General features: G+C 55.9%; 198 protein-coding genes, 2 tRNA genes, 7 rRNA genes and 6 pseudogenes (1 of these 213 running past the window's edge). 124 read left to right on the top strand and 89 right to left on the bottom strand.

The features are described from left to right. The 5 genes from V6L79_RS03365 to V6L79_RS03345 form a co-directional block, all read right to left on the bottom strand. Positions 1-207, bottom strand: the beginning of a protein-coding gene (locus V6L79_RS03365) for a polyamine ABC transporter substrate-binding protein (protein WP_261740376.1). The gene continues 888 nt to the left of window position 1, outside the view; the window shows 207 of its 1,095 coding nt (coding positions 1-207); the start codon lies at positions 205-207; the stop codon falls past the left edge of the window. Between the two features lie 251 nt (positions 208-458). Further along, the gene (locus tag V6L79_RS03360) at positions 459-1,556 is read right to left on the bottom strand and encodes a polyamine ABC transporter substrate-binding protein (protein WP_321836556.1); all 1,098 of its coding nucleotides are present in this window, start codon (positions 1,554-1,556) and stop codon (positions 459-461) included. A 198-nt stretch (positions 1,557-1,754) separates the two neighbouring features. Continuing rightward, on the bottom strand, positions 1,755-3,119 hold the full coding sequence (locus V6L79_RS03355) for an aspartate aminotransferase family protein (RefSeq protein WP_261740374.1): 1,365 nt from the start codon (positions 3,117-3,119) through the stop codon (positions 1,755-1,757). 61 nt (positions 3,120-3,180) lie between these two features. Next, complete coding sequence (locus V6L79_RS03350) at positions 3,181-4,539, bottom strand: glutamine synthetase family protein (protein WP_261740373.1); 1,359 nt, start codon at positions 4,537-4,539, stop codon at positions 3,181-3,183. A 36-nt stretch (positions 4,540-4,575) separates the two neighbouring features. After that, positions 4,576-5,352, bottom strand: coding sequence for a gamma-glutamyl-gamma-aminobutyrate hydrolase family protein (locus V6L79_RS03345; protein ID WP_338579817.1), 777 nt, complete (start codon positions 5,350-5,352; stop codon positions 4,576-4,578). Between the two features lie 278 nt (positions 5,353-5,630). Between V6L79_RS03345 and V6L79_RS03340 the strand changes: the two genes are divergently transcribed. Together V6L79_RS03340 and V6L79_RS03335 are read left to right on the top strand one after the other, a co-directional pair. After that, positions 5,631-7,007: a glutamine synthetase family protein gene (locus V6L79_RS03340; RefSeq protein WP_261740371.1), complete on the top strand. Its 1,377-nt coding sequence runs from the start codon at positions 5,631-5,633 to the stop codon at positions 7,005-7,007. Positions 7,008-7,108: 101 nt separating this feature from the next. After that, entirely contained in the window at positions 7,109-7,750 is a 642-nt protein-coding gene (locus V6L79_RS03335) for a TetR/AcrR family transcriptional regulator (protein WP_261740370.1), read from the top strand. 53 nt (positions 7,751-7,803) lie between these two features. Here the strand turns inward: V6L79_RS03335 and tauD are convergent, their stop codons facing one another. From tauD to tauA, 4 genes are read right to left on the bottom strand one after another with little or no spacing between them, the layout of a single operon-like run. Further along, positions 7,804-8,637 carry a taurine dioxygenase gene (gene tauD, locus V6L79_RS03330; protein WP_261740369.1) on the bottom strand — a complete coding sequence of 278 codons (834 nt, stop codon included), beginning with the start codon at positions 8,635-8,637 and terminating at the stop codon, positions 7,804-7,806. 47 nt (positions 8,638-8,684) lie between these two features. Continuing rightward, a complete protein-coding gene (tauC, locus tag V6L79_RS03325; protein WP_261740368.1) occupies positions 8,685-9,521 on the bottom strand; it encodes a taurine ABC transporter permease TauC in 837 nt (278 codons plus the stop codon). Further along, on the bottom strand, positions 9,518-10,312 hold the full coding sequence (gene tauB / locus V6L79_RS03320) for a taurine ABC transporter ATP-binding subunit (protein WP_261740367.1): 795 nt from the start codon (positions 10,310-10,312) through the stop codon (positions 9,518-9,520). Before tauB ends, tauC begins: the two co-directional genes overlap by 4 nt. A 26-nt stretch (positions 10,313-10,338) precedes the next feature. Then, positions 10,339-11,322 carry a taurine ABC transporter substrate-binding protein gene (gene tauA, locus V6L79_RS03315; RefSeq protein ID WP_261740366.1) on the bottom strand — a complete coding sequence of 328 codons (984 nt, stop codon included), beginning with the start codon at positions 11,320-11,322 and terminating at the stop codon, positions 10,339-10,341. A 501-nt stretch (positions 11,323-11,823) separates the two neighbouring features. Between tauA and V6L79_RS03310 the strand changes: the two genes are divergently transcribed. From V6L79_RS03310 to V6L79_RS03265, 10 genes and pseudogenes are all read left to right on the top strand, one after another. Beyond that, entirely contained in the window at positions 11,824-13,179 is a 1,356-nt protein-coding gene (locus V6L79_RS03310) for an OprD family porin (protein ID WP_261740365.1), read from the top strand. Between the two features lie 295 nt (positions 13,180-13,474). Next, the gene (locus tag V6L79_RS03305) at positions 13,475-14,113 is read left to right on the top strand and encodes a peroxiredoxin (protein WP_261740364.1); all 639 of its coding nucleotides are present in this window, start codon (positions 13,475-13,477) and stop codon (positions 14,111-14,113) included. A gap of 363 nt (positions 14,114-14,476) precedes the next feature. After that, on the top strand, positions 14,477-15,070 hold the full coding sequence (gene ssuE / locus V6L79_RS03300) for an NADPH-dependent FMN reductase (RefSeq protein WP_261740363.1): 594 nt from the start codon (positions 14,477-14,479) through the stop codon (positions 15,068-15,070). Positions 15,071-15,174: 104 nt separating this feature from the next. After that, positions 15,175-16,140, top strand: a complete 966-nt coding sequence (locus V6L79_RS03295) for a sulfonate ABC transporter substrate-binding protein (protein WP_261740362.1) — start codon at positions 15,175-15,177, stop codon at positions 16,138-16,140. A 33-nt stretch (positions 16,141-16,173) separates the two neighbouring features. Then, positions 16,174-17,322: an FMNH2-dependent alkanesulfonate monooxygenase gene (ssuD, locus tag V6L79_RS03290; RefSeq protein ID WP_261740361.1), complete on the top strand. Its 1,149-nt coding sequence runs from the start codon at positions 16,174-16,176 to the stop codon at positions 17,320-17,322. Positions 17,323-17,329: 7 nt separating this feature from the next. Next, the gene (gene ssuC, locus V6L79_RS03285; protein ID WP_261740360.1) at positions 17,330-18,136 is read left to right on the top strand and encodes an aliphatic sulfonate ABC transporter permease SsuC; all 807 of its coding nucleotides are present in this window, start codon (positions 17,330-17,332) and stop codon (positions 18,134-18,136) included. Further along, positions 18,133-18,939 carry an aliphatic sulfonates ABC transporter ATP-binding protein gene (gene ssuB / locus V6L79_RS03280; protein ID WP_261740359.1) on the top strand — a complete coding sequence of 269 codons (807 nt, stop codon included), beginning with the start codon at positions 18,133-18,135 and terminating at the stop codon, positions 18,937-18,939. Before ssuC ends, ssuB begins: the two co-directional genes overlap by 4 nt. A gap of 34 nt (positions 18,940-18,973) precedes the next feature. Beyond that, positions 18,974-19,189 carry a molybdopterin-binding protein gene (locus tag V6L79_RS03275; RefSeq protein ID WP_003444581.1) on the top strand — a complete coding sequence of 72 codons (216 nt, stop codon included), beginning with the start codon at positions 18,974-18,976 and terminating at the stop codon, positions 19,187-19,189. 149 nt (positions 19,190-19,338) lie between these two features. Next, positions 19,339-19,530 (top strand): antitoxin, encoded by a 192-nt coding sequence (locus V6L79_RS03270; protein ID WP_338579816.1) that lies wholly within the window; start codon positions 19,339-19,341, stop codon positions 19,528-19,530. Continuing rightward, positions 19,520-19,790: pseudogene (locus tag V6L79_RS03265) on the top strand (type II toxin-antitoxin system RelE/ParE family toxin). Before V6L79_RS03270 ends, V6L79_RS03265 begins: the two are co-directional and overlap by 11 nt. A gap of 1 nt (position 19,791) precedes the next feature. On the opposite strand, the gene V6L79_RS03260 reads toward V6L79_RS03265, so the two are convergent. After that, on the bottom strand, positions 19,792-20,049 hold the full coding sequence (locus V6L79_RS03260; protein WP_261740357.1) for a hypothetical protein: 258 nt from the start codon (positions 20,047-20,049) through the stop codon (positions 19,792-19,794). Positions 20,050-20,539: 490 nt separating this feature from the next. On the opposite strand from V6L79_RS03260, the gene V6L79_RS03255 reads away from it, so the two are divergent. Together V6L79_RS03255 and V6L79_RS03250 are read left to right on the top strand one after the other, a co-directional pair. Further along, positions 20,540-20,785, top strand: coding sequence for a FitA-like ribbon-helix-helix domain-containing protein (locus tag V6L79_RS03255; RefSeq protein ID WP_261740356.1), 246 nt, complete (start codon positions 20,540-20,542; stop codon positions 20,783-20,785). Continuing rightward, complete coding sequence (locus V6L79_RS03250; protein WP_261740355.1) at positions 20,782-21,204, top strand: type II toxin-antitoxin system VapC family toxin; 423 nt, start codon at positions 20,782-20,784, stop codon at positions 21,202-21,204. The genes V6L79_RS03255 and V6L79_RS03250 overlap by 4 nt, the downstream gene beginning before the upstream one ends. A gap of 193 nt (positions 21,205-21,397) precedes the next feature. Here the strand turns inward: V6L79_RS03250 and betT are convergent, their stop codons facing one another. The 4 genes from betT to hemF all read right to left on the bottom strand — a co-directional run bounded on the left by betT (position 21,398) and on the right by hemF (position 25,860). After that, positions 21,398-23,395: a choline transporter BetT gene (gene betT / locus V6L79_RS03245; RefSeq protein WP_321835175.1), complete on the bottom strand. Its 1,998-nt coding sequence runs from the start codon at positions 23,393-23,395 to the stop codon at positions 21,398-21,400. Between the two features lie 310 nt (positions 23,396-23,705). Further along, positions 23,706-24,032: a DOPA 4,5-dioxygenase family protein gene (locus V6L79_RS03240; protein ID WP_261740354.1), complete on the bottom strand. Its 327-nt coding sequence runs from the start codon at positions 24,030-24,032 to the stop codon at positions 23,706-23,708. Between the two features lie 69 nt (positions 24,033-24,101). Continuing rightward, positions 24,102-24,923, bottom strand: coding sequence for a shikimate dehydrogenase (aroE, locus tag V6L79_RS03235; RefSeq protein WP_261740353.1), 822 nt, complete (start codon positions 24,921-24,923; stop codon positions 24,102-24,104). A 22-nt stretch (positions 24,924-24,945) separates the two neighbouring features. Next, the gene (gene hemF, locus V6L79_RS03230; protein WP_338579815.1) at positions 24,946-25,860 is read right to left on the bottom strand and encodes an oxygen-dependent coproporphyrinogen oxidase; all 915 of its coding nucleotides are present in this window, start codon (positions 25,858-25,860) and stop codon (positions 24,946-24,948) included. 162 nt (positions 25,861-26,022) lie between these two features. Here hemF and V6L79_RS03225 point away from each other — a divergent pair, with 162 nt between their 5' ends. Further along, complete coding sequence (locus V6L79_RS03225; RefSeq protein WP_338579814.1) at positions 26,023-27,000, top strand: NADPH:quinone reductase; 978 nt, start codon at positions 26,023-26,025, stop codon at positions 26,998-27,000. 119 nt (positions 27,001-27,119) lie between these two features. On the opposite strand, the gene V6L79_RS03220 is transcribed toward V6L79_RS03225, so the two are convergent. Both V6L79_RS03220 and dprA read right to left on the bottom strand, forming a co-directional pair. Further along, complete coding sequence (locus V6L79_RS03220) at positions 27,120-27,677, bottom strand: L-threonylcarbamoyladenylate synthase (RefSeq protein ID WP_261740350.1); 558 nt, start codon at positions 27,675-27,677, stop codon at positions 27,120-27,122. A 35-nt stretch (positions 27,678-27,712) separates the two neighbouring features. Beyond that, complete coding sequence (gene dprA / locus V6L79_RS03215) at positions 27,713-28,810, bottom strand: DNA-processing protein DprA (protein ID WP_261740349.1); 1,098 nt, start codon at positions 28,808-28,810, stop codon at positions 27,713-27,715. Positions 28,811-29,191: 381 nt separating this feature from the next. Between dprA and def the strand changes: the two genes are divergently transcribed. The 5 genes from def (at position 29,192) to V6L79_RS03190 (ending at position 33,846) form a co-directional block, all read left to right on the top strand. Next, positions 29,192-29,698, top strand: a complete 507-nt coding sequence (gene def / locus V6L79_RS03210; RefSeq protein WP_261740348.1) for a peptide deformylase — start codon at positions 29,192-29,194, stop codon at positions 29,696-29,698. Between the two features lie 160 nt (positions 29,699-29,858). Next, positions 29,859-30,818 (top strand): methionyl-tRNA formyltransferase, encoded by a 960-nt coding sequence (gene fmt, locus V6L79_RS03205; protein WP_261740347.1) that lies wholly within the window; start codon positions 29,859-29,861, stop codon positions 30,816-30,818. Next, a complete protein-coding gene (gene rsmB, locus V6L79_RS03200; RefSeq protein WP_261740346.1) occupies positions 30,815-32,125 on the top strand; it encodes a 16S rRNA (cytosine(967)-C(5))-methyltransferase RsmB in 1,311 nt (436 codons plus the stop codon). Before fmt ends, rsmB begins: the two co-directional genes overlap by 4 nt. 19 nt (positions 32,126-32,144) lie before the next feature. Continuing rightward, positions 32,145-33,521 (top strand): Trk system potassium transporter TrkA, encoded by a 1,377-nt coding sequence (gene trkA, locus V6L79_RS03195; RefSeq protein ID WP_261740345.1) that lies wholly within the window; start codon positions 32,145-32,147, stop codon positions 33,519-33,521. A 10-nt stretch (positions 33,522-33,531) separates the two neighbouring features. Beyond that, entirely contained in the window at positions 33,532-33,846 is a 315-nt protein-coding gene (locus V6L79_RS03190; protein WP_338579813.1) for a hypothetical protein, read from the top strand. A gap of 118 nt (positions 33,847-33,964) precedes the next feature. Here V6L79_RS03190 and V6L79_RS03185 read toward each other — a convergent pair whose 3' ends face one another. Together V6L79_RS03185 and V6L79_RS03180 are read right to left on the bottom strand one after the other, a co-directional pair. After that, complete coding sequence (locus V6L79_RS03185) at positions 33,965-34,852, bottom strand: lysophospholipid acyltransferase (RefSeq protein ID WP_261740343.1); 888 nt, start codon at positions 34,850-34,852, stop codon at positions 33,965-33,967. 140 nt (positions 34,853-34,992) lie between these two features. Next, on the bottom strand, positions 34,993-35,550 hold the full coding sequence (locus V6L79_RS03180; RefSeq protein ID WP_261740342.1) for a DNA-3-methyladenine glycosylase I: 558 nt from the start codon (positions 35,548-35,550) through the stop codon (positions 34,993-34,995). Positions 35,551-35,631: 81 nt separating this feature from the next. On the opposite strand from V6L79_RS03180, the gene glyQ reads away from it, so the two are divergent. The 4 genes from glyQ to V6L79_RS03160 all read left to right on the top strand — a co-directional run bounded on the left by glyQ (position 35,632) and on the right by V6L79_RS03160 (position 40,026). After that, the gene (gene glyQ / locus V6L79_RS03175) at positions 35,632-36,585 is read left to right on the top strand and encodes a glycine--tRNA ligase subunit alpha (RefSeq protein ID WP_029611650.1); all 954 of its coding nucleotides are present in this window, start codon (positions 35,632-35,634) and stop codon (positions 36,583-36,585) included. Beyond that, entirely contained in the window at positions 36,582-38,636 is a 2,055-nt protein-coding gene (gene glyS, locus V6L79_RS03170) for a glycine--tRNA ligase subunit beta (protein WP_261740341.1), read from the top strand. Before glyQ ends, glyS begins: the two co-directional genes overlap by 4 nt. Before the next feature lie 9 nt (positions 38,637-38,645). Beyond that, positions 38,646-39,179, top strand: coding sequence for a D-glycero-beta-D-manno-heptose 1,7-bisphosphate 7-phosphatase (gmhB, locus tag V6L79_RS03165; RefSeq protein ID WP_338579812.1), 534 nt, complete (start codon positions 38,646-38,648; stop codon positions 39,177-39,179). 76 nt (positions 39,180-39,255) lie between these two features. Beyond that, positions 39,256-40,026 carry a 1-acyl-sn-glycerol-3-phosphate acyltransferase gene (locus tag V6L79_RS03160; protein ID WP_261740339.1) on the top strand — a complete coding sequence of 257 codons (771 nt, stop codon included), beginning with the start codon at positions 39,256-39,258 and terminating at the stop codon, positions 40,024-40,026. Positions 40,027-40,214: 188 nt separating this feature from the next. On the opposite strand, the gene V6L79_RS03155 is transcribed toward V6L79_RS03160, so the two are convergent. Further along, positions 40,215-41,837, bottom strand: coding sequence for an MFS transporter (locus tag V6L79_RS03155; protein ID WP_261740338.1), 1,623 nt, complete (start codon positions 41,835-41,837; stop codon positions 40,215-40,217). A 90-nt stretch (positions 41,838-41,927) separates the two neighbouring features. Then, the gene (locus V6L79_RS03150; RefSeq protein WP_338579811.1) at positions 41,928-43,589 is read right to left on the bottom strand and encodes a GMC family oxidoreductase N-terminal domain-containing protein; all 1,662 of its coding nucleotides are present in this window, start codon (positions 43,587-43,589) and stop codon (positions 41,928-41,930) included. 131 nt (positions 43,590-43,720) lie between these two features. On the opposite strand from V6L79_RS03150, the gene V6L79_RS03145 reads away from it, so the two are divergent. Both V6L79_RS03145 and V6L79_RS03140 read left to right on the top strand, forming a co-directional pair. Further along, entirely contained in the window at positions 43,721-44,608 is an 888-nt protein-coding gene (locus V6L79_RS03145) for a LysR family transcriptional regulator (protein WP_261740336.1), read from the top strand. A 205-nt stretch (positions 44,609-44,813) separates the two neighbouring features. Then, positions 44,814-45,434, top strand: coding sequence for a LysE family translocator (locus tag V6L79_RS03140; RefSeq protein ID WP_261740335.1), 621 nt, complete (start codon positions 44,814-44,816; stop codon positions 45,432-45,434). 24 nt (positions 45,435-45,458) lie between these two features. Here V6L79_RS03140 and V6L79_RS03135 read toward each other — a convergent pair whose 3' ends face one another. Then, on the bottom strand, positions 45,459-46,337 hold the full coding sequence (locus tag V6L79_RS03135; protein WP_261740334.1) for a LysR family transcriptional regulator: 879 nt from the start codon (positions 46,335-46,337) through the stop codon (positions 45,459-45,461). Between the two features lie 722 nt (positions 46,338-47,059). Here V6L79_RS03135 and V6L79_RS03130 point away from each other — a divergent pair. From V6L79_RS03130 to V6L79_RS03120, 3 genes are read left to right on the top strand one after another with little or no spacing between them, the layout of a single operon-like run. Continuing rightward, complete coding sequence (locus V6L79_RS03130; protein WP_338579810.1) at positions 47,060-48,631, top strand: recombinase family protein; 1,572 nt, start codon at positions 47,060-47,062, stop codon at positions 48,629-48,631. Next, positions 48,628-49,533, top strand: a complete 906-nt coding sequence (locus V6L79_RS03125) for a plasmid partitioning protein RepB C-terminal domain-containing protein (RefSeq protein ID WP_153403977.1) — start codon at positions 48,628-48,630, stop codon at positions 49,531-49,533. Before V6L79_RS03130 ends, V6L79_RS03125 begins: the two co-directional genes overlap by 4 nt. Further along, entirely contained in the window at positions 49,533-50,507 is a 975-nt protein-coding gene (locus V6L79_RS03120) for a plasmid partitioning protein RepB C-terminal domain-containing protein (RefSeq protein WP_338579809.1), read from the top strand. The genes V6L79_RS03125 and V6L79_RS03120 overlap by 1 nt, the downstream gene beginning before the upstream one ends. A gap of 367 nt (positions 50,508-50,874) precedes the next feature. On the opposite strand, the gene V6L79_RS03115 is transcribed toward V6L79_RS03120, so the two are convergent. The 8 genes from V6L79_RS03115 to V6L79_RS03080 form a co-directional block, all read right to left on the bottom strand. Beyond that, the gene (locus V6L79_RS03115) at positions 50,875-51,609 is read right to left on the bottom strand and encodes a metallophosphoesterase family protein (RefSeq protein WP_338579808.1); all 735 of its coding nucleotides are present in this window, start codon (positions 51,607-51,609) and stop codon (positions 50,875-50,877) included. A 125-nt stretch (positions 51,610-51,734) separates the two neighbouring features. Further along, entirely contained in the window at positions 51,735-52,142 is a 408-nt protein-coding gene (locus V6L79_RS03110; RefSeq protein ID WP_153403968.1) for a DUF6957 family protein, read from the bottom strand. 96 nt (positions 52,143-52,238) lie between these two features. Continuing rightward, positions 52,239-52,571, bottom strand: a complete 333-nt coding sequence (locus tag V6L79_RS03105; protein WP_338579807.1) for a hypothetical protein — start codon at positions 52,569-52,571, stop codon at positions 52,239-52,241. A gap of 15 nt (positions 52,572-52,586) precedes the next feature. Beyond that, positions 52,587-52,943 (bottom strand): hypothetical protein, encoded by a 357-nt coding sequence (locus V6L79_RS03100; protein WP_338579806.1) that lies wholly within the window; start codon positions 52,941-52,943, stop codon positions 52,587-52,589. After that, positions 52,940-54,856, bottom strand: a complete 1,917-nt coding sequence (locus V6L79_RS03095; protein WP_338580295.1) for a TniQ family protein — start codon at positions 54,854-54,856, stop codon at positions 52,940-52,942. Before V6L79_RS03095 ends, V6L79_RS03100 begins: the two co-directional genes overlap by 4 nt. Positions 54,857-54,866: 10 nt before the next feature. Then, positions 54,867-55,769, bottom strand: a complete 903-nt coding sequence (locus V6L79_RS03090) for a TniB family NTP-binding protein (protein ID WP_338579805.1) — start codon at positions 55,767-55,769, stop codon at positions 54,867-54,869. Then, positions 55,766-57,694, bottom strand: a complete 1,929-nt coding sequence (locus V6L79_RS03085; RefSeq protein WP_338579804.1) for a Mu transposase C-terminal domain-containing protein — start codon at positions 57,692-57,694, stop codon at positions 55,766-55,768. The genes V6L79_RS03090 and V6L79_RS03085 overlap by 4 nt, the downstream gene beginning before the upstream one ends. Then, positions 57,684-58,400 (bottom strand): TnsA endonuclease N-terminal domain-containing protein, encoded by a 717-nt coding sequence (locus V6L79_RS03080; protein WP_338579803.1) that lies wholly within the window; start codon positions 58,398-58,400, stop codon positions 57,684-57,686. Before V6L79_RS03080 ends, V6L79_RS03085 begins: the two co-directional genes overlap by 11 nt. Positions 58,401-58,519: 119 nt before the next feature. On the opposite strand from V6L79_RS03080, the gene V6L79_RS03075 reads away from it, so the two are divergent. Then, on the top strand, positions 58,520-59,419 hold the full coding sequence (locus V6L79_RS03075; protein WP_338579802.1) for a hypothetical protein: 900 nt from the start codon (positions 58,520-58,522) through the stop codon (positions 59,417-59,419). Between the two features lie 224 nt (positions 59,420-59,643). Here V6L79_RS03075 and V6L79_RS03070 read toward each other — a convergent pair whose 3' ends face one another. The 4 genes from V6L79_RS03070 to V6L79_RS03055 all read right to left on the bottom strand — a co-directional run bounded on the left by V6L79_RS03070 (position 59,644) and on the right by V6L79_RS03055 (position 64,951). Further along, entirely contained in the window at positions 59,644-60,357 is a 714-nt protein-coding gene (locus V6L79_RS03070; RefSeq protein WP_338579801.1) for a hypothetical protein, read from the bottom strand. A gap of 111 nt (positions 60,358-60,468) precedes the next feature. After that, the gene (locus V6L79_RS03065; protein WP_338579800.1) at positions 60,469-61,677 is read right to left on the bottom strand and encodes a hypothetical protein; all 1,209 of its coding nucleotides are present in this window, start codon (positions 61,675-61,677) and stop codon (positions 60,469-60,471) included. Positions 61,678-61,753: 76 nt separating this feature from the next. Continuing rightward, positions 61,754-62,509 carry a WYL domain-containing protein gene (locus tag V6L79_RS03060; RefSeq protein ID WP_338579799.1) on the bottom strand — a complete coding sequence of 252 codons (756 nt, stop codon included), beginning with the start codon at positions 62,507-62,509 and terminating at the stop codon, positions 61,754-61,756. Between the two features lie 429 nt (positions 62,510-62,938). Continuing rightward, entirely contained in the window at positions 62,939-64,951 is a 2,013-nt protein-coding gene (locus tag V6L79_RS03055; protein WP_338579798.1) for an ATP-binding protein, read from the bottom strand. A gap of 286 nt (positions 64,952-65,237) precedes the next feature. Between V6L79_RS03055 and V6L79_RS03050 the strand changes: the two genes are divergently transcribed. Then, a complete protein-coding gene (locus tag V6L79_RS03050; RefSeq protein WP_338579797.1) occupies positions 65,238-65,429 on the top strand; it encodes a hypothetical protein in 192 nt (63 codons plus the stop codon). Between the two features lie 233 nt (positions 65,430-65,662). On the opposite strand, the gene V6L79_RS03045 is transcribed toward V6L79_RS03050, so the two are convergent. Further along, a complete protein-coding gene (locus V6L79_RS03045; RefSeq protein WP_338579796.1) occupies positions 65,663-67,204 on the bottom strand; it encodes a tetratricopeptide repeat protein in 1,542 nt (513 codons plus the stop codon). A 256-nt stretch (positions 67,205-67,460) separates the two neighbouring features. Here V6L79_RS03045 and V6L79_RS03040 point away from each other — a divergent pair, with 256 nt between their 5' ends. After that, complete coding sequence (locus V6L79_RS03040; RefSeq protein WP_338579795.1) at positions 67,461-67,691, top strand: hypothetical protein; 231 nt, start codon at positions 67,461-67,463, stop codon at positions 67,689-67,691. A gap of 44 nt (positions 67,692-67,735) precedes the next feature. Here V6L79_RS03040 and V6L79_RS03035 read toward each other — a convergent pair whose 3' ends face one another. From V6L79_RS03035 to dnaA, 7 genes are all read right to left on the bottom strand, one after another. Then, a complete protein-coding gene (locus V6L79_RS03035) occupies positions 67,736-68,749 on the bottom strand; it encodes a reverse transcriptase family protein (protein ID WP_338579794.1) in 1,014 nt (337 codons plus the stop codon). Between the two features lie 75 nt (positions 68,750-68,824). Continuing rightward, positions 68,825-69,064, bottom strand: a complete 240-nt coding sequence (locus tag V6L79_RS03030) for a hypothetical protein (RefSeq protein WP_338579793.1) — start codon at positions 69,062-69,064, stop codon at positions 68,825-68,827. A 408-nt stretch (positions 69,065-69,472) separates the two neighbouring features. Continuing rightward, on the bottom strand, positions 69,473-74,383 hold the full coding sequence (locus V6L79_RS03025; RefSeq protein WP_338579792.1) for a type ISP restriction/modification enzyme: 4,911 nt from the start codon (positions 74,381-74,383) through the stop codon (positions 69,473-69,475). A gap of 207 nt (positions 74,384-74,590) precedes the next feature. Next, positions 74,591-77,008 carry a DNA topoisomerase (ATP-hydrolyzing) subunit B gene (gene gyrB, locus V6L79_RS03020; protein ID WP_261740333.1) on the bottom strand — a complete coding sequence of 806 codons (2,418 nt, stop codon included), beginning with the start codon at positions 77,006-77,008 and terminating at the stop codon, positions 74,591-74,593. Positions 77,009-77,013: 5 nt separating this feature from the next. Continuing rightward, positions 77,014-78,117, bottom strand: coding sequence for a DNA replication/repair protein RecF (gene recF / locus V6L79_RS03015; RefSeq protein WP_261740332.1), 1,104 nt, complete (start codon positions 78,115-78,117; stop codon positions 77,014-77,016). Between the two features lie 21 nt (positions 78,118-78,138). Next, complete coding sequence (gene dnaN, locus V6L79_RS03010; protein WP_048362216.1) at positions 78,139-79,242, bottom strand: DNA polymerase III subunit beta; 1,104 nt, start codon at positions 79,240-79,242, stop codon at positions 78,139-78,141. A 38-nt stretch (positions 79,243-79,280) separates the two neighbouring features. Next, positions 79,281-80,789 carry a chromosomal replication initiator protein DnaA gene (dnaA, locus tag V6L79_RS03005; RefSeq protein WP_261740331.1) on the bottom strand — a complete coding sequence of 503 codons (1,509 nt, stop codon included), beginning with the start codon at positions 80,787-80,789 and terminating at the stop codon, positions 79,281-79,283. Between the two features lie 563 nt (positions 80,790-81,352). On the opposite strand from dnaA, the gene rpmH reads away from it, so the two are divergent. The 22 genes from rpmH to glmS all read left to right on the top strand — a co-directional run bounded on the left by rpmH (position 81,353) and on the right by glmS (position 103,499). Next, positions 81,353-81,487 (top strand): 50S ribosomal protein L34, encoded by a 135-nt coding sequence (rpmH, locus tag V6L79_RS03000; RefSeq protein WP_003213577.1) that lies wholly within the window; start codon positions 81,353-81,355, stop codon positions 81,485-81,487. Positions 81,488-81,503: 16 nt separating this feature from the next. Further along, the gene (gene rnpA / locus V6L79_RS02995; RefSeq protein WP_261742522.1) at positions 81,504-81,905 is read left to right on the top strand and encodes a ribonuclease P protein component; all 402 of its coding nucleotides are present in this window, start codon (positions 81,504-81,506) and stop codon (positions 81,903-81,905) included. Beyond that, complete coding sequence (yidD, locus tag V6L79_RS02990; RefSeq protein ID WP_019828647.1) at positions 81,898-82,131, top strand: membrane protein insertion efficiency factor YidD; 234 nt, start codon at positions 81,898-81,900, stop codon at positions 82,129-82,131. The genes rnpA and yidD overlap by 8 nt, the downstream gene beginning before the upstream one ends. A gap of 13 nt (positions 82,132-82,144) precedes the next feature. Further along, the gene (gene yidC / locus V6L79_RS02985; protein WP_261740330.1) at positions 82,145-83,827 is read left to right on the top strand and encodes a membrane protein insertase YidC; all 1,683 of its coding nucleotides are present in this window, start codon (positions 82,145-82,147) and stop codon (positions 83,825-83,827) included. Positions 83,828-83,906: 79 nt separating this feature from the next. Continuing rightward, the gene (gene mnmE, locus V6L79_RS02980) at positions 83,907-85,274 is read left to right on the top strand and encodes a tRNA uridine-5-carboxymethylaminomethyl(34) synthesis GTPase MnmE (RefSeq protein ID WP_338579791.1); all 1,368 of its coding nucleotides are present in this window, start codon (positions 83,907-83,909) and stop codon (positions 85,272-85,274) included. A 256-nt stretch (positions 85,275-85,530) separates the two neighbouring features. After that, entirely contained in the window at positions 85,531-87,147 is a 1,617-nt protein-coding gene (locus V6L79_RS02975) for an ABC-F family ATP-binding cassette domain-containing protein (protein ID WP_338579790.1), read from the top strand. A 504-nt stretch (positions 87,148-87,651) separates the two neighbouring features. Then, a complete protein-coding gene (gene mnmG / locus V6L79_RS02970; RefSeq protein ID WP_261740327.1) occupies positions 87,652-89,544 on the top strand; it encodes a tRNA uridine-5-carboxymethylaminomethyl(34) synthesis enzyme MnmG in 1,893 nt (630 codons plus the stop codon). Further along, the gene (rsmG, locus tag V6L79_RS02965) at positions 89,541-90,185 is read left to right on the top strand and encodes a 16S rRNA (guanine(527)-N(7))-methyltransferase RsmG (protein ID WP_261740326.1); all 645 of its coding nucleotides are present in this window, start codon (positions 89,541-89,543) and stop codon (positions 90,183-90,185) included. The genes mnmG and rsmG overlap by 4 nt, the downstream gene beginning before the upstream one ends. An 18-nt stretch (positions 90,186-90,203) precedes the next feature. After that, positions 90,204-90,995 (top strand): ParA family protein, encoded by a 792-nt coding sequence (locus V6L79_RS02960; RefSeq protein ID WP_016782871.1) that lies wholly within the window; start codon positions 90,204-90,206, stop codon positions 90,993-90,995. A 9-nt stretch (positions 90,996-91,004) separates the two neighbouring features. Next, positions 91,005-91,877: a ParB/RepB/Spo0J family partition protein gene (locus V6L79_RS02955; RefSeq protein ID WP_261740325.1), complete on the top strand. Its 873-nt coding sequence runs from the start codon at positions 91,005-91,007 to the stop codon at positions 91,875-91,877. Positions 91,878-92,025: 148 nt separating this feature from the next. After that, positions 92,026-92,433 carry a F0F1 ATP synthase subunit I gene (locus tag V6L79_RS02950; RefSeq protein ID WP_003437994.1) on the top strand — a complete coding sequence of 136 codons (408 nt, stop codon included), beginning with the start codon at positions 92,026-92,028 and terminating at the stop codon, positions 92,431-92,433. A gap of 16 nt (positions 92,434-92,449) precedes the next feature. Beyond that, positions 92,450-93,319, top strand: coding sequence for a F0F1 ATP synthase subunit A (gene atpB / locus V6L79_RS02945; protein ID WP_095036260.1), 870 nt, complete (start codon positions 92,450-92,452; stop codon positions 93,317-93,319). Positions 93,320-93,441: 122 nt separating this feature from the next. Then, positions 93,442-93,699: a F0F1 ATP synthase subunit C gene (gene atpE / locus V6L79_RS02940; RefSeq protein WP_002555987.1), complete on the top strand. Its 258-nt coding sequence runs from the start codon at positions 93,442-93,444 to the stop codon at positions 93,697-93,699. Between the two features lie 57 nt (positions 93,700-93,756). Next, the gene (locus tag V6L79_RS02935) at positions 93,757-94,227 is read left to right on the top strand and encodes a F0F1 ATP synthase subunit B (RefSeq protein ID WP_003437998.1); all 471 of its coding nucleotides are present in this window, start codon (positions 93,757-93,759) and stop codon (positions 94,225-94,227) included. A gap of 12 nt (positions 94,228-94,239) precedes the next feature. Next, positions 94,240-94,776, top strand: coding sequence for a F0F1 ATP synthase subunit delta (locus tag V6L79_RS02930; RefSeq protein ID WP_261740322.1), 537 nt, complete (start codon positions 94,240-94,242; stop codon positions 94,774-94,776). Between the two features lie 21 nt (positions 94,777-94,797). After that, positions 94,798-96,342, top strand: a complete 1,545-nt coding sequence (gene atpA / locus V6L79_RS02925; RefSeq protein WP_048362224.1) for a F0F1 ATP synthase subunit alpha — start codon at positions 94,798-94,800, stop codon at positions 96,340-96,342. A 50-nt stretch (positions 96,343-96,392) separates the two neighbouring features. Continuing rightward, positions 96,393-97,253 carry a F0F1 ATP synthase subunit gamma gene (atpG, locus tag V6L79_RS02920; protein ID WP_019828666.1) on the top strand — a complete coding sequence of 287 codons (861 nt, stop codon included), beginning with the start codon at positions 96,393-96,395 and terminating at the stop codon, positions 97,251-97,253. Between the two features lie 27 nt (positions 97,254-97,280). Next, positions 97,281-98,660, top strand: coding sequence for a F0F1 ATP synthase subunit beta (atpD, locus tag V6L79_RS02915; protein ID WP_048362226.1), 1,380 nt, complete (start codon positions 97,281-97,283; stop codon positions 98,658-98,660). A gap of 56 nt (positions 98,661-98,716) precedes the next feature. Then, positions 98,717-99,136, top strand: a complete 420-nt coding sequence (locus V6L79_RS02910; RefSeq protein WP_261742521.1) for a F0F1 ATP synthase subunit epsilon — start codon at positions 98,717-98,719, stop codon at positions 99,134-99,136. A 112-nt stretch (positions 99,137-99,248) separates the two neighbouring features. Continuing rightward, on the top strand, positions 99,249-100,616 hold the full coding sequence (gene glmU / locus V6L79_RS02905) for a bifunctional UDP-N-acetylglucosamine diphosphorylase/glucosamine-1-phosphate N-acetyltransferase GlmU (protein ID WP_261740321.1): 1,368 nt from the start codon (positions 99,249-99,251) through the stop codon (positions 100,614-100,616). Between the two features lie 270 nt (positions 100,617-100,886). Beyond that, positions 100,887-101,654, top strand: coding sequence for a DeoR/GlpR family DNA-binding transcription regulator (locus tag V6L79_RS02900; protein WP_261740320.1), 768 nt, complete (start codon positions 100,887-100,889; stop codon positions 101,652-101,654). A 9-nt stretch (positions 101,655-101,663) separates the two neighbouring features. Beyond that, a complete protein-coding gene (gene glmS, locus V6L79_RS02895) occupies positions 101,664-103,499 on the top strand; it encodes a glutamine--fructose-6-phosphate transaminase (isomerizing) (RefSeq protein ID WP_261740319.1) in 1,836 nt (611 codons plus the stop codon). 213 nt (positions 103,500-103,712) lie between these two features. Here glmS and V6L79_RS02890 read toward each other — a convergent pair whose 3' ends face one another. After that, on the bottom strand, positions 103,713-104,675 hold the full coding sequence (locus V6L79_RS02890; protein ID WP_261740318.1) for a bifunctional GNAT family N-acetyltransferase/nucleoside diphosphate kinase regulator: 963 nt from the start codon (positions 104,673-104,675) through the stop codon (positions 103,713-103,715). A gap of 270 nt (positions 104,676-104,945) precedes the next feature. Here V6L79_RS02890 and V6L79_RS02885 point away from each other — a divergent pair, with 270 nt between their 5' ends. The 7 genes from V6L79_RS02885 to cfaB all read left to right on the top strand — a co-directional run bounded on the left by V6L79_RS02885 (position 104,946) and on the right by cfaB (position 114,738). After that, positions 104,946-105,860 (top strand): LysR substrate-binding domain-containing protein, encoded by a 915-nt coding sequence (locus V6L79_RS02885; RefSeq protein WP_261740317.1) that lies wholly within the window; start codon positions 104,946-104,948, stop codon positions 105,858-105,860. 95 nt (positions 105,861-105,955) lie between these two features. Next, positions 105,956-107,290, top strand: a complete 1,335-nt coding sequence (locus V6L79_RS02880) for a serine hydrolase (protein WP_338579789.1) — start codon at positions 105,956-105,958, stop codon at positions 107,288-107,290. Positions 107,291-107,509: 219 nt separating this feature from the next. Further along, entirely contained in the window at positions 107,510-109,447 is a 1,938-nt protein-coding gene (locus V6L79_RS02875; RefSeq protein ID WP_338579788.1) for a protease modulator HflK, read from the top strand. Positions 109,448-109,458: 11 nt separating this feature from the next. After that, the gene (locus V6L79_RS02870) at positions 109,459-110,475 is read left to right on the top strand and encodes a protease modulator HflC (RefSeq protein ID WP_338579787.1); all 1,017 of its coding nucleotides are present in this window, start codon (positions 109,459-109,461) and stop codon (positions 110,473-110,475) included. Then, positions 110,472-111,530, top strand: a complete 1,059-nt coding sequence (locus V6L79_RS02865) for a protease modulator HflK (RefSeq protein WP_338579786.1) — start codon at positions 110,472-110,474, stop codon at positions 111,528-111,530. The genes V6L79_RS02870 and V6L79_RS02865 overlap by 4 nt, the downstream gene beginning before the upstream one ends. Then, complete coding sequence (locus V6L79_RS02860; RefSeq protein WP_338579785.1) at positions 111,527-113,443, top strand: cation-translocating P-type ATPase; 1,917 nt, start codon at positions 111,527-111,529, stop codon at positions 113,441-113,443. Before V6L79_RS02865 ends, V6L79_RS02860 begins: the two co-directional genes overlap by 4 nt. Before the next feature lie 113 nt (positions 113,444-113,556). After that, positions 113,557-114,738, top strand: coding sequence for a C17 cyclopropane fatty acid synthase CfaB (gene cfaB / locus V6L79_RS02855; RefSeq protein ID WP_261740311.1), 1,182 nt, complete (start codon positions 113,557-113,559; stop codon positions 114,736-114,738). On the opposite strand, the gene V6L79_RS02850 is transcribed toward cfaB, so the two are convergent. Beyond that, entirely contained in the window at positions 114,729-115,214 is a 486-nt protein-coding gene (locus V6L79_RS02850) for a hypothetical protein (protein WP_338579784.1), read from the bottom strand. The two genes, cfaB and V6L79_RS02850, sit on opposite strands and share 10 nt — an antisense overlap. A gap of 123 nt (positions 115,215-115,337) precedes the next feature. Then, a complete protein-coding gene (gene cls / locus V6L79_RS02845) occupies positions 115,338-116,777 on the bottom strand; it encodes a cardiolipin synthase (RefSeq protein ID WP_261740309.1) in 1,440 nt (479 codons plus the stop codon). Between the two features lie 136 nt (positions 116,778-116,913). On the opposite strand from cls, the gene V6L79_RS02840 reads away from it, so the two are divergent. Continuing rightward, positions 116,914-117,432 (top strand): DUF3617 domain-containing protein, encoded by a 519-nt coding sequence (locus tag V6L79_RS02840; RefSeq protein WP_261740308.1) that lies wholly within the window; start codon positions 116,914-116,916, stop codon positions 117,430-117,432. Here V6L79_RS02840 and V6L79_RS02835 read toward each other — a convergent pair whose 3' ends face one another. Both V6L79_RS02835 and folE2 read right to left on the bottom strand, forming a co-directional pair. Further along, a complete protein-coding gene (locus V6L79_RS02835; RefSeq protein ID WP_261740307.1) occupies positions 117,433-117,993 on the bottom strand; it encodes a DapH/DapD/GlmU-related protein in 561 nt (186 codons plus the stop codon). Further along, positions 117,990-118,886 carry a GTP cyclohydrolase FolE2 gene (gene folE2, locus V6L79_RS02830; RefSeq protein ID WP_321835141.1) on the bottom strand — a complete coding sequence of 299 codons (897 nt, stop codon included), beginning with the start codon at positions 118,884-118,886 and terminating at the stop codon, positions 117,990-117,992. Before folE2 ends, V6L79_RS02835 begins: the two co-directional genes overlap by 4 nt. Before the next feature lie 149 nt (positions 118,887-119,035). Between folE2 and zigA the strand changes: the two genes are divergently transcribed. Genes zigA through V6L79_RS02815 form a run of 3 tightly spaced genes read left to right on the top strand, consistent with a single transcriptional unit; the run spans position 119,036 to position 121,909 of the window. After that, positions 119,036-120,244, top strand: coding sequence for a zinc metallochaperone GTPase ZigA (gene zigA / locus V6L79_RS02825; RefSeq protein WP_321838209.1), 1,209 nt, complete (start codon positions 119,036-119,038; stop codon positions 120,242-120,244). Further along, positions 120,244-120,894 (top strand): DUF1826 domain-containing protein, encoded by a 651-nt coding sequence (locus V6L79_RS02820; protein ID WP_395247068.1) that lies wholly within the window; start codon positions 120,244-120,246, stop codon positions 120,892-120,894. Before zigA ends, V6L79_RS02820 begins: the two co-directional genes overlap by 1 nt. A gap of 40 nt (positions 120,895-120,934) precedes the next feature. Continuing rightward, positions 120,935-121,909, top strand: coding sequence for a CobW family GTP-binding protein (locus tag V6L79_RS02815; RefSeq protein WP_338579782.1), 975 nt, complete (start codon positions 120,935-120,937; stop codon positions 121,907-121,909). Between the two features lie 194 nt (positions 121,910-122,103). Here V6L79_RS02815 and V6L79_RS02810 read toward each other — a convergent pair whose 3' ends face one another. Beyond that, entirely contained in the window at positions 122,104-122,505 is a 402-nt protein-coding gene (locus V6L79_RS02810) for a DUF3301 domain-containing protein (RefSeq protein ID WP_261740302.1), read from the bottom strand. Positions 122,506-122,618: 113 nt separating this feature from the next. Between V6L79_RS02810 and pdxY the strand changes: the two genes are divergently transcribed. Further along, positions 122,619-123,491, top strand: coding sequence for a pyridoxal kinase PdxY (gene pdxY / locus V6L79_RS02805; protein WP_261740301.1), 873 nt, complete (start codon positions 122,619-122,621; stop codon positions 123,489-123,491). An 88-nt stretch (positions 123,492-123,579) separates the two neighbouring features. Here pdxY and V6L79_RS02800 read toward each other — a convergent pair whose 3' ends face one another. Beyond that, positions 123,580-124,065: an acyl-CoA thioesterase gene (locus V6L79_RS02800; RefSeq protein ID WP_261740300.1), complete on the bottom strand. Its 486-nt coding sequence runs from the start codon at positions 124,063-124,065 to the stop codon at positions 123,580-123,582. A gap of 287 nt (positions 124,066-124,352) precedes the next feature. On the opposite strand from V6L79_RS02800, the gene V6L79_RS02795 reads away from it, so the two are divergent. Next, positions 124,353-126,113, top strand: a complete 1,761-nt coding sequence (locus V6L79_RS02795; protein ID WP_261740299.1) for a cation:proton antiporter — start codon at positions 124,353-124,355, stop codon at positions 126,111-126,113. Positions 126,114-126,152: 39 nt separating this feature from the next. On the opposite strand, the gene V6L79_RS02790 is transcribed toward V6L79_RS02795, so the two are convergent. The 3 genes from V6L79_RS02790 to uvrD all read right to left on the bottom strand — a co-directional run bounded on the left by V6L79_RS02790 (position 126,153) and on the right by uvrD (position 129,915). Beyond that, positions 126,153-126,560, bottom strand: coding sequence for an SMI1/KNR4 family protein (locus V6L79_RS02790; RefSeq protein WP_338579781.1), 408 nt, complete (start codon positions 126,558-126,560; stop codon positions 126,153-126,155). Positions 126,561-126,694: 134 nt separating this feature from the next. After that, positions 126,695-127,549 carry a Tim44 domain-containing protein gene (locus V6L79_RS02785; protein ID WP_261740298.1) on the bottom strand — a complete coding sequence of 285 codons (855 nt, stop codon included), beginning with the start codon at positions 127,547-127,549 and terminating at the stop codon, positions 126,695-126,697. Between the two features lie 182 nt (positions 127,550-127,731). Continuing rightward, positions 127,732-129,915, bottom strand: a complete 2,184-nt coding sequence (gene uvrD / locus V6L79_RS02780) for a DNA helicase II (RefSeq protein ID WP_261740297.1) — start codon at positions 129,913-129,915, stop codon at positions 127,732-127,734. 423 nt (positions 129,916-130,338) lie between these two features. On the opposite strand from uvrD, the pseudogene V6L79_RS02775 reads away from it, so the two are divergent. The 3 genes and pseudogenes from V6L79_RS02775 to V6L79_RS02765 form a co-directional block, all read left to right on the top strand. Beyond that, positions 130,339-131,664: pseudogene (locus V6L79_RS02775) on the top strand (putative bifunctional diguanylate cyclase/phosphodiesterase); the annotation flags it as partial. A gap of 157 nt (positions 131,665-131,821) precedes the next feature. Then, the gene (gene hexR, locus V6L79_RS02770) at positions 131,822-132,688 is read left to right on the top strand and encodes a transcriptional regulator HexR (RefSeq protein WP_048362251.1); all 867 of its coding nucleotides are present in this window, start codon (positions 131,822-131,824) and stop codon (positions 132,686-132,688) included. Between the two features lie 231 nt (positions 132,689-132,919). After that, the gene (locus V6L79_RS02765; RefSeq protein WP_261740295.1) at positions 132,920-133,132 is read left to right on the top strand and encodes a PA3496 family putative envelope integrity protein; all 213 of its coding nucleotides are present in this window, start codon (positions 132,920-132,922) and stop codon (positions 133,130-133,132) included. Here V6L79_RS02765 and V6L79_RS02760 read toward each other — a convergent pair. Beyond that, a complete protein-coding gene (locus V6L79_RS02760; protein WP_315968132.1) occupies positions 133,089-134,036 on the bottom strand; it encodes a LysR family transcriptional regulator in 948 nt (315 codons plus the stop codon). The genes V6L79_RS02765 and V6L79_RS02760 overlap by 44 nt on opposite strands. A gap of 190 nt (positions 134,037-134,226) precedes the next feature. On the opposite strand from V6L79_RS02760, the gene V6L79_RS02755 reads away from it, so the two are divergent. From V6L79_RS02755 to V6L79_RS02745, 3 genes are all read left to right on the top strand, one after another. After that, the gene (locus V6L79_RS02755) at positions 134,227-135,642 is read left to right on the top strand and encodes an acetyl-CoA carboxylase biotin carboxylase subunit (RefSeq protein ID WP_019826929.1); all 1,416 of its coding nucleotides are present in this window, start codon (positions 134,227-134,229) and stop codon (positions 135,640-135,642) included. 11 nt (positions 135,643-135,653) lie between these two features. Next, positions 135,654-137,462 (top strand): sodium-extruding oxaloacetate decarboxylase subunit alpha, encoded by a 1,809-nt coding sequence (gene oadA, locus V6L79_RS02750; protein ID WP_321835130.1) that lies wholly within the window; start codon positions 135,654-135,656, stop codon positions 137,460-137,462. Between the two features lie 182 nt (positions 137,463-137,644). Next, entirely contained in the window at positions 137,645-137,920 is a 276-nt protein-coding gene (locus V6L79_RS02745) for a helix-turn-helix transcriptional regulator (protein WP_338579779.1), read from the top strand. Between the two features lie 55 nt (positions 137,921-137,975). On the opposite strand, the gene V6L79_RS02740 is transcribed toward V6L79_RS02745, so the two are convergent. From V6L79_RS02740 to V6L79_RS02730, 3 genes are read right to left on the bottom strand one after another with little or no spacing between them, the layout of a single operon-like run. Continuing rightward, positions 137,976-138,656 (bottom strand): GNAT family protein, encoded by a 681-nt coding sequence (locus V6L79_RS02740; RefSeq protein WP_321835127.1) that lies wholly within the window; start codon positions 138,654-138,656, stop codon positions 137,976-137,978. A gap of 14 nt (positions 138,657-138,670) precedes the next feature. Beyond that, positions 138,671-139,120, bottom strand: a complete 450-nt coding sequence (locus V6L79_RS02735) for a GNAT family N-acetyltransferase (RefSeq protein ID WP_261740290.1) — start codon at positions 139,118-139,120, stop codon at positions 138,671-138,673. 6 nt (positions 139,121-139,126) lie between these two features. Further along, positions 139,127-139,756 carry an FMN-binding negative transcriptional regulator gene (locus tag V6L79_RS02730; protein WP_338579778.1) on the bottom strand — a complete coding sequence of 210 codons (630 nt, stop codon included), beginning with the start codon at positions 139,754-139,756 and terminating at the stop codon, positions 139,127-139,129. An 89-nt stretch (positions 139,757-139,845) separates the two neighbouring features. Here V6L79_RS02730 and V6L79_RS02725 point away from each other — a divergent pair, with 89 nt between their 5' ends. Further along, on the top strand, positions 139,846-141,393 hold the full coding sequence (locus V6L79_RS02725; RefSeq protein WP_338579777.1) for a PLP-dependent aminotransferase family protein: 1,548 nt from the start codon (positions 139,846-139,848) through the stop codon (positions 141,391-141,393). Positions 141,394-141,504: 111 nt separating this feature from the next. Here the strand turns inward: V6L79_RS02725 and V6L79_RS02720 are convergent, their stop codons facing one another. The 5 genes and pseudogenes from V6L79_RS02720 to aspA form a co-directional block, all read right to left on the bottom strand. Beyond that, positions 141,505-142,542 (bottom strand): histone deacetylase family protein, encoded by a 1,038-nt coding sequence (locus V6L79_RS02720; RefSeq protein WP_261740287.1) that lies wholly within the window; start codon positions 142,540-142,542, stop codon positions 141,505-141,507. A 125-nt stretch (positions 142,543-142,667) separates the two neighbouring features. Continuing rightward, positions 142,668-143,661 (bottom strand): annotated as a pseudogene (locus tag V6L79_RS02715) (AraC family transcriptional regulator). A 166-nt stretch (positions 143,662-143,827) separates the two neighbouring features. Further along, complete coding sequence (locus tag V6L79_RS02710) at positions 143,828-144,832, bottom strand: asparaginase (RefSeq protein WP_261740285.1); 1,005 nt, start codon at positions 144,830-144,832, stop codon at positions 143,828-143,830. A gap of 57 nt (positions 144,833-144,889) precedes the next feature. Beyond that, positions 144,890-146,311 (bottom strand): sodium:alanine symporter family protein, encoded by a 1,422-nt coding sequence (locus V6L79_RS02705; RefSeq protein ID WP_261740284.1) that lies wholly within the window; start codon positions 146,309-146,311, stop codon positions 144,890-144,892. 543 nt (positions 146,312-146,854) lie between these two features. After that, entirely contained in the window at positions 146,855-148,279 is a 1,425-nt protein-coding gene (gene aspA / locus V6L79_RS02700; protein ID WP_321835123.1) for an aspartate ammonia-lyase, read from the bottom strand. A 180-nt stretch (positions 148,280-148,459) separates the two neighbouring features. On the opposite strand from aspA, the gene V6L79_RS02695 reads away from it, so the two are divergent. From V6L79_RS02695 to V6L79_RS02675, 5 genes are all read left to right on the top strand, one after another. Beyond that, complete coding sequence (locus V6L79_RS02695; protein ID WP_261740282.1) at positions 148,460-149,377, top strand: LysR substrate-binding domain-containing protein; 918 nt, start codon at positions 148,460-148,462, stop codon at positions 149,375-149,377. 231 nt (positions 149,378-149,608) lie between these two features. After that, the gene (gene purE / locus V6L79_RS02690) at positions 149,609-150,100 is read left to right on the top strand and encodes a 5-(carboxyamino)imidazole ribonucleotide mutase (protein ID WP_016782937.1); all 492 of its coding nucleotides are present in this window, start codon (positions 149,609-149,611) and stop codon (positions 150,098-150,100) included. 11 nt (positions 150,101-150,111) lie between these two features. Next, complete coding sequence (locus V6L79_RS02685) at positions 150,112-151,197, top strand: 5-(carboxyamino)imidazole ribonucleotide synthase (protein WP_321835122.1); 1,086 nt, start codon at positions 150,112-150,114, stop codon at positions 151,195-151,197. Between the two features lie 105 nt (positions 151,198-151,302). Continuing rightward, positions 151,303-151,551: a GlsB/YeaQ/YmgE family stress response membrane protein gene (locus tag V6L79_RS02680; RefSeq protein WP_261740280.1), complete on the top strand. Its 249-nt coding sequence runs from the start codon at positions 151,303-151,305 to the stop codon at positions 151,549-151,551. Positions 151,552-151,632: 81 nt separating this feature from the next. Next, a complete protein-coding gene (locus tag V6L79_RS02675; protein ID WP_261740279.1) occupies positions 151,633-152,169 on the top strand; it encodes a DUF3299 domain-containing protein in 537 nt (178 codons plus the stop codon). A 118-nt stretch (positions 152,170-152,287) separates the two neighbouring features. Here the strand turns inward: V6L79_RS02675 and V6L79_RS02670 are convergent, their stop codons facing one another. Both V6L79_RS02670 and V6L79_RS02665 read right to left on the bottom strand, forming a co-directional pair. Further along, positions 152,288-153,187, bottom strand: a complete 900-nt coding sequence (locus V6L79_RS02670) for a D-hexose-6-phosphate mutarotase (RefSeq protein ID WP_338579776.1) — start codon at positions 153,185-153,187, stop codon at positions 152,288-152,290. A gap of 31 nt (positions 153,188-153,218) precedes the next feature. Then, complete coding sequence (locus V6L79_RS02665; protein ID WP_003438129.1) at positions 153,219-153,620, bottom strand: acyl-CoA thioesterase; 402 nt, start codon at positions 153,618-153,620, stop codon at positions 153,219-153,221. Positions 153,621-153,995: 375 nt separating this feature from the next. Here V6L79_RS02665 and V6L79_RS02660 point away from each other — a divergent pair, with 375 nt between their 5' ends. The 7 genes from V6L79_RS02660 to V6L79_RS02630 all read left to right on the top strand — a co-directional run bounded on the left by V6L79_RS02660 (position 153,996) and on the right by V6L79_RS02630 (position 163,396). Further along, positions 153,996-155,285 carry an MFS transporter gene (locus V6L79_RS02660; RefSeq protein ID WP_261740277.1) on the top strand — a complete coding sequence of 430 codons (1,290 nt, stop codon included), beginning with the start codon at positions 153,996-153,998 and terminating at the stop codon, positions 155,283-155,285. Positions 155,286-155,449: 164 nt separating this feature from the next. Further along, entirely contained in the window at positions 155,450-156,436 is a 987-nt protein-coding gene (locus V6L79_RS02655; protein WP_016782943.1) for a phosphate ABC transporter substrate-binding protein PstS, read from the top strand. 218 nt (positions 156,437-156,654) lie between these two features. Further along, positions 156,655-158,940, top strand: a complete 2,286-nt coding sequence (locus tag V6L79_RS02650; RefSeq protein WP_261740276.1) for an ABC transporter permease subunit — start codon at positions 156,655-156,657, stop codon at positions 158,938-158,940. Positions 158,941-158,955: 15 nt separating this feature from the next. Beyond that, entirely contained in the window at positions 158,956-160,626 is a 1,671-nt protein-coding gene (pstA, locus tag V6L79_RS02645) for a phosphate ABC transporter permease PstA (RefSeq protein WP_261740275.1), read from the top strand. 110 nt (positions 160,627-160,736) lie between these two features. Further along, on the top strand, positions 160,737-161,570 hold the full coding sequence (gene pstB, locus V6L79_RS02640; protein WP_261740273.1) for a phosphate ABC transporter ATP-binding protein PstB: 834 nt from the start codon (positions 160,737-160,739) through the stop codon (positions 161,568-161,570). 111 nt (positions 161,571-161,681) lie between these two features. Further along, a complete protein-coding gene (gene phoU, locus V6L79_RS02635; RefSeq protein WP_261740272.1) occupies positions 161,682-162,443 on the top strand; it encodes a phosphate signaling complex protein PhoU in 762 nt (253 codons plus the stop codon). Between the two features lie 77 nt (positions 162,444-162,520). Then, on the top strand, positions 162,521-163,396 hold the full coding sequence (locus V6L79_RS02630) for a response regulator (protein WP_261740271.1): 876 nt from the start codon (positions 162,521-162,523) through the stop codon (positions 163,394-163,396). 176 nt (positions 163,397-163,572) lie between these two features. Here the strand turns inward: V6L79_RS02630 and V6L79_RS02625 are convergent, their stop codons facing one another. The 10 genes from V6L79_RS02625 to V6L79_RS02580 form a co-directional block, all read right to left on the bottom strand. Next, on the bottom strand, positions 163,573-165,534 hold the full coding sequence (locus V6L79_RS02625) for a DUF4105 domain-containing protein (protein ID WP_261740270.1): 1,962 nt from the start codon (positions 165,532-165,534) through the stop codon (positions 163,573-163,575). Beyond that, positions 165,531-165,851 (bottom strand): DUF2388 domain-containing protein, encoded by a 321-nt coding sequence (locus V6L79_RS02620; RefSeq protein ID WP_338579775.1) that lies wholly within the window; start codon positions 165,849-165,851, stop codon positions 165,531-165,533. Before V6L79_RS02620 ends, V6L79_RS02625 begins: the two co-directional genes overlap by 4 nt. Before the next feature lie 26 nt (positions 165,852-165,877). Continuing rightward, on the bottom strand, positions 165,878-166,171 hold the full coding sequence (locus tag V6L79_RS02615; protein WP_321835113.1) for a DUF2388 domain-containing protein: 294 nt from the start codon (positions 166,169-166,171) through the stop codon (positions 165,878-165,880). A 128-nt stretch (positions 166,172-166,299) separates the two neighbouring features. Next, positions 166,300-166,617 (bottom strand): DUF2388 domain-containing protein, encoded by a 318-nt coding sequence (locus V6L79_RS02610; RefSeq protein ID WP_261740268.1) that lies wholly within the window; start codon positions 166,615-166,617, stop codon positions 166,300-166,302. A gap of 301 nt (positions 166,618-166,918) precedes the next feature. Then, the gene (locus V6L79_RS02605) at positions 166,919-167,134 is read right to left on the bottom strand and encodes a DUF1127 domain-containing protein (protein WP_019826986.1); all 216 of its coding nucleotides are present in this window, start codon (positions 167,132-167,134) and stop codon (positions 166,919-166,921) included. 317 nt (positions 167,135-167,451) lie between these two features. Beyond that, positions 167,452-168,942 (bottom strand): acetyl-CoA hydrolase/transferase family protein, encoded by a 1,491-nt coding sequence (locus tag V6L79_RS02600; RefSeq protein ID WP_261740267.1) that lies wholly within the window; start codon positions 168,940-168,942, stop codon positions 167,452-167,454. 181 nt (positions 168,943-169,123) lie between these two features. Further along, a complete protein-coding gene (locus V6L79_RS02595) occupies positions 169,124-170,560 on the bottom strand; it encodes an NAD(P)(+) transhydrogenase (Re/Si-specific) subunit beta (RefSeq protein WP_261740266.1) in 1,437 nt (478 codons plus the stop codon). After that, the gene (locus V6L79_RS02590) at positions 170,557-170,880 is read right to left on the bottom strand and encodes an NAD(P) transhydrogenase subunit alpha (RefSeq protein ID WP_261740265.1); all 324 of its coding nucleotides are present in this window, start codon (positions 170,878-170,880) and stop codon (positions 170,557-170,559) included. The genes V6L79_RS02595 and V6L79_RS02590 overlap by 4 nt, the downstream gene beginning before the upstream one ends. 11 nt (positions 170,881-170,891) lie before the next feature. Beyond that, entirely contained in the window at positions 170,892-172,013 is a 1,122-nt protein-coding gene (locus tag V6L79_RS02585) for a Re/Si-specific NAD(P)(+) transhydrogenase subunit alpha (protein ID WP_261740264.1), read from the bottom strand. Between the two features lie 436 nt (positions 172,014-172,449). After that, a complete protein-coding gene (locus tag V6L79_RS02580) occupies positions 172,450-173,346 on the bottom strand; it encodes a LysR family transcriptional regulator (protein ID WP_261740263.1) in 897 nt (298 codons plus the stop codon). Between the two features lie 158 nt (positions 173,347-173,504). On the opposite strand from V6L79_RS02580, the gene V6L79_RS02575 reads away from it, so the two are divergent. The 11 genes and pseudogenes from V6L79_RS02575 to V6L79_RS24725 all read left to right on the top strand — a co-directional run bounded on the left by V6L79_RS02575 (position 173,505) and on the right by V6L79_RS24725 (position 189,403). Next, on the top strand, positions 173,505-174,686 hold the full coding sequence (locus tag V6L79_RS02575; protein WP_261740262.1) for an acyl-CoA dehydrogenase: 1,182 nt from the start codon (positions 173,505-173,507) through the stop codon (positions 174,684-174,686). A 14-nt stretch (positions 174,687-174,700) separates the two neighbouring features. Continuing rightward, a complete protein-coding gene (locus tag V6L79_RS02570) occupies positions 174,701-175,921 on the top strand; it encodes a CaiB/BaiF CoA-transferase family protein (protein WP_321838198.1) in 1,221 nt (406 codons plus the stop codon). 550 nt (positions 175,922-176,471) lie between these two features. Beyond that, a 16S ribosomal RNA gene (locus V6L79_RS02565) occupies positions 176,472-178,008 on the top strand. A gap of 327 nt (positions 178,009-178,335) precedes the next feature. Next, positions 178,336-181,227: ribosomal RNA gene (locus V6L79_RS02560) — 23S ribosomal RNA — on the top strand. Between the two features lie 161 nt (positions 181,228-181,388). Beyond that, positions 181,389-181,504: ribosomal RNA gene (gene rrf / locus V6L79_RS02555) — 5S ribosomal RNA — on the top strand. A 470-nt stretch (positions 181,505-181,974) separates the two neighbouring features. After that, positions 181,975-183,511: ribosomal RNA gene (locus tag V6L79_RS02550) — 16S ribosomal RNA — on the top strand. Between the two features lie 327 nt (positions 183,512-183,838). Beyond that, positions 183,839-186,730, top strand: a 23S ribosomal RNA gene (locus tag V6L79_RS02545). A 161-nt stretch (positions 186,731-186,891) separates the two neighbouring features. Beyond that, positions 186,892-187,007: ribosomal RNA gene (rrf, locus tag V6L79_RS02540) — 5S ribosomal RNA — on the top strand. A 105-nt stretch (positions 187,008-187,112) separates the two neighbouring features. After that, positions 187,113-187,228, top strand: a 5S ribosomal RNA gene (rrf, locus tag V6L79_RS02535). The 16S, 23S and 5S rRNA genes sit together here, the layout of an rRNA operon. Before the next feature lie 294 nt (positions 187,229-187,522). Next, a pseudogene (locus V6L79_RS24730) lies at positions 187,523-188,548 on the top strand (cache domain-containing protein); the annotation flags it as partial. A gap of 69 nt (positions 188,549-188,617) precedes the next feature. Beyond that, positions 188,618-189,403, top strand: a complete 786-nt coding sequence (locus V6L79_RS24725) for a methyl-accepting chemotaxis protein (protein WP_395247549.1) — start codon at positions 188,618-188,620, stop codon at positions 189,401-189,403. 46 nt (positions 189,404-189,449) lie between these two features. On the opposite strand, the gene V6L79_RS02525 is transcribed toward V6L79_RS24725, so the two are convergent. Next, positions 189,450-190,148, bottom strand: a complete 699-nt coding sequence (locus V6L79_RS02525; protein ID WP_261740259.1) for a GntR family transcriptional regulator — start codon at positions 190,146-190,148, stop codon at positions 189,450-189,452. Between the two features lie 246 nt (positions 190,149-190,394). On the opposite strand from V6L79_RS02525, the gene V6L79_RS02520 reads away from it, so the two are divergent. The 9 genes from V6L79_RS02520 (at position 190,395) to V6L79_RS02480 (ending at position 199,780) form a co-directional block, all read left to right on the top strand. Beyond that, the gene (locus tag V6L79_RS02520) at positions 190,395-192,011 is read left to right on the top strand and encodes a glycosyltransferase family 39 protein (protein ID WP_321837344.1); all 1,617 of its coding nucleotides are present in this window, start codon (positions 190,395-190,397) and stop codon (positions 192,009-192,011) included. Beyond that, positions 191,992-192,243, top strand: coding sequence for a DUF2789 domain-containing protein (locus V6L79_RS02515; protein ID WP_261740257.1), 252 nt, complete (start codon positions 191,992-191,994; stop codon positions 192,241-192,243). Before V6L79_RS02520 ends, V6L79_RS02515 begins: the two co-directional genes overlap by 20 nt. Positions 192,244-192,349: 106 nt before the next feature. After that, the gene (locus V6L79_RS02510) at positions 192,350-192,781 is read left to right on the top strand and encodes a MarR family winged helix-turn-helix transcriptional regulator (RefSeq protein ID WP_261742520.1); all 432 of its coding nucleotides are present in this window, start codon (positions 192,350-192,352) and stop codon (positions 192,779-192,781) included. Beyond that, positions 192,778-194,868 carry an FUSC family protein gene (locus tag V6L79_RS02505; RefSeq protein ID WP_321835106.1) on the top strand — a complete coding sequence of 697 codons (2,091 nt, stop codon included), beginning with the start codon at positions 192,778-192,780 and terminating at the stop codon, positions 194,866-194,868. Before V6L79_RS02510 ends, V6L79_RS02505 begins: the two co-directional genes overlap by 4 nt. Continuing rightward, on the top strand, positions 194,865-195,074 hold the full coding sequence (locus tag V6L79_RS02500) for a DUF1656 domain-containing protein (RefSeq protein ID WP_261740254.1): 210 nt from the start codon (positions 194,865-194,867) through the stop codon (positions 195,072-195,074). Before V6L79_RS02505 ends, V6L79_RS02500 begins: the two co-directional genes overlap by 4 nt. After that, on the top strand, positions 195,071-195,973 hold the full coding sequence (locus V6L79_RS02495) for an HlyD family secretion protein (protein ID WP_261740253.1): 903 nt from the start codon (positions 195,071-195,073) through the stop codon (positions 195,971-195,973). The genes V6L79_RS02500 and V6L79_RS02495 overlap by 4 nt, the downstream gene beginning before the upstream one ends. Next, positions 195,970-197,415: an efflux transporter outer membrane subunit gene (locus V6L79_RS02490; protein ID WP_261740252.1), complete on the top strand. Its 1,446-nt coding sequence runs from the start codon at positions 195,970-195,972 to the stop codon at positions 197,413-197,415. The genes V6L79_RS02495 and V6L79_RS02490 overlap by 4 nt, the downstream gene beginning before the upstream one ends. A gap of 109 nt (positions 197,416-197,524) precedes the next feature. Next, positions 197,525-198,169: an NADH:ubiquinone oxidoreductase subunit N gene (locus tag V6L79_RS02485; protein WP_261740251.1), complete on the top strand. Its 645-nt coding sequence runs from the start codon at positions 197,525-197,527 to the stop codon at positions 198,167-198,169. Positions 198,170-198,298: 129 nt separating this feature from the next. After that, the gene (locus V6L79_RS02480; RefSeq protein WP_261740250.1) at positions 198,299-199,780 is read left to right on the top strand and encodes a YdgA family protein; all 1,482 of its coding nucleotides are present in this window, start codon (positions 198,299-198,301) and stop codon (positions 199,778-199,780) included. A gap of 88 nt (positions 199,781-199,868) precedes the next feature. Here V6L79_RS02480 and V6L79_RS02475 read toward each other — a convergent pair whose 3' ends face one another. Next, entirely contained in the window at positions 199,869-200,285 is a 417-nt protein-coding gene (locus V6L79_RS02475) for a VOC family protein (protein WP_321837342.1), read from the bottom strand. 159 nt (positions 200,286-200,444) lie between these two features. Then, positions 200,445-200,535: transfer RNA gene (locus V6L79_RS02470), tRNA-Ser, on the bottom strand. Between the two features lie 434 nt (positions 200,536-200,969). Between V6L79_RS02470 and V6L79_RS02465 the strand changes: the two genes are divergently transcribed. The 5 genes from V6L79_RS02465 to V6L79_RS02445 all read left to right on the top strand — a co-directional run bounded on the left by V6L79_RS02465 (position 200,970) and on the right by V6L79_RS02445 (position 208,973). Continuing rightward, positions 200,970-202,010, top strand: a complete 1,041-nt coding sequence (locus V6L79_RS02465) for a hypothetical protein (RefSeq protein ID WP_338579774.1) — start codon at positions 200,970-200,972, stop codon at positions 202,008-202,010. A gap of 1,414 nt (positions 202,011-203,424) precedes the next feature. Next, positions 203,425-204,975 carry a class I SAM-dependent DNA methyltransferase gene (locus tag V6L79_RS02460; protein ID WP_338579773.1) on the top strand — a complete coding sequence of 517 codons (1,551 nt, stop codon included), beginning with the start codon at positions 203,425-203,427 and terminating at the stop codon, positions 204,973-204,975. Next, positions 204,968-206,584 (top strand): restriction endonuclease subunit S, encoded by a 1,617-nt coding sequence (locus tag V6L79_RS02455; RefSeq protein ID WP_338579772.1) that lies wholly within the window; start codon positions 204,968-204,970, stop codon positions 206,582-206,584. Before V6L79_RS02460 ends, V6L79_RS02455 begins: the two co-directional genes overlap by 8 nt. Continuing rightward, the gene (locus V6L79_RS02450; protein ID WP_338579771.1) at positions 206,581-208,164 is read left to right on the top strand and encodes an AAA family ATPase; all 1,584 of its coding nucleotides are present in this window, start codon (positions 206,581-206,583) and stop codon (positions 208,162-208,164) included. The genes V6L79_RS02455 and V6L79_RS02450 overlap by 4 nt, the downstream gene beginning before the upstream one ends. Further along, entirely contained in the window at positions 208,164-208,973 is an 810-nt protein-coding gene (locus V6L79_RS02445; protein WP_338579770.1) for a hypothetical protein, read from the top strand. Before V6L79_RS02450 ends, V6L79_RS02445 begins: the two co-directional genes overlap by 1 nt. A gap of 178 nt (positions 208,974-209,151) precedes the next feature. On the opposite strand, the gene V6L79_RS02440 is transcribed toward V6L79_RS02445, so the two are convergent. The 10 genes and pseudogenes from V6L79_RS02440 to V6L79_RS02395 all read right to left on the bottom strand — a co-directional run bounded on the left by V6L79_RS02440 (position 209,152) and on the right by V6L79_RS02395 (position 213,970). Then, entirely contained in the window at positions 209,152-209,721 is a 570-nt protein-coding gene (locus V6L79_RS02440; protein ID WP_338579769.1) for a chromosome segregation protein SMC, read from the bottom strand. 10 nt (positions 209,722-209,731) lie between these two features. Further along, positions 209,732-210,001, bottom strand: a pseudogene (locus V6L79_RS02435) (hypothetical protein); the annotation flags it as partial. Next, positions 209,991-210,278 (bottom strand): DUF3077 domain-containing protein, encoded by a 288-nt coding sequence (locus V6L79_RS02430; RefSeq protein WP_338579768.1) that lies wholly within the window; start codon positions 210,276-210,278, stop codon positions 209,991-209,993. The gene V6L79_RS02430 and the pseudogene V6L79_RS02435, both read right to left, overlap by 11 nt. Further along, the gene (locus V6L79_RS02425) at positions 210,275-210,565 is read right to left on the bottom strand and encodes a hypothetical protein (RefSeq protein WP_338579767.1); all 291 of its coding nucleotides are present in this window, start codon (positions 210,563-210,565) and stop codon (positions 210,275-210,277) included. Before V6L79_RS02425 ends, V6L79_RS02430 begins: the two co-directional genes overlap by 4 nt. Next, the gene (locus V6L79_RS02420) at positions 210,562-210,720 is read right to left on the bottom strand and encodes a hypothetical protein (protein ID WP_338579766.1); all 159 of its coding nucleotides are present in this window, start codon (positions 210,718-210,720) and stop codon (positions 210,562-210,564) included. Before V6L79_RS02420 ends, V6L79_RS02425 begins: the two co-directional genes overlap by 4 nt. Positions 210,721-211,096: 376 nt before the next feature. Then, the gene (locus tag V6L79_RS02415; protein ID WP_338579765.1) at positions 211,097-211,402 is read right to left on the bottom strand and encodes a hypothetical protein; all 306 of its coding nucleotides are present in this window, start codon (positions 211,400-211,402) and stop codon (positions 211,097-211,099) included. After that, positions 211,399-211,653 carry an AlpA family transcriptional regulator gene (locus tag V6L79_RS02410; protein WP_092281582.1) on the bottom strand — a complete coding sequence of 85 codons (255 nt, stop codon included), beginning with the start codon at positions 211,651-211,653 and terminating at the stop codon, positions 211,399-211,401. Before V6L79_RS02410 ends, V6L79_RS02415 begins: the two co-directional genes overlap by 4 nt. 98 nt (positions 211,654-211,751) lie before the next feature. Next, positions 211,752-212,000: a helix-turn-helix domain-containing protein gene (locus V6L79_RS02405; RefSeq protein WP_338579764.1), complete on the bottom strand. Its 249-nt coding sequence runs from the start codon at positions 211,998-212,000 to the stop codon at positions 211,752-211,754. Positions 212,001-212,490: 490 nt separating this feature from the next. Continuing rightward, positions 212,491-213,726, bottom strand: a complete 1,236-nt coding sequence (locus V6L79_RS02400; RefSeq protein WP_338579763.1) for a tyrosine-type recombinase/integrase — start codon at positions 213,724-213,726, stop codon at positions 212,491-212,493. A 167-nt stretch (positions 213,727-213,893) separates the two neighbouring features. Further along, positions 213,894-213,970: transfer RNA gene (locus tag V6L79_RS02395), tRNA-Arg, on the bottom strand. Between the two features lie 347 nt (positions 213,971-214,317). Here V6L79_RS02395 and gabD point away from each other — a divergent pair. From gabD to gabT, 3 genes are read left to right on the top strand one after another with little or no spacing between them, the layout of a single operon-like run. Continuing rightward, positions 214,318-215,760, top strand: a complete 1,443-nt coding sequence (gene gabD, locus V6L79_RS02390) for an NADP-dependent succinate-semialdehyde dehydrogenase (RefSeq protein WP_261740248.1) — start codon at positions 214,318-214,320, stop codon at positions 215,758-215,760. 37 nt (positions 215,761-215,797) lie between these two features. Next, positions 215,798-215,929: a hypothetical protein gene (locus V6L79_RS02385; protein WP_261740247.1), complete on the top strand. Its 132-nt coding sequence runs from the start codon at positions 215,798-215,800 to the stop codon at positions 215,927-215,929. A gap of 8 nt (positions 215,930-215,937) precedes the next feature. Beyond that, positions 215,938-217,221 carry a 4-aminobutyrate--2-oxoglutarate transaminase gene (gabT, locus tag V6L79_RS02380; RefSeq protein ID WP_261740246.1) on the top strand — a complete coding sequence of 428 codons (1,284 nt, stop codon included), beginning with the start codon at positions 215,938-215,940 and terminating at the stop codon, positions 217,219-217,221. 80 nt (positions 217,222-217,301) lie between these two features. Here gabT and desA read toward each other — a convergent pair whose 3' ends face one another. Further along, the gene (gene desA, locus V6L79_RS02375) at positions 217,302-218,486 is read right to left on the bottom strand and encodes a delta-9 fatty acid desaturase DesA (RefSeq protein WP_338579762.1); all 1,185 of its coding nucleotides are present in this window, start codon (positions 218,484-218,486) and stop codon (positions 217,302-217,304) included. A 149-nt stretch (positions 218,487-218,635) separates the two neighbouring features. On the opposite strand from desA, the gene dibA reads away from it, so the two are divergent. Next, positions 218,636-220,558 carry a phosphodiesterase DibA gene (gene dibA / locus V6L79_RS02370; protein ID WP_338579761.1) on the top strand — a complete coding sequence of 641 codons (1,923 nt, stop codon included), beginning with the start codon at positions 218,636-218,638 and terminating at the stop codon, positions 220,556-220,558. 8 nt (positions 220,559-220,566) lie between these two features. Here dibA and V6L79_RS02365 read toward each other — a convergent pair whose 3' ends face one another. Then, positions 220,567-220,851, bottom strand: a complete 285-nt coding sequence (locus tag V6L79_RS02365; protein WP_019824424.1) for a hypothetical protein — start codon at positions 220,849-220,851, stop codon at positions 220,567-220,569. A gap of 131 nt (positions 220,852-220,982) precedes the next feature. Between V6L79_RS02365 and V6L79_RS02360 the strand changes: the two genes are divergently transcribed. Then, complete coding sequence (locus V6L79_RS02360) at positions 220,983-221,642, top strand: glutathione S-transferase (RefSeq protein ID WP_338579760.1); 660 nt, start codon at positions 220,983-220,985, stop codon at positions 221,640-221,642. A gap of 142 nt (positions 221,643-221,784) precedes the next feature. Here the strand turns inward: V6L79_RS02360 and argH are convergent, their stop codons facing one another. After that, positions 221,785-223,179, bottom strand: a complete 1,395-nt coding sequence (gene argH / locus V6L79_RS02355) for an argininosuccinate lyase (RefSeq protein ID WP_261740242.1) — start codon at positions 223,177-223,179, stop codon at positions 221,785-221,787. Positions 223,180-223,450: 271 nt separating this feature from the next. Here argH and V6L79_RS02350 point away from each other — a divergent pair. From V6L79_RS02350 to rsd, 8 genes and pseudogenes are all read left to right on the top strand, one after another. After that, positions 223,451-223,570 (top strand): annotated as a pseudogene (locus V6L79_RS02350) (sensor histidine kinase); the annotation flags it as partial. Further along, on the top strand, positions 223,567-224,313 hold the full coding sequence (locus V6L79_RS02345; protein ID WP_261740241.1) for a LytTR family DNA-binding domain-containing protein: 747 nt from the start codon (positions 223,567-223,569) through the stop codon (positions 224,311-224,313). The pseudogene V6L79_RS02350 and the gene V6L79_RS02345, both read left to right, overlap by 4 nt. 127 nt (positions 224,314-224,440) lie before the next feature. Next, a complete protein-coding gene (gene hemC, locus V6L79_RS02340; protein WP_338579759.1) occupies positions 224,441-225,382 on the top strand; it encodes a hydroxymethylbilane synthase in 942 nt (313 codons plus the stop codon). Then, positions 225,379-226,146, top strand: coding sequence for a uroporphyrinogen-III synthase (locus V6L79_RS02335; RefSeq protein WP_338579758.1), 768 nt, complete (start codon positions 225,379-225,381; stop codon positions 226,144-226,146). Before hemC ends, V6L79_RS02335 begins: the two co-directional genes overlap by 4 nt. Positions 226,147-226,162: 16 nt before the next feature. After that, complete coding sequence (locus tag V6L79_RS02330) at positions 226,163-227,290, top strand: uroporphyrinogen-III C-methyltransferase (RefSeq protein WP_261740238.1); 1,128 nt, start codon at positions 226,163-226,165, stop codon at positions 227,288-227,290. Then, positions 227,287-228,528, top strand: a complete 1,242-nt coding sequence (locus V6L79_RS02325; RefSeq protein ID WP_261740237.1) for a heme biosynthesis protein HemY — start codon at positions 227,287-227,289, stop codon at positions 228,526-228,528. The genes V6L79_RS02330 and V6L79_RS02325 overlap by 4 nt, the downstream gene beginning before the upstream one ends. 227 nt (positions 228,529-228,755) lie before the next feature. Beyond that, positions 228,756-229,283: a disulfide bond formation protein B gene (locus V6L79_RS02320; protein WP_261740236.1), complete on the top strand. Its 528-nt coding sequence runs from the start codon at positions 228,756-228,758 to the stop codon at positions 229,281-229,283. A 192-nt stretch (positions 229,284-229,475) separates the two neighbouring features. Then, on the top strand, positions 229,476-229,946 hold the full coding sequence (rsd, locus tag V6L79_RS02315; protein WP_261742519.1) for a sigma D regulator: 471 nt from the start codon (positions 229,476-229,478) through the stop codon (positions 229,944-229,946). A 57-nt stretch (positions 229,947-230,003) separates the two neighbouring features. On the opposite strand, the gene V6L79_RS02310 is transcribed toward rsd, so the two are convergent. Next, the gene (locus tag V6L79_RS02310; protein ID WP_321835094.1) at positions 230,004-230,669 is read right to left on the bottom strand and encodes an FKBP-type peptidyl-prolyl cis-trans isomerase; all 666 of its coding nucleotides are present in this window, start codon (positions 230,667-230,669) and stop codon (positions 230,004-230,006) included. Between the last annotated feature and the right edge of the window lie 17 nt (positions 230,670-230,686).

The raw sequence follows: 230,686 nt of genomic DNA, 5'->3' as shown, positions 1-230,686 counted from the left end.
CAGCAATTTGCCTTCAAGGGTTTCGTTGGAGTCGAATACGTCATACACCGGTTTGATACCGGTAGCGGCTTCGAAATCACTCAGCGTGTTCGGTGCGATGTAGTCCGACCAGTTATAAATGTGCACTGTAGGTGCCGCTTGTACGCTGACGGCAAGCGTCAAACCGGCTCCGACCAGCAAGGTCTTGCGAAACAAAGATATAGACACGTGATGGTCCTCAATATAGTTGGGCCTGAGTTGCCCGCGTCACACGGCAGCCGAGCCGCCAAAGACAAAACCGGCGCGCAACTTACCCTCGATAAACCGACACAGCAAAGTTTTCCGCTATTTATTAAGCACTTACCTGATTTTTTAGCCGCTGCCGAAGGCTGCGATAAGGCCAGAAGGGCCTTCAAGTGACCGAAAACAGCGTGAGCCCTTCGGGCTCAATCGCAGCCTGCGGCAGCGGCTACAGGTAGTTACTTGCCTGACTTGATTTTGGTCCAGCTGCGCGTCAACAAACGCAAGGTTGTTGGCGGCAAATCGCTGATTGCGTACAGCTTGGCCTTCACGTCATCGGACGGGTAAATGCTCGGGTCGCCAGAGATGTCTTTATTCACTAGCGGCGTTGCAGCCTTGTTACCGTTCGGGAAACGCACGCTATTAGTGATCTCGGCCATGATCTCAGGCTGCATCAGGAAGTTCATCCAGGCATAAGCGGCGTCAACGTTCTCGGCATCCTTGGGAATGGCGACCATGTCGTAGAAGCTGCCAGCACCTTCTTTAGGGATCACATACTTGAGCTTGACCTTGTCACCAGCTTCTTTGGCGCGGGAAATGGACTGTTCAAGGTCACCCGAGTAACCCACGGCTACGCAGATGTTGCCGTTGGCAAGGTCGGAGATGTACTTGGACGAGTGGAAGTAGCCAACCGAAGGACGAATTTTCAGGAACAACGCTTCGGCTTCAGCCAGTTGTTTCTTGTCTTGAGAATCGGTCGGGTAGCCCAGGTAATGCAGGGCGGCCGGGAGCATTTCGGTCGGCGAGTCGAGGAAGCTTATGCCGCAGCTTTTGAGCTTGGCAGCGTTCTCCGGCTTGAACAGCACGTCCCAGGAATCGATGGTGTCGACACCTAGAGCGGCCTTGACCTTCTCAGGGTTGTACCCAATACCGATGGTGCCCCACATGTACGGGAACGCATGTTTGTTGTCTTTGTCGCTGGCATCGCCAACGGCCTTGAGCAACGCAGGATCGAGGTTTTTCCAGTTAGGCAGCTTGGAGCGGTCCAGTTCCTGGTAAACCCCGGCCTTGATCTGCTTGGCCAGGAAATTGTTGGATGGCACGACAATGTCGTAGCCGGACTTGCCCGCCAGCAGCTTGGCCTCAAGGGTCTCGTTGCTGTCGAACACGTCGTAGACCACCTTGATACCGGTCTGGTCTTCGAATTTTTTAACGGTGTCGGGTGCGATGTAATCGGACCAATTGTAGATGTGCAGTACTTTGTCTGCCGCTTGCGCTGCCCCGGCCATCACACCCATCAAGGAGAGGGCGAGAAGTGTCTTGCCAACTTTTTTCAAACCTGATGCCTTCATCTGTAATGCTCCAATTGTTCTTTTAAACCACCGATTCAGCGACCTGATCTCAAGGTGACTAAAGCCGGCGGCAAGTCTGGCAAGATCTGGGGCAGGCTTTCAAGGGAAAGCCTTGATTCTTAAGGCCCAGAGCGCAATTACCTGCTTTAGGATCGCAGTTGTCTTGCGCCCGAAGCCTAGCAGTTAACCTTGCAGTGCTTCCAAGGTCAGATCCAGGCACTTGCGCGCCTTTGTCACCAGCTCGTCGATCTCGTCTTTACTGATCACCAGCGGCGGCGAAATAATCATGGTGTCGCCTACGGCGCGCATGATCAGACCGTTAGCGAAACAGAACTGTCGGCAGATCATGCCAGCACCACGGCCTTCGTAACGTTTGCGCGTGGCTTTGTCCTGCACCAATTCAATGGCACCCAGCATGCCAACACCGCGCACTTCGCCCACCAGCGGATGATCGTTCAGTTCACGTAAACGCTTTTGCAAATACGGTGCCGTTTCGGCGTGAACCGTCTCGATAATTTTTTCTTCGCGCAGGATGCGGATGTTTTCCAGTGCCACTGCTGCCGCTACCGGGTGACCCGAGTAGGTGAAACCGTGGTTGAAATCGCCACCTTCGTTCAGTACCGCAACCACTTCATCGCGCACGATCAGGCCACCCATCGGGATATAACCCGAGGTCAGGCCCTTGGCGATGGTCATCATGTCCGGTTTGAGGTCGTAGAAATCGCTACCGAACCACTCACCGGTACGACCAAAGCCACAAATCACTTCATCTGCAACGAACAGGATGTCGTACTTGGCCAGGATTTCCTTGATGCGCGGCCAGTAGGTGGCAGGAGGAACGATCACGCCGCCTGCGCCCTGGATCGGCTCGGCAATAAAGGCCCCGACATTGTCGACGCCCAGTTCGAGGATTTTTTCTTCCAGCTGATTGGCGGCCCAGATGCCGAACTCTTCCGGGGACATGTCGCCACCCTCGCCGAACCAGTACGGCTGCGGGATGTGGGTGATGCCAGGGATCGGCAAGTCGCCCTGTTCGTGCATGTAGGTCATGCCGCCCAGGCTCGCGCCCGCCACGGTGGAGCCGTGGTAGCCGTTTTTGCGGCTGATGATGGTTTTCTTGTTGGGCTGGCCCTTGATCGCCCAGTAATGGCGAACCATGCGCAACATGGTGTCGTTGCCTTCAGAGCCTGAGCCGGTGAAGAACACGTGGTTCATGCCTTCAGGCGCGATCTCGGCGATGGCTTTGGACAGTTCAAGTACCGGCGGGTGCGCGGTCATGAAAAACAGGTTGTAGTACGGCAGTTCGCGCATTTGCTTGCTGGCGGCATCGGCCAGTTCGTCACGGCCATAGCCGATGGCAACACACCACAGGCCGGCCATGCCGTCGAGAATCTTGTGGCCTTCGCTGTCCCACAGGTACACGCCTTTGGCATGAGTGATGATGCGTGGGCCGACTTCTTTCAACTGTTTGAAGTCGCTGAACGGGGCCAGATGGTGGTCGTTACTCAGTTGTTGCCATTGGAGGGTTTGCGGGTTTTTGTTAGTCATACAGCTCTCCTTTAGTCAGTAGAGGAGGGACCGCGCCTCCCAGGCGCGCCCCTCCAGCGTGTCAGACGGCGAACAGCAGGAATTCCCGCTCCCACGAACTGATGACGCGCTTGAAGTTTTCATGTTCGGCACGTTTGACTGCCACGTAACCGGTGATGAACTTGGTGCCCAGGTACTTCTCGACAGTCTTGCTGCCTTCCATGCGTGCCAGTGCCTCTTCAAGGGTCAACGGCAGGCGCAAGTTGCGACGTTCATAACCACGACCGACCACAGGCGCGCTCGGGTTGATGCCTTCGACCATGCCGATATAACCGCACAGCAAGCTGGCAGCAATCGCCAGATACGGGTTGGCATCGGCGCCCGGCAAGCGGTTTTCGACACGGCGGTTTTGCGGGCCGGCATCCGGCACGCGCAGGCCCACGGTGCGGTTCTCTTCGCCCCACTCCACGTTTACTGGTGCCGAGGTATCAGGCAAGAAACGGCGGAACGAGTTCACGTTCGGGGCAAACAGCGGCAGCAGCTCTGGAATGAACTTTTGCAGCCCACCGATATGGTTGAGGAACAGTTGGCTCATGGTCCCGTCTTCATTGGAGAAGACGTTTTTGCCGGTGTTGATATCAATGATGCTCTGGTGCAGGTGCATGGCGCTGCCAGGCTCACCGGTCATCGGTTTGGCCATGAAGGTCGCGGCCACGTTGTGCTTGAGCGCAGCCTCGCGCATGGTGCGCTTGAACACCAGAATCTGGTCGGCCAGCGACAGTGCGTCGCCGTGACGGAAGTTGATCTCCATCTGCGCCGTGCCGTCTTCGTGGATCAGCGTGTCCAGGTCCAGCTCTTGCAGTTCGCACCAGTCATAAACGTCTTCGAACAGCGGATCGAATTCGTTGGCCGCTTCAATAGAGAAGGACTGACGACCGGTTTCCGGGCGACCGGAGCGACCCACCGGAGGCTGCAACGGGTAGTCCGGGTCGTCGCTGCGCTTGGTCAGGTAGAACTCCATTTCTGGCGCCACGATCGGCTGCCAGCCGTGATCGGCGTAGAGTTTGAGAACCTTTTTAAGCACGTTGCGCGGCGACAACTCAATCGGGTTGCCCTGCTTGTCGTAGGTGTCGTGAATCACCTGAGCGGTTGGCTCGATAGCCCACGGCACCACAAATACTGCGTTCTGGTCGGGACGGCAGATCATGTCGATATCGGCCGGGTCCAGAAGCTCGTAATAGATGTCGTCTTCGACATAGTCGCCCGTAACGGTTTGCAGCAATACGCTCTCGGGCAGGCGCATGCCTTTTTCGGCAATGAACTTGTTGGTCGGCGAAATCTTCCCGCGAGTAATCCCGGTGAGGTCGGCGATCATGCATTCGACTTCTGTGATCTTGTGGTCTTTCAACCAATCGGTGAGCTGGTCGAGGTTGTTACTCATAAATGCCTCTGGGCTGAGTGTCCTGACTTGAATAAGTCAGGCGTTTACTGACGCATCCGCGTCGCGTTGTGTAGCGCGCCTTCTACAGGCATTTCCAAACGCCTGAAAGATGGCGAGATAAATCGGGTTAGAGCTTACCTGCCATTCGGGGTGCCACTGAACCGCCAAAGCAAAAGCCTTGCCGTCTTTTACCGAAACGGCTTCGACCAGGCCGTCCGGCGCCAGGGCTTCAACCCGTAGGCCTGGCGCTACGCGCTCAATACCCTGGGTATGAATCGAGTTGACCTCGAACTCAGCCGGCAATCCTAGACCAGCCAGGATGCCGCCCGGCTGAACGTGCATGGCGTGGCTCGCAGCGTATTGCACTTCAACAGGGGCGCTGGGGTCTTCGCGGTGCTCGATAAAGCCTTCGACTTCGTGCAATTTCTGGTGAAGTGAGCCACCCAGAGCTACATTTAATTCCTGAAAGCCGCGACAAATCCCGAGCACCGGAATGCCAGCTGCAATAGCAGCACGAATCAAGGGAAGGGTAGTGCAATCACGGTCAGGATCATGCAGCGTGCCAGGCGCGCTGGCAGGGCCGTGATACAAATGGGGTTCTATATTGGAAGGAGACCCGGTAAAGAGCAGGCCGTCCAGACCGTCAAGAATATCGGTCGGATCAATCAATTCCGCCAGTGACGGTATGATCAGAGGCAAGCCTTTGGCAGCCACTGCAACTGCTCGCACGTACTTATCGCCAGTGATGTGATAAGGATGCAAACCGATCTGCTTGGTGCAGGCGGTGACGCCGATTAACGGCAGGCGTGACATGTAACACCCCGGTATTATTGCTGTTATGGGTTTGAATCGAGCTTAGCCTTGTTCATTTTTTTACACAACACCCCCGTAAAAAATACAACACGGCCCGCTCAAGCCTGCGGGCGCCAAGCGTTCAAAAAGGTCAAAGACGCCCCAAAAAGCGTCAAAAATGGCCTTTAGGCGCTTTTTAAGGGCATAAAACAGGCAGCTTGACTTCGGTATGCCGTTCGGGTTGACTGAAACCCGTAGCGCTCAATGATTGATATTTTTAACAACAAAGGTGTTGCATCATGTCGGTACCCCCGCGTGCCGTTCAGCTTAACGAAGCGAACGCGTTCCTTAAGGATCATCCTGAGGTTCTGTACGTAGACCTTCTAATTGCGGATATGAATGGTGTGGTGCGCGGCAAGCGCATCGAACGCACCAGCCTCCACAAGGTTTACGAGAAAGGCATCAACCTGCCTGCCTCTCTGTTTGCACTTGATATCAATGGCTCAACGGTGGAAAGCACCGGCCTGGGTCTGGATATCGGTGACGCAGACAGAATCTGTTATCCCATCCCGGACACCCTGTGCAATGAACCTTGGCAAAAGCGCCCAACCGCGCAACTGCTGATGACCATGCACGAACTAGAAGGTGAACCTTTCTTCGCCGACCCTCGCGAAGTGCTGCGTCAAGTTGTTACCAAATTTGACGAGATGGGCCTGACCATCTGCGCCGCTTTCGAGCTGGAGTTCTACCTGATTGACCAGGAGAACGTTAACGGTCGCCCGCAACCTCCACGCTCGCCGATCTCCGGCAAACGTCCACATTCGACTCAGGTTTACCTGATCGACGACCTCGATGAATACGTCGACTGCCTCCAGGACATTCTGGAAGGTGCCAAAGAACAAGGCATCCCGGCTGACGCCATCGTTAAAGAAAGTGCCCCGGCGCAGTTCGAAGTGAACCTGCACCACGTTGCCGACCCGATCAAGGCCTGCGACTACGCGGTACTGCTCAAGCGACTGATCAAAAACATCGCCTATGACCATGAGATGGACACCACGTTCATGGCCAAGCCTTACCCGGGCCAGGCGGGCAACGGACTACACGTTCATATTTCGATTCTGGACAAAGAAGGCAAAAATATTTTTGCCAGCGAGGATCCCGAGCAGAACGCCGCATTGCGTCACGCGATCGGCGGTGTGCTCGAGACCCTACCGGCGCAGATGGCGTTCCTTTGCCCTAACGTCAACTCGTACCGTCGTTTCGGCGCACAGTTCTACGTGCCGAACTCGCCGTGCTGGGGCCTGGACAACCGTACCGTGGCGATTCGCGTACCTACCGGGTCGTCCGACTCGGTACGTATCGAACACCGGGTTGCCGGTGCCGATGCCAACCCATACCTGTTGATGGCCTCGGTACTGGCCGGTATTCACCACGGTCTGACCAACAAGATCGAACCGGGTGCGCCAGTCGAAGGCAACAGCTACGAGCAGAACGAGCAAAGCCTGCCAAACAACCTGCGTGATGCATTGCGCGAGTTGGATGACAGCGAAGTAATGGCCAAATATATCGACCCGAAATACATCGATATCTTTGTCGCCTGTAAAGAGAGCGAGCTGGAAGAGTTTGAACACTCCATCTCCGACCTCGAATACAACTGGTATCTGCATACCGTGTAAGCGTTTGCAGTCCACAAGGAACGCCGCAGGCCTCACGGCCTGCGGCGTTTTTTTATGGGCCCAAGGCTCGTACAATGCGCACTGCCCCGCAGGAGACACCCATGACGCGCCTTGCCACACCTCGAAAGTCACGCGCTCGCAGCCAGGTCCGGATCGATTCGATACTCAATGCTGCCCGCACACTGCTGGCAGAAGAAGGGGTGTCCAGCCTGTCGATTTACAGCGTGGCCGAACGCGCTGAAATCCCGCCGTCGTCGGTCTATCACTTTTTCGCCGGTGTGCCCGCGCTCCTCGAAGCCTTGACCGCAGATGTGCATGCAGCGTTCCGCGCCTGCCTGCAAGAGCCGATTGAGCATGAAGCGTTGAGGGACTGGCGAGACCTGTCGCGCCTCGTTGAGCTGCGCATGCTGACGATTTACAGCGAAGATGCCGCTGCCCGGCAACTGATCCTGGCCCAGCATGGTCTCACCGAAGTAACCCAGGCAGACCGTCAGCACGACCTGGAGCTGGGCCAGTTGATGCATGGTTTATTTATGCGCCATTTTGAGTTGCCGGCACTGCCACAGGACGTGGACGTATTTGCCTTGGCGATGGAGCTGGGCGACCGCGTATATGCGCGCTCCATCCAACTGCACGACAGCATCACCCCGCGCATGGCCGAAGAAGGCATACGTGTAGTGGATGCTTACCTGGGGTTGTACTTGCCGCCGTTTTTGCCCAAGCGTGAAAGCTGCAGCCGCTAGACGTTGCGTAGCAGATGACGAGGATCCCTGATCTACACCTCATGCGGTGTTCATCAGAACGGCGCATCACCCAAAATCGTCGCGCGGTGCATCACGCGGCGGTTCGGGCGGTAATCGTCCACGGCGTAATGCTGGGTAGAACGGTTGTCCCAAAACGCCACGTCATTTTCCTCCCAGCGCCAGCGAATGGTGTACTCGGGGCGCGTCGCATGGGCAAACAACAACTTGAGGATCGCTTCGCTTTCAGCTTCTGAAAGCTCATTGATTTTGGTGGTAAAGCCTTCATTGACGAACAACGATTTGCGACCGCTCACCGGGTGGGTGCGAACCACCGGGTGCGACAACGGCGGGTTGTTTTTGCGGGTCTGCTCCCAGCGCGCAAGGTCTTCAGGGGTCGAACCGAAACGCTCCAGCGGGAACGACTTGGTGAAGTCGTGGGTTGCAGTCAGCCCTTCCAGCAAAACTTGCAGTGGCCTGGACAACCCTTCAAAAGCGGCGATCCCGCCCGCCCACAAGGTGTCGCCACCAAAAGCCGGCAACTGCTTGGCACTCAGCACCGCCCCCATCGCGGGCGTCGGCAAAAAGGTCACGTCGGTATGCCACACCGCGTTGTCGCGCACGTCGGTCACGGCCGTATCCAGCACCAGCACTTCTGGCTGCTCCGGTACGTTGGGATAAATTGGATGAATATGCAGATCACCGAAGTTGGCAGCAAAACGTGCCTGCTGCTGCGGCGTGATCGACTGATGCTTGAAGAACACCACATGATGCGCCAGCAACGCCTGCTCGATGGCATCACGGTGTTCCGGACTCAGGGGTTGAGTCAGGTCGACGCCAGCAATCTGGGCGCCAAGGGCAGAGCTAATCGGGGTAATGGTCAGGCTCATGATCTATCTCTTTAGCAGCGCGCCAATTAATCAGCGTCGAGTTCTGTTTAGTGAGCCTGGCCGTGCCACGGCACCAGCTTGCGTTGCAGGGCGCGCAGGCCCATTTCCATGGCAAAGGCGATGATGGCGATCACCAGAATTCCCAGCACCACCACATCGGTGACTAGAAATTGCGCGGCAGACTGCACCATAAACCCCAAACCGCTGGTGGCGGCGATCAGCTCGGCGGCCACCAGGGTCGACCAGCCCACCCCCAGACCAATGCGTACACCGGTCAAAATATCCGGCAAGGCACTGGGCAAAATCACATGACGAATCAACTGCCAGCGCGTAGCGCCCAACGACTGCGCGGCACGCACCTTGGCCGGGTCAACGGTACGCACACCAGTGGCGGTAGCAATCGCAATCGGGGCAAAAATCGCCAGGTAAATCAGCAATACTTTCGACAACTCGCCAATGCCGCACCAGATCACAATCAGCGGCAAATAAGCCAATGGCGGAATCGGGCGATAGAACTCGATCAGCGGGTCGAAAATGCCCCGCGCAATACGGTTATGGCCAATGGCGATTCCCACCGGCACCGCGGTCAGAATCGCAAAACCCAGGCCCAGGCCGATACGGCTCAAGCTCGCGCCCAAGTGCTGCCACAACGTGGAATCCATGTAGCCTTTGGTCGCCAGCAACCAGCCTTTTTCCAGTACGGCAGACGGCGGTGGCAAAAACAGCGGTTCGATCAAGCCCGCGGCCGTCACTGCCCACCACAGGGCAATCAAGGTCAGCAGGGTCAGAACGCTGATCCAGCGCGTGCTCAGGCTGCGCTTGACCGGGCGCGGCGCGTGCGGCGCAGCAACCGGGGCGGCTGCGATTGCTTCATAACTGCTCATGCGCGCTCCTGCCGCTGGGCGGCACCGCGTTGTGAAAACACGCGCTCAAGCACGTGTTCACGGGTTTCGATAAAACGAGGATCAGACTTGATCGAGCGGGCGGACTCGCCAGCGTTATAGCGCTGGCCAAAATCCAGCGTCAGCCGCTCAACAATGCGCCCCGGGTTGGGTGCCAGCAAAATCAGATCCGTGGCCAGAAACACCGCTTCTTCGATGTCGTGGGTGATCAGAAATACCGGCTTGTCGGTGCGACGGCACACCTGCAGCAGCAGTTCTTGCATCTGCTCGCGGGTGAAGGCATCGAGTGCGCCGAAGGGTTCATCCATCAGCAGGATCCGAGGGTCGGCAGCCAGGGCGCGGGCCAGGCCGACGCGCTGTTTCTGCCCGCCCGAAAGCTCCCATACCCGGCGTTTTTCAAACCCCGCCAAATCCACCAGGGCCAGCATTTCACGGGCGCGAGCTTCGCGTTTATCCCGCGGCACACCGGCCAGCTCAAGGCCAAAGGCCACGTTCGCCAGCACGTCTTGCCACGGCAGTAACACATCGTCCTGAAACACCACACCGCGCTCGGCGCTGGGGCCGTGTACCGGCACTCCGTCGAGGGTGATACGACCACCGCTGGGTTCGACAAAGCCTGCGATCAGATTCAGCAGCGAGGTTTTACCGCTACCCGACGGGCCGAGTGCGACCAACAGTTGTTGAGGACCGAGGCTGACGGAAATATCCGACAGCACCGGCTCAGCAGCGCCCGGGTACTGTGCGCTGATGCGCTCCAGTGATAACAAGGCCATGACGGTCGACTCCTGCGCGGCGCGAATTATTGAGTGATAAAAGTGGCGTTGACCGAAGGGGCATAGTCGGCAAGTACTGCATCGACCTTGCCCTGTTCTTTCAGGAATGCTGCCGTGTCAGTCAGAGCCTTGGTGGTCGGTGCGCCGAGCAAAACCACTTGGTCGCTGGCCAGCGGGTACACGTTGCCTTGCAGCAGTACCGGAATGTCAGAAGGCTTGGCGCCCGAGAGTTTCACAACCTTATCGACATTGCTCTGATTGGCCAGCCAAGCCTTGGGGTCCTTGCGATAGTCGGCGTAAGCATCCAGCGTGACTTTGGCAAACTCCTTGACGATTTCCGGGTGCTTGGCGGCGAAGTCCTTACGCACGATCCAGGCATCAAAGGTTGGAGCACCAACCTTTGCCAATTCGCCCGAGGTGATCAGCACTTTGCCATTCTCTTTGGCCGCACCCAGTGCTGGGTCCCATACGTAAGTGGCGTCAATATCGCCACGCTTCCAGGCAGCCACAATGGCCGGTGGCGCGAGGTTGAGGATCTGTACTTTCGAAGGGTCAATATTCCAGTGCTTCAACGCTGCCAGCAGGCTGTAGTGGCCGGTGGATACAAATGGAACGGCAACTTTTTTGCCAATCAGGTCCTGCGGGCCGTTGATGCCGGAGCCGTTGCGAGCCACCAGTGCTTCAGCGCCGCCGATCTGGGTGGCTATCAAGAAGGTTTCAACCGGCACCTTGCGAGTGATCGCAGCCGTCAGCGGGCTGGAACCGAGGTAACCGATTTGCACATCGCCCGAGGCGATGGCGGCAATGATGTCGGAGCCGTTATCAAATTTGCGCCAGTTGATCTTGGCGCCCGTGGCTTTTTCATAAGCACCGTCGGCCTGGGCGACTTTCGCCGGGTCCACGGTGGTCTGGTAAGCCACGGTCACATCCGCAGTGGCGGCCTGCGCGAAGAAGCTGGCACCCGCCAGGGACAAAGCAGCCAAAAGGCGTAAGGGAGAGTGCAGTTTCATCAGGAAGAGCTCCTCGGCAGACGGCCGGATATCGGCAGAATGTGAGGTTAAATGATCTAAGAATCAGTAAATAAATAACTTTTAAGCATTAGCTTATGTAGTTCAGCAACATCCAGAAATGCACTAAGGCCGCAGCGGATATGGCCTTTTGCCCAACAGGTGATCGGGGCGAACGTTTAAGAACCAAACGCTATTAAAAAATTCATGAAAATATGTTTATAAATTAGACAAAAGACCGATAGCATTCCTTCGCATGCGCGTAGGAAAAACCCTGCTATATAGCCATATGATCTGAAAAGATCAGAAACAATTCTTTTTAGGTTTATCAAATAGCCATTACTCTGCGCACAAACGGCAAATGACTAGACAAAGGTCGTAGACATGCTTGGTTACGATTGACTTGCCAGTCACCGTCTGGCGCTAATCGCGCATCTGTAGCACCCAAACATCAGATTCGGGGCTAAAGAACTACAAAAATTAGAGACGCAAAGGAGCAACACAATGAACAAGTCCACCTTGGCCATCGCTGTGGCCGTAGGGTTGTTGGCACAACAAGCAAGCGCTGCTGGCTTCATCGAAGACAGCAAGGCCACGCTGAAACTGCGTAACTTCTACATCAACAACGATAACCGTGATTCGGGTGCGCCGAAAAACTCCAACTACACCGCCGAATGGGGCCAAGGCTTCCAGGTGGACTTTGCCTCGGGTTTCACCCAGGGCACAGTCGGTTTTGGTCTGGACGCCATTGGCCTGCTGGGCGTCAAGCTTGATTCCAGCACTGCCAAACACGGCAACCCTACCGGCGCAAACTATGGCGGCTCGGTATTCCCAAGCGACGGCAACCACGCTGTAGACGATTTCTCCAGCCTGGGCCTGACCGCCAAAGCCAAGATTTCCCAGACCGAACTGCGCATCGGTACCCTGCAGCCAAAACTGCCGGTTATCGTAAGCAACGACGGTCGTATGCTGCCGCAGACCTTCCAGGGTGGCCAGATCACCTCCAGCGAGTTCAAGGACCTGACCTTCACCGGCGGTCAGATCGAACACGCCAAGGGTCGTAACTCCAGCAACAACGAAGGCCTGTCGATTGGCGGTGCTAACAACTCCATAACAGGCGAGTTTGTTAACAAGTTCTACTACGGCGGCGTGGACTACAAGCTCAACAAAGACCTGTTGCTGCAGTACTACTACGGCAACCTGGAAGATTTCTACAAGCAACACTTCCTGGGCCTGGTTCACAACTGGTCCATCGGTCCTGGCGTGTTGAAATCTGACCTGCGTTACTTCAACAGCACCGACGATGGCAAGAACGGCCACGATTCTGCGTATTACACCACCGGTGATTACGCCAACAGCTCAGCGGGTAGCGGCAAAGGCAAAGTCGACAACAACCTGATCAGCGGCCTGTTCCTGTACACCGTTGAAGGTCATACCTTTGGTGGCGGCTATCAGGTCAGCAACGGCAGCAGCGACTTCCCGTTCCTGAACCAGGGCGACGGCGCATCGGCTTACATCCCTACCGACATGCAGATCTCGAAGTTCGCCCGTGCTGGCGAGCGTACCTGGCAGGCACGTTACTCGTATGACTTCGCCAAAGTGGGCGTACCTGGCCTGACGGCGGGCGCGGTTTACCTGCGTGGCGATAACATCGATACCTACAGCAACAAAAATGTACAAACCAGCAACGGCGCTTCCGAGTGGGAACGCGATATCACCGTGGCTTACGTTGTTCAGGAAGGCACGCTGAAAAACCTCGGCTTCATGTGGAAAAACGCCATGTGGCGCAACGATATTGCGAGCCAGCGCGATCAGGACGAAAACCGTCTGATCGTCAGCTACTCGATCCCGTTGCTATAAGCTTGGTGTAGTACAAAGGTAAGAAAAATCCTGCCCGGCGCAATGCCGGGCAGGGTGTTTACCGAAGACCTGAACGATCAATTCGCAACACATTAATAGTCGTAGCTCCCTGCCACTCCCCTTGCCTAAACCTGAATCCAGAGTGGCCCCAAGGCTTGTCTGCGTCCAATGAAACAGTTTTTAATATTCCTTTAAGCTCTAACCAAATCGATATTTATTCTTTTTAATTAAGTCGTGGCGCAGGCAGAGTAGCTCCCACACGCCCTGCCATTCCCTATAAAAAAGGAGCTGCACCATGAGCCTCAGACTCGGCGATATCGCCCCCGATTTCGAACAGGATTCCAGCGCTGGCAAGATCCACTTCCATGAGTGGCTGGGCGACAGCTGGGGAGTGCTGTTCTCGCACCCGGCGGACTTCACCCCGGTGTGCACCACCGAGCTGGGCTTTACCGCCAAGCTCAAGGACGAGTTCGCCAAGCGCGGCGTAAAAGCCATTGCACTGTCCGTTGACCCGGTGGACTCGCACCACAAGTGGATCGAGGACATCAACGAAACCCAGAACACGGTGGTCAACTTCCCGATCCTCGCTGATGCCGATCGCAAGGTGTCTGACCTCTACGACCTGATCCACCCCAATGCCAGCGACACCCTCACCGTGCGCTCGCTGTTCGTGATTGATCCGAACAAAAAAATCCGCCTGACCATCACCTACCCGGCCAGTACCGGGCGCAATTTCAACGAAATCCTGCGAGTGATCGACTCGCTGCAACTGACCGACAACTACAAAGTCGCCACCCCGGCCAACTGGCAGGACGGTGACGAAGTAGTGATCGTGCCATCGCTCAAGGATGAAGACGAAATCAACAAACGCTTCCCCAAAGGCTACCGTGCCGTGAAGCCCTACCTGCGCCTGACGCCACAGCCGAACAAATAGCGACTGATCCCCCTGTAGCAGCTGCCGAAGGAACGAGGCTGCGTTCGTGTGCGTAGCGCTCGTAAAACCTGAGCCTGCGGTTTAACTGAAAGACCGGGTTCTCAGGTTTTACGACGGCTACGCCGCCGGACGCAGCCTCGTTCCTTCGGCAGCTGCTACATGAGTTGCGTGTCTTCAACAGGGTTTCTGGCCATTTCGATGGCCTTTTTTTTGCCTTTTATTCAACAAAAATGCATATGCATTTTAAGAATAAACAAATGAATAAATATGATTTATAGATATATAAATCACCTGTTAAGGTCTATTCACTCAAGCGAAAACGCTGACAGCGAATTGCACATATTCATTCAAGGAAACGTCTAGATGCTGGTTGTGACACTCGGAGGAAGTCCAAGCCAACGTTCCCGCTCGGGAGTGTTGCTGGATCACGCCAAACGCTGGCTCAACCAGCAAGGCGTCGAAGTAGTGAGTTATCAGGTACGTGACTTTCCGGCCGAAGACTTGCTGCACGCACGTTTCGACAGTCCAAAAATTATCGACCTGCTGCAACAGATTGAAAACGCCGACGGCCTGGTGATCGCCACCCCGGTGTACAAGGCCTCGTTCAGCGGCGCACTGAAAACCGTGCTCGACTTGCTGCCCGAACGCGCCCTGAGCCACAAAGTGGTATTGCCCATCGCCACCGGTGGCAGCATCGCCCACATGCTGGCCGTGGACTACGCCCTCAAGCCGGTACTGTCGGCGCTCAAGGCCCAGGAAATGCTGCACGGCATTTTTGCCGAAGACAGCCAGATTGCTTACGGCGAAGGCAGCGCACAAGCGCAGCTGGTGCCGGTACTGGAACAGCGCATGAACGAGTCGCTTGAGCAGTTCTACAGCGCCCTGGCACGACGCCCCAAGCCACTGGACCCAAACATCCTCAACGAGCGCCTGGTCACGGCTCGTTGGAGTATCTGAAACAACATAATTTCCCTCCCACAGAAAAAAGCTCCACCACCTTACTGATCCGCTAACGGCTCGGCAGGTGCTACCCGAATCTCGAACAACAAAAGGAGAGCGCCATGCGCCCTGTCATTTTGCGTCGTGGTCTGGTCGCACTGTTTGCTGCGGCTGTGTCCTTTGGCGCGGTTACCCAAGCTCAAGCCGATGCCCTGCGCATCGGTTACCAGAAGTACGGCACGCTGATGCTGCTCAAGGCCAAAGGCACGCTGGAAAAGCGCCTGGCAGAGCAGGGCGTCGACGTGCAATGGACCGAATTCCCCGGCGGCCCGCAACTGCTTGAAGGCCTGAACGTGGGCTCTATCGACTTCGGCGTGACCGGCGAAACCCCGCCCGTCTTCGCCCAAGCTGCTGGCGCCGATCTGCTCTACGTCGCCTTCGAGCCACCAGCGCCTACCAGCGAAGCGATCCTGGTGCCCAAGGATTCACCGATCAAATCGGTGCAAGACCTCAAAGGCAAAAAAGTCGTCCTCAACAAAGGCTCCAACGTTCACTACCTGCTGGTGCGCGCCCTTGAAGACGCTGGCCTTAAATACACCGACATCCAGACTGTATTCCTGCCGCCTGCCGACGCCCGCGCCGCTTTCGAGCGCGGCAGTGTCGACGCTTGGGTGATCTGGGACCCGTACCAGGCCGCTGCCGAACAACAGCTGCAAGCGCGCACCCTACGTGACGCCACCGGTATCGCTGACAACCACCAGTTCTACCTGGCCACCAAGCCTTACGCCGAACAGCATCCCAAGGTGATCGAAACCCTGGTCGATGAAGTGCGCAATATTGGCGAATGGGCCAAAGCTCACCCTGAAGAGGTGACGCAACAAGTTGCACCGCTGCTGGGCCTGTCTCCTGAAATTACCTTTACAGCGGTCAAGCGCCAGGGCTACGGCGCGCAGTTCCTGACCCCGGAAGTGGTCAACGCACAGCAAAAAATCGCTGACACCTTCCACCAGCTCAAGTTGATCCCCAAGCCATTGGTGATCAAAGACGTGATCTGGACGCCACCGGCCGCTGTGGCCAAAGCCAACTAACGCTTGCTGCCCCCACATTTAGGAGACCACTCCATGAGCCTCAATATTTTCTGGTTCCTGCCTACCCACGGTGATGGCCATTACCTTGGCACCTCCGAAGGCGCCCGCGCTGTTGATTACGGCTACCTGCAACAAGTAGCACAAGCGGCTGACCGTCTGGGCTTTGGCGGGGTGCTGATCCCGACCGGACGTTCATGCGAAGACTCGTGGCTGGTGGCGGCAGCGTTGATCCCCGTGACCCAGCGTCTGAAATTTCTGGTGGCCCTGCGCCCAGGCATTGTTTCGCCAACTGTTGCGGCGCGTCAGGCCGCAACCCTGGACCGCCTGTCCGGTGGCCGCGCGCTGTTCAACCTGGTGACCGGTGGCGATCCGGAAGAGCTGGCCGGTGATGGCTTGTTCCTCAGTCACGAAGAGCGTTATGAAGCCTCGGTGGAATTCACCCGCATCTGGCGCCGGGTGCTCGAAGGCGAAACCGTGGACTACGACGGCAAGCACATCACCGTCAAAGGCGCAAAATTGCTCTACCCGCCGATCCAGCAACCGCGTCCGCCGCTGTACTTCGGCGGCTCCTCGGAAGCGGCGCAGGACCTGGCTGCCGAACAAGTTGAAATGGTGTTGACCTGGGGCGAGCCACCGGCCGCCGTTGCCGAAAAAATCGAACAGGTACGGGCCAAGGCCGCCAAGCTGGGCCGTACTGTGCGCTTCGGCATTCGCTTGCACGTGATCGTGCGTGAAACCAACGAAGAGGCATGGAAAGCCGCCGACAAACTGATCTCGCATCTGGACGAAGACACCATCGCCCGCGCTCAAGCCTCTCTGTCGCGCTTTGACTCGGTAGGCCAACAACGCATGGCCGCGCTGCACGGCGGTAGCCGCGACAACCTCGAAGTCAGCCCCAACCTCTGGGCGGGCGTGGGCCTGGTGCGCGGCGGCGCGGGTACAGCACTGGTCGGTGACGGCCCAACCGTGGCAGCACGGGTTCAGGAATACGCCGACCTGGGCATCGATACGTTTATTTTCTCGGGCTATCCGCACCTGGAAGAGTCGTACCGGGTGGCTGAGCTGCTGTTCCCGCATCTAGATATCGAGCGCCCGGAACTGCCAAAAGGGGCTGGATACGTGAGCCCGTTTGGCGAAATGGTCGCCAGTGACATTCTCCCTAAAGCTGCGTCGCAGAGCTGAGGTCGCCATGAGTTCAGGCAAGGCCTTGGGCCTCAATAAAATCGGTCACACCCTGGCGCCCTGGGCCTTGCCTGTGTTGTTGCTGGCGGTGTGGCAGCTGTCCGTGTCGGCGGGCTGGTTGTCCACACGCATCCTGCCCGCGCCCAGCGCCGTGATCGCGGCCGGAGTCGAGCTGGTACGCAGTGGCGAAATCTGGAAACACCTGGCCATCAGTGGCTGGCGCGCCGGGTTGGGCTTTGCTATCGGCGCCAGCATTGGCCTGGTGCTGGGCTTTATCACCGGCCTGTCAAAATGGGGCGAACGCCTGCTCGACAGCTCGGTGCAAATGATCCGCAACATCCCGCACCTGGCGCTGATTCCGCTGGTCATCCTGTGGTTCGGCATCGATGAGTCGGCAAAGATTTTTCTGGTGGCGCTGGGGACTTTATTTCCGATCTACCTCAACACTTACCACGGCATCCGCAACGTTGACCCGGCGCTGGTAGAAATGGCGCGCAACTATGGCCTGTCCGGCTTCAGTCTGTTCTGGCAGGTGATCTTGCCGGGCGCGTTGCCTTCGATTCTGGTGGGCGTGCGTTTTGCCCTGGGCTTTATGTGGTTGACGTTGATCGTGGCCGAAACCATCTCCGCCAGCTCCGGCATTGGCTACCTGGCGATGAACGCCCGGGAGTTTTTGCAAACCGACGTGGTCGTGCTGGCGATTGTTTTGTACGCAGTGCTCGGCAAATTGGCCGACACCGCGGCCCGGGGTTTGGAGCGCATCTGGTTGCGCTGGCACCCGGCGTATCAAGTGGTTAAAGGCGGTGCAGCATGACAGCTCAACAACCCCCACGTTTGCGCCAGGGCATACCGCTGGCCATCAACGGTCTGCAAAAAGCCTTCGGCGAGCGCCTGGTCCTGCGTGACATCAACCTGCACATTCCGGCGGGGCAATTCGTCGCCATCGTGGGTCGCAGCGGTTGCGGTAAAAGCACCCTGATGCGCCTGCTGGCCGGGCTCGATCAACCCACCGCAGGCCAATTACTGGCCGGTAGCGCGCCGCTGCAAGCGGCTCGCGAAGATACCCGGCTGATGTTTCAGGAAGCGCGCCTGCTGCCTTGGAAAAAAGTCATCGACAACGTGGGCCTCGGTCTTAAAGGCGACTGGCGCCCCAAAGCGCTTAAAGCACTGGAAGAAGTCGGCCTGGCCGAACGCGCCAATGAATGGCCTGCAGCACTCTCGGGTGGGCAAAAGCAGCGTGTGGCCCTGGCCCGCGCCCTGATCCATCAACCCCGTTTGCTGCTGCTGGACGAGCCGCTGGGCGCACTGGATGCCCTGACCCGTATCGAGATGCAGCAACTGATCGAGCGCCTGTGGCGCCAGCATGGCTTCACGGTGTTGTTGGTGACCCACGACGTCAGCGAAGCCGTCGCGATAGCCGACCGAGTGATTCTGATTGAAGAAGGCCAGGTGGGGCTGGACCTCACGGTCGACCTGCAACGCCCACGGGCACGCGGCTCGCACCGCCTGGCGGCACTGGAAACCGAAGTACTGAACCGTGTACTTGCATTGCCTGGCTCGCCACCGGAGCCGGAACCCGTAGCACCGCTGCCCACGCAACTGCGCTGGGCGCAATAAACCTACTTTCTATCCCAAGACAGGAATCGACACCATGACCATTAAAGCCATCAACGTTCGCAACCAGTTCAAAGGCCACATCAAGGAAATCGTGCTGGGCGACGTACTGTCGGAAATCGACGTACAAACCGCATCGGGCATCGTCACCTCCGTCATCACCACCCGCTCGGTAAAAGAGCTGGAACTGGTGGTCGGCAGCGAAGTGATCGCCTTCGTAAAATCCACCGAAGTGTCCATCGCCAAGTTGTAAATCATGGGCGATCCACAACCCCGAACGGTGAAAGCCCTTCGGGTTTTTTTGTGCCTGAAAATTGTTACTTGAAATGCCCTTCGTCGTGGTTGCAAGGACAGTAAGCGGTGGACAGATTAGCCTCACAGGCATCTACACAGGAGGTCTCCATGAGCGCCCACCTTTCCCCTATCGTTTCCGAGTTCGAAACCGAAGAGCAGGCCGCCAGCTATGACCACTGGTTTCGCGCCAAGGTACAGGCTGCCCTTGATGACCCGAGACCCGGCATCCCGCACGATCAGGTGATGGCGCACATGCATGCCCTGATCGAGTCAAAACGCAAAGAGCGCGATGCTGGTTGAGTGGCGGCCCCTTGCGCGGGCTCAACTCGGCGAGATTCTTGACTACATCGGCGATCGCAATATTGTGGCGGCCAGCGAGCTTTACCAAAACATTCAAGCCGCAACCTCAGCCTTGCCTCAACATCCCTACCTCTACCGGTTTGGCCGAGTCCCAGGTACTCGGGAAATTGTTGTCCATCCCAACTACCTGGTGGTTTATCGAGTCACGGATCGTGATCGAAATACTGACCGTGCTTCATGCCAGGCGGCAATATCCCTGACTCACCCTTCTCGCAGCGCCAGCACCCCCAACACATCGCACCCTTGCTGCAACAGCAACGACGAGGCTTCACATACCGCGCTCATGTCATGGGGGTCATGGCTGTGGCCGCTCATCAGCGACAAACAGCGCAGCAGGTTCTTGGCCGCCTGAAAACGCTGCTCGGCACACGCCAGCAGGTCAGCCACAGAGGCGCGGGTATCGATTAACAAGACGTTTGAGCCGACAGGGTTGTCGGTTTGAGGCAGGTAAGGCGTCATGGTTGAAACTCCTAAAGAAAAGGAGCCACTTCAATCAGCTTGCACGCAGAAAGAGGGTGGCAGCTGTGCGCGGGTGTGCAAGACCGGTTACCTACCCACCCGGCAGACCCGAAGGTCTCCCGCGCACAACCGCCATAACGCTGATTGCAGGCGCAGAGCCTAACAAGCGAAATGAAAAGTTGATATTGGTAGGAATCAGGCTTGCACGCCTGAACGCTGATTATTCAGCGACGGGGCGGACTATAGGCAGCCCGCTTGGAGCACGACAATGGGGTCAAAAGCGCTAAAGCCCGATCCCACACAAGTGCGCGAAAGGTCTGTAGACGCGTAAAACTGTTCACATACTGTGGGAGCGAGCCTGCTCGCGAAGGCCCCAAGAGCATCGCGAGCAGGCTCGCTCCCACGGAGGCGCCGTTGATCGGCGCTCACTGACGACTGCTTTCAAACCCTCTTATGATCCCAATGATTTCATTGATTGCACGAGGTGCACATGGCCAGTATTACCATTCGAAACCTGGACGATCAGGTTAAAGAACGTTTGCGCATTGAGGCTGCCCTCAACGGTCATTCGATGGAAGAAGAGGTGCGGTTGATATTGCGCCGTGCACTCAAGGCCCCCACGCAAAATCAGGGCCTGGCAAGCCGCATTCATGCACGTTTTGCGGATGCTGGTGGTGTTGAGCTGGACTTGCCCAGCAGAGAGGAGCGCGCCCGCACGGTGGACTTCGACGAATGATAATTCTCGACACCAACGTGCTTTCTGAACTGATGCGTGCGCAGCCAAACGCTGCCGTGATGGCATGGATGGATGCACAAAGTGCCGAGGGTTTATTTATCAGTGCCATTACGATGGCCGAGATCCTTCACGGCATCGCCCGATTGCCCACTAGCAAACGCAAAGAGCATTTGCATGACATGGCCCTGGCGATGTTCACCGAAGATTTTGCTGACCGGGTTTTACCGTTCGATGCACATGCTGCCTCACGCTATGCGCAATGGGTTGCAAGCAGTGAAGCCAAGGGCAAGCCTGTCAGTTTGGCGGATGCGCAAATAGCTGCGATTTGCCTGTTACACAACGCCAGCCTCGCCACACGCAATCTGAAAGATGTTGCCCACGGGAAGGTGCACCTCATCAACCCGTGGCTATTTCTGTAGCCGCTGCCGAGGAACGAAGGCTGCGATCGAGTGCGTAGCGCTCGTAAAAAGAAACGTCGCGTTGTGTCAGATCAATCGATAGCTCAGGTTTCGCGAGCGCTTCGCACTCGATCGCAGCCTCGCTCCGCTCGTCAGCGGCTACAGAAGTTTCAACAACAACCGTGGCCCGCCCATTGCGGGCGGGCCAACCCAATCACCGCACCAAATGCAAAAACTGCATATGGCGTTCGTACTGGTCGAGGATGTCGTTGATGATTTGCTCTTTGGTGTAGCCAGTCAGGTCGTAGTCCTGGCTGCCTTCAGCCAAATGCACTTCAGCACGGTAGTAACGGCGGTTACGCAGTTGCTCTTTTTTGCCAAAACCACCACGGGCAAAGGACGGCGTGAAATAGCCACGCATCTGCACCTGATAGATAAACGGGTGCTCTTCGCCGTGACCGATTTCCAGGCTCACGTTGTCGTTGGCCGGGTCCGGTTGGGTGACGACGTTAAGGCCTTTCTCCAGGAACACCGCGCTCACTTCTTCAATCGCCGGACGCACGGTGGTGTCCATAAAACGGTACACCTCGTCACGCGACGGGAAGTGCACGGCCTGGCTCAAGCGCTGACGCCAGCCGCCACGACGCGAGTGCGAAACCGGCGCCAGGGAGTGCATCTGCGCGATTTGCTTCTGCGACTCCAGGTAGAACGCCTTGTGCAGGCCCCACATCATCAGCAGCAAAATCAGCGAGAACGGCAGCGAGGTCAGCACCACCGCTGACTTGAGCGCATCGATACTGCCCGAGAACAACAACGCACTGGTGACCAGCGCGGTCATCGCGCCCCAGAACACCCGCAGCCACTTGGGGCCGTCTTCGTCGGCGTTATTGCCTCGCGCCGAAAGAGTGGACAACACCACGGTGCCGGAGTCGGCCGAGGTCACGAAGAACACGAAGCTGATAAACACCGTCACCGCAATCACGGTTCGGCTCCACGGGTAGGTCTCAAGCAGCAGGTACAACGTGCGCGACGGGTCGTCGATGGCCGACTGACCTAGGGCAACCATGCCGTGGTTGAGCACTTGATCGATGGCGCTGTTGCCAAAAATCGACATCCACGCGAGGGTGAAGCCCAGCGGAATCAGCAGCACGCCAAACACGAATTCGCGGATGGTACGGCCACGGGAAATACGCGCAATAAACAGGCCCACAAACGGCGACCATGCGATCCACCAGGCCCAATAGAACACGGTCCAGCCGCCCAGCCAATCGCTTGGCTTGTCGTAGGCATACACGTCGAAACTCTTGGTCGGCAACGCGCCCAAATAGTCACCGATGTTCTGCACCAGCGTGTTCAGCAAATGTTGGGTAGGCCCTGCGAACAACACAAACAGCAGCAGCGCACAGGCCAGCAGCATGTTGATGTCGGACATCACACGCACGCCTTTATCGACGCCGGCAATGGCCACCAGAATCGCCGCGCCCATCATCAGCGTGATCAGACCCACCTGCACCCATTGGGTGTGCGGCAAACCGAACAGATAATCGAGGCCGGAGTTGAGGTGCAACACCCCAAACCCCATGTCGGCGCCCAGACCAAACACGGTGGCGATGATACCGAAGCCATCCACCGCATAGCCGATTGGCCCGTTGATGCGTTTACCGATCAGCGGGTACAGCGCCGAACGCAGCGCCAGCGGCAGGTTGTGACGATAGGCGAAGTAGGCCAGCGCCATGCCGACAAAGGCGAACACGCCCCAGCCATGCAGGCCCCAGTGCAGGAACAGCAACTGCATGCCCTGGCGTGCAGCCTCTGACGTACCGGCCGGGCCTTGAGGCGGGGCGAGCATATGGGTCAGGGGTTCGGACACACAGAAGAAAAATAGCGTGATGCTGATCCCGGCGGCGAACAACATGCCCGCCCAGGACAGGTAACTGAACTCGGGTTCGTCGTGGTCGGCACCGAGCTTGATCTTGCCGTAACCGGACAAGGCGGTGACGATCACAAAGATCAGATACAGGGTCATCGCTAACATGTAGTACCAGCCGACCGTGTTGGCCGCCCAGTTTTGTGCAGCCAGCAACCATTCACCGGCGGCTTGTGGCATGGCAATTACTACCAGGCCAAAGATCAGGATAAACGCGGCGGCAAAGTAGAAAACCGGCGGGTTCATGCGGATCTGGGACGTCTCGGACGTGATCGGTACACTCATTGGATGTGCACCTTATAAAGGTAAAACGGGATCAAAAAGAGCGGATTCGGCAAGGGTTAGCCTCCTGTTGTGAGCGGGCAGCGGACCACCGGTTTAACTTGAACGAGCATTCAAGTTAAACATGGATGGCCTTTCAGCACTAATCGCTGCCCACGGCTGCACGTCTGATACGTTAGCTCATGGCAAGGTATGACACATGGCCATGATCAACGTTCAGCCGTTATAGCGTGGGGCTATCAGGGGATTGCTTGCAGTTGAAAACAACAGACTTTTCGGGGGCCGAAAAAAATTCAATCCCGTTCTCGATTGATCAAAAAACAGACAAGTCCAACGGCCGAATAGCGCCCATCCAGATCGCATGCTCGGTGTGATCCAGCAGGTCGTTGCCGGTATCGGGGTGCAAAAACACCACCAGCCCGCGCCGATTGAGCGCCAGCCACGGCAGGACCGCGCCGATCAATTCGGGACCGAAGGCCAGTTGGCAGCTCCAGTCCGGGTGCGGGCCGACCGGGCGCTCGTGGACGCGGCCCATTTGCAGGTTGAACAGACGCGTGCCTTCTTCGGCCAAGGCGCGGGCCTGGTCGATGGTGGTCGCATCAAAATAGAGATGGGCGTGATAGCCGTTGATTCGTTGCATAAGTACCTCGTTTAAAGCCCCTCACCCCAACCCTCTTCCTCAGGGAGAGGGCTGGGGTGAGGGTTGGCTTTACAGCGCCAGCAACCGGCGCAACTCAGCCAACGCCGGGGCCGTGTCCGGGCGCACGCCGCGCCATAGGTAGAACGCTTCGCCTGCCTGTTCGGCCAACATCCCCAAGCCATCCATCACCTGGCCCGCGCCATGCGCGCTGGCCCAGAGGCAAAACGGTGTTGGCTCCTTGCCGTACATCATGTCGTAGCACAGGGTTTTGCCCGGCTCGATCAGGCTGCTGGCAATCGGTGGGACTTCACCCGAGAGGCTGGCGGAGGTGGCATTGATGATCACGTCGACCGGCTCACGCAGCCAGTCAAAACCACTGGCGGCCACAGGCCCCAGGTCGCTGAACAGTTCGGCCAGCACTTCGGCTTTTTCCACCGTGCGATTGGCGATGGTCACTGAAGCCGGGCCTTCGGCCAGGATCGGCTCCAATGCGCCGCGTACCGCTCCGCCCGCGCCCAGGATCAGAATGCGTTTGCCCTGAAGGCTGAAGCCGGCATTGACCGTGAGATCGCGCACCAAACCGGCGCCGTCAGTGTTATCCCCGAGCAGGCTGCCATCGGCCTGTTTGCTTAGCGTGTTGACCGCGCCTGCGCGTTGCGCCCGGGGAGTCAACTGGGCCGCCAAACGGTATGCCTCTTCCTTGAACGGCACGGTGACGTTGGCACCGCAGCCCTCTAGAAAGAACGCCCTCGCACAGCCTGCAAAATCATCCAGCGGCGCAAGCAACGTGTCGTACTGCATGACCTGGCCTGTTTGCTCGGCAAACAGGCGATGCAGTACCGGGGATTTGCTGTGGGCAATCGGGTTACCAAAAACGACGTAACGGTCCATCAGGCAAACTCCTCGGGCAATATCAGGCGCTGGCTAACCAGTCGCGGTCTTGCAGGAAGTACTCGGTAAGACGCGCTTCCGGGCTACCCGGCTCAGCTTTCCAATCGTAGCCCCAGCGCACCTGGGGTGGCAGCGACATCAGGATCGACTCGGTGCGTCCGCCCGATTGCAAACCAAATAAGGTGCCACGGTCATAGACCAGGTTGAATTCAACGTAGCGGCCACGGCGGAACTCCTGGAATTCACGCTGTTGGGCGGTGTATTCGTCGTTTTTACGGCGCTGGACGATCGGCAGGTAGGCGTCGATATAGGCGTCGCCAATGGCACGAATAAAGGCGAAACAGGTGTCGAAATCCCACTCGTTCAGGTCATCGAAGAACAGGCCGCCGATACCACGGGGCTCGTTGCGGTGCTTGATGTGGAAGTAGGTGTCGCACCAGGCCTTGTAGCGCGGGTATACATCGGCACCGAACGGCGCGCACGCCTGCTCGGCCACGCGGTGCCAGTGCACGCAGTCTTCTTCGACGGCGTAGTACGGGGTGAGGTCAAAACCGCCACCGAACCACCAGACCGGCTCTTCGCCTTCTTTTTCCGCGATGAAAAACCGCACGTTGGCGTGGGATGTTGGCACATGGGGGTTGTGCGGGTGAATCACCAGCGACACGCCCAAGGCTTCAAAACCACGGCCCGCCAGTTCCGGGCGATGGGCACTGGCGGACGGCGGCAAGCCGCTGCCAAACACGTGAGAAAAATTGACGCCGCCTTTCTCAATCACGTGGCCGTTTTCAATCACACGGGTACGACCGCCACCGCCCGCCGGGCGTTGCCAAGCGTCTTCGACGAATTGCGTGCCGCCGTCTTCAGTTTGCAGTGCGTTGCAAATGCGGTCTTGAAGGTCGAGCAGGTAGGCTTTTACAGCCTCGGTGCGAGTAGTCATGACATCACCTTAAATCGGGCAAAGCGACGCGGCACTTCGTTCTGAGCGGGGCCGGCGGCAAAGGGCCGCTAGCATAACACTGCACCCTGCTTCATCGCTGTTGACGAAGATCACGCTTAAGCGTTGGATAGTGGCTTCGTCAAATCAGCAAGGAAAGTGCAGATGGCTAAGCGTATCCAGTTTCGGGCCCACGGCGGCCCGGAAGTGCTTGAGTATGTTGACTTCCAACCCGCCGAACCGGGCCCTCAGCAAGTGCGGGTACGCAACCAGGCTATCGGCCTGAACTTCATCGATACCTATTACCGTGGCGGCTTGTACCCGCTGCCTGAGCTGCCATCCGGGCTGGGCAACGAAGGGGCAGGTATTGTCGATGCGGTGGGCAGTGAAGTGCGCAATCTGAAAGTCGGCGACCGCGTGGCTTACGGCACCGGCCCGCTGGGTGCGTACAGCGAGCTGCATGTGTTGCCTGCCGCCAATGTGGTGAAGCTGCCCGACGACATTTCGTTCGAGCATGCCGCTGCCGTGATGCTCAAGGGGCTTACCACCCAGTACTTGCTGCGTCAGACGTATGAACTCAAAGCCGGCGAAACCATCCTGTTTCACGCGGCAGCAGGTGGCGTCGGTTCGATTGCCTGCCAATGGGCAAAAGCGCTGGGTGTGAAGCTGATCGGTACGGTCAGCTCGGACGAAAAAGCTGCTCTCGCCAAAGCGCTGGGCGCGTGGGAAACCATCAACTACAGCCACGAAGATGTCGCCAAGCGGGTGCTGGAATTGACCGACGGCAAGAAGTGCCCGGTGGTCTACGACGGTGTCGGCAAAGACACTTGGCTGACCTCGCTGGATTGCGTGGCACCTCGCGGCTTGATGGTCAGCTTTGGCAATGCGTCAGGGGCGGTGACCGGTGTGAACCTGGGGATCTTGTCGCAGAAGGGTTCGCTGTACGTGACCCGGCCGACGTTGGCCAGCTACGCCAATGACGCCGAAAACCTGCAGGCGATGGCTGATGAGCTGTTTGCGATGATCCGCAGTGGCGCTATCAAGGTTGATATCAGCCAGCGTTTTGCCCTGAGTGACGCGGCCAAGGCTCACACGGAGCTGTCGGCGCGACGCACCACGGGCTCGACCATTTTGTTGCCTTGATCGAAACCTTGTAGCCGCTGCCGCAGGCTGCGATCGAGCCCGAAGGGGTCGTAGATTTTTACAATCTTGAAGGCCCTATGGGCCTTATCGCAGCCTACGACAGCGGCTACAGGTTTTGCTCAAGCCGGGCGCACAACCTTGCCCGTCGCCAGATCGCGGATCAGGCTCGGGTTTTTACGCCCGCCCAGATTCCCGCCCAGCACATGATCAATTTGCCCACGGAAATACTGCTCGACTTTCAAGCGTGTGCGCGCCGCCGGCAAGCCCGCCGGGTTAGCCGAAGTCGATACGATCGGCCCCACCAACGCGCACAGCTCTCGCACCAGTGGATGATCGCTCACACGCAGCGCCACGGTGTCATGTACCCCGGTGATCCAGTCGGGCAGCAAGCCCTGATGCGGCACCAACCAGGTGTTCGGCCCAGGCCAGGTGCTGGCCATACGGTCGATCCATGCCTGTGGGAAGTCTTCAAACAAAAAGTCGAATTGGTGAATGTTGTCTGCCACCAGAATCAGGCCTTTGTCCACAGGCCGCGATTTGATCGCCAGCAACCGCTCGACCGCGTCTTCATCCCACGGGTCGCAGCCCAAACCCCAGACCGCTTCAGTCGGATAGGCAATCACCGCGCCCGCGCGAATGGCTCTTGCAGCTTGTTGGACGCGCCAGGTGCTGATCATTGAATGTCTCCAGATATGTACTGCGCGCAGTGTACTTAGCTGGCGCGGGCAAACCAACGCCCGCCCTCCAACACGACATGCCCCGCCAGTTCAAGTTCGGTCAACGCTGCCAGCAATCGGGGCAGGTCCCAACCACTGGCGTTGACCAAGGCTTCACTGGTGTGAGGTGCTGCCTGCAACAATTGCACTAATGGATGACAGCTTGGTGTAAACAAAGGAGGGGTGGATAACGGCATTGAGCGCCAGCCTCGAAGGCCTTCCAGAATGTGCTCCACGGTTTCAACCAGAGTCGCGCCATCACGGATCAACTGATGACAGCCACGTGCCCCAGGGTGGTGGATCGAACCGGGAATGGCATAGACCTCGCGCCCCTGCTCGGCGGCCAAGCGAGCGGTGATCAGCGAGCCACTGGCCACACTGGCCTCGACCACCAGCACGCCGAGGGCCAAACCGCTGATGATTCGATTACGCCTCGGGAAGTTCGCCGGTAGCGGCCCGGCGTCCAAGGGGAACTCCGAAACCACCGCGCAACCGTTGGCAATCATCGCATCCGCCAGGGCCCGATGGCGCTGTGGATAAAGTTTTTGCAGACCCGTGCCCAACACGCCTACCGTCTGCCCTCCAACGTCCAGGGCGGCCTGGTGCGCGGCACCATCAATCCCCAACGCCAACCCGCTGGTAATTACAAAACCGGCCCCGGCCAGGCTGCGGGAAAAGGCTGCGGCTGTATCCAGACCTGGCCGTGAAGCACGTCGGCTACCGACCATCGCCAACTGCGGTTTTTCCAGAATCCCAGGCTCGCCCGCTACAAATAACAGCGGTGGAGCATCGTTCAGCTCACTCAAAAGTGCCGGGTAATCGGCCTGGTCATGCAGCAGCACATGCTGCCCGGAGCCCTCAAGCCAGCGCAATGCAGCGCTTGCACCATCGCGAACTTCAGGGCTGCGCCGCGCCTGGGCACACGCGGCGGGCAGCCCCAGTGCACCCCAGGCGCTGGCAGGTGCACTGAGCGCCGAACTGGCCGAACCGAAGGCACTGAACAGGCTGTAATAACGCCGCGGCCCAAGCTCGGGCAGGCGGTGCAAGCGCAAGCGGGCTTCAAGCTCTGACGGGGATATTTCTGACAGCGGCATGGGATCATCCTTGATCGGTTATTCCATCTGGATATGAGGAACAAGCTGTGGATAAGTCTGTTGACAAGTTGTTTAGCAAACGCGGACAAGGGCCGGATTGAGCACCCGAGTGATGCTTGAAAATGCCCGTAGAAACCCAACATTAGTTGAACGTTAGCGAGAGGCTGCGCACGTTGGTTTCAAATTGAGACATGCGGCCGTGCAGCGCGGCAGCTAGTCGTTTCATCCGCGGGTGAATCCCTTTATTATGTTCACTCGCGTGAAACGCCAGAGCCCGAGCGGGTTCTCTCTGAAGGAGACGTTTTGCACAGGTTGCTCGAGTCCACAGGACCCACCTGACAACCGTTTTTGAATCTTTCACACAGTGCACCAATCAAACTTATGGCTATTTTGAACATCCTCGAATTCCCAGACTCGCGTCTGCGTACCATCGCCAAACCCGTGGCGGTTGTGGACGACGAAGTCCGTCAGTTGATCGATGACATGTTTGAAACCATGTACGAGGCGCCGGGCATCGGTCTGGCCGCCACTCAGGTCAACGTGCACAAACGCATCGTGGTCATGGACCTGAGCGAAGACCGCAGCGAACCAATGGTATTCATCAACCCCGAGTTCGAAATCCTCTGCGACGAGATGGGCCAGTATCAGGAAGGCTGCCTCTCGGTGCCGGGTTACTACGAAAACGTTGATCGCCCGCAGCGCGTCAAGATCAAAGCGCTGGACCGTGACGGCAAGCCGTTCGAGATGATTGCCGAAGACCTGCTGGCCGTGTGCATTCAGCATGAATGCGACCACCTCAACGGCAAGCTGTTTGTCGATTACCTGTCTACGCTCAAGCGCGACCGGATCAAGAAGAAGCTGGAAAAACTGCACCGCCAGAACGCTTGATCCTCCCATCGGCTACAGGCCTCTTCTATGTGGGAGCGGGCTTGCTCGCGATAGGATCAACTCGACCTCACTGATAGACCGAGTTGTCTGAATCGCGAGCAAGCCCGCTCCCACATTAGAAATGTTTTTCCCCGCGCATCCCATTCCAAGTGAGTAACCCATGACTGAGCCACTGCGCATCGTCTTTGCTGGCACCCCAGAATTCGCCGCTGAACACCTCAAGGCGTTGCTGAGCACCCCTTACGAGATCGTCGCGGTATACACCCAACCGGATCGTCCGGCCGGGCGCGGGCAAAAGCTGATGCCAAGCCCGGTCAAACAACTTGCACTGGAACACAATATTTCGGTGATGCAGCCGCCAACCCTTCGCGCGCCCGAAGCTCAGGCCGAGCTGGCCGCACTCAAGCCGGACTTGCTGGTGGTGGTGGCCTACGGCCTGATCCTGCCGCAAGTGGTGCTGGATATTCCGCGTCTGGGTTGCATTAACAGCCACGCCTCCTTGCTGCCACGCTGGCGCGGGGCGGCGCCGATTCAGCGCGCGATCGAAGCTGGCGACAGTGAAAGCGGCGTGACCGTGATGCGCATGGAGGCGGGTCTGGACACCGGCCCGATGCTACTCAAGTCCGTCACCCCGATTACCGCCAATGACACCGGTGGCAGTCTGCATGACCGTCTGGCCGAGCTCGGCCCACCCGCCGTGATCCAGGCCATTGCCGGGCTGGCGGCTGGCACACTGCAAGGTGAAGTGCAGGATGACAGCCTGGCCACCTACGCCCACAAATTGAACAAGGATGAAGCACGTATCGACTGGAGCCGCCCGGCGGTTGAGCTGGAGCGTCTGGTCCGTGCTTTCAATCCATGGCCGATCTGTCACAGCACGCTCAATGGCGAAGCCCTGAAAGTTCTGGCCGCAACCGTGGCTGACGCCCAAGGCGCACCGGGGCAAATTCTTGCCGCGAGCAAGGACGGTCTGATCGTCGGTTGCGGTGAAGGCGCGTTGTGCCTGACACGTCTGCAATTGCCTGGCGGCAAAGCGCTGAACTTCAGTGATTTTTTCAACAGTCGCCGTGAGAAATTCGCTGTCGGCATCACCCTCGGTCATACGGAAAACGCCCAATGAACCCTCGTCTGGCCGCTGCCAAAGCACTGACTGCAGTGTTGAACGGCAAAGCATCGCTCAACAGCTCCTTGCCGCTGCAACTGGACAAGGTTGAGGTGCGCGATCGCGGCCTGACTCAGGATCTGGCGTTTGGTACCGCCCGCTGGCAGCCACGCTTGTCGGCGCTGGCCAACAAGCTGCTGCAAAAGCCATTCAAGGCCGCCGACGCTGATGTTGAAGCGCTGCTATTGGTAGGTTTGTATCAACTGCTCTACACCCGCATTCCGGCCCACGCCGCCATCGGCGAAACCGTAGGTTGTGCCGACAAGCTGAAAAAACCTTGGGCCAAAGCCCTGCTCAACGCCGTGTTGCGCAACGCCCAGCGCGAGAGCGAAGGCTTGCTGGCGGAGCTTGAGCATGACCCGGTGGTGCGTACCGCTCACCCGCGCTGGCTGCAAAAATCCCTGAAGGCTTTTTGGCCTGAGCAATGGGAAGCTATTTGCGCGGCCAACAACGCACACCCGCCAATGATATTGCGGGTTAACCGCCGTCATCACAGCCGCGATGCGTACCTGCAATTGCTGGTCGAGGCTGGTATCGAAGCCCAACCTTGCGTCTTCAGCCAGGACGGTATCGTACTGGCTGCTGCCTGCGACGTTCGCAGCCTACCGGGCTTTGCCGAAGGCTGGATCAGCGTGCAGGACGAAGCCGCGCAACTGGCCGCCGACTTGCTGGATCTGGCGCCGGGCCAGCGCGTACTCGACGCCTGCTGCGCCCCAGGCGGCAAGACTTGCCACATTCTGGAGGTAGAACCTGCACTGGCTGGCGTGGTGGCGGTCGATCTGGAAGCCAAGCGTCTGGTGCGTGTACGCGAAAACCTTGAGCGTCTGGGCCTGAGCGCCGAGCTGATTGCCGCCGACGGTCGCGACACCGCCACCTGGTGGGACGGCAAGCCGTTCCAGCGCATCCTGCTCGATGCACCCTGCTCGGCAACCGGGGTTATCCGCCGTCACCCGGACATCAAGCTGACCCGCCAGCCGGACGACATTGCCGCGCTCGCCACCCTGCAAGGCGAATTACTGGACGCGATGTGGCCTACCCTGGAAGTGGGTGGCATCTTGCTCTACGCCACTTGCTCGACATTGCCGACCGAAAATACTGAAGTGATTGAAGCGTTCCTGGCCCGTACTCCGGGTGCCCGGGAGCTGGATATCGCCGGGCAGTTCGGCATCAAGCAGCCCCACGGCCGCCAGTTACTGGCACAAGAGGGCGGACACGACGGCTTTTATTACGCCAAATTGATCAAGATCGCTGCCGCTCGCGGCTAACGGATTAGGGATTGCAGGCATGAAAATCATCATCCTCGGCGCAGGCCAGGTCGGCGGAACGCTGGCAGAACATTTGGCCAGCGAAGCTAACGACATCACCGTGGTCGACACCGATGGTGAGCGCCTGCGCGATCTTGGTGATCGCCTCGATATTCGCACCGTGCAGGGCCGCGCCTCGTTGCCCAATGTGCTGCGTCAGGCAGGTGCGGATGACGCCGACATGCTGGTGGCCGTGACCAACAGCGACGAGACCAACATGGTCGCGTGCCAGGTGGCTCATACGCTGTTTCACACCCCGACCAAAATCGCCCGGGTACGCGAAGCGGCTTATCTGACACGCGGCGAAGAGCTGTTCGATAACGACGCAATCCCGGTCGACGTATTGATCAGCCCCGAGCAGGTGGTGACCAATTACATCAAGCGCCTGATCGAACACCCCGGCGCCTTGCAGGTGATCGACTTTGCCGAAGGCAAAGCGCAGTTGGTGGCGGTCAAGGCGTACTACGGCGGCCCGTTGATTGGTCAGCAGTTGCGCCAGCTACGCGAACACATGCCGAATGTGGATACACGGGTTGCGGCGATTTTCCGACGCGACCGACCGATTACGCCCCGTGGCGATACGGTCATCGAAGCGGATGATGAGGTTTTTTTCATCGCCGCCAAGGCCAATATTCGCGCCGTTATGAGCGAAATGCGCCGTCTGGATGAAAGCTACAAGCGCATTGTGATTGCTGGTGGCGGGCAGATTGGCGAACGCTTGGCCGAGGCCATTGAGAGCCGGTACCAGGTCAAGATCATCGAGATGAATCCGGCGCGTTGCCGCTATTTGTCCGACACCCTCGACAGCACTGTGGTGCTGCAAGGCAGTGCTTCGGACCGCGACTTGATGCTTGAAGAAAACATCGCGGACGCCGACGTGTTTTTGGCCCTGACCAACGATGACGAGGCCAATATCATGTCCTCGTTGCTGGCCAAGCGCCTGGGTGCGAAGAAGGTGATGACCATCATCAACAACCCGGCCTACGTGGATCTGATTCAGGGCGGCGAAATTGATATCGCCATCAGCCCGCAGCTCGCCACCATTGGCACCTTGCTGGCCCACGTGCGCCGGGGCGATATCGTCAGCGTGCACTCATTGCGCCGGGGCGCGGCCGAGGCCATCGAAGCGATTGCCCACGGTGATTCGAAATCGAGCAAGGTGATCGGTCGCAGCATCGGCGAAATCCATCTTCCTCCGGGCACCACGATTGGCGCGATTATTCGCGACGAAGAAGTACTGATTGCCCACGACTCGACAGTGATCAATGCCGGCGACCATGTGATTTTGTTCCTTGTGGATAAAAAGCATATTCGCGACGTAGAGAAGCTGTTCCACGTGGGCTTGAGTTTTTTCTAAGGAGTCAGGGATGCTGGAGTCACTGGAGAAAATGCTCGCCAAGGGTATGGATAACTCATTACTGCGCTTTGGTCTGGGCAAGGGTTATCTCGACCTTGGGGATAACCTCAAGGCGGCGGAGCATCTGCAACGTTGCGTAGGCTTTGACCCCAAGTATTCCGCAGCCTGGAAGCTGCTGGGCAAGGCGCAGTTGGCGGCGGGTGATCGTGCCGCGGCGCGCTTGGCGTGGGAGCAGGGGATTGCGGCAGCGCAGGCCCACGGCGACAAGCAGGCCGAAAAGGAAATGACGGTATTTTTGAAGAAGCTGGATAAACAGCAGCCTTGACTCTTCACTTGTAGCCACTGGCGCAGGCTGCGATGGGTGGCGCAGCGACCCCGGAATATTGAAGGTCCTGCGGCCCTTATCGCAACCTGCGCCAGCGGCTACAAAGTTTGTGGCCTTACTAGTACCAGCGCGCTTCACCCGGCGGGCGCTTTTTGAAGCGCTTCATGCTCCACATGTACTGGCTCGGGTAAGCGCGTACATATTTCTCGACCACCTTGCTCATGGCTGCGCACGAGGTTGCCGTGTCGGTGCTGTACATATCTTCTGGCGCGGCCTCCAGTATCACCTTGAAGCCAGAGCCATCCGGCAGACGCAGCGCGTGCAGGAATACCCCCACCGCTTTGCCACCCGCCAGCATATTGGGGACAAACTTGCTGGTCAGGGCCATGGTGCCGAGAAACGGCACAAAGATACCCGCCGACTCTGCAGGCTCCGGATCAGCCGGAATGCCCACCTGACCGCCTTTGCGTACTTCCTTGATGACACTCAGGATGCCTTCTTTGGTCGATGCCGCCACGCGGTTGCCCAGCTGGACCCGTTGCTTTTGCAGCAATTCATCCACTGCTTTGAGCTTGGGCGGGCGATAGAAAATGATCGGTTTACACTGGCTGCAATAGAAGTGATTAAGCACTTCCCAGTTGCCCAGGTGGCTGGTGATGCCGACCACACCCTTGCCTGAGGCCAGGGCGTCCTTGAGCACGTCCAGACCTTCGACTTCACGCACCAGGTCGATGGAACGCTGGGCTGGCCAAATCCAGGCGCAAGCACTCTCGGTCAGACTTTTGCCGATATCTTTCAGGCTTTGACCCACCAGTTGCTCGCGGGCGCCCGGGTCCATTTCAGGAAAGCATTTGGCCAGGTTGATGCGCACCACATCGCGTGAGCGATTGGGCAGTTTCCACATCAGCCAGCCGATGGCCGACCCCACGCGTTGCACCGCGCCCCACGGGAGCATGGCAAACAACCGCAAAGCCCCGACCAGCAAGGCACCTTTAAACTTTTCCACAGGGTTTTCCCACAACAAATAATGACTTTGTGGGAGCGGGCTTGCTCGCGATTGCATCACTGCGGTCTTTCTGAAAAACCGTGTTGCCTGCATCGCGAGCAAGCCCGCTCCCACATCAGGTTTTGCAAGTGGCCCGTATTCTAACCGCCGTTTGCCAGTTCGGCGTAACGGTCGCAATAAGTGGCGTGGTCCATGACCATGCCGCTGGCCTGCATAAAGGCATAGCAAATGGTCGGGCCGACGAACGTAAATCCGGCTTTTTTCAGGGCTTTGCTCATGGCTTCAGCCTGGGGCGTAACCGCCGGGAACTCATGACGTTCGGTGAAATGGTTGATCTTCGGCTTACCGCCCACAAACGACCATAAAAACTCGACAGGATTGGCCAGCGCCAGCCAGGCCTGGGCATTGCGCCGTGCGCCAGCCACTTTTAAACGATTGCGAATGATCCCCGGATCCAGCAACAACGCTTCTATTTCAGCATCCGTCATGGCCGCCAAACGCTGCACATCGAAGCCGAACATGACCTTGCGATAGTGCTCGCGTTTCTTTAAAACCGTGATCCAGGACAAACCCGCCTGGAACCCTTCGAGCAATAACAACTCGAACAACCCATGCGCGTCGCGCAACGGCACTCCCCACTCTTGATCGTGATAAGCGGCATACAGCGGATCTTCTGAACACCAGAAGCAACGTGGCATATAGGCTCCAGGGGGTGGAGGGGCGACCGAATCGGGTATACTCCCGCTCTTTAAATCGCAGCCCAAGAAACAGGTGAATTTGTGAGCCAGCCTACGCCAGCAGTGCGTACCTTCCAAGACTTGATCCTCGCCCTCCAGCAATACTGGGCCGAGCAAGGTTGTGTGGTGCTTCAGCCCTACGATATGGAAGTGGGCGCCGGCACATTCCATACCGCCACGTTTTTGCGCTCTCTGGGGCCGGAAACCTGGAACGCCGCTTATGTGCAGCCCAGTCGTCGCCCGACTGACGGCCGCTACGGCGAAAACCCGAACCGTTTGCAGCACTACTACCAGTTCCAGGTGGTATTGAAGCCAAACCCGCCCAACTTCCAGGAGCTGTACCTGGGTTCGCTGAAACATATCGGCCTGGACCCTCTGGTACACGACATCCGTTTCGTCGAAGACAACTGGGAATCGCCAACACTGGGCGCTTGGGGTCTGGGCTGGGAAATCTGGCTTAACGGTATGGAAGTCACCCAATTCACCTACTTCCAGCAAGTAGGCGGCATTGAGTGCTACCCGGTAACTGGCGAAATCACCTACGGCCTTGAGCGTCTGGCGATGTACCTGCAGGGCGTGGACTCCGTCTACGACCTGGTATGGACTGACGGCCCGTTCGGCAAAGTGACTTACGGCGACGTGTTCCATCAGAACGAAGTCGAGCAATCGACTTACAACTTCGAACACGCCAACGTCGACAAGCTGTTTGAGCTGTTCGATTTCTATGAAAGCGAAGCCAAGCGCCTGATCGAACTCGACCAGCCGCTGCCGTTGCCAAGCTACGAAATGGTGCTCAAGGCGTCCCACACCTTCAACCTGCTGGATGCCCGTCGCGCGATTTCCGTGACTGCGCGTCAGCAGTACATCCTGCGTGTGCGTACCCTGGCCCGTGCCGTGGCACAGGCGTATCTCGAAGCTCGCGCCAAGCTGGGCTTCCCGATGGCTCCACCTGATTTGCGTGATGAAGTGTTGGCCAAGTTGGAGGCAGTACAATGAGTGCTCAAGATTTTCTGGTTGAACTGGGCACTGAAGAACTGCCGCCAAAAGCCCTCAATACCCTGGCTGAGGCATTTCTCGCCGGGATTGAAAAAGGCCTGCAAAGCGCCGGTCTGAACTTCAGCGCGAAAAAAGTCTACGCCGCACCGCGTCGTCTGGCCGTGCTGCTGACTCAGCTCGACACCCAGCAACCGGATCGCAGCATCAATATCGACGGCCCGCCACGCCAGGCGGCGTTCGATGCTGAAGGCAACCCGACGCAGGCAGCCCTGGGCTTTGCCAAGAAGTGCGGCGTTGAGCTGAGCGAAATCGATCAGAGCGGTCCAAAACTGCGCTTCAGCCAGGTGATCGTCGGTAAGCCGACCGCCAGCCTGCTGCCGACCATCGTTGAAGACTCGCTCAACGACCTGCCGATCCCCAAGCGCATGCGCTGGGGTGCACGCAAGGTCGAGTTCGTGCGTCCGACCCAATGGCTGGTGATGCTGCTGGGCGACGAAGTGATCGACTGCACCATCCTCGCGCAAAAATCGGGTCGTGACTCCCGTGGGCACCGTTTCCACCACCCGGAAAGCGTGCGCATCAGCGCGCCAGCCAACTACCTCGAAGACCTGCGCAAAGCCCACGTGCTGGCGGACTTCAACGAGCGCCGTGAGCTGATTTCCAAGCGTGTAACCGAACTGGCGACGATGCAGGAAGGTACTGCAATCGTGCCGCCAAGCCTGCTCGACGAAGTGACCGCTCTGGTTGAATGGCCGGTGCCGCTGGTGTGCTCGTTTGAAGAGCGCTTCCTGGATGTGCCGCAAGAAGCCCTGATCACCACCATGCAGGACAACCAGAAGTATTTCTGCCTGCTGGACGTTGATGGCAAGTTGCTGCCGCGCTTTATTACCGTGGCCAACATCGAGAGCAAAGACCCGCAGCAGATCATCTCGGGTAACGAGAAAGTGGTTCGCCCGCGTCTGACCGATGCTGAGTTCTTCTTCAAGCAAGACAAAAAACAGACGCTGGAAAGCTTCAATCTGCGCCTGCAAAACGTGGTGTTCCAGGCTCAACTGGGCAGCGTTTACGACAAGGCCGAGCGCGTTTCCAAACTGGCGGCATTTATTGCCCCGCGCATTGGCGGCGATGCTCCGCGTGCAGCCCGTGCCGGTTTGCTGTCCAAGTGCGACCTGGCCACTGAAATGGTCGGCGAGTTCCCGGAGATGCAAGGCATTGCCGGTTACTACTACGCGCTGAACGACGGCGAGCCTGAAGACGTCGCCCTGGCATTGAACGAGCAGTACATGCCGCGTGGTGCTGGCGCCGAGTTGCCGAGCACCCTGACCGGCGCTGCGGTGGCCATCGCTGACAAGCTCGACACCCTGGTGGGTATTTTCGGCATCGGCATGTTGCCTACAGGCAGCAAAGACCCGTACGCACTGCGTCGTGCCGCGCTGGGTATCTTGCGCATTCTGATCGACAAAAAGCTCGACCTCGACCTGACTGAAGCAGTGAAATTCGCTGTCAGCGCTTTCGGTGCCAAGATCAAGTCGGCCGGTTTGGCTGATCAGGTACAGGAGTTCATCTTCGACCGCCTGCGTGCGCGTTACGAAGACGAAGGCGTGGATGTGGCCACTTACCTGTCGGTACGTGCACTTAACCCAACCTCGGCACTGGATTTCGATCAGCGCGTGCAAGCCGTACAGGCGTTCCGTCAATTGCCGGAAGCCGCTGCACTGGCCGCCGTGAACAAGCGTGTATCGAACTTGCTGAGCAAGGTTGAAGGCACGGTTTCGACTCACGTTGAAGCCCGCTATTTCGACAATGCCAGTGAGTTCTCGCTGTTCTCGGCCATCCAGAAGGCCGACGAAGCCGTACAGCCAATGGCCGCTGCCCGTCAGTACAACGAAGCGCTGACCCGTCTGGCCTCGCTGCGCGAGCCGGTGGATGCGTTCTTTGAAGCGGTGATGATCAACGCTGAAGACCCTAGCGTGCGAGCTAACCGCTACGCATTGCTGGCGCGTCTGCGTGGCCTGTTCCTGGGCGTTGCCGATATTTCACTGCTGAGCTAGGGGTTACCGTTGAAACTGCTGATTCTCGATCGGGACGGAGTGATCAATTACGACTCCGACGCTTACATCAAGTCAGTCGAGGAGTGGACTCCACTGCCCGGCGCGATCGAGGCCATTGCGCAGTTGAGCAAAGCCGGCTGGACGGTCGCCATCGCGACTAACCAGTCCGGCATTGCCCGCGGCTATTACGATGTCGCCACGCTGGACGCCATGCACGACCGTTTACGGGCGCTGGTGGCGGAGCAGGGTGGCGAGGTCGGGCTGATCGTTTATTGCCCACACGGCCCCAATGAAGGCTGCGCTTGCCGCAAGCCAAAACCGGGCATGTTGCAATCGATTGCCACGCATTACGGCGCTGATTTGGCCAAATGTTGGTTTGTCGGCGACAGTTTGGGTGACTTGCAGGCTGCACAAGCCGTCGATTCTCAGCCAGTTTTGGTAAAAACCGGAAAAGGCCTACAAACTTTGGCCAAAGTAATACCGGTTAATACCCTAATATTTGACGATCTGGCGGCAGTTGCCGCAGAACTTATCCACAAATAGAGCAGGTTTGAACACTCACCGGCACTCTGTGTACGGGCTGTTCAGTCGTGCTTTATCCGCATCGGTAAAAGTCGCTATGTCGATCCTGCAGGCCATCAGAACCTTCTTCTTTTACCTGCTGCTGGGCACCAGCTCTCTGCTGTGGTGCTCGCTGAGCTTTTTTGTCGCCCCCTTCTTGCCGTTCCGTGCGCGTTACCGGTTTATTAACGTGTACTGGTGCCGCTGCGCACTGTGGCTGACACGGGTGTTTCTGGGCATTCACGTTAACGTGAAGGGCGCTGAAAACGTTCCACAACAACCGTGCGTGATCCTGGCCAACCACCAAAGTACCTGGGAGACGTTTTTTCTCTCGGCCTACTTTCAGCCGTTGAGCCAGGTACTCAAGCGCGAATTGCTGTACGTACCGTTCTTTGGCTGGGCGATGGCGATGCTGCGTCCGATTGCCATCGACCGCGATAACCCCAAGGCGGCGCTCAAACACATCGCCAAAAAAGGTGATGAGCTGCTCAAGGACAATATTTGGGTGCTGATCTTTCCGGAAGGCACCCGTGTGCCCTTTGGCCAAGTGGGCAAGTTTTCCCGTGGTGGCACGGCGCTGGCGGTCAACGCCGAGTTGCCGGTACTGCCGATTGCCCACAATGCTGGCAAGTACTGGCCCAAGACCGGCTGGGCTAAAAAGCCCGGCACGATCGAGCTGGTGATTGGCGAACCGATGTACGCCAACGGTACAGGGCCACGAGCAATTGCCGAGCTCAACGACCGGGTGCAAGCCTGGAACGAACAGGCTCAACGCGACATGGGCTCACTGCCGCCAGTGGCTGCGCCAACTGACGTGGTTGTGGGCTAGTAAAATTGTGGATAACTTGTGCACAAGTTTTTGATATCTTTCAAAAAATTGCCGTAAGTTGATGATTTAAATGCTTATTTCAACTTATTACTTTTTACTGAAAAACGTGCATAAGTTTTTCTAAGCACATAAAAAACCGGCTTATTCGAGCCGGTTTTTTTGTGTCTATGGACCAGCAGAAGCTGGCCTTAGACCTTATCGATATTTACGTTCTTCGTCTCCTTGAGAAAGATCATGCCTACCACCAGGCTGACTCCGGTAATCACGACCGGATACCACAGGCCATAGAAGATATCCCCGGTGTAGACCACCAGCGCAAATGACACGGTAGGCAGGAAACCACCGAACCAGCCATTACCGATGTGGTATGGCAACGACATCGAGGTGTAGCGGATGCGGGTCGGGAACAGTTCGACCATTACCGCTGCCAGCGGGCCGTAGGTCATGGTGGCGATAAGGGTCAGCAGCACCATCATCAGCACGACCATCGGTTGGTTAACCGAACTCGGGTCAGCCTTGGCCGGGTAGCCTGCTTCGGTAATCGCAGCACGCATGGCCGCTTCGTCGAAACCGTTGATTTTCTGCTCACCGACTGACACCTGGACCTCTGTACCCAAGGCGGCTGACTGCGAGGTGTACGGCAGACCTTGTTTCACCAGGAAGGTTTTGACCTTGTCACACGGGCTGTCAAAACGCGCCTTGCCTACCGGGTCGAACTGGAAGGTACACGTGGCCGGATCGGCCATCACCACAATCGGTGACTGGCGGCTGGCGGTATCAATCTGCGGGTTGGCGTAATGGCTCAATGCTTTAAATAGCGGGAAGTACAGCACCGTGGCCAACAACAGGCCCAGCATCAGGATCGGCTTGCGACCCACACGGTCCGACAGCCAGCCAAAGAAAATAAAGAACGGTGCGCCAATCACCACGCTGATAATCAGCAGCAAGTTGGCTTGGGCCGGGTCCATCTTGAGCATCTGTGTGAGAAAGAACAGCACGTAAAACTGCGCGGTATAGAAGGTCACTGCCTGGCCGGCGTTGATGCCGAACAGTGCAATCAGAACGATTTTGAGGTTTTCCCACTTGCCGAATGACTCGCGGATCGGCGATTTGCTGGTCTTGCCCTCGGCCTTCATTTTCACGAAAGCTGGCGACTCGTGCATGCTCATGCGGATCCAGGTCGAGATGCCCAGCAACACGATGGACAGCAGGAACGGCAGGCGCCAGCCCCAGACTTCAAACTGGTCACCGGTCAGGTAACGGCAGCTCAGCACCACCAGCAACGACAACAGCAGGCCCAGGGTGGCTGTGGATTGAATCCAGCTGGTATTAAAGCCACGTTTGCCAGGGGCCGCATGCTCTGCCACGTAGGTGGCTGCGCCACCATACTCACCGCCCAGCGCCAGCCCTTGAAGCATGCGCAACAGCACGAGCATGATCGGTGCCGCGATGCCGATGCTGGTGTAAGTCGGTAGCAAGCCGACAGCAAAAGTCGATAAGCCCATCAGAATGATGGTCATGAGAAATGTGTATTTGCGCCCGATCATGTCGCCCAATCGGCCGAACACCAGTGCACCGAACGGTCTGACCAAGAACCCGGCGGCGAAGGCCATCAAGGCAAAAATAAACGCAGTGGTGTCGTTTACCCCGGCAAAGAACTGCTTGCTGAGCACGGTGGCCAAAGCGCCATACAAGAAAAAGTCATACCACTCGAAAACTGTCCCGAGGGATGACGCAAAAATGATCTTTCGTTCTTCCCGACCAGTAGTTGCCTTGGCGGGAGCCGCCTGTTGTGCAATTGAGTCTGACATATTCAATGTCCTCAGCCCTTTGGGCCACAGTGATTATTGTTGTTGTCCACTGTCGGTTCCGGATGACTGCGCCCGAAACCACGAGCGCGCTCAGGCGACCGGTGTAGCTACCGCGCGGTTAACGTCTGTTGCTTGTTCAAGCGAGTTAATCGACGCCTGCAGAATTAACTGCGCGGCTTTTTCGCCAATCATCAAAGTCGGAGAGCAGGTATTACCTGACACGATGCTCGGCATGATCGACGCATCTGCCACCCTTAAACCCGGTACGCCATGGACGCGTAACTCGGCATCGACCACTGCCTCAGCGTCCTGGCCCATGCGGCAAGTACCCACAGGGTGAAAAATCGTCGTACCTATTCGGGCAGCAGCGTCGTACAACTCTTGCTCGGTTTGCAGGTCTTTGCCCGGGAGGTATTCCTCTGGCGTAAAAGCCTGCAAAGCAGCGTTGGCCACAATGCGTCGGGTCAGACGAATAGCATCCGCAGCGACCTTTAAATCGTCAGGGTGGCTCAAGTAATTGGGATCAATCAGCGGCGCGTCATCCGGGTTGGCCGAACGTATATCGACCCGGCCTCGGCTTTTCGGGCGCAAGTTGCACACCGAGGCAGTGAAGGCGGGGAAGGTGTGCAGTGGCTCGCCAAAGCGCTCAAGGGACAGCGGCTGGACGTGGTACTGCAAGTTGGCCGAAGGTTGCGCGGGATCAGACTTTACGAACGCACCCAACTGACTGGGCGCCATGGCCAAGGGACCACTACGGTCGTAGGCATAACGCAGGCCCATGCCGACTTTGCCCCACAGGCTGTTAGCCACCTGGTTTAAGGTGCGTGCCTTGGTCAGTTTGAAAATCAGCCGCAGTTGCAGATGGTCCTGCAGGTTGCCACCCACACCCGGCAATTCGTGCTGAACAGTTATCCCCAGGCTTTCGAGCAGAGGGCGGGGGCCAATACCCGAGCGCTGCAAGATCCCCGGTGAGCCGATGGAGCCCGCGCACAAGATAATCTCGCGACCCGCCGTGAAGGTATGTTCAGTGCCTTGCCAACGGGAGCAAACCTGCGTCGCCCGACCGTTTTCAAGCAACACCTTATCCACCTGAACATCAGTCAATACGGTCAGATTCGGGCGTTTCAGCACCGGGCGCAAAAACGCCTTGGAAGCATTCCAGCGCACACCTGATCGCTGGTTGACTTGAAAGTATCCACAGCCCTGATTGTCGCCACCGTTGAAGTCGCTGACGCTGGCAATCCCGCTCTGTGCGGCGGCATCGCGAAATGCATCCAGAATTGGCCAGGTATAACGCTGTTGCTCAACCCGCCACTCGCCATCACTGCCATGCAGATCGGAGTTGCCGGCAAAGTGTTTCTCACTGCGTTTGAACAGGGGCAGAACTTCTTTCCAGGACCAGCCCGTATTACCCAGCTCGGCCCAGCGGTCGTAATCGCCCGCCTGGCCACGCATATAAATCATGCCGTTGATCGACGAGCTGCCGCCCAGCACCTTGCCCCGAGGGTAGCTCAGGCTGCGGCCCTGCAGGCCGACCTGGGCCTCGGTTTTGAAGCACCAGTCGGTGCGCGGGTTACCGATGCAATACAGGTAACCCACGGGGATATGGATCCACGGGTAGTTATCTTGCCCACCCGCTTCGAGCAGCAACACGCTGTGCCGTGGATCGGCAGACAGCCGATTTGCCAACACGGAACCCGCAGGTCCTGCGCCCACAATGATGTAGTCGTACACCTTACTGGCTGATGGCATTGATCACCTCGCCTTTATTGTTCTTGTCCTGCACCATCCTATTGATTAATTTCGAGTTTGAAACGCGTGATTTCACCCATGGCTTGTGCGTTTTTGCACAGCCGGTTTATCAATGGCGCTTGGGGGCTGACATGTTCGACTGGAATGACCTGCGTTACTTTCTGGAGCTGCAGCGCAGTGGTCGCCTGCTCACGGCCGCCAAACGCCTGAACACCACACACAGCACCGTCGCCAGGCACATTGAAAGCATCGAACAGCACCTTGGAGCGGCGCTGTTCGTACAGCATGCCCAAGGCTACGAACTGACGCCCGCCGGGCAAGCGCTACTCAAGCATGCCGAGGCCATGGAAAACGTCGCATTGCTGGCGCAAGAGGAAATCACCCAGGCCATCGCACCCATGGGGAAGGTCCGTCTTGGGGTCACTGAGGGAATCGGCATCATGTTCATCACTTCGCGATTACGCGGGTTGTTTGAACGCTACCCAGGGCTGGAAGTGGAACTGGTGGCCGTACCGCGCTTTGTCAGCATCCTCAACCGCGAGGCTGAAATCAGCATTCATCTGGAGCGTCCCAACGCTGACCTGTTGATAACTCGAAAACTTACCGACTACCGCCTGGCCCTGTATGCCAGTCGCCTTTACCTCGACAAGGCACCGCCGCTGAACAACCGTGATGACCTGGCCAATCACTACTGGATCGGCTACGTCGACGACTTGCTGTTCAGTCAGGAACTGCTGTTTCTGAACAATTTCTGCCGCACCCCCACCGTGACCTTTCGCAGCACCAGCGTCATCGCCCAGCACCAAGCGGCTCGCGCAGGTTTGGGCATCGCCGTATTGCCCAACTACATGGCCTGCAACGACCTGGAACTAGTACGCGTATTGCCCGAAGAGTCAGTGCAACGCAGCTACTGGATCAGCACCCGCCGTGAACTGCACAAGTCCGTAAGGCTTAGAGTGGTGTGGGATTTTTTGCTGGAATTGTGCAAGGAAGAGCAGGGGGTTTTGCTGGCGCCGTAGGCGAATTTTTTACAAAAAAAAGGCCAACTTTAGCGTTGGCCTTTTTTGACTGCGCTACATCAGTGGTGGTTTGAAAGGCCAGAAAAGCGCTGTCTCACCTCCCACATTTATGGAATATCGCTTTGCGCTCTTCGCTATAACGTTATAAGCGACCGCGAATTAGACTTGATGGCGTGCAGTCCATGCCGTGATTGAGGATAAGAACGTGCAAGAAATATTAAGCATCAACTGGCTGCTTTGGCTGTCAACCATGGCACCGCTGACCCTGAGTGCTGGTCCTGGCAACTTGATGGTTGCGACCTCCGGCGCACAAAGCGGTGTACGTCGTTCGGTCCGGTTTATCGTCGGCCTGGACATCACTTATTTCTTGCTCGCGGTGCTGGTCGGGCTAGGGCTCTATCACACACTGATGAACAACCCGAGGTTGGTCTGGGTACTGCAAGTGCTCGGCAGCTTCTACATCTTGTGGCTTGGGGTGCGACTGTTGTGCCGCCCGCTGAAAGCGCCCAGCGACAAAACCATACACTTGCAGTTTCGAGACGGGATCGTTGTGCAGTTGGGCAATGTGCAAGGAATAGTGATGTTGCTGGTGATGTTTTCCACCTTCACGCCCTCTGGCGAGACCAGCAGCAGCGTCGTGCTGATATTGAGCGCTGCGCTGATTACGCTGAATTTCTTTTCGCACGTCATCTGGGTATCGATGGGGTCGACGGTGCAGAAACTGATCCAGGCGCGGCCCAAACTGCTGGTGTTCCAGAACGCGATGTTTGGACTGATGCTGATCGCGGTAGCGGTCTGGATTTTCCTGCGTACCGGCTCGCTGTAAGGAGTCTCCCTGCAAAGGTTGCTATTACATCTCTACCGTTTTGCTGTGCAATAGCGCTGTCAAATAATCCACCACTTGATCGACTCGGCCTACGCCTTGCGTAGCCTGATTGCGCAGAAGCCAGATATCGGAACTGTGCAGGGGGCTATCGGCCAGGACCTGACGCAAGCCTGACTGCTGTGCAACATAGGTCGGTAGCGCGGCGATACCAAGATCAGCTTCTACCGCCTTGAGCTGAGCATTGAGGTTGGGCACGCGCATCCAGAGTTTCTGGTCGCGGCTCACCTCATTCAGCCATTGCGCGAGCGGCATATAAGCCATTTCCTCAGTCCAACCAATCAAGTAATGATGCTTCAAGTCGTCAGGCTTCGCTGGGAGTGTATTGGCAGCGGCATAACCTTCAGAACAAAAAAGGCCCTGCATCAGTGTCCCGACCCGGCGCATGGTGAAGTTGCCGTTTTCGGGTCTGCGTAATCGAATAATGATGTCGCTATGGCTTTGCGTGAGTTTTGAAGACACCGCCGAGTTGATGAAGTCGAAACTGATCTCAGGGTATTGATCACGGAAATCCGCCAGTCCAGGAATGATCAGGTGCGTGCCCATTAGCTCCGGGCAATCGATACGCACCTGCCCAGCCATCCGATTGCTTGGCTGCGACATCTGTCGCTCAATGAGCTTGAAGCGCTCCTGCGTCTCTAACGCCAGTGGAAGCAGCGCCCTGCCAGCTTCCGTCAGGAAATAGCCGTTGGTGTTTTTCAAGAACAACACGGTACTGAGCGAATCCTCAAGTGCGGCGATCTTGCGCGACACCGTCGATGCCGAAACGTTGAGCGAGTTGCCCGCCTCGGTCACGTTATTCGACTTGGCAACGAAGATAAAAACTTTCAGATCATCCCAGTTCACGTTGACGAAGTACTCAAAAATGGAAAATCGATACCTCTATTTCTACTCGAAATAATGAGAGGGCACGTTAAAGTTTTTGCATGGAGCAAACCCGCAGAGGGCACAGGGATGGTACGTAACTCGATGCTCACCCTAGAGTTTGACCATTTTTTGAACGAAAAAAAGCCCGCCTATTATTAAGCGGGCTTTTTCAGTGGCTTGCCAGGTTGCCTTGGAGTAGTGGGCAAAAAATGCCCACCTATCCAGTCAACCTGCAACACATCTGTAGGTGAGCAAAGTTAACCGACTTTGACACCTTGGAATATCAGCGGTATACAACAGGGTTGGACAAAGTTAATTTCCATTTCGGGAAAAGTTAAGTATCTAAAACCTAACTTCGGCCAATGTAAACCTTACAACTATTTAAGCCGGTATAAAATTGACAGATTGTCAAAACATGAAATCAATTTAAACCAAAAGTTTTGCCTATTCAAGTAGGATTGCACGCTAGCAATGCAGGTATGTCAGCGCTCAACCCTCAATGTCTGCCGTATTGATCATCCACGTTCAACAACTGCACGCACTGACATCTAAGTTAAGTTGATGAGCGTCGCCATTCGGCGCTCTGTAAATATCCACAGCCACCACCTGACTGATGGTCATACTTCGTCACCGTTACGTCACAAATCGTCCCTAGGCTAAACCGAATGGGTCAAGATTTCCGTGACCCGAAGGAGGCCTGCTTGCCCTCTCCAAACACGCGGATAACTTCAGAAAAAACCTCCGACAGTCTTGTGCTGGCGGCGGAATACGTTCGCATGTCCACGGATCATCAACGCTACTCCACCGAAAACCAGTCGGCGGCCATTCATGCATACGCCATGAGCCATGGCATGGAAATCGTTACCACTTATCGTGATGAAGGGAAAAGCGGCCTAGATATTGGCGGTCGGGATGCGTTACGCACACTGCTTGACGATGTGCAGGCCGGAAGGACTCAATTCCAGGTCATTTTGGTCTATGACGTCAGCCGTTGGGGACGTTTTCAGAACACAGATGAGAGTGCTCACTACGAATACCTTTGCACCAGCAGCGGCATCAGGGTGGTGTACTGCGCAGAACCCTTCGAAAACGACGGCTCACCACTAGCAACTATATATAAAGGCATCAAACGATCCATGGCTGGCGAGTACAGCCGTGAATTGTCCCAAAAAGTCTTCGCTGGTCAGTGCCGTCTCGTTGAAAAAGGTTTTCACCAAGGTGGGCCAGCAGGCTATGGGTTACGACGAGCATTGATCGATGAGAAAAGCGAGTTCAAGGCAGAACTATCGCGGGGCCAGCAAAAGAGCCTCCAGACCGACAGGGTCATCCTAATTCCTGGGCCCGAAGCGGAAATCGAAGTGGTTCAACGCATCTACCACCAATTCATCCACAACGGGATGAACGAACGAGAGATTGCCCATGCGCTGAACGCTGAAGGTTTGATCACCGACTTTGATCGCCCTTGGAGCCGGGGCAGCGTCCACCAGGTACTGACCAACGAGAAATATATTGGTAACAACGTCTACAACAAAACATCCTCCAAGCTACGCAAACGCATCAGTCGCAACCCACCCGACAAGTGGGTTCGCTGTGATGGTGCATTCCAGGGAGTTGTCTCACTGGAAGTGTTTGCCGGCGTACGCGAAATCATCTTGCAGCGCTCGCACCGCCTGGATGACGCACAACTGCTAGAACTGCTTCGCACCCTATTGCAACGGGCGGGTTCATTGTCTGGAATGCTCATCGACGAGCAAGACAACATGCCCTCCAGCACTATCTATATAAATCGCTTTGGCGGGCTTTTACGTGCCTATACCCTTATCGGTTACACACCAGACAGAGACTATCGATATTTGGAGATCAATCGATCTCTAAGACAGCTGCATCCGCAGGTTCTTGAAGATGTCTTAAACCACTTGAAATACGTCGGAGCGAGAGTCGAGCTCAGCGATCAGAATGACCTGCTAACTGTTAACAATCAATGGACGGCATCCGTGGTCATTGCCCGTTGCCAACCCACACCGGCTGGAACGCTTCGCTGGAAACTCAGATTCGACAACAGCCTGAACCCTGACATCACTATTGCTGTGCGCATGGAACAAGCAAACCTTCAAGTGCGGGACTATTACCTGGTTCCCAGTATAGACATGGGGGCATGGCCAAAAAGAATGGCCGAAGAAAATAGCCCCTTAATAGACAGTTACCGTTTCGCAACGCTGGATGTACTGGATGGGCTTGCTGCGCGTTGCTCCCTGAAAGAGGCTTGCCAATGACCGTCCCATCAACTGTACGTGACCATGTTGCACTCATTCCCATCTCGCAAATTCACATCCTTAACCCTCGTACGAGAAACAAGAAGGTTCACCGCGAGCTCATCGAGAATATCAAAACGGTGGGCCTCAAGCGCCCCATTACCCTAAGCCGAAAAGCCTCGCCCCAAGGGCCACTTAATTATGACCTCGTGTGCGGGCAAGGTCGCCTCGAAGCGTTCCTCGCTCTGGAAGCCAAAGAGATTCCAGCATTTGTGATTGATGCTGTGGAAGAAGACTGCCTCGTGATGAGCTTGGTGGAGAACGTAGCTCGAAGGCATCACCGCCCGATAGATCTGATGAACGAAGTTGGACGTTTGAAGGAACGGGGCAAGTCAGATGCGGACATCGCAAAAATAATCGGCACCACATCATCATGGGTCAACATGATTGTTGGGCTTCTCGAACGGGGAGAAGAAAAGCTCCTGTCGGCGGTTGAAACTGGATTGATTCCTCTGAGCATGGCGACAGATATAGCCCGTAGCACTGAAAGCGACATTCAAAATGTACTTACTGACGCCTACGAACGCGGGATAAGAGGAAAGAAAATCACGAAGCTACGGCACCTTCTCGAGCTGCGAGCCAAGAGGGACAAGCTTGTTCGGGGGAGCTCGCTAGGCGGTAGCCAGAATAAAAAGAAAAGAATAACTCCCGCAGACCTGAGACGCCTGTTCGAACGGGAGGCCGAACGACAACGCCTGATGGTGAAAAAGGCAGCGTTTACCCATGACCGGGTAGTTTTCGCCATTCAGGCTATCAAAGATCTCTTATCCGTCAGTGATTTCGAAAAGCTGCTCTATACAGAGCATCTGAACACATTGCCGAAGCTGATACAGGCCCGACTTTGGAATGGAAGGGGGTTGTGATGCCTGACCAAACACACGAGCCTACAAACCCCAAGCCGACTCACGTTCCAAAAAATGCTTTTTTGGATGAGTGCGTTCGAGTTCAATTGGCCAATATTCTGCCTCTTAAAATCTCACGCCCAGCAGTAAAAGAAAGTATTAAGTACCAACAAATTCTAGCTTCGATCCAGGATGTGGGATTGGTCGAGCCTCCGGCTGTAACGCCTGTTCCTGGCCGCAATGGGCATTATTTTTTACTTGATGGCCATCTGCGTATTGAGGCGCTAAAGGATTTGGGCGAGATGGACGTTGATTGTCTCGTGGCCACCGACGATGACACGTATTCGTACAACAAACGTACTAACAAACTTTCTGCCGTACAAAGCAACAAAATGATTGTGCGCGCTATGGAGCGCGGGGTCTCGGCGGATCGACTTGGTAAAGCCCTTGGATTATCACCACAGACAATCAAGCAGAAGTTTCGTCTGCTTAATGGCATTTGTGCAGAAGCCATTATGCTTCTGGGTGACACCGACTGCCCGGCAAACGTATTCAATCTTCTAAGGCAGATGAAACCACTGAGACAAATTGAAGCGGCTGAGTTGATGATTGGAAACAAAAATTTCTCAGTCCTACTCGCTAAAGCCCTTTTGGCTGCCACGCCATCAGACCAGCTGGCAGTACCAAGAAAGTCCCTTCCAGATCAGCAAATTTCAGCGGAATCAATCGCTCGCCTAGAGCGTGAGCTTGCCGCCTTGCAAATGCAGATCAAAACAGTCGAGGAGGATTACGGGCCAGATGTACTTCATCTCACGGTCATCAAAGGCTATCTAACCGAGCTTCTCGCCAACGCTGCAGTTGTCCGGTGGCTGGCCAAGCACCAACCTGAATACCTGAAAGAATTCCAATCCATCGCCGAGCTGACTGAACTACCTTGGGGAAGTGACGAATTAGAAACTGTTCTACCGGATCCCGCTGCCGAACATACAAAATAGATCGCTTGAGCCGAACACTCAGATTTGAGCAGTCCTGTCAGATGGCCATTGCCACACACACGATCCGCTCGATGAATTCATCGCTCACCACTCCATTGAGCTGAAAGTACCTTCGAGTCGGTAACCCATCGCCCGGTATCCACTTTGGCGCTGATCCCGTTCTTGTCATCCCGAGTGGCCTAGCGGTACTTACCAGCCATAGCGACTGGTTATGTCCATAGGGTGATCAAGCAGTTCATCCGCCTGCAAGGTCAGCGGATCGAGCCAGTCCGCTTTGGCCCTATGAATCAAACCGAGTTTACCGTAGGGCAGGTTATGCGCAGCGTGGTTCGAATCCCCTGATGGCCACCGACCCACCCCGACCGGCTCATACCGTGATGAGCAACCCCGGATCAAAGCGGGTGGCTTCCCCGGGATAACCGCGCGGGTTGCACACCACCCGCGTCCCCGCGAGGACGTAATCCTCTGCCTCGTGCACATGCCCGTGCACCCACAGATTAATGGTGGAGCCCATCATCCGTTCCCACGCGTTGGCATACGCCGCGTCGAGATCGGTACCGGCATACGGGCTGTTTTGTAGGGAACGCAGTGACGGGGCATGGTGTGTGATGACCACCGTGGGGCCGGCATACGCCATCGCCAAGCGCTGCCGCAACCAGGTCAGTGCCTGATGGTTCAGTTCCATAAAGTCGGCCGGGCGCACCCGGCGGTAACCGGCGGTACGAATGCGGCGAAAATCCGTCATCTGCGCCTGCGCCAGCCATTGGGCGCGCGCGGCATTGCCCGTCACGGCGTAGTCCGTCCAAGCGGTTGTCCCAAGAAAACGCACGCCGTCGATGATCACTTCATCGCGCTCGAGTACTTGAACGCGCGGGGTTTGCAACGCCCGCAATTTGTCGAGAGTGCGGCTGAGGTGTCCGCCGTAGTATTCATGATTACCTGCGATATACAGGATGGGACAGGCGAAAGTACGCTGCGCCCAGGCCAAGCCTCGGGTACCCACATCGATATCACCGGCCAAGATCACCACGTCCGCGTCCACGCTGGGCGGCACGAAGGGGGTGAATTCCAGATGCAAATCGGAAAGCACGTAGATACGCATGGTACGACCTCGTGATGAGTGAGCACATTGGCCCAACTGCTTTGGGCCGAGGTGTTGCCGCCCCGGTGGGTCAAGCGGATCGGTGGCGGTAGAGCCTGAAAAACGTGCGAAGCCGTGACGGCGCCTCAATACAGGCTGAAGACCACCTCCAGTGTTTCGGCTTTGCTGCAGCCCTCGCCCAGAAGTACATACACAGTATTGCCGGTCTCGAAAAAACCTTGTGCTGTATACGAGACCTCAAAGGTACTTCTCACCCAATAGCCCGGCGCAAAGCGTCCAGCGCTGTCGAACACAATGTTATGCGCAAACACGAGGCGCGGCGCCATGCCCGGATGCTCAGCAGCCCACTGCGCCGGATCCGCCATGAGCAGATCCACTAACATCCACTGCCTGACCAAACAGTGGGGTTTGTTCGGGTAGCGACGCTGCGCTTCACGGCTCGCCTCCTCCGGGCTGAGGCCTAGGCCCGCCATCGGCGTGCCGGCGCCATACAGAAAGTTGGCCATCTGCGCTAATGGATTTGATTCGCTCATCTCGCTTACCTCCGTTGAATGATCAACTGCCTGGGCCTGATATCGGCCACGGGGCACCATCGCTGGGCACCGGCCTAGGCAGTGGTCTGTGCTCAGTTATTGCAGCGCAGTCGGGGTGCGAAAAAGGCCACCGACCATCAACCGGGCGAACTCATAGAAAGAGCGCCGCCCCGCTGGGCCATCGAAGCTGACGATCACATACCACTCAGCCTCAATAGTCTTGAATGTCCAATAGCCCTGGCGCATCACCAGACTATCGATCTCGGCGGTACACAACGCAGTACCGTCGGCCACCCGTTCCAACACATCGGCATACACACGCCCGCAGGCACAATCACACTCGATCCGCACCTCGACCAGGAAGGCCGTCATGGATAACCACAGCCCACGATTACCAAGTGCCTGCGCTAACTCGAACGACGCTGTCATCCGCCTACCTCCCGGTTATTGCAGTCGGCCCGGAGTGGCGTAGAAACCGTTGGACAGAATCTTCAAAAAATCGATAAACGATCTTTTTCCGCCATCGGTATGAAAGGTGACGACGACATAAAGGCTCTGGCTGGCTGTTTGGATGACCCAAAAATGTCCTTCGCGAGAGACGCTATGGATGTCAGAGGTACGAACGCGATGGCCATCCGGAAACGCTCCCCGCTGAGTGGGTCGCGCATCGTGATGAATAACCCCCACAGCACAACAGCTGCTAATCAACACGTCGGTCAGGTAGGCCGTGACGGGCGCCGCGAATCGGGAAGCTAGCGCTTCCTGTAATCGCCGTTCCGCACTCGCACAAGTGTCGGTCATGGCGGTGTCTCCAAGAGCGACAGCGCGGGCTTGCACCGTCCATCCACCAAGGGCATTCGCGAATCAGCACACGCCGAGGCGGGCTGGCGAGCCCAGTCAGACGCCCTACCAGAGGCGATATTGATCAATTCGTCGGCAGATAACAGCAGGCCGCGTTGGCTGCCCTCACTGGTGGCGTGCGCCCCTTGCGCCAACACGCCTTTGATTTTGAGCGGCTTGGTCAACCAGATCGACTTACTCCCCAAGCGCTCGGCGGCATCGGCTGCCACCACATAACGCGAGAGAAACGCCACCAGGTTCGCCACGGAAATAAACACCCGGCGCTTGCCCTCGTCGAGTTCTGTGCGCGCCGGTAGCAAGCCTTGGTCGATCCAAGCCTTGATGGTCTCGTGTTTCCAGCGCGTGATCTTGGTCAGATCGGTAATGCTCAGGTCAGGCAGAGTCGGCTCTTGCCGAAGGTAGCCGAACAGTTCGTCATGATCAAACCTGAACGCGGCCAAACCCTGGATACTGGTATCCCTCACCACGGGCTTGATCTGACCGCTGAATATCAACCGGTACAGTTCATGGGTCTGCTGGCTGGAAAAACGTTTGCCGCTGATATCCTCGAGTCCCAAGGTAGAATCAAACGCAGCGTGGCGACAACCTTCGGCCAAGGTATCGACCAGGCGCTGGATGTCCTTCACGCGATAATCACCTTTGGCAAATAGCGGCTTGTCGCTGTCAGTCACCCGATTCAGCACGCCCGACGCGAGCAAGCGCTCACGCACGCGGCGGGTGATGTTGAGCATACTGAGCAGCTCTTTGCCGGCGACAAAACCCTTGGCGGCCTGCTGCTGCGCTTCCACCGCCGACCGGTCAACCACGCAGAATTCCACGGCGGCGCCACTCATGATTTCCCCCGACAGTTTTCCGGTCTTCACTAAGGAAACGATTCGATCCGGGGAGGAGCCGAGCAAACGGGCCGCCTCGCTGGCAGTAAAGGTTTTTTTCAGCCCCAGCAACTCGGCGGCGATGTATTTCATTTTGCGGTTAATGGGGGCATCAGCCTGTTCCAGCATCACGCTGCACACCGTGGCGCGAACCGAGCTGTAAGCGGTGGACGCGAACGTAGCATTCAGCTCTTTGTACCAGGGGCCGAGGTTGTGGACGAAGCGACTGGACTTAAGCCTATTGGCTGCCTGCACCTTGTTTTGTACAAACGCGTGAAAGCGATTTGGTAGATCTTCAGCCAGCGCAAAGCAGGCTTGATTAATTTCCAGTGCTCGCTGAAAGCTGATCGCGGCGTTTTTGCGCTGCGGTGTCGGCAGCGTCAAGTTTGCCAGGAACAGGAGAAACTTGTCGATGTCCGCCGGCACGCTCGGCTCATCACTGAGTCCACTCAGCACGCATGGGTCGCTGGGCACCGCTAGCAGCAACGACGAAATGTATAGATTCGCCACATCGGCTGGGCGCCCGCGTGTCTCACTCAATGCGTAACCACAGCGACAGCGAGACACCGCGCCGCGATTGAGTTGTGCTGGCGCGTCGCATTCAGGGCATTGCTCGATCAGCAGTACCTGATGTGTCGGACAGGCCGTAAACAGCTCATGGTGCCAAGCCTGCCGGATGTAGCCTTCCTGCCCAAGGCATTCGGGGCACACCGCAATCGCGGCTTTACGCATAAAGGCGCCGGTCACCAGCGATCCGTGAAGGGTGGGAAAACTGGCCAGCCTCTGCAGCCGCTGCACTTCCAGGCCGTGATAGTCGGCAATCACTTGCAGTTCCCGCTGCGCATACTGAGCCTTGAATCGGACTCCAGTTGGCCGCAGCAGGGTCGTGACCGAACCGAGGAAGTTCTCCTCGGCCAATCGCAAAAAATAGCCATTAAGGCTTTCGCCAGCGAAGTCGGTCTCAGGAATGAATGCCAACATGATGTTCTCCCTAGATCTGTACACCGGCTTCTTGCATGACCTTGGCGTAGACCGAGGCCATGTGCTCGATCTGGATCGTCCGAACGGGGTCAAATGGATTGAAGTCGACGAGTCGGCCGATCACCGTTTGCTCATACGCCCTTGCGAATGCCTCATACAACGCCACTTTGTCGCCGCCGACCATTGCCTGTACTTCCATAAAGACCTTGTTGATCATCCCGTAGCGACCCGCAGAAGCGACATACATGCGCTGAGCAAAGTCAGGGTCTTTGCAAGCGAACGTCTTCCAGCCGCTTTCCGTCAGGTACTCAAGCGCCCCCGCCAACGCACTGCGAAAGCTTTTGAAATCCTCGCCTTGCCATTGGTACGGGTAGTATTCGACGGGGCGTCGCGCACGGTCTGCGAGTTGTTCGTTGGCTTGAAACAGTCCCAGCAGTGTCGGCAAACCAACCAAGACCAAACTGGCCTGTGTAAGATCGAAAAGCCCCTTCAAAAAGTCGGCCGCAGCCCGAACAGTGGTACTGCTACCGCGCTCCAGCATGTGCTGGGTCTCATCAAAGATGATCATCCGAGTTTCCCGCCGGTTGACGGCTTTGATGAACGCAGCGGTGGCTTCGACATGATTTTTGAACAGCCCAGGGCTCATGCCGATGCTCATCAGGCAAGCGTCCGGTAAAGCTCGCCCGGTCAGGTGCTTGGGACTGACGACGCTGATGATCTCCCGGCAGCTGCCTGTCACCGAATGCGTTGCGATAAGGCTCGCTAGTAACTTCGACTTACCGACTCGAGTAGGCCCGACAATCGGCAGAATTTGCGGGTCTTTCGCCTGAGCACGGGCGAGCACTGCTTCAATTTGCGCCTGCACAGTGTTGAAGCGATCGTGGCAAACCAACTGATCGGCAATCCGACTCATTTCAACCCCCTACGCAGTGCTGGGGAAAAATCATCGTCCGTTTCGACCGCCGGCGCCGGCCGCAATACGCCGCTCTGCGTAGGCGTGTGCTTTTCAAACTGCGCAGCGATGTCTGCCTTCTGCGCCAATTTCTCTCGCGCACGCAATGCTTGGTTGTTGGCCTTGATTTTAGGGCGGCGCTGGCTGTCAGCAGTGAACTGCGCAAGCATTTGAGCATGGACACGCTGATAGTCATGACCCGACATCGTGTCCGCAGGGCCCGAGTACGCTTTTTTGAGCGTTTTGGCGACCTCAAAAGATACTTCCGGTATGCCCACCGTCTTGTTCGCAAGCCGGATCAGACTCCCATCGTCAGGGTGCAGCGCGTAGATTGCCGTGCAGTTCTCCGGGTTAAACAAAAAGTCGACGCTGTTGATGATCCGCTCGCGCGCCAACACCGCCAGCGCCTGACTGTGGAACTGAAACCCTTCAAAATCGACGCCGTAATGCTGGAGCTTGCGAGTGCTCCGGTTGACCTCTAACAACAATTTTTTGAGTTGGTCGAGTGAAGGCGGCGGTACGGGCAGGAAGTTGGAGAGTGCTTCATCCATAGCGCTTTTAATCGTCATCGGCTTTCCATGCCGGAACCCTAGCTTTTGATTCGATTGATGGATGTACACATCCGCGACAAAGGTCACCACATGGCGATAGATCTCTTCGATGGAGTAACAGGCTTCGGCAGCCGCCTTGGCATGGCGGTTTTTAATGCGCTTGTCCTGGCTTTTTTTCGCTCCCGGCATCTTGCTGAACAAGCCTTCATCCGCCGCTTTGAAGAAGGATTCCACATGCGGTTTATCGTCGCCACGTGCGATCCGGGCATATTCGATCTGAATACCGAGTCGGCGCACGATAGCCAGTGCCAGATCCGAGAAATTCTCTGACGCGTTGTCGAGCACTACCAAGGCAATCCCACAGGGCTGCACCCAATCTGTTTTGATACCAAACCGCGCGTTGAAGGCCTGGTCTTTCGGCATTAAAAAAAACTCAAACACTTTGAGCAGGGTGTATTCGCTGGGCTTGCCGCCACTGACGAATACACCTACGGGGTAGGAGGTGCGCGCGCAGACCATGGCGTACAAGGTCAGCTCGGTGTAGCGATGCCCGTACTCGTCACAGCAGTACACATCAATCGTCTTGGCATCAATCTCCACCCGTTCAAAAGGCAGTTTGACGTCGTACCGACGGACGGCTTGCCGGTTCCACAAGTTGTAGGTACGCGGGTCGAGTCGCCCCTGTTTAACGAGCGAGCTGGGCAGCTGTTGGAGCATACGCGCGATGGTTTTGCGATCGACTTTCTCATCGGCTCCGGTGGCCTGATTGTGCGTCTTCAGTTCCTCGTTGACCATCAATGCGACGGAAGACAAATTGACTTTGTCGTCCTTCATAAAGGTCTGAATCAACACCTTTTCGGCGACCGCCTTCGCTGCGGTTTTTTTGGCCCAGCCCGTCCCCCCTCGACGACTGAAATTGGGAATGAGACCTTCAAAGCCTAAGCGCTTTAAGTCTTTGCGATAACGCTGAATGGTCTTGTTTGACGGGCGTTTATGACCGTGCCGCTGACAGTATCTATCAATCTGTGCATCGCATATCGACGGGTCGAGACCTTGCTTTTCCAGCGAACGCTGAAACTCGAGCAGCTGCTGACGAAAGTCAGCCTCGCGTTGTTCGCTGGTCGTCCAGGAGCGCTGCGTGGCTTCAATTTGCCGTTGCGACAGCTCAATCTCGCCCGAGGCAATGAGATTGTAAAAGGCCCGTATATCGACAGCACGCTCGACTCCACCCTTGGCCTCGAGGACGATATCGCCCAATGTCGGCTTGATCGCCTTGATGACGTAACACGTCTCCTGCCAAACCACGGCTTGACTCACTTGCAGATTACTGTTCATAACGAATGACCTCGAATGCGCTCAAACTGCCGAACGCCGGAACGATGTCGAAATCCATGTGCTCAAATAGATGACGTACCAAGTCGAACTTTATTAGCCCAAGCAACACTCCTGCGGCCAACTGATAGTTCAGCGGCACATCGCCGGTTAGTACTTGGGTGACAGGCCCCGTCAGCACATGAGGATCGCGCGCTTGCAAGGCAGCGGCCCAACTGGGGAGGGAAGGGGCAGCTTGCGCCAGGTACTGCATGAGGAGCTGAGCGTTTCTCAGGTAGTGGCCAGTAAAATCGGCCTCCGTGATGACAATGAAACGCAAACCTTGCTGGCGCAAAGCCTCGCGTACGTTCTCCAATAGCGCCTTGTGCTCCTGCACGAATGCGCTGGGTTTAACTTCGACCACGATCTGTAGATCGTCCAGATCCACGGCAAAATCCGGGGTGTAATACACCGCTCCCGATCGCTTTATCGGGTGCTTCTCCGCCAGCCGTTCGCCCGTTGATAAATCAAGCGTAAACGGTTGGGCGCGATAGGCTCGCACCCGGGGGTCTAGCTCTAATGCATGCGCGACCGATTGCTCCAGTCGCGACTCCAGTCGAACTTCGACAAACCCATTCTTCGGCGAGCACATGATATGCGCCCTTCGCGCCCGATTGGAGCGCTTGGCGACGTCACGGCTGACGGCAGGGCTTTGGGAATCAAATTTCATTGGTACACTTCACCAAATACTTGAGCTGTCAGGTATAACCCCGACTCGGTAGACTGTCAATATTTGGTGAGGTGTACCCAAAAGGGTAGGCACACCCTTGTATTGGTGGGGGAAGAGGAATGGGAAGACAGGCTAAACAGCCCTGGTACATGCTTTTTCAAGCAGTGCGTACTCGTATCAATGCCTATCAAGGCACTGACAGCATCAACTTACTGATTCGACAATTGGCGCAAGAGGCGGGTTATGACGCCAAAGTCGTCTCGCGCATGCTCAAGGCCGGTAATTTTCTCGTCAGCCTTTCGCCTACGCTGGCCCCGGAACAGGTCAAGTGTGGCTATGCGCATATTGAGCTCTTGGAACGCTTACATCAGTTGGACGCCGTCGTCGCAACTTCCATGCTATCCGCCACCCTGGCGAACCAACACACCTTACAAACCTTACGCGAAACCATAACGCACTACGCCACCGTAGCCGGTACACCGGCCACCACTGCCCGTTCAAAAGCTCGTAGCCGCGTGACTAACCATGAGCGTCTGGCGTCGGCGGCCATCCTAGAAGCAGGCGCGGATTTTTTTGGCTTTCCGGGCGGGGAGATCATCAAGGTCACTCACTCCGATTTTTTTAGCCAATTTTTCATGATCCAGCTCAACGGACAGCAGAAGGCTGCCATCTTTATTCGAGTTGGCGACACCTCCCGTAAGCAAGAAAAAGCCGCAGCCGACCTCCTGAAACTGGCTAGCATGGCCCGACCCTATTTCGAAAAAATATGGTTCGTTTTCCCCGAGCCCTCCGGGGTGGTACACGAGCTTGCGTATCATGCTCATGCCATCAAAGCGTTTGATAACTGGCTGTCCCTGGCCACGCTGAGCGAAGAGGAACAGGCGATTGAGAAGTTCTGGAACCTAGCACGCGCCTTCACTGAAGAGCTATTTGGCGGTAGTCCACTCAAGTGGGAAGGCTTCGCCGTTCTAGATAGGGCGAAGAAAAATGGAGAGTTCTTACCCGTTCTAGAAATTTAACTATGTGTAGTGGTCAACTGATCCCGGACAGAGCGAGCTTGTGCATGCCAGGGAATCCTTGACCACAATGGCGTCTCGGATTTGACCAAACGCAATCACTCGGCAGTCTGTCGAGGAGGGCGGCGAACGACCAGCTGTAGTATCGAAATACCGCCCGGCGCTACAGCGCCGAGGAGCAGAAACTGGATGGATAAGTCCCGAGCTGAAACACACAACACCATGCTTTATGCAGATTCATACTCTTGAAAAAACTCGTAAGCGTCCAATACATCTTCAGTAACCGTTCGGGCCCGGTTGCCTTGTCCAGTAACCTGCACTACGAACTGAATAGAATCCTCCAAGGTAACCGACGCTCCCTTGTAATCATCGCCTATCACAAAGGTTTTCGAAAAGGGGCTGAGGGCAGAAGCCAACTCTCCAATTACATTGTCCCGGTCACCAAAATCCTCATCGTCCAACTCAAGCAGCGCGGCCATAATTGAGCAGTCAATCATGGTGCCCGTGAGCCATTCGCAACTGGAGGCATAACCTGCGCACCATTTAATGTTTGTGCCTTCGATGCAAACTTGAATGGATGTCGTTTCTTTTCCGACGAAACATGAGCCCAGCATAATTCCGGTGATATTGCTGGATTTCGAATATTTCCCAATTTCCAATAGCAAATCAAAGATATCAATACCCGCAATTTTCTTTTTGTAGCCGTGAGCTGCAATATATACCACGGTGCTCTCAAAGCGGCACTTGCACAGATATGCTAAAGCTTTCTTAAAACTACTCTTATCGTAAAAATTTGCGTGATAGACTTCAGTATCGCCGACATACTTAGCAATCCCTTCGACAAAGGGCAGCACACTACTCCGGTTCGAGTCATCATTGTCCAACTCCCATGGGCACTCTAATACCAGAATTGCACGATTTGACTTATGTTGCCGCTTCATAGTTAAAACATCCTGTTGGAAACTACCAAAGTAATCTAAGGTCACTTAATATAATACTGAGGCCGTTGATCTAGAGTACGATCAAGCCCAGACTAACGAACCTAAAGGGTCTTAGACTCGTGACACGTCAGGGTGTAACAAATCCTCAGGAAAGGCTTCCCGTATCCCCATCCACAGTAACAACCAACTGGTTTCTCTGGAGTCACTTTTTAACTTTGCCCGGCGTCGCGTCAGGATTTTCAACTCACTTTCTTTACGTTGCTTGGCTTCAACAGGTGAGACTTTCAACCACACAGATTTCGAGTCACCCCACGGATTTTTCCATTCAAGCGTGGTCTCCAGTTTGGCGGCCAGTATTGACACATGGGCAGGTGCGGAATCTCGTCTGAGTAACAACCATGCCTGTAATGCTTTCCGGCACTCCACCTCGAGAGTCTTGTAGTTGTCGATTGTGAATTCGATGGCATAGTCATCCGCATCGACCAGGCGGACACGAAACCGTCGCGATTTTCTTTCGGTCAGTCTGTGTTCACTATCCTTCTCGACATCCAGTGTAACAAGAGGTTGGTAATGCTCTGCCCAGGACAAACGCTTGCTTCGGAGTTGCTGCCGGTGGCTGTACAGATAGCGGCCCAGAGCGACAGCTTGTTGCCGAACCTTATGCAGATCGCGCTGCTCGCTGGCGACCGACGCTTGGTTTTCCCGCAACATGTCGCCCTGCATGAGCAAGTCTGGCGTTTCGATACCCGCCATACTGGCCTCCGCCAGCAGTTGCAAGGCCCAAGCCGTGCTGACTTCACCGACGAGCCCCACATGCAGGGGCAGACGGCCTGTCACGGCATGGTTTTCATGGCCTTCACAGGCCGAATAGGTGAAGCAGCCTGCTGCAGACAACCCTTTGACCAAGAGGGCAATATGCGTGTCCAGCACAGCGACAGAGATCTTCTGGCCATGCTCACGGCGTTTAAAGTTGCTTGGTCGAGCTTCAAAGAGGTTATAGCCGGATTCCTGTTGAACATGCTGAGAACGAAATAGCTTAGCGACTTGCCAAGGCGCGAGGCGCTGATCACAAGCATCTAGGCGTAATGGCCGGTTGCCGGACGATGTCTTTTTTAGGCCACCCAGATCGAGTTGTTCGAGCATTTCCCGAAGAAACTCACTATCCGCCTGGTCGTGACCGCCTTGAAGACTACGGCGACTGCCGCTCTTGTAGTCGTGCAAATACGCATTATCAGTCAGATAAATATCCTGGCCGACGGTTTCGATTAAAAAGCCCCGATCCAGTAGTGCAGATGAGAGGAAAAAGGTGAGATCCGTCATTGGAAGCTCCAGAAAAAAGCCTTATGCCGCAGTAGAACGTACGGGTCAATGAAAGCGAGCCAATCGTGGCTGGACACTATGTACTGGTCTCCAAACTCGCCTCGTGAACGCAGTCATACTGTGCTGACGCTTGCTTGAGTTTTTCTGCGATCTGCTGACGCAGACTTAGCGGTGCTTCAATTATCAAAGCGTCGCCTTGGGAAAGAATCCACCACTGCAATTGCCACGTATCACTGATCGTGGCCCGCAGACGATAACCCTCCTGGAGTTTTTCCAAGGTCATATCGGATGACAGAGGCGTCTCCCGAAGCAAGCGCGCTAGGCTGTCACTAAGCCTGGCCTGCAGGCTGATTTTGGCAGTACTGCCGAACTGCAAGGCATTACTGGCCAAGTACTCCTGCAGATCGAAATCATCCAGGCCCAGCGCAGAGCTCGGCAGAGTTTCGGCTTGGCGAAAACGATGGATAGCGTACTGGCGGACATCGGCATAGGGTGGCGCCGTACCAATCAGATAGGTGATGGGGCCCCGCTGCACCAAGGCGAGAGGATTGAGCACCAGCTCCCGCTCTTTATCATTGTGGGCCGAGTAATAGCGGCATTGCAGTTGTTTTTCCTGCAGCAAAGCCGCCTGCAAGGTTTCCAGAATATTTTCCGGCGTATTCGGTGGCAACAGGCTCAGATCGGGGCTGACACTCGCCACTTTGCCCAGCCAACGTATTGTCTGGTTGTCCTGCGACAGGCTTTCCAGTTTTTTTCTGGCGAACCGAAAGCGCGGCTCCAATGCCCGCAACATGCTGCCTGGCAAGAGCGGTCGGATCGCATCTTCGACCAAGACAAGACTCAGGGCCTCGCCCGTGCTTATACCTGGCAAGCTCACACTGGCCCCCTCGGCCCAGTACCATCCGTAAGGAGTGCCTTTATCGTTACACTGCAGGGGGAATAGCCTGGATAACGCGACCAGGTCACGCTCGATGGTGCGCTTACTGACTTGGTATCCAGCCTCTTGCATTCCATCCAGCAATTCCGTCGTAGTAAGCCCAGGACTACGGGAAGGGATTTTCTGCAACAGATCCCATTGTCGGGTTGTAGCGTCGTGTACTGATGAAGATGGCAAGACTGGCTCCCTGTCAGTTCTAGTGAGGCAAGCATGATGATCCTTCCCAATATACGTGGCAATTGGACATTACGGTGACCTGCTAACGCGCATCCGCTCGCTTTACCATTCAACCTTTTCCCAGTGGCGGAGACCGGGTAGAAACAGCTAGTGCACGAATCCGATAGGGCGCTGCACGGGCATCTTGAGGCGGCTTTCCGCAAGCAAGGCTTGGGCAAGCTCTTCGGCGCTGGCAAATGGCTTGAAGCGCGCGCGCCGAGCAACCAGGGCGAAATCACCTGGAGTCAGGTTGGCCTCCCTGGAGAGCCGCAAGCCGCTGGTCTTGGCGGGATCCTTGAGTTTTAGGGTTTGTAGATGTGCATTGAACAATGTCTGGATCTGAAGGGGCTTCAGAAAGCCAAAATGAATCTTCAAATCGAATCGGCGCAACGAGGCTGCGTCGAGGTCGCGCATCAGGTTGGTGGAGGCGATGAACAGCCCTCGATAGCTCTCCATCTGCGTGAGCATTTCATTGACGGCCGTGACTTCCCAACTCTGAGTGGCTTTCTTCCGATCCTGTAGGAAGCTGTCCACTTCGTCGAGCAGCAGCACGGCCTGTTCCTCGCTGGCCTTCTCAAAGGCTCTGGCCAGGTTCTGCTCGGTCGTGCCCACATAAGGTGAAACGAGATCGGACACCCGCTGCACCATCAGAGGCTTCTTCAGCTCGCGCGCGAGCCAGTGGCCGAAGGCCGTCTTGCCCGTCCCTGGAGGGCCATAGAAGCACAGGCGCGCTTCCGGGTGCTTGCGTAGTCCATCAATCAATCCATCGAGGGGAATATCCGCATTGATCAGGCTCGGGGAATAGAAGCTCGGAAGTTGCTGGGCCTTTTGCCGGCCCAGTTGCTCGAAACCCTGAGCTTTCAGCGTCGCATCAACCAGGCATTCAACGGTGGCATCGAGGCGCTTTCCCTCGCGCGGGTGCAGGCTGCGCGCGATGCGAGCCGCCCGGGCAATAACGGCGGGTGTCATCTCCTGATGCTCGATCAATTTTTCCACCAGTGCCTCGCCTAGACGGTCGCCGCTACACTCACGGACAATCTGTTCCCGTTGGCTCTTGGGTGGGTTGGGCAATTCGATGACCACGTCAAAGCGGCGGATATAGGCGTTGTCCAAGCACTCGATGTCGTTGCTCAGCCAGAAGCAGGGCAGGCTGTTCTCTTCCAGCATGCGATTGATCCAGCCTTTCTGAGTTTTGCTCTTGCTAGAAAAAGCTAAAGGCGAGGTGTCAAAGATGTCCTCAATCTCATCCAGCAGTAACAGGGCTTTTTGCGTCTGCAGTGCACTCATTGCCGAACGCAGGGCACACAGGCGTTGATGGGCGCTGACTGGGTCGCCGTCGCTATCGTTACAGGCAATTTCATAGAGCGAAGCCCCGAGCAGACGGGCAAGCAGGCGACTGAGTTGAGTCTTGCCGGTGCCGGGCGGGCCGTACAACAAAATGTTCACGCCACGGCGGCCTTCGGCGAAGGCTTTTTTCAGGTAGATGGTGGCAATTTCAAGAGATCGCCCCAGATGGTGGTAATCCTTCTCGCTCAGATGACCGAGCGGGCTGAGACGGAAGGCATACTTGAACAGCTCAATGGGCTGCCCATGGCTGAAGCGCAACTGCTGGAGAAAATCAGAGCTTTCAATTACCAAGCGGCTGCTGAGGGTACTCACGGTGCAGGATCGCGCATTGACCTCAATCAGTCCGGCACGCGCTAACCGCCCCTCATTGGCCAGGTAGGGAGCAACATCCTGTTGAGGGATATCGAGAAGTGTGGACAGTACCCTCATTGTTCGGTTGAAACCAAGCGCACCAAGTTGGTCTGAGGCATCGTTGAGGCAGGGATCGGTATGCAGCAGTACGCAGAAAGCCAGTATGCGCTGCTCGATGGCATCTAACCCGATCAGTTGCCCCAGCGCCTGTACATTCGCCTGCAGCCTGTCTGGGTAACCTACCACAGGGAACGCCAAGTGGAAGACGAGGCGCTCGCGCTTGAGTCGGCGCAAGGCCAGCGCCGGACTGAAATCATCGGCATCCACCAACTCTTGCAGGCCGAGTTCTGCAGCGATTTCATCGTCGTTGAAATGATGCCGCTGAATGAAGTTTCGGTGTCCGCCGAGATCGAGCATCAGCATAAACACCCATTTCAGGGACAGCGCACACGTATCGGAGGAGTGTGGCCCTGATGCGCGAAGGGTGGTAGAACTGGCCGAACGACGACGTATGGGCATGAGGCATATCCTGTACCGAATGTAGCGTCATTCTGGCGCAGGAGCGCGTCATCTTATGTCGCAACCATATGGAAGCAGCTCTAATCTCGTCTAGCGACAGCTTGCGATCATCTGTGCTGTTGTAGATGGTTCAACCGTGCATATCTTTCTTGCTACCCTCCGAGTCACCTACGCCAAAAGGACATTGCCCGTGACTATCCCCACCCCCAGCCAAATTGCTCTGTCCACCTTGGAGCAGGCGCAAGGCATCATGCTTCAATGGTTTGTGCCTGAAGGGATCTCCGCCGAGCAGGCTATAGAAAAACTACTCCCAATATTGGACAACCAAACATTGATGCACGCGATGCGCGAGCTCCGTAAAGAGCTGGAAAAAAAGCCTTAGCTGCAGTGAGTTCAACCAACTATCCCTGCACTGTGCATGCTTAGTACCTACCGGCCAGGAAGCAGACTCCCCACCTTTCAGTCGCATCGTGATCTCGTTCTGATCAGGTGACATGCTTGCGGTTGGCGGGTGAGGCGTTAAGCCGCGATCATGCGTTCAGCCCCGCCGATATACCTTCGCTGACATGAGCCATACGTCTGTCTAAAATTGTGTTTGCACGTCTGCCAAGCCGATCACCGACGTGCTCGATACCGCTCAAAATATTCTGCCATTGTGCTTTCCGCTGACTCCAACTGCGCCGCCGACAGCTCTTCGGCTACTGCGCTACGTAGCTTGCCTATACCTTTCATACAGCATCGATTTTTAATGGAGAGCGAGAGCCAAATATAGGCGCTCTCATAATCCTGAGGGACGCCTTCGCCGTTCTTGTACAGCCCTCCCAAGATGTACTGAGCCCAGGCATACCCCTGCTCAGCGGACTTGAGGTACCAGGTTGCCGCTTCTGCGAAGTCCTGCGGAACGCCTCGGCCCTTTTTGTAAAGGCGCCCAAGCGTGTACTGAGATAAGTCAAACCCCTGCTCGGCGGATTTGCGATACCAGACTGCGGACTCTACGAAGTCCTGTGGGACACCTAGTCCCTTCGCATATAACTCCGCGAGAGTATCTTGGGCCAGTTCACTTCCCTGCTCAGCAGCCTTACGGTACCAAACTGCTGCCTCGGTAAAGTCCTGCAGGACACCCCGTCCCTGCGCATAACACTCAGCAAGGGAGTACTGAGCAAGTTCATACTCTTGCTCAGCGGCCTTACGGTACCAAACTGTCGCCTCAGTTAGGTTCTGGGGGGTAGTTCTGTCGTAAAGCCTCGCTAAGGAGTATTGCGCCCAAGCATCTCCTTGTTCGACGGCCTTACGATGCCAAGCCACGGCCTTCGCGAAGTCCTGCGCAACACCTCGTCCACGCGCGTACAAGCGTGCCAACGCAACTTGGGCCCAAGCGTATTCCTGTTCCGCAGCCAGAAGGTACCAAGATGCCGCTTGCTCAAATTTTTCTCCCGTCTCATACAGACGGCCCAGAGCATACTGCGCGAAATTGTTCCCTTGGTCGGCGGCCTTGCTATACCAAACCAATGCTTTAGTGTTGCTTTGCTTCACCCCATTGCCCCTCTCGTACAGCTCGCCGAGGGAAAGTTGGGCCCAGACATGTCCCTGCACGGCGGCTTTACGGTACCAAGCGCCAGCTTTTTCAAAGTTTTTCCGGACGCCATCCCCCTGCTTGTATAGGTCGCCGAGGGAGTCCTGAGCAGAAGCATCACCTTGTTCAGCGGCTTTGCGGTACCAAGCGGCGGCTTTCACCAGATCCTGAGTAATGCCTTCGCCCTCTTCGTAAAGACGAGCCAAGGCATACTGAGCCTCCGCAAGCGCCTGCTCGGCGGCCTTTTGGTACCAAATTACCGCGACTTCAAAACTTTGCGGAACGCCTTTGCCCTTTTTGTACAGATCGCCCAGGGCATACTCGGCCCAGTCGACGCCTTGCTCGGCGGCCTTGCGATACCAGCTGGCCGCTTTCGCCATGTCCTGCGGGACACCTTGCCCACACTCATAAATGCGCCCCATGGTGTATTGAGCCCATTCATTGCCCTGCTTGGCGGCCTTGCGGTACCAGCTGGCCGCTGTCACAACGTTCTGCACGACACCCTCACCGTTTTCGTACATAGCTCCAAGGGTGTACTGGGCAGAGGCATCGCCCTGCTGAGCCGTTTGGCGAAGACTGTTCACGAATGACCGCTCCCTGATCTGCATTGAAGGTGCTTGAGCGTAAGCCCCAGCGATAAGTTGCAAAAGGCTATCACTTAGTGAAGGTGGCCCGCCTGCAATAACGCGCAGCGTGTAATTGCCGATTATGGTGAATCGCCCCCCACAGCCGGGTCGGCCTTGGTGACGACCCAACCGGGTACTGACCGCCAGAGCCGTGCGCTGCGCGCTACCAGCACCCTCGGCTATGGTTAAACCGTAGAGCACGAGGGGCCACCGCATGAAAAAAGCCATTGCGCAGGAAACCCTGGCCGCCCTGGTCGAGACTGGGGCAGCGCGGGAGTTTCGGGTACTGCGGGAGGGTGAGACCTGGCGGCTGGAACTGCGCCTCGGCGCCAAGTGGCTACCGATCCGCTCGCGGCGCGAACCGGTGCGGGTGTGGCGCTCACTGACCGCCGTCGGGCGGCTCTGCGAAGGGGTGGGCATTAAGGTGCTGACGGTTGAACTCTAATGAAAGTCGCATTAACCAGGTAACTGACCTGTAACCGCCGCGCCTTACAGTGCCGACGTGAAGCGATCCAATAGCGCAACCTGGCTGCGGGCTTTGAGTGCGTGCAGTCGTTGTTTCAAGCGTTCACCATCGGGATGTGCACAGGCAATCAAGCGCCCCACACGGCCCATTGCACGGCGAACCAAAGGCTCCAGCTCTGTCCACATCGTACCCTGCGTCGCCTGATCCTCCAACTGTTTTACCACCGCCCGAATCGCCTTACGCTCGGCCTTGGGTATGCCTGGGACTGCGTTAAAAACCGTCAGCCCGGTAACGGTCAAAGGCTCGAATCCATTTTTGGAGAGCACCGTTTGTCCGCGCTTGCGAATATGCAGCTTTGAACGCTTCTGGTAGCAGCCCTTCTGCGCCAGCATGTTGGTGACCGCCGACACGATGCTTGTTAGCGCTGATGGATCGAGGGGCTTAATGGAGGTGATGGTAATGTCATCCGCGAACCGAGAATAGTTGAACCCCTGCGCATTCAACTTGGCCACCAATGCCGGTTCGATATCCCAGAACACTAGGTTGGCTATATAACCACTGCTGCTGGCACCTTGCGGCACGACGCCATGGCGGGTTGTCAGCAGCGCCAAGATGCCTGCCACCGCCTCGGAAAACCCGAACAAGCCCACGAACAATTGCTGAACATGCTGCGTCTTGATGGAAGGGAAAAAGTCCTTAATATCCTGAAGCACCACGCACTGGGCACGACCGTGGATGTGCGCATTGGAGTAAATACTGCGGCGTTTAACCGGATCCTTGATCCCGCCATGGAGATAGCCTGGAAAGCGAACGCGAGCCAGCAGTCGATCAACGATCTTGCGCTGAATGGCTTTCAACGGCTCGTAGGCATCATAGGTATCACGGAGAGTGCCGTCTTTCTTGGTTTGCGGCACATGACGGTACAAGTTGGAGCTGCGTTTGGCCAAGCTTTCGAGGAGTTCGGCGGGTTCGCCAAGGGTCAACGACAGCGCCTTCAGGCTGTAGATCGGTTTAAAGGGATAAAGCGGAGCGTCCATTTCCTGTCCCCGAAATGACGTGAGGCCGATCACTGGATCGGCCTCACTAGAATTCGAATGATGTGGTTTGTTGCGTCATAGGAAGAACCCTACATTACTGCAAAGCCAATCCCAAATACTCCCTGAGTGATCCCAGACCCAGATTGCAGAACGGTACAGGATAAATTTTGCCACCGGTTTGGTAACAGCCTTCAACTTGACCCATTTGCGCTGACTCGGTTGCTGGGATGCAGTTTGTACGATGACGCGGGCATCTTCAGTGTTGTGCATGTGCTCATCGATACGAGTACCGACAGCATTCTTTACCTTCTTCATGGTTACAGTTCCTTACGGTGGATTACTCCGCCGCCAGGTATTCCGGGCCGAATGGAACTTTGAAGATGCCGCTACAAACCACAGTTCTGCTTATCAATCCTTGATAAGCCGTCCGCCGCATTTCTGTCAATTAACCGATGGAGCGTCGCTGACAGCCTCGTGACGTTTGCCACGAAACCCTCAGCGCTGAGCACATCGGGATGACGACAGGTGTGAGGCGAAGGTAGCTCTGGAGAACACCAAAGCTGGTCAGTTTCCCGACCACCAACTGCAAGCCCGATTCATAACCATGTTTAAAGAGCACCTGGGCGGTAACACCCAGCACTAATAGTTTTACCGTAAGTAAAGGGATGGATTCAATTGTTAATTGTCACCGGCCATTTCAGCTAGCCGGCGACATGCCCTCGATCAGATATCGAGCGGAGGGAGGGACTCAACGATATTCATAGTTTCTAGGCTCACCGTGACGACTCGCAGGAAAAGTTCCAGCGGATAGCGTGGGTTGCCCATGGTTTCGGTGGCCCAGTCGTTGGCGTCGTTGGTGATGCCGCTGTCTTTGTGCGTACTGACGCATTGACGCTCGACGACCCAGTCCAGCGCGGGCTTGCCGTTAACAACGTACTCGTAGGCTCGCAGTGGGATACCGGTAACGGTGATCTTGGCATTGTAGTGCAAGGTGCTAAGGTCTTTGTCTTTGCCCTTCTTGCCATACTTCATCTTGGTTACGCGGTAGTCACTGTCGCTGCTAGCGCTGCTTTGCACGCTGGCGGAGTACATGGGCACGGTTTCGTAGCCTAGGTGCAAATCAGCCAGCGCACGGCCCGCCTTGGAATAGGCCCAGAAATCAGCAGCGGCTTTTACCGCCGGTATGCGCGGCAGTTCTTTGTTGAGGTTATCGGCATACTTTTCGCGGTACTCCGGCGAATGCAGCAAGCCGTAAACATAATAGAACAGATCTTCCTTGCCGATGACTTCGCCTGGATAGGCGACACTGAAGTGCTCCAGGCCTTCGTCGGTAATGGCATCACGCCGTGTGCTGGCGCTGGGCTGTGTCGACGTATCAAACAGGCCAAGCGTTGCCTTGTTGGACTTAGCTTGATCTTCTGGGCTGTCGTACAGGTAGAGAGGGAAGCATTGCGCTCCGCCGTCAATTTGCAACTCTGGTATGCAGTCAAGCATTAGGGCTAGTTGACCCTCACCAGCCCAGCGTTGCTTAACCATAATTACTCGATTTTCTGCTGTCGCATTCGGGAAAATGCGGGGCATCTGCAATACCCTTTCGTTGAAAGTACGGTTGTAATAGAGCCACTGTTTGGTGAAAGGACGATAAAGACTGGGGATCAGTGAGCTAGGTTCCAAAGCAAAACGCCGATCTTTCGACAACTCTTTTTTAAGATTCACTGTCCAGCTTATTTGCGTGGAGTCAGTGTCAATAAAATCGTCTACCTTGGTTTCGCGGACTTTGTTGTCAAGCCCGGCATGGCTGGCGTTGAAGCGCTTTAGTTCGGCATTGTAGAAAGCAATCATCCGCCCCATGTTGGACGTTACGTTCGCCTTGCTGGCGTTGTAACACCAAGCATCGCGATTGGTGGCCACCCCTAGAGAGAAGTTCTCAAACAGCTTGGCGGCATCACCCTTCTTATCGCCCAGCACAATAAATTCACCAAAGCTGTCATCGCGCTGATTGACCCAGTCGCCATGTTCGTCGGGAGTAATTGGCTGCCAGGCGTTGGCGGCTGTAATGCCGGCAATGCTGGAGAAGGTACGAATTTTCTCCAGTTTCTCCGCTTGGCTTAGGTAGTCGCCAATATCGTGCCAGTGAATTTGCCCGTGATGCGGTGCGGTCGGGTTCTTGACCAGCAGCGTAATAGCAATAGGCGCGCGACTACCACTGCCGAAAATTTTGCCTCCCTCCCTGCGAGAAATCTCTCCGGAAGTCCGCTGATTACCGCGCAAATGAAACACATACACAGTGCTGAACTCTTCCGCTAAGCACTTGCGCAAACCGTCTGCGGAGGTTGAATCGGTAAAACCTGCGTTGGTAACAAAACCAATTACCCCACTGTCACCGATACGATCAGATGCCCAACGAATGGCACGGATATAGCTGTCGTATAGCCCCTTGCTTAGAGACGCGCTGGATTTTGCTGCATAGGTATCAGTAATACGGTCATCCAGAAGTGGATAAGCTACGTTGGCATTATTGTCGTTGGCGCTGGTTTGCCCTGCTGAGTAGGGCGGATTGCCGATGATCACTCGAATATCCAGCGCTTTCTGGCGGGTACGGCGGGCGCTGTTGTCCACCAGCAGCTCACTGACAAGATCGTCTTTTTCATAGAGCTGGAAGGTGTCGGTTAAGCAAATGCCTTCAAATGGCTGGTACTCGCCCCCGACAATGCTGTGGTACACAGCTTCGATATTGATGGCGGCAATGTAATAGGCCAGCAACACAATTTCGTTGGCATGGATTTGGCCTTGGTATTTGTCCTGTAGCTGCTCTTTGCTGATCAGGCCGCTTTGCAGCAAGCGGGTGATGAAGGTGCCGGTGCCGGTGAAGGGGTCGATGATATGCACACCATCGCTGCCCAAGGTCTGGCCGAACTCGCTTTGCAGAATGTCGTTGACGCTGTGGATGATGAAATCCACCACTTCAACAGGGGTGTAGACGATTCCCAAGCGCTCAGTCATGCGTGGGAAGGCGTTGCGGAAAAACTTGTCGTACAGCTCGACGATGATTTTCTGTTTGCCTTCGGCGTTCTCGATACCGTCGGCGCGCATTTTCACGCTGTCGTAAAAGCGTTGGAGGGTGTCGGCTTCTTTGTCCAAGTGGTGCTCTTGCAAAACGTCCAGGACGTTTTGCATTGCGCAAGACATGGGGTTGTTACTGGCGAAGCTGTAACCCTCAAACAGTGCGTCAAACACCGGCTTGGTGATTAGGTGTTGGGCCAGCATTTCGATCACTTCGCTATCGCCGATGCTGTCGTTTAGGTCATCACGCAGCTCGCTGGCAAAGCTAAAAAAGGCTTCGCGCTCGCGGGTGTTGGCTTCGTCTTCAATTATGCTGGTGATGCGAGTGATATGGGTGCGGGCAATTTTGGCGATGTCCTTGGCCCAGTCTTCCCAATGGTTGCGGTTGCCGCACTTCTGCACCACTTTGGCATAGATGGCGCGCTCTATTTCGCCAATTTCAAACTCCAGGCCGAACTGTTCAGGCGCGGGGCCGTGATCATATTTACCACCGCCTGTGCCGATGCCATAGGTGTTCTTGCCATTATCTTTGCCGGTGTTGTTGCGGTCGGATTTTTTGTTGAGTTTCTCGGTGACGGCGATGATTTCCATCTTGGCCGGGTCGCTGCCGATCAAGTCGAGCTTGTTGACCATGGCGTCGAAGCGGTCATCGTGTGAGCGCAGAGCTTGCAATACTTGCCAGACGACCTTGTACGTCTTGTTGTCGTTTAAAGCTTCCTCGGGTGCCATACCAGCAGGGATGACAACCGGCAAAATCACATATCCGCGCTTCTTGCCTTCGGCTTTGCGCATGACGCGGCCAACCGATTGCACCACGTCTACCTGTGAATTGCGCGGGGTGAGGAACAGCACGGCGTCCAGGGCGGGCACGTCCACGCCTTCAGACAAGCAGCGCACGTTACTGAGAATGCGGCAGGTATTGTCGGGCACCTCAGCCTTGAGCCAGTCGAGCTCAGCCTCTTTCTGGCTGGCGGTCATGCCGCCGTCCACATGGGAGGCCTCGCAGATCAGCGTGGCGGCAGTGTCGGTGTTTTCCGGGTTACTGGCTTTGTACGCTTCAACCACTTGATCAAACATGCTGGCGATGTTTTTGGAGCTGACCTTGTGGGTTTTTGCGAATTTTTGGTACTCGATCACCTGGCAGAAGGCCACGGCGCGACGCATGGGGTCGCCATCGTCTACGAGGTCTTCGCGAGTGTCTTGTTTGCTCAGGGCCTTCCAGCAGCCGATGATCTTGGCGGCGTCTTCCAGCTTGATTTGGTTGTCGTCGTCAGCCAGCAATTTTTGCAGGCGGCTGCTGATGTGCTTTTCATCCATGGCCAGCACCAACACTTTATAATCGACCAGCAGATCGGCCTTTACCGCTTCGCTGAAGGTGATAACAAATAGTTCTTTGCCGTACAGGCTGTCGTTATCCATGGAGCACAGAGCAACATCGTCTTTTTCAGCACTGGCCTTGGCCAGCTCACCATAGATGCGTGGCGTAGCAGTCATGTAGAGCCGTTTGGAACTGCGGATGTAATCGGCATTGTGGACTTTAACGAAGGCGCTCTCATCATCGTCGCCAAAGGTGGCCCCAGTGGTGCGGTGGGCTTCGTCGCAGATGATTAGGTCGAAGTTGGCCAGACCATGCTGGTGCTGGGCATCGCTGATCACTCCAATGGAGTGGTAGGTGCTAAATACCACGCTCATGTGTTGGTCATCGTGGCGCTTGAGCATCTCTGCTACCAACTTGCGTGGCTCGGTGGTGGCCGGATAGCGCAGTTCGTGGGCAAAGGTTTGTACCGCGTCGTCATCTTTCTTGCGCTTCTTGCCCACGTCGCTGTCAGAGCACACGGCAAAGCTATGCAACGGGGTTTCGCTCTCTTGCGTCCACTCGGTGAGTGTTTGCGACAGCAGCGAAAGACTGGGCACCAAAAACAGCACGCGCTTGCCCGCACCGGCCAATTGTTCGGCAATCTTCAAGCTGGTGAAGGTTTTGCCGGTGCCACAGGCCATGATCAGCTTGCCCCGGTCAGCGATTTGCAGGCCGCTGGCAACGGATAGCAGAGCGCGCTTCTGGTGGTCACGCAGCCGCTTCTTAGCCTTGAGCACTACAGCTTGATTGGGCTGATAGCGCGCCCAGTCAATCTGACTGTTTTCCAGGTCTTGGCGATCAATTTTGCTCACTGGCGGCTGCTGGTTTTGCAGGGCGTCGGCGGCGTGCTCGTTCCAGTTGTTGGTGGTGGTGACGATGACGCGATGGGTAAAGGGCTTTTTGCCTGACGCGGTAAAGAAGCTGTCGATGTCGCTTTTTTGGATGCGGTAGTTATCTGCGAAGAACTTGCACTGGATTGCGTGGATCTCCCCCGTGCCATGGGTTTTGGCTACGAGGTCGATACCGGTGTCGCGACCGTCTAGTCCTTGCTCCTTTGACCAGTCGGAATATGTCCACACTTGCGCATACAGATCGCAATATGTCGCCTCGTTGCGCAGGTAGGTGCAAATCAGCTCTTCAAAGTAGGTTCCTTTCTCGCGCTCGCTTACTGAGGCGGTGCGATAGGTGTTAAGCAGGGCGGTAAGAGCGGACATGAGAATTCCTTTTGAATACGACTGGCGCATCACGGGCACCAAATCGCAGCAGTCTATCAATTGGGGCACCTACGAACAGCCAAAAGAAAACCCCGGTAGACCTTTCGGTCAATCGGGGTTTGTTGGTAGGGCAGTGGGCCGTTAACTTTGGCCAAATCAATTAACTTTGACCGAAGTGGCGATTAACTTTGCCCACCTACAACATCATCAGAAGTCCAGGTTGGACACTGCCAGTGCGTTGTTCTCGATGAACTCACGACGCGGTTCTACGGCGTCGCCCATCAAGGTGTTGAAGATCTGGTCAGCGCCGACCGCGTCTTCGATGGTGACTTTCAGCATGCGGCGCACGCTTGGGTCCATCGTGGTTTCCCAGAGTTGATCCGGGTTCATTTCACCAAGACCTTTGTAGCGCTGGATGGTATGGCGCTTGGTGCTTTCGGCCATCAACCATTCAAGTGCTTCTTTGAACTCGGTCACGGCTTTTTTGCGTTCGCCACGCTGGATGTATGCACCTTCGTCAAGCAGGGTGCTCAGTTGGGCGCCCAGGGTCACAACGGTTTTGTAGTCGTTGCTGCCGAAGAAGTCACGGTTGAACGTGATGAAGGTCGAGTGGCCGTGGGAGATCAGTTCGACCTCTGGCAACCAGACATTACGCTCACGGTCTTCACGCAGGCTGGCCTTGTAAACCAGGCCCGACTTCTCGACCAGACGCAGACGCTCTTCAAACTTGGCCATCCAGTCTTGCATGACCGCGTGGTCGCCCAACTGCTCAAGGGTAACGGCTGGCAGGTAGATGAAGTGCTCGGTCAGCTCCTGTGGGTACAGGCGCGACAAACGCTTCAGAGTCTTCATCACCATGCGGAAGTCGTACACCAGACGCTCCAGCGCCTCACCGGAGATGCCCGGGGCTTCGTCGTTCAAGTGCAGGCTGGCATCTTCAAGAGCCGACTGGGTCATGTACTCTTCCATGGCCTCGTCGTCTTTGATGTATTGCTCTTGCTTGCCTTTTTTCACTTTGTACAACGGCGGCTGAGCGATGTAGATGTAGCCACGCTCGATCAGCTCCGGCAACTGACGGAAGAAGAAGGTCAGCAGCAGGGTACGAATGTGCGAACCGTCGACGTCAGCATCGGTCATGATGATGATGTTGTGATAGCGCAGTTTGGCGATGTTGTACTCGTCGCGGCCGATGCCACAACCCAGTGCAGTGATCAAGGTGCCTACTTCTTGCGAAGAAATCATCTTGTCGAAGCGCGCTTTCTCAACGTTGAGGATTTTACCTTTCAACGGCAGGATGGCTTGGGTACGGCGGTTGCGTCCCTGCTTGGCGGAGCCGCCAGCAGAGTCACCTTCCACGAGGTACAGTTCGGACAGCGCCGGGTCTTTTTCCTGGCAGTCGGCCAGTTTGCCGGGCAAGCCTGCGATGTCCAACGCGCCTTTACGGCGGGTCATCTCACGGGCTTTACGCGCAGCTTCACGCGCACGGGCTGCATCGATCATCTTGCCGACGATCAGCTTGGCTTCGTTCGGGTGCTCCAGCAGGAAGTCGGAGAAGAACTTGCCCATTTCCTGTTCAACAGCGGTCTTCACTTCGGAAGACACTAGCTTGTCTTTGGTCTGGGAGCTGAACTTCGGATCTGGCACTTTCACCGAGATGATCGCGGTCAGGCCTTCGCGGGCGTCATCACCGGTGGTGGCGACTTTGTGCTTTTTGGCCAGGCCTTCAGCTTCGATGTAGGTGTTGAGGTTACGCGTCAGGGCAGAGCGGAAGCCCACCAAGTGCGTACCGCCATCGCGCTGCGGAATGTTGTTGGTGAAGCACAACAGGTTCTCGTTGAAGCTGTCGTTCCACTGCAGGGCGATTTCCACGCCAATGCCATCTTCACGCTGCACATTGAAGTGGAACACCTCGTTGACCGGAGTCTTGTTGGTGTTCAGGTAATCAACGAACGCTCGCAGACCGCCTTCGTACTTGAACAGCTCTTCCTTGCCGCTGCGCTCGTCCTTGAGGACGATACCAACACCGGAGTTGAGGAAGGAAAGCTCACGAATCCGCTTGGCCAGAATGTCCCAGCTGAAGTGGATGTTCTTGAAGGTATCAGCCGAAGGCTTGAAGTGGATCTGCGTACCGGTGCTTTCGCTCTCGCCAACAATCGCCATTGGCGCCTGAGGTACACCGTGGACATAGGTCTGTTCCCAGATCTTGCCACTGCGGCGTACGGTCAGGATCAGCAGCTCGGACAGGGCGTTCACCACCGAAACACCTACACCGTGCAGGCCGCCGGAGACTTTGTAGGAGTTGTCATCGAACTTACCGCCAGCGTGCAGCACGGTCATGATGACCTCGGCTGCAGAAACGCCTTCTTCTTTATGCACATCTACCGGAATGCCGCGGCCGTTGTCGCGCACGGTGATGGATTCATCCGGGTGAATGGTGATGGTGATGTCGTCGCAATGGCCAGCCAGCGCTTCGTCGATGGAGTTGTCGACTACTTCGAACACCATGTGGTGCAGACCGCTGCCATCGTCAGTATCACCAATGTACATACCGGGACGTTTGCGTACGGCATCAAGGCCTTTCAGCACTTTAATGCTCGTTGAGTCGTACGTGTTTTCTTCGCTCAATGCCTTCACTCCCGATGGTCGTGGGTCTGGGTGATACAGCCCTGTTCCACGTGGAACAGGGCAACTGGCGTTTCCGTCTGCCAGCCTTCCCTCAATAATTCGTGATCTACACAGGTAATAAATACCTGGCAGCGTAAGTCTTCCAACAAGCGACACAATGCGTTGCGATGCTGCTCGTCCAATTCAGACGGCAAGTCATCCACCAGATAAATACATTGGCCACGCCGGGCTTGGCTGACCAAGTGCCCTTGAGCAATGCGCAGCGCGCAAACCACCAACTTCTGCTGCCCCCGCGACAAGATGTCTGCGGCGTTGTTTGCACCCAACTTAAGGCGCAAATCAGCACGTTGTGGCCCGGCCTGGGTGTGCCCCATTTGCTGGTCCCGGTGGACAGACGCGGCGAGTACAGCACTCAGCTCACGGTCTTTGTCCCAACCACGGTAATAGCTCAGCGTTAACCCTTCGAGCTCAAGTAACTCACTCAAGGTCTGCTCAAAGACTGGTTTCAAGGCTTTGATGTAGGCGCGGCGGTATTCATCAATTTCAGCACTGGCCAGGCACAGTTCCCGGTCCCAGGCCGCTTGTGAAACGGCGTCGAGTGTACCATGCCGCAGCCATGAGTTCCGCTGCCGCAGGGCCTTCTGTAGCCGCTGCCAGGTAGACATGAAGCGTGGCTCGACATGGAACACGCCCCAGTCGAGAAACTGCCTACGGATCTTTGGAGCGCCTTCCAGCAGTCGGAAGCTGTCCGGGTTAATCAATTGCAGCGGCAGTATCTCGGCCAGCTGCGCAGCACTGCGCGCATTCTGACCGTCGATACGAATCTGAAACTCCCCCTGGCGGTCCCGCGAGATACCCAGCGCACTGTGCCCGCCTTCAGCCAGTTCGACCTGACCAAAAACCGTACAGCTCTGCTGCTCGTGCTGAATCACGGGGTTAAGCCGCACACTTCGAAACGAACGCGCCAGCCCCAGCAAGTGGATGGCTTCCAGCACGCTGGTTTTTCCGCTGCCGTTGGCGCCGTACAGGATATTAATGCGGGGGGAAGGGGAGAAGGTCACCGGGTGCAGGTTACGCACCGCGGTGACTGTGACACGACTAAGGGACATCTAGCTTTGGCTGTGCATAAGTTACAGGCGCATCGGCATAACAACGTAGGCCGAGTCATCATTGTCCGACTCTTGCACCAGGGCGCTGCTGTTGGAGTCCGACAGGATCAGACGCACTTGTTCAGTGGTCATCACGCCCAGCACGTCCAGCAGGTAGCTCACGTTGAAGCCGATTTCCAGCGAGCCGCCGTTGTAGTCAACGCCCACTTCTTCTTCCGCTTCTTCCTGCTCCGGGTTGTTGGCCTGGATTTTCAGCTGGCCATTGGCCAATTGCAGACGGATACCACGGTACTTCTCGTTGGACAGAATCGCGGTACGGCTGAACGCTTCACGCAGTGCCTGACGGTCACCGATTACGATTTTGTCACCGCCTTTAGGCAGCACACGCTCGTAGTCCGGGAATTTGCCGTCAACCAGTTTAGAGGTGAAGGTGAACTCGCCGGTGGTGGCACGGATGTGGTGTGCGCCCAGAACGATGCTCACTTCGCCGTCCGGCTCGGTCAGCAAGCGTGCCAGCTCGAGGATACCTTTACGCGGCACGATCACTTGGTGACGGTCTGGCTGGCCGATATCGGCTTTCATCGAGCACATGGCCAGACGGTGACCGTCGGTGGCCACTGCACGGATGATACCGGCGGACACTTCCAGCAGCATGCCGTTGAGGTAGTAACGAACGTCCTGCTGCGCCATGGCAAAGCTGGTGCGCTCAATCAGGCGGCGCAGTTTGCTTTGCTGCAAGTTGCAGGTCAGCGAACCTGGGCCTTCTTCAACAGTCGGGAAATCGTTGGCCGGCAAGGTCGACAGGGTAAAGCGGCTACGGCCAGCCTTGACCACCAGCTTGTTGTCATCGAGCTTGATGTCGATCAAAGCATCGTTAGGCAAGCTTTTGCAGATATCCATCAGCTTACGCGCAGGTACGGTGATTTCGCCTGGCTCGGCTGGTTCTTCAAGTTGAACGCGACCAACCAGCTCGACTTCAAGGTCGGTACCGGTCAGCGACAGTTGCTGGCCTTCGACAACCAACAGCACGTTGGACAATACCGGCAAGGTCTGGCGGCGTTCAACGACGCCTGCGACCAGTTGCAGGGGTTTCAACAGGGCTTCGCGTTGAATGGTGAAATGCATGGTCTAGTCCCTTGCCTTAATAAGCTGCGCTGGTGTCATCAGGTTGTCAGTGTTCGCAGCAGGTTCTTGTAGTCCTCGCGGATGTCCGCGTCGGATTCCTTGAGTTCGTTGATCTTGCGGCATGCGTGCAAGACCGTAGTGTGGTCACGACCGCCAAACACATCGCCGATTTCCGGCAAGCTGTGGTTGGTCAGTTCTTTGGACAGAGCCATCGCAACCTGACGTGGTCGCGCAACCGAGCGCGAGCGACGCTTGGACAGCAGGTCCGAAATCTTGATTTTGTAGTACTCGGCCACTGTGCGCTGAATGTTATCCACAGAGACGAGTTTATCTTGCAGCGCCAGCAAGTCCTTGAGGGACTCGCGGATCAGTTCAATGGTGATGTCGCGCCCCATGAAGTGCGAGTGAGCGATCACGCGCTTGAGCGCGCCTTCTAGCTCACGCACGTTGGAGCGAATGCGCTGGGCAATAAAGAACGCTGCATCGTGGGGCAGATCGACTTTAGCCTGATCGGCCTTCTTCATCAGGATCGCCACACGGGTTTCAAGCTCAGGCGGCTCGACGGCAACCGTCAAACCCCAGCCGAAGCGCGATTTAAGACGCTCTTCGAGCCCTTCGATTTCTTTCGGGTAACGGTCGCTGGTCAGAATCACTTGCTGACCGCCTTCAAGCAGGGCGTTGAAGGTGTGGAAGAACTCTTCCTGGGACCGCTCCTTGCGCGCAAAGAATTGAATGTCATCGATGAGCAAGGCGTCTACCGAACGGTAGAAGCGCTTGAACTCGTTGATGGCGTTGAGCTGCAAGGCTTTAACCATGTCAGCTACAAAACGCTCGGAATGCAGGTACACGACCTTGGCATTCGGGTTCTTCTTCAGCAGGTGGTTACCCACCGCATGCATCAAGTGAGTCTTACCCAAACCAACGCCGCCATAAAGGAAGAGCGGGTTGTAACCGTGCTTGGGGTTATCCGCCACCTGCCACGCCGCAGCGCGAGCCAGTTGGTTGGATTTACCCTCAACGAAGTTTTCAAAGGTAAAGGTGCGGTTCAGGTAGCTGGTGTGCTTGAGCGCACCTTCAACCTGAACGGTGCGCTGTTCGGCGCGCACGGGAGCTTGTTGCGAGCTGGCGCCAGCCATTGGATCGAAGCTGGCACGCGAAGGCTCTTCGCTCGCCTGAGCCGCCTGTTTAGGGGCCGGGGCGGGAGCAGAGGCTTGGCTGGTCGATGAACTCGCTGGTGCCGGGGCTTGTTGAGAAGCCGCTGCGGCCAGAGGCGCATTGGGGGCAGCACGAGGCGCCGAGCTGCGTTTGCTGCCTATTAACAAGGACAACGCTGGCGCCATGCCATTGCTGTGCTCGTTCAACAGTTCAAGCAAACGGCTCAGATACTTTTCGTTAACCCAGTCGAGAACAAAGCGGTTGGGTGCATACACGCGCAACTCGTCGCCTTCGGCTTCGACCTGTAGTGGACGGATCCAGGTGTTGAATTGCTGGGCAGGCAGCTCTTCGCGCAAAAGCTCTACGCACTGCTGCCAAAGTTCCACTGACACGGATATCCCCTAAGTTGAAAGCCGGTGAGGCAAAAACAGGCGCCATTGTAGCGGCCGCGGGCCCACTTATCCACATGTAGGTGACCTGCATATAAGGAGACAACAGGCTTTTTGCTGTGAACAAAGCGACAAATGGTATGTGCATAAGGTCTGTGGATAAGCGGGCCTAAGCTCGTTGCACAAGTGGGGTCGAAACTCTGTGCATAAGTCGCCTGTGGATAAAAGCCCCTTTCATGCACAGCTTATCCGCGGGTGCAGCACAGGCAGAGCACGGTTTTTGGACAACCTTTCGGATCGCTGATAGCCTTTAACCATATGGGCTGTAGCAAGTTATCCACAGATAGTGGCTCCTCTAAGAGTAGTTACATCTTTAAAAGAGCTTTAAATACTTCGTTTTTTTATTTCTATAGTTGGCAGGCGAAAGGCTTGTGCAAAACGACAAACATCTATTTACCGGTAAACGCTGGTTGGAAATTGACCTATTGGCTTGCATTCTCTAGAATCGCCGGTCTCTTAAAACGGGGGCCATTCCGGCCCGTTGTGGACGAACCAGGTAGCACGACATGAAACGTACTTTCCAACCAAGCACTATCAAACGCGCCCGCACTCACGGTTTCCGTGCTCGCATGGCAACCAAAAACGGCCGTGCAGTCCTGTCGCGTCGCCGCGCCAAAGGCCGTGCACGTCTGGCAGTTTGATAATCAGACAATGGTGGTGAGTCAGGACTTCAGTCGGGAAAAGCGGTTACTCACTCCCCGACACTTCAAGGCAGTCTTTGACTCCCCCACCGGCAAGGTTCCGGGGAAAAATCTCCTGCTCCTTGCGCGCAGCAACGATCTTGATCACCCCCGCTTGGGGTTAGTAATCGGGAAAAAGAGCGTAAAGCTCTCCGTTCAGCGCAATCGCCTTAAGCGTTTGATGCGTGAATCGTTTCGTCTCCACCAGGATTTACTGGTTGGTTGGGATATCGTTATCGTCGCGCGCAAAGGTTTGGGTGACGTAGAGAACCCCGAATTGATTCAGCATTTCGGCAAACTCTGGAAGCGTCTGGCCCGTAACACGCCAGTTCCAGTGGTTAAAACCGAAACTGTAGGGGTAGGCAGTCCTGATGCGTAAACTGGCGCTCGTTCCGATCCAGTTTTATCGCTATGCCATTAGTCCTTTGATGGCCAGCCACTGCCGTTTCTACCCCAGTTGTTCCTGCTACGCGTTGGAAGCCATCGAAAATCATGGCCTTCTGCGCGGCGGCTGGCTGACCTTTCGTCGTTTAGGTCGCTGTCACCCGTGGAATCCCGGTGGTTACGACCCGGTTCCGCCTATCCCTACCTCCCGTTCTTCTTGATGGCCGAGTAATCATGGATATTAAACGCACGATCCTGATCGTCGCTCTAGCAGTCGTGTCCTACGTTATGGTTCTGAAATGGAACCAGGACTATGGCCAAGCTGCCCTGCCGACTCAGAATGTTGCCGCCAGCACCACCGCGCCGGCTTTGCCCGATACGGTTTCAGGTAACAACGCTTCGAACAGTGCCGATGTACCCAGCGCCAATACCGATACCAGCAAACCGACTGAAACTCCGGTGGCTGCTAGCAAAGACCTCATCCACGTAAAAACGGATGTTCTGGACATCGCGATTGATCCACAAGGTGGTGATATTGCCCAGCTGCGTCTGCCGCTTTATCCACGTCGCCAGGATCACCCGGACGTTCCTTTCCAGTTGTTCGATAACGGCAACGAACGTACCTATCTGGCACAAAGTGGCCTGACAGGCGTTGACGGTCCGGACGCTCGTGCGTCAGGTCGCCCTGTTTTCAACACTGAAAAGAAGACCTATGAACTGGCCCCAGGCCAGGATCAGTTGGTTGTTGATCTGAAATTCAGCGAAAACGGCATCAATTACATCAAGCGTTTCACGCTCAAGCGTGGTTTGTACGATGTACAAGTCAGCTATTTGATTGATAACGAGAGCAGCAAGCCGTGGAACGGCAACCTGTTCGCGCAATTGAAGCGTGACGCCAGCTCCGATCCTTCTTCCAGCACTGCCACCGGCACTGCGACTTACCTGGGCGCTGCCCTGTGGACAAGTTCAGAGCCGTACAAAAAAGTGTCGATGAAAGATATCGACAAGGCTCAGCTGAAAGAAACCGTACAAGGCGGCTGGGTTGCCTGGTTGCAGCACTACTTTGTGACCGCGTGGATCCCTCAGAAAGGCGATAGCAACGTCGTTCAGACCCGCAAAGACAGCCAAGGCAACTACATCATCGGTTTCACTGGCCCAACGTTGACCGTTGAGCCGGGCAAAACTGCTGAAACCAGCGCTACGTTGTACGCAGGTCCGAAGAGCCAGGGTGTACTCAAAGAGTTATCCCCAGGCCTGGAACTGACCGTCGACTACGGCATTCTGTGGTTTATCGCTCAGCCTATTTTCTGGTTGCTGCAACATATCCACAGCCTGGTAGGTAACTGGGGTTGGTCGATTATTTTCCTGACCATGCTGATCAAAGGGATCTTCTTCCCTCTGTCGGCCGCCAGCTACAAGTCGATGGCTCGCATGCGCGCCGTGGCACCAAAACTGGCTGCTCTGAAAGAGCAGTTCGGTGATGACCGCCAGAAAATGTCGCAAGCAATGATGGAGCTGTACAAGAAAGAGAAGATCAATCCACTGGGTGGCTGCTTGCCAATCCTGGTGCAGATGCCGGTCTTCCTGTCCTTGTACTGGGTACTTCTAGAAAGTGTTGAAATGCGCCAGGCGCCGTTCATGCTCTGGATTACCGACCTGTCGATCAAAGACCCGTTCTTCATTCTGCCGATCATCATGGGCGCAACCATGTTCATCCAGCAGCGTCTGAACCCGACTCCGCCGGATCCGATGCAGGCCAAGGTGATGAAGCTGATGCCTATCATCTTCACCTTCTTCTTCCTGTGGTTCCCAGCTGGTCTGGTGCTGTACTGGGTTGTGAACAACTGCCTGTCCATCGCTCAACAGTGGTACATCACCCGTAAAGTTGAAGCTGCTACCAAAAAAGCAGCCGAGTAACCTACTCTGGTGAGCACCACTCAAAACGCCCCCTAGTGGGGCGTTTTGCTATCCGTCACTTTTGTTTTGAGGCCTGTTTATGAGTGTTCCGGCTGAGACCATTGCCGCAGTAGCGACCGCCCAGGGCCGAGGTGGTGTGGGGATCGTACGTATTTCCGGCCCGCTCGCCAGTGTTGCGGCGCAAGCATTCAGCGAACGCGAGCTGAAACCGCGTTATGCCCATTACGGCCCTTTTTACGGTGAAAACCGTGAAATGCTGGATGAAGGCATCGCGCTGTATTTCCCCGGCCCCAACTCCTTTACCGGCGAAGACGTACTGGAACTGCAAGGCCACGGCGGTCCGATCGTTCTGGATATGCTGCTGCAGCGCTGCATCCAACTGGGTTGCCGTCTGGCTCGTCCGGGCGAATTCAGCGAGCGCGCATTTTTAAATGACAAGCTCGACCTGGCCCAGGCCGAGGCGATTGCCGACCTGATCGAGGCAAGTTCTGCACAGGCTGCGCGTAACGCATTGCGTTCCTTGCAGGGAGCTTTCTCACAACGTGTGCATAACTTGACCGAGCAATTGATCGGTTTGCGCATCTATGTCGAAGCGGCGATTGATTTCCCGGAAGAAGAAATCGACTTTTTGGCCGATGGCCATGTGCTTGGCATGCTGGACAAGGTTCGCGAAGAGTTATCCACCGTTCAGCGCGAAGCCGGGCAAGGTGCCTTGCTGCGTGATGGCATGAACGTGGTCATTGCCGGTCGACCCAATGCTGGCAAATCGAGCTTGCTCAATGCCCTGGCCGGACGTGAAGCGGCCATCGTGACCGAGATTGCCGGTACTACCCGTGACGTATTGCGTGAACATATCCACATCGATGGCATGCCGTTGCATGTGGTCGACACAGCAGGGTTGCGCGATACCGACGATCATGTGGAAAAAATTGGCGTGCAGCGGGCACTCAAGGCCATTGGCGAAGCCGATCGGGTGTTGTTGGTAGTTGATGCCACTGCACCGGAAGCGGATGACCCGTTTGCCCTGTGGCCGGAGTTTCTTGAACAGCGCCCTGATCCGGCGAAAGTGACCCTGATCCGCAACAAGGCAGACCTCAGCGGCGAGAACATTGCCCTGGAGGTCAGCGAAGATGGCCATGTCACGATCAGCCTGAGCGCCAAATCAACGGATGGCCTGGACTTGCTGCGTGAACACCTCAAGGCCTGCATGGGCTATGAGCAGACCTCTGAAAGCAGCTTCAGCGCGCGCCGTCGCCATCTGGAGGCGTTGCAGCAAGCAAGCAAAGCACTTGAGCACGGCAGGGCGCAACTGACCCTGGCGGGCGCAGGCGAGTTGCTGGCTGAGGATCTGCGCCAAGCGCAGCATTCACTGGGTGAGATTACCGGGGCATTCAGCTCTGATGATTTGCTGGGGCGGATTTTCTCGAGCTTCTGTATCGGTAAGTAAACTCGTAGCAGCTGGCTGCGTTCGGCGACGTAGTCGTCGTAAATCCTGAGTGCCAGTTTTAACTGGCACACCGCAGTGTCTGATTTTGCGACGGCTTCGCCGCCGAACGCAGCCTCGTTCCTTCGTCAGCTGCTACAGTTATCCACATTCCCAACGAGGTATTAGTCCAATGCGCAATTGATGCCGCCGCGATGCTTGCGGCCAGTTCTCGATTCCCCTGCAACAGGGGGTAGATCTGTGCATCTCTGGAGTGCGTATGACTCACGTTACCTATGTAACGCTGGAAGGCGTTTCTTATCATCTGCCCGATGGCAGTTTCCTGTTTTCAGACCTTGATCTGCATCTCGACCATCGCCGTACCGGCCTGGTAGGGCGTAATGGTGTGGGCAAAAGTGTATTGGCACGTCTGATCGCTGGGGATATCTTTCCCTCCACAGGCCGCTGCACGCGCAATGGCTCTGTGTATTACCTGGCCCAGCAAATCAGCCCCGATCCCGCACATACCGTGGCACACCTAGCCGGTGTGCAGTCCATCATTAGCGCTCTTGAGCGAATAGAGCAGGGCAGCACTGAGCAAGCAGACTTTGATTGCGTCGGCGAACGCTGGGGTATTCGTCAGCAATTGTTCGACCAGTTGAGCCAGAACAACCTCACCCACCTGACGCCCTCGACCCCCACTTCAGTCCTCAGCGGCGGCGAAGCCATGCGTGTGGCCCTGATGGGTGCCTTCTTGTCTCAAGCCGACCTGTTGATACTGGATGAACCCACCAATCATCTGGATAACCAGCACCGTCTTGCCCTCCATGAGCAGTTGCAGCAGTGGCCCAACGGCTTGCTTGTAATCAGCCATGATCGCGACTTGTTGGAGCACATGGAGCGCATCGTTGAGTTGTCATCCCTGGGGCTCACCCGTTATGGCGGTGGTTTTTCGTTTTATACACAGGCCAAAGCCGAGCAACAACAAGCGGCGCAACAACAACTGGCATCGGTCAGGCTGGAGCGAAAGCGTCAGGAACAGGCCCTGCGTGAGCAAAAAGAGCGTCTTGAGCGCAGCCAATCCCGTGGCCGCAAACAGGCCAGTGATGCCAATCAGGCCAAAATTTTACTGGGCCGACAAAAGGAACGTAGCCAGGCCAGCAGTGGCAAATTGCGGGTACAACAGGATGCAGCACGCGAACAATTGTCTGCTCAAGTCCGCCAGGCAGCGAGTCAGGTAGAAGAGCAGCAGGCCATCTTTGTTTATCCGCCTCAAGCTTGCCAAAGCGCGCCGGTGCAAATCGCTGAATTAATTGATGCCCGTCTGCCACTCGGGACTGAGCAGTTGCGCTCCATCAATCTCACGCTAACGCGTGGCCAGCGTATTGCCTTGGTGGGACCAAACGGCTGCGGCAAGTCAACCTTGCTCAAGGTACTGGCTGGGCAACTATCGGTTGTTTCAGGTCAGGCCCGGACCTTCGTAACTGCCGCTTATCTCGACCAGCACCTGGGAGTGTTAAAGCCTGAGCAATCCGTTCTTGAGCAATTGCAGTCCCTCAATCGACAGCTCAATGAAGGTGAATTGCGCACCCGGCTGGCGCAATTGGGCCTGAATGCAGAACAAGCCAATCAGCCATGCAACCGACTCAGTGGGGGTGAACGCCTGAAAGCCGCCATGGCTTGCGTGTTCTATGCCGCGTCCCCTCCACAGTTGTTATTACTCGATGAACCAGCCAATCACCTGGATCTGCCTTCAGTTCAGGCGCTGGAAAGCATGCTCAAACAGTACCCCGGTACTTTGGTTGTTACCTCACACGACGAGGTGTTTTTGGCCGCTGTTGGAATTACCCACAGGCTCCAGGCATCACCCACAGGCTGGCTGTATACCCCCCTCTAAGGGTACTGGCGCGTGCCGTTTATCACTTTTATCACTGACCGATCGTCCGACCGCGTGAAGAATTGACCCTTCATGCGGTTTTCGGCTGCCTGTTTATTGGCTAAAAACCGCGTAAACAGCAGAATAAGCCCTGTGCATAACTGGCCTTCAGGTCAGTGGGTAAGTAGGCCTGAAAACTGAAGATAACCACCCCTGTGGATAAGCACCTGTTTTACCCACAGGCTTAAAGCACTTATCCAAGCCTCTTATTGGCACATGAACACAGACTTTTGAATCTCTGTACAGTACGTAGAATATAGCCTTTAGCAATCTATCCACAGAAAGGTGCCTCAGTAGAAATAAACATAAAAACAAAGCTTTATAAATTTCTTCTCTATTTATTTATCTATCTTGCCCTTATCCACAGCTGGTTAAATTTTGTGCAAAGGGTTCTTTAAGAAGGGCGAAGTCCCTATACTTCGCGGTCTATCCAAAAAACCCCTAGTAACAGGCACGAGGTGCGTGGTGAATTTCCCTTCCCGTTTTGCAGTGATCGTCATCGGCGGCGGTCACGCCGGAACCGAGGCTGCACTTGCTTCAGCACGCATGGGCGTAAAAACCCTGCTGTTGACCCACAACGTGGAAACCCTCGGGCAAATGAGCTGCAATCCTGCGATTGGCGGGATTGGTAAAAGCCATCTGGTTAAAGAAATCGACGCCCTTGGCGGCGCGATGGCGATGGCTACCGATAAAGGCGGTATCCAGTTCCGTGTACTCAACGGCCGCAAAGGCCCGGCAGTGCGCGCAACCCGCGCACAGGCCGACCGCATCCTGTACAAGGCGGCGATACGCGAAATTCTGGAAAACCAGCCCAACCTGTGGATATTTCAACAGGCTGCTGATGACCTGATCGTTGAACAGGACCAAGTCCGCGGCGTAGTGACCCAAATGGGCCTGCGCTTCATGGCTGATGCAGTAGTTTTGACCACTGGCACCTTCCTCGGCGGACTTATCCACATCGGAATGCAGAACTACTCGGGCGGCCGAGCCGGTGATCCACCTTCGATTGCCCTGGCACATCGCCTGCGTGAACTGCCTCTGCGAGTTGGTCGCCTGAAAACCGGTACACCACCGCGTATCGATGGCCGCTCTGTAGATTTCTCGGTGATGACCGAGCAACCAGGCGATACCCCGATTCCAGTGATGTCGTTCATGGGCAACAAAGAACAGCACCCGGCCCAGGTCAGTTGCTGGATTACCCATACCAACGCCCGCACCCACGAAATCATTGCGTCCAACCTTGATCGTTCACCGATGTATTCGGGTGTGATCGAAGGTATTGGCCCACGTTACTGCCCGTCGATCGAAGACAAGATCCATCGCTTTGCCGACAAGGAAAGCCACCAGGTCTTTATCGAACCGGAAGGTTTGACGACCCATGAGTTGTACCCGAACGGGATTTCCACCTCCTTGCCGTTCGATGTACAGATCCAGATCGTGCAATCGATTCGCGGTATGGAAAACGCCCATATCGTGCGTCCTGGCTATGCCATCGAGTACGACTACTTCGATCCGCGTGACTTGAAATACAGCCTCGAAACCAAAGTTATCGGCGGTTTGTTCTTTGCAGGGCAAATTAACGGCACTACCGGTTACGAAGAAGCCGGCGCCCAGGGTTTGCTGGCTGGCGCCAACGCTGCATTGCTCGCACAGGGCAAGGAAAGCTGGTGCCCGCGTCGCGATGAGGCGTACATCGGGGTATTGGTCGATGACCTGATTACCTTGGGTACTCAAGAACCGTACCGGATGTTCACCTCCCGCGCCGAATACCGCTTGATCCTGCGCGAAGACAACGCTGACATGCGTTTGACCGAAAAAGGCCGCGAATTGGGCCTGGTCGACGACGCCCGTTGGGCGGCGTTCTGCACCAAGCGCGAAAGCATTGCGCAGGAAGAACAACGACTCAAAAGTACCTGGGTTCGCCCGGGGACTGAGCAAGGCGATGCGATTGCTGCCAAGTTCGGCACGCCTCTGACCCATGAATACAATTTGCTGAATCTGCTGACCCGTCCAGAAATCGACTACGTCGGTCTGATTGAAGTGACCGGGCAGGGCGCCGAAGATCCGTTGGTCGCCGAACAGGTTGAGATCAAAACCAAGTACGCCGGTTATATCGATCGTCAGCAAGACGAAATTGCCCGTTTGCGCGCCAGTGAAAACACCAAACTACCTGTGGATATCGATTACACGACCATCTCCGGTCTGTCGAAAGAGATCCAGAGCAAGCTGGGCGCCACCCGTCCCGAGACCCTGGGCCAGGCTTCGCGCATTCCCGGCGTGACTCCGGCGGCGATTTCCCTGTTGATGATTCACCTGAAAAAGCGCGGCGCTGGCCGCACGTTGGAGCAAAACGCTTGAGTTCGCTGGTTACCGCACAACACGCCGAAGAGTTATCCACAGGTGCACGCCAACTGGGTGTTGCACTGACCGAAAACCAGCATCAGCTATTGCTGGGTTATCTGGCCCTGTTGATCAAATGGAACAAGGCCTACAACCTCACGGCTGTGCGTAACCCGGACGAAATGGTGTCGCGCCATTTGCTCGACAGTCTGAGCGTAATGCCCTTCATCGAAAACGGCCGTTGGCTGGATGTGGGTAGCGGTGGCGGGATGCCAGGCATCCCTCTGGCGATCCTGTTTCCCGAGTCGCAAGTGACCTGTCTGGACAGCAACGGCAAGAAAACCCGTTTTCTGACCCAGGTGAAACTCGAACTCAAGCTGGATAACTTGCAAGTTATCCACAGCCGCGTTGAAGAGTTTCAGCCTGAGCTGCCATTCAATGGAATTGTTTCCAGGGCTTTCAGCAGCATGGAGAACTTCAGCAACTGGACACGTCACCTTGGCAACAGCGAAACACGCTGGCTGGCAATGAAGGGCGTTCATCCGGCTGATGAGCTGGTAGCATTGCCGTCTGATTTTCGTCTAGATAGCGAACACGCCTTGACCGTTCCAGGTTGCCAAGGCCAACGCCATCTGCTGATACTGCGCCGCACGGCATGATTGGGAACGCAAGCAAGAATGGCTAAGGTATTCGCAATAGCGAACCAAAAGGGTGGTGTGGGTAAAACCACCACCTGTATCAACCTCGCAGCATCGCTGGTCGCGACCAAGCGCCGCGTGCTGCTGATCGACCTTGATCCACAAGGCAACGCCACCATGGGTAGCGGTGTGGATAAACACGGTCTCGAGAATTCGGTCTACGACCTGTTGATCGGCGAATGCGACCTGGCTCAGGCCATGCACGTCTCCGAACACGGTGGTTACCAGCTTCTGCCCGCTAACCGCGACCTGACGGCAGCCGAAGTGGTGCTGCTCGAAATGCAGATGAAAGAAAGCCGTCTGCGCACAGCTCTGGCGCCGGTTCGCGAGAGCTACGATTACATTTTGATCGATTGCCCGCCGTCTCTGTCGATGCTGACCCTGAACGCTCTGGTTGCTGCCGATGGGGTGATTATCCCCATGCAGTGCGAGTACTTCGCGCTCGAAGGTTTGAGCGACCTTGTGGATAACATCAAGCGTATCGCTGAGCTGCTGAATCCGAACCTGAAGATCGAAGGCCTGCTGCGGACCATGTATGACCCGCGCCTGAGCCTGATGAACGATGTCTCGGCGCAGCTCAAGGAACACTTCGGCGAGCAGCTCTACGACACGGTTATTCCGCGCAACATTCGTCTGGCCGAGGCTCCAAGCTACGGCATGCCTGCATTGGCCTATGACAAGAATTCCCGTGGCGCGATTGCTTACCTTGCCCTGGCGGGCGAGCTGGTTCGTCGTCAACGTCGTTCTACCCGCACGCCTCAGCCAACTTAAGGAAATCCCATGGCCGTCAAGAAACGAGGTCTCGGACGCGGACTGGATGCACTCCTGAGTGGTCCAACAGTCAGCTCGCTGGAAGAGCAAGCGGTCAAGGTTGATCAAAGCGAACTGCAACACTTGCCTCTGGACTTGATCCAGCGCGGCAAGTATCAGCCTCGTCGCGATATGGATCCGCAGGCGCTTGAAGAGCTGGCAAGCTCGATCAGGTCTCAAGGCGTGATGCAACCGATCGTGGTTCGCCCGATTGAAGGCAACCGCTTTGAGATCATTGCCGGTGAGCGCCGCTGGCGCGCCAGCCAACAGGCAGGCAAGGACACCATCCCGGCGATGGTCAAAGACGTACCGGATGAAACCGCCATCGCGATGGCGCTGATCGAGAACATCCAGCGCGAAGACCTCAACCCGATTGAAGAAGCCGTCGCCTTGCAGCGCTTGCAGCAAGAGTTCCAGCTGACTCAGCAACAGGTCGCCGACGCTGTGGGTAAGTCCCGAGTGTCTGTGGCTAACTTGTTGCGATTGATTGCATTGCCGGAAGTGATCAAGACCATGCTGTCCCACGGGGACCTGGAAATGGGTCATGCGCGGGCATTGCTCGGTTTGCCTGAAAATCAACAGGTTGAAGGGGCGCGACACGTTGTCGCACGCGGTCTGACAGTGCGTCAGACCGAAGCCCTGGTTCGCCAGTGGCTGAGCGGCAAACAAGAGCCTGCTGAACCGGTTAAACCCGATCCGGACATTACCCGGCTCGAACAGCGCCTGGCTGAGCGCCTAGGCTCTGCGGTGCAGATCCGCCACGGAAAGAAGGGAAAAGGCCAGTTAGTGATTGGTTACAATTCTCTGGATGAGCTTCAGGGAGTGCTTGCTCACATCCGCTGAAACAATTCCCCATGTAGCGCGCAGTCGGAAATCACTACCTGACAGTTGAATAGGGGCTTAAGCGCCCCTATACTCTGCGCGCATTTTGTCGGCACAAATTATGCCAAGTTTTCAGTTTTTGGTAGCCGACCTTTGAGGAGCAGTTGTGATGGAAACCCGCACGCCAAACCGCTTGCCGTTCCATCGCTTGGCGGTTTTTCCGGTTTTACTGGCTCAATTTGTCGTTTTATTGCTGGCTGCTTTGGGGCTCTGGCAATGGCATGGAGTCGTCGCCGGATATTCAGGACTCTGCGGAGGCCTGATAGCTTTGCTACCCAATGTGTATTTTGCTCACAGGGCTTTTCGGTTTTCCGGCGCCCGAGCAGCGCAAGCCATCGTCCGGTCGTTTTACGCCGGTGAGGCGGGCAAGTTAATTTTGACGGCAGTGCTGTTCGCGCTGACGTTTGCAGGTGTGAAGCCATTGGCGCCGTTAGCAGTATTCGGCGTCTTCGTGTTGACCCAACTGGTCAGCTGGTTCGCTCCCCTGCTAATGAGAACAACACTTTCGAGACCTTAGGGCGTTTGAGGCAACCATGGCAGAAACAACCGCTTCGGGCTATATCCAGCACCACTTACAGAACCTGACCTTTGGGCAGCTACCTGATGGCGGCTGGGGCTTTGCTCACACCGTTGCAGAAGCTAAAGCAATGGGTTTTTGGGCATTCCACGTCGATACCCTCGGCTGGTCGCTTTTTGTTGGTCTGATCTTCATCCTCGTATTCCGCATGGCGGCCAAGAAGGCAACTTCCGGGCAACCAGGCGCACTGCAGAACTTCGTAGAAGTACTGGTGGAATTCGTTGATGGCAGCGTAAAAGACAGTTTCCACGGTCGCAGTGCAGTTATTGCACCGCTGGCGCTGACCATTTTCGTCTGGGTGTTCCTGATGAACGCCATCGACCTGGTTCCGGTTGACTGGATTCCTCAGTTGGCGATCCTGATCACTGGCGATGAGCACTTCCCATTCCGTGCCGTACCGACGACTGATCCAAACGCGACCATGGGCATGGCCCTGTCGGTATTCGCGTTGATCATCTTCTACAGCATCAAAATCAAGGGCATCGGCGGCTTTATCGGCGAACTGACCCTGCACCCGTTCGGCAGCAAGAACATTTTTGTTCAGGCGCTGCTGATTCCGGTGAACTTCCTGCTCGAATTCGTGACGTTGATTGCCAAGCCTATTTCGTTGGCTCTGCGTCTGTTCGGCAACATGTACGCTGGCGAACTGGTGTTTATCCTGATCGCCGTAATGTTCGGCAGCGGCCTGCTTTGGCTTAGCGGTCTGGGCGTGGTGCTGCAATGGGCGTGGGCTGTATTCCACATCCTGATCATCACCTTGCAAGCGTTCATCTTCATGATGTTGACCATCGTCTACCTGTCGATGGCACACGAAGATAACCACTAAGATCCGCTTCGGCGAGTCTTGTGCTCCTCTCGCCTTCGGGTGAGAGGGCGTCGCAAAATGATTTTGTTTTACCGCTTTAATCTAAAAACCTAAACCATACGACGTAAAAGTCGGGAGGAAAGATGGAAACTGTAGTTGGTCTAACCGCTATCGCTGTTGCACTGTTGATCGGCCTGGGCGCACTGGGTACCGCAATTGGTTTCGGCCTGTTGGGTGGCAAGTTCCTGGAAGGCGCAGCGCGTCAACCAGAAATGGTCCCAATGCTGCAAGTTAAAATGTTCATCGTTGCCGGTCTGCTCGACGCCGTAACCATGATCGGTGTTGGTATCGCACTGTTCTTCACCTTCGCGAACCCCTTCGTTGGTCAACTCGCTGGCTAATCACTCGAATTTTCGAGTTGATTAGAGTGATGGACAACGAACGAGCGAGGTGTTGGCGTGAACATTAATGCAACCCTGATTGGCCAGTCCGTTGCGTTCTTCATTTTTGTACTGTTTTGCATGAAGTTCGTGTGGCCTCCGGTCATCGCGGCATTGCAAGAACGTCAGAAGAAGATTGCGGCTGGATTGGACGCTGCTAACCGAGCAGCTCGCGACCTGGAGTTGGCCCAAGATAAAGCGGGTCAACAACTGCGCGAAGCTAAGGCTCAAGCAGCTGAAATCATTGAGCAAGCCAAGAAGCGCGGTACTCAGATCGTAGACGAAGCCCGTGAACAGGCTCGCGTTGAAGCTGACCGTGTGAAGGCTCAGGCTCAGGCCGAGATCGAACAGGAAATCAACAGTGTTAAAGACGCGCTGCGCACCCAATTGGGTAGCTTGGCCGTTGAAGGCGCTGAAAAAATCCTGGGCGCCACAATCGATCAAAACGCGCACGCGGAGCTGGTTAACAAACTGGCTGCTGAAATTTAAGCGAGGGCGATCATGGCAGAATTGACCACGTTGGCCCGACCTTACGCTAAGGCAGCCTTCGAGCACGCCCAGGCCCACCAGCAACTGGCCTCTTGGTCAGCCATGCTCGGCCTGGCTGCAGCAGTGTCGCAAGACGACACTATGCAGCGCGTGCTCAAGGCCCCGCGACTGACGAGCGCAGAAAAGGCCGCCACGTTTATTGACGTGTGCGGCGACAAGTTCGATGTAAAAGTACAGAACTTCATCCACGTCGTTGCCGAAAACGACCGTCTCCCGCTTTTGCCGGAGATTGCCGCTCTGTTTGACCTGTACAAGGCCGAACAAGAGAAGTCGGTAGACGTAGAAGTGACCAGTGCTTTTGCATTGAACCAAGAACAGCAAGACAAACTCGCCAAGGTTCTCAGTGCACGACTCAACCGGGAAGTGCGCCTGCAAGTTGCGGAGGATGCCAGCCTTATAGGTGGTGTCATCATCCGCGCCGGCGACCTGGTTATCGATGGCTCGGTTCGCGGAAAACTCGCAAGCCTTGCCGAAGCATTGAAATCTTGAGTTTGAAGGGGCAGCAGAGCAATGCAGCAACTCAATCCTTCCGAAATAAGTGAAATTATCAAGGGCCGCATCGAAAAACTCGATGTGACCTCCCAAGCCCGTAACGAAGGCACCATCGTCAGCGTATCTGACGGTATTGTGCGGATTCACGGTCTGGCCGACGTAATGTACGGCGAGATGATCGAGTTTCCGGGCAGCGTCTTCGGTATGGCTCTCAACCTTGAGCAAGACTCTGTAGGTGCCGTAGTACTGGGCTCGTACACGACTCTGGCTGAAGGCATGAGCGCCAAGTGCACTGGCCGCATCCTGGAAGTTCCGGTTGGTAAGGAACTGCTGGGTCGCGTTGTCGACGCACTGGGTAACCCAGTTGACGGCAAAGGTCCGCTGAACAACACCGAGACTGATGCAGTCGAGAAAGTTGCTCCAGGCGTGATCTGGCGTAAGTCGGTAGACCAGCCTGTACAGACTGGCTACAAGGCTGTCGATGCCATGATTCCTGTCGGCCGTGGCCAGCGTGAGCTGATCATCGGTGACCGTCAGATCGGTAAAACCGCTCTGGCGATCGACGCGATCATCAACCAGAAGAACAGCGGCATTTTCTGTGTATACGTAGCGATCGGTCAGAAGCAATCGACTATCGCCAACGTGGTTCGCAAGCTGGAAGAAAACGGCGCGTTGGCTAACACCATCGTCGTTGCTGCCAGTGCTTCCGAATCCGCAGCGCTGCAGTTCCTGGCACCGTACTCCGGTTGCACCATGGGCGAATACTTCCGCGACCGCGGTGAAGACGCGCTGATCGTTTATGACGATCTGTCCAAGCAAGCAGTGGCTTACCGCCAGATTTCCCTGCTGCTGCGCCGTCCACCAGGCCGTGAAGCTTACCCAGGCGACGTGTTCTATCTCCACTCCCGTCTGCTGGAGCGCGCATCCCGCGTTTCCGAAGAGTACGTAGAGAAGTTCACCAACGGCGCAGTGACCGGCAAAACCGGTTCCCTGACCGCACTGCCGATCATCGAAACTCAAGCTGGCGACGTTTCCGCGTTCGTTCCGACCAACGTGATTTCCATCACTGACGGTCAGATCTTCCTGGAATCGGCCATGTTCAACTCCGGGATCCGTCCTGCAGTGAACGCCGGTGTTTCGGTATCCCGTGTGGGTGGTGCCGCTCAGACCAAGATCATCAAGAAGCTGTCCGGTGGTATCCGTACCGCTCTGGCTCAGTACCGTGAACTGGCAGCATTTGCCCAGTTCGCCTCTGACCTGGACGAAGCGACCCGTAAGCAACTTGAGCATGGTCAGCGCGTTACCGAGCTGATGAAGCAGAAGCAATACGCACCAATGTCGATCGCTGACATGGCGCTGTCGCTGTATGCCGCTGAGCGTGGGTTCCTGACTGACGTCGAAATCACCAAGGTCGGTAGCTTTGAACAAGCGCTGATTGCTTACTTCAACCGCGATCACGCCGAACTTATGGCGAAGATCAACGTTAAAGGTGACTTCAATGACGAAATCGACGCTGGCATCAAAGCCGGTATCGAGAAGTTCAAGGCCACCCAAACCTGGTAAGCCGCAGCGGGAGTCGCAAGGCTCCCGCTTGCTAACCTGATAGGTGTTACATGGCAGGCGCAAAAGAGATTCGCAGTAAGATTGCGAGCATCAAAAGCACGCAAAAGATTACCAGCGCCATGGAAAAAGTGGCGGTCAGCAAAATGCGCAAGGCACAAATGCGCATGGCTGCTAGCCGTCCTTATGCGGAGCGTATCCGCCAGGTTATTGGGCATTTGGCTAACGCCAACCCGGAATACCGCCACCCGTTCATGATCGACCGCGAAGTTAAGCGTGTGGGTTATGTGGTTGTGAGCAGTGACCGTGGTTTGTGCGGTGGTTTGAATACCAACCTGTTCAAGGCTTTGGTCAAGGACATGGCGGTAAACCGTGAAAACGGCGTCGAGATTGATCTGTGCGTGGTCGGCAGCAAAGGTGCGGCATTTTTCCGCAACTTCGGCGGTAACGTCGTCGCAGCTATCAGCCATCTGGGTGAAGAACCGTCGATCAATGATTTGATCGGCAGCGTTAAGGTGATGCTGGATGCTTACCTGGAAGGCCGTATTGACCGCCTGTCCGTGGTATCCAACAAGTTCATCAACACCATGACGCAACAGCCTACTGTGGAACAGTTGATTCCACTGGTGGCGACCCCGGATCAAAAACTCAAGCACCACTGGGACTATCTCTACGAACCGGATGCCAAAGAGCTGCTAGACGGCTTGATGGTGCGCTACGTGGAGTCGCAGGTGTACCAGGCGGTGGTCGAGAACAGTGCAGCTGAACAAGCTGCGCGGATGATCGCAATGAAGAACGCCACTGATAACGCCGGTGATTTGATCAGCGATTTGCAGCTGATCTACAACAAGGCGCGTCAGGCTGCGATCACCCAAGAGATCTCGGAAATCGTCGGCGGCGCTGCCGCGGTTTAACGGTTCAAATATTCAGAGGATCCAGCTATGAGTAGCGGACGTATCGTTCAAATCATCGGCGCCGTGATCGACGTGGAATTTCCACGCGAAAACGTACCGAGCATCTACAACGCGCTGAAAGTACAAAGCGCGGCCGGGACCACTCTGGAAGTTCAGCAGCAGCTGGGCGACGGCGTGGTTCGTACCATTGCGATGGGTTCCACCGAGGGCTTGAAGCGCGGTCTGGAAGTCACCGACACTGGCGCAGCCATCTCCGTTCCAGTCGGTAAAGCGACTCTGGGCCGGATCATGGACGTTCTGGGCAACCCGATCGACGAAGCTGGTCCGATTGAAACCGAAGAGCGCTGGGGCATTCACCGTCCTGCACCGACCTTCGCTGAACAAGCGGGCGGCAACGACCTTCTGGAAACTGGCATCAAGGTTATCGACCTGATCTGCCCGTTTGCAAAAGGCGGTAAGGTTGGTCTGTTCGGTGGTGCCGGTGTAGGCAAAACCGTAAACATGATGGAACTGATCCGTAACATCGCCATGGAACACAGCGGTTACTCTGTGTTTGCTGGTGTGGGCGAGCGTACCCGTGAGGGTAACGACTTCTACCACGAGATGAAGGATTCGAGCGTACTGGACAAAGTGGCACTGGTTTACGGTCAGATGAACGAGCCGCCGGGTAACCGTCTGCGCGTAGCACTGACTGGCCTGACCATGGCCGAGAAGTTCCGTGACGAAGGTAACGACGTACTGTTGTTCGTTGACAACATCTACCGTTACACCTTGGCCGGTACTGAAGTATCCGCACTGCTGGGCCGTATGCCTTCGGCAGTAGGTTACCAGCCGACTCTGGCTGAAGAGATGGGTACTCTGCAAGAGCGCATCACTTCGACCAAGAACGGTTCGATCACTTCGATCCAAGCGGTATACGTACCTGCGGATGACTTGACTGACCCGTCGCCTGCGACCACCTTCGCCCACTTGGACGCTACCGTTGTACTGTCCCGTGACATCGCCTCCCTGGGTATCTACCCAGCGGTTGATCCACTGGACTCGACTTCGCGCCAGCTGGACCCGATGGTAATCGGCCAGGAACACTACGACACCGCTCGCGGCGTTCAGTACGTGTTGCAGCGTTACAAAGAACTGAAGGATATCATTGCGATCCTGGGTATGGACGAGCTGTCGGAAGTCGACAAGCAGTTGGTATCCCGCGCTCGTAAGATCCAGCGTTTCTTGTCTCAGCCGTTCTTCGTGGCTGAAGTCTTCACTGGCGCTTCGGGTAAATACGTTTCCCTGAAAGACACCATTGCTGGCTTCAAAGGCATCCTCAACGGTGACTACGACCACCTGCCAGAACAAGCGTTCTACATGGTCGGCGGCATCGAAGAAGCGATCGAGAAAGCCAAGAAACTGTAATTCCGGCGCCCGGCAACGGGCGCTAATCAGGTTGAGGCAATCAGATGGCTAATATGATGACAGTCCATTGCGATATCGTCAGTGCGGAAGGAGAAATCTTTTCCGGTCAGGTCGAGATGGTGATTGCGCACGGCAGCCTGGGTGATCTTGGTATCGCTCTGGGTCACGCTCCGCTGATCACTGAACTCAAGCCGGGCCCGATCCGCCTGATCAAGCTGGGCGGGGAAGCCGAGGTGTTTTACATCTCCGGTGGTTACCTCGAGGTTCAGCCGAACATGGTCAAGGTTCTTGCCGACACCGTGCAACGTGCTGCCGACCTGGATGAAGCCTCCGCTCAAGCCGCCGTTAAGGCAGCCGAGAAGGCCCTGAACGAAAGAGGCGCAGAATTCGATTATGGATCTGCTGCTGCACGTCTGGCCGAGGCCGCAGCTCAGCTGCGCACCGTCCAGCAAATCCGCAAGAAGTTTGGCGGTTAAGCCTCCTGCTTCATTGTGTGATTGATTAAAAAGGGTAGCCTCGGCTACCCTTTTTCTTTTTCCGCATACTTTTTGGTCGCAACCGCTGACCACCCAGGATTGGTAGCCAGTCATGTCTCTCGATATCGTTATTCTCGCAGCAGGTCAGGGCACCCGCATGCGTTCAGCCTTGCCCAAGGTTCTCCATCCTGTGGCAGGCAACTCCATGCTGGGCCATGTTATCCACAGCGCTCGCCAGCTCAAACCGACCGGTATTCACGTGGTTATCGGCCACGGTGCCGAACTGGTCCGTGAACGTTTGGCAGCTGATGATTTGAATTTTGTGCTGCAAGACAAGCAACTGGGTACAGGCCATGCCGTGGCCCAGGCGCTGCCATTTTTGACGGCACAAAACGTGTTGATCCTGTACGGCGATGTACCGTTGATCGAAGTCGAGACTTTGCAGCGTTTGCTCAAACAAGTGGGCCCCGAGCAATTGGGCTTGCTGACCGTCAACCTGGCTGACCCTACCGGTTATGGCCGGATTGTGCGTGACGCGGCTGGCAAGGTTTGCGCCATCGTCGAGCACAAGGACGCAACCGAAGCCGAACGTGCCATAACTGAAGGCAATACCGGGATTTTGGCGTTGCCCACCCAGCGTCTGGCGGACTGGATGAGCCGGCTGTCGAACAACAACGCTCAGGGCGAGTATTACCTGACCGACGTGATCGCGATGGCGGTAAACGATGGTTTGGTGGTGGCCACCGAACATGCCCTCGACCCGATGGAAGTGCAGGGCGCCAACGACCGCAAGCAGCTCAGCGAGCTTGAGCGTCATTACCAACTGCGTGAAGGCCGCCGCCTGATGGCATTGGGTGTAACCCTGCGTGACCCGGCCCGTTTTGATGTCCGTGGCGAAGTCACGGTAGGCCGTGATGTGCTGATCGATATCAACGTGATCCTTGAAGGCCGCGTGATCATTGAAGATGACGTAGTGATTGGCCCTAACTGTGTGATCAAGGACAGCACTTTGCGCAAAGGCGTGGTGATCAAGGCCAACAGCCATATCGACGGTGCCGTGATGGGTGAGAACAGCGATGCTGGCCCTTTCGCTCGTTTGCGCCCGGGTAGCGTGCTGGATGCCCGCGCCCATGTGGGTAACTTTGTCGAATTGAAAAACGCCCATCTGGGTGAAGACGCCAAGTGTGGTCACCTGACTTACCTGGGTGATGCTGAAGTTGGTCCTCGTACCAACATTGGCGCAGGTACCATCACCTGCAACTACGATGGCGCCAATAAGTGGAAGACCGTGCTGGGAGCTGATGTGTTCATCGGTTCGAACAACTCGCTGGTAGCGCCTGTGGATATCTCCAACGGTGCAACCACCGCGGCCGGTTCAACCATCAATCAGGATGTAGCTCCCGAGCAACTGGCCGTTGGCCGTGCACGGCAGCGCAATATTGATGGCTGGAAACGTCCGGTAAAACAGCCAAAGCCTTGATTTGAAGTTATCCACAGCGCAAGACATAGCGATATGTGGTTATTAACAAGTCATCCTATAACTGTTTTAAATCAATAAGTTACATAAAGCCTTATCCGCACCCTGTGGATAAGGCTTTATTTTTTGCGGCTCTAAATCAGGGGTTTAGCCCATGAACACAGGGCTAAATTGAGTTATTCACAGAAAATAACCAGCAACATTTTCTTGACGATTATTTCGAGATAAGGTTTCATTGCTTTCGTTATCTTTCGAAACGAAACTTAGGTCGTTATGTCTAAACGCAACACGCCACAACGCAGACACAACATCCTGGCCTTGCTTGCAGAGCAGGGCGAAGTCAGTGTGGATGAGCTGGCCAAGCGATTCGAAACCTCCGAGGTTACGATTCGCAAGGATCTGGCTGCACTCGAAAGTAACGGTCTGTTATTGCGTCGTTATGGCGGTGCTATCACCATGCCGCAAGAACTGGTCAGTGATGTACCCCAGCCCGTTTCTCTATATAAGCAAGCCATTGCCCGTGCGGCGGTTGGCCTGATTAAAGAGCATGCACGCATTATTATCGACAGCGGCAGCACCACCGCCTCGATGATTCCACAACTGGGTCTGCAACCCGGTCTAGTGGTGATGACCAACTCCCTGCACGTCGCCAACGCACTCAGTGAACTTGAACACGAGCCTGTGTTGCTGATGACCGGGGGCACCTGGGATCCGCACTCCGAGTCCTTCCAGGGACAGGTTGCCGAACAGGTGTTGCGCTCTTACGACTTCGATCAACTGTTTATCGGTGCTGACGGGATCGACCTGCAGCGTGGCACGACAACTTTTAACGAGTTGTTGGGTCTGAGCCGGGTCATGGCTGACGTCGCACGTGAAGTGATCGTAATGGTCGAGTCGGACAAGATTGGTCGCAAAATACCCAACCTGGAACTGCCCTGGGGCAGCGTCCATACCCTTATTACCGATGATCGCCTGCCGCAAGAGGCGCGCGAACAGATTCAGGCCCGGGGCATAACACTGTTATGCGCCGCCCTAAGCTAGGAGAACTTTATGTGTGGGATCGTTGGCGCAGTCGCTGAACGCAATATCACGGCCATTCTGCTTGAAGGCCTGAAACGTCTTGAATACCGTGGTTACGACAGCGCTGGCGTGGCTGTTTTCACCAACAACGGCACCCTGGAACGCATGCGCCGCAACGGCAAAGTCGCCGAGCTGGAACAAGCGCTGGCCGGTGAACCGTTGGCAGGCCGCCTGGGTATTGCTCATACCCGTTGGGCGACTCACGGTGCACCGTGCGAGCGTAATGCTCACCCGCACTTCTCGGGCTCCGATCTGGCTGTGGTGCACAACGGCATTATCGAAAACCATGAAGCCCTGCGTGAGCAACTCAAAGGTCTGGGTTATGTGTTTACCTCGGACACTGATACCGAAGTCATTGCTCACCTGCTTAATCACAAACTCAAAGACAACAGCGATCTGACCGCGGCCCTTAAAGCCACTGTTAAAGAGTTGCACGGTGCTTATGGTTTGGCCGTGATCAGCGCCAAACAGCCGGATCGTTTGGTTGCAGCCCGTAGCGGCAGCCCGTTGGTGATTGGCCTGGGTCTGGGTGAGAACTTCCTGGCCTCCGACCAATTGGCATTGCGCCAGGTAACTGACCGCTTCATGTACCTGGAAGAAGGCGATATCGCTGAAATCCATCGTGACAGCGTGCAGATCTGGGATGTGAATGGCCAAAGCGTTCAGCGTGAAGCGGTGCAATACAGCGATGGCGCCGAAGCTGCCGACAAAGGCGAATATCGCCACTACATGCTCAAGGAAATCCACGAGCAGCCAGCAGTAGTACAGCGCACCCTGGAAAATCGTTTGGGCCAGGACCATGTTCTGGTACAAGCCTTCGGCCCACAAGCCAAGGAATTGTTCGCCAAAGTACGCAATGTTCAGATCGTCGCGTGTGGTACTAGCTACCACGCCGGGATGGTCGCTCGTTACTGGCTTGAAAGCCTGGCTGGCATCCCTTGCCAGGTCGAAGTGGCGAGCGAGTTCCGCTACCGCAAAGTCGTGGTGCAGCCTGACACCCTGTTTGTTTCGATCTCGCAATCGGGCGAAACCGCTGACACCCTCGCGGCACTGCGTAATGCAAAAGAACTGGGCTTCCTTGGCAGCCTGGCAATTTGCAACGTAGGTATCAGCTCACTGGTACGTGAGTCTGACCTGACACTGCTAACCCAAGCCGGTCGTGAAATTGGCGTAGCCTCCACCAAAGCATTCACTACCCAACTGGTAGGTCTGCTGCTGCTGACCCTGTCCCTGGGTCAGGTTCGCGGCACGCTGGAAGCGGGCGTTGAAGCGCAACTGGTTGAAGAACTGCGCCGTTTGCCAGCACGTCTGGGTGAAGCCCTGGCGATGGATTCGATTGTCGAGAAAGTTGCTGAATTGTTTGCTGACAAACACCACACCCTGTTCCTGGGCCGTGGCGCTCAGTTCCCGGTAGCAATGGAAGGCGCACTCAAGCTTAAGGAAATCTCGTACATCCACGCAGAGGCATACCCGGCAGGCGAGTTGAAGCACGGCCCGCTGGCGCTTGTGGATAACGACATGCCAGTAGTCACCGTTGCACCGAACAATGAGCTGTTGGAGAAACTCAAATCCAACCTGCAAGAAGTTCGTGCCCGTGGTGGCGAACTGATTGTGTTTGCCGATGAACAAGCAGGCATGACCAATGGCGAAGGCACTCATGTGATCAACATGCCGCACATCCACGATGTGCTGGCGCCGATCCTCTACACCATCCCGCTGCAACTGCTGTCGTACTACGTGGCCGTGCTCAAAGGCACCGACGTAGACCAGCCGCGTAACCTGGCTAAATCTGTCACCGTGGAATAATTTCTGCCGCGACAATAAGTAATGGTTTTAGACAATTAAAACTGTCGCAGGAGCCGGCTAGGTCTGTCCTACCGCCTCCTGCTTTTCGCAACTGGTTCCGCTCCTACCCTTTACCATCCATCCAACGGGCCGCTCAGGCACGCAAAGCGAGGCCCCGTCCTTTTTTGGGGGGGCCTCGCGTCTGATGAACGAACACTGAGCAAAAGGCTCTATTTACAGGTGGAAATCGCCCGCAGCCTCCGGCTGGTAAAGCACTTTCCTGATCTCAATCCGGCGGGTCCGATCAGAAATTCGCCAGTCGATGGCGTCCCCCTCCTGATAGCCCAGAATGGCGGCGCCTATGTCGGAATACACGGAATGCTTCCCTGCGTTGCTGTCCGCGTCTTCAGGGTAGACCAAGGCCACTTCGATCTCTTCGTCGTCCAGCTGCAGCAAGGCCCTGGAGTTCATCGTGACGACATTGGACGCCACCTGCTGCGGCTTGACGACAATGGCTCGCTCAAGCTCATGTTCGAGCTCAACAACGGCCGGGCCTTGTTCAAGCGCGATTAGAAGTTCGAGCCTGGCCTTGTCGATTTCAGTGATATAGATCCTGGTGGAGTCGCCTACGGTACCTTCGCGCAAGAACTGAAGATAGCGCCCCGCCGTCATGGAAAATGACTTCAATGTCGGCGTTTCGCTCTCAAGCACAAAGCCGCTGCGCAGAAAGGCTTTCAGCGAGCGCGCATTGTCCGGGTGGATCTTGGCGATGAGTTTCTTGGCCCGCATGTCGAGGAAGGCCAGTTTCATGCCTTCGCGGATCGTGCGGGCGCCAAGGTTTCGGCCCCATTTGTCGCTATCTCCGATGACCAGGACTATCTCGCAATTTGAACCGGTCTTGATTAGACGGACAAAGCCCACCGGGGCGTCATGCCGGTCATAGGCCATGAAGAAGCGGCCGCCCTGGTTGAATAGATGAGTCAGGATCGGCAATTGAGTCCGATCAATGGCTTGCTCAATGGAGCGGGAGACATGACGTGAATCGCTCAGATAGCAGGTGACGCGCTCATCCTCCAACCAATCCATCAACGTCAACGCATGCGCCCGAGTAATTTCAGGGCACAGCGAAATGAAAGGCTTGTTCATCTTCACCACACTTATTTGTAAAGGATGAAAGCCCTTCATGGCTATGGCCATGACGGTTCTTTCGGCAACCGGCTATTTTAAGACATAACGCGAGTAATGCCGAATGGTCGAGACAGTCCGTGGAAACCATCGTTTTGCCGAACCCGAACCAGCTTTTTTGGGTGGTTGCGACAGTTTTGCGGTTCCTATACAGGACGTTGCAGGCCCAGAAATACGGGCACTCTTCGCGACAGTTATAATTCTCTAAACTCAGCACCCACTCGACCCGCGTTGCGGGTCGAGTAGTTTCTGGCCTGTGGATAACATCAGCAAGGAGGCGGCATGCTCTACACCAATGCTCTAAAACAATTGGATATGCAGGATGTTTCGATTGTTTTGTTGTTGATCGAAAATCGGAGCGCCAAGCGGGTTTCAGAAATTTTAAATCTCAGTCAGTCGAGTATCAGTTACAGCCTGAAAAAACTCCGGCACTGCTTCGACGATAAATTGTTCGAAAGCATCGAGGGTGCCATGCAGCCCACGGCGCGGGTACTGGCCATGAAGCCGTATCTGCAGAACATCATGCAGTGCATTAACCAGTGCGCCAAAGAAGGGGCGGGGCAGAGCAGCGTATTGCGTCAATGGACTATCACCGCGCCTGAATATTTTGAAATCCTGATGTTGCCTGCCTTGTTGCAGCAAGTGCATTCAGCCGGGCGTAACTGGTCGTTGAGTGTGAGCCGATTAGGCAAGGAGTTGCCGATCAATGATTTGCTGGCCCTGGACACTGACGTCTGCTTTGGCTTCGGCCCCGGCTATCACCAGCGGCATTCGTTGCTGGAGTATCGCAGCCTGAATGAAGATTCTTTTGTGTGCTTGTCCAGCGTGCCAAAGCATCAGCCGAAAAACGCTCTGGATATCGATGAGTTTTGTGAAACTGCGCAAGTATTTCCGACACCGTGGCTGTCGGAAGAAAACATGGTAGACGGTTGGTTAAAAAAGCAGGCGCGCACGAGAAATATTTTTACCCGGGCCAACTCTTATCACGCCGGGGTTAATATTTTATCGGCGGTTCCGGCCCTGATCGTGGTTCCGGAAAAAATAGTCGCGACGTTGAATATCTCGCCAAAAATTAAAATTCTTAAACCCCCAGCAGGTTTCCCCACCTTCACTCTGGACATGATCTGGAGCCGCGAAAGAAATATCCACGGTGACTTTCATCAGCTGGAAGCAATGATCGAAAAAATAAAAATCTGAATTTCACTTCCGCAGTACAACCTGTGGTGCGCTATACATAGCTACTGTTTTTATCGCAAGGCGGTGTGCGGCCTTGAACTGAAAAGGATTATTCGATGTTTAAAAATTTATTCAAACCGGCCCGCACCAGCGCGGTTTTTTTACTTTCTTGCTTGGCTGTTTCAGTTGCCTGTGCCGCCGATAAAACTACTTACCCTGACGCCGCCGCCAGCGATCCTGCCAAGTTGGGCTGGATGGTCGGCGCGCCACCGCCACCCGATCGTATTGTTCGATTTGCCGATGGCAGTTATTTCAAGTTCCCGGCCATGCGCTGGAGCGTTTCCAACTTCCGCCAATTGATGCCCACTACCAATGTGTCCCGGGGCTTGGGTGCTCCGGTACAGCTGGTGCGAACCTTGCGCGCAGACATCGACGCGTTGACCTTCGTGCCGCTGGGCAGCAAGCAGACCATGACATGGGAGCAGTCACTGGCGGCGAATTACACCGACGGCATTGTGGTGTTGCATCGTGGAAAAATAATTTATGAGCGTTTTTTTGGTGTGTTGAGCCCTGAGGGTCAGCACGGCGCAATGTCGATGACCAAGTCAGTTGTGGGCACGATGGGCGCCATGCTGGTGGCCGATGGCACGCTGGATGCCAATAAAAAAGTCGCAGACTATGTGCCGGAACTGGCCAAGTCCGCCTTTGGCAACGCCACCTTACGCCAGGTGCTGGATATGACCACGGGGCTTAAATACAGCGAAGACTATGCCGACCCCAACGCTGAAGTCTGGAAGCATGCGCAGGCGGGCAATCCACTGCCAAAACCCAAGGACTACACCGGCCCGCAAAGCTACATGGAATATTTGCAGACGGTGGAGCCAGAAGGGGAGCACGGTCAGGCCTTCGCTTATAAAACAGTGAATACCGATGTACTGGGTTGGGTGATTGCACGGGTGACAGGGCGCAATGTTGCGCAGTTGTTGTCCGAAAAAATCTGGCAGCGCATCGGCGCTGAACAGGATGCTTATTTCACCGTCGACTCCATAGGCACTCCGTTTGCAGGCGGTGGTTTGAACACCGGGCTGCGTGATATGGCGCGATTTGGCGAAATGATCCGCAACGATGGCCAGTACCTGGGCCAGCAAATCGTGCCCAAGGCGGTCGTCGATGAGATCCGTGCCGGCGGCGATAAAGCAGCCTTTGCCAAGGGCGGTTATGACTTGCTCAAAGGCGGCAGTTATCGCGATATGTGGTGGGTGACGCACAACGCCGACGGTGCCTTTATGGCTCGCGGTGTTTACGGTCAACGTACCTACATCGACCCGAAAGCCGAGATGGTCATTGTTCGTTATGCGTCCAATCCGATTGCCAGCAACTCGGCAAACGATCCGGTGACCATTCCGGCATTCGAAGCCTTGGCAAAGCATCTGATCGCCCACCCGAACTGATTTCGCTGAACAAACCCACCCCCCTGTGGGAGCGTGGCTTGCCCGCGATGCCATCACCGCGATCAGGCAGATGCCTGGTGTTGCCTGCATCGCGGGCAAGCCCGGCTCCCACAGGTTCAGCGTGCTGTTTTCAAGCCAAGATGAAGAATCCGTAAGCTGGACATAAGTTTCATCATTTCTGCGATATCGTTACTAGATATTTCATAAGTGAGAGTTTCCATGCGCGTCGATTTAGATGCCGAGGAGGAGAGGCTTGAGTCTTTGCCTCGTTTTCAAAGTGCCTCTGCACAGGCTCGTCAGCTCTACCAACTGGGGGTGTTGCTGGCGGTTTTAGCCATTGCGGCATGGGCGCTGGCATTCTTTATTAGCCTGTTCTCATCGGAATCGTTGTGGCCGGTCCTACTGGGCAACAATGCGGCAGCCTTGCTGGTGCTGGCGGCAGGTTCCCAGTCGGCTTATTGGGTCGCGGACTGGCGCCGCAACGCACTCAACCCTCTACCGAGCGCTGTAACCGAGATCACGCACCCTGAGCCATCAAGTGGCTTTGACCGCTTGAGCCAACGGATCAATACAGGGGCGCTACGTTTGTTGGCCACAATCGGGGCGCCGGTCTTGTGGCTTGCAGGTGTTGGCGGCGCGGCCTGGTGGAGTGTGCAACACACCTGGAACCTGGCATTGCCGGGTGTGGCGTTGGGTGCATGGGGCAGCATTGCGGCTGGTATTGCGGTTCTGCTCGCGTTTGCGCTGCTGGTGTTCGAGCGCTACTTGGCGCAGCAACAACTCGCTCAATGGCCCGAAGCTCGTTTGCTGGCGCCGCTGGTTCGCGTGCCCATCTTGTGTCTTCTACTGAGTGCCGTGTGCCTGTTATTCAGTAGCGACGATGCACAGTGGCCAGCCCGCTTGGCCGTGTTGACGGGGTTGTTGCCTGCGGCAGTGGCGATTGAGTTGATCCTGCGTGCGATAGCGGCGTTGTTCAGCCCACGTCGCGACAAACTTGAGCCGCGCATGATCGGGCAAAGTTTTGTCGCAGGCATGTTGCGTTGGCCGCCTCAACCATTGCTGGCGCTGCAGCACGAATTGCATAACCGGTTCGGGATCGACTTGCGCCAAATCTGGGCATTTACCTACATGCGCAAAGCGTTCTTCCCGGTCTTGGCAGTGGTTGTTGCCGTCGGCTGGGCACTGAGCGGTGTGAATGAAATTCCTCTGCAAGGTCGAGGAATTTATGAGCGCTTCGGTAAGCCAGTGGAAGTACTAGGCCCTGGTTTGCACGCAGGCTTGCCTTGGCCATTGGGTCGCGTGCTGGCGGTGGAAAGTGGTGTGGTGCATGAGCTGGCCACAGGTACAGAGTCGAGCACCGATCCATTGCTCACGCCTGCTGATGGCTTGCCGCCGATCACAGCCAACCGGCTGTGGGATGCCACTCATGTGAATGACAAATCCCAGGTGATTGCCAGCGATAGCGGCGACCGGCAGGGCTTTCAGATCGTCAACATGGACATACGCTTTGTGTATCGCATTGGCCTTAGCGACCACGCCGCCATTGCGGCCACTTATCACAGCGCCGATGTACCGACGTTGATTCGCAGTACCGCAAGCCGGATTCTGGTGCACGACTTTGCTTCGCGTACGCTTGATGGTGTGTTGGGCGAGCAGCGCAGTGCGTTGGCCGATGACATCGGCCGCGCCGTTCAGGCCGATCTGGATACGCTCGATAGCGGGGTCGAAATTCTCGCTACCGTGGTTGAAGCTATCCATCCACCGGCCGGTGCAGCTAATGCCTATCACGGTGTGCAGGCTGCACAAATCAGTGCACAGGCCCTGATTGCCCGTGAGCGAGGGGCGGCGAGCGAGCAAAGCAACGTCGCGCAATTACAGGCCAGCATCTTGCTGGACCAGAGCCATGCGCTGGCGCGTGAAGTAAACGCCACCGCACAGACGGCCGACCTGCGCTTTGGCGCCGAACAAAAAGCCTACGACCGTGCCGGTCATGCGTTCCTGCTGGAGCAGTATTTGAGCCAGTTAAGCCTAGGGCTGAACAACGCCAAACTGCTGATCCTCGACCATCGCCTTGGGGGCAGCAGCGCGCCGACCCTCGACCTGCGTTCTTTCACGCTGCCGGCCGATCCTGTCGCGCCGCGTAAAGCTGCTCAGTAAGGAGCACTGTTTTGACTCAATCACACTCACACGATCACAGCGGCCATCATCATGGTTGCTCCCATCACGGTCATGCCCATGGCGATGTCCATGAGCCTGGGCCATTTCCATGGCGGCGAATGGGCTGGGCGGCGTTGCTGGTGTTGTTTGCCATCGCAGCCGCGAGCCTGGTGCAAGTACGCTCAGGCGAAGCGACAGTAATCACCCGCTTTGGCAACCCAGCCAGGGTGCTGCTTGACCCCGGGCTGGGTTGGCGCTGGCCGGCACCGTTTGAAGTCAGCGTGCCGGTGGATTTGCGTTTGCGCACCACTTCCAGTGGCCTGCAAGACGTGGGCACTCGCGACGGCTTACGGATTATCGTGCAGGCCTATGTGGCCTGGCAGGTACAGCCGGATGCCGAGAATGTGCAACGCTTTATGCGCGCGGTGCAAAATCAGCCAGACGAAGCGGCGCGGCAGATTCGAACCTTTGTCGGCTCTGCGCTGGAAACCACGGCTGCCAGTTTCGATCTCTCAAGCCTGGTCAATACTGATGCCAGCCAAGTCAAAATTGCCGACTTCGAAGCACAGTTGCGCCAGCAAATCGAACAGCAATTACTCAGCACTTATGGTGTGCGCGTCTTGCAGGTTGGCGTGGAGCGGCTGACCCTGCCGTCAGTCACGCTCACGGCCACGGTTGATCGCATGCGTGCGGAACGCGAAACTATTGCCACCGAACGCACTGCTGTGGGAAAACGTGAAGCGGCGCAAATTCGCTCTGCTGCCGAGCGTGATGCGCGAATTTTGCAGGCCGATGCCAGCATCAAGGCCGCTGATATTGAAGCCCAATCGCGGGTCGAAGCGGCGCAGATTTACGGTCGCGCTTATGCCAGTTCGCCGGCGCTGTACAACGAACTGCGCTCCCTCGATACGCTGGGGACGATGATCAATCCAGGCACTAAAATTATTTTGCGCACAGATGCTGCGCCGTTTCGAGTACTGGTCGACGGCCCTCCGAAGCTTGGCGCGCCGGCTGGGTCGCAGCCATGAACCAGGCACCTGACGAGATAAACGGGGTCAGTAGCCCGTGGCAGCAAGCCGGGCGTCTGGCTTTTCTGGGCTTGTACGCGGTGACTGTTGTCGCTGCGCTGGCCTGGGGGTTTTCCAATGTGCGCCAGATCGATCCGCAAAATCGCGCGGTGGTGTTGCGGATGGGCGCGCTGGATCGTATCCAGAATTCCGGTTTGTTGCTGGCCTGGCCAAGGCCCTTCGAGCAAGTGGTGATTGTCCCGGCAGCCGACCGTGTAAGTGAGCGCCGGATTGAAAACCTGCTGCGTTCGGATGTTGCGTTACAGGCCGACCGAGTGGCCTCGTTTGCCACGCCGATCAACGATGCGTTGGCCGGTTCCGGGTATTTGCTGACCGGTGATGCGGGCGTGGTGCAACTGGATGTGCGGGTGTTTTACAACGTCACTGAACCTTATGCGTTTGTGCTGCAGGGAGAGCATGTTTTGCCCGCGCTGGACCGGTTGGTTACGCGCAGCGCCGTAGCCCTGACGGCTGCACGTGACCTGGATACGATTCTGGTGGCGCGCCCCGAACTGATTGGCAGCGACAGCCAGGCGGCTGAACGCCGCGAGCGCCTGCGCGGTGATTTGGTGCAGGGTATCAATCAGCAACTTGCGGCCCTGAAGGCGACAGGGCAGGGCCTTGGACTGGAAGTGGTACGGGTGGATGTGCAATCCAGTTTGCCGGGCCCGGCGGTGAATGCCTTCAACGCGGTACTGACTGCCAGCCAGCACGCCGAACAAGCGGTGGCAGCTGCTCGCAACGAAGCCGCCAAAGTGACTCAATCGGCTACGCAACAGGCCGACCGCAGTGTCGAGCAGGCTCAGGCCCAAGCCAGTGAACGCCTGGCCAAGGCTCAGGCGGATACGTCCACAATCCTCAATTTGGCCAAGGTTCAGCAGGCCGGTAACGACCCGGATTTGATGTTGCGTCTGTACCGCGAACGCATGCCGAAAATTCTGGGCCAAGCCGGATCTGTCACCAGCGTCGACCCTAACGATGATTCCCGCCTGATTATTCAGGGAGCCGAACAATGAGTACGTCCGCCACTCAACCCGCCGTCAGCTTGCTGACCAGCGCCGAGCAACGTAGCGCAGCGCGCCAACTGGCCTTGGCCATGCTGGCACTGGGTTTGTTGGGTTTGGGGCTGGTGTGGCGCTGGCTGATGCCTGCACAAATCGGCGTCAGTCAGTTGTTGCTTGGAGTCGCGTCATTATTGGTGGCCGTGCCGGTGATGCGTTCGGCTTGGTACAGCCTGCGCTACCCGAGCCTGCATGGGATCACCGACCAACTGATTGCCTTGGCCATGCTCGGTGCTTGGGCCACTGGCGATTTGCTGACGGCAGCCCTGTTGCCGATCATCATGATTTTCGGCCATGTACTTGAAGAGCGCAGCGTGATCGGCTCCCAGGAAGCGATCCACGCACTGGGCAAACTGACCCGTAGTCAGGCACGTTTGTTTCAGGCTGACGGCAGTTTGCTGGAAGTCGACAACGCCACACTCAAGAGTGGCGATCAGGTCGAGGTACGTGCCGGTGACCGGGTGCCCGCCGATGGACTGGTACTGGCGGGGCAGGCCAGTCTCGACACTGCTTCGATTACCGGTGAATCAGTGCCGCTTGAGGTCAGCAGCGGGATGCCGATCTTTGGCGGGGCAATCAACCTTGATGGTTTGCTGCGGGTGCAAGTCACGCGTACTGGTGAGGAGTCGACGCTGGGTAAAGTCATCGCCCTGATGCAAAGCGCCGAGCGCGCCAAGCCACCGATCACCCGACTGCTTGAGCGCTATGCCGGTGGCTATATGGTGCTGGTGTTGATGATCGCGGCAGTGACCTGGTTTATCACCAACGATGCCCAGGCGATGCTGGCGGTGTTGGTGGCTGCGTGCCCTTGCGCACTGGTGCTGTCGGCACCGGCCACGGCGATTGCCGGAATTGCCGTGGCTGCACGTCACGGTATTCTGATCCGCAGCTCGGCGTTTCTTGAAGAGCTGGCAGACCTCACTTCGTTAGTGGTGGATAAAACCGGCACCCTCACTTACGGCACTTTGCGCCTGCAGGCGATTGAAACTGAAGAGGCGCAGCAGCAACCGTTGCGCCAACTGGCTGCCAGTTTGGGCGCAGCCAGCAGTCACCCGGTGAGCCGGGCCTTGGCCGGTCTGGTGAGTCACGAGCAAATGCTCAACCTGACGGATGTTCGCGAGCGTCAGGGGTTGGGTGTTGTTGCCAGCACTGAGCAGGGCGAAGCGGCATTGGGCCGCCCCGAGTTGTTCCACCTGCTGGGTGTCACCACGAGCGCCGTGCCAGAGCACGATGGACCCATTGCCGGGTTGTCGCTTGATGGCCGCTTCCTCGGTTGGTTGCTGTTGGCAGACAGCATCAAACCCGAAGCCCAACTGGCGTTGAGCGAACTGCGTGAGCTGGGGCTAGGTCGTCAGGTGTTGCTGACCGGTGACCGGCTGAGTGTGGCTGAGCATTTGGCACACAAGGTGGGCATCAGCGAAGTCCAGGCCCAGGCACTACCCGAAGACAAACTTGAGCGTGTCCTGAGCGAAATCGACAACGGTTTTCGGCCTATGGTAGTGGGCGATGGCATCAACGATTCGCTGGCGCTCAAGGCCGGTGTGGTCGGGGTAGCCATGGGCGCAGGCGGTGCCGATATCGCGCTGGCATCCTCGGACATTGTTTTGATTGGCAGCGACTTGCGGCGTTTGGGCACCTGCGTGCGCCTTAGCCGCGAATGTCGTCACACCTTGCAGGTCAATGTGATCATCGGTCTGGGTTGGACTCTGGCCATTGTGGCTGCCGCTGCGTTTGGTTGGTTGGGCGCGGCGGGCGCGATGATTGCTGCTGTACTGCATAACCTCAGCACGTTATTGGTGCTGGGCAACGCAGGTCGTTTACTGCGGTTTCATGAACCACTGATGGCGCTGAAGGAGGCCTCGGAGTAATTCCGACAATTGGTCGCGTGTGCTCTAGCGTCTACCTCTGGTCTGTGAAACTGACAGTTTTGGTTATTCGTCTAACCTATAGTTTTGATATCTGAAATGAAGGAGGAACACAGATGCTCGCGCAACTTCCGCCGGCCTTACAGAAACTTCAACTTCCATTACGGCTAAGGCTGTGGGACGGACACGAGTTCAACTTTGGCCCGACACCCAGCGTCACTATCGTGGTCAAGGATCCGACCTTGGTGGCTGAGTTTACCCATCCCAGCCTTGACCTGTTGGGCAGCGCTTTTGTTGAGGGCCGACTTGAACTGGAAGGCTCAATCAACGAAGCCATTCGCGTATGCGATGAACTGAGCCAGGCGCTGGTTGAAGATGAGGACAGCACGCCACCTCGCGTTCATCACGACAAAGCGACCGACGCCGAGTCCATTTCTTATCACTACGATCTGTCCAACGACTTCTATCAGTTGTGGCTCGACCATGACATGGCTTACTCCTGTGGTTATTTTGAAACCGGGGAGGAGAGCCTGGATGAAGCGCAGCAAGCCAAGTTCCGTCTGCTGTGTCGCAAACTGCGACTAAAACCCGGCGAGTATTTACTGGATGTCGGCTGTGGCTGGGGTGGGCTGGCGCGTTTTGCAGCACGGGAATTTGGGGTCAAGGTGTTCGGAATTACCTTGAGCAAGGAGCAACTCAAACTTGCTCGCGAACGGGTCAAGGCTGAAGGTCTGCAAGACAAGGTTGATCTTCAACTGCTCGATTATCGCGATCTGCCGCAAGATGGCCGGTTCGACAAAATCGTCAGTGTCGGAATGTTCGAACACGTGGGGCACGCTAACCTGCGCGAGTATTGCGAAATTCTGTCCAGGGCTGTGCGCGACGGCGGTCTGGTGATGAACCACGGGATTACCTCCAAGCACACCGATGGACGTCAGGTTGGCCGGGGAGCAGGCGAGTTTATCGATCGCTATGTGTTCCCCAATGGTGAGTTGCCGCATCTGTCGATGATGACTGCCGAGATCAGTGAGGCCGGACTGGAAGTGGTCGATGTCGAAAGCTTGCGCCTGCATTACGCGCGCACGCTGGAGCATTGGAGCCAGCGTCTGGAGCACAAGCTGGAAGCTGCTGCCAAGCAAGTGCCGGAGCAAGCCTTGCGCATTTGGCGACTGTACCTGGCGGGTTGTGCATACGCCTTCGCCCATGGGTGGATCAACATTGATCAGATACTGGCAACCAAGCCCCATGCCGATGGCTCGTTGGAGCTGCCACCGACCAGGGCCGACATTTATCGCTGAGCGTGGGTTGCCCACGTGATGGGCTCCGGGTCTTTTTCCAGGTTTTTGTCCTGGACGAAAGTCCCATCCTGAACCCCGATGTTTTGATCAATCCAGGCCAGGGCTTTTTGCTCGAATGTTTGTGAGCCTTTATTGAAGACAAGATCGTGGCGGGCAACGTTGCCTGACCAATCCGGTGAGGGGAGAGAGATGTAGCTGATGCGGTATTGCTCGTCAGTGAAGTCTCCCTCCACCACATACACGCCGTAATGGTTCTCGCCAGGGGAAATGATTTTGTAGAGGCCGTTGTCGTAGTAATAGAGCACAGCTTCTTCGAAGGGCTTTTCGCTGTACATTTTTTTGTAGTGCAGCCGGTGGCTGTAAGTCGGTTGCCCGACCTCCACGTTAATCAAAGGAGGGGTGGGAGCAGTGGCAGGCGCTTGAGCTGGAGCAAGGGGACTGATGCTGAAGAGCAATCCCATAAGCGAGAACTTCATTATTTTTATTCCTTACGCTGAGCGGCCGGTTTGTTCCGGGTCGCTCAGTTTAAGGAAACTAGTTTGACTGTTTGGGCAGTACCAACCGATTCAGACCCTTCCTACAACAAGTTTTGACCATACCTATAAAACCGGCGAAACCAGTCGCGCCACTCGCATGCCCAGTTGCTGCAAGCGGTGAGTGGCCTTGATATCGGCTTCAGTAATTTCACGGGCCAAGGCGAAATCATCGAGCAGCATATGCTCGACTTCTCTGGCGAACGTTTCGTCGACGGTGAGCAGCATCACTTCGAAGTTCAGACGGAACGAGCGGTTGTCCATATTGGCGCTGCCAATGGCACTGATCTCGTCGTCAACCAACACTACTTTCTGATGCACAAAACCGGGTTGATAACGGAAGATCCGTACGCCTGCGCGTACCGCTTCGAAGGCATACAGGCTGGATGCAGCGTAAACAATTTTGTGGTCAGGACGGGACGGTATCAGGATGCGCACATCCACCCCGCGCAAAACGGCGAGCCTCAGTGCCGAGAACACAGCTTCATCGGGCACAAAGTAAGGGGTCGTAATCCATACCCTGTGGTTGGCGGCATGGATGGCCTCAACGAAAAACAGCGAGCAGGTTTCGTAAGGGTCAGCCGGACCGCTGGCCAGGAACTGGCAAAGTACGCCACCGTCCGGATAACTCTGCGGCAGGATCAGGGGTGGCAGTTTGCGTGCCGCCCAGAACCAGTCCTCGGCAAATGACTCTTGCAGACAGGCAACCACTGGCCCGGTGACCTCGACATGGGTATCGCGCCACGGGGACAGCGGCGGTTTGGCACCCAGGTATTCATCGCCGACGTTGTGGCCGCCGACAAAACCTCTCACGCCATCGACCACCACCACTTTTCGATGGTTACGAAAGTTGACCTGGAAACGGCTGATCCAGCCGCCACGGGTGGCAAACGCGTAGGTTTGCACACCACCTGCGCGCAGCGTTTCTGCATAACTGCCGGGCAGGGAGTGGCTGCCAATGCTGTCATACAACAGGTGAACCGCGACTCCTTGCGCAGCTTTCTCCAGGAGCAGTGCGTGCAGTTTCATGCCCAAGTCATCGTTGTGGACGATGAAAAACTGAACCAGTACCACCTCTTTCGCGGCGCGAATGGCGTCGAAGATCGCGTCGAACGTGGCTGTGCCATTGATCAGCAAACGCACCGAGTTGTTTGCCAGGCAAGGCATGCGCCCCAGTCTCGGCATCGCCCGCAACGAGGCATAGGCTTTTGAGTTGCGTGCAGCCAAGGCCTCCTCTACCCAGGGTCGCCAGCTCAGGTGGGTGATCGCCTCTCGCATCTCCTGATTGGCATCGCGTCGAGCGCGGATGTAATCGTCAAAAGTGCTACGGCCAAAGATCAGGTACGGGATCAATGTGAGGTAAGGAATGAAGAACAGCGACATGGCCCATGCAATCGAACCCTGCGCCGTCCTTACGGTTAGCACCGCATGTACGGCGGCAATCAAACCTAAGCTGTGGATCAATAAAATCAGATAACCAAATACGTGCGGGCCTAGATAATCCATGCGTATCCTTGCTCCTCAATGTCCAATGCCAAGTATTAACAGACCACGTTCTGTTATGAATGTCTCTATTTGGTTGCGGGTGCAACACTCGCTGACTTTCGACGTCTAACGCTGACAATTGCGTAGGAGTTACTTGATGAATCTTCGTCTGCTTGGGCTGTTCATGGCCTGTGGTTTGTCGATCCCGGTGGCCCAGGCCCAAATGTTGCAACCGGGGCTTTGGGAACTGAGCTCCAGCAATATGCAGGTAGATGGCCAACAGTTGCCTGAACTACAGGTAATGTTAGGTCAGCTACAGAACATGCTTACCCCGGAACAAAAAGCCCAACTGGAGAGCCAGGGGCTGACCATGGCGGGTAAAGGTGTGCGGGTGTGCCTGACACCCGAACAAGTAAAATCAGACAACATTCCGCTGACGGACCCCAAGTCCGGATGCAACCAGCAGATCACTGAGCGTAGTGGAAATCAGTGGAAGTTTCGCTTTAGTTGCCCAAAAGCCCAGGGCGCAGGTGTGGCTACATTTGCCAGTGATCGTGAGTTCACCACCCAAGTGAATGGCACCTTCAATGCGACCGGGATTCAGCAGAAGGGCAGCATGGATACCCGAGCTGTCTGGTTGGGACAAAACTGTGGAACAGTCAAACCGCGCACCTGATCAAAATTCGTTTTGCAGCGCTTTATAGCCGCGCACCAAATCGACATTGGTGCGCGCTACGTCCTCTGAAAATTCCGATGCACTGACACTGACTGGAGCGAACTGGCTGAGGTCGGTGTTTGGCCCGATGCGGGTTGTGGACGGGACATAGAAATTTGCTGGCAGGTCGCGGCCATCGACGACCGAGTTATGCCGCACCACGCAGCCGTCACCCAGCTCGCAATTGAACAGCACACTGTTGAAACCGATGAAGACACGATCGCCGACGAGGCATGGTCCGTGGACGATGGAGCGATGTGCTATCGAAGTGTTTTCACCGATAGTCACAGCCGCCCCTGACTTCGAGTGAATGACCACGCCGTCTTGAATGTTGGAATTGGCGCCAATAGTGATAGGGCGCATGCCGCCATCCTGGTCCACCTCATCAGCGCGGATAACGGCGTAAGGGCCGACGAAAACGTTCTCGCCAATGATCACCTTGCCGCAAATTATCGCGGTTCTATCGACGTAGGCCGACTCGGCTATGGTGGGTAAATCTCCGGAGGGATTCTTGCGGATCATTGCGCTCTCCAGTTCCAGCGGCTCTCGGCCACGGCGTCATGACTGTGCAAGCTTTCAGCATGAACCACTTTCAGGCTGAAGCCCTTCACCCCTTGAGCAACCTTCAACGCGACATTCAACCTCCGTGCAGCATCCTCACAGAACATCAAGTTCTGGCCATTGGCTAACGCGAAGGCTTGTTCGTCTGCGCGTTTTACAGCGGTTTGTACCGCGGTCGCCAAAGCACTTTCAGCCTCATCGATCAGGGAATTGATCGGGAGATACCCCAGTTCTGTGTCGAGGCGGATTTGTAACGTAGCGGTACTTCTTTGGCTGTGTGGCGTCGCGACGATGCCTTGTGAGCTGCCAAGCCAGGTTAAAACTTCGGCGTGCTGCAACGGCTTATTGGCAAAGTCATTGACGAATTGTTGCTGGATTAATTGGCGAGCCAAGGCTGCCGAGCACGGGCAAGTTGATGAGTACTCCACCTCAACTTTTAGTTCCACGTGGAACATTCCGTTTTTCAGAGATGCATCGATGGTCACCGGGTAGCTCTTCCAACCACTCAAAGGGCTGACCAATGCGGGGCGCTTTAGGAGCAGGTGGGTATGAATACTCAGGTAGGCACAGATCGATAAATCATCATGGCTGTCGAGAAATCGCTGTAAAACTTTTTTCAAAAGTAGAGGGTTCAGCCCCTGCGACTCGATTACTTCTAGCGCTAGAAAAAGTCGTGACATGTGAATTCCACGTGCCTGTGCGTCATCCAGACTGACCCCAGCATCAACCTTGGCGGTGAGCTGCTGGCCGTCAATCACAATGGGCAGTGCAATGCCGCACATTCCGACCCATTCCAGCGGGACAACCTGGCGGGTGTTTTGTGAAGCAATGTCGGGAAGGGTAAGTGCATTCATAAAGAGCTTCCATCGAGGGAGTTGGCATTTTGTTACTTAATAACAATTCTAATCCTTTGTATTGTTATAATGTATCATTATCGACGACCTGAATTGGTCGCGCCAACAAGCGGGCGCTTTGACCTGCCAACCCTGATGAGGAATCTCCCATGCCTAAACGTTTGCCGGTGACTGTGCTGTCCGGATTTCTCGGTGCAGGAAAAAGCACCCTGCTTAATTATATTTTGCGTAACCGTGACAACTTGCGCGTGGCGGTGATCGTCAACGACATGAGCGAAATAAATATTGATGGAGGTGAGGTTCAGCGTGATGTGACCTTGAATCGCGCTGAAGAAAAACTCGTCGAAATGAGCAATGGCTGTATCTGCTGCACGCTGCGTGAAGACTTGCTGGAGGAGGTCAGTGCACTGGCAAGGGACGGTCGATTTGATTATTTATTGATCGAATCAACCGGTATTTCAGAGCCTCTACCGGTAGCAGAAACTTTCACTTTTCGTGACGAAGCGGGCCAGAGCCTGGCCGATATTGCCCGTCTGGACACCATGGTCACGGTAGTGGATGGCCTCAATTTCTTGCAGGATTATCAAGCCGCAGAGAGCCTGGATTCACGGGGTGAAACCCTTGGAGAATCTGACGAACGGTCGATTACCGATCTATTGATTGAGCAAATCGAATTCGCTGACGTCATTTTGATCAGCAAAATTGACCTTATCAGCAGCGCTGACCGCCAGGAATTAATCGCCATTTTGCAGCGCTTGAATGCTCAGGCCGAAGTAATTCCGATGGTGATGGGCGAAGTACCGCTGCATAAAATTCTGGATACCGGACGTTTTGACTTTGAGCGTGCGGCGCAAGCACCTGGCTGGTTGCAAGAGATACGCGGCGAGCATGTGCCGGAGACCGAAGAATATGGCATCGCCTCGAGCGCCTACCGCGCGCGTCGTCCTTTTCATCCCGAACGTTTTTTTAATTTTATCGAGCGTCCATGGACCAACGGCAAGCTGCTGCGCTCCAAAGGTTTTTTCTGGCTGGCCAGTAAATATCAGGAGGCGGGTAGCTGGTCTCAGGCGGGCGGGTTGATGCGCTATGGATTTGCCGGGCGTTGGTGGCGTTTTGTGCCCCACGACCAGTGGCCACAAGACGCGCAAACCAAGGCAGAAATTCTTCAAAAATGGCTGCCGGACACTGCTGATTGCCGTCAGGAACTGGTTTTTATTGGCCAGCACATCGATTTCTCCTTGCTCACGGATGAACTCGACGCCTGTTTGCTTACCGATGCAGAAATGGCACTGGGCGAAGCGGGCTGGAAACTGCTGAATGACCCCTTTGGCGAATGGTACGAAGAGGTGGCTGCATGATGAATGCCTATGCCCATACGGCTCGGCCAGTGATTCAGCAGGTTTGCGGAGAAACTCCGCAAATCATGACGAGAATTCTGGATGAAGACGTCAATCTGGCGATCTGGCAGCGTCAGTTACCTGTGCATATCGTCGATTTTGGGGCTTTATTGCTCTCGCTTGACGAGCCATTGGCTGACGCCATTGTGCTGGAAATGGCCGATGAGAAGGCTCAGCCCAACCTTCGTGGCCTGGCAGCCCGATTTAATGATCTGGAAGGCTACGCAGGCTTTATTGCGGATGTTTCCTGGCTAGTGAGTGCCTATGCGTGTCTGTTGGGCGCAAAACGTATTGGGCTGCGTCTCAGGGCCTTGGATAAGGCCATGTGCCCTCGGTTTCATGTGGATCACGTACCTGTGCGACTAATTACCACTTATGCAGGGATTGGTAGTCAGTGGCTGGAAGAAGGTGTGATGGATCGCCGTCAGTTAGGTCAGCCACAGGCCGAGCCAACCCAATCCGCGCTGATTCAGCAAGTTAATGCCGGAGAAGTAGCCTTGCTCAAAGGCGAGAAGTGGCAGGGCAACGAAGGTGCGGGCTTGATCCACCGCTCGCCGGCACTGGCACCAGGCGAGCGACGGCTGATTTTGACCCTCGATTGGCTGGCCTGAGGCATATTGCTTGCTTTGATTCTTACAGAAGCTGGCGCTCATGTTGCAGAACATACCCACCCACGTGATTGCCGGGCCACTCGGCGCCGGCAAAACCAGCCTGATTCAGCACCTGATGGCGCACAAACCTGCGCACGAACGCTGGGCGGTACTGGTCAATGAGTTCGGTCAAATAGGTCTGGATGCGGCCCTGATGAGCCAGGGGGATGATGCTATTGCCATTGCCGAAGTGGCAGGCGGTTGCGTGTGTTGCGTCAATGGCGCGCCATTTCAAATTGGCTTGAGCCGTCTATTACGCAAGGCTCGGCCCGACCGATTGTTTATTGAACCTTCCGGCTTGGGCCATCCCGCACAGATTTTAAAGCAGCTCAGTGGGGCTCCTTGGCTTGGTGTTTTGGCACTGCAGCCATGCGTTATGGTGCTTGATGCGCAAGCGCTGGCCCAAGGCAAACCCCTGCCTGAAACCCAGCGAGAGGCCTTGAAAAGCGCAGGTTTGCTGGTCATGAATAAATCTAATAGTGTCTCAAATGAGCAACGTGAGCAGATTGCATGCAGCCTGCCAAAGTGCCCTGTTCTATGGGTCGAGCATGGCCGGATCCCTTTAAATACGCTGCCTGCAGCCTATATGAATGTTATTCATGCTGTGGATAACTCATTGATTTATAAGGATTTTAATCAGGTTGGTAGCGTCTTTTCAGCCCCTCGAACGCCGATAGTCATGACTCAGCACCAGCCCGAAGGATGGAGTGTGGGATGGCGCTGGCATGCTTCCTGTCAATTTGATCTGAGCTTGTTGCAGCAGTGGCTTGAGAGCCTCAATTGGCGGCGTGCGAAGTTGGTTGTACAGGGTTCGGATGGCTGGTTTTCCAGTAATTCTGTGGATAACTCGCTCGCACAGTGGAAATCGAGCGAATGGCGCAAGGATTCACGCCTCGAATTAATTTTCGATCAGCCGCAAGACCTGGAGCTGCTCCGTTCGGGGCTGGATAACTGTCTTTGCAAGGAGGTTTTTTAAGAGGGGGATGCTGCGCAAGCAAGAAAACAGGGGGGTTTACCTGATTCTGTGCTGGTAAAATTGTCCTACAACATTAAGTGTGTGTATTAATTTCCTCGGCTAAAAACCTCAAGAAGTGTCTATCTCAAGGGTTTCAGCCTGTTTGTCAGAAAAGTTATCCACAGGTGTTTTTTAAGTCAGGTGTCACAGAAGGGTCAGTGGCGGGTCTTGCTGTGTTCCTGGCGCCATTGGCTGAGTTCAATCACCTGAGCGGTGGGAATTTCGCTCGGTGCGGGCTCGGTTTTGAAGGGGTAAGGCGGCAGTTCGATTTTTGCGCTATGTGCGCCGAACTGGGTGATGGTCCCGGTATGGCGCTGATCGCCCGTCACGGTGAATTCAAAGTTATACACACGGGCCAAGCGTTTATTACCGTTGGCATCGGGGATCAGGCCGATTTTCTTGAGCGCAACGTTTTCATCCAGCAGCTCGATATCGAGATTTTTGCAGTGCTGTTTGACTCGCTCCAGCGCCCGCTCGCGTAAACCGTGGTTATGCCATAGCCAGGCAGCGCCAGTGGCCAGCAGCATCAGCACAAACATATTTCCAAGGGTCAGCATTACATGTGCTCCAACAGATTGTGCTCAGCTTAACTGCGTGTTCAACCTGTCGTACAGGCCGCGTTTCGTCGCATACTGCGTGGCTTGAATCCACCCGTAGTCTGGAATCCGGCATGAAACGTACACCTCATTTACTCGCCATCCAATCCCACGTGGTTTTCGGCCATGCCGGCAACAGCGCAGCTGTTTTTCCCATGCAGCGCGTCGGGGTAAATGTCTGGCCTTTGAACACGGTGCAGTTCTCCAACCACACTCAGTATGGTCAGTGGGCAGGCGAAGTGTTGGCTCCTGCGCAAATTCCTTCGCTGATCGATGCAATTGCCGCCATCGGCGAGTTGGGAAACTGTGATGCGGTCTTGTCCGGCTATTTGGGCAGTGCGGCTCAGGGCCGGGCTATTTTGAGCGGGGTGGCGCGCATTAAAGCGGTCAATCCCAATGCGCTGTACCTGTGTGACCCTGTAATGGGCCACCCGGAGAAAGGTTGTATCGTCCCTCAGGAGGTCAGTGATTTCCTGCTGGACGAAGCCGTCGCAATGGCGGACTTCCTGTGCCCCAATCAGCTGGAACTGGACAGCTTCTGCGGGCGCCATCCGCAATCGCTGTTCGACTGCCTGGCGATGGCCCGCAGCTTATTGGCCCGCGGCCCGAAAGCGGTGCTGGTGAAGCATTTGTCTTATCCCGGTAAACCGGCAGAAAGTTTCGAGATGCTGCTGGTCACGGCTGAGGGGAGCTGGCACTTGCGCCGCCCGCTGTTGGCCTTCCCGCGCCAGCCAGTGGGTGTAGGTGATCTGACATCAGGTTTGTTTTTAGCGCGAGTGTTGTTGGGTGACAGCCTGGTAGCTGCATTTGAATTCACCGCGGCGGCGGTACACGAGGTATTGCTGGAAACTCAGGCCTGTACCAGCTACGAATTGCAGCTGGTCCGGGCTCAGGACCGCATCGCTCATCCGCGTGTGCGGTTTGAGGCAGTGCCGATCAGTTTGTAAGCAAACCTGTATTTTTTGTGGGAGCGAGCCTGCTCGCGAACGACCTTCGCGAGCAGGCTCGCTCCCACGGGTTAATTATCCGTAGCGGTTACACCGTTTCGTCTTTCAGTTCGCGATAACGCAGCTCCAGTTCCTGACGGATCTGGCGACGTTGCTTGCCCTGAATAAAGCGGCGTCGGTCTTCGCTGTTCAACGGCTGCAACGGCGGAACGGCCGCCGGCTTACGGTTGTCGTCCACGGCTACCATCGTGAAGAAACAGCTGTTGGTATGGCGTACCGAGCGTTCACGAATATTTTCAGTGACGACTTTGATTCCAACTTCCATCGAGGTATTGCCGGTGTAGTTGACCGACGCCAGGAAGGTCACCAGCTCTCCGACATGAATCGGCTCGCGAAAAATCACCTGGTCTACCGACAAGGTGACCACATAGCGACCCGCATAGCGGCTGGCGCAGGCGTAGGCGACTTCATCGAGGTACTTGAGCAGGGTTCCGCCGTGAACATTGCCAGAAAAATTGGCCATGTCCGGGGTCATCAAGACCGTCATCGACAGTTGGGCGTTTCCGGGTTCCATAGCAGCAGGCTCGTGGTTGTGTTGCAGCAGTGAAATGGGTATCTCTGTGGATACTTGTCGATTTTTGAAACAGTTATTAACGGGACGCTGCCGTTTTGACTGCCGTCACGCTCATATCCATCTGTTTCCATATATTGCACCGCCTTTCTGCCGGAAGTCGCGGTGTTAACCTGCAAAAGCCCGTTAGTCGGGTAATTCCTACATTTAAAACAGTTGATACACACCGCCTAACAAGCGGCGTCTGTCGTCTTGTTGTCTGGTGAACATTAAACAAGGAGTACCACGCCATGCATGCCATCAGTTTTATTCAGGATCTGGCAGTCATCATGCTGGTCGCTGGTGTGGTGACGATACTTTTCCACAGGTTCAAGCAGCCGGTGGTGCTGGGTTATATCGTCGCGGGTTTTATTATTGGCCCGCACACCCCGCCATTTGGCCTGATCCACGATGAAGAAACGATTAAAACCTTGGCTGAGCTGGGGGTGATTTTTCTGATGTTTTGCCTGGGCCTGGAATTCAGCCTGCGCAAGCTGTTCAAGGTCGGGGCCACGGCTTTTATCGCAGCGTTTATGGAAATTACGCTGATGATCTGGATCGGCTACGAAATTGGCCGCTGGTTCGATTGGAACACCATGGATTCGCTGTTTTTGGGCGCAATTCTGGCCATTTCGTCGACCACGATCATCGTCAAGGCACTTAACGACCTGAAGATGAAGAACGAGCGCTTCGCACAGCTGATTTTTGGTGTGCTGATCGTTGAAGATATTTTGGGTATCGGCATTATTGCCCTGCTGTCGAGTATCGCTGTCAGCGGCAGTGTCAGCCCCGAAGAGGTTTTTTCGACGGTCGGTAAATTATCGTTGTTCATGATTGTGGCGCTGGTCATCGGTATTTTGCTGGTGCCGCGGGTGCTGGCGTACGTAGCCAAATTCGAAAGCAATGAAATGCTGCTGATCACTGTGCTTGGGCTGTGTTTTGGCTTCTGCCTGCTGGTGGTCAAACTTGAATACAGCATGGTTCTGGGTGCGTTTTTGATCGGTGCGATCATGGCCGAGTCGCGGCAGTTACTGAAAATTGAGCGCCTGATTGAGCCTGTACGTGATCTGTTCAGCGCGATTTTCTTTGTCGCTATCGGGCTGATGCTGGACCCGGCCATCCTGCTGGAATATGCGCTGCCAATTGTGGTGATTACCGTCGCGGTAGTGCTTGGCAAGATGCTTTCCTGCGGGCTGGGAGCGTTTATCGCAGGCAATGACGGGCGCACTTCGTTGCGGGTCGGGATGGGGCTGTCTCAGATCGGGGAGTTTTCTTTCATCATCGCGGCGCTGGGTATGACATTACAGGTCACCAGCAGCTTCCTGTACCCCGTAGCGGTGGCTGTATCCGTATTGACCACCCTGATGACGCCTTACCTGATTCGCGCCGCAGACCCGCTCTCGCTCAAGCTGGCACAGGTAGTCCCTGATCGCCTGTCACGGGTCTTCGGGTTATATGGCGAATGGTTGCGTAACATTCAGCCACAGGGCGAAGGGGCGTTATTGGCGGCCATCATCCGAAAAATCTTGATGCAGGTTGGCGTCAATCTGGCTTTGGTTATCGCTATTTTCTTTGCGGGTGGGTATTTCGCCCCTCGGATCAGTCGTTATCTACAGGGCTGGATTCTGGAGCCTAGCTGGCAAAAAGGGATGATTTGGGGGGCTGCCTTGCTGCTGTCGCTACCATTCCTGATCGCGGCCTATCGCAAGCTCAAGGCACTGTCGATGCTCCTGGCCGAGATGGGGGTCAAGCCGGAAATGGCTGGGCGCCACACGCAGCGCGTGCGCCGAGTGATCTCTGAAGTGATTCCGATTCTGTCGTTGCTGGTGATTTTTCTGCTGTTGTCGGCATTGTCGGCGAGCATCTTGCCCACCAATGAATTGCTGGTGGTAATCGCAGTAGTGGCGGCGGGGGTGGCGGCGGTGTTGTGGCGCTGGTTTATCCGGATTCATACGCGCATGCAAGTTGCACTGCTGGAGACGCTGGATAATCACAAGGAGGCGGGGCATTGATAGCCCGCTGACCAATGGCTGGAAAGCGGGCGAGAGGTATCAGCTTTCCAGCCAGACGTCGCGCGCCCAGTGCCAGACCGATTCCCACGTTTCTTCGGTGACGAGTTCTTCTTCGCCGGACCACAGCACCACGGTGCCGTCTTCTTCGACGCAGTAGTAGTCGTCGCCGTCCTGGCAAATAGGGATCAAGCTGCGCTCAACGCCGGCATCCCAGGCGTTGGCCGCTACTTCCGGCAGGTAGGTGTGCGATTGCGGATCGGTCACGGTGACCGGCTCCAGGCTGCCATACACCACGTCACTGACGGTCAGCAGAAACTCTCTGAAGACAAACGGGATATCAATGAACAGCTGTTCTTCGATTTCCACCAACTGGTCTTCTTCAGGCAGCTCCAAAGGAACTGGTACAGGCTCGTTTTTTTCGCGTAGCTCTTCGATGATCTCTTCCACGACCTCAATCCTCATGCTCTATGGCGCGGTTTATATGACGCGCTTTATACAGTAGCTCGTTATAAGTGCAATCGTGAAATGCAAAGCCCCGGACAAGTCCGGGGCTTTGGTTAACGCATGTGTTGCTCTCGGGATCAGCCGTTCTGGCGGATACCTGCAACCAGCCAAGGCTGGTTGTCACCTTGCTGACGTTCCATGTTCCAGCTTTCGCTGAAGGCTTCGCCCTGGTCAAAGCGCGAGTTTTTCGACACGCCGCTGAAGGTCAGGGTTGCGATGGTTTTGTCTGCGCGATCATCCAGGCCGTCCAGTTGTACGGTCAGGTTGTCGATGTAGGTGGACTGGAAGCCATCACCCAGCTCAGCGCGTTCACGCTTGAGGAAGTCGAGCATCTGCGGTGTTACGAACTCGGCAATCTTGTCCATTTCGTTGGCATCCCAATGCTGTTGCAGGGATTGGAAATGGTTGCGCGCAGCTTCAAGGAAGTTTTGTTCGTTGAACCAGGCCGGAGCATTGATCACCGGACGGGCTGCAGGTGCCGCCGAGCCACCACCGAAAATCGATGCGGTCGCTGGCTTGGCGTCGAAGCTTTCACGCTGCATTGGCGCGTGACCAGCTGGGGCCATCATGTCAGCTTGTTGCTTGCGACGACGGGCAGCAATGAAGCGGAAGATCAGGAAGGCGATGACCGCCATGATCAGAATGTCGAAGAACTGCATGCCCTGGAAGCCACCGCCCATGAACATGGACGCCAGCAGGCCGCCGGCTGCGAGGCCAGCCAGAGGGCCGAGCCAGCGCGAAGCACCACCGGCTTTAGCGGCTGCGCCTGCAGCACCGGCAGCCGCAGGGGCTGCGGCTGGAGCCGCCTGACGCGTTTGGTGGGTCGGTGCCGCACCAGCGCTTTTGCCGCCGCCGAAGCGCTTGGCGTTCGCGTCGAGGCTCATCGTCAAGCCGATGCACAACGCCATGGCGATGCTAAGAAAACGTTTCATAAGGGGTTCCCATTTGTGGATATCACGCGCGCCATGTTGCACAGGTGAGTTGTGACTGGCTAGCGGTGAAGTGTTTCGGGCTTTTGCCTGTTTTGCTGTAGGACTTGGATTTGTTTGGGGTAGGAGGCTCGCTCCCACAGGGAGCTGCCCCACCTTATCCCCAAAAAGCTGTCGGGTTGCTGTCAGACCGCTTCAAGTTTGGCGTAGCCCATCATCAGCCACTTGCTGCCTTCCGAGAAGTTGACCTGGACTCGCGCCTGCGCGCCCGCACCCTCGAAATTGAGGATAACGCCTTCACCGAAGACAGCGTGCTTGACCATCTGGCCGAGTTTGAATTCGGTTTCCGGAATCTCCGACCCCCCAAACAGGCTGCTGGCGCTCTGCTTTTGACCGCCGCCGAAAGGACGACTGACACTATTGGACAGTCGAACTTCCTGGATCAGGCCTTTTGGCACTTCGCGAACGAAGCGCGAAACCTTGTTGTAGGTTTCGCTGCCGTACAGGCGTCGGGTTTCGGCGTAAGTCATGACCAGATTTTGCATTGCACGGGTAATGCCCACGTAAGCCAGGCGCCGCTCCTCTTCAAGGCGGCCGGGTTCTTCCAGGCTCATCTTGTGCGGGAACAAACCTTCTTCCATGCCGACCAGGAACACATACGGGAACTCCAGGCCCTTGGCGCTGTGCAGCGTCATCAGCTGAATACCGTCTTCATGCTCTTCGGCCTGGGTATCGCCTGCTTCCAGTGAGGCGTGACCAAGGAAGGCGGCCAATGGCGACAGTTCTTCGTCTTCGTCATTGTTTTCGAAGTTGCGCGCCGCGCTGACCAGTTCCTCAAGGTTTTCTACCCGAGCCTGGCCTTTTTCACCTTTTTCCGCCTGATGGTAGGCAATCAGCCCACTTTGCTCGATCACGGTTTGGGTCATCAGATGCAGTGGCATATCCATGACTTTTGCCGCGAGGTTTTCGATCAGCTCGATAAAACCGGCAATGGCGCCTGAAGCACGACCCGGCAGGGCTTTATTGGCGATCAGCTGGCGCATCGCTTCCCACATCGACACATCGCTGTGACGTGCGTGATCGCGAATGGCTTCGACAGTTTTTTCGCCGATACCACGGGCCGGTACGTTAATGACCCGCTCCAGTGCAGCATCGTTGCCACGACCTTCGAGCAGGCGCATGTAAGCCATGGCATTTTTGATTTCAGCGCGTTCGAAGAAGCGCTGGCCACCATAAATACGGTACGGGATGCGCTCGCGCAGCAGGGCTTCTTCAAGCACTCGCGACTGGGCGTTGGAACGGTACAAAATAGCGATGTCGCTGTGGGCCAGCCCGGTTTTTAGCGCGCTCTCGATGGTCTCGACCACGTAGCGTGCTTCGTCGTGTTCGTTGAATGCGGCGTACAGGTTAATGGCTTCGCCTTCACCGCCGTCGGTCCACAGCTCTTTGCCCATGCGCCCGGTGTTGTTGGCAATCAGGGCATTGGCTGCCTTGAGGATACCTGCCGTGGAGCGATAGTTTTGCTCCAGGCGAATGGTTTCGGCGTCCGGGAAGTCGGTCGAATACTGATAAATATTCTCGATTTTCGCGCCGCGCCAGCCGTAGATCGACTGGTCGTCATCGCCCACCACCATCAGGCTGTCGCCACCCTGGGCCAGCAGTCGCAGCCAGGCATATTGAACGGCGTTGGTGTCCTGGAATTCGTCCACCAGAATGTGCCGGAAGCGTTTCTGGTAATGCGCCAGCAAGCCGGGATTGTCGCGCCACAGATCAAGGGCGCGCAGCAGCAGCTCGGAAAAGTCGATGACACCTGCGCGTTGGCACGCGACCTCGTAGGCCTCGTAAATGTTGCGCATGGTGGCCAGGAACAAGTCACCGCTGGCCTGGATGTGTTTGGGACGCAGGCCTTCGTCTTTTTGGCCGTTGATAAACCACTGCGCCTGACGCACTGGCCAGCGTTGTTCATCGAGCCCCAGTTCGCGGATCACGCGCTTGACCAAGCGTTGCTGGTCATCGCTGTCGAGAATCTGGAAGGTCTGGCTCAGCCCGGCTTCCTGCCAGTGAGCCCGCAACAGGCGGTGCGCCAGGCCGTGGAAGGTGCCAACCCACATGCCGGCCGGGTTGATACCCATCAGCTGTTCGATGCGATGGCGCATCTCGGCGGCGGCCTTGTTGGTGAATGTCACCGACAGGACTGAATGTGGTGACGCGTTCTCGACCTGGATCAACCAGGCGATACGGTGCACCAGCACACGGGTTTTGCCGGAACCTGCGCCGGCCAGAACCAACTGACGCCCCACACTGGCCGTGACGGCCTGACGTTGGGCATCGTTGAGAGAATTTAACAAGAGAGAGAGATCATCGCGCATCGGGGCATTTTAGGGGCTGTTGGCGTTTCATTGCTAGCCGCGTAGCGGTCTTGGGCCGAGTGGTCAAAAAGGCTGCACGTACGGCACAAGGGGCGCGGGTAAATTTACCCTGCCGGTTTCAGCTATTTAATGGCACCTGTGCGTTTGGTCGCAGGCGCAGCTTGTGTATGCTCGGACGACTTTTTGGCTCATCTACTGATAAGAATTTTGCCGATGGTTCAGAGTTTAAATTCGCCGGGTAATTTTTACGGCATAGGGTTCGGGTTGCTTGTGCTAGTGGGTGTTCTGGGTTGGCAAGTCAAACGGATCAATCAGCGCCGTGAAGTGCGCCGTCTACGCCGTAAGGGCTTATTCGACGACTTGCAGCAAGCCAAAGTGCGCTCCGAGCAACTGAACACCGAGCTTGCGCAGGCAGTGGAACAACGTCGTCTGGTTGAAGCGCGGGTGCATCACCTTACCCACTTCGATGAGCTGACCGGTCTGGCCAATCGTCTCTTGTTCAAGGAACGTCTGGAGGAGGCCAATCAACGTGTGCGCCAAGGCTCGTGCAACCTGACGTTGCTGCACATCAACCTTGATCGCTTCAAACTGCTCAATGACAACCTTGGGCACGAGATGGCGGATCATGTGCTGCAAAAAATGGCTGAACGCATCACCAAGGCTCTGCCTGAGGCCGACACCATTGCGCGATTATCGGGCGATGAATTTGCTGTGCTGTTTGATGCATATAACAGCCTGACCAGTCTGGCGCGGGTAGCGACACGGCTATTGGGTAAACTCGGCCGGCCGTTGGTGGTGGACGGCCATGAGTTGATTATCAGTGTTTCCATCGGCATCAGCCTGTTGCCCGGCAGCGCACGTGACATTGCCACACTGGTTCATCAGGCCAACAAAGCCATGCAGTTGGCCAAGCACCTGGGGGGTGGCACTTTTCAGTTCTACAGTCACAGCCTGCAACACAGCACTCTTGAACGTTTGCAGTTGGAGAACCAACTGCGCAAAGCCATTGCCGAGCGTCAGCTCAACGTTTTCTATCAACCCAAGTTATGTCTGGCGACGGGGCGTCTGCACGCGGCTGAAGCCTTGGTGCGTTGGGACCATCCGCTATTGGGCAGCGTGCCGCCGAGCGAATTTATTACCTTGGCCGAAGAGACTGGCCTGATCAGCGCCATCGGTGAATTTGTGCTTCGCGAAGCCTGTCGGCAAGCCTGCGAATGGCAGTGCGCAGGGCTGGCGCCAATACGGGTATCAGTGAACCTTTCGGGGCATCAACTACGGCAGGGCAAGCTGGTCAGCTTGGTGCGCCAGGTACTCGAAGAAACCGGGCTGGCGCCGCAATATCTGGAGCTGGAACTGACGGAAAGCCAGTTGCTCGACAATGTTGAATACGTGATCACGACCTTCCAGCAGCTTCATGAGTTAGGGGTGAGGTTGGCGATAGATGATTTTGGCACCGGTTTTTCATCGTTCAGTTACCTCAAGCGTTTTGCTGTGGACTACGTGAAAATCGACAAGACATTTATTTACGGCCTGGGGCGTAGCAGCGAAGACGAGGCTATCACCACCGCGATTATCTCCATGGCCCACAGCCTGGACCTGAAAGTGGTCGCCGAAGGTGTTGAAAACGAGGCGCAGCTGGCATTTCTCAAGGCTCGCCAGTGTGACGAAGTGCAGGGTTACTTGATCAGCCATCCAGTCAACGCTGTGGAGTTGGGTGACTTATTGCGGACCGGTGTAGTTATTTTGTAGTGTCAAAAAGGGCTACACAGCCCCGAAGCTGCTTGATTTAAGGGCGAGAGCGGGAGCCGAGATCGCGTATTGGGTGGGCAGAAAGCGAATTCTTGTAGTATAACTACAAGATTGCTACATCCCCGGCGCCCGCCGCTTACAGACCGAGTCTTGCCCTTTGAACCTGCTGCAACATATTGCCCAGTCACGCCACCTGTTACGTAAATCGGAACTCAAGGTCGCCGATCACGTGCTGCTTGATCCTGCGGCTGTAATGCACAGTTCAATGGCGGACCTTGCCCATAGCGTTGGTATCAGTGAACCGACCATCGTACGTTTTTGCCGGGCGATAGGCTGTTCCGGTTTCCAGGACTTGAAGCTCAAGCTGGCGCAAAGCCTGGCAGCAGGTGCCAGTTTTGGTCAGTTCGCGATCCATGAAGATGATTCGGTTGCGGACTACAGCCTGAAAATTTTCGACACCACGCTGCACACCCTGATGGACGTGCGCGAGAAGCTTGACCCGGTCGCGCTGCAGCGTGCGGTGACGGCCATGTCGCAAGCGCAACGGGTCGAATTTTATGGTTTTGGCGCCTCGGGTGCAGTGGCGGCGGATGCGCAGCACAAATTTTTCCGCCTGTTGCTGACAGCCGCCGCGTACTCGGATCCACATATGCAAGCGATGTCGGCTGTGACATTGAAGCCTACCGACGTGGCGATCTGCATCTCCCAGTCGGGCCGTTCCAAAGACTTGCTGATCACTGCCAATCTGGTGCGTGAAAGCGGTGCGACCCTGATTACTCTGTGTCCGAGCCAAACGCCATTGGCGGAGCTGGCGACCGTCAATCTGGCGATCGATGTGCACGAAGACACCGAAATCTACACCCCGCTGACCTCGCGTATCGCCCACCTGGTGGTGATTGACGTGTTGGCGATGGGCGTTGCCATGGCCCGTGGCCCGAGCCTGGTCAACCACCTCAAGAGCGTCAAGCGCAGCCTACGCAGCTTGCGTCTGTCGCCTAAATCGCTGAAAAACCACGACGACTGAGCTCCCACAAACGATTTCAGGTTAGAGGCAATGCCTGTGGGAGCCGGGCTTGCCCGCGATAGCATCACCGTGGTCATTCAGAGATACCGAGTTGCCGGCATCGCGAGCAAGCCCGCTCCCACAGGGTATGTAGATACCTCCAGGGTTCATTCCCCTGTCATCCCTTCTTCACCAAGTCGTCATAAACAAAGGGCATCTTGAAACTCCCGTACACGCCTTGGGAGACTCGAAATGGCTCAGCCTTACGAAGAACGCAATAGCGCCGTCAAAACCCGCCGCCAGCAAGAAGACCAGCGCCGCATGGCCTTCCGTCGTGCGATTGAAGACCATACGAGCCAGCGCCAACTGCGCCTGGAAACCTCTGATTACCCGGATCTGGGCTCGATCAATTACTGGCAGGCTACGTCGGCAAGTGACCGTCGAAGCGTTCAACCAGCGCGCTGATTTGCAGGCGCTCAGTGCGTATAAACCCCAGAAATGCATGCGCCACCGGTGACAGGCGCTTGGCCTTGGCCTGTACCACGCACCAGCTGCGATACAGCGGCAACTCTTCGACCGGCAGCTCGCGCAACAGGCCGGTCGCCAGCTCCAGGCTGACGGCGTGACGTGTTAACAACGCCACGCCCAACCCGGCCACTGCACATTCGCGCTGCGACTCGTTAGACGACACTTCCAGGGTTTGGCTGAAGTGCACGCGCTTTTCTTTGAAATACTCCTCACATGCCATGCGCGTGCCCGAACCTTGCTCGCGCATCAGCAACGTATACGGTTCAAGATCCTGCAAGTGCAGCGGGCCACGGTTGCACAGCGGATGGTCTGTCGGTGCGACGGCAACGATTGGATTATTCAGAAACGGCAGAAATTCCAGGCCCATGTCCTGCGGCACCATCGACATGATCACCAGGTCGTCGCGGTTATCTGACAGTCGACGAACGGCTTGTGCTCGATTGACCACCGTAAGCTGCAAGTTGACTTCCGGGTGCTGGCGCTTGAAGGCCGCAAACAGATGCGGGACGAAATATTTCGCACTCGACTCAACTGCCAATTTCAACTGGCCTTGCAGCGACCCGAGCATGTCCGAGAGCTGCATATCGAGGTTTTCCAGGCGTCCGAAAATATCTCGACTGGCTAACTGAAGCGCTTCAGCGGCCTCGGTCATGTACAGCTTTTTGCCGACATAATCGAATAAAGGCTGCCCAATCAGCTCTTCTAGCTGTCGAATTTGTAGGCTAACGGCAGGCTGCGTGAGAGACATTTCCTCAGCAGCACGGCTGTAAGAGCGTAAATCGCACACTTCGTTGAACACTTGAAGTTGTCGAAAAGTTATACGCATCAATGACTTACGCATTTTTTATTAATTATCCAGGTCGGCAAGTGGATCAACTATAAGTTGTTGCTTATGCACAACCCAAGAATTATTGATTTTTGTTTATCGCTGCGTGGGTCTAGTGTGACGACACAACGGTTCAGACACATTTGGACACGTGCCGACCTGGTCTAGCAGGTCGTTTGTTCCATAGGCTTTAGGGAAAATCCAAGTGATAAAAAAGATCCTGATCGCCAACCGCGGAGAAATTGCCGTCCGCATCGTGCGTGCCTGCGCCGAGATGGGTATTCGTTCTGTGGCGGTCTACTCCGAAGCGGATCGCCATGCGTTGCACGTCAAGCGCGCTGATGAAGCCCACAGCATTGGCGAAGACCCGCTGGCCGGTTACTTGAACCCGCGCAAGCTGGTGAACCTGGCTGTTGAAACCGGTTGTGATGCTCTGCATCCCGGTTACGGTTTTCTGTCAGAAAACGCCGAACTGGCTGATATCTGCGCCGAGCGTGGAATCAAGTTCATCGGTCCGTCCGCTGAAGTCATCCGCCGTATGGGCGACAAGACCGAAGCGCGTCGCAGCATGATCAAGGCCGGTGTGCCGGTCACGCCGGGTACTGAAGGCAACGTTGCCGATATCCATGAAGCGTTGCTCGAAGGTGAGCGCATTGGCTATCCGGTCATGCTCAAAGCCACCTCGGGTGGTGGCGGTCGCGGGATTCGTCGCTGCAACAGCCGTGAAGAACTGGAACAAGCCTTCCCTCGAGTAATCTCTGAAGCGACCAAAGCCTTTGGTTCGGCAGAAGTGTTCCTCGAAAAATGCATCGTTAACCCCAAGCACATCGAAGCGCAGATCCTCGGTGACAGCTTTGGTAACGTGGTGCACCTGTTTGAACGCGACTGCTCGATCCAGCGTCGCAACCAGAAGCTTATCGAAATTGCCCCAAGCCCTCAGTTGACCCCGGAACAGCGTGCCTATATCGGCGACCTGTCTGTGCGCGCAGCCAAGGCCGTGGGTTACGAGAACGCCGGTACTGTGGAGTTCCTGCTCGCCGAGGGCGAGGTGTACTTCATGGAGATGAACACCCGGGTGCAGGTGGAACACACCATCACCGAAGAAATCACCGGCATCGATATTGTTCGTGAACAAATTCGCATCGCCTCCGGCCTGCCATTGTCGATCAAGCAAGAAGACATTCAGCACCGTGGCTTTGCCCTGCAATTTCGGATCAACGCTGAAGACCCGAAAAACAACTTCCTGCCCAGCTTCGGCAAGATCACCCGTTACTACGCGCCCGGTGGTCCAGGCGTGCGTACCGACACGGCGATCTACACCGGCTACACCATCCCACCGTATTACGACTCCATGTGTCTGAAACTGGTGGTGTGGGCCCTGACCTGGGAAGAAGCGATGGACCGTGGTTTGCGCGCCCTCGACGACATGCGTCTGCAAGGGGTCAAAACCACCGCCGCGTATTACCAGGAAATCCTGCGTAACCCGGAATTCCGTAGTGGCCAGTTCAATACCAGCTTCGTAGAAAGCCATCCAGAACTGACCAACTACTCGATCAAGCGCAAACCCGAAGAGCTGGCCCTGGCCATCGCTGCTGCCATCGCCGCCCACGCAGGCCTGTGAGGAATATTTCAATGTCCAAGAAGATCTTTGTAACCGACACCATCCTGCGTGACGCCCACCAGTCGCTGCTGGCCACCCGCATGCGCACTGAAGACATGCTGCCGATCTGCGACAAGCTCGACAAAGTCGGCTACTGGTCGCTGGAAGTCTGGGGCGGCGCTACCTTTGACGCCTGCGTGCGCTTCCTTAAAGAAGACCCGTGGGAGCGTCTGCGCCAACTGCGTGCGGCCTTGCCTAACACTCGTCTGCAAATGCTGCTGCGCGGCCAGAACCTGCTGGGCTATCGCCATTACAGCGACGACGTGGTCAAAGCCTTCGTCGCCAAGGCTGCGGTTAACGGTATCGACGTGTTCCGCATCTTCGATGCCATGAACGATGTGCGTAACCTGCGCGTAGCCATCGAGGCGGTCAAAGCTGCCGGCAAGCACGCTCAGGGCACCATCGCCTACACCACCAGCCCGGTGCATACCACTGAAGCGTTTGTGGCTCAGGCCAAGCAAATGGAAGCCATGGGCTGCGACTCGGTGGCCATCAAGGACATGGCAGGCCTGCTGACCCCATACGCCACTGGCGAACTGGTCAAGGCGCTGAAGGCGCAAATCAGCCTGCCGATCTTTATTCACTCGCATGACACCGCGGGCTTGGCTGCCATGTGCCAGCTCAAGGCGATCGAAAACGGCGCGGAGCATATCGATACCGCGATCTCCAGCTTCGCGTGGGGCACCAGCCACCCGGGCACCGAGTCGATGGTAGCGGCCCTTAAAGGCAGCGAGTACGACACCGGTCTTGACCTGTCGCTGCTGCAGGAAATTGGCATGTACTTCTACGCCGTGCGTAAGAAGTACCACCAGTTTGAAAGCGAATTCACCGCCGTCGACACCCGCGTTCAAGTCAACCAGGTGCCGGGCGGGATGATCTCCAACCTCGCCAACCAGCTCAAAGAGCAGGGCGCCCTGAACCGCATGAGTGAAGTGCTGGCCGAAATCCCGCGTGTACGTGAAGACCTCGGTTATCCGCCGCTGGTGACCCCGACCTCGCAAATTGTCGGCACCCAGGCGTTCTTCAACGTGTTGGCCGGCGAGCGCTACAAAACTATCACCAACGAAGTGAAGCTGTATCTGCAAGGCGGCTATGGCAAGGCGCCGGGCGTGGTCAACGAGCAACTGCGCCGTCAGGCTATCGGTAACGAAGAACTGATCGACGTACGCCCTGCAGACCTGCTCAAGCCAGAAATGGTCAAGCTGCGTGCTGAGATAGGTGCCTTGGCCAAGTCGGAAGAAGACGTACTGACCTTCGCCATGTTCCCGGACATCGGTCGTAAATTCCTTGAAGAGCGTGCAGCAGGCACCTTGAGCCCGGAAGTGTTGTTGCCGATTCCTGAAGCAGGCGGCGTTACCAAGGCTAGCGGTGAAGGCGTACCGACTGAGTTCGTGATCGACGTGCATGGTGAAAGCTATCGCGTTGACATCACCGGTGTAGGCGTCAAGGCAGAAGGCAAGCGTCACTTCTACCTGTCCATCGACGGCATGCCGGAAGAAGTGGTGTTCGAACCGCTCAACGAATTCGTCGGCGGCTCCGCCAGCAAGCGCAAGCAAGCCAGTGAGCCGGGCCACGTCAGCACTGCCATGCCGGGCAACATCGTTGATGTACTGGTTGCTGTTGGCGATGTCGTCAAGGCTGGGCAATCGGTGCTGATCACCGAAGCAATGAAAATGGAGACCGAAGTACAGGCCTCTATCGCAGGCAAAATTGTCACCATTCACGTAATCAAGGGCGACCGCGTTAACCCGGGCGAAATTCTGATCGAAATCGAAGCCTGATACCGCCTTTGATGTAAACGCTTTAAACCTCGGGGGAGCATGTGCTCCCCTTTTTTTTGCCTGCATTTTGATGCAGATACTGTGGTCTGCTTGGCGCTTAATATGTATTTAAATGCAGTTAATTAGAGGAAATTATCGAAAAAACTGCACTATGTTGCAGGTGAAAGCATGTGGGGCTTGAAATGACCCTGGCCATTGATACGCGTCAGCTGATAATCGAAAGCATTGAGGCTGATCTGGCTCAAGGCAAGATCACGTTAGGTGGAGCCGTTAAGCGATTTAGGATAAATGTTACTCAGCTGCAGCAAACCCAATTCGCCCGCATGTGCAAAATATCGGTCCGCACCTTGATTCAAATCGAGCACGGCGAAGGTAATCCCACGCTTAAATCCCTGAATGCAGTTTTCAACCCCTTTGGTCTGCAAATGGGTGTGGTTCGCTTGTCGCGAAAATTTTGACCCCCTTCTGACACAAAAACGCCCAGCAGTCCTTGCTGGGCGTATTGATCAAATTTTATACAGCTGATGCTCTGCATTCTTCCAGGGTCTTTATTTGGCCGCTTTTGGGTTGGTTATCCAGTGCCAGCCATTTTTCAAAGCCTGCAGCTATAGCGGGCCATTCCGTACTAATAATGCTGTACCACGTGGTATCACGATTTTTGCCTTTGACCACCATATGCTGGCGAAAAACGCCTTCGTATGTGTACCCTAATCGTACTGCAGTACGTTTTGATCTTGCATTGTCGTTGTTGCACTTCCACTCCAGGCGTCGGTTACCCAGTGCGAAGGCTTCCTTGGCCAGCAGGTAGACCGCCTCGGTACTTTTCGGCGAACGCTGCATCGGGGCACCGAAGGTGACGTGGCCGATCTCGATACGGCCATGTTCCGGAACGATGCACATCAGGCTGATCAAGCCTTGTGCCGCACCGCTCGGCTGGTCGATAACGGTATAAAAGTGCGGATCGCGGCTGGCGGCATGGTTTTGCAACCAGGCATCAAATGCCGGACGCTCGTTGAAAGGTCCGTAAGGCAAGTAGTCCCAGAGCTTGGGGTCGCTGCCCGGCCCTTGTAAGGCTAACCATAGTTCATCGCCATGACGTGTCGGGTCGAGCTTTTCCAGACGAATGAAATGCCCTTCGAGGGTGCGGGTATCTGGTGTTTTGGCCGCCAGCCATTGATCTAGAGAGTCGGGCATTGCGCGTTCCTTATTTATGACAAGGTTTTGCGAAACTGAATAAAACCAGGGCGCTCGGCAATGCGCTCATACAACTGGATCGCCGTGGCGTTGGTTTCCTGAGTCATCCAATAGACTTTGGCACAGTCTTTATCACGAGCGACGGCATATACGTGTTCAATCAGTTGGCGGCCAACGCCCTTGCCGCGCACTTCGGGGCTGACAAACAGGTCTTGAAGGTAGCAGGCGTTTTTGATGCTCCAGTTGGTGCGGTGATAAACACACTGGACCATGCCCACGGCTTTATCGCCTTGCCAGGCAAGAGCCAGTGACGTTGGTTCCGCGGGATCAAGAAAGCGCGTCCAGCTGGACTGGGTGATTTCGTCGGACAGCTCGGTTTTGTAAAAGCGCAAATACGCTTGCCAAAGAGGTAGCCACTGCTCGCGATCGGCGGCGGTGGCGGGTTTGATCTGGATTTGAGTCATTTTCAGCTATTCCTTAACCATTAAATGAGCGAGTGCGTGGTCTTGCGGGTTACTGCTGGCCAAAAGTCCTTGGCGTACGCCTGTCTGGTCGGCGGCATCGCGGTTCTGGCTGAGTTTGCGTTTACCGTTCAAGCGGGTGATGGGCAGGCGAAAACCCACAATTGCCTTGAGCATGCTGTCGATGTAGTCGCCAGGCGCGTCGCTGACCGCCCAAGGTTTTGGGCGATCGGCTTCGTGTTTGTTGCTCAGGCGGCTGACCAGCGCCAGCAGGCGCTCGGCATCATCGAAGACTTGCGCGTTGCCATAAGCGTGCACGGCGAGGTAGTTCCAGGTGGGCACCGCTTTGCCGTGTTCGGCCTTGCTGGGGTAGAAGGACGGGCTGATATAGGCCTGCTCACCCGCAAAAATCACCAACGCCTCGGCGCCTTCAGCCAAGTCGTTCCAATGCGGGTTAGCGCGGGCAAGATGCCCGTATAGCGTGCCGTACGCGCCTTCGTCCGGGTTCAGGAGCAAGGGCACATGGCTGGCGATCAAGCCTTGGCTGCCATGGGTGACCAGTACGGGCAGGGCCGTGGTCTGCATCTGCTGATGCAGGATTTGAATGTCGTTTTCTGCGAAGGCACGGGGTACGTACATAGAAATTATCCTTGGCGAATGGCGACATCCTAGGCAGGCTATTGGTTTGTTGTAAGAGCCATTAATGGTCATTTTAATAGGTCCAATCCATGACGGATTCAGAGCTGTCCATCGCCTTCAACCCAGCCGGAATTGAGCTTGATCCGAAAAAAGGCCTAAGCCGCCAGCTGTATCAGGCATTGCGACTGCGTGTGCTGGATGGTCGCTTGAGTGGTGGGGCGCGCTTGCCAGCCAGTCGTGACCTGGCCGCAGCTCTGGGTATTTCGCGTAATAGCGTGGTGCGGGCTTATGACCAGTTGTATGCCGAAGGTTTTATTGAGGGGAGAGTTGGGGATGGTACTTATGTCGCCAAATTACCTGAAAAAGCCCTGCCGCTAAAAAAGTTGTCCACCAACTTGTCCACAGGGTTTTCAACAGGCTTATCCCCAGGGTTATCCACAAAACAGGCAGAAATACCTGTAATTACATCCAGTAAAGTTATCCACAGCACTGCTCTGAGCAGGGTTGCAAAGCACGCACTTGACCTACCTCCAAGCGGAGTTCCTCGCGCTTTTCGAGTGGGGGTTCCGGCTTTTGACTTATTCCCTTTCGAGGTATGGAGCAAGCTGCAGGCGGCTTTTTGGCGTAAGCCGGACTTGCAGCAACTGTGTTACGGCGACCCGGCCGGAGATGAGCGCTTGCGTGGATTAATTGCTGCGTATTTGCGCACCTCGCGAGGTTTGTCGTGCACGGCTGAGCAAATTTTGATCACCAGTGGCGCGCAGCAGGGAATTAGCCTTTGTGCACAGCTGCTGGTAGAGCCGGGAGAGGGGGTGGCTGTGGAAAACCCCGGCTACCGCGCAGCCGCCTATGCGTTTGCGATTGCCGGAGCGCAGGTACAGGGTGTGGCGGTGGATCAGGACGGTATGGATTGCTCGGCATTGGCCCGCCTGAGCAACTGTCGGCTGGCCTATGTGACGCCTTCTCATCAGTATCCTAGCGGTGTCACCCTGAGCCTGGCCCGCCGCCTTGAGCTGCTCGCCTGGGCCGAGCGCACGCAAGGCTGGATTGTCGAAGACGACTACGATGGCGAATACCGCTACAGCGGTGCGCCACTGGCCCCACTGGCGGCATTGGACCGTAACGGGCGGGTGATTTATGTCGGCACCTTCGGCAAGGTGGCCTTTCCGGCGCTGCGTCTGGGTTATCTGGTATTACCCATAGGGTTGACCGAGCCATTTGCCCGCCGCCGTTCTCTGGATATGCGCCATTCGGAAGTCAGCACCCAGGCGGTGATGGCCGAGTTTATGGTAGCGGGGCATTTTCAGCGGCATATCCGCCGGATGCGTCGCGCAGCCCTGAGCCGTCGCGATGTATTACTGGCCAACTGGCCGCAGGGTTTGGCGGGGGTTGGGCCTGTACCGGGTATTGCCGCAGGGTTGCATGTGGCGGTGCCGGTGACGAGTTTGGCCCGCGAGCAGGAGTTGTTGGAGCAAGCCAAGTCGGTGGGCGTGGAGATTAACGGGTTAAGCAGTTATTGGTTGCAGGACTCGAGCGAGCCTGTGGATAACCGTGCAGGCCTGGTGTTGGGTTTTGCGGCGGTGCCGCAAGCGGATATCAAGGCGGCATTGGAGCGTCTGGGCACAGTTTGGAAATAATCTTCATTTATGCGGGATCTGTGGGAGCGGGCTTGCTCGCGATGCGGGCACTGCGGTTTGTCAGGTAGACCACAGTTTTGCAATCGCGAGCAGGCCTGCTCCCACCGTGAATTACGCGCAACTAATGCCTTCAAAGCCCTCCAGCACATTCACCGCATTCACGCCGATTTCTTCTACCGCATAACCACCTTCCATCACAAACAGCGTCGGTTTGCCCAGGCGAGCGATGCGCTCGCCCATGCGCAGGTAGTCCGGACTGTCGAGTTTGAACTGGGAAATTGGATCGTTCTTGAACGTATCCACACCCAGTGAAACCACGATGATGTCAGCGTCGTAACCTTCGATTTCAGCGCAAGCCAATTCCAGAGCTGCGCTCCAGCGGTCCCAGGCCGAGCCTGCGGCCAGTGGGTAGTTGAAGTTGAAACCTTCGCCCGGCCCTTCACCCAGCTCGTCTTCGTAGCCCAGAAAGAACGGAAACTCGGCTTCAGGGTGACCGTGGATCGAGGTGAACAATACGTCGCTGCGCTTATAGAAAATCGACTGTGTGCCATTGCCGTGGTGGTAGTCCACGTCGAGGATCGCCACCTTGCTGCGGCCTTGATCGAGGAACGCCTGCGCTGCAATGGCCGCATTGTTCAGGTAGCAGTAACCGCCCATCAAGTCACTGGCGGCATGATGGCCCGGCGGGCGGCAAAGTGCGAAAGCGCTGTGGGCGCCGTTTTGAATTTCGGCCTGGGCGGTCAGGGCTACTTGCGCTGCGCTGTAGGCCGCTTGCCAGGTGCCGGCGGTAATGGGCGCGCCGCCGTCGAAACTGTAGTAACCAAGCTGGCCGTGCAGGCTGGTGGGCAGAACGGCGCGCAGGGTGCGGGCTGGCCAGGTGTAGGGCAGCAAGTCGCCGTCGCGGCCATGTTCGGTCCAGCGGTCCCAGGCGCCGTGGAAAAAGTCCAGATACGCCGCGCTGTGGACGCGCTCGATTGGCCCGCGGCCGAAGTCTTGCGGGGCGTGAACCGGGCCTAGTTCGCGGGTTTGAACGCGTTGCAGAATATGGTCGGCGCGTGAGGGCATTTCGAAACAGGGCATCAACTGCCCGTCCATTAGCTCACAGCGGCCATGATGCAGGTGATGATCGTCCGAGTAGATCGTCAGCATTTTCTTGTTCTCCCAAGGCTTGAGCGGTGGCCTACAGTTTTGCTGTGCTGGGTGTTTGAGAGAACGGCAGGAGCGGCCAAAAGGAGATAGTTATGGCCAATACAATTGACCGAAATTCGCCTCTTTTAAGCGCGGAACTGGCTGGGGGCGACCCCGCTCCAGCGTACAAAGGCATGACGAAAGCTCGCGGTTTCACTGAAGCCCAGGGTTTCGGCAATCCGGTAAATGGGCCATTCGGTTTCGTTGAGCAACAACTTGGCCCGCTCAAAACGCAGGTCATCGAGCAATGTCTGGTAGCTGCAACCTACATCGTGTAAATGGCGACGCAGGGTGCGCGGTGAACAGTTCATTTGTTCGGCCAGGCCCTCAAGCCCTGGGGGCCGCGTGCAGTTGTGCGGCAAGTAGCTGGCGAATGCGTTCCAGCCAGGTTTGGCGCCCGGTGAATTCCAGATTCTGTTTGCGGCAACGCTCGGCCATCGCCTGATGGGTGACGGCATCGGCCAGTGGCAAGGGCTGGTCGAGCCAACTGGTCGCGAAGGCGAAAGCATTGCTGTCGGCCCCGAACAGGTGCGGGCAATCGAAGCTTTGCGCGTAGCTGGCGTGATAATCCGGTGCGCTATGGCCAAAACGTGCTCCCAATAGCGGCAGTGGCAGGCCAAGCAGGTCTTCGCAAATGACCTTGAGCGAGACCAGGCATAGCTCGGCATTGAACACCGCCAATTGCGGGCCTTCGCCGTAGCCATTGGCGCAGAACCACACTTGATCCCCTTCGACCTCAAGACTCAGTTCGAAAAGTGTTCCCAGCAACGCCGGGTAGCGCAAGGCCAGGCGCAATGCGTCACCTAAGGTGGCACTAGTGAGTAGGGCGTAACCGAGCATGCCGTAGGACGACACATGCATGCGCCGTCCCAGCTCCAGGCCGATCTCGGGACGCAAGGCCACGGCGTTGGCGCACACGCGCATTTCTTGATTGGTGGTGATGCGAGTGTCTGCACGGCTCAAGTCCGCCGCCCGTATGCCGCTGCCCGCCAACAGCGCTTCGCTGGGCAAGCCTTCGGCATTGAAGGTGCTGAGCACCAGCGAAACGGCGTTGAGCGTTGTGAGATGAGAGTGGAGCATGCTCACTTCCTGTGTGAAGGTTCAGGAAGTGAGCAAGTTATGTGCCGCAGAATATTCTGTGAACCTGTAGCCGCTGCCGCAGGCTGCGATAAGGGCCGCAGGACCTTCACTCAAGGCGGGCCTACTGCGCAGTCCATCGCAGCCTGCGGCAGCAGCTACAAGTCGGTCAGACCAACTCCCCGCACACGTCCAGTTCGATCAGGCGCCGTACCTCGGCCAGTGGCAAGTCTGCACCGAGCAAGGCATGCAGTTTGCCGAATACCGCTTCGCGGGTCATGCCGCCGCCCGACAGTACGCCAACCCCACGCAAGCGACTGCCTGCTTCGTACACATCCAGCTCCACACCGCCTTCATGGCATTGGGTAATGGCCACGACGACAATGCCGTTTTCCTGCGCCCGTTGCAGGCTGGCGAGAAAATCCGGGTTATCACTGGGGCCGGTCCCGCTGCCGAAGCATTCGAGCACCAGTGCTTCGATTCCGCTGTTGAGCAGGGCATCGAGCTGGGCGGCGCCAATCCCCGGCACCAGCGGCAATACACCGACGCTGGCTTGGTGTTTTGGATGGTTGTACGCCAGTTCACTCGGCAGTGAGGTGGCCTTGGCCGCGCCACCATTGCGCGTCAGCGTTACAAACGGGTTACGCCCAAAGCTGCGGACTTTGGCGCAATGTGTCGGTGCCATCAGCTTGCCGTGGAAGTACAGCTGAACGCCGTGAGGCTGACCTTGGCCAAGCGCCTGCAAGGCACCGCTGACGTTTTCCCAGGCATCACTGTCGGGCACGCCTGCCGGTAGCATGGAGCCGGTGAACAGCACTGGCGCCGGCAAGCCCAGCAATTGAAAGCACATTGCGGCCGCGCTGTAGGCCAGTGTGTCAGTGCCATGCAGGACCAGGACTGAATCGCAGCCATCCTGCTCGACAGCGTCGATGATCGCGCTGCGCAGGCGCAGCCAGTAGGCGGGCGTCATGTTGGCACTGTCGATCAGCGGGCTCATCTCGCGAAAGCACCATTGCGGCACTTGCAACTGCGGCTGGCTGGCGAGGTGTTCGCTCATGCGCGCTTCAAAACCCGAGGCTGGCGCCAGGCCGCTGGCGCTGGCCTGCATACCGATGGTGCCGCCGGTGTAGAGCACCATGACGCGTTGGGCAGTGTGATGAGTGGCTGCGGTCATTGTTGAGTCCCCATAAGCAAAAACGCGGCGGTTCTGGTCAGAACCGCCGCGTGAGTGTCAGCGTTTTGTTTCTTCGACCTTGGCGGCCGGTTTTGGCGGCCAGGCCTTCAGATCTAGATCCAGATCCGGAAATTTACTGGAATCGAACACCGGTGTCTTGATCCCTGCGCGGCGCTGGTCATCGTAGTCCTTGAGCACGCGCATGCAGATCTTGAACAGCATCGCCAGGGCAACAAGGTTAACGAAGGCCAGCATGGTCATGGCGATGTCGGCGAAGGCGAAGACGGTTTGCAGGTTTTCGATCGAACCCCAAAAAATCAATACCAGCACCAGCGCGCGGTAGCCAATCAGCGCCTTGCGGTTTTCACCGACCAGGAAGCGCAGATTGTTCTCGCCCAGGTAGTAGTTGTAGAGCATCGAGGTGAACACGAACAACGCCAGGGCTACGCTGATAAACACACGGCCCCATTCGCCAACTACGGCCGCCAGGGAGTTCTGGGTCAGGGCAATGCCGTCTCCTTCAAAGCCCGGGGTGTAGAAGCCCGACAGCAGGATCAGCAAGGCGGTGCAGGTACAGATCACGAACGTGTCGAGGAAGACGCTGAACGCCTGAACCACGCCTTGAGCGATAGGGTGTTCCACATCGGCCACAGCGGCCACGTTCGGGGCGCTGCCCAGACCGGCTTCGTTGGCGAATACGCCACGTTTGACGCCCATCACGATTGCGCTGCCGATCAAGCCGCCAAACACCGGGTCGAGGCCGAAGGCGCTCTTGACGATATGGCCCAGCATGGCTGGTACGTGATCGAATTGCAGCACGATCACATACAGGGTGACCGCGATGTAGGCCAGGGTCTTGACGGGTACCAGCAGGTCAGCCACCGAAGCAATACGTTTGATACCACCGACAAATACCAGACCCAGCAGGATGGCAATGGCCAGGCCTGAGTAGCTGACCTCGAAACCAAAGGCATCTTGCAGTGAGTGGGTTACGGCGTGGGCTTGCAGGCCCATAAAGGCAAAGCCGAAGGTGATCAGCAGCAACACGGCCATTAGCTGGCCCATCCACAGTTTGCCCAGACCGTGCTTCATATAGAAGGACGGACCGCCACGGAGTTGGCCTTCAGCGTCGCGACGCTTGTACAGCTGGCCCAGGGAGCATTCGATCAGGCTGCTGGACATGCCGACCAGCGCGGTCACCCACATCCAGAACACGGCACCGGGGCCGCCCAGGGTTACTGCGATGCCGACGCCGGCAATGTTACCCGCACCTACACGGCCCGCGAGGCTGAGCATCAGTGCCTGGAACGAACTCAGTTGCCCGGCGCTGCTGCGCAAGCTGTCTTTGAAAACCGCAAACATGTGCAGGAAGTAACGGAACTGAACGAAACGCGAGCGGATCGTGAAGTAGCCACCGAGCCCAACCATGAGCACGATTAGTACTTTCCCTGAGAGGAAGTCATTGATGACTTCAAGCATGGATTATTCCTCGCTGTTTTTATCTGATGGCAACACGGGTGGATCGAAATATCGCGTTACACCCGCTTGAGACGGGCATAAACGTAGGCGATCAAGGCGACCCTGGCCATGTTGATGCTTGGTTTACGATGCTGTTTCCGTGCTGACGATGGCCGCAGGGGCTGGGGCCAAGCGCAGGAAGAGGGCGGGCACTATACCTATGAGTATTAGAGGCGTCTGCATAAGTGATTGATTTTTCATGTACGTGTCGGTTTTAAGAGCAAGTCGTTCGTAGCAGCAGCCGAAGGAACGAGGCTGTGTTCGGCGGCGAAGCCGTCGTAAATCAGGCAGCTTGGTGTGTCAGATATATTGAGTGCTCAGGTTTCGCGACGACTACGTCGCCGAACGCAGCCTCGTTCCTTCGGCAGCTGCTACGCAATATAGAAACTCGCGAAGGCCTCGAATCGCGGGCAAAAAAAAGGGCCTGCAGACGTATCTGTAGGCCCTCAAAAGGTGAGAGGTGTCTAGTCCCTCGACCTGGTGAGCGTTAAGCGTGTTACAGCATCAGGCCTTAAGAGGCACCAGACGCGGGGCAATCATGTTTTCCGGGCGCAGGATGTCGTCGAGCATGGCGTCGTCGAGCAAGCCTTCTTCGCGCACCAGTTCCAGCACACCGCGGCCGCTTTCAAGGGCGATACGGGCGATGCGGGTGGCGTTTTCATAGCCGATGTACGGGTTCAGTGCGGTTACCAGACCAATCGAGTGCTCGACCAGTTCGCGGCAGCGCGCTTCGTTAGCAGTGATGCCGACGATGCAGTGTTCGCGCAACATGTCCATGGCGCGTTGCAGCAGGCGGATCGAGTCGAAGATCTTGAATGCGATCAGCGGCTCCATCACGTTCAGTTGCAGCTGGCCGCCTTCGGCAGCGATGGTCAGGGCCAGGTCGTTACCGATGATCTGGAATGCCACCTGGTTAACGGCTTCCGGGATAACCGGGTTGACCTTGCCTGGCATGATCGAGCTGCCCGGCTGACGCGCTGGCAGGTTGATTTCGTTGATGCCGGTGCGTGGGCCGCTGGACAGCAGGCGCAAGTCGTTGCAGATCTTCGACAGTTTGACCGCGGTACGCTTGAGCATGCCGGAGAACAGGACGAAGGCGCCCATGTCGGAGGTGGCTTCGATCAAGTCGGCAGCCGGTACCAGCGGGTGACCGCTGATGGTTGCCAGACGGTTTACAGCCAGCATCTGGTAACGCGGGTCAGCGTTGATGCCAGTACCGATGGCGGTGCCGCCCAGGTTTACTTCGGTCAGCAGCTCTGGCGCCAGTGTTTTCAGGCGGGCCAGATCTTCACTCAAGGTGGTGGCGAACGCACGGAACTCTTGACCCAGGGTCATAGGCACGGCGTCTTGCAGCTGGGTACGGCCCATTTTCAGGACGTGGCTGAACTCGACGCCTTTGGCCGCGAACGACTGGATCAGGCTGTCGAGGCTGGCCAGCAGCGCGTCGTGACCCAACAACAAGCCCAGGCGGATGGCCGTCGGGTAGGCGTCGTTGGTCGACTGCGCCATGTTCACGTCGTTGTTAGGGTGCAGGTACTGGTATTCGCCTTTCTGGTGGCCCATGGCCTCCAGCGCGATGTTGGCGATCACTTCGTTGGCATTCATGTTGGTTGAAGTGCCAGCGCCGCCCTGAATCATGTCCACCACGAACTCTTCGTGGAAATCGCCGCGGATCAGACGGGCACAAGCTTCGCTGATGGCAGCGTGCTTGGCGTCGCTCAGATGACCCAGCTCGCGGTTGGCATCAGCAGCGGCTTGTTTCACCATTGCCAGGCCCACAACCAGCTTCGGGTAGTGCGAGATCGGAACGCCCGAGAGACGGAAGTTATTCACCGCTCGCAGGGTCTGGATGCCGTAATACGCTTGAGCTGGTACTTCGAGTACGCCAAGCAGGTCTTTTTCGGTACGGAAAGATGCAGCGGAGGACATGATAGAAATCATCTCGATAAGAACCCGGTCTGGGCCGGAACGCTTAGAATCCTAGGCTTGCGGACTATTTTGGGCCAATGCCTTTAAACACTATCCTATGCAGAAACGGCATAATGACGACGTGACGCGACAAGCGCGTCGAGCGTGTGACCCAATTTGGTGCGCGTCCGGGAGGACTCGATGAATCTCGAAAGTAAATGGTTAGAGGACTTCAGTGCCCTGGCTGCTACGCGCAGTTTTTCCCAGGCGGCAGAGCGTCGCTTTGTCACTCAGCCAGCCTTTAGCCGACGTATTCGCAGCCTTGAAGCGGCGCTTGGGCTGACCTTGGTGAATCGTTCCCGCACCCCGGTGGAGTTGACTGCGGCCGGTCAGCTGTTTTTGGTTACGGCGCGCACCGTGGTTGAACAGTTGGGCGAAGTGTTGCGCCATCTGCATCACCTCGAAGGCGGGCAGGGCGAGGTCATGCAAGTGGCTGCTGCACACTCCTTGGCCTTGGGTTTTTTCCCGCGCTGGATCGCCCAATTGCGTAATGAAGGGCTGAATATTGCGACACGTCTGGTTGCGACTAACGTCGGAGACGCGGTGCATGCCTTGCGTGAAGGCGGATGCGATTTGATGCTGGCTTTTTACGATCCAGACGCTGCTTTGCAGATGGATCCGGAAATTTTTCCGTCCTTGCACCTGGGCAATACTGAAATGCTCCCGGTGTGCGCCGCCGATGCTGACGGCAAGCCGTTGTTTGATCTTGAGGGCGAAGGCAGTGTGCCGCTGTTGGCCTACAGCGCTGGCGCTTTTTTGGGTCGCTCGGTGAATTTGCTGCTGCGTCAGCGCAGCCTGCGCTTTACCACTATTTATGAGACGGCGATGGCCGACAGCCTTAAAAGCATGGCGCTAGAGGGGCTGGGCATCGCCTGGGTGCCGCACTTGAGCGTGCGCGCCGAGCTGGCGCGGGGTGAACTGGTGGTGTGTGGAGGGCCGCAATGGCACGTACCGCTGGAGATTCGCCTGTACCGTTGCGCGCTGGTACGCAAGGCTAACGTGCGGTTGTTGTGGCGCAAGCTGGAGAATCCAACCGGTCAGGCGCCAACGCCGACCTGAGCCGATTTTATCGCCTGACCTAAGAGTCAATAAAACCGGGCGTCCGGGCTGTTTTTGTCGTGCAAGACAGATGGTCGCCAAAGGTGCTTTCAAGGCACATCTTTGGGGTATACTGCGCGGCCTTCGGCTGGCTTGACCGGCCTTAATTCCTATAACAAGCCACGTCGGATCCTCCACGTGGCTTGTTGTTTTTTGACGCGCCTGCGGGCGCCCAAGAGAAGAGGCGCGACGATGAGTGCACTGGTAGGCGTGATCATGGGCTCCAAGTCCGATTGGTCCACCCTCAGCCACACCGCCGATATGCTGGAAAAACTCGGCATTCCTTACGAAGTGAAAGTGGTCTCTGCCCACCGCACTCCGGATCTGCTGTTCCAGTATGCCGAAGAGGCCGAAGGCCGCGGGATCGAGGTCATCATCGCTGGTGCCGGTGGCGCAGCCCACTTGCCAGGCATGTGTGCGGCCAAAACCCATTTGCCAGTACTGGGTGTTCCGGTGCAGTCGGCCATGCTGTCGGGTGTCGACTCGCTGCTGTCGATCGTGCAGATGCCAGCGGGCATTCCGGTTGCAACCCTGGCCATCGGCAAAGCGGGCGCGATCAACGCGGCTTTGTTGTCGGCGAGCATCCTGGGTGCCAAGCACCCGCAGTTCCACACCGTTTTGAAAGCATTCCGTGCTGAACAGACTGACAGCGTGCTGGACAATCCAGACCCGCGCGTAGCCTGAGGTTTCTGACGATGAAAATCGGTGTAATCGGTGGCGGCCAACTGGGCCGCATGCTGGCCTTGGCGGGTACTCCGCTGGGGATGAACTTTGCTTTCCTTGATCCGGCACCTGATGCCTGCGCTGGCGCATTGGGCGAACACCTGCGTGCGGATTACAGCGATCCGGATCATCTGCGCCAGTTGGCTGATGAAGTCGACCTGGTGACATTCGAGTTCGAAAGCGTTCCGGCTGAAACCGTGGCTTTCCTGTCGCAATTCGTCCCGGTGTACCCGAGTGCCGAAGCGCTGCGCATTGCTCGCGACCGCTGGTTCGAAAAGAGCATGTTCAAGGATCTGGGGATTCCGACCCCGGCGTTTGCCGACATCCAGTCCCAGGCTGATCTGGACGCGGCGGTGGTCAGCATTGGCCTGCCTGCCGTGCTCAAGACCCGCACTCTGGGTTATGACGGCAAGGGCCAGAAAGTGCTGCGTACGCCTGCTGACGTAGTGGGTACGTTTGCCGAGCTGGGCAGTGTGTCGTGCTTGCTGGAAGGTTTTGTACCGTTTACCGGCGAAGTGTCGCTGATCGCCGTGCGCGGTCGTGATGGTGAAACACAGTTCTACCCGTTGGTACACAACACTCACGACAGTGGCATTCTCAAGTTGTCGATTGCCAGCACCGATCACCCGCTGCAAGCCTTGGCTGAAGACTACTCCAGCCGTGTGCTCACGCAGCTGGATTATGTTGGCGTGATGGCGTTCGAGTTCTTTGAAGTCGACGGTGGCCTTAAGGCCAACGAAATTGCCCCGCGTGTGCATAACTCCGGGCATTGGACCACTGAAGGCGCCGAGTGCAGCCAGTTTGAAAACCACTTGCGGGCCATCGCTGGCTTGCCGCTGGGTTCGACGGCCAAGGTCGGTGAAAGCGCCATGCTCAACTTCATCGGCAGCGTGCCGCCAGTTGAGAAGGTGATTGCGATTGCCGACTGCCATTTGCACCACTACGGCAAGGCTTTCAAGATCGGCCGTAAAGTCGGTCACGCCAACCTGCGCTGTGCAGATATGGCGACGCTCAAAGCGCAAATCCTCAAGGTTGAAGCGTTAATCGACGAAGCGTAAATCGCTTTCGCCGGGAACCATTGGGTTGTCGCTACTCTCTGATGGCGTGATGCCAAAGTGCTGACTAGGCTTTGGCTTACGCCATCTAATCGAGAGGAAGCGTCCATGGGCATCATCGGAACCATTTTTATCGGCTTGATCGTTGGTCTGCTGGCTCGTTTCCTGAAACCGGGTGACGACAGCATGGGCTGGATCATGACCATCCTGCTGGGTATCGGCGGTTCGCTGGCGGCTACCTACGGTGGCCAGGCGCTGGGTATCTACAAGGCGGGTGAGGGTGCCGGCTTTATCGGTGCGGTGGTTGGTGCTGTGATCTTGCTGGTGATCTACGGCATTGTGTCGAAAAAGTCCTGATTAAACGCCTTGGCTCTCTCTGCGCCAGCCGCAGAGAGCGCTAAACTGCGTGCGTTTAACTCCTCTTTTATCGAGCCTTGCATGCGCCGTTTTCTACTGACATTCCTTTTGCTTGGCGCAGGCCTGGCACACGCGGCAGAACTGCCCGAAACCGACTGGCTTGAACTGATGCCTATGTCGGACCAAAAAGCCCTCGAACAAATGCCCGAAATTGACCATGACTCGCCCGAGGCTAACGGTACGTTTACCGACAAGGGCGGTTTGAAGCAGAGCAAGGGTTTGCCAGCCGTGATGTATTCCAGCAAAACCGTGGCGGGCATGAACGGTAAAAATATCCGTCTGGGCGGTTACCCCGTGCCATTGGAAACGGACGCCAAGGGCCGCAGCACGCTGTTTTTCCTGGTGCCGTACCCTGGGGCCTGCATCCATGTGCCGCCTCCGCCGCCCAATCAGCTGGTGCTGGTGCGCTATCCCAAAGGCTTGAAGCTGGACGACATCTACACCCCGTTATGGGTGATGGGCACGCTGAAGGTTGAGAAGGTCAGCAATGACCTGGCCGATGCGGCCTATGCGCTGGATGCGAGCAAGGTGCGGGTGGTGGTTGAGGCAGATTTGTAGGGATTGGAACACAGCCTGTAGCCGCTGCCGCAGGCTGCGATAAGGTCCAAAGGCGCTTCAAACAGCAGGGCCGCTGCGCAGCCCATCGCAGCCTGCGGCAGCGGCTACAGGTTGCGTATCAGACCTTTAGCCGTTTACTCGCAATACTCACGCCCATTGAATGGCTGGCGCCCGGTTGCAGGGTGATCACGTCATCCATCACGTTGGCGGTTTCGATGCACAACATGCGTTGCCAGCCGTCTGCAGCCATGTCGCTGAAGCTGGCGGTCTTGTCGATCCACGGGTTCCAGATCACCGCTGTACGCGAGCCGTGGCTGGTCAGCTCAAGGGTACGCGACCAGTCCGAATCTACGATGCTCAGTTGTTGCGGGGTATCGAGGTAGATACGGTCGGTTTCGCCACTAAAGGTCAAATCGCCCGCCTGCTTGATATGTTCCCAGTCTTTGAGCGTGTCGATGTAGGTCAGGCCCTCTACGCCTTGAACCTGAACCTTGCGCACGTCGCTGACCGCGAAGTAGCTGTGCAGCGCCTGGCTGATGCTGACCGGGATGTCGCTGCGGTTATGGCTGGTGAGGCTGATATGCAGTTGGGTGTCGAGGCGAATGCTCAGGGTTAGCGCCACATCGTGGGGCCAGCCGGGCAGGCCGCCGTCGATGTGAGGCAGGCCCAGTTCAATATGCAGGGCTTCGCCCGCGTCATCGATTTCCAGCACTTCCCATTCGCGGGTGCGGACCAGACCGTGGGCGGTGGCAGGCTCGTCGCTGTGGCGCATGGCCTGCACGCTTTGCGGGTTCAACGCCAAATTACCGAACCATGGCCAGCACACCGGCACGCCAGTACGGATACCCTTGCCTTGCTTGTACTGGGCTTTTTCGTTGAGCCAGATAATGGGTGGCTCATCGCCTAGCTGGTAGCTGAGGACTTGCGCACCCTGCTTGGCGACCAGCAGTTGGGCCTGACCATGCTGGAAGTGCCAGCACTCCAGTTCATCCAGGGTGACTGACTCTATATGGTGCATGGCAGGCTCTCTATTTCAGTGCTGTGGAAGGTTAACGGCGGGGCGGAACGGAACGGGTGCGGCCGCTGCCATCAATGGCAACAAATACAAAGACGGCTTCAGTCACCTTGCGCCATTCGCTGGACAACGGGTCGTCACTCCACACTTCAACCATCATCTGGATAGAGCTGCGGCCGATCTCAAGTGCCTGGGTGTAGAACGACAATTGCGCACCCACTGCCACAGGAACCAGAAACGCCATACGATCAATAGCGACTGTGGCTACACGGCCACCGGCAACCTTGCTGGCCATTGCGGTGCCAGCCAGGTCCATTTGTGAAACCAGCCAACCGCCAAAAATATCGCCGAAACCATTGGTCTCGCGAGGCAGCGCAGTGATTTGCAAGGCCAGGTCGCCTTGCGGGATTGGATCTTCTTGTTCGAGCTCTAACATGCCAAAGGGCCTCTGACCCGTGATTCTTCATAAGTACTGCGGGTGAATAAGCGTCTTTAGAAAAACGATTCAGCCCGAACATACTACGTTCGTCACGTTCTTCATAAGCCGCACCAAGGGGAAACTCTGCGAAATCGGCTGAAGCCATCCAGCGGGCGTTTTCGCACAGCAACCTGGAAGTTACCAAGTGTTTCTTACGGTTTGTGAGTATATCGGGCGATGACTCAGCCGACGACCTCCGGATTCCGCTTTTTGAGTGCTCTGCGCGTCTAGCTCTGTGCTTTTGCAAACAATTTGTTATCTTTCAAAACCTGCCCAGCCCCTGCCGGCGAAGTTGCAGCTTTTTGCCGAGCCTAATAAGAGAAGCAAGACCCCATGATCACAGAGCCTTCCAGTGCAGCGCCGCCTTCGCGGCCGTTAACCCGTAATGACTATAAAACCTTGTCGCTGTCTGCCCTGGGTGGTGCGCTGGAGTTTTACGATTTTATTATTTTTGTGTTTTTTGCCACGGTAGTCGGAAAGCTGTTTTTCCCGGCGGACATGCCCGAGTGGCTACGCCTGATGCAAACCTTCGGTATTTTTGCTGCGGGTTACCTGGCGCGCCCTCTGGGTGGCATCGTCATGGCGCACTTTGGCGACCTGCTGGGGCGCAAAAAGATGTTCACCCTGAGCATCTTTATGATGGCAGTGCCGACCTTGATCATGGGTCTGTTGCCAACGTATGCGCAGATTGGCATGTGGGCACCGATTCTGTTGCTGCTGATGCGCGTGATTCAGGGCGCGGCCATTGGTGGTGAGGTGCCGGGGGCTTGGGTGTTTGTGGCCGAGCACGTCCCGCCCCGCCATGTTGGCTATGCCTGCGGCACCCTGACGTGTGGGCTGACAGCGGGTATTTTGTTGGGTTCGTTGATGGCCACTGCCATCAATACGATCTACACACCGGCTGAAGTGTCTGATTTCGCATGGCGGATTCCTTTCCTGATGGGCGGTGTCTTTGGCTTGTTCTCGGTGTACCTGCGCCGGTGGCTGCACGAAACACCGGTGTTCGCCGAGTTGCAGTTGCGCAAGGCATTGGCGGCTGAAGTCCCGCTCAAGACCGTATTGCGTGATCATCGCGGCGCGATTGTGATCTCGATGTTGCTGACCTGGTTGCTGTCTGCCGGGATCATCGTAGTGATCCTGATGACACCGACTGTGCTGCAAACCATCTACGGCTTCTCTGCCACCACCTCGTTGCAGGCCAACAGCCTGGCAATCGTCTTTCTGAGCCTGGGTTGCATCGCCTCGGGTGCCCTGGCTGACCGCTTTGGTGCGGGCAAGGTATTTGTGTTGGGTTGCGCCGGGTTGCTGGTGTCGTCGTGGACGTTCTATCACAGCCTGCTGCAACACCCAGACTGGCTGTTCCCGCTATATGCCTTGAGCGGTTTGTTTGTAGGCACCATCGGCGCTGTGCCTTATGTCATGGTCAAAGCTTTCCCGGCCGTGGTGCGCTTCAGCGGCCTGTCGTTTTCCTACAACCTGGCCTACGCCATCTTTGGCGGCCTGACCCCAATGGCCGTGACCTTGTTGCTTAAGGAAAGCCCGATGGGCCCGGCCTACTACGTGGCTATCATTTGCACGATGGGCTTGGTGGTGGGTGCTTATCTATGGAAAAAGGGCCGCTGAACAAGCCCTGATCCGTCGTAATACCTCGTCAGTCTCCCAGAAGGCCATCATTTGTAACGAGTGATGGCCTTTCATCTAATTGTCACAATCGGTTCATAGAGTGGTCATATGGCCTGCAGATACTGGCCCCCGATTCATCTAACCCCGTTTGTTAGGAGTAAGGCATGAAACTGAAGCGTGTTATGGCGGCCCTGACTTTTGTCGCCGCAGGCGTTGCAACTGCCAATGCGGTTGCCGCTGGTGTTGACCCGGCTATTCAGCCCTACGTGAAGACCACTGGTGTGTCGGGTAACCTGTCCAGCGTTGGTTCTGACACCCTGGCGAACTTGATGACATTGTGGGCCGAGGCTTACAAAAAAGAATATCCAAACGTAAACATCCAGATTCAAGCTGCCGGTTCTTCGACCGCGCCGCCTGCGATTACTGAAGGCACCGCTAACCTGGGCCCGATGAGCCGCAAGATGAAAGACAACGAACTGGCTGCTTTCGAGCAGAAGTACGGCTACAAGCCAACTGCTATCCCGGTGGCAGTGGATGCCTTGGCCGTGTTCGTGCACAAGGACAACCCGATCAAGCACCTGACCATGGAACAGGTCGACGCGATTTTCTCCTCGACTCGTCTGTGTGGCGCCAAAGCTGACGTTAAAACCTGGGGCGACCTGGGTGTGACCGGCGACCTGGCCAACAAGCCAGTCCAACTCTTCGGTCGTAACTCGGTGTCCGGGACCTATGGCTACTTCAAGGAAGAAGCCCTGTGCAAAGGCGATTACAAGCCTAACGTGAACGAACAGCCAGGCTCGGCTTCGGTTGTGCAGTCGATCAGCAGCTCGCTGAACGGCGTGGGTTACTCGGGCATCGGTTACAAAACCGCCAGCGTGAAGACCGTGCCTTTGGCTAAAAAAGGCAGCACCGAGTTTATTGAGGACACCGAAGAAAACGCACTGAACGGCAAATACCCGCTGTCGCGTTTCCTCTACGTGTACGTGAACAAGGCGCCGAACAAGCCGCTGAACCCGCTGGAAGCCGAGTTCATCAAGTTGGTTCTGTCCAAGCAAGGCCAGGAAGTGGTTGTCAAAGACGGCTACATTCCTCTGCCAGCCAAAGTCGCTGCCAAAGCCTTGGCTGACCTGGGCTTGAAAGAAGGCGCATAAACTTTGTAGCCGCTGCCGCCTGGCTGCGATAAGGACCGCAGGACCTTCAGAAACGAGGGTCGCTGCGCAACCCATCGCAGCCTTCGGCAGCGGCTGCAGGTTTAGCGTTGTTGCAGATACACCTAATTTCCATTCCGCTGCCGGCACCGTCGGGCGGCGGATTTTTTGCGTCACCGTTTTGTCATCTTTCTGTCATACAGGACCGCTAGGGTGTGCGCATGAATGATCTGGCCAATTCCTCAATGACTACGACATCCGCTCCCAAGCGCATTGATTTCAATACGCCTGAACTGCAACGCAAGCGCCGCATCCGCGCGTTTAAAGACCACCTGACCCGCTGGTATGTATTTATCGGCGGTCTTGCCGTGCTCGGCGCGATCACGCTGATTTTCTTCTTCCTGGGCTATGTGGTTTACCCTTTGTTCCAGGGCGCGGACCTGAATCCCAAGCAGGCGATTACGCCGGTCTGGATGCAGGACGCCGGCAAGCCGCTGATGCTTTCCATTGAGGAGCAGAATCAGGTCGGTATGCGCGTATCAGACAAGGGCATGGTGTTGTTCTTCAATGCGAAGAACGGTGACGAACTGTCGCGGGTCAACTTGCCGCTGCCAGCCGGTACGCATGTGACTGCATTGGGCGAGGACCAGCCAGGCAACCCGGTGGTGGTGCTGGGTCTGTCCAACGGTCAGGCGCTGGTGTTCCGTCATAGCTATAAAGTCAGTTACCCGGATGGCAAAAAGACCATCAGCCCGGCGATTGAATACCCGTATGGCGAAACGCCGATCGTGCTCGACCCTACAGGTGGCGCACTGGATCACGTGAACCTCAGCGTGAATGATTCGACGCTGGTCGTGGCGGGTACGACGGGCGCGCAACTGAACGTTGTGTCGCTGGCCCGCGAAGAAAACATGATGACCGAAGAGGTCACGAATACTGAAACCCGCATCGACCTGCCGCAGATGACCAATCAGGTCAAAGCGCTGTACATCGACCCGCGTCAGCAGTGGTTGTATGTGATCAATGATCGGGCCCAGGCCGATGTGTTCAGCCTGCGCGACAAGAGCCTCAACGGTCGCTATAAGCTGGCCGATGAGGCGACGACTGAAATCACTGCCAGTACGCAGTTGGTGGGGGGGATCTCGCTGATCTTTGGTGATTCCAAGGGCGGTCTGAGCCAGTGGTTCATGGCCCGTGATCCGGATGGCGAACAGCGCTTCAAGCATATCCGCAGCTTCCAGATGGGCACCTCGCCGATTGTTGAAATCACTGCCGAGCAACGTCGCAAGGGCTTCCTGGCCCTGGACGCTGCCGGTGATATCGGCGTGTTCCACAGCACCGCACACCGCACCCTGCTGGTCGAGAAAATTGCCGAAGGCCCTGGCATCATGGCGTTGTCGCCGCGTGCCAACCGCATCATTGTTGAAGAGGGCGGCAAGTTGCTGCCGCTGACCTTGAAGAACCCGCACCCGGAAGTGTCCTGGAGCGCGTTGTGGAGCAAGGTCTGGTACGAGAACTACGACGAACCTAAGTACGTCTGGCAATCGACGGCCGCCAACACCGACTTCGAACCCAAGATGAGCCTTGCGCCATTGACCTTCGGTACGTTGAAGGCTGCTTTCTACGCCATGTTGCTGGCTGCACCGCTGGCCGTTGCTGCTGCGATTTACACCGCTTACTTCATGGCGCCAAGCCTGCGCCGCAAGGTCAAGCCGGTGATCGAGCTGATGGAAGCGATGCCGACGGTGATTCTGGGTTTCTTCGCCGGTCTGTTTCTGGCGCCGTATGTGGAAGGGCACTTGCCGGGTATTTTCAGCCTGTTGATGTTGATGCCGGTCGGTATTCTGGTCGCGGGTTTTACCTGGAGCCGCCTGCCTGAGTCGATCCGGCTGCGCGTACCGGATGGCTGGGAGAGCATGATCCTGATTCCGGTGCTGCTGTTTGTAGGCTGGTTGTCGCTGTACATGAGCCCGTTTATGGAAGCCTGGTTCTTCGGCGGCGATATGCGGATGTGGATCTCCCACGATCTGGGCATCACCTACGATCAGCGCAACGCACTGGTAGTTGGCCTGGCGATGGGTTTTGCGGTTATTCCCAACATCTACTCGATTGCTGAAGACGCCGTGTTCAGCGTGCCCCGCGGCCTGACCCTGGGTTCGCTGGCGTTGGGTGCCACGCCGTGGCAAACCATGACCCGCGTGGTCATCCTGACTGCCAGCCCGGGGATCTTCTCGGCACTGATGATCGGTATGGGGCGTGCGGTCGGCGAGACGATGATTGTGTTGATGGCCACCGGTAACACCCCAGTCATGGAAATGAACCTGTTCGAAGGCCTGCGGACCTTGGCGGCGAACGTGGCGGTAGAAATGCCAGAGTCGGAAGTGGGCGGTAGCCATTACCGTGTGCTGTTCCTCTCGGCGCTGGTGCTGCTGCTGTTTACCTTCATCATGAACACTCTTGCCGAGCTGATTCGTCAGCGTCTGCGCAAGAAATATTCGTCGCTTTAAGGAAGGTAGAAGTCTGTGAAACAGAATTCCCTCAAAGGCTGGTTCAAGAGCGGCGCTCCTGGCGTCTGGATCAGCGGTGGTGCAGTGTCCATCGCCGTCATCATGACCATCGGCTTGCTGTCGGTGATTGCCGTTCGTGGCCTGGGTCACTTCTGGCCCGCTGACCTGATACATGCCGAGTACAACGTGCCGGGTGATGCCAATCACCTGGTGATCGGCGAAGTGGTGCAAAAGGAAGAGGTGCCCCGCGAGCGCCTGAAAAGCGCGGGCTTGCCAGTACCTGAACAAGGCCCTGAGTTCATGACTCGCGAGCTGATCAAGGTCGGCAACCGCGACTTGAACGGTAACGACTTTACCTGGGTGGTGGGCGAGTGGCTGACCAACCAGAGCATGCCGCCGGAGTTGATGGCCATCGAGCGTCGCGAGTGGGGCAACTTTTACGGTTACCTGGTTAACGTGAAAGAAAACGGCAAGGTGGTGGCAGAAGGTGCCGCTGCCTGGCCAGAGCTGCAAGCCCGGGTCAAGCGAGTGAATGATCTGGCATCGCAACTGAGCCAGCTTGAGAAGAAAGACATCGGTGCGATCAACCATGGGTTGGAACGCATCCGTCTGCATGGCCGCAAGCTGGAGCTGGAAGGCAAGCTGACCCCGCAGGCACAAGCCGACATGGAGTCTGAGCGCGCCGAGTTGAATGCACGTTACAAGGCTATTGAAGACCGCCTTGGTGATCTGCATGCGCAGTTCAATCGCGACAGTCTCACGGCCCGCGATGCCAATGGCAAAGAGCTGGAAATCGGCATCGGCAAAGTGGTCAAGGCCTACCAGCCGAACGCCATGAACAGCTGGCAAAAGCTGGGCATGTATTTCAGCAACATCTGGGAGTTCCTGAGCCAGGATCCGCGCGAAGCCAACACCGAAGGCGGGATCTTCCCGGCGATTTTCGGCACTGTGATGATGACCCTGATCATGGCCATAATCGTGACCCCGTTCGGCGTACTGGCGGCGGTCTACCTGCGGGAATATGCCAAGCAAAACACCCTGACCCGGGTGATCCGTATCGCGGTAAACAACTTGGCGGGTGTGCCTGCGATTGTTTACGGCGTATTTGGTCTGGGCTTTTTTGTGTATGTGCTGGGTGGCTCGGTTGACCGCCTGTTCTTTGCCGAAGCATTGCCGGCGCCGACCTTTGGTACGCCGGGCCTGATGTGGGCCTCGCTGACCTTGGCGCTGCTGGCGGTTCCGGTCGTGATCGTGGCCACCGAAGAAGGGTTGGCGCGGATTCCGCGTACGGTTCGTGAAGGCTCGCTGGCGCTGGGTGCGACCAAATCGGAAACTCTGTGGAAGATCGTGCTGCCGATGGCCAGCCCGGCCATGATGACCGGCATGATCCTCGCCGTGGCCCGTGCTGCCGGTGAAGTGGCGCCGCTGATGCTGGTGGGTGTGGTCAAGCTGGCGCCGTCGCTGCCGCTGGATGGCAACTACCCGTACCTGCACCTTGACCAGAAGATCATGCACCTGGGCTTCCATATTTATGACGTGGGTTTCCAGAGCCCGAACGTCGAAGCTGCACGACCGCTGGTTTACGCCACGGCGTTGCTGCTGGTGCTGGTGATCGCGACCCTGAACCTGTCGGCAGTGTGGATTCGTAACCACCTGCGCGAGAAGTACAAGGCGCTGGAAAGCTAAAAGATAGCCACAAGCGGCAAGCTACAAGCGGCAAGTCAATGCCGCCTCCGCTTTTGCTCAAAACTTGCAGCTTGCAGCTAGAAGCTTGCAGCTACGAACGGAGTAAGACCATGCAGCATGAATCCACTGCCCACGGCATCAACATGTCAGCCTTGGGTCGCACCAAACAAAGCTTGAAGCTGGAAAACGAAGAAGTCGCCATCGAAGTGCCGGGCCTGAATCTTTACTACGGTGAAAAACAGGCGCTGTACGACGTGAGCCTGAATATCCCGAAACAACGGGTAACGGCGTTTATCGGTCCGTCCGGCTGTGGCAAGTCCACGCTGCTGCGCACCTTCAACCGCATGAACGACCTGGTGGATGGTTGCCGCGTCGAAGGCGAGATCAACCTGTACGGCAACAACATCTACCGTAAGGGTGAGGATGTGGCTGAGCTGCGTCGCCGCGTCGGGATGGTGTTCCAGAAGCCTAACCCGTTCCCCAAGACCATTTACGAGAACGTGGTTTACGGTCTGCGGATTCAGGGCATCAACAAAAAACGCGTCCTCGACGAAGCCGTTGAGTGGGCACTCAAGGGCGCGGCATTGTGGGATGAGGTCAAGGACCGCCTGCACGAATCGGCATTGGGCCTGTCCGGTGGTCAGCAGCAGCGTCTGGTGATTGCTCGCACCATTGCGGTGGAGCCTGAAGTGTTGCTGCTCGATGAGCCATGCTCGGCACTCGATCCGATTTCAACGCTGAAAGTCGAAGAGCTGATCTACGAACTCAAGTCCAAGTTCACCATCGTCATCGTGACGCACAACATGCAGCAAGCAGCCCGGGTTTCGGACTACACGGCGTTCATGTACATGGGCAAAATGGTTGAGTACGGCGACACCGACACGCTGTTCACCAATCCGGCCAAGAAGCAGACCGAAGACTACATCACCGGGCGGTATGGTTAGTAGCAGCTGCAAGCCGTTAGCTTCAAGCGGCAAGTAAAGGCAGTTTGGCGTAACGACACAATCAACTTGCAGCTTGAAGCTTGTCGCTTGAAGCTTTTGCGGAGCAAAACCATGATTTCAAAGGATGGCCTCACCCATCACATTTCCGCGCAGTTCAACGCGGAACTCGAGGACGTGCGCAGCCACCTGCTGGCGATGGGCGGCCTGGTCGAGAAACAGGTCAACGATGCCGTAACAGCGTTGATCGAGGCCGACTCGGGTCTGGCTCAGCAGGTGCGCGAGGTCGATGAGCAAATCAATCAGATGGAGCGCAACATCGACGAGGAGTGCCTGCGCATTCTGGCCCGTCGCCAGCCTGCGGCGTCTGACTTGCGCTTGATCATCAGCATCTCCAAGTCGGTAATCGATCTTGAGCGCATCGGTGACGAAGCGACCAAGATCGCTCGCCGTGCCATCCAGTTGTGCGAAGAGGGTGAAGCGCCACGTGGTTACGTTGAAGTGCGCCACATCGGTGATCAGGTGCGCAACATGGTGCGTGATGCACTGGATGCCTTTGCCCGCTTCGATGCTGACCTTGCGTTGTCGGTCGCGCAGTACGACAAAATCATCGACCGTGAATACAAGACCGCGCTGCGTGAATTGGCCACTTACATGATGGAAGACCCGCGTTCGATCTCGCGTGTGTTGAGCATTATTTGGGTGCTGCGTTCGCTGGAGCGTATCGGTGATCACGCGCGTAATATCTCGGAACTGGTGATTTATCTGGTGCGCGGTACTGACGTGCGTCACATGGGTCTTAAGCGCATGCGCGAAGAAGTTCAGGGTCCTGATGTTGATAACGCTAATGTTGCGCCGCCGCCTGACGATAAATAAGACAGCCTGATTCAAAAGACGCCCGGCTCATTGCCGGGCGTTTTGCTTTTTGGGCGTTCATATCCAAGGAGCAGTCGATGAGCAAGGTGAGTGTGCTGGTGGTGGATGACGCGTCGTTTATTCGTGATCTGATTAAAAATTGCCTGCGTAACTATTTTCCGGGCATCAGGATCGAAGACGCAGTCAACGGCCGCAAAGCCCAGACTCTGCTGACCCGCGAAGCGTTTGATTTGGTGCTGTGCGACTGGGAAATGCCAGAGATGTCCGGCCTTGAGCTGTTGAGCTGGTGTCGCGAGCAGGACAAGCTGAAAACGTTGCCCTTTATCATGGTCACCAGCCGTGGTGACAAAGAGAACGTGATCCAGGCCATTCAGGCGGGGGTTTCGGATTTTGTCAGCAAGCCGTTCACCAACGAACAGCTCCTGTCCAAGGTGAAGAAGGCGTTTACCAAGGCCGGTCTGCTCGACTCAGTAATGGCCAGCGCGCCGACCCGTATGAGCTCGGCGTTTGGCAATGACTCGCTGAATGCGTTGACCGGTGGCAAGGCGCAAGTGGTGACTTCTGCCCCAGTTGCTCCTGCACCACGTCCAGCACCTGTAGCGGCACCTGCACTGACCAGTCGTGGGCAAGGGCAACTGCGTTTGCCCAGCGGCACACAGACGTGCGTGATCAAGGCGCTGAGCCTCAAGGAGGCGCTGCTGGTGGTGCGTCGCGGCGAAGTGCTGCCTCAGGTGCTGGACAGCGCCGTATTGGACCTTGAGCAGGGCGAGAGCGCCGAGGTGGCGCGATTGAATGGTTATCTGCATGCCATCGTGGCATTTGAGCCAAAGCCGGACAGTGCCTGGTTGCAACTGACCTTCCGCTTTGTCGACCAGGATGCCGACAAAATGAACTACCTCTCGCGGCTGATTGCCCACGGTACGGCGCAGAAGCATTTTGTGCCGGGTGCGTAAGCGGTCGTGATACTCCCTGTAGCAGCTGCCGAAGGAACGAGGCTGCGTTCGGCGACGGAGTCGTCGCAAAATCAGACACTGCGGTGTGCCAGACAAATCCGGCTCTCATGATTTACGACGGCTTCGCCGCCGAACGCAGCCTCGCTCCTTCGGCAGCTGCTACAGGTTTTTGACCGTCAGGGTAGTTGCAACCCGCCGGATGCCTTGTGAATTGCCCGCAAGTGTTCGCCGATCTGTTTGACGTTGGCTTCAGTAGCTGCAATTTCAGCTGCGCGGGCCGGTTCCAGCAGGCTGCGAACTTCCTTGTCCAGGTCAGTGGTCAGGCGCAGTAGCTGCTGCTGGCGCTGGCTGCTTTCGGACTCCAGCATTTCCCACTCCTTGGCTTGCGGCAGACCGTAGCCGCTGCTGCCGAGCAGTTCGGCCGGGCGACTGAGGAAGCCGCTGCTGGCGAGGATTTCCTGCAGGGTCTTGTTGGCTTTGTCCATGCCGCCATCCTTGAGTCCGCGTGCGCCCAGGTACTTTTGTTTGACCTCATCCTGGGCCAATAGCAGCTGGCGACGAAAGCTGGCTTGCTCCAGTAGCAATAATGCCGCGCTGGCCCGCAAGTCTGCTTGCTCAAACCATGGTCGGCGCTCGTCGGCACTCAGGGCCAGCCAGTCTTCGACAGTGGTTTGCTTGATCGGCAAGCGGGTCTTGAGCACGTCGAACATCGCTTGGTAGCGATCGCGGTAGGAATCAAAGCGATAACCCAGGCGCAACGCTTCTTTAGGGTTGTCCAGCACGCTGGTGTCCGCCAGTCCCCGGGCCTTGAGCACTTCAAGCAGGCCATTGGGTACGATGCTGTCCAGACCCTTGAGCTGAGCATTGTCGCTGCCGCTGCGCAGCAGCTTCAGGGTTTCCACCGCGCAGTTATTGGAGATGAAATAGTAGTCACCGTCATAGCTCCAATGCATTTCGGCGGCGTGTTCCACCACTTCCTCGATTTCAGGGCGGCTCAGTTTGAGCGGCACGGAAGCCAGGCTGCGCAATTCGGTCTTGGTGTATTCGTCGATCACCTGAGCCAGCGGCAATACAAACAGGCGCGAAGGGTAGGCCCCGGTCAGGCCGTCCCAGCTTGAGAGCTGTACGTCATTGACGAACGCCCGGTAAGACAGCACCAAGTGTTCTTGCAGATCGAGGCGACAGTCCGGCCCGCGCGGACGACCGGGAGCACAGATCACCAAGCGCAGCATGCTGTGACCCCAGCGGCTGGCCCATTCCTGATTGGCCTCGGCCAGCAGATAGTCGACGGCGTACACCCGCTCCGGGTCTACGGTGCCGAGCGGTGTTTTGCCGAAATCGTTGCCAGCATTGAGGAATGCAAAGCCCTTTGGGCATTCATCCTTGGCTGCGGGTGCCCAGCCGAAATGTTCTTTGTAGTAGCGATACAGAGCCGGGCGGCGGCAGGCGTAGGCCGGGTCGAGGAGGAAGTACTCCATATTGACCGCGACAAACTCCTTGGGGCTGCTGACTTCATACAGGTCCGGGCTGCGTACAACCTGGTGGTTGTCTTGCTCGCGTTCGCCCCGTCGGCCCACGTATTGCTGCCAGCCTGCCAGGTCGAGCAAGCGCGGATCATCACTGAGGGTGAAGCGCCGCTCAGTCTGCCCGCGACATTGATCGGGGATGCCAATCAGGCCTGTGTTGCTGCTTTGCCGGGCACAGCGGCGGATTAGCGTGCGCTCGGCTGCGGGCCAGAGGCGGGCGCGGTCGTAGATATGGGTCAGCTCGTGCAAGACGGTGGCGAGCATTTCCCGGCGCACAGTGCCGTGGGGGCGGTTGGTCTGCTGGGTGGCGGCAGAGCCATCGGTCAGCCCGGCCAGCAGATTGCGGTTGAGGTCCAGCTCGGAGGTCAGTGATGCCTGGCCATAAGCGTTGCTGGGCATGTCATCGGTCCAGCCCACCAGAATCTGTCGATCCAGTTGCTCGATAAAACGCGGTGGCAGGCTCTGCATGGCTTCATCGAGCAGGGCTTGGCTGGCCTGTTGTTCGGCCGGGCTCAGGCCCTCGGTCTTGAGTTGCAGATGCAGCGCGGCCTGGGCGCTGCTGGTAATCAGCAGCAGGCCACAGGCGGCGAGCCAGCGCGTTAGCGGCCTCACAGTGCGAGGATGGCTTCGGCGAGATCCTGGTCGCTGGCGTTGCGGGCTTCAGGCACGCGGTCGCGCAGGGTGCTGAAAGCTGCTTCCAGTTGCACGCCGCGAATATCACCTTGGCTGGCGACGAAGGTGGCAGCGTCGTCGTGGGCTTCGCGCACAACTTTAGAGTCGCGGATGGAAGTAGTGGTGTCGGATGTGAAGTCAATGGTGCGGCCAAAAGCGCGCACGATGATGTTACTGGTCTGCACGACGGTTTGTGCCTGTACCACATCGGCGAGCAGCAAAAGGCCAAGGGTGGCGACGATTAGAGGGCTACGCATGAAAAATCTCCGGAAAAAGCGGGTACTTATTGGACGAGAATTGTCTGTGCCAGTTCAAGGTCGCTGGCACTCAATTTTGGCTGGTTCAAGCGCAGATAACGCAGGGCAGACTCCAGCTGTGCGCCTCTCATTTGGCCATCACTGGCAATAAAGACGGCGGCGTCGTCCTGTGCGGCACGTATCAGTTTGTGATCAAAAGGCGCGGACGTCACTTTACTGGTGACGTAACCACTGAGCACCACATTCTGGGTGGTCATGTCGAAGGCGTTGGCTGATTGAGTCCAGCAGAGTACGAGTAGAACAATTAGGGGAAAGCGCATGGGTCTCGAGGCTGTTTGAATGAGGCTCAAGGCTAGCGTAATGGTCGGGGGAGGGCCAGCGTGGTTCAAAACACTGCCGCAGGCTGCGATTCGCAACCTGCGGCAGTGGCTACAGGATGTGTGCCTGATCAGATGGTCAGGATGGCCTGAGCCAGTTGTGCATCAGTGGCCTGCAATTGAGGCGCTTGTTGGCGAATGGCTTCGAAGGCGCTTTCCAGTTTTACCCCACGAATGGTTCCTTCGCTGGCCACGAAGCTGGCGGCGTCGTCACGGGCTGCGCGCACGATCTTGTTGTCACGAAACGAGCCAGTGGCATCGGATGTCAGGTCGGATGTGGCTTTTAGAGTGCCCACGATGCCGTCGGTGGTAACGATGAAGCTTGAGGCGTTGGCGCTTGCAGCAACGACCAGCAGAGCAGCCGCGCTAAGTAGGCGAAGTGTGGACATGGTAAGACTCCTGAATGTGAACGTATGAAAATAGACGGTTATGGGCCGAATAGTAGGCTGAGGGTCGCATCAGGCAAAGGATGTTTTGTCTGGAACCGTAGCCAGGGTGCTCTGGATCAGGTATTTCACAAACTGTACCTGCCTTATTTTAATATATTTAAAACTGTACCTGTTGGCTTGCAAGCTACCAAAACGATAGCCCCATAACGACAAAACCCGTCAGCAGTAATCCGCGACGGGTTTTGTTTTTTCAATTCAGGGTGCTGGCGGTGGACCGGTGGTCAGGGCCAGCGAGCGCTAGTTAGCGCCAGAACGGCTTGCTCAGCTCTTCGTAACGCTGTGCTTCGCTAATCCCGGCATCAGCCAGAAGACGCGAGTCCAGGCGAGCCAATTGATGGCGGCTGGAGATGCGGCGCTGCCACAACATCAGGTTGGCAAGTACGCGCAAAGGCATGGAAGCCTGGGTGTTTACAGAGTTGCTTTCGCTGAACAGTTCGGAACTGAGTGTACGTTCCATGGTGACATCCTTCCGCTTGTGGCGGCATTGGCTAGTGGTTTAACTGATGCCAATGATCCTCCTCTTTGTCCAGGGTCTCTAGATACAGTTCATCTGTATTGCAATGGGCCAGTTAACTGTTTAAGAGGGCTGTACGGCTAGAAATGAGCACAACTGTACCTGTGCGCACTTTAATGGTGCGAAATTGGCAAAAATGGTAGGGGAAGTGTGTTTCAGGGAGAGAAATTGACCAGTACAGCAGTACAGTTTTTGAAATTACAGGTATAAAAAAGCCGCTGACGAAACAGTTTTCGGTCAGCGGCTGTCTAGCTCGCGTGTTACGGCAACATTTTCCCGGTTTCTTCCAGGTTGATATGCCAGCTCAGGGCTTCACGCAGGATGTGCGGTGTGTGACCGCCAATTGCGCAGGCCTTGGTGAAGTAGTCATTCAGGGCTTCACGGAAGTCAGGGTGCACACAGTTGTCGATAATCACGCGTGCGCGCTCACGCGGAGCCAGACCGCGCAAATCAGCCAGGCCTTGCTCGGTGACGAGGATGTCGACGTCGTGCTCGGTGTGGTCGACGTGGCTGACCATTGGCACCACGCTGGAGATTGCCCCGGCCTTGGCAATCGATTTGGTAACGAAGATCGCCAGATGCGCGTTGCGGGCGAAGTCGCCTGAACCGCCGATGCCGTTCATCATCCGTGTGCCACAGACGTGCGTGGAGTTAACGTTGCCGTAGATGTCGAATTCCAGCGCGGTATTAATCCCGATGATGCCCAGGCGGCGAACCACTTCAGGGTGGTTGGAGATCTCTTGCGGGCGCAGCACCAACTTGTCCTTGTAGCGCTCCAGGTTGCCGAACACGTCCGAGTTGCGACGTTCCGACAAGGTGATGGAGCTGCCCGAAGCGAAGGTCATCTTGCCCGCGTCGATCAGGTCAAAGGTCGAGTCCTGAAGTACTTCGGAGTACATGGTCAGGTCTTCGAACGGCGAGTCGATCAGGCCGCACATCACGGCGTTGGCGATGTTACCGATACCGGCTTGCAGCGGGCCGAGCTTGTTGGTCATGCGCCCGGCTTCAACTTCCTGTTTGAGGAAATTGATCAGGTGAAAGGCGATGCCGTCGGTTTCGCTGTCCGGCTCGGACACGGTGGACGGCGAGTCCGGCTTGTTGGTGATCACGATAGCGACGATTTTTTCCGGCGGGATCGGGATCGCGGTGCTGCCGATACGATCGTCGACTTTCACCAGCGGAATCGGCGTACGCGTCGGGCGGTAGGTCGGGATATAGATGTCGTGCAAACCTTCCAGGTTCGGGTTATGCGCCATGTTGATCTCGATGATCACCTGTTTGGCGAAAATCGCGAAGCTGGCGGAGTTGCCCACGGAGGTCGTCGGAACAATATGACCTTGCTCGGTAATAGCGACGGCTTCGATAACTGCAATGTCGGGTAGCTTGAGCTGATTGTTGCGCAGTTGCTCAACGGTTTCGGACAAATGCTGGTCGATAAACATCACTTCGCCGGCGTTGATCGCCTTGCGCAGGGTGCTGTCTACCTGAAATGGCATGCGGCGGGCCAGTACACCGGCTTCGGTCAATTGCTTGTCGAGGTCGTTACCCAGGCTGGCGCCGGTCATCAGGGTGATTTTAAGTGGCGACTTTTTAGCCCGCTCGGCCAGGGCCTGCGGGACGGCTTTGGCTTCACCGGCACGGGTAAAACCGCTCATGCCGACGGTCATGCCGTCTTGGATAAGGGCGGCGGCATCTTCGGCGCTCATGACCTTATCGTGCAGGGAGTTCAGGCGAATACGTTCACGGTACATGGATTGTTATCTCGGGCAACGGAAGCAAGAGGCGCAGTCTATTCATTTTCAGAGCCTTTCGTCCCGCTACCATGGTCGAATGCCAGAGGCCGATTTAGAGCCTTTGGTCGGGTTCCTTGGAAAAAGAAAAACCCCGGCCATTACCGCGCCGGGGTTCTCGATATTGCGATGATGCGGGATGTTACTCGACGGCTTTGACCATATCTTCAATAACTTTTTTGGCGTCGCCGAAGACCATCATGGTTTTATCCAGATAAAACAGTTCGTTATCCAGACCTGCATAGCCACTGGCCATTGAGCGTTTGTTAACGATGACGGTTTTGGCTTTATAAGCTTCGAGGATCGGCATGCCTGCAATTGGCGATTTCGGATCGTTCTTGGCTGCGGGGTTGACCACGTCGTTGGCGCCCAGCACCAGCACTACGTCGGCTTGGCCAAACTCGGAGTTGATGTCTTCCATCTCGAACACTTGGTCGTAAGGCACTTCGGCCTCGGCCAGCAGCACGTTCATATGGCCAGGCATGCGACCTGCAACCGGGTGAATCGCATACTTCACGGTTACGCCGCGATGGGTCAGCTTTTCGGTCAGCTCTTTGAGCGCATGTTGTGCCCGTGCTACCGCCAGGCCATAGCCCGGAACAATGATCACGGTGTCGGCGTTCATCAGCAGGAAGGTGGCATCGTCAGCCGAGCCGGATTTAACCGGACGAGCTTCTTGTGCGCCCGCCGGGCCGCCAGTGTCAGTTGCGCCACCAAAGCCGCCGAGGATCACGTTGAAGAACGAACGGTTCATCGCCTTGCACATGATGTACGACAGGATCGCACCCGAAGAACCTACCAGCGAACCGGCGATGATCAGCATCGAGTTGTTCAGTGAGAAACCGATACCGGCTGCAGCCCAACCTGAGTAGCTATTAAGCATCGATACCACGACCGGCATGTCAGCGCCGCCAATCGGGATGATGATCAGCACACCCAGCACAAACGCCAGAGCCAGCATCAGCGCGAAGGCGTTGAGGTTGCCGGTCAGCATAAAGGTGATGCCCAGGCCCAACGTAGCCAGGCCCAGTACCAGGTTCAGCTTGTGTTGGCCGCTGAACTGTACCGGTGCTCCCTGAAACAGGCGGAACTTGTACTTGCCCGAGAGTTTGCCGAAGGCGATCACTGAGCCGGAGAAGGTGATTGCACCAATGGCCGCGCCCAGGAACAGTTCCAGACGGTTGCCCGCAGGGATGGCGTCGCCCAGGTGTTTGACGATGCCCAGCGACTGCGGTTCGACCACGGCCGCGATCGCAATGAATACCGCCGCGAGGCCAATCATGCTGTGCATGAAAGCCACCAGCTCAGGCATTTTGGTCATTTCGACGCGTTTGGCCATGATCGAGCCAGCGGTGCCGCCGACCAGCAGGCCGACAATCACATAGCCAATACCGGCGGTGGCGATCTCGGCGCCCAACTTGTAGATCAGGCCGACGGTGGTAATGATCGCCAGACCCATGCCGAGCATGCCGAACAGGTTGCCGCGACGTGAGGTAGTGGGGTGTGACAGACCTTTGAGGGCCTGAATAAAGCAAATGGATGCAACCAGATACAGAACAGTGACCAGGTTCATGCTCATGGCTTGCGCACCTCTTCTTTGGCTTTAGGTGCTTTCTTCTTGAACATTTCCAGCATGCGCCGGGTGACCAAAAATCCACCGAATACGTTTACGGCAGCCAGCGCGACCGCCAATGTGCCCATGGTTTTACCCAGTGGGGTAACAGTCAGTGCGGCGGCGAGCATGGCGCCCACGATGACAATCGCCGAAATGGCGTTGGTAACGGCCATGAGTGGAGTGTGCAGCGCCGGGGTAACGTTCCAGACCACGTGATAGCCCACATAAATGGCCAGCGCGAAGATGATCAGGTTGTAGATACCGGGGGAGATGAGTTCTTCCATTATTTTTATCCTCAGCCGTTTTTGCGCACGACTTGACCGTCGCGGCACATTAGGCACGCGGCGACGATGTCGTCTTCAAGGTTGATCTGGAACTGCCCTTCGGGGGTGAAGACCAGCTTGAGGAAGTCCAGCAGGTTGCGGGCGTAAAGCGCCGAGGCGTCAGCGGCAACCATGGCGGGCAGGTTGGTGTGGCCGACGATGGTCACGCCATGTTCAACCACCACTTGGTCGGCGACGGTCAGCGGGCAGTTGCCGCCCTGGGCAGCAGCCAGGTCGATGACCACCGAGCCTGGTTTCATCTGGGCCACGGTTTCAGCGCTGAGCAGAACAGGCGCTTTACGGCCCGGGATCAGGGCGGTGGTGATCACGATATCCGCCTGCTTGGCGCGTTCGTGAACGGCCAAGGCCTGGCGCTGCATCCAGCTTGCTGGCATCGGGCGGGCATAACCGCCTACGCCAACGGCGCATTCGCGTTCTTCGTCGGTTTCGTAAGGTACGTCGACAAATTTGGCGCCCAGGGATTCGATCTGCTCTTTAACCGCAGGTCGCACATCGGAGGCTTCGATTACTGCACCCAAACGCTTGGCGGTGGCAATGGCCTGCAAGCCGGCAACACCAGCGCCCAGAATCAGCACGCGAGCGGCTTTAACAGTCCCGGCGGCAGTCATCAGCATCGGCATAAAGCGCGGATAGTGGTGAGCCGCGACGAGGACGGCTTTATAGCCAGCAATGTTGGCTTGGGATGACAGCACATCAAGACTTTGCGCACGAGAGGTTCGTGGAGCAGCTTCGAGAGAGAAGGCGGTGATCCCACGCTCGGCCAGTTTGGCAATGGTTTCATTGCTGAACGGGTTAAGCATACCAATCAGCACGGTGCCGGTTTTGATCAGGGCCAGTTCGCTATCGCTGGGAGCGACAACCTTGAGAATCAGCTCTGCGCCGAAAGCATCTGTAGCGTTGCCAATAGTCGCGCCGGCGGCTTCATAAGCACTGTCGATAACACTGGCATTAATGCCAGCGCCGCTTTGAACAGTCACTTTATGGCCTTGGCCGATCAGCTTCTTGATGGTTTCCGGGGTTGCAGCAACCCGCGTTTCACCCGTATGGGTCTCGAGAGGAACACCAATGTGCACGTCATATCTCCTGCGTGATCTTTTATAAGAAAGCCAGCGCACTACGGATGGTGCGACTGGGGCGGCCGATCAGCACGATCCCACCAAAGTATGGGTGGGGCGGGGCATTCTGCTGGCAATTTTTTTGCCCTTCAAGGACTTATGGAGGATGACGAGATCTAAACTACAAGTCATGCAGTGACCGAATGTCGCAACGCTTGGCTACACGCCTTTAAAAACGTGGCTTTCAGGAGATTTACCTGTTTTTTGAGTTTTTTTCACATTTCTTTTGGTTATCGCTGCATAACTTTGAGAAATACCCTGCAGGCCGCGTGGTTACTGGCCTTCAGGTTTGTCCAGTTAGACCAAAGTACAGAGTGTTTAAAAGCGACATTTCCTTATATATGTAGTGCTATTTTTTGAGGCACTACATAGCTTATCTGGACGATGCGGTGCATTAAATCAGGCTGTATCCCTTGGCCTGCGTGATCAGCCAGTCCTGGAAAGCTTGCAGTGAAGCTGATTCAATTTTTCGTTCAGGGATCATCAGGTAGTAAGCCTTGGTGCTGGACAGGGCGCAATCATTGGCAATCACCAGGCGTTTTTCGGCCAGTTCGCGCTGAATCAGGAAGGGCGGGATCAGGGCTACTCCCATTTCATGCATGGCGGCCTGGGCCAGCATCGAGAACAGTTCGTAACGTGGGCCGGTCATGTCTCGTGGCACATTCATGTCCTGGGCGTTAAACCATTGGCGCCAGGCGTAGGGGCGGGTGGTTTGTTGCAGTAGGGGCAGTTCTGCGAGCGCTTGAGGGCTGAGGTTCTGCTGTGCGCCTAATAATGCGGGGCTACACACGGGGACCGGGTTTTCGCCCATCAGGCGGTAGGACGATGTGCCGGACCAATCGGCATCGCCGAAATAGATGGCGGCATCAAAATCGGTATCGGCAAACAGGAAGGGGCGTGTGCGGTTGGTCAGGTTTACTGTGACGTCCGGGTGTTGTTGCTGGAAGTCCTTGAGGCGAGGTAATAGCCATTGCGTGCCGAAAGTGGGCACTACGGCCAGCTCAATCACGTTGGCACCTTGTTGGCCCATGACGGACAGCGTATCCCGTTCTACGGCATCCAACTGGGTGGCAATGCGCCGGCTGTAGGAAAGCCCTGCTTCAGTCAGCTTTACGCCGCGCTTGGAGCGTCGGAAGAGTTCTACACTCAAGAACTCTTCCAGGCCGGCAATCTGTCGGCAAATAGCCCCTTGAGTGAGGGATAGCTCATGTGCTGCCTTGGTAAAGCTTTCGTGACGTGCAGCGGTCTCGAAGCTGATGAGAGCTGTTGTACTAGGGATCTTGCGGCGCATGTACGGCTTCCTCACTAAATACAGTCAGAAATGGCTTTCTTGAGGGCTACGGAGTGAGAAATTATCACAAGATGGTGTCGAATCCTCGTTTGTCCTTCTATATAGAAGGGGCCTAGGATTGGCCCACGATATTTGACCTATTACACGAGGGTTCTCTCATGGCGGGTAAAGCAAGCTTCAACTGGATCGATCCACTGTTGCTGGATCAGCAGCTCACTGAAGAAGAGCGCATGGTGCGCGACAGTGCTGAGCAATTCGCTCAGGACAAGTTGGCGCCGCGTGTGCTTGAGGCTTTCCGTAATGAGAAGACTGACCCTGCGATCTTTCGCGAAATGGGCGAAACCGGTCTGCTGGGTGCAATGATTCCTGAGCAGTACGGTGGTAGTGGCCTTAACTACGTCAGCTACGGCCTGATTGCGCGTGAGGTTGAGCGTGTCGACTCAGGTTATCGCTCGATGATGAGTGTGCAGTCGTCTCTGGTAATGGTGCCGATCAATGAGTTCGGTACTGAGGCGCAAAAGCAAAAGTATCTACCCAAGCTGGCGTCTGGCGAGTGGATTGGCTGTTTTGGTCTGACAGAGCCTAATCATGGTTCTGATCCAGGCGCGATGATCACTCGTGCCCGTTCGGTAGATGGCGGCTACAGCCTGACGGGTAGCAAGATGTGGATCACCAACAGTCCTATCGCTGATGTATTTGTGGTGTGGGCCAAGGACGATGAAGGCGACATTCGTGGCTTTGTTCTGGAAAAAGGCTGGAAGGGTCTGACTACGCCTACGATTCACGGCAAGGTTGGCTTGCGTGCTTCCATTACAGGTGAAATCGTTATGGATAACGTGTTTGTGCCGCAAGAGAACATCTTTCCGGATGTGCGCGGCCTGAAAGGTCCTTTTACCTGCCTTAACTCTGCTCGTTATGGCATCTCCTGGGGTGCGCTTGGTGCCGCTGAGTTTTGCTGGCACACGGCGCGTCAGTACACCCTGGATCGTCATCAGTTTGGTCGGCCTTTGGCGGCAACTCAGTTGATCCAGAAAAAGCTGGCTGATATGCAGACCGAGATTACGTTGGCTCTGCAGGGTTGCCTGCGTCTGGGGCGGATGAAGGACGAAGGTACTGCGGCTGTTGAGATTACTTCAATCATGAAGCGCAACTCATGCGGCAAGTCCTTGGATATCGCACGTATGGCTCGCGACATGCTGGGCGGTAACGGTATCTCGGATGAGTTCGGGGTAGCTCGTCATCTGGTCAATCTGGAAGTTGTTAACACCTATGAAGGCACGCATGACGTGCATGCCTTGATCCTTGGTCGTGCGCAGACTGGTCTTCAGGCGTTCTATTAACAGGAGCTCGGCTCATGGGTGCTTTATCGCATTTGCGGGTGTTGGATTTGTCTCGTGTGCTGGCGGGGCCGTGGGCGGGGCAGATACTGGCGGACCTGGGGGCTGAGGTGATCAAGGTTGAGCGTCCGGGTAATGGTGATGACACTCGTGCCTGGGGGCCGCCCTTCCTTAAAGATGCCTATGGCGAGAGTACTGGGGAGGCTGCCTATTACTTGTCGGCCAACCGCAACAAGCAATCGGTAACTATTGATTTCACCAAGCCTGAGGGGCAGCAGCTGGTTCGTGAGCTGGCGGCCAAGTCCGACATCCTGATCGAGAACTTCAAGGTGGGTGGTCTGCAAGCTTACGGCTTGGACTACGCGTCGCTAAAGGCATTGAATCCCGATTTGATCTACTGCTCGATTACAGGGTTCGGTCAAACCGGTCCCTATGCCAAGCGGGCAGGTTATGACTTCATGGTTCAGGGCTTGGGCGGTCTGATGAGTCTGACCGGGCGGCCAGAGGGTGAGGAGGGCGCAGGTCCGGTAAAGGTTGGAGTTGCGCTCACGGATATTTTGACCGGGCTCTACTCCACGGTCGCGATTCTGGCAGCTCTTGCACATCGTCAGCATGACGGCGGTGGTCAGCATATTGATATGGCGCTGTTGGATGTGCAGGTGGCCTGCCTGGCGAATCAGGCGATGAACTATCTAACTACAGGTGTTGCCCCTCAGCGTCTGGGCAATGCTCATCCGAATATTGTGCCTTATCAGGATTTTCCGACGGCAGATGGTGACTTCATCCTTACCGTGGGAAATGACAGCCAGTTCCGCAAGTTTGCAGAGGTGGCAGGTCGGTCTGAGTGGGTGGATGATCCGCGCTTTGCTACCAACAAACTGCGTGTCGCTAATCGCGGGGTGCTGGTGCCGCTTATCAGGCAGGCGACGGTGTTCAAGACCACGGCTGAGTGGGTAGCGCAGCTGGAGGCGGTTGGTGTTCCCTGTGGGCCGATCAATGACCTGGCTCAGGTGTTTGCTGATCCTCAGGTACAGGCTCGGGGGCTGGCGATGCAGTTGCCCCATGCGTTGGCGGGACTGGTGCCGCAAGTGGCCAGCCCTATCCGGTTGTCCGAAACGCCGGTGGAGTACCGTAATGCCCCTCCTTTGTTGGGTGAGCATACTCAGCAGGTGTTGGAGCGGGTGTTGGGGATGCAGGCGAGTGCGGTGCAGGCTTTGCGGTTGTCGGGTGTGTTGTAGCTATATAGAGGGGTGCGCCAGCACCCCTCTATATAGGTGTAATTTGGGGGCTTTCGGACTAATTGATAGTTTTGCTCAATTAAGCCTTGACCTAGAATTGTAACGGCCTATAATTCGCCCACTTCCGGCGCAGTCGAAACGGAAAACTCCTTGAGTTTCAATGAGTTGGATTGGTTTTCGGCAGTGTCAGCTTCAAGTCATCGAAGCAGGAAATGAGGTGTTGACAGCAGCGTGTAACGCTGTAGAATTCGCCTCCCGCTAACGAGAGATCGAAAGCGCAAGTGGTTGATGTTACAGAGGAAACTTTGAAAACATCTTAAAATAACCGCTTGACAGCAACAGAGGCTGCTGTAGAATGCGCGCCTCGGTTCAGCGAAAGCTAACCAACCGCTCTTTAACAACTGAATCAAGCAATTCGTGTGGGTGCTTGTGGAGTCAGACTGATAGTCAACAAGATTATCAGCATCACAAGTTACTCCGCGAGAAATCAAAGATGTAACCAACGATTGCTGAGCCAAGTTTAGGGTTTCTTAAAAACCCAAAGATGTTTGAACTGAAGAGTTTGATCATGGCTCAGATTGAACGCTGGCGGCAGGCCTAACACATGCAAGTCGAGCGGTAGAGAGAAGCTTGCTTCTCTTGAGAGCGGCGGACGGGTGAGTAATACCTAGGAATCTGCCTGATAGTGGGGGATAACGTTCGGAAACGGACGCTAATACCGCATACGTCCTACGGGAGAAAGCAGGGGACCTTCGGGCCTTGCGCTATCAGATGAGCCTAGGTCGGATTAGCTAGTTGGTGAGGTAATGGCTCACCAAGGCTACGATCCGTAACTGGTCTGAGAGGATGATCAGTCACACTGGAACTGAGACACGGTCCAGACTCCTACGGGAGGCAGCAGTGGGGAATATTGGACAATGGGCGAAAGCCTGATCCAGCCATGCCGCGTGTGTGAAGAAGGTCTTCGGATTGTAAAGCACTTTAAGTTGGGAGGAAGGGCAGTTACCTAATACGTGATTGTCTTGACGTTACCGACAGAATAAGCACCGGCTAACTCTGTGCCAGCAGCCGCGGTAATACAGAGGGTGCAAGCGTTAATCGGAATTACTGGGCGTAAAGCGCGCGTAGGTGGTTTGTTAAGTTGAATGTGAAATCCCCGGGCTCAACCTGGGAACTGCATCCAAAACTGGCAAGCTAGAGTATGGTAGAGGGTAGTGGAATTTCCTGTGTAGCGGTGAAATGCGTAGATATAGGAAGGAACACCAGTGGCGAAGGCGACTACCTGGACTGATACTGACACTGAGGTGCGAAAGCGTGGGGAGCAAACAGGATTAGATACCCTGGTAGTCCACGCCGTAAACGATGTCAACTAGCCGTTGGGAGTCTTGAACTCTTAGTGGCGCAGCTAACGCATTAAGTTGACCGCCTGGGGAGTACGGCCGCAAGGTTAAAACTCAAATGAATTGACGGGGGCCCGCACAAGCGGTGGAGCATGTGGTTTAATTCGAAGCAACGCGAAGAACCTTACCAGGCCTTGACATCCAATGAACTTTCTAGAGATAGATTGGTGCCTTCGGGAACATTGAGACAGGTGCTGCATGGCTGTCGTCAGCTCGTGTCGTGAGATGTTGGGTTAAGTCCCGTAACGAGCGCAACCCTTGTCCTTAGTTACCAGCACGTAATGGTGGGCACTCTAAGGAGACTGCCGGTGACAAACCGGAGGAAGGTGGGGATGACGTCAAGTCATCATGGCCCTTACGGCCTGGGCTACACACGTGCTACAATGGTCGGTACAAAGGGTTGCCAAGCCGCGAGGTGGAGCTAATCCCATAAAACCGATCGTAGTCCGGATCGCAGTCTGCAACTCGACTGCGTGAAGTCGGAATCGCTAGTAATCGTGAATCAGAATGTCACGGTGAATACGTTCCCGGGCCTTGTACACACCGCCCGTCACACCATGGGAGTGGGTTGCACCAGAAGTAGCTAGTCTAACCTTCGGGAGGACGGTTACCACGGTGTGATTCATGACTGGGGTGAAGTCGTAACAAGGTAGCCGTAGGGGAACCTGCGGCTGGATCACCTCCTTAATCGACGACATCAGCTGCTCCATAAGTTCCCACACGAATTGCTTGATTCACTGTAAAAGACGGTAGAAGCCACTTAAGTTGTACGGCTTCTCTATCGTAAAGCTTAGAAATGAACATTTTCTCGAAAGAGAGTGAATGTTGATTTCTGATCTTTTGATTAGATCGTTCTTTAAAAATTTGGGTATGTAATAGAAAGTTAGACTGGATAACACTTTCACTGGTGTTTATTCAGGCTAAGGTAAAATTTGTGAATGAGTTCTTAATTGAACATGCGAATTTTCGGCGAATGTCGTCTTCATAGTATAACCAGATTGCTTGGGGTTATATGGTCAAGTGAAGAAGCGCATACGGTGGATGCCTTGGCAGTCAGAGGCGATGAAAGACGTGGTAGCCTGCGAAAAGCTTCGGGGAGTCGGCAAACAGACTTTGATCCGGAGATGTCTGAATGGGGGAACCCACCTAACATAAGTTAGGTATCTTAAGCTGAATACATAGGCTTAAGAAGCGAACCAGGGGAACTGAAACATCTAAGTACCCTGAGGAAAAGAAATCAACCGAGATTCCCTTAGTAGTGGCGAGCGAACGGGGACCAGCCCTTAAGCTGTATTGATGTTAGCGGAACGCTCTGGAAAGTGCGGCCATAGTGGGTGATAGCCCTGTACGCGAAAACATCTTTACAGTGAAATCGAGTAGGACGGAGCACGAGAAACTTTGTCTGAATATGGGGGGACCATCCTCCAAGGCTAAATACTACTGACTGACCGATAGTGAACTAGTACCGTGAGGGAAAGGCGAAAAGAACCCCGGAGAGGGGAGTGAAATAGATCCTGAAACCGTATGCGTACAAGCAGTGGGAGCCCACTTTGTTGGGTGACTGCGTACCTTTTGTATAATGGGTCAGCGACTTATTTTCAGTGGCAAGCTTAACCGAATAGGGGAGGCGTAGCGAAAGCGAGTCTTAATAGGGCGTCTAGTCGCTGGGAATAGACCCGAAACCGGGCGATCTATCCATGGGCAGGTTGAAGGTTGGGTAACACTAACTGGAGGACCGAACCGACTACCGTTGAAAAGTTAGCGGATGACCTGTGGATCGGAGTGAAAGGCTAATCAAGCTCGGAGATAGCTGGTTCTCCTCGAAAGCTATTTAGGTAGCGCCTCATGTATCACTGTAGGGGGTAGAGCACTGTTTCGGCTAGGGGGTCATCCCGACTTACCAAACCGATGCAAACTCCGAATACCTACAAGTGCCGAGCATGGGAGACACACGGCGGGTGCTAACGTCCGTCGTGAAAAGGGAAACAACCCAGACCGTCAGCTAAGGTCCCAAAGTTATGGTTAAGTGGGAAACGATGTGGGAAGGCTTAGACAGCTAGGAGGTTGGCTTAGAAGCAGCCACCCTTTAAAGAAAGCGTAATAGCTCACTAGTCGAGTCGGCCTGCGCGGAAGATTTAACGGGGCTCAAACCATACACCGAAGCTACGGGTATCACTTAGGTGATGCGGTAGAGGAGCGTTCTGTAAGCCTGTGAAGGTGAGTTGAGAAGCTTGCTGGAGGTATCAGAAGTGCGAATGCTGACATGAGTAACGATAATGGGTGTGAAAAACACCCACGCCGAAAGACCAAGGTTTCCTGCGCAACGTTAATCGACGCAGGGTTAGTCGGTCCCTAAGGCGAGGCTGAAAAGCGTAGTCGATGGAAAACAGGTTAATATTCCTGTACTTCTGGTTATTGCGATGGAGGGACGGAGAAGGCTAGGCCAGCTTGGCGTTGGTTGTCCAAGTTTAAGGTGGTAGGCTGGAATCTTAGGTAAATCCGGGATTCTAAGGCCGAGAGCTGATGACGAGTTGTCTTTTAGACAACGAAGTGGTTGATGCCATGCTTCCAAGAAAAGCTTCTAAGCTTCAGGTAACCAGGAACCGTACCCCAAACCGACACAGGTGGTTGGGTAGAGAATACCAAGGCGCTTGAGAGAACTCGGGTGAAGGAACTAGGCAAAATGGCACCGTAACTTCGGGAGAAGGTGCGCCGGTGAGGGTGAAGCATTTACTGCGTAAGCCCACGCCGGTCGAAGATACCAGGCCGCTGCGACTGTTTATTAAAAACACAGCACTCTGCAAACACGAAAGTGGACGTATAGGGTGTGACGCCTGCCCGGTGCCGGAAGGTTAATTGATGGGGTTAGCTAACGCGAAGCTCTTGATCGAAGCCCCGGTAAACGGCGGCCGTAACTATAACGGTCCTAAGGTAGCGAAATTCCTTGTCGGGTAAGTTCCGACCTGCACGAATGGCGTAACGATGGCGGCGCTGTCTCCACCCGAGACTCAGTGAAATTGAAATCGCTGTGAAGATGCAGTGTATCCGCGGCTAGACGGAAAGACCCCGTGAACCTTTACTATAGCTTTGCACTGGACTTTGAATTTGCTTGTGTAGGATAGGTGGGAGGCTTTGAAGTGTGGACGCCAGTCTGCATGGAGCCAACCTTGAAATACCACCCTGGCAACTTTGAGGTTCTAACTCAGGTCCGTTATCCGGATCGAGGACAGTGTATGGTGGGTAGTTTGACTGGGGCGGTCTCCTCCTAAAGAGTAACGGAGGAGTACGAAGGTGCGCTCAGACCGGTCGGAAATCGGTCGTAGAGTATAAAGGCAAAAGCGCGCTTGACTGCGAGACAGACACGTCGAGCAGGTACGAAAGTAGGTCTTAGTGATCCGGTGGTTCTGTATGGAAGGGCCATCGCTCAACGGATAAAAGGTACTCCGGGGATAACAGGCTGATACCGCCCAAGAGTTCATATCGACGGCGGTGTTTGGCACCTCGATGTCGGCTCATCACATCCTGGGGCTGAAGCCGGTCCCAAGGGTATGGCTGTTCGCCATTTAAAGTGGTACGCGAGCTGGGTTTAGAACGTCGTGAGACAGTTCGGTCCCTATCTGCCGTGGACGTTTGAGATTTGAGAGGGGCTGCTCCTAGTACGAGAGGACCGGAGTGGACGAACCTCTGGTGTTCCGGTTGTCACGCCAGTGGCATTGCCGGGTAGCTATGTTCGGGAAAGATAACCGCTGAAAGCATCTAAGCGGGAAACTTGCCTCAAGATGAGATCTCACTGGAACCTTGAGTTCCCTAAAGGGCCGTCGAAGACTACGACGTTGATAGGTTGGGTGTGTAAGCGCTGTGAGGCGTTGAGCTAACCAATACTAATTGCCCGTGAGGCTTGACCATATAACACCCAAGCAATTTGCGCCCTTGAATACAAGAGCCTGCAAGTTGCGGTGTGTGAAGACGATACAAACCGAAAGTTTGCGATTCACAAAACACCCCTCTATTACATACCCATTCGCTGGAGCGTGAGCCGAAAGGCAAACGACCTGGCTACCGAATTTCTTGACGACCATAGAGCATTGGAACCACCTGATCCCATCCCGAACTCAGTAGTGAAACGATGCATCGCCGATGGTAGTGTGGGGTTTCCCCATGTGAGAGTAGGTCATCGTCAAGATTAAATTCCAAAATCCCTGTCTGCTCACGCAGTCGGGGATTTTGTTTTTGTATAAGTACAAGCTTTGTAAAAAGCGTGTGCTGTTAACCAGGCCATTTGCCTGGCTAACAAGTAGATTGAACGTAGCAGGAAATAAGGTGTTGACAGCAGCGTGTAACGCTGTAGAATTCGCCTCCCGCTAACGAGAGATCGAAAGCGCAAGTGGTTGATGTTACAGAGGAAACTTTGAAAACATCTTAAAATAACCGCTTGACAGCAACAGAGGCTGCTGTAGAATGCGCGCCTCGGTTCAGCGAAAGCTAACCAACCGCTCTTTAACAACTGAATCAAGCAATTCGTGTGGGTGCTTGTGGAGTCAGACTGATAGTCAACAAGATTATCAGCATCACAAGTTACTCCGCGAGAAATCAAAGATGTAACCAACGATTGCTGAGCCAAGTTTAGGGTTTCTTAAAAACCCAAAGATGTTTGAACTGAAGAGTTTGATCATGGCTCAGATTGAACGCTGGCGGCAGGCCTAACACATGCAAGTCGAGCGGTAGAGAGAAGCTTGCTTCTCTTGAGAGCGGCGGACGGGTGAGTAATACCTAGGAATCTGCCTGATAGTGGGGGATAACGTTCGGAAACGGACGCTAATACCGCATACGTCCTACGGGAGAAAGCAGGGGACCTTCGGGCCTTGCGCTATCAGATGAGCCTAGGTCGGATTAGCTAGTTGGTGAGGTAATGGCTCACCAAGGCTACGATCCGTAACTGGTCTGAGAGGATGATCAGTCACACTGGAACTGAGACACGGTCCAGACTCCTACGGGAGGCAGCAGTGGGGAATATTGGACAATGGGCGAAAGCCTGATCCAGCCATGCCGCGTGTGTGAAGAAGGTCTTCGGATTGTAAAGCACTTTAAGTTGGGAGGAAGGGCAGTTACCTAATACGTGATTGTCTTGACGTTACCGACAGAATAAGCACCGGCTAACTCTGTGCCAGCAGCCGCGGTAATACAGAGGGTGCAAGCGTTAATCGGAATTACTGGGCGTAAAGCGCGCGTAGGTGGTTTGTTAAGTTGAATGTGAAATCCCCGGGCTCAACCTGGGAACTGCATCCAAAACTGGCAAGCTAGAGTATGGTAGAGGGTAGTGGAATTTCCTGTGTAGCGGTGAAATGCGTAGATATAGGAAGGAACACCAGTGGCGAAGGCGACTACCTGGACTGATACTGACACTGAGGTGCGAAAGCGTGGGGAGCAAACAGGATTAGATACCCTGGTAGTCCACGCCGTAAACGATGTCAACTAGCCGTTGGGAGTCTTGAACTCTTAGTGGCGCAGCTAACGCATTAAGTTGACCGCCTGGGGAGTACGGCCGCAAGGTTAAAACTCAAATGAATTGACGGGGGCCCGCACAAGCGGTGGAGCATGTGGTTTAATTCGAAGCAACGCGAAGAACCTTACCAGGCCTTGACATCCAATGAACTTTCTAGAGATAGATTGGTGCCTTCGGGAACATTGAGACAGGTGCTGCATGGCTGTCGTCAGCTCGTGTCGTGAGATGTTGGGTTAAGTCCCGTAACGAGCGCAACCCTTGTCCTTAGTTACCAGCACGTAATGGTGGGCACTCTAAGGAGACTGCCGGTGACAAACCGGAGGAAGGTGGGGATGACGTCAAGTCATCATGGCCCTTACGGCCTGGGCTACACACGTGCTACAATGGTCGGTACAAAGGGTTGCCAAGCCGCGAGGTGGAGCTAATCCCATAAAACCGATCGTAGTCCGGATCGCAGTCTGCAACTCGACTGCGTGAAGTCGGAATCGCTAGTAATCGTGAATCAGAATGTCACGGTGAATACGTTCCCGGGCCTTGTACACACCGCCCGTCACACCATGGGAGTGGGTTGCACCAGAAGTAGCTAGTCTAACCCTCGGGAGGACGGTTACCACGGTGTGATTCATGACTGGGGTGAAGTCGTAACAAGGTAGCCGTAGGGGAACCTGCGGCTGGATCACCTCCTTAATCGACGACATCAGCTGCTCCATAAGTTCCCACACGAATTGCTTGATTCACTGTAAAAGACGGTAGAAGCCACTTAGGTTGTACGGCTTCTCTATCGTAAAGCTTAGAAATGAACATTTTCTCGAAAGAGAGTGAATGTTGATTTCTGATCTTTTGATTAGATCGTTCTTTAAAAATTTGGGTATGTAATAGAAAGTTAGACTGGATAGCACTTTCACTGGTGTTTATTCAGGCTAAGGTAAAATTTGTGAATGAGTTCTTAATTGAACATGCGAATTTTCGGCGAATGTCGTCTTCATAGTATAACCAGATTGCTTGGGGTTATATGGTCAAGTGAAGAAGCGCATACGGTGGATGCCTTGGCAGTCAGAGGCGATGAAAGACGTGGTAGCCTGCGAAAAGCTTCGGGGAGTCGGCAAACAGACTTTGATCCGGAGATGTCTGAATGGGGGAACCCACCTAACATAAGTTAGGTATCTTAAGCTGAATACATAGGCTTAAGAAGCGAACCAGGGGAACTGAAACATCTAAGTACCCTGAGGAAAAGAAATCAACCGAGATTCCCTTAGTAGTGGCGAGCGAACGGGGACCAGCCCTTAAGCTGTATTGATGTTAGCGGAACGCTCTGGAAAGTGCGGCCATAGTGGGTGATAGCCCTGTACGCGAAAACATCTTTACAGTGAAATCGAGTAGGACGGAGCACGAGAAACTTTGTCTGAATATGGGGGGACCATCCTCCAAGGCTAAATACTACTGACTGACCGATAGTGAACTAGTACCGTGAGGGAAAGGCGAAAAGAACCCCGGAGAGGGGAGTGAAATAGATCCTGAAACCGTATGCGTACAAGCAGTGGGAGCCCACTTTGTTGGGTGACTGCGTACCTTTTGTATAATGGGTCAGCGACTTATTTTCAGTGGCAAGCTTAACCGAATAGGGGAGGCGTAGCGAAAGCGAGTCTTAATAGGGCGTCTAGTCGCTGGGAATAGACCCGAAACCGGGCGATCTATCCATGGGCAGGTTGAAGGTTGGGTAACACTAACTGGAGGACCGAACCGACTACCGTTGAAAAGTTAGCGGATGACCTGTGGATCGGAGTGAAAGGCTAATCAAGCTCGGAGATAGCTGGTTCTCCTCGAAAGCTATTTAGGTAGCGCCTCATGTATCACTGTAGGGGGTAGAGCACTGTTTCGGCTAGGGGGTCATCCCGACTTACCAAACCGATGCAAACTCCGAATACCTACAAGTGCCGAGCATGGGAGACACACGGCGGGTGCTAACGTCCGTCGTGAAAAGGGAAACAACCCAGACCGTCAGCTAAGGTCCCAAAGTTATGGTTAAGTGGGAAACGATGTGGGAAGGCTTAGACAGCTAGGAGGTTGGCTTAGAAGCAGCCACCCTTTAAAGAAAGCGTAATAGCTCACTAGTCGAGTCGGCCTGCGCGGAAGATTTAACGGGGCTCAAACCATACACCGAAGCTACGGGTATCACTTAGGTGATGCGGTAGAGGAGCGTTCTGTAAGCCTGTGAAGGTGAGTTGAGAAGCTTGCTGGAGGTATCAGAAGTGCGAATGCTGACATGAGTAACGATAATGGGTGTGAAAAACACCCACGCCGAAAGACCAAGGTTTCCTGCGCAACGTTAATCGACGCAGGGTTAGTCGGTCCCTAAGGCGAGGCTGAAAAGCGTAGTCGATGGAAAACAGGTTAATATTCCTGTACTTCTGGTTATTGCGATGGAGGGACGGAGAAGGCTAGGCCAGCTTGGCGTTGGTTGTCCAAGTTTAAGGTGGTAGGCTGGAATCTTAGGTAAATCCGGGATTCTAAGGCCGAGAGCTGATGACGAGTTATCTTTTAGATAACGAAGTGGTTGATGCCATGCTTCCAAGAAAAGCTTCTAAGCTTCAGGTAACCAGGAACCGTACCCCAAACCGACACAGGTGGTTGGGTAGAGAATACCAAGGCGCTTGAGAGAACTCGGGTGAAGGAACTAGGCAAAATGGCACCGTAACTTCGGGAGAAGGTGCGCCGGTGAGGGTGAAGCATTTACTGCGTAAGCCCACGCCGGTCGAAGATACCAGGCCGCTGCGACTGTTTATTAAAAACACAGCACTCTGCAAACACGAAAGTGGACGTATAGGGTGTGACGCCTGCCCGGTGCCGGAAGGTTAATTGATGGGGTTAGCTAACGCGAAGCTCTTGATCGAAGCCCCGGTAAACGGCGGCCGTAACTATAACGGTCCTAAGGTAGCGAAATTCCTTGTCGGGTAAGTTCCGACCTGCACGAATGGCGTAACGATGGCGGCGCTGTCTCCACCCGAGACTCAGTGAAATTGAAATCGCTGTGAAGATGCAGTGTATCCGCGGCTAGACGGAAAGACCCCGTGAACCTTTACTATAGCTTTGCACTGGACTTTGAATTTGCTTGTGTAGGATAGGTGGGAGGCTTTGAAGTGTGGACGCCAGTCTGCATGGAGCCAACCTTGAAATACCACCCTGGCAACTTTGAGGTTCTAACTCAGGTCCGTTATCCGGATCGAGGACAGTGTATGGTGGGTAGTTTGACTGGGGCGGTCTCCTCCTAAAGAGTAACGGAGGAGTACGAAGGTGCGCTCAGACCGGTCGGAAATCGGTCGTAGAGTATAAAGGCAAAAGCGCGCTTGACTGCGAGACAGACACGTCGAGCAGGTACGAAAGTAGGTCTTAGTGATCCGGTGGTTCTGTATGGAAGGGCCATCGCTCAACGGATAAAAGGTACTCCGGGGATAACAGGCTGATACCGCCCAAGAGTTCATATCGACGGCGGTGTTTGGCACCTCGATGTCGGCTCATCACATCCTGGGGCTGAAGCCGGTCCCAAGGGTATGGCTGTTCGCCATTTAAAGTGGTACGCGAGCTGGGTTTAGAACGTCGTGAGACAGTTCGGTCCCTATCTGCCGTGGACGTTTGAGATTTGAGAGGGGCTGCTCCTAGTACGAGAGGACCGGAGTGGACGAACCTCTGGTGTTCCGGTTGTCACGCCAGTGGCATTGCCGGGTAGCTATGTTCGGGAAAGATAACCGCTGAAAGCATCTAAGCGGGAAACTTGCCTCAAGATGAGATCTCACTGGAACCTTGAGTTCCCTAAAGGGCCGTCGAAGACTACGACGTTGATAGGTTGGGTGTGTAAGCGCTGTGAGGCGTTGAGCTAACCAATACTAATTGCCCGTGAGGCTTGACCATATAACACCCAAGCAATTTGCGCCCTTGAATACAAGAGCCTGCAAGTTGCGGTGTGTGAAGACGATACAAACCGAAAGTTTGCGATTCACAAAACACCCCTCTATTACATACCCATTCGCTGGAGCGTGAGCCGAAAGGCAAACGACCTGGCTACCGAATTTCTTGACGACCATAGAGCATTGGAACCACCTGATCCCATCCCGAACTCAGTAGTGAAACGATGCATCGCCGATGGTAGTGTGGGGTTTCCCCATGTGAGAGTAGGTCATCGTCAAGATTAAATTCCAAAATCCCTGTCTGCTCACGCAGACGGGGATTTTGTTTTTGTATAAGTCCCAAGTTTTCGCAGGTACGTTTTGATAACGGATCTGCCACAGAATTTCTTGACGACCATAGAGCATTGGAACCACCTGATCCCATCCCGAACTCAGTAGTGAAACGATGCATCGCCGATGGTAGTGTGGGGTTTCCCCATGTGAGAGTAGGTCATCGTCAAGATTGAATTCCGAAACCCCTGTCTGCTTACGCAGACAGGGGTTTTGTTTTTGCGCGATGTAAATCCTCAGCGCACATCAATTTTCTAGCCCCTCTCCAATACCACTCCAGAAAGCCGCGCTTGCGCTTTCGTCGGAATAAACACATTGCCAGTAAAAGTGGCTAAGTATTCCGCACATGGTGCCGACAGCCTGTTAAGCACTGCGTGCGTGCAGAGCCGCCAAAAGGCGGCTTGTGCGGCTACTCGGAATATCGCCCCGTACGCATCCTCCCTATTGGCATAAGAAGTCCCATGCTATGAATCTCAAGTTCAGCCATAAAATCCTTTTGGCCGCTTCAGGCGTCGTGGTTCTGGCGTTTGCGTTATTCACTTTGTACAACGACTACCTGCAGCGGGATACGATCAAGCAAAACATCGAATCCTCGGTGCAGCAGTCTGGCAACCTGACAGCCAGCAGCGTTCAGAATTGGCTCAGTGGCCGCATCCTGGTACTGGAGAGCCTTGCACAAAACATTGCCCACCAAGGCGCTCAGGCTGACCTCCCTGGGTTGGTCGACCAGCGTGCATTCACCTCTAACTTCCAGTTCACCTACGTCGGGCAAGCCAATGGGGTATTTACCCAACGCCCTGATGCCAACATGCCTGAAGGTTATGACCCCCGCGAGCGCGCTTGGTACAAGCAGGCTGTAAACGCAGGTCAAACCATGCTCACGCCACCTTACATGGCAGCTGTGGGTGGACTGATTGTGACCATCGCCATGCCAGTCAAAAAAGGTGGTGAGTTGCTGGGTGTAGTGGGGGGCGACTTGAGCCTGGACAGCCTGGTCAAAATCATTAACTCGGTCGACACAGGTGGCCTGGGTTACGCATTTTTGGTGAGTGGTGATGGTCAGGTCATCGTCAGTCCGGATAAAGATCAGGTCATGAAAAACCTGAAGGATATCTACCCGTCCAGTTCCCTGCGGATCGAAAAGGGTATCCAGGAAGTGAAGCTCAATGGTCAGGAGCGGATCATTGCCTTTACCCCGGTGACGGGCCTGCCGTCTGCTGATTGGTACATTGGCCAATCGATAGACAAAGGCAAGGCTTACGCACCGCTGTCCAAGTTCCGCACATCTGCACTGATTGCGATGTTTATTGCCGTGGCAGCGATTGCGTTGCTGCTGAGCTTGTTGATCCAGGTCTTGATGCGCCCGCTGACTACCATGGGCCGTGCGATGCAGGACATCGCCCAGGGTGAAGGTGATTTGACGCGTCGCCTGGTGATTGAGAACAAGGATGAATTCGGCGAGTTGGCCGGCTCGTTCAACCAGTTTGTAGAGCGTATTCACGCGTCAATCAGTGAGGTGTCCTCAGCCACCCGCCAGGTGCATGACTTGTCCCATCGCGTGATGGCATCGTCCAACGCATCCATTGTCGGTTCGGACGAGCAGAGTGCTCGCACCAACAGCGTAGCCGCAGCCATCAACGAGCTGGGTGCCGCTACCCAGGAAATCGCCCGCAACGCCGCAGACGCATCACAGCATGCCAGCGGTGCCAGCGAGCAGGCAGATGATGGTCGTAAAGTTGTTGAGCAGACCATTCAGGCCATGACCGAGCTGTCGCAGAAAATCAGCTTGTCGTGTGCGCAAATTGAAACGCTGAATGCCAGTACCGACAATATTGGCCACATTTTGGATGTGATCAAAGGTATCTCGCAGCAAACCAACTTGTTGGCCCTCAACGCAGCCATTGAGGCAGCGCGTGCGGGCGAAGCGGGACGAGGCTTTGCCGTGGTGGCAGATGAGGTGCGCAACCTCGCTCACCGCACTCAGGAGTCGGCAGAGGAGATACACAAAATGATCACCTCGCTGCAAGTGGGGTCCCGTGAAGCAGTCAGCACCATGAATGCGAGCCAGGTTTCCAGCGAGGAAAGCGTAGAGGTGGCCAATCAGGCGGGCGCTCGTTTGATCAGCGTGACCCAGCGTATCGAGGAAATCGACGGTATGAACCAGTCGGTTGCCGCCGCTACCGAGGAGCAAACCGCCGTGGTCGAAACTCTCAATGTGGATATCAACCAGATCAATCTGCTCAATCAGCAAGGTGTGGTGAATCTCAACGAAACGCTCAAGGACTGCGATGCGCTGTCGCAGCAAGCCAGCCGCCTCAAGCAATTGGTCGACAGCTTCAAAATCTGAGGCGCGGATCAATAATGAGTTACCCACAGCCCTGGCATTTTAAATGTCAGGGCTGTTTTGCTTTCTGTGTATCCAGATAGTGGGTTATGGCCTTTACGCCGCGTTGCAGATGCGACTCAAGCTCCGCAATGCACGCTTCGATATCTCGGGCTCGGGCGTGATGCAACAACGCTCGGTGATCGTCCTGGCATAACTTGCCAAGGTTCATTTGCTTAAGGTTAAAGCGCAGAAAGCGCTCTTCTTCAATAAGCCCTGTCTCAATTAACGCCAACAGTTTCTTATTCGGTGCCTTGCAGTAAAGCGTCTGATGAAATTGCCGGTTGAGTGTGCCGATTTTGCCGAAATCTGTTTCGACTTCGAGCGCCTCGATATAGCCCTCGGCCGCTTCAAAATCTTCGTCAGCCAACAATGGCACTGAAAGGCGTAGCGCTTGAGCTTCGAGCAATAAACGCAGCTCATAAGCGTGCAGCGAGTTGTCTTCGATCAAAGGGGCAACCACGGCTCCTTTGTATTGCACAACCTGCAACAGGCTTTGGGCTTCAAGTTGACGCAATGCCTCGCGAACTGGCATGCGGCTCACGCCAAATAGTTGTGCCAATGCCTCTTGGCGAATCGCAGTGCCACATGGCAAGCGCCCATCAAGAATAGCGTTGCGCAAGGTCTCTTCAATCACCGGTCGCGCCAAATGAGCGGGTATGGGGCCTGAGACAACTATGCTGCTTAGAGGATTGTTTTTGACGGTCACGTTGGGATTACCTGCACCGAAAGTTCAGCACGCTTGTTTGGATCCAATTCAAGTTAGGTAGTGACCCGATCCCTGTCAAACCTCGTTACGTCTAGTTTAGCGTGACTGCCAAAAAAGAGATTGCACGGTGCCACTATCTTTCTTGTTCAGGACCCTCCAGCACGCTCCCCTTTGTTGTGGTCTGGCCCTACAATCGCCGGAGTTAAAGCTGCCCAAATCGCAGCCTCAATGCACAGCAGGTGAAGGATGGGCGTACTCAGCAAAAACGACGTAGGTGAACAGGGGCTTCAACTACCTGCATCGTCCCGCAGTGCACTGACCCGACTGGTTCGCCAGCCGTGGTTGTGGTGTATTTTGCTATTGGCCTCAGGGGTACGGTTTTACGGTTTCACGACCTCTGCCATTTGGTGTGACGAGGGCTCCAGCCTGATGCTGAGCGACTACTCGCTCCCCGGTATCTGGTTTCATGCGGCGCACGATGTTCACCCACCTTTGTACTTCATGCTGTTGCACGGCTGGATAGCGCTGTTTGGTGACAGCCTGGTCTCGATTCGCACCCTGAGTGTACTGCCCGGTATCGCGACGGTATTGCTGGGGATATGGCTGGTACGGCTGATAGCCACTCAAAGGGCTGCGTTGCTGGCGGGCCTTCTGTTAGCACTGCTGCCGATCGCCGTACGCTACAGCCAGGAAGTACGAATGTACTCGTTATTGGGCATGTGGCTGATCGCAGCGACTATCGCATTGGTGTACTGGGTCAAGGCACCGCACAAAAGCCGCTATCTGGCCGTCTACACCGTGCTGATGGCGGCCGCGTTCTACACCCATTACTTCACCGCTTTCTGCGTGATCGCCCATTGGTTGTACCTGCTGCTCAGTGGCCGAAGCACGGGATGGCTGATCAAGCGCCCAGCCTGGTGGCTGGCCAACGCGGTCATTGTGTTGTTGTTTTTGCCATGGCTTCCCGGCCTTATCGACCTGCTGCAACACATGGATGAACTCAAGGCTGGCGGTGATGTGGGCTGGGAGCCTGCTGTCGAGGCCCGCTCCTTGCCAGCCATGATGTGGCAGTTTTTGCTTCAGGACGAAGGCGACAACCTCCCTTGGCCGCTGTTCTGGCTGGCACCGCTGTCGCTCTGTGCCGGGATAGTGTGGATGGCGGTACGTGACGCCACGCCGAATAAATTTCGCACGCTCGTGGCGACTTATACGCTTGTGCCCATATTGGCGATCTTTGCGCTGTCATTCATCTCGCCGCTGTTCATCGAGCGGTATCTGATGTTCGCGGCACTTGGCTTGCCACTGCTGGCCGGTATCGCAATTGACCACCTGCTCAAACACCGGCGCGCATTGGCTATCGCACTGCTGGCACTGTTTATCGGTACTGAGACAGTGGGGTTGCGCAGCAATTTCAGCGACGAGGCTGATCATTTTGACCGTCTGGTTGAGCGTGTGAACCAACAGTTCCAGCCCGGTGACCGAATCGTCGTCAGTGACCTGTTCTGGTACTTCAGCTACGTCTACTACAACAAGACCGGGTTTCAGCCCATGCTCTATACGCCCCCCTTGGAGGATGGCGCATCCGGGCGTCCGAATGACTATGGCTTTGGCACGTTGGTGAATGCTCACGGCAAAAAAATCTATGTGGATCGCCTGAGCGACCTGCAACCAGGAACGGGCCGTATCTGGTTGATCAGCAGCAAAGTGCAACCGGATGATTTCAGCACTATCCCCGCGGATTGGCACAAAGCGCAGGACTTGGCCGTCGATGACACGCAGGCTCGACTATATTTGACCTGCACCGCCGCCGAATGCGGCAGACAACCTGAACGGAGCCAACTCGATGCAAGCGCCAACCCATAGCCTCCCATCGTTGTTCAAGCAACTGGGGCTGCCGTCCAGCCCCGAAGATATTGAAAAATTTGTCACCACCCACTCGCCACTCAAACCTGATCTGAAGCTTGAAGATGCGTTTTTCTGGACACCCTCCCAAGCGGCATTCTTGCGTGAAGAGCAGCTTGAAGATGCGGATTGGGCTGAAATCGTCGATCAATTGAACTTGATGCTGCGCACAAAGCCGATCGCAGGTAAGTAGAAATAACTAGCAACACTTGACTGTGATCATCTGGCCGCGCAATATTAATAGTTAGCAAACTAACATTATGTGACGCATCTTGCCTGACACTCTCGATCTACTGCAAATGAGCATCAGCACCGGCATGGTGGTTGCGACTCGCCATTGGCGTCGTGTCTGCCAGGCCACGCTGGTCAATTATGGGATTTCCGAAGCCTGCGCCATGCCGCTGCTAATTATCGGCCGCTTGGGGGCAGGGGTGAGACAGGTCACCGTGGCCCATGCCGCCGGAATGGAAAGCCCTTCGTTGGTGCGTTTGCTTGATCAATTGTGTAAGGCCGGCTATGTGCGTCGCTGTGAAGATGCCAGCGACCGCCGGGCTAAAACCTTGAGCCTGACCGATAGTGGGCGGGCGTTGGTGCAATCGATTGAAGCCCAGCTTGTACAACTGCGACAGGCTGCGCTGGCCGATGTTTCAGTAGCTGATCAGGAAGCTGCATTGCGCGTCATCAAAGCCTTCGAAGCGGCCGTTCGATTGCCAGATGGAGCCGCATCTTGAACGGTTTTTTCAGCAACCTGCCCCCTGCCCGTGACTGGTTCTATGGGGTACGCACCTTCGCCGCGTCGATGATCGCGCTGTATATCGCATTGCTGATGGAAATGCCCCGCCCATATTGGGCGATGGCCACGGTATATATCGTCTCCAGTCCCTTTGTCGGGCCAACCAGTTCCAAAGCAGTTTACCGCGCCCTGGGCACTCTGATCGGCGCTGCAGCTGCGGTGTTTTTTGTTCCCTTATTTGTGCAAACGCCGTTTTTACTGGTGCTGGTGATCGCGCTCTGGACCGGCATTCTGCTGTTCCTGTCGCTCCACCTGCGCACCGCCAACAGCTACGTACTCATGCTTGCCGGTTACACCATGCCCATGATCGCTTTGCCGATTGTGGATAACCCGCTGAACGTCTTCGACATCGCGGTCTCGCGTACCGAAGAAATCATGCTCGGCATCGTCTGCGCAGCCGTAGTTGGCAGCATGTTCTGGCCTCGCCGCCTGACCCCGGTTTTCATCGACTCGGCTGCCAAGTGGTTTGCCGATGCGAGCAATTACAGCAAGCACTTTCTGGCCCGCGACGTAGAGCCGAGCAAAGCCAGCGGCCTGCGGGCATCGATGGTCACAACGTTCAACAGTCTCGAAATGATGATCGGCCAACTGTCCCATGAGGGCGCGCATCCGCAGACGGTGCGTAATACCAAAGAGCTGCGTGGGCGAATGATCCACTTGTTACCCGTGGTCGACGCCCTGGACGACGCACTCTATGCGCTGGAGCGTCGCGCACCTGAACTGCTCGACAGAGTCACGCCTTTGCTCGATCACGCTCAGGCGTGGCTTGAAAGCACCCGTCATGGTGCTCCGATCCAGCAATGGCAAGCGTTGCGCCATGAACTCGAAGCGTTGCAGCCCAGCGCAGCGGCGCTGGACGATCGCCGCCAGCTGGTGTTTTCCAACGTGTTGTATCGGTTAGGTGAGTGGATCGACCTGTGGCAGGACTGCCGCAGCCTGCAAGAAGCTATCTCGACCGGCAGCCAAGACATGTGGCGTGCGGTCTACCGGCACTGGCGCCTGGGCCGGCTGACGCCGTTTCTCGATCGTGGGCTGATGCTCTATTCGGCTTTTTCCACGGTGACCGCGATTGTCGTGGCCTCCGTGCTGTGGATATTGCTCGGTTGGACCGACGGTGCCAGCGCGGTGATTCTAGCGGCCGTGGCCTGCAGCTTCTTTGCGGCGATGGACGACCCTGCCCCGCAGATTTACCGGTTCTTTTTCTGGACCTCGCTGTCGGTACTGTTTGCCAGCCTGTATTTGTTTGTAATCCTGCCTAATCTGCACGATTTTCCGATGCTGGTACTCGCGTTCGCCGTGCCGTTTATCTGCGTTGGCACCCTGACGGTACAACCGCGCTTTTACTTGGGTACGTTGCTGACCATCGTCAACACAGCCTCGTTTATCAGCATTCAGGGGGCCTACGATGCAGACTTCATGGTGTTTATGAACGCCAATCTGGCAGGCCCCGTCGGCCTGTTGTTTGCCTTTGTCTGGACCCTGATTGCGCGTCCGTTCGGTGCCGAGCTGGCGGCCAAGCGCCTGACGCGCTTCAGCTGGCGCGACATCGTTAGCCTGACCCAACCGGCAACCCTGGCCGAGCACCGGCAAATGGGCGTGCAAATGCTTGATCGCCTGATGCAGCACTTGCCGCGTCTAGCCTTGACCGGGCAAGACACCGGCAGCGCCCTGCGCGACCTGCGGGTGGCGCTCAATCTTCTGGATCTGCTGGCCTATGCGCCAAGGGTCACGGGAGAGCCACAACGGTTGTTGCGTCAGGTGGTGAACGATGTGGGCGAATACTTTTGCGCATGCCTGAAGGCAGGTGAGCGTTTGCCTATGCCCCTGGGCCTGCAAATGACCATGGACCGCACCCGCCGCGCGCTCAACGCCAACGACCTGCAAGACGAAGGCGAGGCGCGGGTGCATCTGCTGCATGCCCTGAGCGGGCTGCGTCTGGCCCTACTGCCAGGCGTTGAATTTATTGTTGATAACGATGATCTGCCACACACCCAGGCCCAGAGTATTGATGGAGCGCCGCTATGATCGGTGACGTAGATATCAGCGGAGTGTTCCTGCCCACGCTCCTGGTGTTGATGGGCATCACCTACTTGTTGTTTTTGGTGGTTCACGCGTTACTCACGCGTGTGCACTTTTATCGTCTGGTCTGGCACCGGGCTTTGTTCAACGTCGGTCTCTACGCTCTGCTACTCGGCGTTGTGGATTCGTTTAGTCGATATCTGATGACATGAAAAAACCTTTACTGACCTTGGGCCGTGTCGTTCTCACCTTGCTGGTGGTGACGTTTGCCTGCGTCGTGGTCTGGCGCATGACCATGTATTACATGTTTGCTCCCTGGACACGCGACGCTCACATCCGCGCCGACATTGTGCAAATTGCCCCTGACGTGTCGGGCCTGATCAAGCAGGTGGATGTGCGCGACAACCAGCCTGTCACCCGTGACCAGGTGCTGTTTGTCATCGACCAGGAGCGTTTCAAGCTGGCGTTGCGCCAAGCTGAAGCAGCAGTCGCTGACCGCCAGGAGACCTTGGCCCAGGCCCAACGTGAAAGCCGCCGTAACAAGGGATTGGGCAATCTGGTCGCCCGTGAACAACTGGAAGAAAGCCAGTCCCGTGAAATGCGTGCCCAATCTGCACTTACTGAAGCTCAAGTGGCTGTGGACAGTGCCAAGCTCAACCTGGAGCGCACTGTTGTGCGCAGCCCGGTCGATGGTTATGTCAACGATCGGGCGCCACGGGTCAATGAGTTCGTCACCGCAGGTCGACCAGTGTTGGCGATTGTCGACAGCAGCTCGTTCCATATCGACGGTTATTTTGAAGAGACCAAACTCGACGGCATCCATGTCGGTCAGAGCGTTGATATCCGCGTGATTGGCGACAATGCCCGGTTGCGCGGTCATGTCGAAAGCATCGTGGCGGGTATTGAAGACCGTGACCGTACCAGCGGCCAGAACCTGCTCCCCAACGTCAACCCGGCGTTCAGTTGGGTACGGCTGGCGCAGCGGATTCCGGTACGCATCGTGTTTGACGACGTGCCTGAGGATTTCCGCATGATCGCCGGGCGCACCGCGACAGTGTCGATCATCGACGACTCGGCCAAGGCCAAACCTGCCCCGGAGAGCGCGCGATGAAAGCCGTTCACCTGGCAGCCGTAGGGCTGGGTTTGCTGCTGTCCGGTTGCCAGTTGCTTGGCCCTGATTACCAGTTGCCCAAAGACGCAGCGATGCAACGCCCGGATTTGCAGGGCGAGTTTGCAGGCGAGGGTGCCAACGTGGTGTCCGCGCCAATTCCCGATGACTGGTGGAAGCTCTATCAAGACCCCAAACTCAATGAGTTGGTGCGCCAGGCGCTGGCTTCCAACACCGATTTACGGGTCGCGGCGGCGAACCTGTCGCGGGCGCGTGCTCAGGTTGAGCAAGCGCAGTCGGCTGGTGGCTGGAGCGGTTCGGTGAAGGCGGGCGCACAGCGTCTGCAAGAGTCTGGCGAAGCTTTTTTGCTGGCGGATAAAGTGCCGGTGGCCAACGTCGGCGATCTGGGTATCAGCACCTCATACCAGTTCGACCTGTGGGGGACCTTGCAGCGCGGCATCGAGGCGGCCCAGGCCAATGCGGACGCTACCCAGGCTGCGGCGGACACCGCTCGAATCACCGTGGTTGCAGACGTCGTGCGTGCTTATACGCAAGTGTGCGCGGCCAACGAAGAGCGCCATATCGCGCAAGAATCACTGCAACTGCAATCCCAAAGTACGACCCTGATCCAGCGCCTGCGTGATGCTGGTCGAGGCGATGAAACCCAGGTCACGCGCTCCGAAACCCAATTCAGATCCTTGCGCGCCGAACTGCCGCGCTACGAAGCGCTGCGCCAATCGGGGCTGTTTCGATTGTCGATGTTGCTGGCCAAACCGCTGGACCAACTGCCAGCGGCTGTGAGCAGTTGTGCCGAGTTGCCGCACATCGTGCAGCTGTTGCCTGTGGGCGATGGAGCCGCGCTGCTCAAGCGCCGCCCGGACGTGCGTCAGGCTGAGCGCCATCTGGCGGCAGCGACCGCCGAGATCGGCGTAGCCACAGGCTCCCTGTATCCGGACATCAGCATCGGTGCCAGCATTGGTACAGTGGGGCTTCTGGAAAACCTGGGGACGGCCCCGACCAACCGCTGGGGCTTTGGCCCGCTGTTGAGCTGGACCATTCCGACTAACGGTTCGCGAGCGCGAATCCGCGAAGCCGAGGCTGTCACCCAAGGTGCATTGGCCAAGTTCGACGGCGTGGTACTCAACGCCATCCGTGAAACCCAGACCAGCCTCGTGCAGTACACCGCCTTGCTCCAACGCCGCGATGCGCTGGCCGAGGCCGGAGAATCGGCCAAAACCGCTGCCGAGCAAACCCACCAGTTCTTCCAGGCCGGGCGCGAATCGTTCCTTGCCGACCTGCAAGCCACGCGCACCTACACCGATGTACGCGCACAGTTGGCCACGGCCAACACCCAGGTTGCCATGAGTCAGATCGATCTGTTTTTGGCCCTGGGTGGCGGCTGGGAAAGTGGACGAACGCAAGCCCCTGCAAGCGCGAAACCCTGACAGCGTTGCTATGCTCTGAGTTATCGGTATCAGAACGATGGCTCAGGGCGTCTGCGGGTCTCTATAGCCCTCCTCATCGTGCAGACCATGCCTGATGGGGATACTAATAATGAAAAACCCTTATGCTCCCGGTTTCTGGTGTGCAGTGGCGGCAGTAGTACTGCTTTCGGCGACGTATTTCTACGGCATCATGCTGGCGCACCAAATCGACAAGGCGATGATCTTCCTCGACAGCGTCAGTGCCCTGATCGCCGTGCTGGCCATCGTGGTTGTGGCCTGTGCCTCGGTTCAAACCCGCCAAATCAAAAAGCGCCAGATCGCCCAAGGCCAGACCCGGGTTCTGATCTGGGACACCAAAGTCGCGCTACGTCGGGTCGAGACGGTATTCGATCGCTATTTCTGGGGCAGCTACTGGCAACCGGGCCGTACCTTCCAGGAGTTCATGGGCGAACTCACCGGCACCCCGCTGGAAAAAAGTCTCGATGCCTTGAAAACCCAATGCCTGAAACTCGACAAGGCCCTGCCATCCGAAGAACGCCAATGGCTCGACCACGCACGAGAGCTATCGGATGTCGCGGCAGCGATGGCCCGTGAGCGCTATCAACTGGATTATTCGGACGTTTCCTTCAACTCTGTAGGTGAAACCTGCATTGATCACGATCTGGAAGTTCTGGTGTACACCTGGAGCGCCAGCCTCAAGAGCTTTGACCATCAACTTGACGAAATAGACCAACATTACGCCCAGCCGGCATGAGGTCTGGCGTCACTCAAGAACAGCGCTTGCGCTGTTGCCAGTGTTAACCTGCTATCACTTTCGGCCCATGACGGGCTTGGCAAAGACCGCATTTTCTTTCAACACAACGGACATTGAACGGGTCAATTGATGAATAAACCATTAGGCGTACTGGCTGGGATTGTAGTTGTTGCAGGGGCACTGAACACTGCTGGTGCGTGGTACACCGGTACTAAACTCGAGGGTGTGCTGCAGACCTCGATTCAGCAGACCAACCAGGAGTTGGCGAAGCAACTGCAAGGCTCCACCACTCACGGCACGATCGAACTGGTTACCCTTGATCGCCACCTCTATAGCAGTACCGCGCACTACCGCCTGAAAATTCAGGACGAGGCCTCGGGCCCTGACGCTCCGCCGCTGGAACTGCTGTTTGTGGACAACATCGAGCATGGCCCGTTGCCGTGGTCGCGCATCAAGACGTTCAAGTGGATGCCAGTAATGGCGGTCAGCAATTACGCGCTGGAAAAAACCCCGTTTACTGAAAAATGGTTTGCCGCAGCCAAGGATCAGGCACCGCTCAAAGGCCAGGTCACGCTGGGTTACAACCGCTCGGTTGATGGTCAAATGGAGCTGCTGGCACTGGAGGCCAAGCTGGACGAGAACTCCAGCATCAGTTTCTCGGGGCTGACCATGGATGCTCAGGCCGATGCCGACGGCCAAAATATCAAAGCCAAAGGCTACATGGATCACCTCAAGATCAATGCAGCCTCGCTTGATAAGCCGCCAGTAGTGGTCGAGCTCAATGGTCTGACCTTGGCCAGCGACCTGAATAAAAGCGCCTATGGTTTTTATCTCGGCCAGAACGTGCTGGAGCTGACCGAAGGCCAATTGACCTTTGGCGTTGCTCAATCAGTAGCCAAAATCAAGAACTTCGAATACGCGGGTTCTGCTTCCGCCAATGGCAGTCTGTTGTCCGGGCGTCTGACCTACAACGTGGGCGACATCACCCTGGACGGCAAGCCAGTGGGTAGCGCGCAAATGGTCATGACTGCCAGCAGCCTGGACATTCCGGCCATGCAAGCACTGTTGCAGATCTACCAGACCAAGTTCCAGCCTCAAGCTGACGGCACCTTGCCGCAAACGCCGCTGACCCCGGCCGAGCAAGTCCTGATGCAGGCGCAGGTTGAAAAACTGCTGGCCGGTAACCCGCAGCTGGCGCTGGAAAAACTCACGGTCAAGACGGCCAATGGCGAAAGCCAGTTCAATGTGGCCGTGAGCCTGGCCAAGCCGGCTTCGTTTGAGCTGCCGCCTGTCGAAGTCACCAAACAGATGCTGACCACGCTGGATGCAAAGCTGCTGCTTTCCAAGCCGATGATTGCTGACTTGTCGGCTGTTCAGGCACAACTGGTCGGTCAAACTGATCCGCAAGCCGTTGCCAAAATGGCCAGCATGAACAGCGAGATGGCAGGTGTGATGGCGGTGCAAACCGGGCTGGCCAAGGTGGACGGCAACAACATCCTGGCATCGCTCAACTATGCGGCGGGCCAAGTGGACCTCAATGGTCAGAAGATGAGCCTTGAAGAGTTCATCACTGCAATGACGACCCGCTTTGGCGGTGTAGCCGCGCAGTAATAACCCTGTAGCTGAAAATCCAGTGCAGGAACGGGCTTGCCCGACTCCCGCACTGGATTTATGCCGTAGCCAACGCTCGTATTTCGAGTCACGCCAGCTCAGGCAACAAGGTCTTGGCAAACACAAAGCACAACTTGTTGCCCTCCGGGTCGCGGCAATACGCACCGTAATAGTCGTCACCATATTGCGGACGCTTGCCGGGTGGGCCCTCATCAGTTCCGCCCATTTGCATAGCCGTCTGCCATGCCGCATCAACTTGCTCGACCGAATGCGCGCCAAAACTGACCTGCACGCCATTACCCCAAGTCGCGGGCAATCCATTGATCGGCAATTGAATGTAGAACTGCGGCCAATAATGCCCAGGGCGGTGCCACCCGGCCCCTGAAGGGCTGCTGTCCTCTTCATCGAGGCCAAGACGCACCAACCCCAGCGTTGCGAGTACAGCGTCGTAAAACAGGGTCAATGCGGGCACGTCACGTGCACCGATCTGAATATGGCTGAACATGGGTCGTCCTCCGTAACGGGAAGATGGACTGTAGCCAGTTTTGTGCAGACGCGACAAAACCACGCGCAAATGCACGTCGGGATTACTTAAGAGGGAGGGGGGAGGAAACGCGGTTCCCTTGAACAAGGGAACGCATTTTGGACCGCGTGCAGCAAATAATGGCGGAGAACGGGGGATTCGAACCCCCGACACCCTTTTGAGGTGTACTCCCTTAGCAGGGGAGCGCCTTCGGCCACTCGGCCAGCTCTCCGCGAAACGCCGCGTATAGTAACCAGCCTTTCGTCAGTTGCCCATAGAAAATTTAATTTGGCTTACAAAGAGCTGAAAAATCCCGAAAAACAGGCGTGTAACGTCTTACCGGGTTCTCGGTAGCAGTCAAAAATGCTTGGGAAGATGTTGCTTTCGATCATCGGTTCCCAGGGCGGGAACGCTATTCCCTTGAACAAGGGATAGAAAATGGTGCCCAGGCGTCGTTTGAACTGGAGGCTAGTATGCCCGTATTACAAGGGCTTGCTAAGTGAAAAGATGGTTAGGCATACACGTGGGCATACACGGCGCTGGCTGTTGAAACTGCTTTGCTAAGGTATTCACGAGAGTGAGTCTTCGAGTAGCCTGAGTTCAGGGCCAGCCCAGCCGTTGGGATGGTAAGAATCATTGCGATAGGCGATGCGACGGAATTCATAAATGGATCTTTTTACCCCCATCGTTCCTGTAGAGCTACAGCACCCAAATTTTATCAGCGTTATGAGTCCTAGTCGGCTCGGAGAGAGAGAAGTCGTAGCGGGTTGGGCGGAAGGCTTTCCAGACCGCGATAACAAGTTTGTTCGGGAGTTCCAGACGACGTTTAACTCATCGTTCTGGGAGGTCTATCTTTATCGGCTGTTTAGGTCCTATTCGTTCGACTTGGATTGGTCTCACTCGAGCCCGGACTTTTGGCTTCATACACCTTACGGCGAGATCATTGTCGAGGCCGTCACCGCAAATGCTGCGGTAGGTACGGTGCCGGAATGGGAAAAGCCGACCATGATGACTGAGAACGTCAGAAAGAAAGAGTTTTGGCCGTTGAACAGGGAGGCAATCATACGGATTTCAAACGCGTTGCTTGCGAAGGTAAGAAAGTACGGGACCCATTACCAAAAATTACCCCATGTACCAGGGAAACCCTTCGTTATAGCTCTTGCCCCGTTTGAGCAGGCAGATTTCCAATACCAATACGATCGCCCAATGCGCGCGCTACTCTACGACGATTACGTAGATGAAGACGCGTACGTCCGCAATCCAGAACTATTCCCCGATGGCCCCCCAAGCGTGAGTCTTGGGGAAATAGAAAAAGACAATGGATCATCGTTCGATCTTGGCATTTTTGAGAATGATCAGTGGTCCGAAGTCAGCGCGGTCATTTTTTCTTGCGTAGCGACTTGGGGCAAGACGGTTGCTATGTCAAAGCATGCTCGGAACGGCTTCGTGGCAGCTACCTGGGGTACGACTTCGAGCGGAGAATCGGCTAAACGAATGAGCCGGATCGGAGTTCCGAGTGAAACAATTAGCGACGGCCTTCAAATATTCCATAATCCGCACGCAAAGAATCCACTCGATCTTCGAGTTTTTCGCCGTAAAGGCGTAGTGCAACACTATCGGTCAAATGCCGGGTGGGTCCGTGAAGGGTATGACGACTGCTTACAGACCCGGAGTACACATGCGTTTGGCCTCCCCCTCAAGGGGTGAGATCTGCGCATTACTTGAATACCTCTCGCTGCAACTTGACGATGTTCGAATGGGGATTCGAGTTTTGATCCCATGCAGTTTTTGAGGCATGGGTGTGGCCGTTTGGTGGCTGCTCAGGCCGGGGGACCCTGAGAGATTCAATACAGTACGGGGTCGGATACCCGCGACATCGTGGTAGCGGCAGCCGTACCAGCTTACTGAAATTTCAACGTTGAAATTGAAAGGATCTTGAAGCGAAAAGGGCATCGTTACCGGAACGGTAACGGTCCCCGATTGTGTTGAGGATAGTGAACCGTTCACTCAGTCAACTCGGTCAACCAGTCAACTAACTTTGAAACCCAGCCACTAACGAGATCTGGCGGGTTCTCTGCCCCGTGTCATTCATAAAGGCTCAGGGTCCCCGGCGACTTCCCAACATCTTGTGCAATTGCACTGGTGAACAGTGTGTTCACCCGGTTCACCTGTTCACTAAGCTGGGCAGCTGTCCGCTAACAAAGTCCGGCGGGTTACTCGCCCCGTGTCGAGGCGCATTTCTCAGGGGCCCCGGCTACCTTCGAAAACAAAGGGCAAAGCACAGGTAAAGAGCAGTTCACTAAGCTCTGTACTTAAGATTGCCCAGGTATCCGACACTCTACTTTTTGCGAGGCTCCCTACTCTTTTGACGTGCTGTCGAGCATTTGTTTTTTCGCTGATGGCATCAGGGTCAATGGGGTGCTGGGGTAGGGATGGCTAGAAATGGTGTAACTGGTGTTACAGGTGTGACGGTTTCTAATAAGCTATTGAAAAATATCACTATTTTATCTGTTACATCGCATTGGTAACGGGGCAGCTCTTTGGTGTTACAGGTGCAGCTCGTGTTACAAAATTATTAATCCGTCCTGAGCGCTCCAATCTCGATTGGAGTGGCTCAGCGACGGGATAGACCTTAGTAATCGTCAAGTCAGCCAGCAAAGAAAAATTGGAGTGCGCGAGAGCGTTTCTGCGACAACCTCCGAAAGCATCAGCCGTTCCTGTCGTCAATATTATTTTGCCATTTCGCCATCGGGCTGAATGTTGAGCAAAAGGTTCTCTACTTGCTCGATGATGGTAGCGTGAGTCTTCAGTCGCGGATCCAAATTGGATGCCTGCAGCAGGGTCTGACGCGTATCAAACTGGGGAAGCTTAAGCACTCATTTTGTTAGATCTAGGTCAGCAAACGTTGTCCCCTGAGCAGATTCAGGTACTCTACAAGCCTGCTAAGCAGAGGCCCAAAACTCCGAGGACAGCAGCGATACTGCCTAGAATCAGCAGTCCCGCCAACAGGCGACCTGTTGGAGAAGGAATCCCCATGTTAACCACCTCGTTGTGGGGAGCTGCACCGATTCAGATCACTTGGTTTGCCTCCGCTCTAGCCCCAACTTTTCAAGAGTTCCCCATGACCAACAGCGACATCGTCCAGAAGCTCTGGACCCTTTGCGACGTCCTTCGTGATGATGGAATCAATTACAGCGACTATGTCACGGAGCTGGTGCAATTGCTGTTCATCAAAATGGAGTATGAGCAGGTCCAGAACAACAAAAGCTTTGAACATAAGCTACCCGAAGGCTCGCGTTGGCCAAATCTGGCGGGTAATTCAGGTACCAACCTGCTTCACTTTTATCAGGGAATGTTGCTCAATCTCGGCAAAAGTCAGGATCCCCTAATAGCTGCAATCTATGCCGACTCCCAGACCAATCTCAAGGAAGAGCGTCATCTTGAGAGTTTGATCAAGAGCTTAAACAGCATTGATTGGTTCAGCGCCCAAGTGGACGGCTTGGGAGATCTGTATGAAGGTTTGCTAGAAAAAAACGCGAACGAGACTAAGTCAGGTGCCGGCCAATATTTCACGCCGCGCCCACTGATCGATAGCATTATTCGCTGCATAAAACCGCAACCCGGCGATACCATCCAGGATCCCGCTGCTGGCACAGCAGGTTTTTTGATCGCCGCTGATGCGTACATAAAACAGCACACAGACGACCTTCGCGACCTTGAAGACAAGGCCCGCCGATTCCAGCGCACCAGTGCCTACATCGGAGTAGAACTTGTCCCCGGCACCCGCCGATTGGCACTTATGAATTGCCTTCTGCACGGTATGGAAGGCAACGCTGAAGGGGTGGTGCGCTTGGGTAACGCCCTAGGTGAGACAGGTGCTGGGCTGCCCAAGGTGGACATTATCCTCTCCAATCCACCGTTTGGCACCGCGAAGGGCGGCGGCGGGCCAACCCGTGAGGATCTCACCTATCGCACCAGTAACAAACAATTAGCTTTCTTGCAGCATATTTACCGCGGTCTCAAGCCTGGTGGCCGCGCTGCTGTAGTATTGCCTGACAACGTTTTGTTTGAAGCTGGGGTAGGCACCGAGGTTCGCCGTGAACTGTTAGAAAAGTGCAACCTACACACGATTCTGCGGCTACCTAGCGGCATTTTTTACGCACAAGGGATAAAAACCAACGTACTGTTTTTTCAACGAGGAACTTCGGTTCGCCCTAACCAAGACGAGGGCTGTACCCAGCGCGTTTGGATTTTCGACCTGCGCACCAATATGCCGGGCTTCGGCAAGCGCAATCCTTTCGGTGCTAACCACCTCAAGTCTTTCGAAGACGCGTTTGGAAACGATCCTGACGGTAATAGTCTTCGTGCTGAGAATGTGGAGGGTATCGGTGACGCTAGCCGCTTCCGCGTCTTCACCCGTGAACAAATTAGAGAACGCGGTGACTCTTTAGATATCAGCTGGCTAAAGAACTCCGATAGTGTGAATGCTGCTGACCTACCTGCTCCAGAAGTGTTGGCCGGAGAAGCGATGGCAGAGCTATCCGAAGCCCTGCGGGAATTGGACGTACTAATGCAAGCTCTTGGTGCTGGAGACGAAGCCAATCAGCAAAAACAGCTCCTTGCGGAGCTGATGGGGTTGGCGATTGCTGATAGGAACTCTGGGGATGAGTGAGTTACCTGGAGGTTGGGTCCAGGCAGAAATTGGCACATTATGCAATTTGATCAACGGGCGAGCATTTAAACCTAAAGAATGGACAAATGTGGGATTGCCGATTATCAGGATTCAGAACCTGAATAAACCTAATGCTCAATTCAATTATTTTTCCGGGTTGTTAGCAGAGAAGCACCTTGTTAAGAAAGGGGACTTGCTTTTCGCATGGTCCGGAACTCCAGGCACTTCGTTTGGTGCGCATATCTGGAATGGTGACGATGCTGCACTTAATCAGCACATTTTCAAATTTGAATTATCAGGAAAAGATATTGATCGCGGTTTTTTATGCCATGCGATAAATCAGAAGTTGGATGAGTTGGTTAACTCGGCTCAAGGAGGAGTCGGGTTGCGTCATGTGACCAAAGGTACATTTGAGAGAACGAAGATCGCCTTCCCCCCGAGGCTTGAGCAGACCTTAATTGTCGAAAAACTTGATGTTTTGCTTTCTCAAGTAAACTTAATAAAAAAACGTGTAGATTCAATTCCTTCGTTGCTAAACTGCTTTCGCCAATCCGTTTTGACATCCGCCATTTCCGGAGAGCTAACGGAAGAGTGGCGTAGCCAGAATGGTATTCGGATTGGTGAAAGCAATTCAACTGGGTGGGTTTCTAAGTCGCTTCCTGAGTTAGGTGAGTTAGGTCGTGGAAAATCCAAACATCGGCCCCGGAATGACAAAAGGTTGTTTGGAGGCAAATACCCATTCATCCAAACTGGAGAGGTAGCCAATTCCACTGGCCGAATAAATCAAGCCAGAACCTTTTATAGTGAGTTTGGGTTGGCTCAGAGTCGACTATTTCCTAAAGGTACACTTTGCATAACAATTGCCGCAAATATTGCGGACACCGCGATTCTCGAAATGGATGCATGCTTTCCGGACAGTATTGTTGGCTTTATCGCAAACGAGAAAGAATGCAGCACTCAGTTTGTTAAATATCTCATTGATGCTAACAAACAAAATCTTGAGGATTTTGCACCAGCTACAGCGCAAAAAAATATAAATATGAAGGTGCTGAACGAACTGGTTTTTCCGATTCCGCAACTCTCTGAACAAATTGAAATTATCCGCCGCGCTGAGCATTTTTTCAGATTCGCTGACCAGCTTGAAGCCAGGATCAACGCCATTAGATTCCGCGTTGACCAGCTGGGCAAAAGCATTCTGGCCACTGCCTTCAGTGGTGAACTTACCGCAGATTGGCGTGTTGCCAACGCAGCTTTGATCAACGGTGATAACTCTGCCGAGCGCCTTCTTGAAAAAATTAAAACCGGACGCGAGACGACGGAATTACAATCAAAGAAGAATAGTAGCCGCGAAATAAAAAAGGTACAAAAGCGAATGAGCAAGAGCATTATTACTGTGGCTGAAGCACTAAAAAATGCGGATAAAGCGCTGACAGGTCAGGAGCTCATGGCTGCGGCTGGATATAACAGAGATAGCAAAACAGATCGGTTGGAGCAGTTTTTTCTTGATATTCGAGATGCGCTGGAAACAAGGGAAATAACCAAACTTCTGCGCGACGAAAATGGCCAAGATTGGTTTTCGTTGAGTAAAGAGAATGAGGTCCGGCGATGAAAGTGGATAAGCTTAACATCCGCTCACGCTTTAAAAATCTCGAGAACGTCACAATCGAGTTTGACGAGCACAACCTGATGACGGTGTTGGTAGGTCGTAACGGTTCGGGTAAATCTAATGTCCTTGAGGCGTTGGTAGCAATTTTTCGAAATCTAGACTTGGGTGAGTCCCCGCTTTTCTCGTATCTGATTACGTATCGTTTAGGGCAAAGAGATAGTGATCGCTGGCAGGAAGTTTTAATTGATGCTGATCCTTCTCGTGGCTCACTAGCAAAACAATACGAAGTTAAAATTAGGGATCTGAGCAGAAAAGAAGCAACTGGCACAGCTGTTTCGGATAATGAATGGATAGTATTGCCATTTTCTAAAGTTAAGCGGGATAAGGAAGGAAGCGCAAATTTTCTTCCAAAGTACGTATTTGCTTATTATTCCGGGCCAAGCGATCGCTTGGAAAGATACTTTAGAAAACATAGGACTGATTTTTACAGCAGACTATTAAATGAAGAGCTAGATTTAAAGGGTGATATACGCCCTTTGTTTTACGCCAAGCCTTATCATAGTCAGTTTGTACTACTCGCCTTTTTCTTGTCTGAACAAGATAGCGTAGAGAAGGAGTTCCTGCGAGAGCATCTGGGCATTGAAGGGTTAGATAGTATTCACTTTGTAATGCGAAAACCTGGATGGGCAAAGCAGAAAGATGAGCTCTTCTGGGGGGCTCGTGGTGTAGTACGACGATTTTTGGATGATTTAATAAAGTTTTCCATAGCTCCAGTAAAGGTTACCAGGCAGGAAGATACTTCGCTAACGGGGAGCAAGATTAATAATGAGTTCTTTCACTTGTTTTTACCCGATGTGACTTCCTTGCGTGAGTTTGCGAGAGGGCTGACACCGGATGAGCTTTTTAAAATGCTTGAGAGCACATTGCTTTCTGAAATAATATCTGAAGTTAGTATACGAGTGAAGGTCGTCAGTAACAGTACTCCGCTTACTTTTAAAGAGCTTAGCGAGGGAGAGCAGCAGCTCTTAACAGTGCTAGGGCTTTTAAAATTTACCGGAGGTAAGGATTCGCTATTTTTGCTGGATGAACCGGATACTCATTTAAATCCCTCGTGGGCTGTAAAATATCTAAAATTTTTACGAAAGTTTGTTCCTAGTCATGAGACTAGCCATTTATTGATGGTGACCCATCACCCGCTGGCGATTGCTGAGCTGGAAAAGCAGCAAGTTCAAGTAATGTGGCGTGATACACAGTATCAAGTTCATGCTAAAGAACCAGACGAAAGCCCAAGAGGGATGGGCATTAATCTAATTCTGCGTAGTGATATGTTTGACTTGAAAACAACGCTCGATGATGTGACGCAAGATAAGTTAACTGCGCGGAATAGACTGGCTAGTAAAGAAGTCCTATCACAAGAGCGGATCCAGCATGAGCCAGGATATCCAGCTGAAACAGAGGAAGAGTACCTATCTCGTCTAAATGTAGAGTTGGCTGAGTTAGGTTTTAACTTGTCCGCAGATGACTCGGATTTTGTTGATTTCTTGCGGGAAAAATATCATGGTGAAGCTGGCGGAGCGAGCTGATGCGGTGGATTTGTAAGGAGTATATAGAGGAGAGCTTATCTGAAGCTTGGCGAGAGACTGCTCGAAACGCTAGGCAGGAGTTACTTGACGCGCCAAACTCGATAGAGCGAAAAAAAATATTAAAAAAGGTATCGTCTTCAGGAATCTGGCGAACTTTTTACGATCATCTACCTGAAAATCTCAAGAAAAAGTGTTGGTACTGCGAAGCTGAAGATATTCGTTCCGACACGCCGGTAGATCATTTTCGCCCAAAAAACAAAGTAGAAGATGAAGCCGAGCACGAGGGTTACTGGTGGCTGGCTTTTGAATGGGACAACTATCGATGCGCGTGTACCTTTTGTAACAGCAGGCGAAAGTTTGATGAAACGGAAGGGGGGAAAGCATGCAAGTTCCCATTGGCCAATCCTGGTGGCAGGGCTTTTACACCCGCTGATTATATAAAGTTAAATTCGGAAATTCCCGATTTTTTGGACCCTTTCGATCCGGATGACGAAAAGCTTCTTTGGTTTGATAACGATGGTAAGCCAGAGCCAAAACCAGACGCGACTGTGGATGAAGAGCGAAAGGTATTGAACTCAATCGATATTTTTCATTTACATGAAACGCGAATAAACAGGGCCAGGAATAAGGTTAGAATTGATATCGAAAAAGAAGTAGCAAAGATTCGAAAAGGCCAGGATGTTCGTGAAGCCAAATCTACACTGAGAAGAATGGTGCTTGATACTGAAAAACTTTCAAGAGCTGCTGTTGTGTATTTGCGTGCTCATCGTGATTTGGTTGAGGTGAGAGATATTTTGCAGTTGTATTGATTTTAAATAAATGTGTGGAAGACTTGATATATTTCAAGTCAATAGGTTGTTGCACTACGTAGAATTGGCGACTAATGCATCTCGTTTATTCGCAGCATCCTATGTTTAGTAAGAGTGTTTTCTTTTAAAAAACCGACTTATGTCGGCTTTTTCGGGGTGTTCAGCTTAGCTTTTCCGGCTATCGAGCCAGAATCTCCATAATGTCGTAATTTGCCCGCTGAGATATATCGCGTAACTGCCAGTGGCCATAATCTTCACCTAGTTCGGGGATGCTGAGTTTCAAGAACGCTATTCCATCACGCCCGATGAAACTTCCGGCCGCATACAGTTTAGCCCCCACATCCAGTAATTGCCGTGCGGCAGCATTCCACTTTTCCTCCAGGGCGTAATGCGCCACGTACAAGGCGGAGCTTTCGAGTTTTCTGTACTCCTCTTCTGCTTCAATAACGTGTTTGTCCACCGTCACCAGTTCCTCCTCAAGCGCGGTGATAATCAGTTGTTGCCGCCGGTTATGTTCAGTGGCTGCTACGAGGTTTTTGGCGGCTTTCTGCGCATCATTACTCGCATTATTTTCGCCTTCTTCATCACCCCACGCTACAGCCCTGGCATAGGCTGATGCTGCCTCTGTTTCGGCTTGTCGTGCTTTGCTCATATCCTCGACAGCTTTCTTGCCGATCTGCTCCAATCGGACGCTAAGGCTCTCGCGTTTGGCAAGAAGCTCTTCCTTATCGGCCTTCCAGTTTTCCATGCCTGAGATGTACTCGGCTACCGCCGTCGAGGTAGCGCACCAGATCGATCAGGTCGCCGCCTTTGTCTCCGGTGGCAAAATCCGCCCAGGTGCCTTTGCTCAAGTTGACCTTGAGGGAGCCGGCGCGCTTGTCGGCGCGGGTTGGATTGGCTGCGGTGTATTCCTTGCCGCCGTCTATGCGTTTGCCGTTGGGCAGCCAATGAGTAAGTACCCGGGAGATCTCTTTCAGAGCGGCCGCTTTCACGTCGGCGAAGCTGGGGCGTTTCGCTTTATTGGTCATGGCCAGCCTCCACTCGTAGGAGGGCAGTGGTCACATCATCGATCACCGCCTTGCCCATCTCACTGAGGTAGTGAGCGGCCATCGCGCACTGCTCGATGTTGTCGCCGTGGGTGGCCAGGAGCGTCATGTAGTTCGCGCAGCTCAGCAGGTCGGAGGCGTATTCAAGCGCGTCGGAGAGCGGTACGCCGGCACTGAGCCGAAATAGGGTCTGATTGGGTTGCCCGCATTGCGCGAAAGTGGTTGCGCCTTGGGTGGTGACGCTTGCTTGAAAGCTCATTGCGCACCTCCGGTTTTAGCCCGAGGAAGAGAAGTCGCATCGCCATGCAGGGTCAGGGTTTTGATCAGGCCCAGTGTTCCACGCACGTCCCATATGACGGCGGCCAATACGTGATTGGCCAGACGAGGTCTGTCGCTGTCGCTTTCGAAGTGGTCCTCGAGCAGGGTCAGCACTGAGTCGGCGCGGTTAATGGCGCAGGTGATGGCGTCAATCGGAATGCCGGCCTCGACATCGTTGCTGACGTCGAGCAGGTCTTCGGGCAGGGAACAGCTCAGGGCGTAGTTCATTGGGCACCGCCTGCGGTTTCGAGCGCGCGGGCTTTGGCCATATGGGCGTTGTATCGGGTGAGACGTGTAGCGAGGCTGGAGTTGGCGTGTAAAGCGGCGAGAGCCATTGCACGATGGGCAGCGGCGCGATTTTTGGACGGATCGATAGTGATCATTTGATGTAGCTCCCGAATCAGAGGAGCCACCACAACCTGCCGCCAAGCAGGAATGGGTGGCGAATTGCGCAAGATTGGCGGACCGGTGATTCAGGAACCCGGCGCACCCGAAGGTGCTCCTGCGCAACTCGCCATAACGCATAATCGCGGGCACAAAAAAAGCGCCTGCAATTGAGTATATGGCGCTGTTGCGCCTGAAATCTTTCGACCCGCCAAGGTCGGTCACTGAATTTGCAGCGACAGCCAGAGAGTAACGTCCCATTTTCGAAAGTGCAACCGTGCGGAAACCTTGCGCATTTTTTCGATGCGTCATAAATTGTGCGGGCATGTAGATTTACCTCAACGCCTCCGGATCGCCCCCGGGGGCGTTTCCATTTCAGGTGTGAACTTCCCAGTGCAGAGAAAGCAGGGGCAGGAAGTCACCATCAATCATTGAGCGAGCATCTTCGTAGGCTGCTACTTGCTGGCCTTCGTCGACAATTACAGCGCTGAATTTCTCGGTATGCATCGCTAGGGCACACCAGGTTCCATCAGGCCACTTCAACACTCCCACGACGCGATTAAGGCGTTCGTGTTTGGTTCGGTAGCGCTCGAGTCGTTGCATGTACGAGGCCGATAGACCGATCTCGCGAAGGACTGAAAACGGCTTCAATACCGCCCTATGAGCAATGTGCCTTCTCATGCTGCTGCCTCGTTGCGAGCGGCGATACGCGCTCGGGTCCAACTCAAAACCTCAGACAAAACCCAGGCGACTGGAGCGCCACGGGCATTGCTGTCGGTGAGCTTTACGGACTGCGGGAAACCGCTTTCGGGCTGACTCATGAGTTTGTAAACGGTAGCGCGACCGATACCTGTGATAGCCATCACCAGGTGGATGCGGATGAGTGTGGCGGCGGGATCGAAGCGTCCTAACTCTGAATCGCTAACTCTCATAGGCGAGGTCGTAGGCGGCACAAATTCTCGAATCGAATCGGTATTAGTTACTGAAAGTGCAAGCGCCGTAACGGTGCATTTCTGCTTGGTTTCAACCATTACGCATGTCCTCGCGCTAAGTTGGTGGTAGCGGAGCACACACGACTTTCGAGCCAGGTGGCGACATCTTGAGGGCGGTAACGCACTCGAGATCCGGTCTTTAGGTAAGGAAGAGAGTTGGTGCGAGAGCTGCGCCAAGAGGCAAGCGTTCGGCTGGACAAGCCAAGTGCAGTGGCAACTTGATCGGTGGTCAGCAGTTCAGATGTGATCGTGGTATCAGATGTAACTGAAGCGTTGAGGAGCGTCATAGCGCGTTTCCTGTAGTAGTTCTTACAGGCCCAAGCTATATAAACGCTTTTGCATTTATTGGAAGTTCGATTTTCTGGGGCGTTAGCCTTCTGCGATGCTTTTTTGGGGGTAAGTCGCGCAAGTTCGCAGCACAGTTTTGATTTTCACTGTAGACGTCCAACCATGTCCTACTGGTTTTTCATACAGTTTAAAAATGAAAGTCAGAGATGGCGATCGTGTACAAATCAGACGAACGGTAGTCCCCAGGCCCCTGATCCGTAATCAGGAGCAGCGACGCGAATTCCGTCGGATTACACGTAACGGAGCAGCCGGCAGGAAGGTGAGGAGGATTTAAGGCGTTACACCTCTTTGCCGCGTAACACCGGGTGGATTGATAGCCTGTGCAGCGTGTTACGCGTTAATTACCCAATAAATTCAATGGGTTGGTCGGTGCTGTAACACCCGTAACACCCGTAACACCAATTTTTCATGGGTGCTGGGATTGCACAGTCATACCGCCTTGCCAAATTGACCCTGGACAATGTTGCCGCGCTCCAATTCATCAAGGTGGTCTGCATACCACTGCATCATGACTTTGCGCTGAGGCAGGTACACCGCCTTGTTGTACACACCTGCTATTCCCTCTTTTACATGAGAGAGCTGAGCCTCAATGTGGTTTTCGTCAAATCCCTGTTCATTAAGGATCGTGCTAGCAATGTGACGGAAACCATGGCCAGTTTGCCGGCCCGCATATCCCAGCCTGCGCAGGGCCATCAGAAAGACGGTATTGCTACGGGGGATGGTTCGATCTTTTCTCCCAGGGAAGAGAAGGGGGTATGAGCCTGTCAGTGTGCGCAGCTCCGATATCGATTCAATGGCCTGGCGAGATAGAGGCACAACATGCTCGCGACGACGCTTCATTCTCTCGGCTGGAATCGTCCATAGCTTTTTGTTGAGGTCGATCTCCGACCAACGTGCCTCTCGAATCTCACTCGGGCGTGCTGCTAATAAGGCGAGCAAACGGAGACCTAGACGGACATCCTTCGCGTGAGGGTAAGAGTTGATAGCACGAAGTAATGCAGGCAACTCTTCTATTGATACGTGTGCATAATTTTCAGCACTGCGTGTCTGTAGAAATTTATTGAGGCCTTCAAGTGGGTTGTGGATCGCTCGGCCCGTCACACGTGCCAAGTCGTAGATCTCTTTGCAGAAGGCCCGAACTCTTCCCATTTGCTCAATGATCCCTTTCTGCTCCATGCCGCGCAGAAACTCCATCCATTCAAGGGGCAGTATTTCTGTGTAGATGCGTTTGCCGAAAACGGGAAACACGTGAAGCTCCAAGGCACCAAGAACTCGACGGGACGTGCCGGCTTCCCAGCTTGAGCGCCGAGCCTCAAACCATTCGCGCCCTAACGCTTCGAAAGTGTTGTTGGCAGCCACCCGGTCTGCAATCTTGCGAGCCTGCTTACTGACTAAAGGATTTTTACCAGTCGATGCGTCATCCCGCAGTTGCGCCGCCTTCTGTCTGGCTAGCGAGCCACTGATTTCGGGGTAACCGCCTAAGCCCAGCCACGACCATTTCCCGTCTGGTTTTTTGTAGCGCAACTCCCACGACTTCTGCCCATTTGCCTTGACCCGAAAATACAAGCCGTTGCCGTCTTGCTCCCGGTACGCCGCGCTCTCTGCCTCCAAACCAGCAAGAGTAGTGTCGGCCAGTGGGCGGCGTTTGATTTCAGTTCGCTTCACTGCGTGTATGCCTCCAGTTCAATGAATCTCAAAGCATACACGTGGGCATACACGGCGTGAAGTTATAGGGGTAGACAGGGAGGGATAGCCAGAAACAAGAAAGCCCGCACAGGGCGGGCTTCTTGAGGTTTTTCGTAGACTGTCTGAGACAGGCCTAGACTGCTATATGGTGCACCAGGCGGGATTCGAACCCACGACCACTGCCTTCGGAGGGCAGTACTCTATCCAGCTGAGCTACTGGTGCGACGCGGGCGCCATAATACTCATCTGTGTGTCGCCCGTCCATGCTGCTGATTCGTCAGGTGTTTCTTGGTGCGTTATGGGCTATTAATGGGGGCCGGGTGAGAAAGTGGTAAAACAGTACCGCTTGTTCTTTTTTTCGAACAGGCTATTGTCCTTTACCCCCTTTGACCCTAGGATTCGTTTGAGATTTCAAACGCTCTTGTCTGAGTGCTGAACCGCACGGCCTACTGTTTGTGCGTCATTTAGATACTTTGGCAGTGAATGACTTCCTGACGGCAGCCTTCTACGGCGCCTTTCTACTTTAATAATTCGCTCCGCGCCTGCGCGGTGCTGTTAAGGAAAGCCCACATGCAGCTCAAAGACGCACAGTTGTTCCGCCAACAAGCCTATATCGATGGTGCTTGGGTTGATGCGGACGGTGGCCAGACAATCAAGGTCAACAACCCTGCTACCGGTGAAATCATCGGTACAGTGCCAAAAATGGGTGCGGTTGAAACCCGTCGCGCCATTGAAGCCGCTGACAAAGCGTTGCCAGCCTGGCGTGCCCTGACCGCCAAAGAGCGTGCAACCAAGCTGCGTCGCTGGTTTGAGCTGCTGATCGAAAACCAGGACGACCTCGGCCGCCTGATGACCCTGGAACAAGGTAAACCATTGGCCGAAGCCAAGGGTGAAATCGTTTACGCGGCCTCGTTCATCGAGTGGTTCGCTGAAGAAGCCAAGCGCATTTACGGCGACGTGATCCCGGGCCATCAGCCAGACAAGCGCCTGATCGTGATCAAGCAACCGATCGGCGTGACCGCTGCGATTACTCCGTGGAACTTCCCGGCTGCCATGATCACCCGTAAAGCGGGCCCGGCCCTGGCCGCTGGCTGCACGATGGTGATCAAGCCAGCTTCGCAAACCCCGTTCTCGGCGCTGGCGCTGGTTGAGCTGGCGCACCGTGCCGGCATCCCGAAAGGCGTGCTGAGTGTTGTGACCGGTAGCGCAGGCGACATCGGCGGCGAGCTGACCAGCAACCCGATCGTGCGCAAACTGTCCTTCACCGGTTCGACCGAAATCGGTCGCCAGCTGATGGCCGAATGCGCCAAAGACATCAAAAAAGTGTCGCTGGAACTGGGCGGCAACGCACCTTTCATCGTGTTCGACGACGCGGACCTGGATAAGGCCGTCGAAGGCGCGATCATTTCCAAATACCGTAACAACGGCCAGACCTGCGTCTGCGCCAACCGCCTGTACATTCAGGACTCGGTCTACGACGCGTTCGCCGAAAAATTGAAAGTTGCCGTGGCTAAACTCAAGATTGGTAACGGTCTGGACGAAGGCACCACCACCGGCCCCCTGATCGATGACAAGGCCGTGGCCAAGGTCAAGGAGCACATTGCTGACGCACTGAGCAAAGGCGCGACCCTGCTGGCTGGCGGCAATAGCCTTGAAGGCAGCTTCTTTGAGCCGACCATTCTGATCAACGTGCCAAAAAACGCAGCCGTAGCCAAGGAAGAAACCTTTGGCCCGTTGGCGCCACTGTTCCGCTTCAAAGACGAAGCTGAAGTGATCGCAATGGCCAACGATACCGAGTTCGGCTTGGCGTCGTATTTCTATGCCCGCGACCTGAGCCGTGTATTCCGTGTGGCAGAAGCCCTGGAATACGGCATGGTAGGCGTCAACACCGGCCTGATCTCCAACGAAGTCGCGCCTTTCGGCGGTATCAAAGCTTCGGGCCTGGGTCGTGAAGGCTCCAAGTACGGCATCGAAGATTACCTGGAAATCAAATATCTCTGCCTGGGCATCTAACCCGGCGGGTGGTTCAAGCAGAGGGGGCACGAGAGCGATGCTTCCCCTGCGTTTCAAACTGTTAATTTTTGTGGCCGGGAGCGCCATGCCAGTCGATCATCGCATGCTGGCATTGATGTCTTCCTGGCGCGTCAGCCTTGAACCACGCCGCTTGATGAGCGGCGAATGAGGAACACCATGAGCAACAAGACCAACGCATCTCTGATGAAACGCCGTGAAGCCGCTGTCCCGCGCGGTGTTGGCCAGATCCATCCGATCTTTGCCGAGTCGGCGAAGAACGCTACCGTAACCGACGTTGAAGGTCGTGAGTTCATCGACTTCGCGGGCGGTATCGCGGTACTGAACACCGGTCACCTGCACCCGAAAATCATTGCCGCCGTGCAAGACCAATTGACCAAGCTGACCCACACCTGTTTCCAGGTTCTGGCTTACGAGCCTTACGTTGAGCTGTGTGAAAAGATCAACGCCAAGGTGCCGGGCAATTTCGACAAGAAAACCCTGCTGGTCACCACCGGTTCCGAAGCTGTTGAAAACGCCGTGAAAATCGCCCGTGCTGCGACTGGCCGTGCTGGCGTGATCGCTTTCACCGGCGCTTACCACGGTCGCACCATGATGACTCTGGGCCTGACCGGTAAAGTCGTACCGTACTCGGCGGGCATGGGCCTGATGCCAGGCGGTATCTTCCGCGCTTTGTTCCCGTGCGAACTGCATGGCATCACGGTTGATGATTCCATCGCCAGCATCGAGCGCATCTTCAAGAACGACGCCGAGCCTAAAGACATTGCTGCAATCATCATCGAGCCGGTTCAGGGCGAAGGCGGTTTCTACGTGGCGCCGAAAGCGTTCATGGCCCGCCTGCGTGAGCTGTGCGACAAGCACGGCATCCTGCTGATCGCTGACGAAGTGCAAACCGGTGCTGGCCGTACTGGCACCTTCTTCGCCATGGAACAGATGGGCGTGACTGCCGACCTGACCACCTTCGCCAAATCCATCGCTGGCGGCTTCCCGCTGGCCGGTGTGTGCGGCAAGGCCGAGTACATGGACGCTATCGCTCCAGGTGGCCTGGGCGGCACTTACGCCGGTAGCCCGATTGCTTGCGCAGCGGCGCTGGCGGTACTTGAGGTGTTTGAAGAAGAACACTTGCTGGATCGCTGCAAAGAAGTCGGCGAGCGTCTGGTGACTGGCCTCAAGGCTATTCAGGCCAAGTACCCGGTCATCGGTGACGTACGTGCGTTGGGCGCGATGATTGCGGTCGAGCTGTTCGAAGGCGGCGACTCGCACAAGCCAAACCCGACTGCGGTAGCCCAAGTGGTTGCCAAGGCTCGCGATAAAGGCTTGATCCTGCTGTCGTGCGGCACTTACGGCAACGTTCTGCGCGTTCTGGTTCCGTTGACCTCGCCAAACGAGCAGTTGGACCAAGGCCTGGCCATCATCGAAGAATGCTTCGCTGAACTGGCTTAAGTCCCGCCCACTGAGGGTGTGACCTGAGACACAAAAAAACCGCCTCGGCGGTTTTTTTGCGTTTGAGAGGAGGCGGTTTTTTACACCGCCGCAGGCCGTAGCGAGTAAGTCTTGAGCTGATGGGCAAACTCGCGCAGCGACTGAATCCCGCTGGCTTCTGCCTCGTGTACCCATTCCTTGATCGCCGCCAGCATGTCGTGACCATTGGTGCTGGTCTTGACCCAGATCTGTTGCAGGGCCAGGCGCTTCTCGTAAATCACCTTGAGCGAGTGGCTGTGCTCCAGCATTGTTTCAATACGCTGGTGATGGCGCTCTTCCAGCAGGCTGGTCTCACGGGAAAGCAGACGCTTGGCGCGACGGAACTGGTGACGCACTGAGTGATCGACCTTGGCCAGCTCTTGCTGAACCAGCGGCGCGATCACCAGCTTGCGGTACTGAGCCATGATCTGGAAGCGGTTGTTGAGGATCGCCATCGCGGTGTCCATGTCCAGGTTGCCTTTGCCTTCTACCCGGTGGGCAATAGGTGCAACACGCTGGACCTTGGCCAGGCGCAAAAAGCTGAAGACCTTGATCCAGGCCCAGCCCAGGTCGAACTCCCACTTCTTGACCGACATCTTGGCCGAGTTGGGGTAGGTGTGGTGGTTGTTGTGCAGCTCTTCGCCGCCAATGATGATGCCCCAAGGCACCAGATTGGTGGCGGCGTCGCGGCACTCGAAGTTGCGATAACCCACCGCGTGCCCCAGGCCGTTGACCACGCCAGCAGCCCATACCGGGATCCACATCATCTGAATGGCCCAGATGGTCAGGCCGATGGCGCCGAACAACAGCAGGTCGATGACCAGCATGATCGCCACGCCCAGCATTTTGTAACGCGAATAAAGATTTCGCTCAATCCAGTCTTCGGGGCAATTTTTGCCGTAAATACGCAATGTTTCAGGATTTTGAGCTTCTTCGCGATACAGCTCTGCACCTTTTCGCAAAACGGTCGATAACCCTTTGATCACCGGGCTGTGCGGGTCATCCACGGTTTCGCATTTGGCGTGGTGCTTGCGGTGGATGGCAGTCCACTCACGGGTGTTCTGTGCCGTGGTCAGCCACAGCCAGAAACGGAAAAAGTGTTTCAGGCCACCGTTGAGCTCCAGCGAGCGATGGGCTGAGTAGCGGTGTAGATAAACCGTGACACCGATAATGGTCACGTGGGTCATCAACAGAGTGACTGCAACCAGTTGCCAGGCTGACAAGTCGAGAAAACCGTTGTACCACATAGGCTGTTTGGCCCTCGGAAAAATGAAAAAAACTGCAACATGCATTATCACCATGCAGCCAGATAAAACCAGTCGGCCTTTCAGATAAGAGTGGCTGGATGTTTCTTACACTATAATTCTCACTTTTTTGTAGGTGTCTTTACTTTCTTATGTCTGTTTCCTCTCGCGATGCCTTGCGTACGGCCTTCTTATACGGGCTGCTATCGGTTTTATGGCTGCAGGTAACTGATCATTTATTGAACAGCTATTTCGATGATTCAGCGCAGTTGGCGCAGTGGCAGCTGATAAATGGCTATGTTTTTGCTTTTTTCAGTGCCGTGTTGATTTTTTTCGCCCGGGCTCGTCTTTGCGGTTTTTTGGGTATGAGCCCTGGCTTGAAGCGCCAGCGCCAGGATCAAGAGCGCTTGCGCCAGGCGGCTGTGGTCTTTGACTGCACTCGCGAAGGCGTGCTGGTGAGCAATAGCTGCGGTGTGATCGTGCATGTGAACCGTGCTCTGGTCGAAATTACCGGCTACACGGCCGAGGAAGTGCTGGGTCATCGTCCTAACATGTTCAAGTCGGGTCGCCATGGGCCTGCGTTCTACCAAGCGATGTTCAAGTCGATAGACGAAAGCGGTCACTGGCACGGCGAGATCTGGAACCGGCGCAAAAGTGGCGAGATTTATCCGCAGTGGCAGACCGTCCGTTCGATTACCGATAACAAGGGTCAGGTCACTCACTATGTCGCGGTCTTCTCAGATATTTCCGCGATCAAGAATTCCCAGACCGAACTGGCGCGACTGGTTCACCACGACCCCCTGACTGACTTGCCAAATCGCTTGTTGTTCACGGACCGTACAGAGCAGGTACTGGCTTCCTCGCAACGCCACCAGACCGGCTGTGCGTTGCTGATGATTGATCTCGATCACTTCAAAATCATCAATGACAGCCTTGGTCATAACATCGGCGACCAGTTGCTCAGAGCGGTCGCCGATCGCTTGCAGCGCATCTTTGGCAAGGGCTTCACGGTGGCGCGCCTGGGTGGCGATGAGTTTGCCGTGCTGGTCGATAACTGCCCGCAAGTGACTCAGGCCGCAGCCTTCGCGCAACAGGTTCTGGAAGTCATGAAAGGCGCATTCGAGATCGATAAGCATCAGCTGTTTATCAGTGCCAGTGTCGGTATCAGCGTCTTTCCCAGCGATGCATTGAACGCGGAGCAATTGCTGCGCAATGCTGACTCGGCGCTGTTCAAGGCCAAAAGTACCGGGCGTGAAGGCTACGCCTTGTACACCGAAGAACTGACGGCCCATGCACAGTACCGGATTGAGGTGGCCAGTGATTTGCGTCGAGCCCTGGAGCAGCAGGAGCTGCGTGTGTACTACCAGCCGGTGCACGACTTGCCGACCAGCCGCCTGATTGGTGTCGAGGCGTTGGTGCGCTGGGAGCATCCTCTGCGGGGGCTGTTGTCACCGGATGAATTTATTCCGATCGCCGAGCGTACCGGGTTGATTGCTGAAATCGACGCCTGGGTGCTGGAGCAAGCCTGTTGGCAGATGGTTCAGTGGCGAGCGGCTGGCGTGGAGTTGTCGTTCGTGGCGGTGAACATTTCCAGCCGGTTGTTTACTCGGCCTGAGCTGTACACGTTGGTTTCAACAGTTCTGGCAGATACGGGGCTGGCCCCTGCATTGCTGGAGCTTGAAGTGACCGAAAGCGCAGTGATGGACAACTCGAAAGTCGCATTGGAGCAAATGCACCGTCTGCGAGCGCTGGGTTTGCGTCTGGCCATTGATGATTTTGGAACCGGCTTTTCATCGCTGCTGCGGCTCAAGCAACTACCTGTGCAGAAGCTGAAAATTGATCAGGGATTTGTGGCCGGGTTACCCGCGGACAATGACGATGTGGCCATCGTGCGTGCGGTCATCGCGCTAGGTCAAAGCATGGGCTTGCAGGTGCATGCCGAGGGGATAGAGCAAGTCGAGCAGGCGCAGTTCCTGCTCGACCTCAACTGCAACCTGGGCCAGGGCTACTGGTTCGGGCGCCCGATGCCTGCCAAGGACTTGGACTGGCAGCGAGCCCCCGTAATTCGCGCCTGAACCGTGGTTCAGTTCTTCTCGGGCGGCAAGGTTGGCAGTGCACGCAAGGCTGTTTCATACCACTCGGTGTTGAAGGCGCGGTCCTCTTCGAGGATTGCGTCAATCTCTACGGCCAGCACGTGGGCCATCATCTGCAAGATGTCTTCGCGCTCATAGCCGACCAGCGTCAGCTTATTGAACGTGGCTTTAGCGGCAGGCGGGTTGTCACTTTCAATCTGGTTCTCAATTGCCTGAATCAGCGTGGACTCGGCGAACTCTTCTTCTTCGTTATCGATATCAACTGGCTCGCTCATGGCAGGCTCCTTAAGTAAAGGCCTGCAGTCTAACTGTATTTGTATTCAGTCCGGTGATGCTGCTGGTCACTCTGACGGCAAAGCACTATAACCATCGCAGCCAACCCCAACACGGCCTGGAGGCATTTGTAATGCTCAAGCTTTATGGATTCGCAGTCAGCAATTACTACAACATGGTCAAGCTGGCGCTGATGGAAAAGGGCGTGCCCTTTGAAGAAGTCCCTTTTTTTGCCGGTAAAACCCCTGAAGCGTTAGCCATCAGCCCGCGCGGAAAAGTCCCGGTACTGGGCGTAGATCAGGGTTTTATCAACGAGACCAGCGTGATTCTCGAGTATATCGAGCAGACCCAGCCGGGCCCGAAACTGCTGCCGGTTGATCCGTTTGAGCGTGCTCAAGTGCTGGCGCTGGTCAAGGAAATCGAGCTGTACATCGAATTGCCTGCGCGTGCGTGCTACGCCGAAGCATTCTTCGGCATGCAAGTGCCGGACGCGATCAAGGAAAAAGCTCGAACCGAGTTGCTGGAGGGCATGGCTTCGTTGGGCCGCCATGGCAAATTTGCGCCCTATGTGGCGGGCGAGACGTTGAGCGTGGCAGATATTTACTTTGTCTACAGCGTCAGCCTGGCGTGTGCAGTGGGGCACAAGGTGTTTGGCCTGGACTTGCTGGCTGAAATGCCGGGCGCCAAGGCGCTGCTGGAGCGACTGGAGCAAAACCCGCACGTGCAGAAAATTGCCGCTGAAAAAGAGGCGGCCATGCCGCAGTTTATGGCCTGGATCAGCAGCAAGAAATAACCGGCATATAGGGTGTCGCCCCGAGTGTGGGGGCGAGCCTGCTCGCGAAGGTCTCAAGAACATCGCGTTTATCCAGCAAAACGCGGTATCGATAACAACTTTCGCGAGCCTGCTCGCTCCCGCCGGGGAGCCGCTTTGAGGCCTAGCGGTTAGCCAGCAAGGCCTTGCCGCGAACAACTGCTGCTTTCACCTGGGCTGGCGCGGTGCCGCCGATGTGATCACGGGCATTGACCGAGCCTTCAAGGGTCAGCACGGCAAACACATCGTCTTCGATCTGATCGCTGAACTGACGCAGTTCTTCGAGGCTCATCTCTGCCAGATCTTTACCCGTTTCTACGCCGTACTTCACGGCGTGACCGACGATTTCGTGGCAGTCACGGAACGGCAGGCCACGGCGAACCAGGTAGTCGGCCAGGTCGGTGGCGGTCGAGAAGCCACGCAACGCCGCTTCACGCATGATCGCGTGCTTGGGCTTGATCGCCGGGATCATGTCGGCAAATGCGCGCAACGAATCGCGCAAGGTGTCGGCTGCGTCGAACAGCGGTTCCTTGTCTTCCTGGTTGTCCTTGTTGTAGGCCAATGGCTGGCCTTTCATCAGGGTCAACAGGCCCATCAGTGCACCGAATACACGGCCACTTTTGCCACGTACCAGCTCTGGTACGTCAGGGTTTTTCTTTTGCGGCATGATCGAGCTGCCGGTGCAGAAGCGGTCAGGCAAATCGATAAACTGGAATTGCGCACTGGTCCACAGCACCAGCTCTTCGGAGAAGCGCGACAAGTGCATCATCGCAATGCTGGCAGCTGCGCAGAATTCGATGGCGAAGTCGCGATCGGATACGTTGTCCAGCGAGTTGCCACCCACGGCGTCAAAACCCAGCAGTTGAGCCGTGAATTCACGGTCGATCGGGTAGGTGGTGCCTGCCAGCGCAGCGCTGCCCAGCGGCATGCGGTTGGTGCGCTTGCGGCAGTCGACAAGGCGCTCGTAATCGCGGCTGAGCATCTCGAACCAGGCCAGCATATGGTGACCGAATGTCACCGGCTGTGCGGTCTGCAAGTGGGTAAAGCCAGGCATGATGGTCTCGGCTTCGCGCTCGGCTTGCTCCAGCAGGCCTTTTTGCAGACGGGTAATTTCAGCCAGGATCAGGTCGATTTCATCACGCAGCCACAGACGGATATCGGTAGCCACCTGGTCGTTACGACTGCGGCCGGTGTGCAGCTTTTTGCCGGTCACGCCGATGCGGTCGGTCAGACGCGCCTCGATGTTCATGTGCACGTCTTCCAGATCGATGCGCCAGTCAAACGTGCCGGCTTCGATTTCGCTCTGGATGGATTTCAGGCCTTCGATGATGCTGTCGCGCTCGGCATCGGTCAGCACGCCGACCTTGGCCAGCATGGTGGCGTGAGCCACGGAGCCCATGATGTCGTGGCGGTAAAGGCGCTGGTCGAAAGTGACGGAGGCGGTGAAACGCGCAACGAAGGCGTCGACGGGTTCACTGAAGCGGCCGCCCCAGGACTGATTGGTCTTGTCGGTGCTCATGGATTCGCTCGTAATCGGCTGAGGGGGAGTTACACAAAAAGTTACTGCGGATCATAACAGGGTTGCCATTCATGGCGTTGACGCAGCACGGCAGGTTTTTAGTGTGAAGTGCGGTATAAACAAATTTCAGAAACGAAATGTATCGTTTGAATACTTTCGTCTTGGCAACCGTCTACAGTTGGTCGTATGGATCAGTCATTGCAGGTCTTTGTAGATTGCCAGACGTATCCGGTATTAAATCGAGCAACCGATACAGGTGAATTTTGCTGTGAGGTTTGCGGCACTTTTTGGCCTTCGCGCTAGTCTTAGCGTGGATCGCCGTGACAGTCGTCACTTCACCTGTCTACGCTATCCTTGTGCGAGACTCACGCAGGAATACAGCGCTATATGAATGTCCTGATCGTTGATGACGAAACCCTGGCCCGCGAGCATTTGAGCCATTTGCTCAGCTCGCTTGGGGGCTATACGTTGCTGGAGCCTGGCGCCACTAATGGCGAAGAGGCGTTAACCCTGATCGAAAACCACAAGCCGGATGTCGTTTTACTCGATATCCGCCTGCCGGGCCTCGACGGGTTGCAGGTTGCAGCCAAATTATGCGAGCGCGAACTACCGCCCTCGGTAGTGTTTTGCGTGGCGCCTGACGAGTTTTCCGTGGAGGCCCTGCAAGACAGCGGTGTCAGCTATGTACTCAAGCCGGTTACTGCTCAGGATCTGAGCGCCGCCTTGAAAGAGGCTCACCGCCCCAATCGCATCCAACTGGCCGCGCTCACCCGACCTGCCGCGCAAACCGGCAGCGGGCCGCGCAGCCATATCAGTGCCAGAACCCGAAAAGGTATTGAGCTGATCCCCATCGACCAAGTGATCTACTTTATCGCTGACCATAAATACGTGACCTTGCGTCACGCTGGCGGCGAGGTCTTGCTCGATGAACCGCTCAAGGCACTCGAAGACGAATTCGGTGAACGCTTTGTGCGTATTCACCGCAATGCGCTGGTGGCGCGGGATCGGATCGAGCGTCTGCAACGTACGCCGCTGGGGCATTTCCAGCTGTTCCTGCGGGGGCTTAACGGGGATGCGCTGATCGTCAGTCGTCGGCACGTGGCGGGTGTGCGCAAGATGATGCAGCAACTGTGATTCGTGCTGAAAAAGGCGCAGGCGCGCCGTTTTTGGGCCAGGGAGGCCGCGGACTTTCTGATACAAGTCAAAGCTGTTTTGGCTGAGCTGTTATTATCAGCCGTATCTTTTCAGTACGGATTGATCCATGTCCTCTCGCGAAATCCGCATCGCTACCCGTAAAAGCGCCCTGGCTCTATGGCAGGCCGAATACGTTAAAGCCCGTTTAGAGCAGGCTCACCCCGGTATTGTGGTGACGCTGGTGCCCATGGTCAGCCGTGGTGACAAGCTGCTGGACTCGCCGCTGTCGAAAATCGGCGGCAAGGGGCTGTTCGTCAAGGAGCTGGAAACCGCCCTGCTCGAAAACGAAGCCGACATCGCCGTGCACTCGATGAAGGACGTGCCGATGGACTTCCCTGAAGGCCTCGGTCTGTTTTGCATCTGTGAGCGCGAAGACCCGCGTGATGCTTTCGTCTCCAACACCTTCGCCAGCCTCGACGATTTGCCTCTAGGCAGCATTGTTGGCACGTCCAGCCTGCGCCGTCAGGCCCAATTGCTGACTCGTCGTCCAGACCTGGAAATCCGCTTTTTGCGCGGCAACGTCAATACCCGTCTGGCCAAGCTCGACGCGGGTGAATACGACGCCATTATCCTGGCTGCTGCCGGTCTGATCCGCCTCGGCTTTGAGGATCGCATCACTTCGCCAATCAGTATTGAAGACAGCCTGCCGGCTGGCGGCCAAGGTGCCGTTGGCATTGAGTGCCGCAACGCAGATACCGAAATTCATGCCCTGCTGGCGCCATTGCATCATGCAGACACCGCGGTGCGAGTCACTGCAGAGCGTGCGTTGAACAAGCACCTCAATGGTGGCTGCCAAGTGCCAATTGCCTGCTATGCCGTGTTGGAAGGCGAGCAAGTCTGGCTGCGCGGTCTGGTCGGGGAGCCCAGTGGTGGCGTGCTGCTGATTGCCGACGCCCGTGCACCACGTGCTGCTGCCACCGAGCTGGGTGTGCAAGTGGCCGAAGCGCTGCTGGCTCAAGGTGCCGGGGATATTCTCAAAGCCGTTTATGGTGAGGCAGGTCACGAGTGACAGGCTGGCGCTTGTTGCTGACCCGGCCTGCCGAAGAGTCGGTAGCCTTGGCCAATGAGCTGGCGGCTGCCGGTATTTTTAGCAGCAGCTTGCCCTTGCTGGCGATCCGGCCGTTGGCGTTGACTGATGCCCAGCGAGGGCTGGTGGCGGCTCTTGACCGTTATTGCGCGGTGATTGTGGTCAGCAAGCCTGCGGCCCGTCTGGGGCTTGAGCTGGTCAGCCAGTACTGGGCGCAAGCGCCCCGGCAGAAGTGGTTTAGCGTCGGCGCCGCGACTGCGCAGATTCTCGCCGACCATGGCCTCGATGTTAGCTACCCTCAAGGGGGGGATGACAGCGAAGCCCTGTTGGCGATGCCTGAATTTGAACGCGTGGTTGCTGGTCATCAACCCAGGGTGTTGATCCTGCGCGGGGAGGGCGGTCGCGAGATGCTGGCGGACCGGCTGCGCAACGTGGGCGCACAGGTCGACTATCTTGAACTCTATCGTCGTGAACTGCCGTCATACCCGCCTGCGACCCTGTACCAGCGCGTTAAAGTGGAACGCCTGAACGCGCTGGTGGTCAGCAGTGGGCAGGGTTTTGAACATTTACGCCAATTGGCAGGCGATACCTGGCCGCAGCTTGGATGTCTGCTGTTGTTTGTTCCAAGCCCTCGGGTTGCTGAGATAGCACGCAGCGCCGGGGCGCAAAACGTTGTGGATTGTCGTGGTGCGAGCGCCACGGCTTTGCTGGCGGCGCTGCGGGAGCATCCCGCACCTGCTTTCTAATGCAAAGGATGGATTCGTGAGCGAAACAGTCTTGTCCAAAGATCAAGTGCAGCCCGCGCCAGAAGCGCCGGCTAAAAAACCTGACACTGCGCCGCAGAGTCGCGGTAATGGCCTGGCCGTTGTTGCCCTGTTGCTGGGCGCTGCCGGTGTTGCCGTCGGCGGCTGGGGTGTGTGGCAGGTGCGTCAACTGCAAGCCAGCACCGAGCAGCAATTAAGCGACGTGCCCGCTCTGGCGGCGCAAACGCTGTCGATCAAACAGGGCGAGCAGCAATTGTTGACGCGCCTTAATCAATTGCCCTCCGCCGGTGAACTGGATAACCAGCGCCAATTGGTTGTGCAGTTGCAAGGTGATCAGCAGCGTCTGAACCAGCGCCTCGAGACCGTATTGGGCGAGAGCCGCAAGGACTGGCGCTTGGCCGAGGCCGAGCACTTGTTGCGTTTGGCTACCTTGCGCTTGTCGGCACTGCAGGACATCAGCAGCGCCCAGGCCCTGGTACAGGGCGCGGACGCCATTTTGCGTGAGCAAAACGATCCCGGTTCTTTCGCCGCACGTGAACAGTTGGCCAAAAGCCTGACGGCACTGCGCAGCGTCGAACAGCCGGATCGCACGGGGCTGTTTTTGCAATTGGCGGCCTTGCGGGACCAGGTGGTGCAGCTTAACGCTCTGGCCCCGGCCTATCAGAATCAAGGTGATTCCTTGGCGAGCCTGACCGCAGATGGCGATGGCGCGAGTCGCTGGTCCCAGTGGTGGGATGAGATATCGCACTACATTCGGATTGATTTCAATGCCGACAAAAACGTGCGTCCACTGTTGGCGGGCCAAAGTCTGACTCAGGTTCGTCTGGCACTGAGCCTGGCGCTTGAGCAAGCCCAATGGGCCGCGCTCAATGGCCAGGAGTCGGTTTACACCCAGGCCTTGGCGCAAGCGCAAGACGTCCTCAAGGGCAACTTCAATGCGGATAACCCGCAGAGCAAAAAAATCCTCGAGCAAGTGATTGCGCTCAGCAAACAGCCGGTCACGGTTAAAACCCCGGACCTTGCTGGCGCTCTGAGCGCAGTACAGGCCTATCTGGAGCGACGGCATGTCAGTGCTGACGAACCGGGCCAAGCGGCTGCCAGCCCTGCGCAGGAGGCACTTCCATGAAGCGCTTCTACGTGATTGTGTTCTTGTTGATTGCAGCAGCGGCCTGCATCGGCCTGGCAATCGCTGAAGACGCGGGCTATGTGCTGATCGCTTACAAAAACTTCCGCTACGAATCCAGCGTATGGGCGACGCTCGCCTTGCTGGCCGTCCTGTGGCTGCTGATCTGGGGCATTAAACTGCTGGTGGAGCTGGTCACCGCGTCTACCGGATTGGTGAACCCGTGGTCGCGGCGCAATCGCAGCCGTCGGGTACAAATCGCCATCGAACAAGGCCAGATGGACCTTGCCGAGGGGCGCTGGTCCAGCGCACAGAAACACCTGGCGCGGGCAGCCGAGGCCGAGCCTCAGCCGTTGCTCTACTACTTGGGCGCCGCACGTGCGGCCAACGAACAAGGGCACTACGAAGAAAGCGACAACCTGCTCGAACGTGCGCTGGAACGTCAGCCACAAGCCGAATTGGCGATTGCCCTGAGCCATGCCCAATTGCAGGTGGATCGAGCCGATACCGATGGCGCGCTGGTGACCTTGCAAGCCATGCACGAGCGCCATCCGCATAACGTGCAGGTGTTGCGCCAGTTGCAGCGCTTGCACCAGCAGCGTGGCGACTGGGCGGCACTGATTCGCTTGCTGCCGGAGTTGCGCAAGGACAAAGTCTTGCCGAGCAAGGAACTGGCAGAGCTGGAACGTCGGGCCTGGGGGCAAAATCTGAGCCTTGCGGCTCAGCGTGAAACCGAAGGCGAGGCGGGCTTGCAATCGCTGCAGCGCGCCTGGCAACAGCTCACTTCAGCTCAGCGCCAGGAGCCCGCGCTGGTTCTGGCCTACGCCGAGCAGTTGCGTCAATTGGGCGCGCAAGCCGAAGCCGAAGAAGTCTTGCGTGGAGCGCTCAAGCGTAATTACGACAGTCACCTTGTGCGGCTCTATGGCCTGCTGCGTGGCAGCGATCCGGTGAAGCAGTTGCAGACCGCCGAAGGATGGCTCAAAACGCACCCTGGGGACGCCAGCTTGCTTTTGACCCTGGGTCGCCTGTGCTTGCAGAACAGCTTGTGGGGCAAGGCGCGGGATTATCTTGAAAACAGCCTGCAGGTAGAGCGCAACCCTGAAACCTGCGCGGAACTGGCGCGCCTGTTGGCCCAGTTGGGTGATACGTCGCGCAGCAATCAGTTGTTCCAGGAAGGTTTGAATTTGCTGGATGAGCGCTTGCTGGCCCTGCCTTTGCCAGCAACGGCCACGAGTCTTTAAACGTTCAAACAGGCAGCCTGACGTGTGTCTTTACGCGTGTCAGGCTGCCTGTGGTAATAATTTAGTACGGTGCTAGTCGATTTGTCCTACGTGATTCGCTCTCGTTACGTCCAGCTTCCGTTGGCAATTCCCTACTCGCTTCCAGACGTATCCGCAGAGGGCCAGCTTGAAAGGGCCAATGGCTTTCATCTACCGTAACCAACTGTCTCTTTTGTTACGGAAAAGCCATGTTCTTGGCCAGCTCACGCTTTACTTTCTTTTTGGCCTTTCTCGTAGGCGCGCTGGTGATGGGCTGTGCTCTGTACCTTGAATATGGGTCGGGGCTCAAGCCCTGCTCGTTGTGCCAAGTGCAGCGCCTTTTCTTGCTGGTGTTCTGTCTCGTGAACCTGATGGCTTCTGTACAGGGCCCGCAGCGTTTTGGCATGTGGTGTTACTCCACGGCATCTTCGCTACTGGCACTTTGCGGCGCTGTGATCGCATTGAGGCAGATGCAGCTGCAAATATCGGGGCCTGAACACTTGATGTCCTGTCAGCCGGATCTGGCGTGTGTCTGGCATGACCTTTCGCCGGGTGAATTTTTCTCGATGCTTTATCGAGGCAGTGAAGACTGCGCGCATATTCACTGGACCGTGTTTGACTTGAGCGTTCCCGAGTTAAGCCTGCTGGCCTTTATCGGCCTGCTTGTACTGAGCATCTTTCAGATAATTCGCTCAATCTATGCCGAAAAATTCCCGCGTGGATGCGACGTGAAGTAGCAACCAGGATTAAACGCTTGTATGAACTTTCTCTCGTGCGTACCTTGAAGCAGTTGCCGCGCGGGCATAATCTGGCCCGCACGTATTACTGGAGTTATGCCGCCCAATGCCGGTGCACTCGCGCAGGTTTTTGGTTCACATAGGCCCGGCTGAAGTCGGGTGGCATGGGCCCACAAGGGAAGAGAGATCATCATGCTCGAAAGATGTGAGAGTGCTCAGGAACGTTTCAACGGCGTCCACCAGTTGATTGATCGCTGGCTGCATGAGCGCCGTAAACTTGTGAAGGCTTATGCTGCTTTGATTGATCAGCAAAATAATCCCAAGCGCGGGCCTCAAAAAGAGTTTTGCCAGATCCTGGTTGATTACGTCTCGGCAGGTCATTTCGAGATTTATGAACAGCTCAATCAGGAGGCCCAGGCTTTCAATGATGAGCGCGGGATTGCATTGGCTGCGACCATCTACCCGAGAATCAACGTGATTACCGAAGCTGCTCTGGCTTTCAATGATCATTGTGACGGCAAAGCCCATCGCCCTGACTGCGACAAGCTTGCAGAGGAGATCAAGATCCTTGGTGCTCTGCTGGACGAGCGCTTTGAGCTTGAAGATTGTTTGATCGAAGTGCTGCACAGTGCGCACAAACAGAAAGAAGCAGCTCAGGCTTAAGCAGTAGCCGAGCTAAAAACGGTGCGCAATTGCGCGCCGTTTTTCGTTGTACGGCAGTCACTTTCTGATCGAGAACAACTCGACTTCAAATACCAGCGGCGTGTTGGGCGCGATCAAGTCCCCGGCGCCCTCTGCCCCGTAAGCCTGACTTGAAGGAATCGCCAATCGCCATTTGGCGCCGACAGGCATCTGCACCAGCGCACTGCGCCAGCCAGCGATTACGCTGTCCAAGCGGAACCATTGCGGTTGGGTGCTTTGGTCGAACACCGTGCCATCGGGCAGGCGGCCCACATAGCTCACATAGACCGAATCCTGCGCGCCGGGTTTTGCCCCAGTGCCGGGTTTGAGCTCGGTCAGGATAATCCCGTCAGCCAACTCGTGAGCCTTCGGCTGCTGTTTTTCTTTGAATAAAAAATCATCTTCGGCGCTCTGCCCGGTGTTGCCCGCGGCCTGGCTTTGTGAAGGATCATTCTGCGCTTGATGCAGCGTCAGAATCTGCCCGATGCGCTCCTCACTGAGGGCCAGCGGCTTACCTTGATAGGCCGTGCGCAGGCCCTCGATCAATGCCTGGATCTGCAGTTCAGGCACTTCCTGGCGCAAGCGCTCACCCAGGCTGGCGCCCATGCTGTAGGCGAGGTCGTGCGCAGCGTCGGGGGGTGGTGCAGGGGCTGCGTGAGCCAAAGGCGCAAGGCACAACAACGTCAAAAACAGGTAACGCGGCATGGTGGTTCTCCGGCGTG

It is taken from the genome of Pseudomonas sp. ML2-2023-6 (assembly GCF_037055265.1).
Lineage (GTDB): Bacteria > Pseudomonadota > Gammaproteobacteria > Pseudomonadales > Pseudomonadaceae > Aquipseudomonas > Aquipseudomonas kulmbachensis.
This window is presented reverse-complemented; position numbering and strand designations above follow the sequence as displayed.

Bases quoted from the DNA above. Each gene is read 5' to 3' on its own strand.
- V6L79_RS03355 (WP_261740374.1), bottom strand. From the start codon at position 3,119: ATGACTAACAAAAACCCGCAAACCCTCCAATGGCAACAACTGAGTAAC.
- V6L79_RS03350 (WP_261740373.1), bottom strand. From the start codon at position 4,539: ATGAGTAACAACCTCGACCAGCTCACCGATTGGTTGAAAGACCACAAG.
- V6L79_RS03345 (WP_338579817.1), bottom strand. From the start codon at position 5,352: ATGTCACGCCTGCCGTTAATCGGCGTCACCGCCTGCACCAAGCAGATC.
- V6L79_RS03340 (WP_261740371.1), top strand. From the start codon at position 5,631: ATGTCGGTACCCCCGCGTGCCGTTCAGCTTAACGAAGCGAACGCGTTC.
- V6L79_RS03335 (WP_261740370.1), top strand. From the start codon at position 7,109: ATGACGCGCCTTGCCACACCTCGAAAGTCACGCGCTCGCAGCCAGGTC.
- tauD (WP_261740369.1), bottom strand. From the start codon at position 8,637: ATGAGCCTGACCATTACCCCGATTAGCTCTGCCCTTGGCGCCCAGATT.
- tauC (WP_261740368.1), bottom strand. From the start codon at position 9,521: ATGAGCAGTTATGAAGCAATCGCAGCCGCCCCGGTTGCTGCGCCGCAC.
- tauB (WP_261740367.1), bottom strand. From the start codon at position 10,312: ATGGCCTTGTTATCACTGGAGCGCATCAGCGCACAGTACCCGGGCGCT.
- tauA (WP_261740366.1), bottom strand. From the start codon at position 11,322: ATGAAACTGCACTCTCCCTTACGCCTTTTGGCTGCTTTGTCCCTGGCG.
- V6L79_RS03310 (WP_261740365.1), top strand. From the start codon at position 11,824: ATGAACAAGTCCACCTTGGCCATCGCTGTGGCCGTAGGGTTGTTGGCA.
- V6L79_RS03305 (WP_261740364.1), top strand. From the start codon at position 13,475: ATGAGCCTCAGACTCGGCGATATCGCCCCCGATTTCGAACAGGATTCC.
- ssuE (WP_261740363.1), top strand. From the start codon at position 14,477: ATGCTGGTTGTGACACTCGGAGGAAGTCCAAGCCAACGTTCCCGCTCG.
- V6L79_RS03295 (WP_261740362.1), top strand. From the start codon at position 15,175: ATGCGCCCTGTCATTTTGCGTCGTGGTCTGGTCGCACTGTTTGCTGCG.
- ssuD (WP_261740361.1), top strand. From the start codon at position 16,174: ATGAGCCTCAATATTTTCTGGTTCCTGCCTACCCACGGTGATGGCCAT.
- ssuC (WP_261740360.1), top strand. From the start codon at position 17,330: ATGAGTTCAGGCAAGGCCTTGGGCCTCAATAAAATCGGTCACACCCTG.
- ssuB (WP_261740359.1), top strand. From the start codon at position 18,133: ATGACAGCTCAACAACCCCCACGTTTGCGCCAGGGCATACCGCTGGCC.
- V6L79_RS03275 (WP_003444581.1), top strand. From the start codon at position 18,974: ATGACCATTAAAGCCATCAACGTTCGCAACCAGTTCAAAGGCCACATC.
- V6L79_RS03270 (WP_338579816.1), top strand. From the start codon at position 19,339: ATGAGCGCCCACCTTTCCCCTATCGTTTCCGAGTTCGAAACCGAAGAG.
- V6L79_RS03260 (WP_261740357.1), bottom strand. From the start codon at position 20,049: ATGACGCCTTACCTGCCTCAAACCGACAACCCTGTCGGCTCAAACGTC.
- V6L79_RS03255 (WP_261740356.1), top strand. From the start codon at position 20,540: ATGGCCAGTATTACCATTCGAAACCTGGACGATCAGGTTAAAGAACGT.
- V6L79_RS03250 (WP_261740355.1), top strand. From the start codon at position 20,782: ATGATAATTCTCGACACCAACGTGCTTTCTGAACTGATGCGTGCGCAG.
- betT (WP_321835175.1), bottom strand. From the start codon at position 23,395: ATGAGTGTACCGATCACGTCCGAGACGTCCCAGATCCGCATGAACCCG.
- V6L79_RS03240 (WP_261740354.1), bottom strand. From the start codon at position 24,032: ATGCAACGAATCAACGGCTATCACGCCCATCTCTATTTTGATGCGACC.
- aroE (WP_261740353.1), bottom strand. From the start codon at position 24,923: ATGGACCGTTACGTCGTTTTTGGTAACCCGATTGCCCACAGCAAATCC.
- hemF (WP_338579815.1), bottom strand. From the start codon at position 25,860: ATGACTACTCGCACCGAGGCTGTAAAAGCCTACCTGCTCGACCTTCAA.
- V6L79_RS03225 (WP_338579814.1), top strand. From the start codon at position 26,023: ATGGCTAAGCGTATCCAGTTTCGGGCCCACGGCGGCCCGGAAGTGCTT.
- V6L79_RS03220 (WP_261740350.1), bottom strand. From the start codon at position 27,677: ATGATCAGCACCTGGCGCGTCCAACAAGCTGCAAGAGCCATTCGCGCG.
- dprA (WP_261740349.1), bottom strand. From the start codon at position 28,810: ATGCCGCTGTCAGAAATATCCCCGTCAGAGCTTGAAGCCCGCTTGCGC.
- def (WP_261740348.1), top strand. From the start codon at position 29,192: ATGGCTATTTTGAACATCCTCGAATTCCCAGACTCGCGTCTGCGTACC.
- fmt (WP_261740347.1), top strand. From the start codon at position 29,859: ATGACTGAGCCACTGCGCATCGTCTTTGCTGGCACCCCAGAATTCGCC.
- rsmB (WP_261740346.1), top strand. From the start codon at position 30,815: ATGAACCCTCGTCTGGCCGCTGCCAAAGCACTGACTGCAGTGTTGAAC.
- trkA (WP_261740345.1), top strand. From the start codon at position 32,145: ATGAAAATCATCATCCTCGGCGCAGGCCAGGTCGGCGGAACGCTGGCA.
- V6L79_RS03190 (WP_338579813.1), top strand. From the start codon at position 33,532: ATGCTGGAGTCACTGGAGAAAATGCTCGCCAAGGGTATGGATAACTCA.
- V6L79_RS03180 (WP_261740342.1), bottom strand. From the start codon at position 35,550: ATGCCACGTTGCTTCTGGTGTTCAGAAGATCCGCTGTATGCCGCTTAT.
- glyS (WP_261740341.1), top strand. From the start codon at position 36,582: ATGAGTGCTCAAGATTTTCTGGTTGAACTGGGCACTGAAGAACTGCCG.
- V6L79_RS03160 (WP_261740339.1), top strand. From the start codon at position 39,256: ATGTCGATCCTGCAGGCCATCAGAACCTTCTTCTTTTACCTGCTGCTG.
- V6L79_RS03155 (WP_261740338.1), bottom strand. From the start codon at position 41,837: ATGTCAGACTCAATTGCACAACAGGCGGCTCCCGCCAAGGCAACTACT.
- V6L79_RS03150 (WP_338579811.1), bottom strand. From the start codon at position 43,589: ATGCCATCAGCCAGTAAGGTGTACGACTACATCATTGTGGGCGCAGGA.
- V6L79_RS03145 (WP_261740336.1), top strand. From the start codon at position 43,721: ATGTTCGACTGGAATGACCTGCGTTACTTTCTGGAGCTGCAGCGCAGT.
- V6L79_RS03125 (WP_153403977.1), top strand. From the start codon at position 48,628: ATGACCGTCCCATCAACTGTACGTGACCATGTTGCACTCATTCCCATC.
- V6L79_RS03120 (WP_338579809.1), top strand. From the start codon at position 49,533: ATGCCTGACCAAACACACGAGCCTACAAACCCCAAGCCGACTCACGTT.
- V6L79_RS03115 (WP_338579808.1), bottom strand. From the start codon at position 51,609: ATGCGTATCTACGTGCTTTCCGATTTGCATCTGGAATTCACCCCCTTC.
- V6L79_RS03110 (WP_153403968.1), bottom strand. From the start codon at position 52,142: ATGAGCGAATCAAATCCATTAGCGCAGATGGCCAACTTTCTGTATGGC.
- V6L79_RS03105 (WP_338579807.1), bottom strand. From the start codon at position 52,571: ATGACAGCGTCGTTCGAGTTAGCGCAGGCACTTGGTAATCGTGGGCTG.
- V6L79_RS03100 (WP_338579806.1), bottom strand. From the start codon at position 52,943: ATGACCGACACTTGTGCGAGTGCGGAACGGCGATTACAGGAAGCGCTA.
- V6L79_RS03095 (WP_338580295.1), bottom strand. From the start codon at position 54,856: ATGTTGGCATTCATTCCTGAGACCGACTTCGCTGGCGAAAGCCTTAAT.
- V6L79_RS03090 (WP_338579805.1), bottom strand. From the start codon at position 55,769: ATGAGTCGGATTGCCGATCAGTTGGTTTGCCACGATCGCTTCAACACT.
- V6L79_RS03085 (WP_338579804.1), bottom strand. From the start codon at position 57,694: ATGAACAGTAATCTGCAAGTGAGTCAAGCCGTGGTTTGGCAGGAGACG.
- V6L79_RS03080 (WP_338579803.1), bottom strand. From the start codon at position 58,400: ATGAAATTTGATTCCCAAAGCCCTGCCGTCAGCCGTGACGTCGCCAAG.
- V6L79_RS03075 (WP_338579802.1), top strand. From the start codon at position 58,520: ATGGGAAGACAGGCTAAACAGCCCTGGTACATGCTTTTTCAAGCAGTG.
- V6L79_RS03070 (WP_338579801.1), bottom strand. From the start codon at position 60,357: ATGAAGCGGCAACATAAGTCAAATCGTGCAATTCTGGTATTAGAGTGC.
- V6L79_RS03065 (WP_338579800.1), bottom strand. From the start codon at position 61,677: ATGACGGATCTCACCTTTTTCCTCTCATCTGCACTACTGGATCGGGGC.
- V6L79_RS03055 (WP_338579798.1), bottom strand. From the start codon at position 64,951: ATGCTGATGCTCGATCTCGGCGGACACCGAAACTTCATTCAGCGGCAT.
- V6L79_RS03040 (WP_338579795.1), top strand. From the start codon at position 67,461: ATGAAAAAAGCCATTGCGCAGGAAACCCTGGCCGCCCTGGTCGAGACT.
- V6L79_RS03035 (WP_338579794.1), bottom strand. From the start codon at position 68,749: ATGGACGCTCCGCTTTATCCCTTTAAACCGATCTACAGCCTGAAGGCG.
- V6L79_RS03030 (WP_338579793.1), bottom strand. From the start codon at position 69,064: ATGAAGAAGGTAAAGAATGCTGTCGGTACTCGTATCGATGAGCACATG.
- V6L79_RS03025 (WP_338579792.1), bottom strand. From the start codon at position 74,383: ATGTCCGCTCTTACCGCCCTGCTTAACACCTATCGCACCGCCTCAGTA.
- recF (WP_261740332.1), bottom strand. From the start codon at position 78,117: ATGTCCCTTAGTCGTGTCACAGTCACCGCGGTGCGTAACCTGCACCCG.
- dnaN (WP_048362216.1), bottom strand. From the start codon at position 79,242: ATGCATTTCACCATTCAACGCGAAGCCCTGTTGAAACCCCTGCAACTG.
- rpmH (WP_003213577.1), top strand. From the start codon at position 81,353: ATGAAACGTACTTTCCAACCAAGCACTATCAAACGCGCCCGCACTCAC.
- yidD (WP_019828647.1), top strand. From the start codon at position 81,898: ATGCGTAAACTGGCGCTCGTTCCGATCCAGTTTTATCGCTATGCCATT.
- yidC (WP_261740330.1), top strand. From the start codon at position 82,145: ATGGATATTAAACGCACGATCCTGATCGTCGCTCTAGCAGTCGTGTCC.
- mnmE (WP_338579791.1), top strand. From the start codon at position 83,907: ATGAGTGTTCCGGCTGAGACCATTGCCGCAGTAGCGACCGCCCAGGGC.
- V6L79_RS02975 (WP_338579790.1), top strand. From the start codon at position 85,531: ATGACTCACGTTACCTATGTAACGCTGGAAGGCGTTTCTTATCATCTG.
- V6L79_RS02960 (WP_016782871.1), top strand. From the start codon at position 90,204: ATGGCTAAGGTATTCGCAATAGCGAACCAAAAGGGTGGTGTGGGTAAA.
- V6L79_RS02955 (WP_261740325.1), top strand. From the start codon at position 91,005: ATGGCCGTCAAGAAACGAGGTCTCGGACGCGGACTGGATGCACTCCTG.
- V6L79_RS02950 (WP_003437994.1), top strand. From the start codon at position 92,026: ATGGAAACCCGCACGCCAAACCGCTTGCCGTTCCATCGCTTGGCGGTT.
- atpB (WP_095036260.1), top strand. From the start codon at position 92,450: ATGGCAGAAACAACCGCTTCGGGCTATATCCAGCACCACTTACAGAAC.
- atpE (WP_002555987.1), top strand. From the start codon at position 93,442: ATGGAAACTGTAGTTGGTCTAACCGCTATCGCTGTTGCACTGTTGATC.
- V6L79_RS02930 (WP_261740322.1), top strand. From the start codon at position 94,240: ATGGCAGAATTGACCACGTTGGCCCGACCTTACGCTAAGGCAGCCTTC.
- atpA (WP_048362224.1), top strand. From the start codon at position 94,798: ATGCAGCAACTCAATCCTTCCGAAATAAGTGAAATTATCAAGGGCCGC.
- atpG (WP_019828666.1), top strand. From the start codon at position 96,393: ATGGCAGGCGCAAAAGAGATTCGCAGTAAGATTGCGAGCATCAAAAGC.
- atpD (WP_048362226.1), top strand. From the start codon at position 97,281: ATGAGTAGCGGACGTATCGTTCAAATCATCGGCGCCGTGATCGACGTG.
- V6L79_RS02910 (WP_261742521.1), top strand. From the start codon at position 98,717: ATGACAGTCCATTGCGATATCGTCAGTGCGGAAGGAGAAATCTTTTCC.
- glmU (WP_261740321.1), top strand. From the start codon at position 99,249: ATGTCTCTCGATATCGTTATTCTCGCAGCAGGTCAGGGCACCCGCATG.
- V6L79_RS02900 (WP_261740320.1), top strand. From the start codon at position 100,887: ATGTCTAAACGCAACACGCCACAACGCAGACACAACATCCTGGCCTTG.
- glmS (WP_261740319.1), top strand. From the start codon at position 101,664: ATGTGTGGGATCGTTGGCGCAGTCGCTGAACGCAATATCACGGCCATT.
- V6L79_RS02890 (WP_261740318.1), bottom strand. From the start codon at position 104,675: ATGGCCATAGCCATGAAGGGCTTTCATCCTTTACAAATAAGTGTGGTG.
- V6L79_RS02885 (WP_261740317.1), top strand. From the start codon at position 104,946: ATGCTCTACACCAATGCTCTAAAACAATTGGATATGCAGGATGTTTCG.
- V6L79_RS02880 (WP_338579789.1), top strand. From the start codon at position 105,956: ATGTTTAAAAATTTATTCAAACCGGCCCGCACCAGCGCGGTTTTTTTA.
- V6L79_RS02875 (WP_338579788.1), top strand. From the start codon at position 107,510: ATGCGCGTCGATTTAGATGCCGAGGAGGAGAGGCTTGAGTCTTTGCCT.
- V6L79_RS02865 (WP_338579786.1), top strand. From the start codon at position 110,472: ATGAACCAGGCACCTGACGAGATAAACGGGGTCAGTAGCCCGTGGCAG.
- V6L79_RS02860 (WP_338579785.1), top strand. From the start codon at position 111,527: ATGAGTACGTCCGCCACTCAACCCGCCGTCAGCTTGCTGACCAGCGCC.
- cfaB (WP_261740311.1), top strand. From the start codon at position 113,557: ATGCTCGCGCAACTTCCGCCGGCCTTACAGAAACTTCAACTTCCATTA.
- V6L79_RS02850 (WP_338579784.1), bottom strand. From the start codon at position 115,214: ATGAAGTTCTCGCTTATGGGATTGCTCTTCAGCATCAGTCCCCTTGCT.
- cls (WP_261740309.1), bottom strand. From the start codon at position 116,777: ATGGATTATCTAGGCCCGCACGTATTTGGTTATCTGATTTTATTGATC.
- V6L79_RS02840 (WP_261740308.1), top strand. From the start codon at position 116,914: ATGAATCTTCGTCTGCTTGGGCTGTTCATGGCCTGTGGTTTGTCGATC.
- V6L79_RS02835 (WP_261740307.1), bottom strand. From the start codon at position 117,993: ATGATCCGCAAGAATCCCTCCGGAGATTTACCCACCATAGCCGAGTCG.
- folE2 (WP_321835141.1), bottom strand. From the start codon at position 118,886: ATGAATGCACTTACCCTTCCCGACATTGCTTCACAAAACACCCGCCAG.
- zigA (WP_321838209.1), top strand. From the start codon at position 119,036: ATGCCTAAACGTTTGCCGGTGACTGTGCTGTCCGGATTTCTCGGTGCA.
- V6L79_RS02820 (WP_395247068.1), top strand. From the start codon at position 120,244: ATGAATGCCTATGCCCATACGGCTCGGCCAGTGATTCAGCAGGTTTGC.
- V6L79_RS02815 (WP_338579782.1), top strand. From the start codon at position 120,935: ATGTTGCAGAACATACCCACCCACGTGATTGCCGGGCCACTCGGCGCC.
- V6L79_RS02810 (WP_261740302.1), bottom strand. From the start codon at position 122,505: ATGCTGACCCTTGGAAATATGTTTGTGCTGATGCTGCTGGCCACTGGC.
- pdxY (WP_261740301.1), top strand. From the start codon at position 122,619: ATGAAACGTACACCTCATTTACTCGCCATCCAATCCCACGTGGTTTTC.
- V6L79_RS02800 (WP_261740300.1), bottom strand. From the start codon at position 124,065: ATGGAACCCGGAAACGCCCAACTGTCGATGACGGTCTTGATGACCCCG.
- V6L79_RS02795 (WP_261740299.1), top strand. From the start codon at position 124,353: ATGCATGCCATCAGTTTTATTCAGGATCTGGCAGTCATCATGCTGGTC.
- V6L79_RS02785 (WP_261740298.1), bottom strand. From the start codon at position 127,549: ATGAAACGTTTTCTTAGCATCGCCATGGCGTTGTGCATCGGCTTGACG.
- uvrD (WP_261740297.1), bottom strand. From the start codon at position 129,915: ATGCGCGATGATCTCTCTCTCTTGTTAAATTCTCTCAACGATGCCCAA.
- V6L79_RS02765 (WP_261740295.1), top strand. From the start codon at position 132,920: ATGGCTCAGCCTTACGAAGAACGCAATAGCGCCGTCAAAACCCGCCGC.
- V6L79_RS02760 (WP_315968132.1), bottom strand. From the start codon at position 134,036: ATGCGTAAGTCATTGATGCGTATAACTTTTCGACAACTTCAAGTGTTC.
- oadA (WP_321835130.1), top strand. From the start codon at position 135,654: ATGTCCAAGAAGATCTTTGTAACCGACACCATCCTGCGTGACGCCCAC.
- V6L79_RS02745 (WP_338579779.1), top strand. From the start codon at position 137,645: ATGACCCTGGCCATTGATACGCGTCAGCTGATAATCGAAAGCATTGAG.
- V6L79_RS02740 (WP_321835127.1), bottom strand. From the start codon at position 138,656: ATGCCCGACTCTCTAGATCAATGGCTGGCGGCCAAAACACCAGATACC.
- V6L79_RS02735 (WP_261740290.1), bottom strand. From the start codon at position 139,120: ATGACTCAAATCCAGATCAAACCCGCCACCGCCGCCGATCGCGAGCAG.
- V6L79_RS02730 (WP_338579778.1), bottom strand. From the start codon at position 139,756: ATGTACGTACCCCGTGCCTTCGCAGAAAACGACATTCAAATCCTGCAT.
- V6L79_RS02725 (WP_338579777.1), top strand. From the start codon at position 139,846: ATGACGGATTCAGAGCTGTCCATCGCCTTCAACCCAGCCGGAATTGAG.
- V6L79_RS02720 (WP_261740287.1), bottom strand. From the start codon at position 142,542: ATGCTGACGATCTACTCGGACGATCATCACCTGCATCATGGCCGCTGT.
- V6L79_RS02710 (WP_261740285.1), bottom strand. From the start codon at position 144,832: ATGACCGCAGCCACTCATCACACTGCCCAACGCGTCATGGTGCTCTAC.
- V6L79_RS02705 (WP_261740284.1), bottom strand. From the start codon at position 146,311: ATGCTTGAAGTCATCAATGACTTCCTCTCAGGGAAAGTACTAATCGTG.
- aspA (WP_321835123.1), bottom strand. From the start codon at position 148,279: ATGTCCTCCGCTGCATCTTTCCGTACCGAAAAAGACCTGCTTGGCGTA.
- V6L79_RS02695 (WP_261740282.1), top strand. From the start codon at position 148,460: ATGAATCTCGAAAGTAAATGGTTAGAGGACTTCAGTGCCCTGGCTGCT.
- purE (WP_016782937.1), top strand. From the start codon at position 149,609: ATGAGTGCACTGGTAGGCGTGATCATGGGCTCCAAGTCCGATTGGTCC.
- V6L79_RS02685 (WP_321835122.1), top strand. From the start codon at position 150,112: ATGAAAATCGGTGTAATCGGTGGCGGCCAACTGGGCCGCATGCTGGCC.
- V6L79_RS02680 (WP_261740280.1), top strand. From the start codon at position 151,303: ATGGGCATCATCGGAACCATTTTTATCGGCTTGATCGTTGGTCTGCTG.
- V6L79_RS02675 (WP_261740279.1), top strand. From the start codon at position 151,633: ATGCGCCGTTTTCTACTGACATTCCTTTTGCTTGGCGCAGGCCTGGCA.
- V6L79_RS02670 (WP_338579776.1), bottom strand. From the start codon at position 153,187: ATGCACCATATAGAGTCAGTCACCCTGGATGAACTGGAGTGCTGGCAC.
- V6L79_RS02665 (WP_003438129.1), bottom strand. From the start codon at position 153,620: ATGTTAGAGCTCGAACAAGAAGATCCAATCCCGCAAGGCGACCTGGCC.
- V6L79_RS02660 (WP_261740277.1), top strand. From the start codon at position 153,996: ATGATCACAGAGCCTTCCAGTGCAGCGCCGCCTTCGCGGCCGTTAACC.
- V6L79_RS02655 (WP_016782943.1), top strand. From the start codon at position 155,450: ATGAAACTGAAGCGTGTTATGGCGGCCCTGACTTTTGTCGCCGCAGGC.
- V6L79_RS02650 (WP_261740276.1), top strand. From the start codon at position 156,655: ATGAATGATCTGGCCAATTCCTCAATGACTACGACATCCGCTCCCAAG.
- pstB (WP_261740273.1), top strand. From the start codon at position 160,737: ATGCAGCATGAATCCACTGCCCACGGCATCAACATGTCAGCCTTGGGT.
- phoU (WP_261740272.1), top strand. From the start codon at position 161,682: ATGATTTCAAAGGATGGCCTCACCCATCACATTTCCGCGCAGTTCAAC.
- V6L79_RS02630 (WP_261740271.1), top strand. From the start codon at position 162,521: ATGAGCAAGGTGAGTGTGCTGGTGGTGGATGACGCGTCGTTTATTCGT.
- V6L79_RS02620 (WP_338579775.1), bottom strand. From the start codon at position 165,851: ATGCGTAGCCCTCTAATCGTCGCCACCCTTGGCCTTTTGCTGCTCGCC.
- V6L79_RS02615 (WP_321835113.1), bottom strand. From the start codon at position 166,171: ATGCGCTTTCCCCTAATTGTTCTACTCGTACTCTGCTGGACTCAATCA.
- V6L79_RS02610 (WP_261740268.1), bottom strand. From the start codon at position 166,617: ATGTCCACACTTCGCCTACTTAGCGCGGCTGCTCTGCTGGTCGTTGCT.
- V6L79_RS02605 (WP_019826986.1), bottom strand. From the start codon at position 167,134: ATGGAACGTACACTCAGTTCCGAACTGTTCAGCGAAAGCAACTCTGTA.
- V6L79_RS02600 (WP_261740267.1), bottom strand. From the start codon at position 168,942: ATGTACCGTGAACGTATTCGCCTGAACTCCCTGCACGATAAGGTCATG.
- V6L79_RS02595 (WP_261740266.1), bottom strand. From the start codon at position 170,560: ATGAGCATGAACCTGGTCACTGTTCTGTATCTGGTTGCATCCATTTGC.
- V6L79_RS02590 (WP_261740265.1), bottom strand. From the start codon at position 170,880: ATGGAAGAACTCATCTCCCCCGGTATCTACAACCTGATCATCTTCGCG.
- V6L79_RS02580 (WP_261740263.1), bottom strand. From the start codon at position 173,346: ATGCGCCGCAAGATCCCTAGTACAACAGCTCTCATCAGCTTCGAGACC.
- V6L79_RS02575 (WP_261740262.1), top strand. From the start codon at position 173,505: ATGGCGGGTAAAGCAAGCTTCAACTGGATCGATCCACTGTTGCTGGAT.
- V6L79_RS02570 (WP_321838198.1), top strand. From the start codon at position 174,701: ATGGGTGCTTTATCGCATTTGCGGGTGTTGGATTTGTCTCGTGTGCTG.
- V6L79_RS24725 (WP_395247549.1), top strand. From the start codon at position 188,618: ATGGCATCGTCCAACGCATCCATTGTCGGTTCGGACGAGCAGAGTGCT.
- V6L79_RS02520 (WP_321837344.1), top strand. From the start codon at position 190,395: ATGGGCGTACTCAGCAAAAACGACGTAGGTGAACAGGGGCTTCAACTA.
- V6L79_RS02515 (WP_261740257.1), top strand. From the start codon at position 191,992: ATGCAAGCGCCAACCCATAGCCTCCCATCGTTGTTCAAGCAACTGGGG.
- V6L79_RS02510 (WP_261742520.1), top strand. From the start codon at position 192,350: ATGAGCATCAGCACCGGCATGGTGGTTGCGACTCGCCATTGGCGTCGT.
- V6L79_RS02500 (WP_261740254.1), top strand. From the start codon at position 194,865: ATGATCGGTGACGTAGATATCAGCGGAGTGTTCCTGCCCACGCTCCTG.
- V6L79_RS02495 (WP_261740253.1), top strand. From the start codon at position 195,071: ATGAAAAAACCTTTACTGACCTTGGGCCGTGTCGTTCTCACCTTGCTG.
- V6L79_RS02490 (WP_261740252.1), top strand. From the start codon at position 195,970: ATGAAAGCCGTTCACCTGGCAGCCGTAGGGCTGGGTTTGCTGCTGTCC.
- V6L79_RS02485 (WP_261740251.1), top strand. From the start codon at position 197,525: ATGAAAAACCCTTATGCTCCCGGTTTCTGGTGTGCAGTGGCGGCAGTA.
- V6L79_RS02480 (WP_261740250.1), top strand. From the start codon at position 198,299: ATGAATAAACCATTAGGCGTACTGGCTGGGATTGTAGTTGTTGCAGGG.
- V6L79_RS02475 (WP_321837342.1), bottom strand. From the start codon at position 200,285: ATGTTCAGCCATATTCAGATCGGTGCACGTGACGTGCCCGCATTGACC.
- V6L79_RS02465 (WP_338579774.1), top strand. From the start codon at position 200,970: ATGGATCTTTTTACCCCCATCGTTCCTGTAGAGCTACAGCACCCAAAT.
- V6L79_RS02460 (WP_338579773.1), top strand. From the start codon at position 203,425: ATGACCAACAGCGACATCGTCCAGAAGCTCTGGACCCTTTGCGACGTC.
- V6L79_RS02455 (WP_338579772.1), top strand. From the start codon at position 204,968: ATGAGTGAGTTACCTGGAGGTTGGGTCCAGGCAGAAATTGGCACATTA.
- V6L79_RS02450 (WP_338579771.1), top strand. From the start codon at position 206,581: ATGAAAGTGGATAAGCTTAACATCCGCTCACGCTTTAAAAATCTCGAG.
- V6L79_RS02445 (WP_338579770.1), top strand. From the start codon at position 208,164: ATGCGGTGGATTTGTAAGGAGTATATAGAGGAGAGCTTATCTGAAGCT.
- V6L79_RS02440 (WP_338579769.1), bottom strand. From the start codon at position 209,721: ATGGAAAACTGGAAGGCCGATAAGGAAGAGCTTCTTGCCAAACGCGAG.
- V6L79_RS02430 (WP_338579768.1), bottom strand. From the start codon at position 210,278: ATGAGCTTTCAAGCAAGCGTCACCACCCAAGGCGCAACCACTTTCGCG.
- V6L79_RS02425 (WP_338579767.1), bottom strand. From the start codon at position 210,565: ATGAACTACGCCCTGAGCTGTTCCCTGCCCGAAGACCTGCTCGACGTC.
- V6L79_RS02420 (WP_338579766.1), bottom strand. From the start codon at position 210,720: ATGATCACTATCGATCCGTCCAAAAATCGCGCCGCTGCCCATCGTGCA.
- V6L79_RS02415 (WP_338579765.1), bottom strand. From the start codon at position 211,402: ATGAGAAGGCACATTGCTCATAGGGCGGTATTGAAGCCGTTTTCAGTC.
- V6L79_RS02410 (WP_092281582.1), bottom strand. From the start codon at position 211,653: ATGAGAGTTAGCGATTCAGAGTTAGGACGCTTCGATCCCGCCGCCACA.
- V6L79_RS02405 (WP_338579764.1), bottom strand. From the start codon at position 212,000: ATGACGCTCCTCAACGCTTCAGTTACATCTGATACCACGATCACATCT.
- gabD (WP_261740248.1), top strand. From the start codon at position 214,318: ATGCAGCTCAAAGACGCACAGTTGTTCCGCCAACAAGCCTATATCGAT.
- V6L79_RS02385 (WP_261740247.1), top strand. From the start codon at position 215,798: ATGCTTCCCCTGCGTTTCAAACTGTTAATTTTTGTGGCCGGGAGCGCC.
- gabT (WP_261740246.1), top strand. From the start codon at position 215,938: ATGAGCAACAAGACCAACGCATCTCTGATGAAACGCCGTGAAGCCGCT.
- desA (WP_338579762.1), bottom strand. From the start codon at position 218,486: ATGTGGTACAACGGTTTTCTCGACTTGTCAGCCTGGCAACTGGTTGCA.
- dibA (WP_338579761.1), top strand. From the start codon at position 218,636: ATGTCTGTTTCCTCTCGCGATGCCTTGCGTACGGCCTTCTTATACGGG.
- V6L79_RS02365 (WP_019824424.1), bottom strand. From the start codon at position 220,851: ATGAGCGAGCCAGTTGATATCGATAACGAAGAAGAAGAGTTCGCCGAG.
- V6L79_RS02360 (WP_338579760.1), top strand. From the start codon at position 220,983: ATGCTCAAGCTTTATGGATTCGCAGTCAGCAATTACTACAACATGGTC.
- argH (WP_261740242.1), bottom strand. From the start codon at position 223,179: ATGAGCACCGACAAGACCAATCAGTCCTGGGGCGGCCGCTTCAGTGAA.
- V6L79_RS02345 (WP_261740241.1), top strand. From the start codon at position 223,567: ATGAATGTCCTGATCGTTGATGACGAAACCCTGGCCCGCGAGCATTTG.
- hemC (WP_338579759.1), top strand. From the start codon at position 224,441: ATGTCCTCTCGCGAAATCCGCATCGCTACCCGTAAAAGCGCCCTGGCT.
- V6L79_RS02325 (WP_261740237.1), top strand. From the start codon at position 227,287: ATGAAGCGCTTCTACGTGATTGTGTTCTTGTTGATTGCAGCAGCGGCC.
- V6L79_RS02320 (WP_261740236.1), top strand. From the start codon at position 228,756: ATGTTCTTGGCCAGCTCACGCTTTACTTTCTTTTTGGCCTTTCTCGTA.
- rsd (WP_261742519.1), top strand. From the start codon at position 229,476: ATGCTCGAAAGATGTGAGAGTGCTCAGGAACGTTTCAACGGCGTCCAC.
- V6L79_RS02310 (WP_321835094.1), bottom strand. From the start codon at position 230,669: ATGCCGCGTTACCTGTTTTTGACGTTGTTGTGCCTTGCGCCTTTGGCT.